General features: G+C 70.8%; 141 protein-coding genes, 1 tRNA gene, 1 pseudogene and 1 riboswitch. Of the genes and pseudogenes, 108 read left to right on the forward strand and 35 right to left on the reverse strand.

Features of this window, described 5'->3' with window-relative positions; translation table 11 throughout:
- The first annotated feature begins 353 nt into the window (after nucleotides 1-353).
- The 7 genes from ACFO0C_RS04605 (at nucleotide 354) to ACFO0C_RS04635 (ending at nucleotide 9829) form a co-directional block, all read left to right on the forward strand.
- Entirely contained in the window at nucleotides 354-1163 is an 810-nt protein-coding gene (locus tag ACFO0C_RS04605) for a hypothetical protein (protein ID WP_378065234.1), read from the forward strand.
- Between the two features lie 256 nt (nucleotides 1164-1419).
- On the forward strand, nucleotides 1420-3174 hold the full coding sequence (locus ACFO0C_RS04610; RefSeq protein ID WP_378065555.1) for a DNA polymerase Y family protein: 1755 nt from the start codon (nucleotides 1420-1422) through the stop codon (nucleotides 3172-3174).
- An 11-nt stretch (nucleotides 3175-3185) separates the two neighbouring features.
- Nucleotides 3186-6503: an error-prone DNA polymerase gene (locus ACFO0C_RS04615; protein ID WP_378065235.1), complete on the forward strand. Its 3318-nt coding sequence runs from the start codon at nucleotides 3186-3188 to the stop codon at nucleotides 6501-6503.
- A gap of 53 nt (nucleotides 6504-6556) precedes the next feature.
- Nucleotides 6557-6916 carry an SSI family serine proteinase inhibitor gene (locus tag ACFO0C_RS04620; RefSeq protein ID WP_378065236.1) on the forward strand — a complete coding sequence of 120 codons (360 nt, stop codon included), beginning with the start codon at nucleotides 6557-6559 and terminating at the stop codon, nucleotides 6914-6916.
- Between the two features lie 26 nt (nucleotides 6917-6942).
- Nucleotides 6943-7701, forward strand: a complete 759-nt coding sequence (locus tag ACFO0C_RS04625) for a methyltransferase domain-containing protein (RefSeq protein ID WP_378065237.1) — start codon at nucleotides 6943-6945, stop codon at nucleotides 7699-7701.
- Nucleotides 7702-7877: 176 nt separating this feature from the next.
- On the forward strand, nucleotides 7878-9122 hold the full coding sequence (locus ACFO0C_RS04630; protein WP_378065238.1) for an alkaline phosphatase family protein: 1245 nt from the start codon (nucleotides 7878-7880) through the stop codon (nucleotides 9120-9122).
- Between the two features lie 317 nt (nucleotides 9123-9439).
- Nucleotides 9440-9829, forward strand: coding sequence for a DUF3040 domain-containing protein (locus tag ACFO0C_RS04635; protein WP_378065239.1), 390 nt, complete (start codon nucleotides 9440-9442; stop codon nucleotides 9827-9829).
- A 1111-nt stretch (nucleotides 9830-10940) separates the two neighbouring features.
- On the opposite strand, the gene ACFO0C_RS04640 is transcribed toward ACFO0C_RS04635, so the two are convergent.
- From ACFO0C_RS04640 to ACFO0C_RS04650, 3 genes are read right to left on the reverse strand one after another with little or no spacing between them, the layout of a single operon-like run.
- Nucleotides 10941-13388, reverse strand: a complete 2448-nt coding sequence (locus ACFO0C_RS04640; protein WP_378065240.1) for a transglutaminase TgpA family protein — start codon at nucleotides 13386-13388, stop codon at nucleotides 10941-10943.
- A complete protein-coding gene (locus ACFO0C_RS04645) occupies nucleotides 13385-14677 on the reverse strand; it encodes a DUF58 domain-containing protein (RefSeq protein WP_378065556.1) in 1293 nt (430 codons plus the stop codon). The genes ACFO0C_RS04640 and ACFO0C_RS04645 overlap by 4 nt, the downstream gene beginning before the upstream one ends.
- A 2-nt stretch (nucleotides 14678-14679) precedes the next feature.
- On the reverse strand, nucleotides 14680-15714 hold the full coding sequence (locus ACFO0C_RS04650) for an AAA family ATPase (RefSeq protein ID WP_378065242.1): 1035 nt from the start codon (nucleotides 15712-15714) through the stop codon (nucleotides 14680-14682).
- Between the two features lie 416 nt (nucleotides 15715-16130).
- On the opposite strand from ACFO0C_RS04650, the gene leuS reads away from it, so the two are divergent.
- Together leuS and aroA are read left to right on the forward strand one after the other, a co-directional pair.
- Nucleotides 16131-18935: a leucine--tRNA ligase gene (leuS, locus tag ACFO0C_RS04655; protein WP_378065244.1), complete on the forward strand. Its 2805-nt coding sequence runs from the start codon at nucleotides 16131-16133 to the stop codon at nucleotides 18933-18935.
- A 64-nt stretch (nucleotides 18936-18999) separates the two neighbouring features.
- Complete coding sequence (gene aroA, locus ACFO0C_RS04660; protein WP_378065245.1) at nucleotides 19000-20253, forward strand: 3-phosphoshikimate 1-carboxyvinyltransferase; 1254 nt, start codon at nucleotides 19000-19002, stop codon at nucleotides 20251-20253.
- A gap of 206 nt (nucleotides 20254-20459) precedes the next feature.
- Here the strand turns inward: aroA and ACFO0C_RS04665 are convergent.
- The 4 genes and pseudogenes from ACFO0C_RS04665 to ACFO0C_RS04680 all read right to left on the reverse strand — a co-directional run.
- Nucleotides 20460-20711 (reverse strand): annotated as a pseudogene (locus ACFO0C_RS04665) (EscE/YscE/SsaE family type III secretion system needle protein co-chaperone); the annotation flags it as partial.
- Nucleotides 20712-22221: 1510 nt separating this feature from the next.
- The gene (locus ACFO0C_RS04670; protein WP_378065246.1) at nucleotides 22222-22947 is read right to left on the reverse strand and encodes a TVP38/TMEM64 family protein; all 726 of its coding nucleotides are present in this window, start codon (nucleotides 22945-22947) and stop codon (nucleotides 22222-22224) included.
- A gap of 39 nt (nucleotides 22948-22986) precedes the next feature.
- Nucleotides 22987-23700: a type 1 glutamine amidotransferase gene (locus ACFO0C_RS04675; protein ID WP_378065247.1), complete on the reverse strand. Its 714-nt coding sequence runs from the start codon at nucleotides 23698-23700 to the stop codon at nucleotides 22987-22989.
- Entirely contained in the window at nucleotides 23690-24910 is a 1221-nt protein-coding gene (locus ACFO0C_RS04680; protein ID WP_378065557.1) for a MurT ligase domain-containing protein, read from the reverse strand. The genes ACFO0C_RS04675 and ACFO0C_RS04680 overlap by 11 nt, the downstream gene beginning before the upstream one ends.
- Nucleotides 24911-25289: 379 nt before the next feature.
- Nucleotides 25290-25481, forward strand: a riboswitch (cyclic di-AMP (ydaO/yuaA leader).
- Nucleotides 25482-25487: 6 nt separating this feature from the next.
- On the opposite strand from ACFO0C_RS04680, the gene ACFO0C_RS04685 reads away from it, so the two are divergent.
- The 26 genes from ACFO0C_RS04685 (at nucleotide 25488) to ACFO0C_RS04810 (ending at nucleotide 55212) form a co-directional block, all read left to right on the forward strand.
- Nucleotides 25488-26303, forward strand: coding sequence for a C40 family peptidase (locus tag ACFO0C_RS04685; protein WP_378065249.1), 816 nt, complete (start codon nucleotides 25488-25490; stop codon nucleotides 26301-26303).
- A 449-nt stretch (nucleotides 26304-26752) separates the two neighbouring features.
- Nucleotides 26753-27184: a division/cell wall cluster transcriptional repressor MraZ gene (gene mraZ / locus ACFO0C_RS04690; RefSeq protein WP_378065251.1), complete on the forward strand. Its 432-nt coding sequence runs from the start codon at nucleotides 26753-26755 to the stop codon at nucleotides 27182-27184.
- A gap of 148 nt (nucleotides 27185-27332) precedes the next feature.
- Nucleotides 27333-28499: a 16S rRNA (cytosine(1402)-N(4))-methyltransferase RsmH gene (rsmH, locus tag ACFO0C_RS04695; RefSeq protein WP_378065252.1), complete on the forward strand. Its 1167-nt coding sequence runs from the start codon at nucleotides 27333-27335 to the stop codon at nucleotides 28497-28499.
- Between the two features lie 62 nt (nucleotides 28500-28561).
- Nucleotides 28562-29143, forward strand: coding sequence for a hypothetical protein (locus tag ACFO0C_RS04700; protein ID WP_378065254.1), 582 nt, complete (start codon nucleotides 28562-28564; stop codon nucleotides 29141-29143).
- A gap of 6 nt (nucleotides 29144-29149) precedes the next feature.
- Entirely contained in the window at nucleotides 29150-31384 is a 2235-nt protein-coding gene (locus ACFO0C_RS04705) for a peptidoglycan D,D-transpeptidase FtsI family protein (RefSeq protein WP_378065255.1), read from the forward strand.
- A gap of 56 nt (nucleotides 31385-31440) precedes the next feature.
- Entirely contained in the window at nucleotides 31441-32946 is a 1506-nt protein-coding gene (locus tag ACFO0C_RS04710) for a UDP-N-acetylmuramoyl-L-alanyl-D-glutamate--2,6-diaminopimelate ligase (RefSeq protein ID WP_378065256.1), read from the forward strand.
- Complete coding sequence (locus tag ACFO0C_RS04715; protein ID WP_378065257.1) at nucleotides 32943-34325, forward strand: UDP-N-acetylmuramoyl-tripeptide--D-alanyl-D-alanine ligase; 1383 nt, start codon at nucleotides 32943-32945, stop codon at nucleotides 34323-34325. The genes ACFO0C_RS04710 and ACFO0C_RS04715 overlap by 4 nt, the downstream gene beginning before the upstream one ends.
- Nucleotides 34322-35440 (forward strand): phospho-N-acetylmuramoyl-pentapeptide-transferase, encoded by a 1119-nt coding sequence (gene mraY, locus ACFO0C_RS04720; protein WP_378065258.1) that lies wholly within the window; start codon nucleotides 34322-34324, stop codon nucleotides 35438-35440. The genes ACFO0C_RS04715 and mraY overlap by 4 nt, the downstream gene beginning before the upstream one ends.
- Nucleotides 35441-35512: 72 nt before the next feature.
- On the forward strand, nucleotides 35513-36943 hold the full coding sequence (locus ACFO0C_RS04725) for an FtsW/RodA/SpoVE family cell cycle protein (RefSeq protein WP_378065259.1): 1431 nt from the start codon (nucleotides 35513-35515) through the stop codon (nucleotides 36941-36943).
- The gene (murG, locus tag ACFO0C_RS04730; RefSeq protein ID WP_378065260.1) at nucleotides 36943-38046 is read left to right on the forward strand and encodes an undecaprenyldiphospho-muramoylpentapeptide beta-N-acetylglucosaminyltransferase; all 1104 of its coding nucleotides are present in this window, start codon (nucleotides 36943-36945) and stop codon (nucleotides 38044-38046) included. The genes ACFO0C_RS04725 and murG overlap by 1 nt, the downstream gene beginning before the upstream one ends.
- A 59-nt stretch (nucleotides 38047-38105) precedes the next feature.
- Nucleotides 38106-39509 carry a UDP-N-acetylmuramate--L-alanine ligase gene (gene murC, locus ACFO0C_RS04735; RefSeq protein ID WP_378065558.1) on the forward strand — a complete coding sequence of 468 codons (1404 nt, stop codon included), beginning with the start codon at nucleotides 38106-38108 and terminating at the stop codon, nucleotides 39507-39509.
- A 5-nt stretch (nucleotides 39510-39514) separates the two neighbouring features.
- The gene (locus tag ACFO0C_RS04740; RefSeq protein WP_378065261.1) at nucleotides 39515-40285 is read left to right on the forward strand and encodes a cell division protein FtsQ/DivIB; all 771 of its coding nucleotides are present in this window, start codon (nucleotides 39515-39517) and stop codon (nucleotides 40283-40285) included.
- A 294-nt stretch (nucleotides 40286-40579) separates the two neighbouring features.
- Nucleotides 40580-41698 carry a cell division protein FtsZ gene (gene ftsZ / locus ACFO0C_RS04745; RefSeq protein WP_378065262.1) on the forward strand — a complete coding sequence of 373 codons (1119 nt, stop codon included), beginning with the start codon at nucleotides 40580-40582 and terminating at the stop codon, nucleotides 41696-41698.
- Nucleotides 41699-41756: 58 nt separating this feature from the next.
- Nucleotides 41757-42464, forward strand: coding sequence for a YggS family pyridoxal phosphate-dependent enzyme (locus ACFO0C_RS04750; RefSeq protein ID WP_378065263.1), 708 nt, complete (start codon nucleotides 41757-41759; stop codon nucleotides 42462-42464).
- Nucleotides 42465-42672: 208 nt separating this feature from the next.
- Nucleotides 42673-43416 (forward strand): cell division protein SepF, encoded by a 744-nt coding sequence (locus ACFO0C_RS04755; protein WP_378065264.1) that lies wholly within the window; start codon nucleotides 42673-42675, stop codon nucleotides 43414-43416.
- Nucleotides 43417-43505: 89 nt separating this feature from the next.
- Nucleotides 43506-43811 carry a YggT family protein gene (locus ACFO0C_RS04760; protein ID WP_378065265.1) on the forward strand — a complete coding sequence of 102 codons (306 nt, stop codon included), beginning with the start codon at nucleotides 43506-43508 and terminating at the stop codon, nucleotides 43809-43811.
- A gap of 43 nt (nucleotides 43812-43854) precedes the next feature.
- On the forward strand, nucleotides 43855-44670 hold the full coding sequence (locus ACFO0C_RS04765) for a DivIVA domain-containing protein (protein WP_378065266.1): 816 nt from the start codon (nucleotides 43855-43857) through the stop codon (nucleotides 44668-44670).
- A 33-nt stretch (nucleotides 44671-44703) separates the two neighbouring features.
- Nucleotides 44704-45495 (forward strand): hypothetical protein, encoded by a 792-nt coding sequence (locus ACFO0C_RS04770; protein ID WP_378065267.1) that lies wholly within the window; start codon nucleotides 44704-44706, stop codon nucleotides 45493-45495.
- Complete coding sequence (locus ACFO0C_RS04775; protein ID WP_378065268.1) at nucleotides 45492-45794, forward strand: DUF167 domain-containing protein; 303 nt, start codon at nucleotides 45492-45494, stop codon at nucleotides 45792-45794. The genes ACFO0C_RS04770 and ACFO0C_RS04775 overlap by 4 nt, the downstream gene beginning before the upstream one ends.
- A gap of 246 nt (nucleotides 45795-46040) precedes the next feature.
- On the forward strand, nucleotides 46041-46460 hold the full coding sequence (locus ACFO0C_RS04780) for a TraR/DksA family transcriptional regulator (RefSeq protein WP_378065269.1): 420 nt from the start codon (nucleotides 46041-46043) through the stop codon (nucleotides 46458-46460).
- Nucleotides 46433-47029: a signal peptidase II gene (lspA, locus tag ACFO0C_RS04785; protein ID WP_378065270.1), complete on the forward strand. Its 597-nt coding sequence runs from the start codon at nucleotides 46433-46435 to the stop codon at nucleotides 47027-47029. Before ACFO0C_RS04780 ends, lspA begins: the two co-directional genes overlap by 28 nt.
- A 41-nt stretch (nucleotides 47030-47070) precedes the next feature.
- Complete coding sequence (locus ACFO0C_RS04790; RefSeq protein ID WP_378065559.1) at nucleotides 47071-47955, forward strand: RluA family pseudouridine synthase; 885 nt, start codon at nucleotides 47071-47073, stop codon at nucleotides 47953-47955.
- A 15-nt stretch (nucleotides 47956-47970) separates the two neighbouring features.
- Entirely contained in the window at nucleotides 47971-48960 is a 990-nt protein-coding gene (locus ACFO0C_RS04795) for a hypothetical protein (protein WP_378065272.1), read from the forward strand.
- 184 nt (nucleotides 48961-49144) lie between these two features.
- Nucleotides 49145-50608 carry a MinD/ParA family ATP-binding protein gene (locus tag ACFO0C_RS04800; RefSeq protein ID WP_378065273.1) on the forward strand — a complete coding sequence of 488 codons (1464 nt, stop codon included), beginning with the start codon at nucleotides 49145-49147 and terminating at the stop codon, nucleotides 50606-50608.
- Between the two features lie 59 nt (nucleotides 50609-50667).
- Entirely contained in the window at nucleotides 50668-54204 is a 3537-nt protein-coding gene (gene dnaE / locus ACFO0C_RS04805) for a DNA polymerase III subunit alpha (protein WP_378065274.1), read from the forward strand.
- 30 nt (nucleotides 54205-54234) lie between these two features.
- A complete protein-coding gene (locus tag ACFO0C_RS04810; RefSeq protein ID WP_378065275.1) occupies nucleotides 54235-55212 on the forward strand; it encodes a hypothetical protein in 978 nt (325 codons plus the stop codon).
- Between the two features lie 390 nt (nucleotides 55213-55602).
- Here ACFO0C_RS04810 and ACFO0C_RS04815 read toward each other — a convergent pair whose 3' ends face one another.
- Nucleotides 55603-56310, reverse strand: a complete 708-nt coding sequence (locus ACFO0C_RS04815; RefSeq protein ID WP_378065276.1) for an LON peptidase substrate-binding domain-containing protein — start codon at nucleotides 56308-56310, stop codon at nucleotides 55603-55605.
- A 108-nt stretch (nucleotides 56311-56418) separates the two neighbouring features.
- Between ACFO0C_RS04815 and hisD the strand changes: the two genes are divergently transcribed.
- From hisD to priA, 7 genes are read left to right on the forward strand one after another with little or no spacing between them, the layout of a single operon-like run.
- Complete coding sequence (gene hisD / locus ACFO0C_RS04820) at nucleotides 56419-57726, forward strand: histidinol dehydrogenase (RefSeq protein WP_378065277.1); 1308 nt, start codon at nucleotides 56419-56421, stop codon at nucleotides 57724-57726.
- Nucleotides 57723-58799 (forward strand): histidinol-phosphate transaminase, encoded by a 1077-nt coding sequence (locus tag ACFO0C_RS04825; protein ID WP_378065278.1) that lies wholly within the window; start codon nucleotides 57723-57725, stop codon nucleotides 58797-58799. The genes hisD and ACFO0C_RS04825 overlap by 4 nt, the downstream gene beginning before the upstream one ends.
- Nucleotides 58796-59407: an imidazoleglycerol-phosphate dehydratase HisB gene (gene hisB / locus ACFO0C_RS04830; RefSeq protein WP_106316996.1), complete on the forward strand. Its 612-nt coding sequence runs from the start codon at nucleotides 58796-58798 to the stop codon at nucleotides 59405-59407. Before ACFO0C_RS04825 ends, hisB begins: the two co-directional genes overlap by 4 nt.
- Entirely contained in the window at nucleotides 59404-59562 is a 159-nt protein-coding gene (locus tag ACFO0C_RS04835; RefSeq protein ID WP_378065279.1) for a hypothetical protein, read from the forward strand. Before hisB ends, ACFO0C_RS04835 begins: the two co-directional genes overlap by 4 nt.
- A complete protein-coding gene (gene hisH / locus ACFO0C_RS04840) occupies nucleotides 59562-60179 on the forward strand; it encodes an imidazole glycerol phosphate synthase subunit HisH (RefSeq protein ID WP_378065280.1) in 618 nt (205 codons plus the stop codon). The genes ACFO0C_RS04835 and hisH overlap by 1 nt, the downstream gene beginning before the upstream one ends.
- Nucleotides 60176-60493 (forward strand): hypothetical protein, encoded by a 318-nt coding sequence (locus ACFO0C_RS04845; protein WP_378065281.1) that lies wholly within the window; start codon nucleotides 60176-60178, stop codon nucleotides 60491-60493. The genes hisH and ACFO0C_RS04845 overlap by 4 nt, the downstream gene beginning before the upstream one ends.
- A gap of 21 nt (nucleotides 60494-60514) precedes the next feature.
- Nucleotides 60515-61234: a bifunctional 1-(5-phosphoribosyl)-5-((5-phosphoribosylamino)methylideneamino)imidazole-4-carboxamide isomerase/phosphoribosylanthranilate isomerase PriA gene (priA, locus tag ACFO0C_RS04850; protein ID WP_109592293.1), complete on the forward strand. Its 720-nt coding sequence runs from the start codon at nucleotides 60515-60517 to the stop codon at nucleotides 61232-61234.
- On the opposite strand, the gene ACFO0C_RS04855 is transcribed toward priA, so the two are convergent.
- Complete coding sequence (locus tag ACFO0C_RS04855; protein WP_378065282.1) at nucleotides 61200-62108, reverse strand: LysR family transcriptional regulator; 909 nt, start codon at nucleotides 62106-62108, stop codon at nucleotides 61200-61202. The two genes, priA and ACFO0C_RS04855, sit on opposite strands and share 35 nt — an antisense overlap.
- 73 nt (nucleotides 62109-62181) lie before the next feature.
- Between ACFO0C_RS04855 and ACFO0C_RS04860 the strand changes: the two genes are divergently transcribed.
- Both ACFO0C_RS04860 and hisF read left to right on the forward strand, forming a co-directional pair.
- Nucleotides 62182-63066, forward strand: coding sequence for an EamA family transporter (locus tag ACFO0C_RS04860; RefSeq protein ID WP_378065283.1), 885 nt, complete (start codon nucleotides 62182-62184; stop codon nucleotides 63064-63066).
- Nucleotides 63063-63824 carry an imidazole glycerol phosphate synthase subunit HisF gene (hisF, locus tag ACFO0C_RS04865; RefSeq protein WP_378065284.1) on the forward strand — a complete coding sequence of 254 codons (762 nt, stop codon included), beginning with the start codon at nucleotides 63063-63065 and terminating at the stop codon, nucleotides 63822-63824. The genes ACFO0C_RS04860 and hisF overlap by 4 nt, the downstream gene beginning before the upstream one ends.
- Here the strand turns inward: hisF and ACFO0C_RS04870 are convergent.
- A complete protein-coding gene (locus ACFO0C_RS04870; protein WP_378065285.1) occupies nucleotides 63821-64249 on the reverse strand; it encodes a hypothetical protein in 429 nt (142 codons plus the stop codon). The genes hisF and ACFO0C_RS04870 overlap by 4 nt on opposite strands.
- Before the next feature lie 25 nt (nucleotides 64250-64274).
- On the reverse strand, nucleotides 64275-64946 hold the full coding sequence (yczE, locus tag ACFO0C_RS04875; RefSeq protein WP_378065286.1) for a membrane protein YczE: 672 nt from the start codon (nucleotides 64944-64946) through the stop codon (nucleotides 64275-64277).
- Nucleotides 64947-64957: 11 nt separating this feature from the next.
- Between yczE and yczR the strand changes: the two genes are divergently transcribed.
- From yczR to ACFO0C_RS04895, 4 genes are all read left to right on the forward strand, one after another.
- Nucleotides 64958-66412, forward strand: a complete 1455-nt coding sequence (gene yczR / locus ACFO0C_RS04880; protein WP_378065287.1) for a MocR-like transcription factor YczR — start codon at nucleotides 64958-64960, stop codon at nucleotides 66410-66412.
- Between the two features lie 90 nt (nucleotides 66413-66502).
- Nucleotides 66503-67477, forward strand: a complete 975-nt coding sequence (locus ACFO0C_RS04885; protein ID WP_378065288.1) for a hypothetical protein — start codon at nucleotides 66503-66505, stop codon at nucleotides 67475-67477.
- A 24-nt stretch (nucleotides 67478-67501) separates the two neighbouring features.
- Nucleotides 67502-68509, forward strand: a complete 1008-nt coding sequence (locus ACFO0C_RS04890; protein WP_378065289.1) for a COG1470 family protein — start codon at nucleotides 67502-67504, stop codon at nucleotides 68507-68509.
- Nucleotides 68497-71430 carry a hypothetical protein gene (locus ACFO0C_RS04895; protein WP_378065290.1) on the forward strand — a complete coding sequence of 978 codons (2934 nt, stop codon included), beginning with the start codon at nucleotides 68497-68499 and terminating at the stop codon, nucleotides 71428-71430. The genes ACFO0C_RS04890 and ACFO0C_RS04895 overlap by 13 nt, the downstream gene beginning before the upstream one ends.
- Nucleotides 71431-71667: 237 nt before the next feature.
- On the opposite strand, the gene ACFO0C_RS04900 is transcribed toward ACFO0C_RS04895, so the two are convergent.
- Nucleotides 71668-73491 (reverse strand): AMP-dependent synthetase/ligase, encoded by a 1824-nt coding sequence (locus ACFO0C_RS04900; RefSeq protein ID WP_378065291.1) that lies wholly within the window; start codon nucleotides 73489-73491, stop codon nucleotides 71668-71670.
- A gap of 148 nt (nucleotides 73492-73639) precedes the next feature.
- Here ACFO0C_RS04900 and ACFO0C_RS04905 point away from each other — a divergent pair, with 148 nt between their 5' ends.
- Complete coding sequence (locus tag ACFO0C_RS04905; protein WP_378065292.1) at nucleotides 73640-74512, forward strand: carbohydrate kinase family protein; 873 nt, start codon at nucleotides 73640-73642, stop codon at nucleotides 74510-74512.
- Here the strand turns inward: ACFO0C_RS04905 and ACFO0C_RS04910 are convergent.
- Nucleotides 74478-75707, reverse strand: coding sequence for an APC family permease (locus ACFO0C_RS04910; RefSeq protein ID WP_378065293.1), 1230 nt, complete (start codon nucleotides 75705-75707; stop codon nucleotides 74478-74480). The two genes, ACFO0C_RS04905 and ACFO0C_RS04910, sit on opposite strands and share 35 nt — an antisense overlap.
- A gap of 41 nt (nucleotides 75708-75748) precedes the next feature.
- Nucleotides 75749-76375, reverse strand: coding sequence for a TIGR03085 family metal-binding protein (locus tag ACFO0C_RS04915; RefSeq protein WP_378065294.1), 627 nt, complete (start codon nucleotides 76373-76375; stop codon nucleotides 75749-75751).
- Nucleotides 76376-76491: 116 nt separating this feature from the next.
- Between ACFO0C_RS04915 and ACFO0C_RS04920 the strand changes: the two genes are divergently transcribed.
- Together ACFO0C_RS04920 and ACFO0C_RS04925 are read left to right on the forward strand one after the other, a co-directional pair.
- Nucleotides 76492-78255 carry an ABC transporter ATP-binding protein gene (locus ACFO0C_RS04920; protein ID WP_378065295.1) on the forward strand — a complete coding sequence of 588 codons (1764 nt, stop codon included), beginning with the start codon at nucleotides 76492-76494 and terminating at the stop codon, nucleotides 78253-78255.
- On the forward strand, nucleotides 78252-80012 hold the full coding sequence (locus ACFO0C_RS04925) for an ABC transporter ATP-binding protein (RefSeq protein WP_378065296.1): 1761 nt from the start codon (nucleotides 78252-78254) through the stop codon (nucleotides 80010-80012). Before ACFO0C_RS04920 ends, ACFO0C_RS04925 begins: the two co-directional genes overlap by 4 nt.
- A gap of 117 nt (nucleotides 80013-80129) precedes the next feature.
- On the opposite strand, the gene rpsD is transcribed toward ACFO0C_RS04925, so the two are convergent.
- The gene (rpsD, locus tag ACFO0C_RS04930; RefSeq protein ID WP_378065297.1) at nucleotides 80130-80738 is read right to left on the reverse strand and encodes a 30S ribosomal protein S4; all 609 of its coding nucleotides are present in this window, start codon (nucleotides 80736-80738) and stop codon (nucleotides 80130-80132) included.
- 70 nt (nucleotides 80739-80808) lie between these two features.
- On the opposite strand from rpsD, the gene ACFO0C_RS04935 reads away from it, so the two are divergent.
- The gene (locus ACFO0C_RS04935; protein WP_378065298.1) at nucleotides 80809-81546 is read left to right on the forward strand and encodes a DUF2470 domain-containing protein; all 738 of its coding nucleotides are present in this window, start codon (nucleotides 80809-80811) and stop codon (nucleotides 81544-81546) included.
- 117 nt (nucleotides 81547-81663) lie between these two features.
- Here the strand turns inward: ACFO0C_RS04935 and ACFO0C_RS04940 are convergent, their stop codons facing one another.
- The gene (locus ACFO0C_RS04940; protein WP_378065299.1) at nucleotides 81664-83340 is read right to left on the reverse strand and encodes a hypothetical protein; all 1677 of its coding nucleotides are present in this window, start codon (nucleotides 83338-83340) and stop codon (nucleotides 81664-81666) included.
- A 223-nt stretch (nucleotides 83341-83563) separates the two neighbouring features.
- On the opposite strand from ACFO0C_RS04940, the gene hisI reads away from it, so the two are divergent.
- The 3 genes from hisI to ACFO0C_RS04955 are packed head-to-tail and all read left to right on the forward strand — an operon-like array spanning nucleotide 83564 to nucleotide 85949.
- Nucleotides 83564-83929, forward strand: a complete 366-nt coding sequence (gene hisI, locus ACFO0C_RS04945) for a phosphoribosyl-AMP cyclohydrolase (RefSeq protein ID WP_378065301.1) — start codon at nucleotides 83564-83566, stop codon at nucleotides 83927-83929.
- The gene (locus ACFO0C_RS04950) at nucleotides 83926-85428 is read left to right on the forward strand and encodes an anthranilate synthase component I (RefSeq protein ID WP_378065302.1); all 1503 of its coding nucleotides are present in this window, start codon (nucleotides 83926-83928) and stop codon (nucleotides 85426-85428) included. Before hisI ends, ACFO0C_RS04950 begins: the two co-directional genes overlap by 4 nt.
- Nucleotides 85425-85949 carry a Trp biosynthesis-associated membrane protein gene (locus tag ACFO0C_RS04955; protein WP_378065303.1) on the forward strand — a complete coding sequence of 175 codons (525 nt, stop codon included), beginning with the start codon at nucleotides 85425-85427 and terminating at the stop codon, nucleotides 85947-85949. The genes ACFO0C_RS04950 and ACFO0C_RS04955 overlap by 4 nt, the downstream gene beginning before the upstream one ends.
- A 22-nt stretch (nucleotides 85950-85971) precedes the next feature.
- On the opposite strand, the gene ACFO0C_RS04960 is transcribed toward ACFO0C_RS04955, so the two are convergent.
- Complete coding sequence (locus tag ACFO0C_RS04960; RefSeq protein WP_378065304.1) at nucleotides 85972-86241, reverse strand: hypothetical protein; 270 nt, start codon at nucleotides 86239-86241, stop codon at nucleotides 85972-85974.
- Nucleotides 86242-86650: 409 nt separating this feature from the next.
- Here ACFO0C_RS04960 and trpC point away from each other — a divergent pair, with 409 nt between their 5' ends.
- The 5 genes from trpC to ACFO0C_RS04985 all read left to right on the forward strand — a co-directional run bounded on the left by trpC (nucleotide 86651) and on the right by ACFO0C_RS04985 (nucleotide 91865).
- Nucleotides 86651-87442, forward strand: a complete 792-nt coding sequence (gene trpC / locus ACFO0C_RS04965) for an indole-3-glycerol phosphate synthase TrpC (RefSeq protein ID WP_317797202.1) — start codon at nucleotides 86651-86653, stop codon at nucleotides 87440-87442.
- Nucleotides 87439-88680: a tryptophan synthase subunit beta gene (trpB, locus tag ACFO0C_RS04970; protein WP_378065305.1), complete on the forward strand. Its 1242-nt coding sequence runs from the start codon at nucleotides 87439-87441 to the stop codon at nucleotides 88678-88680. The genes trpC and trpB overlap by 4 nt, the downstream gene beginning before the upstream one ends.
- A complete protein-coding gene (gene trpA / locus ACFO0C_RS04975) occupies nucleotides 88677-89474 on the forward strand; it encodes a tryptophan synthase subunit alpha (protein ID WP_378065306.1) in 798 nt (265 codons plus the stop codon). Before trpB ends, trpA begins: the two co-directional genes overlap by 4 nt.
- A 76-nt stretch (nucleotides 89475-89550) precedes the next feature.
- On the forward strand, nucleotides 89551-90672 hold the full coding sequence (gene lgt / locus ACFO0C_RS04980; RefSeq protein ID WP_378065307.1) for a prolipoprotein diacylglyceryl transferase: 1122 nt from the start codon (nucleotides 89551-89553) through the stop codon (nucleotides 90670-90672).
- Between the two features lie 5 nt (nucleotides 90673-90677).
- Nucleotides 90678-91865, forward strand: a complete 1188-nt coding sequence (locus tag ACFO0C_RS04985) for an FAD-dependent oxidoreductase (RefSeq protein WP_378065308.1) — start codon at nucleotides 90678-90680, stop codon at nucleotides 91863-91865.
- 423 nt (nucleotides 91866-92288) lie between these two features.
- On the opposite strand, the gene ACFO0C_RS04990 is transcribed toward ACFO0C_RS04985, so the two are convergent.
- Nucleotides 92289-93161 carry a GNAT family N-acetyltransferase gene (locus tag ACFO0C_RS04990; RefSeq protein WP_378065309.1) on the reverse strand — a complete coding sequence of 291 codons (873 nt, stop codon included), beginning with the start codon at nucleotides 93159-93161 and terminating at the stop codon, nucleotides 92289-92291.
- A 172-nt stretch (nucleotides 93162-93333) separates the two neighbouring features.
- On the opposite strand from ACFO0C_RS04990, the gene gltB reads away from it, so the two are divergent.
- The 4 genes from gltB to ACFO0C_RS05010 all read left to right on the forward strand — a co-directional run bounded on the left by gltB (nucleotide 93334) and on the right by ACFO0C_RS05010 (nucleotide 102211).
- Nucleotides 93334-97905, forward strand: a complete 4572-nt coding sequence (gene gltB / locus ACFO0C_RS04995) for a glutamate synthase large subunit (RefSeq protein WP_378065311.1) — start codon at nucleotides 93334-93336, stop codon at nucleotides 97903-97905.
- Nucleotides 97898-99367 (forward strand): glutamate synthase subunit beta, encoded by a 1470-nt coding sequence (locus ACFO0C_RS05000; protein WP_378065312.1) that lies wholly within the window; start codon nucleotides 97898-97900, stop codon nucleotides 99365-99367. The genes gltB and ACFO0C_RS05000 overlap by 8 nt, the downstream gene beginning before the upstream one ends.
- A 479-nt stretch (nucleotides 99368-99846) precedes the next feature.
- Nucleotides 99847-101283, forward strand: coding sequence for a pyruvate kinase (pyk, locus tag ACFO0C_RS05005; protein WP_378065313.1), 1437 nt, complete (start codon nucleotides 99847-99849; stop codon nucleotides 101281-101283).
- 58 nt (nucleotides 101284-101341) lie between these two features.
- Complete coding sequence (locus ACFO0C_RS05010; RefSeq protein WP_378065560.1) at nucleotides 101342-102211, forward strand: acyl-CoA thioesterase; 870 nt, start codon at nucleotides 101342-101344, stop codon at nucleotides 102209-102211.
- 89 nt (nucleotides 102212-102300) lie between these two features.
- Here ACFO0C_RS05010 and ACFO0C_RS05015 read toward each other — a convergent pair whose 3' ends face one another.
- Nucleotides 102301-103176 carry a hypothetical protein gene (locus ACFO0C_RS05015; RefSeq protein ID WP_378065314.1) on the reverse strand — a complete coding sequence of 292 codons (876 nt, stop codon included), beginning with the start codon at nucleotides 103174-103176 and terminating at the stop codon, nucleotides 102301-102303.
- A gap of 274 nt (nucleotides 103177-103450) precedes the next feature.
- Nucleotides 103451-103524 (reverse strand) — tRNA-Leu (locus tag ACFO0C_RS05020).
- Nucleotides 103525-103691: 167 nt separating this feature from the next.
- Here ACFO0C_RS05020 and ACFO0C_RS05025 point away from each other — a divergent pair.
- From ACFO0C_RS05025 to ACFO0C_RS05045, 5 genes are all read left to right on the forward strand, one after another.
- Nucleotides 103692-104303 (forward strand): ANTAR domain-containing response regulator, encoded by a 612-nt coding sequence (locus ACFO0C_RS05025; protein WP_317787579.1) that lies wholly within the window; start codon nucleotides 103692-103694, stop codon nucleotides 104301-104303.
- A 196-nt stretch (nucleotides 104304-104499) separates the two neighbouring features.
- Entirely contained in the window at nucleotides 104500-105792 is a 1293-nt protein-coding gene (locus ACFO0C_RS05030) for a branched-chain amino acid ABC transporter permease (RefSeq protein ID WP_378065315.1), read from the forward strand.
- Nucleotides 105793-105802: 10 nt separating this feature from the next.
- Nucleotides 105803-106795 carry a branched-chain amino acid ABC transporter permease gene (locus tag ACFO0C_RS05035; protein ID WP_378065316.1) on the forward strand — a complete coding sequence of 331 codons (993 nt, stop codon included), beginning with the start codon at nucleotides 105803-105805 and terminating at the stop codon, nucleotides 106793-106795.
- On the forward strand, nucleotides 106785-107708 hold the full coding sequence (locus ACFO0C_RS05040) for an ABC transporter ATP-binding protein (protein WP_378065317.1): 924 nt from the start codon (nucleotides 106785-106787) through the stop codon (nucleotides 107706-107708). The genes ACFO0C_RS05035 and ACFO0C_RS05040 overlap by 11 nt, the downstream gene beginning before the upstream one ends.
- Nucleotides 107701-108480, forward strand: coding sequence for an ABC transporter ATP-binding protein (locus tag ACFO0C_RS05045; RefSeq protein WP_378065318.1), 780 nt, complete (start codon nucleotides 107701-107703; stop codon nucleotides 108478-108480). The genes ACFO0C_RS05040 and ACFO0C_RS05045 overlap by 8 nt, the downstream gene beginning before the upstream one ends.
- Nucleotides 108481-108605: 125 nt before the next feature.
- On the opposite strand, the gene ACFO0C_RS05050 is transcribed toward ACFO0C_RS05045, so the two are convergent.
- Nucleotides 108606-109868 (reverse strand): ABC transporter substrate-binding protein, encoded by a 1263-nt coding sequence (locus ACFO0C_RS05050; protein ID WP_378065319.1) that lies wholly within the window; start codon nucleotides 109866-109868, stop codon nucleotides 108606-108608.
- Nucleotides 109869-110098: 230 nt separating this feature from the next.
- Here ACFO0C_RS05050 and polA point away from each other — a divergent pair, with 230 nt between their 5' ends.
- Nucleotides 110099-112801, forward strand: coding sequence for a DNA polymerase I (gene polA, locus ACFO0C_RS05055; protein WP_378065320.1), 2703 nt, complete (start codon nucleotides 110099-110101; stop codon nucleotides 112799-112801).
- Between the two features lie 618 nt (nucleotides 112802-113419).
- Nucleotides 113420-113713 (forward strand): ArsR/SmtB family transcription factor, encoded by a 294-nt coding sequence (locus tag ACFO0C_RS05060; protein WP_378065561.1) that lies wholly within the window; start codon nucleotides 113420-113422, stop codon nucleotides 113711-113713.
- A gap of 261 nt (nucleotides 113714-113974) precedes the next feature.
- Here ACFO0C_RS05060 and ACFO0C_RS05065 read toward each other — a convergent pair whose 3' ends face one another.
- Together ACFO0C_RS05065 and ACFO0C_RS05070 are read right to left on the reverse strand one after the other, a co-directional pair.
- Nucleotides 113975-114193 (reverse strand): hypervirulence associated TUDOR domain-containing protein, encoded by a 219-nt coding sequence (locus ACFO0C_RS05065; RefSeq protein WP_378065321.1) that lies wholly within the window; start codon nucleotides 114191-114193, stop codon nucleotides 113975-113977.
- A gap of 49 nt (nucleotides 114194-114242) precedes the next feature.
- Entirely contained in the window at nucleotides 114243-115055 is an 813-nt protein-coding gene (locus ACFO0C_RS05070; RefSeq protein ID WP_378065322.1) for a class I SAM-dependent methyltransferase, read from the reverse strand.
- A 322-nt stretch (nucleotides 115056-115377) separates the two neighbouring features.
- Between ACFO0C_RS05070 and rpsA the strand changes: the two genes are divergently transcribed.
- From rpsA to ACFO0C_RS05090, 4 genes are all read left to right on the forward strand, one after another.
- Nucleotides 115378-116883: a 30S ribosomal protein S1 gene (rpsA, locus tag ACFO0C_RS05075; RefSeq protein WP_378065323.1), complete on the forward strand. Its 1506-nt coding sequence runs from the start codon at nucleotides 115378-115380 to the stop codon at nucleotides 116881-116883.
- A gap of 321 nt (nucleotides 116884-117204) precedes the next feature.
- A complete protein-coding gene (gene coaE, locus ACFO0C_RS05080) occupies nucleotides 117205-118170 on the forward strand; it encodes a dephospho-CoA kinase (RefSeq protein ID WP_378065324.1) in 966 nt (321 codons plus the stop codon).
- A gap of 223 nt (nucleotides 118171-118393) precedes the next feature.
- Nucleotides 118394-120511: an excinuclease ABC subunit UvrB gene (uvrB, locus tag ACFO0C_RS05085; protein WP_378065325.1), complete on the forward strand. Its 2118-nt coding sequence runs from the start codon at nucleotides 118394-118396 to the stop codon at nucleotides 120509-120511.
- 40 nt (nucleotides 120512-120551) lie between these two features.
- Nucleotides 120552-121679, forward strand: coding sequence for a GNAT family N-acetyltransferase (locus ACFO0C_RS05090; RefSeq protein WP_378065326.1), 1128 nt, complete (start codon nucleotides 120552-120554; stop codon nucleotides 121677-121679).
- 460 nt (nucleotides 121680-122139) lie between these two features.
- On the opposite strand, the gene ACFO0C_RS05095 is transcribed toward ACFO0C_RS05090, so the two are convergent.
- Entirely contained in the window at nucleotides 122140-122451 is a 312-nt protein-coding gene (locus tag ACFO0C_RS05095) for an antibiotic biosynthesis monooxygenase family protein (protein WP_378065327.1), read from the reverse strand.
- 431 nt (nucleotides 122452-122882) lie between these two features.
- Between ACFO0C_RS05095 and ACFO0C_RS05100 the strand changes: the two genes are divergently transcribed.
- Nucleotides 122883-123878, forward strand: coding sequence for a TerC family protein (locus ACFO0C_RS05100; RefSeq protein ID WP_378065328.1), 996 nt, complete (start codon nucleotides 122883-122885; stop codon nucleotides 123876-123878).
- Nucleotides 123879-125224: 1346 nt separating this feature from the next.
- On the opposite strand, the gene typA is transcribed toward ACFO0C_RS05100, so the two are convergent.
- On the reverse strand, nucleotides 125225-127087 hold the full coding sequence (gene typA / locus ACFO0C_RS05105; protein ID WP_378065329.1) for a translational GTPase TypA: 1863 nt from the start codon (nucleotides 127085-127087) through the stop codon (nucleotides 125225-125227).
- Nucleotides 127088-127349: 262 nt separating this feature from the next.
- Between typA and ACFO0C_RS05110 the strand changes: the two genes are divergently transcribed.
- On the forward strand, nucleotides 127350-127775 hold the full coding sequence (locus ACFO0C_RS05110) for an uL11 family ribosomal protein (RefSeq protein ID WP_360338340.1): 426 nt from the start codon (nucleotides 127350-127352) through the stop codon (nucleotides 127773-127775).
- A 33-nt stretch (nucleotides 127776-127808) separates the two neighbouring features.
- On the opposite strand, the gene ACFO0C_RS05115 is transcribed toward ACFO0C_RS05110, so the two are convergent.
- Entirely contained in the window at nucleotides 127809-128477 is a 669-nt protein-coding gene (locus tag ACFO0C_RS05115; protein ID WP_378065330.1) for an ATP-dependent Clp protease proteolytic subunit, read from the reverse strand.
- 41 nt (nucleotides 128478-128518) lie between these two features.
- Between ACFO0C_RS05115 and ACFO0C_RS05120 the strand changes: the two genes are divergently transcribed.
- The 6 genes from ACFO0C_RS05120 (at nucleotide 128519) to ACFO0C_RS05145 (ending at nucleotide 138104) form a co-directional block, all read left to right on the forward strand.
- Entirely contained in the window at nucleotides 128519-129253 is a 735-nt protein-coding gene (locus ACFO0C_RS05120) for a GntR family transcriptional regulator (protein WP_378065331.1), read from the forward strand.
- A gap of 13 nt (nucleotides 129254-129266) precedes the next feature.
- Nucleotides 129267-134081: a sensor histidine kinase gene (locus ACFO0C_RS05125; protein ID WP_378065332.1), complete on the forward strand. Its 4815-nt coding sequence runs from the start codon at nucleotides 129267-129269 to the stop codon at nucleotides 134079-134081.
- Nucleotides 134082-134110: 29 nt separating this feature from the next.
- Nucleotides 134111-134620 (forward strand): DUF4365 domain-containing protein, encoded by a 510-nt coding sequence (locus ACFO0C_RS05130; protein ID WP_378065333.1) that lies wholly within the window; start codon nucleotides 134111-134113, stop codon nucleotides 134618-134620.
- On the forward strand, nucleotides 134617-135792 hold the full coding sequence (locus ACFO0C_RS05135; RefSeq protein ID WP_378065334.1) for a hypothetical protein: 1176 nt from the start codon (nucleotides 134617-134619) through the stop codon (nucleotides 135790-135792). The genes ACFO0C_RS05130 and ACFO0C_RS05135 overlap by 4 nt, the downstream gene beginning before the upstream one ends.
- 66 nt (nucleotides 135793-135858) lie before the next feature.
- Nucleotides 135859-137361, forward strand: a complete 1503-nt coding sequence (locus ACFO0C_RS05140; protein ID WP_378065335.1) for an NCS1 family nucleobase:cation symporter-1 — start codon at nucleotides 135859-135861, stop codon at nucleotides 137359-137361.
- Nucleotides 137361-138104, forward strand: coding sequence for an aspartate/glutamate racemase family protein (locus ACFO0C_RS05145; RefSeq protein ID WP_378065336.1), 744 nt, complete (start codon nucleotides 137361-137363; stop codon nucleotides 138102-138104). Before ACFO0C_RS05140 ends, ACFO0C_RS05145 begins: the two co-directional genes overlap by 1 nt.
- Before the next feature lie 54 nt (nucleotides 138105-138158).
- Here ACFO0C_RS05145 and ACFO0C_RS05150 read toward each other — a convergent pair whose 3' ends face one another.
- Nucleotides 138159-139649, reverse strand: a complete 1491-nt coding sequence (locus tag ACFO0C_RS05150) for an FG-GAP-like repeat-containing protein (protein ID WP_378065337.1) — start codon at nucleotides 139647-139649, stop codon at nucleotides 138159-138161.
- Nucleotides 139650-139918: 269 nt separating this feature from the next.
- Between ACFO0C_RS05150 and ACFO0C_RS05155 the strand changes: the two genes are divergently transcribed.
- From ACFO0C_RS05155 to ACFO0C_RS05165, 3 genes are all read left to right on the forward strand, one after another.
- Nucleotides 139919-140428 (forward strand): SigE family RNA polymerase sigma factor, encoded by a 510-nt coding sequence (locus tag ACFO0C_RS05155; protein WP_378065338.1) that lies wholly within the window; start codon nucleotides 139919-139921, stop codon nucleotides 140426-140428.
- Nucleotides 140429-140443: 15 nt separating this feature from the next.
- The gene (locus ACFO0C_RS05160) at nucleotides 140444-141106 is read left to right on the forward strand and encodes a hypothetical protein (RefSeq protein WP_378065339.1); all 663 of its coding nucleotides are present in this window, start codon (nucleotides 140444-140446) and stop codon (nucleotides 141104-141106) included.
- A 147-nt stretch (nucleotides 141107-141253) separates the two neighbouring features.
- Complete coding sequence (locus ACFO0C_RS05165) at nucleotides 141254-142003, forward strand: MerR family transcriptional regulator (RefSeq protein WP_378065340.1); 750 nt, start codon at nucleotides 141254-141256, stop codon at nucleotides 142001-142003.
- Here ACFO0C_RS05165 and ACFO0C_RS05170 read toward each other — a convergent pair whose 3' ends face one another.
- From ACFO0C_RS05170 to ACFO0C_RS05195, 6 genes are all read right to left on the reverse strand, one after another.
- Nucleotides 142004-144829, reverse strand: a complete 2826-nt coding sequence (locus ACFO0C_RS05170; protein WP_378065341.1) for an ATP-binding cassette domain-containing protein — start codon at nucleotides 144827-144829, stop codon at nucleotides 142004-142006.
- A 13-nt stretch (nucleotides 144830-144842) separates the two neighbouring features.
- Nucleotides 144843-147020: an NHLP family bacteriocin export ABC transporter peptidase/permease/ATPase subunit gene (locus ACFO0C_RS05175; protein ID WP_378065342.1), complete on the reverse strand. Its 2178-nt coding sequence runs from the start codon at nucleotides 147018-147020 to the stop codon at nucleotides 144843-144845.
- Entirely contained in the window at nucleotides 147017-147826 is an 810-nt protein-coding gene (locus ACFO0C_RS05180) for an HlyD family efflux transporter periplasmic adaptor subunit (RefSeq protein WP_378065343.1), read from the reverse strand. Before ACFO0C_RS05180 ends, ACFO0C_RS05175 begins: the two co-directional genes overlap by 4 nt.
- Nucleotides 147823-149271, reverse strand: a complete 1449-nt coding sequence (locus ACFO0C_RS05185; RefSeq protein ID WP_378065344.1) for a SagB family peptide dehydrogenase — start codon at nucleotides 149269-149271, stop codon at nucleotides 147823-147825. The genes ACFO0C_RS05180 and ACFO0C_RS05185 overlap by 4 nt, the downstream gene beginning before the upstream one ends.
- Nucleotides 149272-149305: 34 nt before the next feature.
- Complete coding sequence (locus tag ACFO0C_RS05190) at nucleotides 149306-151582, reverse strand: TOMM precursor leader peptide-binding protein (RefSeq protein ID WP_378065345.1); 2277 nt, start codon at nucleotides 151580-151582, stop codon at nucleotides 149306-149308.
- Between the two features lie 98 nt (nucleotides 151583-151680).
- Nucleotides 151681-152667 carry a hypothetical protein gene (locus ACFO0C_RS05195; RefSeq protein WP_378065346.1) on the reverse strand — a complete coding sequence of 329 codons (987 nt, stop codon included), beginning with the start codon at nucleotides 152665-152667 and terminating at the stop codon, nucleotides 151681-151683.
- A gap of 212 nt (nucleotides 152668-152879) precedes the next feature.
- Between ACFO0C_RS05195 and ACFO0C_RS05200 the strand changes: the two genes are divergently transcribed.
- The 7 genes from ACFO0C_RS05200 (at nucleotide 152880) to ACFO0C_RS05230 (ending at nucleotide 161689) form a co-directional block, all read left to right on the forward strand.
- Nucleotides 152880-153242: a hypothetical protein gene (locus ACFO0C_RS05200; RefSeq protein ID WP_378065347.1), complete on the forward strand. Its 363-nt coding sequence runs from the start codon at nucleotides 152880-152882 to the stop codon at nucleotides 153240-153242.
- Nucleotides 153243-153419: 177 nt separating this feature from the next.
- Complete coding sequence (locus ACFO0C_RS05205; protein WP_378065348.1) at nucleotides 153420-153764, forward strand: hypothetical protein; 345 nt, start codon at nucleotides 153420-153422, stop codon at nucleotides 153762-153764.
- Between the two features lie 61 nt (nucleotides 153765-153825).
- Nucleotides 153826-155025 carry a YcaO-like family protein gene (locus tag ACFO0C_RS05210; RefSeq protein ID WP_378065349.1) on the forward strand — a complete coding sequence of 400 codons (1200 nt, stop codon included), beginning with the start codon at nucleotides 153826-153828 and terminating at the stop codon, nucleotides 155023-155025.
- A complete protein-coding gene (locus ACFO0C_RS05215; protein WP_378065350.1) occupies nucleotides 155018-156343 on the forward strand; it encodes a TfuA-like protein in 1326 nt (441 codons plus the stop codon). The genes ACFO0C_RS05210 and ACFO0C_RS05215 overlap by 8 nt, the downstream gene beginning before the upstream one ends.
- Nucleotides 156340-158481 (forward strand): B12-binding domain-containing radical SAM protein, encoded by a 2142-nt coding sequence (locus tag ACFO0C_RS05220; RefSeq protein WP_378065351.1) that lies wholly within the window; start codon nucleotides 156340-156342, stop codon nucleotides 158479-158481. Before ACFO0C_RS05215 ends, ACFO0C_RS05220 begins: the two co-directional genes overlap by 4 nt.
- 59 nt (nucleotides 158482-158540) lie before the next feature.
- Entirely contained in the window at nucleotides 158541-158696 is a 156-nt protein-coding gene (locus ACFO0C_RS05225; protein WP_378065352.1) for a hypothetical protein, read from the forward strand.
- A 101-nt stretch (nucleotides 158697-158797) separates the two neighbouring features.
- Nucleotides 158798-161689: an ATP-binding protein gene (locus ACFO0C_RS05230; RefSeq protein WP_378065353.1), complete on the forward strand. Its 2892-nt coding sequence runs from the start codon at nucleotides 158798-158800 to the stop codon at nucleotides 161687-161689.
- Nucleotides 161690-161845: 156 nt separating this feature from the next.
- Here ACFO0C_RS05230 and ACFO0C_RS05235 read toward each other — a convergent pair whose 3' ends face one another.
- Nucleotides 161846-162490, reverse strand: a complete 645-nt coding sequence (locus ACFO0C_RS05235) for an MBL fold metallo-hydrolase (RefSeq protein WP_378065355.1) — start codon at nucleotides 162488-162490, stop codon at nucleotides 161846-161848.
- Between the two features lie 175 nt (nucleotides 162491-162665).
- Here ACFO0C_RS05235 and rsgA point away from each other — a divergent pair, with 175 nt between their 5' ends.
- The 13 genes from rsgA to ACFO0C_RS05300 all read left to right on the forward strand — a co-directional run bounded on the left by rsgA (nucleotide 162666) and on the right by ACFO0C_RS05300 (nucleotide 178837).
- Entirely contained in the window at nucleotides 162666-163715 is a 1050-nt protein-coding gene (gene rsgA / locus ACFO0C_RS05240) for a ribosome small subunit-dependent GTPase A (RefSeq protein WP_378065356.1), read from the forward strand.
- Nucleotides 163716-163943: 228 nt separating this feature from the next.
- Complete coding sequence (locus ACFO0C_RS05245) at nucleotides 163944-165752, forward strand: hypothetical protein (RefSeq protein ID WP_378065358.1); 1809 nt, start codon at nucleotides 163944-163946, stop codon at nucleotides 165750-165752.
- A gap of 85 nt (nucleotides 165753-165837) precedes the next feature.
- Entirely contained in the window at nucleotides 165838-168774 is a 2937-nt protein-coding gene (uvrA, locus tag ACFO0C_RS05250) for an excinuclease ABC subunit UvrA (RefSeq protein ID WP_378065359.1), read from the forward strand.
- Between the two features lie 226 nt (nucleotides 168775-169000).
- Nucleotides 169001-169531: a Rieske (2Fe-2S) protein gene (locus ACFO0C_RS05255; RefSeq protein ID WP_378065360.1), complete on the forward strand. Its 531-nt coding sequence runs from the start codon at nucleotides 169001-169003 to the stop codon at nucleotides 169529-169531.
- Nucleotides 169532-169614: 83 nt separating this feature from the next.
- Nucleotides 169615-171570, forward strand: a complete 1956-nt coding sequence (gene uvrC / locus ACFO0C_RS05260) for an excinuclease ABC subunit UvrC (RefSeq protein WP_378065361.1) — start codon at nucleotides 169615-169617, stop codon at nucleotides 171568-171570.
- 74 nt (nucleotides 171571-171644) lie between these two features.
- Nucleotides 171645-172547 carry an RNase adapter RapZ gene (gene rapZ / locus ACFO0C_RS05265; RefSeq protein ID WP_378065562.1) on the forward strand — a complete coding sequence of 301 codons (903 nt, stop codon included), beginning with the start codon at nucleotides 171645-171647 and terminating at the stop codon, nucleotides 172545-172547.
- On the forward strand, nucleotides 172544-173560 hold the full coding sequence (locus ACFO0C_RS05270; protein ID WP_378065362.1) for a gluconeogenesis factor YvcK family protein: 1017 nt from the start codon (nucleotides 172544-172546) through the stop codon (nucleotides 173558-173560). Before rapZ ends, ACFO0C_RS05270 begins: the two co-directional genes overlap by 4 nt.
- Nucleotides 173561-173617: 57 nt before the next feature.
- Nucleotides 173618-174598, forward strand: coding sequence for a DNA-binding protein WhiA (whiA, locus tag ACFO0C_RS05275; protein WP_093610439.1), 981 nt, complete (start codon nucleotides 173618-173620; stop codon nucleotides 174596-174598).
- A 316-nt stretch (nucleotides 174599-174914) separates the two neighbouring features.
- The gene (gene gap, locus ACFO0C_RS05280) at nucleotides 174915-175913 is read left to right on the forward strand and encodes a type I glyceraldehyde-3-phosphate dehydrogenase (protein ID WP_378065363.1); all 999 of its coding nucleotides are present in this window, start codon (nucleotides 174915-174917) and stop codon (nucleotides 175911-175913) included.
- 8 nt (nucleotides 175914-175921) lie between these two features.
- The gene (locus ACFO0C_RS05285; protein WP_378065364.1) at nucleotides 175922-177118 is read left to right on the forward strand and encodes a phosphoglycerate kinase; all 1197 of its coding nucleotides are present in this window, start codon (nucleotides 175922-175924) and stop codon (nucleotides 177116-177118) included.
- A complete protein-coding gene (gene tpiA, locus ACFO0C_RS05290; protein ID WP_378065365.1) occupies nucleotides 177118-177909 on the forward strand; it encodes a triose-phosphate isomerase in 792 nt (263 codons plus the stop codon). The genes ACFO0C_RS05285 and tpiA overlap by 1 nt, the downstream gene beginning before the upstream one ends.
- 181 nt (nucleotides 177910-178090) lie before the next feature.
- Entirely contained in the window at nucleotides 178091-178345 is a 255-nt protein-coding gene (secG, locus tag ACFO0C_RS05295; protein WP_109602523.1) for a preprotein translocase subunit SecG, read from the forward strand.
- A gap of 150 nt (nucleotides 178346-178495) precedes the next feature.
- Nucleotides 178496-178837 (forward strand): RNA polymerase-binding protein RbpA, encoded by a 342-nt coding sequence (locus ACFO0C_RS05300; RefSeq protein ID WP_378065367.1) that lies wholly within the window; start codon nucleotides 178496-178498, stop codon nucleotides 178835-178837.
- A gap of 46 nt (nucleotides 178838-178883) precedes the next feature.
- Here the strand turns inward: ACFO0C_RS05300 and ACFO0C_RS05305 are convergent, their stop codons facing one another.
- The gene (locus ACFO0C_RS05305; RefSeq protein ID WP_378065368.1) at nucleotides 178884-179489 is read right to left on the reverse strand and encodes a GNAT family N-acetyltransferase; all 606 of its coding nucleotides are present in this window, start codon (nucleotides 179487-179489) and stop codon (nucleotides 178884-178886) included.
- A 104-nt stretch (nucleotides 179490-179593) separates the two neighbouring features.
- Between ACFO0C_RS05305 and ACFO0C_RS05310 the strand changes: the two genes are divergently transcribed.
- Together ACFO0C_RS05310 and ACFO0C_RS05315 are read left to right on the forward strand one after the other, a co-directional pair.
- Nucleotides 179594-180046, forward strand: a complete 453-nt coding sequence (locus ACFO0C_RS05310; protein ID WP_378065370.1) for a hypothetical protein — start codon at nucleotides 179594-179596, stop codon at nucleotides 180044-180046.
- Between the two features lie 45 nt (nucleotides 180047-180091).
- Nucleotides 180092-180667 (forward strand): RNA polymerase sigma factor, encoded by a 576-nt coding sequence (locus ACFO0C_RS05315; RefSeq protein ID WP_378065371.1) that lies wholly within the window; start codon nucleotides 180092-180094, stop codon nucleotides 180665-180667.
- The last annotated feature ends 524 nt before the right edge of the window (nucleotides 180668-181191 follow it).

Below are 181191 nucleotides of genomic sequence, written 5' to 3' on the forward strand. Positions count from 1 at the left end.
CCGTAGCCAACGGACAGATCCTGCCTACCGGTGTGGGCATGTCACGGCCTAACCCGGGCAGGGCATCCAGCGCGGGCACGTCGACCCGGCTGGACAGATCTGCAGGCCGTGGCATCTCGCCGGCCGGAGCGGACACAACGACCGCTCCGGGCCGGTCATCGTCTCTGGGTCGGTCATCGGCTTTGGGCCGGTCATCGGCCGCTGTGCCGACGCCGGGTCGTAGGCCTCTTCCCGCAAGCGCGCCTCGGCTCGATAGCGCTGATCTCTTCAACGGCATCGGTCTGCCCAGTGGCGCCGGGTTGCCCAGTGGCGCCGGGTTGCCCAGTGGCGCCGGTCTGCCCAGTGGCGCCGGGTTGCCCGGTTCGAGGCTGTCGGGGGCGCCCGGTTCGGTGGTGGCGGCCGGGTCGGTGGGGAATGCTGGGCTGTCTGCTGTGGCTGGTGGGCGAGGGCTGTCGGTGGTGGCCGGTGCGCCTGGAGGATCGGGTGCGGCGGCAGGGGTTTCGGCTGGTGGGGGGACCTCGCTGATGCTGGCTCTGCTTGCTGCCGCATCGCGGAACGGGTCGTGGTGCGCTGTTGTCGGGATGCCTTCGCTGGGGGCTGTCGCCGCGGCGGAGAGCGGCATCGTGCTGGAGCGGCTGGCGCTCGTTCCCGATCCGGGGCCGGACTGGCCGACCGTTGTGGCCGCGCTGATCGACGGTGTGGATGTGGTGGTCGCGGCTGTTCCCGGGCCGGTGTCGTCGTCGATCGTCAGCCGGTTGGCGGCTCGGGCCCGGCAGCGGGGGAGTCTGCTGGTGCCGTTCGGTGACTGGGCCGGTGCGGATGTGAACCTGCGTGTCGGTGAGGGGCACTGGGAGGGGCTCGGTTCCGGCCGGGGACGGTTGCGTCGTCGTGAGGTCACCGTCGTAGCCCAGGGACGGGGTGCGGCTGCCCGGCCACGGCAGATCACGATGTGGATGCCGGGTGTCTCGGTTCGTTCCGTCGTGATTCCGCCTGCCCCTGCACGGGCCGAGGACGGTGTGGGGTCGGTGCGGCCGCGGCCCGATGGTGGTTCGTCCCCGGTGGTGGGATCCCGGTCTGCTGCCGATGCCGTGAGGTCTTCCGAGGGCAGGGAACGTGTGTCGGCCTCGTTGTCCGTCTGCCCGCCACCGGCAGGGCGGGAGTGATTCCGATGCGGCAGTCATGTACGCCCGCTTCTCATGAGGTGCGCGGTACACGCGTGGGCGGCCTGCGACAGCCCACCAAAGAGCCGACGGTGGCATGGGGTGGGCTGCCACGGGGCGACGGTGGGCTGCGGTGGGCTACCAGAGGTCGACGGTGGCATGCGGTGGGCTGCCACGGGGCGACGGTGGGCTGCGGTGGGCTACCAGAGGTCGACGGTGGGGCGGCGGTGGGCTGTGGTGAGGGCGGGAGTGGGGAGGACTGGTGGAGGCGGGGGTTCGTACGGTGCTGGTCTGGTGTCCGGACTGGCCTGTCGTGGCCGCGGAGATCGTGGCGGGTGTGGTGGCTTCGGAACCTGTCGCGGTGTTCGCCGGGAACCGGGTTCTGGCCTGCTCCGAGGCGGCCCGGCGGGAAGGGGTCCGGCGGGGGCTGCGGCGCCGGGATGCTCAGGGACGCTGTCCGCAGCTCGTCGTGGTGGAGCACGATCCGGGGCGGGATGCCCGGGCGTTCGAGCCGGTGGTCGCGGCCGTGGAAGAGGTGGTGGCGGGCGTCGAGGTGCTGCGGCCGGGCGTGTGTGCCGCGGCGGTGCGTGGGCCGGCCCGGTATTTCGGCGGGGAGGAGGCCGCCGCTGAGCGGATCGTCGAGCAGGTGGCGCTGGCCTGTGCGGTGGAGAGCCAGATCGGGATCGCGGACGGAGTGTTCGCCGCCGGGATCGCCGCGCGTACCGGGCGAGTCGTGGAGGCTGGGGGTAGCCGGGCGTTCCTGTCGTCCGTACCCATTGAGGCCCTTGAAGAACCTGAGCTCACGGACCTGCTGAAGCGTCTCGGGGTGGCGACCCTCGGGGATTTTGCGGCTCTGCCGCCGGGTGACGTGCTGACCCGGTTCGGGTTCGAGGGGGCGCTGGCGCACCGGCTCGCGTCGGGTGGGGATGTCCGGCCGCTCGCGGTGCGTAAGCCGCCTCCGGATCTGGCGGTCGAGGAGACCTACGACGAGACGCTGGACCGGGTGGATGTGGCCGCGTTCGCCGGGCGGGTGCTGGCCGAGAGGCTGCACGAGCGGCTCGCCGGGCATGGGCTGGCGTGCACCCGGTTGGGGATCGAGGCGGTCACCGCGGACGGTCAGGAGCTGTTCCGGGTGTGGCGGCACGACGGGATGCTGACGTCCGCGGCCATCGCCGAACGGGTGCGCTGGCAGCTGGACGGGTGGCTGACCGGGGCCCGGCGCGGGCAGCGGCCCCGGCCGACCGCGGGGCTGGTGCGACTGCGGCTGGTGCCGGACGGGGTGCTCGCCCATGCCGGGATGCAACCGGGGCTGTGGGGTGAGACCGGGGAGGCGCGGGAGCGGGCGCATCGGGCGTTCAGCCGGGTGCAGGGGCTGCTCGGGCCGGGTTCGGTGCTGACCGCGGTACTCGGGGGCGGGCGGTCGCCGGATGATCAGGTGCGGCTGGTGCCGTGGGGGGACGAGCGGGAGCCGGAGCGGCCGGCCGCGGAGCAGACAGAGCCGATTCCGGGCATCGACACGGTCCCGTTGCTGGACCGGGCCGAGACGGCCGAGCAGTTCGCGGTGATCGAGCAGCCCGCGGTGATCGAGCAGCTCGCGGTGACCGAGACGCCCGGGGGAGGCGGCTTCACCATGATCGAGGTGGGGCGGAAGCGGCGGCGCGGTAAGACGGCCCGGCCGGCGCCGCTGCCACCGTGGCCGGGACGGATGCCGCGGCCCGCGCCGGCGGTGGTCCCGGTACCTCCGCTGCCCGCGGTGGTGTACGACGGGACCGGCGCCCCGGTCGGGGTGAGCGCCCGCCTGGAACTGACCGGCGACCCCACGGTCCTGCGGATCGACCGTCGTCAGACGGTGACGATCGTCGGCTGGGCCGGTCCGTGGCCGGTGGACGAGCGCTGGTGGTCACCGGGTGAGGCACGTCGCCGGGCCCGTTTCCAGGTGGTGCTGGAGGACGGCCGGGCGCTGCTGCTGTCCCTGGCCGGCGGCCACTGGACGGTGGAGGCGATCTATGACTGAGGTGTGCGGCGATGGGCTTCAATAATCCGGACATCCCCTGGTCACAGCTGGAGAGTGCGCTGTCCGGGCGGACCGTGGTGGATCCGCTGGCGATCGACGGGGACGGTGGGGACTCGCCGGCGTGGAGCCGGAAGCGGGAGCCGTACCGGGCGGCGCCGGGCCTGGTGCGGTCGGAGAGCCGGACGGCGTATGCCGAACTGCACTGCCACACCAATTTCAGTTTCCTGGACGGGGCGAGCCATCCGGAGGAGCTGGCCGAGGAGGCGGCGCGGCTGGGCCTGACCGGGCTGGCGGTGACCGACCACGACGGCCTGTACGGCGTGGTCCGGTTCTCGCAGGCGGCCCGTGAGCTGAAACTGCCGACGATCTTCGGGGCCGAGTTGTCGCTGGGCCTGACCCGTCCGCGTAGTGGCGAGCCGGACCCGGAGGGCCCGCATCTGCTGGCACTGGCGCACGGCCACGAGGGGTACGCCCGGCTGGCCCGGGTGATCTCCGAGGCCCAGTTGCGGGGCGGGGAGAAGGGCCGGCCCGACTACGGGAGCCTGGAGCAGGCGGCGGAGCTGCTGCGTGACCACGTCCTGGTGCTGACCGGCTGCCGCAAGGGCACGGTTCCGCTGGCCCTGGCCACCGGGGGAGTCGAGGCGGCGGCGTACGAACTGGACCGTCTGGTGGCGAACTTCGGCGCCCCGAACGTCGCCGTCGAACTCACCGATCATGCGGACCCGTACGACGCTGATCGCAATGATGTCCTGTTCGACCTGGCCCGCAACCGTGGCCTGGAGGTGGTGGCGACGAACAACGTGCACTACGCGGCACCGTCCCGGCATCGGCTGGCGACCGCCCTGGCCGCGGTCCGGGCCCGCCGCAGCCTGGACGAGATGGACGGCTGGCTGCCCGCGGCCGGTGCCGCCCACCTGCGAAGCGGCGACGAGATGGCCCGCCGGTTCGCCGACTATCCGGGGGCGGTGGAGAACGCCGCGATGTACGGCGACGGCCTCTCCTTCGACCTGGATCTGGTGGCGCCGAGCCTGCCGGACTATCCGGTGCCGCCGGGTCACACCGAGATGAGCTGGCTGCGCGAGTTGACGATGCGGGGTGCCGCGGTTCGCTATCGCGACAACCCCAAGGCCTACGACCAGCTCGAGTACGAGCTACGCATGATCGAGGAGCTGGGTTTTCCCGGCTACTTCCTGGTCGTGTACGACATCGTCGATTTCTGCCGGCAGGAGCGGATCTACTGCCAGGGCCGAGGTTCCGCCGCCAACTCCGCCGTCTGTTTCGCGCTGTTCATCACGAATGTCGACGCGGTGAAGCACCGGCTGCTCTTCGAGCGGTTCCTCACCGCGGAACGGGACGGCCCACCGGACATCGACGTGGACATCGAATCCGACCGGCGGGAGGAGGTGATCCAGCACGTTTATCGGAAGTACGGCCGGGAGCACACCGCCCAGGTGGCGAACGTGATCTCCTACCGTCCCCGATCGGCGGTCCGGGACATGGCGCGGGCCTTCGGGTTCTCCCCGGGCCAGCAGGACGCCTGGAGCAAACAGATCGACCGCTGGGGTGACGTGGCGACTTCCGAGGACATTCCGGACAATGTCACCGCGGCGGCGAACGAGGTGCAGGACTTCCCCCGTCACCTGGGCATCCACTCCGGCGGCATGGTCATCTGCGACCGCCCGATCATCGAGGTCTGCCCGGTCGAGTGGGGCCGGATGCCCGGTCGCACCGTGCTCCAGTGGGACAAGGACGACTGCGCCGCCGTCGACCTGGTCAAGTTCGACCTGCTCGGGCTGGGCATGCTGTCGGCGTTGCACTACGCCTACGACATGATCGACGACGAGCTGGACATCGGCACGATGCCGCTCGACGACCCCGAGGTCTACGACATGCTGTGCCGTGCCGACTCGGTCGGTGTCTTCCAGGTGGAGAGCCGCGCGCAGATGGCCACGCTGCCCCGTCTCAAGCCGCGTGTCTTCTATGACCTGGTCATCGAGGTGGCGCTGATCCGGCCGGGGCCGATCCAGGGTGGTTCGGTCCACCCGTACATCCGTCGCAAGAATGGTTTGGAGAAGCCCGATGTGCCGCATCCGCTGATGGAGAACGCCCTGGCCAAGACGCTGGGGGTGCCGCTCTTCCAGGAGCAGCTGATGCAGCTGGCGATCGACGTCGCCGGCTTCGACCCGGCGGAGGCCGATCAGCTGCGGCGCGCGATGGGCTCGAAACGCTCCATGGAGCGGATGGAGAGGATCAGAAACAGACTGTACGAGGGGATGGCCGCCAACGGGATCACCGGTGCGCTCGCCGACGATCTCTTCGTGAAGCTCGCCGCGTTCGCCAGTTACGGCTTCCCGGAGAGCCACGCCATGAGCTTCGCGTACCTGGTCTACGCGAGCGCCTGGCTCAAGCGCTACCACCCGGCGGCGTTCTGCGCGGCACTGCTCAACGCCCAGCCGATGGGCTTCTACTCACCGCAGACGCTGGTCGACGACGCGCGACGGCACGGTGTCGAGGTGCGGCGGCCGGACATCAACCTCAGCGACGCGGCGGCGACCCTGGAGACGACGCCGGCGAGCCGGCATCGCAGCGCCGCCGGCGAGCCACCGCAGGTGTGGGGGCTCGGCGGCCCGGTGGTCCGGCAAGGGCTTTCCCGCATTCGTACGATCGGAGCCGAGCTTGCTGAGAAGATCGAGCGGGAACGGCGTACCCATGGTCCTTATCGGTCAATGACTGATCTCGCACGGCGTACCGGATGCTCTGCCGGACACCTGGAGGCCCTCGCCACCGCCGACGCTTTCGCGGGTTTCGGGCTGTCGCGCCGTGAGGCGCTCTGGGCCGCGGGAGCGGCCGCCCAGGACAAACCGGATCGCCTCCCGGGGACGGTGACCGGCGTCGAGGCGCCGACACTGCCCGGCATGAGCGACGTGGACGTGCTGGTCGCGGACGTGTGGGCGACCGGTCTGTCGCCGGAGACGCACCCGGCGCGGTTCCTGCGGGCCGAGCTGGACCGGGCCGGGGCGCTGACGATCGCGGATCTGGCCGACGTGGAGGGCGGCACCCGGGTGCGGGTCGGTGGGATCGTCACGCACCGGCAGCGGCCGGCGACGGCGGGCGGGGTGACGTTCGTGAACCTGGAGGACGAGACCGGGATGCTGAACGTGACCTGCTCGCCCGGGCTGTGGCTGCGTTTCCGGAAAGTGGCCCGGACCAGCACGGCGCTGCTGGTGCGGGGGCGCGTGGAGAAGGTGGAGGGGGTGATCAACCTGGTCGCGGACCGGCTCGACGCGGTGTCCCCGCCGGTCGCCTCGACCTCACGCGATTTCCGGTGATTTGCACCTTTAGCGGTGTACGGTGCACTGCGAATGTCATCCGGGGGTGCATCATGATCCGTACGTTGATCGGTCTCACCACGGCGTTCGCCGTGCTCGCCGGACCGACCGGACCGGCCGCGGCAGCCGGTCCGTCCCAGCTCACACTCTCCTACCAGGCCAAGTCGGTGAGACTCACCTGCGGCCCGGCCGGAGGCGACCACCCGAGGGCCGGTCAGGCCTGCGCCACCCTGCGCGGCGCCGGCGGCGACCCGGCCAACCTCAAGGGCGGCGACTCGCTCTGCATACTGCTCTACCAGCCGGTCACGGCCAGCATGGACGGCACCTGGCGCGGCAAGCTGGTGAAGTGGCGGCAGACCTTCGGCAACAGCTGCGAGATGACCCGCGCCACCGGTGTCCTCTTCGACTTTTAGGTGGACGTCGCCGATAGGCTGCTCGCGTGGAAACTTCTGCGCGCACCGTTCGGCCGCACGTCACGGCCCGCACCGCCGCGGTCTGGGCCGTGCTCCGCCGTGAGCTGGACCGGCAGGCCGGCCGCGAGCTGACCGTGCTCGATGTCGGCGGCGGCACCGGCGGCTTCGCCGTGCCCCTCGCCGAGGCCGGCCACACCGTCACCGTCATCGACGCCAGCCCCGACGCGCTCGCCGCCCTGACCCGCCGCGCCGCCGACGCCGGCGTCGCCGACCGGGTCCGCGCCGTGCAGGGCGACGGCGACGCGCTCGCCTCGCTCGTCGACCCGGCGAGCGCCGACCTCATCCTCTGCCACTCGGTCCTCGAGGTCGTCGACGACCCGGCCGGTGTGGTCGCCGCGATCGCCGCCGCGCTCCGCCCGGGCGGAGCGGTCAGCGTCCTGGTCGCCGGGCGGGCCGCGGCCGTCCTCGGGCGGGCCGTCAACGGGCACCTCAAGGCGGCGTCCGCGCTGGTCACCGACCCGGCGGGCCGGGCCGGGCCGCGCGACACGCTGCTTCGCCGCTACGACGCCGCGGGCGCCACCGATCTGCTCACCGTCGCCGGGCTGGAGGTCGAGGACACCCAGGGGGTACGGGTGGTGGCCGACCTGCTGCCCGCCGCCGTGCTCGAAGAGGATCCGCAGGCCGTCCTCGAGCTGGAGTTGGCGCTGAGCGGCCGCGCGCCGTTCCGGGATGTCGCGTCCCAGCTGCACCTGTTCGCCCGCCGTCCGGCCGCCGGATTGTCGTGACCGCCGGCCCGGGCGAGCCTTCCTCGGGTTCGCCTTCCTCCGGTTCGCCTTCCTCCGGCATGCCGTTCTCTGGCTCGTCTTCGGGCGTGTCTTCTTCCGGTTTGCCTTCCCCGGGTTCGTCGTCTTCGGGCGTGTCTTCTTCCGGTCTGCCTTCCCCGGGTTCGTCGTCTTCGGGCGTGTCTTCTTCCGGTTTGCCTTCCCCGGGTTCGCCCTCTTCAGGTGTGCCGTTCTCTGGCTCGTCGTCCGCTGGCGGGCGGGAGCTGCCGCCGGTGCCCGACGACGGGCTGCCGGTTGAGGCTTTTCGTCCGGTTTCGCCAGCCTATGGTGCCGGGAGCCTGGCTGATCTGATGCCGAGCTTGTCGGCTGTTCTGGGGGTTTCGGGGGCGGTGGACGTCCTCGGTCTCGGTGAGCGGCTGGCCGGTGTGGATCGGGTCGGGGTGCTGCTCGTGGACGGCCTCGGGGCGTACCAGTTGCCGACGGCCGCGCCGTTCGCGCCCACCCTGGCGGCTTTATCCGACATTTCAGACTTATCGCTTACTGCGGGATTTCCGTCCACCACTCCGGTCAGTCTCGTCACGGTCGGCACCGGTGTTCCACCGGGCGCGCACGGGGTCCTCGGGTTCACCGTCCGACGCCCGGACGGGCGGACCCTCAATCACATCCACTGGGGTGACGACCCCGACCCTTACCAGTGGCAGCCCGTCCCGACCGCCTTCGAGACCGCTGCCGCCGCCGGAGTCGCGGTCACCCTGGTCAGTCGCTCGCTCTACCGCGGCACCGGGCTGAGTGTGGCCGCCAATCGGGGTGCGCGCTACCACGTGGCCGACGACGGTCCGGCCGTCGCCGAGGGCATGCTGGCGGCGCTGCGCTCCGGTCCGGGTCTCGTCTACGGCTACCACCCCGATCTCGACCGGGCCGGCCACGAGGACGGTGTCGCCTCCCCGGCCTGGGAAGAGGCGGCACGTGGCGTCGACGCGATCCTGGACCAGCTCGTGCACGAACTGCCGCCGGGTGCCGCGCTCCTGGTGACCGCCGACCACGGGCAGCTCAACGTGCCCGCCGAGCGCTACGACCTGGCCATCGGGCCGCTCGCCGCAGGGCTGGCCGCGGTCGCCGGTGAGCCCCGGGCCCGCTACCTGCACGTTCTCGACGGAGCGCTGGACGACGTGCTGGCCACCTGGCGGGAGGTGCTCGGCGCGGACGCCCGGGTCATGTGCCGGGACGAGGTGATCGCCGAGGGCTGGTACGGCCCAGTGGCCCCGGCCCACGCGGGCCGGATCGGTGACGTGGTGGTCCTCTGCCGGAACCGGGCGGTGGTCGTGGCATCCGGCTGGGAGCCGCCGATGGCCGGTCGGCTGGTCGCCTACCACGGGTCGGTCACGGCGGCCGAGATGACCGTCCCGCTGTTGATCGCCCGATAAGATCTATTTGCGTCAGTCGATTTGTCCACCTTGCCGCGGCAACTCTACCGATCATGTGTTGAGGCAGCTCACGGCGCGTGATCAGGGCCACATGCTGCGGTGACGGACGCGTTGTGTGGTCAGGTGATCGGTCTTTTGGGACGAACCGATCTTCCGGACATGGAAAATCACCCGCACTCGGCGGTCGTCCCGCTTTCCGACCCGCCAAGCCGCTCGTAGACTTGCGTGATAAGGCAGCCGACGGCTGCCCCGCATCACCACACCTGCACCACCCCGACCCCACTACGGAGTCGGACATGCGCCCGGGGAGGAATGCCGTGCCGCTCTCGGAGCACGAGCAGCGGCTGTTCGATCAGATCGAGCGGTCGCTTGCCGAGGACCCCAAGTTCGCCTCGGCTGTGCGGGCCAGCGACCCGCGTTTCCACGCACGGCGCCGGCTCCTCGTTGCCGCGTTCGTGATCGCCCTTGGTCTGGCGCTGCTCGTCTACGGAGCCGTCAGCCAGAACACGCCGCTCGGCGTCGCCGGATTCGTCGTCATGCTCGGATCGGCGGCCTTCGCGATGCAGTCGCGCCGCCGCATCCAGACACCCGACCTGAAATCCGTCGGCGGCACCGCGTCACGACGCACCCGCCAGGGCCGCAAGAGTGGCGGCTTCCTCGAGCGTCTCGAGGATCGCTGGCGTCAGCGCCCGGAGGGGCATCGCTGACCCAGCCGAGCCGGACTTGAGCCGGCTCCCGACGAACGGCGGCCGATCCCGGCCGCCGTCGTCGTGCTTCCGCACGCCCATGCCTGTCGTCTGTGCTCCGCACGCTCATGCCTGTCGTCTGTGCTCCGCACGCTCATGCCTGTCGTCTGTGCTCCGCACGCTCATGCCCGCCCACCCGGCCACCCGCTGGCTGCCTTCCGTGGCCCACCCCCGCTCCTCGTTCCTGCCGTTCACGTAGGGACCGCACCTTACATAGCTTTTTATCCATTTTCTTGCACGCAGCTCTTTGCGGCCTGCCTGCCTTTTTCGCCGGGCCGCCCTGTGGCTCCGCCGGCCATACATCCGCGTCGGCTCCGGCCGATCTTGACCGGCTTACCACCGGAAGCGGTGGTCGATCGGGCAAGATCCGCCAGGACGGCCCGGGTGAACGTTCGCGCTGAGCGCATGGGGGCTTGATCAACTGCCATCCGGACCCGATTCAGAGGGACCACCGATCGGCGCCACAGATCTCGCCGACGGCCGGCAACGACATCGGTCGACTCAGGCCCGTCCGGGAAGCCGGTTCCAGCCGTATCGATCACCCGGACGAGTGTTGTCGACACCCGGAACTTCTGACTGCGGGGCCTTGCGCTATCAGCCGGCACAACGGTTCCGGCAATGGGCCCGCTCCGAACGGCTGGCGCCGGGCGAGAAGGTCGGCGGGTGGGAAGCTGCGGGCGGGAAGGGTCGGTAGGAAGCTGCGGGCGAGAAGGCGGGTGGGAAGGGCCGCTGGGAAGCTGCGGGTGAGAAGGCGGGGGGGAAGGGCCGCTGGGAAGCTGCGGGTGAGAAGGCGGGTGGGAAGGGCCGCTGGGAAGCTGCGGGTGAGAAGGCGGGTGGGAAGCTGCGGGCGGGAAGGACGGGCGGCGGGCGCGTTGTGGCCGGGAGCATGGCAGACGTCGCGTCGTAGCTCGGGACGGGATGGATTTCGGTAGGACCGGGTGGCCGTACCGAAGCGAAAGGCGCCGTTTCGGAAAACGGCGCCTTCGCGTTCCGGCGGAGCTGGCTGGCGGGTTCTGGAGCCGGTCCGAGGGTTGTGGAGAGCCGGTCGGCGGGTTGCCGAGCCCGCCGGTGGTCAGCGGGCTCGGTTGAGTAGGCGTCGGGGACTGAAGCGGGTCAGGGAGTCGCGGAGGCCGGCGAGGCGTTCCGCGGTGCGGGTGGACCACTCGGCAAGGCCGAAACGCCAGCTGAGCAGCACCGATGGTGGCAGCAGGGTGGCGCGGAGGCGGGCCCTGCGGGAGGCGGAACCGGACATTCCCGAGCGGATCCGGCGGAGAGCTGTCGGCAGCTCGGCGCCCTGGAGGGGCTGCCGGGCATAGCGGGCCCGTTCTTCGGCGGTGCCCAGGAGGGTCGCCGCCTCGGCCGGGTCGCCGGTCAGCGACAGGTCGCGGACCAGACGCTGCGCGGTCACCCGGGGGGTCTCCGTCGGGTCCACCGGGACCTGGAAGTCGACCATCGAGTCGATCAGTTCGTCCCAGGCGGCGTGGGCGTCCTGGCGTGCCTGACCGGTCTCGCTGGTGACGGTGAGGTCGGTGACACCTTCGGCCGACACGACCACGGGGGCGGCGGCCGGGGCCGTCGCGGCGTGGCGGCGACGTCGCACCATGACCCGGCGCAGGGCCGGGACCAGCAGCAACGCGATCACCAGAGCGATGCCGGCGGCGATCCACAGACCGGTCCAGTTGGTCGTCTCGGTGGCCGGGCCGGTCGTCCCGCCCTGGTCCTCGCCGACGCCGGACTTGTCGGGGCCGTTGGCGGCGCCCGGGTCACCGGACGAGTCGGGGACGACCGCGCCGGGGCCCGCCGACGTGGACGTGGTGGGGGCGGGCCGGTCGACGTCCGGTGCCCAGGTGGAGGCACCGCGGGCAGAACCGGTCACGCCGGCGGACGGGGTGGCGTCGAACGGCACCCAGCCGTAGCCCTGGAAGTAGACCTCGGTCCAGGCGTGGGCGTTGCGGTTGGTGATCGTGTAGACGCCCGTACCGGCCGGGGTGCCGCGGGTGAAACCGAACGCGACCCGTGCCGGGATCCCGGCCGCCCGCACCATCCAGGCCATCGCCGCCGCGTACTGCTGGCAGTAGCCGGTCTTGTTGGTCAGGAAGTCGGCGATCTCCGAGGCCTTGCCGGTGGTCTGGGTGGCCAGGCTGTACCGGAATCCGTTGTCCTTCGAGAACCAGTTGTAGATCGCCCGGACCTTGTCATAGTCGGTCGTCTTGCCCTTGGTCAGCCGGGCCACCTCGGCCTCGACCGTGGCGTCGCCGGGGGTGGCGGTGTAGGCCATCAGCGCGTCGGTCGGTGCCAGGGCCGGGGCCCGCTTGAGCTCGTCGGCGGTGTACCGGGCGCGCAGGTACGTGATGTCGTACTTCTGCTCGCGCGTCGTCGTCCGGCTCGAGTAGAGGACCTGCTGGTTCTGGTCGTACGCCCACGAGCCGTTGAGGTTGCTGACCCCGATCGCGTACGTGTACAGCGGCGCCATGTTCTGCTGGAGGTCCTTGGTCACCTCCACCTGGGCGTGGTGCTCGGTGAAGGTGCTCAGCCGGGTGGCCCCCTGCCGTCGCGGGTCGGGCAGGCCCAGTCCCAGCCCGCCGCCCCGGGGCGACTCGTTGCCGAAACCGTTGTCGGTGAGTACGTCGGCGATCGCGAACCGCAGGTAGAACGGCTCCGGCTCATCGGTGGTGACCTTGAGCAGGGGGATCGTCGTGGTGTGGTTGAGCTGGCCGCTGAGCGAGGCGAACAGGTTGATCCGCCCGCTGTTCCCGGGGCCGTTTCCGGGGCCGGTGCCGGTGCCGCTCTGGGTGAGCCGGGTGAGCAGGCCGCCGTCGACGGTCGGTACGGCGATCGGCAGCAGCACGGCCACGAGCATGCCGGCCACCCCGATGCGGCGGCCGGCCGCGGCGAGCGGGGACGGCTCCCAGACGTCGACGTCACGGCCGTCGCCGGTGAAGCGGCGGCCGAAGCGGCGCACCCGGTCGACGTTGTCGGCGACGAGCAGCCACATGAAGCCGGCCGCGCCGATGACGAACGGGATCGGCGACACGCTCTCGATGTAGACCGCGACCGGGATCGAGTAGATCGCCAGCATCGGCAGGCCGGCCAGTGCCGGTTTGCGGAACACGGCGGTCAGCAGGTCGACCACGATCGTGACCGCGCCGACGCCGAGGACCGCCACGAACAGCAGCCCGTCCCGGTCGGGGACCGGCACCCCGAAGGCCCGGGTGTCCTCGCCGGCCTGGCGGATCAGGTCCGCGAAGTGGGCGAACGTGTCGGGCTGCGGGATGAGCAGCTCTTTCCCGCTGGGGAAGATCCAGGTCAGCCCGAGCAGCAGGGCCAGCGTCATGCCGGCCGCCTGCGCCCAGGTGGGGAACCGGAACGTGCGGGCGGCCACCGCGGCGCCCTCGATCAGCGCCACGGTGAGCAGGCAGTACATGATCCAGGTCCACGACTCGAAGATCACCGTGAGCGGGGCGGAGGCGAGCAGCGTGGCTCCGGCGGCCACCAGGCCGAGACGGCGGCGCCCGGTCATCGGATCACCCCGCTGACCGTCGTCTCCGCCATCGCGGCACGGTAGGCGAAGCCCTGCGACCCGCGGGCCACACTCGGCCACAGCGCCGACAGGGTGTCACCGTGTGTCACCGGGACCGACCGCCAGCCGGCCCGGACCAGCGCCAGCGCCGCGGCCGCGTGCTCGCGCTCGGCCTCGGCCACCCCGGACGGGACCCACGTGGAGGTGTCGATCGCGAAGCCGACGCAGGTGGCGCCGTTGCCGCGCAGGCCGCTGAGCAGCTCCGCCTCGGCCACCGTGAGGGCGCCGAACAGGCCGATGATCAGGCCGCCGTCGTTGCGCCGGCGGACGTGCTCGATCAGCACCGCCACATCGCCGTTCTGGTCGGATTTCACGTCGGCCAGGGTGTCCAGGATCAGGCCCTCGCCGCCACCCTCGATGGCGTCGAGGTCGGTGCCCGAGCCGGTCACCAGGCGCACCTTGTAACCGCCCTCGCGCAGGTGGACGGCGATGCTGGCGGCCGCCGAGACGGCCCACTCGAAGCTTGCGGTCGGGCCCTCGCCACGGTGGGCGAAGGACCGGGTGTCCAGCACCACCGTGGCCCGGCTCTCCCAGGGCTGTTCCTCACGGCGGACCATCAACTCACCGGTACGGGCGGTCGACCGCCAGTGCACCCGGCGCAGGTCGTCACCGCGCCGGTACTCCCGGGTGGCCGCGTCGTCCTCGCCGTGCACCGCCACCGACCGGGCCCGGCTCTCGCCGGTGCCCGCGTACTCCCCTGCCAGGCGCACACGGGGGAGCGGGAACACCTGGGGGATCACGGTCAGCCGGTCCACGCTGGGGAACGACCGGGTCAGCTCGCACAGCCCGAACGGGTCGGTGAGCCGGACCATCAGCGGGCCGATCGGGTAGCGGCCGCGCACGTCGGCCCGCACCGTGTACGCCACCGAACTGGCCTGGTGCGCGCCGAGGCGTTCCAGCACCACCCGGGGGCGGCTGCCCAGCGCGTACGGCAGGCGGTCCTCCAGGAGCATGGTGCCGGTGGGCAGCCGGGACAGGTTCTGCAACCGCAGGATGACCCGCGCGCTGGACCCGACCGGGGTGCGGGCCGGCTCCAGCGAGCGGGTGCAGGCCAGCTTGTACCGGCTGCGCCCGACATACCAGGCGGCCAGCAGCGGCAGCACGCCCAGCAGAACGGCCACCCGCAGCAGGTCGCTCTCGCCGAGGATGAGCGCGGAGACCGCGGCGGCGACCGCCGCGGCGATGAACGAGCGGCCGCGCGTGGTGAGTCCCCGCAGCGCCTCCCGCATGCTCACCGCCCCCGGGACTCGTAGGAGGCGCGGCCGTCGCGGGTGTCGTAGGGGTTCCGTGCGTGCGGCAGCGGCAGCCGGTGCACGATCTCCGAGACGATGGCGTCCGTCGTACGCCGGTTGAGCTGCGCGTCCGCGGTCGGGATGATCCGGTGCGCGAGGACCGGCACGGCCAGCGCCTGGAGGTCGTCGGGGAGCACGTAGTCACGGCCCTCGAGCGCGGCCACCGCCTTCGCCGTGCGCAGCAGCTGGAGCGTGGACCGGGGCGACGCGCCGAGCCGGATCTCCGGGGCCTCACGGGTCGCGGTGACCAGGGCGATCGCATACTGCTGGACGGCGTCGGCGGCGTGCACCGCGCGGGCCGTCTCGATCAGCCGGCGGACCATCGCCGCGTCGGCGACGGCGCGCAGGTCGTTGAGCGGGTCGTGGTCGCCGTGCGTGTTCAGCATGGCCAGCTCGGCCCGCGGATCCGGGTAGCCCATCGCGATCCGGGCGGTGAACCGGTCCCGCTGCGCCTCGGGGAGGGGGTAGGTGCCCTCCATCTCGATCGGGTTCTGCGTGGCGACCACCATGAACGGGGCCTGCAGCTCGTAGGTCGTGCCGTCGACCGTGACCTGCCGCTCCTCCATGCACTCCAGGAGGGCGGACTGGGTCTTCGGCGAGGCCCGGTTGATCTCGTCGCCGACCACCAGGTTGGCGAAGACGGCGCCCGGCTTGAACTCGAAGTCCCGCGTCTCCTGGTTGTAGACGCTGACGCCGGTCACGTCACTGGGCAGCAGGTCGGGCGTGAACTGGATGCGCCGCACCGAACAGTCGATCGACCGGGCCAGCGCCTTCGCCAGTTTCGTCTTGCCGACGCCCGGCACGTCCTCGATGAGCAGGTGGCCCTCGGCGATCAGAACCGCCAGCGCCAGCCGCACCGTCGCGCTCTTGCCCTCGATGACCTGCTCGATGTTGGCCATGATGGCTTGGGCCGCGGCGCGGAACTCGGCGCTAGTCAGCGGGCCTGCCGGCTCACCCCAGGTCGGCGTTGTCACGGGCCTCCTCCAAAACGTGTCTACCCCGTAGGGCGGAGATCACCCACCGTCAAGGGCACCGTAAAGTAGCGGGCGCCCAGCGGCCGTGGGCCTCCGGCGCTCGCCGCCCGTCCCCACAGGTTAGCCCCGTCCGCGCGCAACGCCGAAAGGCCTGATCGAGGGGGATTCGGACGAACAGGGGCCATCCGCCATCCCAGGCCGGTCGCCTGTGGACAGCCGGGAGTATGTCACGCGCCCGCCATACCGGTCGCCGTCCGTGATGGGCGAGGGGTACCATGCACGCATGGCTCGGTTCGTTCTGCTCCTTAGCCGGCCGTGCTGATCCGCTGACCGATCGCGGACCAGGCACGGCAACCCCTCCTGTGCGAGGGGCTTTTTTGTGCCCTTCGGAGCTTCCCGATCAAAGACGAGACGAGATGGTGAAGATGAGCGAGACCGAGACCCCGCCCTTCCGATACACCGCAGCACTGGCCGGCGAGATCGAGCGGCGCTGGCAGGACTTCTGGGACGCGAACGGGACGTTCCACGCGCCCAACCCGACCGGCGAGCTGGCCGATCCCGGGCACCCGCGTGCCGGCGCGCCCAAGCTGCACGTCCAGGACATGTTCCCGTACCCGTCCGGCGCCGGCCTGCACGTCGGGCACCCGCTGGGCTACATCGGCACCGACTGCTACACCCGCTACCAGCGGCAGGCCGGTTTCAACGTGCTGCACCCGATGGGCTTCGACGCGTTCGGCCTGCCCGCCGAGCAGTATGCGGTGCAGACCGGCACCCACCCGGCGGTCACCACGGCGGCGAACGTCGAGCGGTACCGGCAGCAGCTGCGGCGGCTGGGCCTGGCCTACGACGACCGGCGGTCGTTCTCGACGACCGATCCGGACTACTACCGCTGGACCCAGTGGATCTTCCTGCAGGTCTTCAACTCCTGGTTCGACCCCTCGGTCGGCAAGGCGAGACCCATTCAAGAGCTGATCGATTCGTACGAGTCAGGCGCTCGTGGTCCTGAATGGGCCGGTCTGTCCGCCGTCGAGAAGCGGCAGCTGATCGACGACCACCGCCTGGCCTACATGAGCGAGGCCCCGGTCAACTGGTGCCCCGGCCTGGGCACCGTGCTGTCGAACGAGGAGGTCACCCCGGACGGCCGCTCCGAGCGGGGCAATTTCCCGGTCTTCAAGCGCAGCCTGAAGCAGTGGATGATGCGGATCACCACCTACGGTGACCGGCTGATCGAGGACCTGGACACGCTGGACTGGCCGGAGCCGGTCAAGCTGATGCAGCGCAACTGGATCGGCCGGTCGCGCGGCGCCCACGTCGACTTCCCGGTCACCGGCGACGACGTGATCAAGGTCTTCACCACCCGTCCGGACACCCTGTTCGGCGCCACCTACATGGTGCTGGCCCCGGAGCACGAACTGGTCGACCGGATCGTCCCGCCGGTCTGGCCGGACGGCGCGAAGGAAGCCTGGACCGGTGGGCACGCGACCCCGGCGGAGGCGGTGACCGCCTACCGGGCGGCCGCGGCGGCCAAGACCGACGAGGAGCGGACCGCTGACGGCAAGGTCAAGACCGGTGTCTTCACCGGCGCCTATGCGACCAACCCGGTCAACGGGACACGGATCCCGGTCTTCATCGCCGACTACGTGCTGGCCGGGTACGGCACCGGCGCGATCATGGCGGTGCCCGGCCAGGACGAGCGCGACTGGGCGTTCGCCGAGGTGTTCCAGCTGCCGATCATCCGTACCGTCGAAGCGCCTGAGGGTTTTGAAGGTGCTTTCACCGGTGACGGACCCGCGATCAACAGCGAGTGGCTGGACGGCAAGGGCGTCATCGAGGCCAAGGCCGCCATGATCGAGTGGCTGGAGGCGCAGGGCAAGGGGCAGGGCGCGACCACGTACCGGCTGCGGGACTGGCTGTTCAGCCGCCAGCGGTACTGGGGCGAGCCGTTCCCGATCGTCTACGACGAGACCGGCCTGCCGATCGCGCTGCCCGACTCGATGCTGCCGGTCGTGCTGCCGGACACCGACGACTTCTCGCCGCGCACCTTCGACCCGGAGGACGCGGACACCGAGCCGGAGACCCCGCTGTCCCGGATCAAGGAGTGGGTGCAGGTCGAGCTGGACCTGGGCGACGGCCCGAAGATGTACACCCGCGAGACCAACACCATGCCGCAGTGGGCCGGTTCCTGCTGGTACGAGCTGCGCTACCTGGACCCGCACAACGAGGACAAGCTGGTCGACCCGGCCAACGAGAGCTACTGGATGGGCCCGCGCGCCGACGGCGACTGCGGCGGTGTCGACCTGTACGTCGGTGGCGTCGAGCACGCCGTGCTGCACCTGCTGTACTCGCGCTTCTGGCACAAGGTGCTGTTCGACCTGGGCCACGTCTCGTCGTTCGAGCCGTTCAAGAAACTGTTCAACCAGGGCTACATCCAGGCGTACGCGTTCCGGGACGAGCGCGGCGTGATCGTGCCCGCCGAGGAGGTCGTCGAGCGCGACGGCAAGTGGTACCACGGCGACGCCGTCGTGAACCGCGAATACGGCAAAATGGGCAAGTCGCTGAAGAACGTCGTCACCCCCGACGAGATGTGCGAGCAGTATGGCGCCGACACGTTCCGGGTGTACGAGATGGCGATGGGCCCGCTGGACGTCTCCCGCCCCTGGGAGACCCGCGCCGTCGTCGGTTCGCAGCGGTTCCTGCAGCGTGCCTGGCGTCTGGTCGTCGACGAGGAGACCGGTGCCACCCGGGTCTCCGACGAGCCGCTGGACCCGAAGACCCGCAAGGTCCTGCACCGGATCATCGCCGGCGTCCGCGAGGACATGGAGGAGCTGCGGTTCAACACGGCGATCGCCAAGCTGATCGAGCTGACCAACACGCTGACCCCGCTGGGCACGGTGTCGCGTGAGGCGGCCGAGCCGCTGGTGCTGATGATCTCGCCGTTCGCCCCGCACCTGGCCGAGGAGCTGTGGGGCAAGCTGGGCCACCAGGGCTCGCTGGCGTACACCGCCTTCCCCGTCGCCGACCCCGCCCAGCTGGTCGCCGACGCGATCACCTACCCGGTGCAGGTCAACGGCAAGGTCCGCGGCCGGGTCGAGGTCTCCCCGGAGACGACCGAGGACGAGGTACGGGCAGCCGCGCTGGCCGCCGTCGCCGAGGCACTGGCCGGCAAGGAGCCCAAGAAGGTCATCGTGGTGAAGGGACGCCTGGTCAGCGTCGTCGTCTGACCACTGCTTGGTACGGCCCGCCTCCGCGTACGGGGGCGGGCCGTCCGCCTGTTTGAATCAGGGCATGCCTGACGTGCTCGCCGTCGCCCCGCTCACCACACCCGTCGACGCGACGGTCCGGCCGCCCGGCTCCAAGAGCATCACCAACCGCGCACTGCTCTGCGCCGCCCTCGCCCCCGGCACGTCCACGCTGACCGGGGTGCTCTTCGCCGACGACACCCGCGCCATGATGAGCGCGGTCGCCGCTCTCGGCGCCACCGTCGTCACCGACGAGCAGGCGTGCACCGTCACCGTGACCGGCATCGACACCGCGACCGCGGGCGGCGCCGGCACGATCGACGCACGCCAGTCCGGGACGACGTCGCGGTTCCTCCTGCCGGCGGCGGCGCTGCTGCACGGGCGGACCGTCGTCGACGGCACCGAGCAGCTGCGGGCCCGCCCGTTCGGCCCGGTCCTCGACGCGCTGCGGCAGATCGGCGCCGAGGTCGAGGAGCTGGCCGCGCCCGGGTTCCTGCCGGCCGCCGTCACCGGCCCCGCGCACGGCGGCCCGGTCGACGTGAGCGGCCACATCTCCAGCCAGTTCCTCTCCGGGCTCCTGATGGCCGGGCCGCTGATGGCGCGTGGCCTCACCGTCTCCCTGACGTCACCGCTGGTGTCGGTGCCCTATGTGGAGATGACGAAGGCGGTGATGGCGGCGTTCGGCGTCACCGTCGACGGTCTGCACGTCCCGGCCGGCGCCTACCGGCCCGCCCGCTACCCGATCGAGCCGGACGCCAGCGCGGCGTCCTATTTCCTCGGTGCGGCGGCCATCACCGGCGGTCAGGTCACCGTTTCCGGCCTGGGCACGGCAAGCCTTCAAGGAGATGTACGGTTCGCCGACGTCCTGGAAGGGATGGGCGTCGCGGTGACCCGTACCGCGGATTCGCTGACCGTCCGTGGCACCGGCAGCCTCCACGGGGTCGACGTCGACATGGCCGACATCTCCGACACCGCACAGACCCTGGCCGCCGTCGCGGTCTTCGCCGACTCACCGACCAGGGTCCGGGGCATCGGTTTCATCCGCGGCAAGGAGACCGACAGGGTCGGCGCCGTCGTCACCGAACTCCGCCGAGCCGGCATCGACGCCATCGAGGACGCCGACGGCTTCACCATCCACCCCGGAGTTCCGCGCCCGACACGTTTCGCCACCTACGAGGACCACCGCATGGCGATGAGCCTCTCCCTGATCGGCTTGCGAACCCCCGGCATCGAGATCACCGACCCGGCGTGCGTCGCCAAGACATACCCCGCCTACTTCACCGACCTCGCCACCCTCTGACCCAGCCCGCCGGCCCCGCCAGCCTGCTCGGCCCCGCCTGCCCGGCCCTGTTCGGCCCCGCCTGCCCGGCCCTGTTCGGCCCCGCCTGTTCGGCCCCGCCTGCCCGGCCCTGTTCGGCCTTGCGTGTTCGGCCTTGCGTGTTCGGCCTTGCGTGTTCGGCCTCGCCTGTCCGGCGTCCGATCGCAGAACACCGTCTTGCCGCGATCCCATCCCACCCGTTCCATGATCACCGTGGTCGGCACGTCCGGGAACTCGGCCAGCAACGCCCGGATCTGCGGCGCGACCGCATCGACGATCGAACCCGTCGGTGCCCGCTGATACCGCGGCGAACTGTCACTGGCCAGGGCCTTCTTCACCGTGTTCCGCGCCATCTTCAACCGCCGGGCAATAGCCTTGATCGCCATCCCTTCCGACCGCCGCAGCTGCCGGATCTCTGCCCAGTCCTCCACGTTCAGCACCTCCCGATGCTTCAGGAGGTGGTCCCGATTCACCTGGAACCACGTGGTCAGTTTTCAGGCGGAGCCGACATGACTGCCGGCCCGCGGTTCGCGTAACTGGCTGGTCGTCACCACGGCCAGGGCACGCCGACGTGACGACAGGCGCACACGATCCCCGATCTTGAGATTTCATCCTCGCTATCACGAGGACCAGCTCGCGCAAACCTCGATCGTGTGCGTCCACCCACGTGATGGCGCAATGCCGCGAAGTTAAGAGGTTCCGGGTCCGTAATGCTCGTCCGGGTGATCGATACCCGGCTCTGCGGGGCCTGAGTGGATCGATTTCGCTGGGGGCGGTCGGCGAAGATCGGTGGGCGCCGAGAATCGAGCCGGATGGGCGGTGACCGCACCCGGTGCGCTGACCGTGAGCGTTCACCGCCCTCGCTGCCGGATCTTGCCCGATTGACCACCGCTTCCGGTGGTCAATCGGGCAAGATCCGCTGGGGTTCGCCCGGGAACGTCGGTGGTCACCGCGTTGAGGCGTCTGATGACTTCGGGTGTCGGGGGTGTCGCTCGGCCTGCGGGAGCAGGGCTGCATTCGAGTGCCTGCGTCGGGTGTGGGCTGATATCGATCACTCGGGTAGATGTTGCGGGCCCCCAAGACCTCTTGAGCACGGCATTGCGTGACAGCAACGAAACCTGCAAACCGCGATCGCCCACTCTGATCGTCGCTGTCGCTGACCCGGTGTTGCTTCGGTGAGTGGGCAGCCAGCCCGGCGGTCGCTTTTCGATCTTGACCAGGGAATGCGCCGCGCTGACCTCAGGGAACGGGATCGATTGCTGTTGTGCGCGGGGTGGCCGTACAAGAGGGGTGGTTTTGTGGTGATAGGCGCCTGCATTTGAGCCGCAGATCGGGGATAGCGGTACCCAGCGGAGACGCTTGCGTCGTGCCGCGCGTCCGCGGTGATGCGGAGGTGGCGCCGGGCGTCGGGATGCTCTTCGGGTCTGTGGAGGCAGCAAAGGGGGCGTCGCGTGGGGAGAGGCTGCCTCGGACCGCGGTCTACCGGGAGGGAACGGCGCCGCGGCGGGCCGCCTTCTGCCGCGAGAACGCGGCAGGCATCGGCGGCGCCTTGTCGTTGAGCGTCGTAAGCGCAGGTGCCGTCGAGGCACGGTGGCAGGGGCGTCAGGTCAGGCGGTGAGGGCTGGGCCGGGTCGGGTGGTGAGTGCTGGGCGGGCGTTGGGGGCTGGGCCGGGTCGGGTGGTGAGTGCTGGGCGGGCGTTGGGGGCTGGGTTGGGAGTTGAGGGCCCGGCCGGGCGGTGAGGGCTGGGCCGGGTGGTGAGGGCTGGGCCGGGTGGTGAGGGCTGGGCCGGGTGGTGAGGGCTGGGCCGGGTGGTGAGGGCTGGGTTGGGAGGTGAGGGCCCGGCCAGGCGGTGAGGGCCGGGCGGTGAAGGTGTGGGGCCAGGCGGTGAGGGCCCGGCCAGGCGGTGAGGGCCGGGCGGTGAGGGTATGGGGCCAGACGGTGGGCCGGTCTCAGGCGGGGGTGGTGGCCCGGCGGGAAGTGTGGCGCCAGCGGAGGATGATCGCTGTGGAAAGGATGAAGCTGATCACGGCGGGGGCCAGGGTCAGGACGTTCATCCGGCCCGGTGCGGCCACCGCGGCGCCGATGATGGCGTAGGTGACCGTCGACGGGATGGCGGCGATCGTGGTGCCGAGCAGGTAGCGCTTGCGGCAGACGCTGGTGGTGCCGTAGGCGTAGCCGACCAGGCCGAACGGGGCCAGCGGGAGGAAACGGACCAGCAGGACAGCGGCCAGGCCGCGGCGGTTGAGCCAGCCGTCTAGGCGGGCCAGACGGCTGCCGGCTCGGGCCTGCAAGGCGCCGCGGCCGGCCCAGCGGCCAGCGTAGTACGTGGCGACGGCGGCGATCACCGCGGCGGCCAGTGCCGCGGCGCCGCCGGTCACGGCGCCCAGCAGAGCGCCGCAGGTCATCGTGATCAGCGTGCGGGGGACCAACACCGACAGCAGCATGCCGCCGAGGACCGCGACGGCGAGAACCGCGCTCGGGCCCATGGCCGACAGGGTCTCGGCTATGTCCTTCAGTGGGAGGACCGCGGCGATGCCGGCCAGGGCGCCGACACCCGCCCCGAGAAGGGCGAACCGGACGAAACGACGCTTCCATCCGGAGGTGGGGCCGGCGTGCTCAACTGCCTGAGGGTCCGCGGAGTCGGTGCCCCGCGGGGCGATCAGGTTGTCGGTCATGCAGGCTTACCGCCCCAACTGTCGTCGGTTATGGACAAGTCATGCGGGGCTCGCTGCGGCGAGCCTCTCGGATCGGAGCCGGTCGGCCCAGGTGTCGTCGAGCGGGGAAAGCCTATCCGCGCCGGTCGCCCAACGCAGTAGCAGATCGGCTATCGCCGGGTTGCGGGCGAGCGCCGGGCCGTGCGAATACGTCCCGAGGATCTTGCCGGCCCAGGCGCCCTCGGTCTGGCCGTCGTTGCCGATGCCGGCTGTCACCCGGGCCAGTGGTGCGGCGTGGGCACCCAGATGCGTACGCCCCCCGTGGTTCTCGAAGCCGGTCAGCGCGGGCAGGCCGAGCCGTGGGTCGATCTCACCGCGGAGCTCGCCGACCGCCCGGGTCTCGCCCCGGTCGGAGGTGATGTCCAGCAGTCCCAGCCCGGCGCACTTGGCCCCCTTGGCAAAGAACGAGTGACCGAGCAACTGGTAACCGGCGCAGATCGAGAGGATCGAGGCGCCCTGGGCGACGGCCTGGTGGAGGCCGCCGTCGGCGAGCAGGCGCTGGGCGGCCAGGGCCTGCGGGCCGTCCTCACCGCCGCCGATCAGGTAGATGTCGGCGCCGTTGGGCATCCGCTGGTCGGAACGGACCTCGTAGGTCTCGGCCGGGATGCCCCGCTCGGCGGCCCGCCGGGCGAGGATCAGCATGTTGCCGCGGTCGCCGTAGGTCGAGAGCAGATCGGGGTAGATCCACACGATCCGCAGGGCCTCAGTTGACACGGTCCAACTCCGCTCGGATGTCCTGGAACGCCGTGTAGTTGGCGATCACTTCGAGGCGGCCGGGCGGCACCGACCGCAGCGCCTCGTCGAAACTCTGTACGTGCCGGAAGGGCACCTGGTTCACCTGGAGCCGGACGGCCAGGTCGTAGGCCCGGTCGCCGGTGATCAGCACCGGGCGGTCGCGCAGCGGCGAGAAGTCGACGTCGTAGAGCCACGAGGTGTCGAGGCCGTCGGGGTCCCGCGCGTTGATGGAGAGCAGTGTCGGTGCATGGTCGGCCATGTCGAAGGCCTCCAACCAGCTTGCCGGGTTCTTCGCCAGCAGCAAGCGGATGTTGCGGCCGTCACGGTCGACCTGTGCGTAGCGGCCGGCGATCGACGCGACCCGGGCGAGCCGGGGGAGGGCCTCGATCGGGCGGACCCCGAACTCGGCCGCCACGGCCAGGGCGGTTGCCGCGTTACCGATGTTGACCCGGCCGGGGAGCTGGAGCTTGACCAGATGCCAGTCGCCGCGGGGGTCGATGACGCCCTCGTCCTCGACGACCCACTGGGGGCGCGGGCGGCGCAGCGGGCAGCCGGTGCACCACCAGTCGCCCTGCTGGCGCTCGATCGGGTGGCCGCTCTCCGGGCAGACGAACGAGTCGTCGAGCCAGCGCTGGCCGGCGCTGAACCAGGTGACCTGCGGGCTGCTGGCGGCGGCCCACACCACCATCGGGTCGTCGGAGTTGGCGACGACCTTGATGTCGGGGTGGCCGGCGAGTGCCGTCTTCCACAACTGCGCCATCATCGCCACCTCCTTGGCCCGGTCGAGCTGGTCGCGGGAGAGGTTGAGCAGCGCCACGACCTTGGGCCGGGTCTGGTCGATGACCTGTGCCAGGTAGTGCTCGTCGACCTCGAGGACCGCGAACGGGGTGTGCCCCTCCTTGGCCAGCGCGGAGGTGTGACCGGTCGGCATGTTGGCGCCGAACGAGTTGGTGGCGACCCGGCCGAGGACACCGACGGCGGCCGCGGTGAGACGGGTCGTCGTGGTCTTGCCGTTGGTCCCGGAGACGAGCGCGACGGCACGGCCGGCCGCGAGGTGGGCCAGCAGGTCGGGATCGATCTTGAGGCCGATCCAGCCGCCGATCACCGAACCGTCGCCGCGGCCCGCGGCCCTGGAGAGCGCCGCCGCGGTCTTCGACACGGAGGTCGCGACCTTGGCGATGAGAGGCATTCCGTCCGTCACGCCAGCGAGGGTACCGGACTCGAACGTCACGTCGCGTTGCCAGACCGTCAAGATCGCGATGTGCCGGATGTTTTCCCCGGTCCGGGCTTTTCGGGCGCTCGCCACGATGGTGGCGGGACTTTTTATGTGTTCTGTTTCACCCGTAACCTTCAACGCTACGTAGCTGTGCCCCTACTTTGGGTAGGCGCATTTGTCACGCGCAGGTAACAAACCGGGCACCGACATGTGTGCCAATCACGGAGGGTGATCATCCCCACGCTGACGATCATGGCCTGACTCGGGTACCAAAGATTCGCCGGACGCAATCCGCTCGCCGGCCGCACCGGATCGGTTCACGCCGAGCCCTGCCCCGGGCCGGACCGGTGCGACACAGCAGTAGCCACACCACACAAGGCATTCGGGGGCAGGGACGGGGGACCCAGATTCGGTCTCTCCCGCGCCACCGGTTCTCCGGTGGCGGACCCGGGAGGACCTTGGGGTGAAGCCGCCCACCCGCGGCCGGGCATGCCTTCCCGCCCGAACCCGACAGCTAACCTCGCAGGCGTGCCGGAGGGATTTCTCTACCGTGCACGAACACAGTTCGAGCCGGCGCCGCCGCGCGTCCATCGGCACCGGAACCGTCGCACTGTCCCTGGGTCTCTGCCTCTGTGCCGGGCAGCTGATCGCCGCGTCCCCCGCGGCGGCCGCCACGACCCCCGCTGTCACCCCGGTCGCCGCCGCGGCGGTCGCACCGAAGGTCACACCTTCGATGTGGGCCGGGACCAGTACCCGAAGCCTCAAGTGGGGTTCCACCCTCAAGGTCACCGCCAAGGTGATCGACCCTGCCACCAAGCAGGTCGCCAAGGGCACCGTGCGTCTCCAGGGCTGGAGAAACGGCGCTTGGCGCACGTGGGACACCGACACGCTGAAGAACGGCCAGGTGGCTCTCACCGCCAAGCCGACCAGCACCGTCTGGATCCGTACGATCTTCACCGGCACCGGGTACAACCAGAAGGTCACCACCAAGGTCAAGGTGACCGTCAAGGCCAGTGGTGCCAAGGTGCTGGCCGAGGCCAAGAAGCACAAGGGTGCGCTCTACAAGTACGGCGCGTCCGGTCCCAAGCGCTTCGACTGCTCGGGTTTCACCAAGTACGTCTACAAGAAGGCGGCCGGCAAGAGCCTGCCGCACAAGGCGAACACGCAGCAGAAGTACGGCAAGGCCGTCGCGAAGAGCAACAAGCAGATCGGTGACCTGATCATCTTCCGCAACGGGTCGTACGGCTACCACGCCGGTATCTATGCCGGCAACGGTTACGTCTACGACTCGCCCCACACCGGGGCCCGGGTCGGCAAGCACAAGATCTGGAACAAGAACTACGTGGTGCGCCGCCTGGTCGCCTGACCGTGGTAGCACAGCGACAGTAGTAAGTAAGGAATAGCAGTGACGCCCGTGGGGCGTGACCCGGATCAGGGGTCACGCCCCACGGGCGTCTGTTGTGTACGGCGATGTGGACGCTCCACTTTCCTCCCCGCGCACCGAGGGTGACCGGGAATTCGGGTCCCAGCGGGCATTTCGGCGGGTGTTTTTCGACGCGATGGCCTCGATGTCGGAAACAAGACCCTGTTGATCATGGTCACCCCCTCCACTTGGCCCCACCGCCTGTGAACTGGGATTACGTCCGTGAGAACGGCTCGTGAGGGTTGGCTTTTGGGTTGCAGGTGGAGGGAAGTGGAGTAGAGTGGGGCGCAGTGGCAGGGCGGAGGAGCGACGCCGGACCTGCCGGCCCGAGTTGACAGGCGATCCGCTCCCTCCGCGATGGGGCGGCCGCCACGGCAAAGGGGTGGGGGCCGATGTTCCTCGGCACACACACCCCGCGCCTGGACGAGAAGGGCCGGCTGATCCTCCCGGCGAAGTTCCGTGATGAGCTGGCGGGAGGTGTCGTGATCACGAAGGGGCAGGAGCGCTGTCTTTACGTGTTCCCGATGCCTGAGTTCCAGCGCATCGCCGGTCAGCTGCGCGAGGCGCCGGTCACGAACAAGTCGGCCCGGGCTTACAGCCGGGTCTTCTTCGCGAGCGCCCACGACGAGGTTCCCGACAAGCAGGGCAGGGTGACGATTCCTGCCCATTTGCGGGAGTATGCCAGTCTTGGTCGTGATCTCGTGGTGATCGGTGCGAGCACCCGGGTCGAGATCTGGGACAAGCAGTCCTGGGATGACTACCTCTCGGCGAGCGAGGAAGAGTTCGCCGACATCGAGGAGGGGGTGCTGCCCGGCGGGCTGTAGGGCGTGGCACTCGGCGGGTCGCTGGTCTCGGCCCGGACGCCCCTGTCGCCGTACTGCGAGATCTCCAGCCGCTCCCGCTCCTGGCGCCTCTTCCCCGGCGCCAGGCGCGTGTCCGGAGCCGGTTCGCCGGCGCGGGACATGAGAGCGGATGGGGATCTGGCGGTACGGACGGGCGACCGGGCCGGGCAGCAACGGGCAGCGAACGAGTGGGACGCGAACGGGCATGGGGGTCGACATGGGGGAGCCACGGGGCACGCATGTGCCGGTGCTGCTCGAGCGCTGTCTTGAGCTGCTGGACCCCGCCCTCACGCTGCCGGGCGCCGTCCACGTCGACTTCACGCTCGGTCTGGGCGGGCACGCCGAGGCGGTTCTCGAGCGCTATCCCGATGTGGTCCTGATCGGACTCGACCGGGACACCGAGGCTCTGGCCCACGCGCGGCACCGGCTGATCCGCTTCGGCGATCGCACGCATCTGGTCCACGCCGTCTACGACGAGCTGCCGCGGGTTCTCGGTGAGCTGGGGATCCCGGCGATCCACAGTGGGCTCTTCGACCTCGGGGTGTCGTCGCTGCAGCTGGACGAGGCGGATCGCGGGTTCGCGTACGCGCAGGACGCGCCTTTGGACATGCGGATGGACCAGTCCCGCGGGGTGACCGCGGAGGAGGTCGTCAACACGTACGAGCCGGGTGATCTTGTTCGCGTTTTGCGGCAGTACGGCGAGGAGAAGTTCGCGCCGCGGATCGTCTCGTCGATCGTGCGGGAGCGGGCGAAGGCGCGGATCACCTCCACGGCGCGACTGGCCGAGCTGGTGAAGGACGCCATCCCGGCCGCCGCGCGGCGAACGGGTGGAAATCCCGCAAAAAGGACATTCCAGGCATTACGCATTGAGGTGAACAGGGAGCTGGAGGCGCTCGAAGGGGCGGTTCCGGCGGCTTTGGACGCGTTGGCGCCCCAGGGGCGTCTTGTGGTGATGAGTTATCAATCGCTGGAGGACAGGATCGTCAAGCGCGAGCTCGCCGCGAGGTCGCGCAGTACCGGGCCGGTCGACCTTCCGGTCGAGCTGCCCGGCACCGGCCCGAGCCTGCGGCTCCTGACCAGGGGGTCGGAGCTGCCCAGCGAGGCGGAGGTGGCGGCGAACCCGAGGGCGGCCTCGGTGAAGCTGCGCGCGGTGGAGCGGATCGACGAGCAGGAGCAGGCGAACAGGTTCGAGAAGGCGTTCGGAGCCGGCCGCGAGCGGCCCCGAATGTCTACAACGCGTGGGGGACGAGGGCGGATACGCCCGGGGGCGAATGTAGAGGGGGAGGGACGAGCATGAGCGAGCGATCCGCAGCGCCGCGGTCGGGGGGCCGATCGGCGCAGCCGCGCACCACGCGCCGGGTGAGCCGCGATGCCGAGACCAAGGGGACCGGTGCTCGGGGGATGCGCCGGCCCGACAAGGACGACACGCGCCGGTCAGGGATCCGGAGCCGGGGGGCTCAGGAACCGGCCGCGCCGGTCGACGGCGCGACCGCGCTGTCGATCGAGGTCAGCGGCGACACGCCACCGATCCCGGGCCGTCCGCGGCTCTGGGTGGCACCGCCGATGCCGGTCCGCGCACCGCGGGCCACGTTCGCCGCGGCGGTCATCGCCGTGGTTCTGGTCGGTGTGGTCGGCATCCTGCTGATCAACACCAAGACCATGGAGCAGTCGTTCCGGCTGGACGCCCTCCGCAAGGAGAAGGCCACGCTGGACCAGCGGCAGCACGAGCTGGAGCGGCAGATCGTCGACGCGTCCAAGCCGGGTGCCCTGCACGCGGCGGCCCGCCGGCTCGGCCTGGTCCAGGCCGAGGAGCCCGCCGTCATCTGGCTGCCGAACGGGGAGATCATCCGGCCGCCGGCGCCCGGCAAGGGACCGACCTCGCCGACCGCCGACGACGGCCTGCGCCAGACCGGCGCGCCGTCCACCGCGGCCGAGAGGTAGGCCCGCATGTCGCCGCGAGCCGACGACGAGACACCGCGCCGGGGTACGTCACCCCGGCGCGGTTCGTCGCGTGACCTGCCGGGGGAGGAGCCGGAGGAGAGCCCGCGCGAGCCGCGCCGTGGCCGCTCCAGCATCGGGGACGCGCGCGCGTACACCCCGCGTGGGCGGACCGTGGCCGAGCGCGGCCGTCTGCCCCGTGACTCCAGCCGTAACGCCGACCCGTTCCGGCCCGCACTGCAGGTGCTCGACGGCGGCGAGAGCGGCCAGCGGTCCCGCGGGCGGGGCCGGACCACCGAGCCCCCGCCGCAGCGCGAGGAGCCGCCGACGCCCCGCGAGCGGGCGAAACCGACGCCCAAGGCGAAGGCCCGGGAGCCGGAGAAGCCGCGAGAGCGGGCCCGCGAGCGGGTCCGGGAGCGGGTCCGGGAACCGGAGCGCCGCAGGGGGGAGCCGCCGGCACGCCCGCGCCGCCCGGTCCCGGCCGAGCCGCCGCGGCTCGCCAACAGCACGCGCCGGCTGCGCCTGGGCACCGTCCTCGCGCTCTCGCTCTTCGTGACCATCGGCGTGCGGCTGGTGGTGCTCCAGGTCGCGACCTCCCCGGAGGAGGCGGCCAGTCTGCTGGAGCTGCGGGAGAACAGGCTGAGCAGCGTCACCCTCCCGGCGCCCCGGGGCAGCATCCTGGATCGCAACGGCAACGTGCTGGCGCACAGCGTCGAGGCGCGTTACGTCTACGCCGACCCGGAGAACAAGGAACTGCAGCAGGACGTCGCCGGTACGGCCGCGAAACTGGCGCCGCTGCTCGGTGTCCCGCAGTCCGAGCTGTTCGAGAAGATGCAGCGCCGGCAGGTGCTCGGCCAGTGGTCGAAGTTCCGTTACCTGGACCGTGGCGTGGAGCTGGCGATCGCCGACAAGATCGACGCGATGAATCTGCCCGGCATCTACACGCACTCCGACGAGCGGCGTGACGTGCCCGGTGGCGACCTGGCGTCGAACCTGATCGGGTTCACCGGCGAGGAGGGCCGCGGCCTGGAGGGCCTGGAGGCGCGTTACGACGACCTCCTGCACGGCACCGACGGCAAGCGGGTCTTCGAGGTCGGCACCGGCAAGCTGAACAAGCCGATCCCGGGCGGGTTCCAGCAGGACATCGAGGCCCGTCCGGGCAACTCGCTCAAGCTCACCATCGACCAGGACATCCAGTTCCAGGTGCAGCGGATCCTGGACGCGGCGGGCAAGAAGAAGAACGCGCGGGTCGGCGGCGCGGTGGTGCTGGACGCCCGTACCGGTGAGGTGCTGGCCCAGGCCAGCTACCCGGGCTACAACGCGTCGAAGCCGAACGTGGTGGACCCGATCCAGCGGGTCGACATGCCGAGCAGCGTCGTCACCGATCCGGGGTCGAGCCACAAGGCCTTCATCTTCGGCGCGGCTCTGCAGGAGGGTCTGGTCAAGCCGGACGAGCTGATCACGATCAGCCCGGCGATCGTGAAGGGCGACACCCCGTTCAAGGACACCCACCGGCAGGAGAAGGGCACCCGGATGACCCTGCCGGGGCTGCTCGCCTTCTCCTCGAACGTGGGAACGATCCTGCTCGCCGACCGGCTCGGCAAGGAGAAGGTCTACGAGTACCAGCAGAAGTTCGGGCTGGGCAAGGCCACCGGCGAGGGCATGCCGGCCGAGGCCGACGGCGACCTGCTCGAGCCGGCCGACTGGAGCGGCTCGTCGTACGGCTCGGTGCCGATCGGGCACAGCGTGTCGGCGACGCTGATCCAGATGGCGGCCGGGTACGCCGCGATCGCCAACGACGGCGTGTACACCCAGCCGCGCCTGATCAAGTCGACGATCTCCGGTGAGGGCGGCGCGGAGACCCCCACCGCCGCGCCGGAGACGCACCGGGTGCTGGACGCGAACGTGGCCCAGGAACTGCGCCTGATGATGGAGGCGGTGACCACCGTCGAGCACGCCACCGGCCTTGCGGCGCAGGTCCCCGGTTACCGGGTGGCGGGCAAGACCGGCACCGGCAAGCTCCTCGTCAACGGGCAGTACACCAGCAACAACGCCAGCTCGTTCGTCGGCATGGCCCCGGCCGAGAATCCGCGGTACGTGATCGCGGTGTCGATGGACGTCAGCAGCGGCGGCGGCGGTGACGTGGCGGCCCCGGCATTCAGCGAGATGATGTCCTACGTCCTGCTGCAGAACCACGTGCCGCCGGCCGGGACCAAGGCGCCAGAATTCAAGATCAAGGAATGACGCGGGCCGCATGGCGTTGACAGCGAGCCCACGGAGACGGGGTAGGGTCTGACGCCGTGTCCGGCATTCCACGTCCCGAGACCGTGGAGCCGTGCCTGGTGGCGCGGCTCGCGGACCTGTTACCGGCAGATCTGACCGGCGGTGACGTCCCGGTCACCGGTGTAACGCACAGTAGTCGGGAGGTGCGCCCGGGTGACCTCTACGCGGCGCTCCCCGGCGCCAACCGGCACGGTGCCGAGTTCGTGGCGGACGCCGTGCGCTCCGGCGCGGTGGCCGTCCTGACCGATCCGGCCGGCCGTGCCGCGGCCCTCGCCGCGGGGCTCCCGGTGCTGGTCACCGACGATCCGCGGGCGGCGCTCGGCACGGCCGCGGCGACGATCTACGGCGAGCCGTCGCGGCGGCTCACCATGATCGGCATCACCGGCACGGCCGGGAAGACCTCCACGTCCTACCTGGTCGAGGCCGGTCTACGGGCCGCCGGGAAGGTGACCGGGCTGGTCGGCACGGTGGAGACCCGGCTCGGCGACCTGGTGGTCAAGAGCGTGCGGACCACCCCGGAGGCCACCGACCTGCAGGCGATCCTCGCCACCGGCGTCGAGCGCGGCGTCGAGGCGGTGGTCATGGAGGTGTCCAGCCACGCGCTGGTGATGGGCCGGGCCGGTGGCATCCGCTTCGCGGCCGGCGGCTACACCAACTTCGGCCAGGATCACCTCGACTTCCACCCGACCTCGGAGGACTACTTCGAGGCCAAGGCGCGGCTCTTCGACGGCCGGTCCGCCGCCGAGGTGCTCAACTTCGACGACCCGGCGCTGCGCCCGCTGTTCAAGCCGTCGACGATCACCTACTCGGCGGCCGGTGACCCGGCGGCGACCTGGTGGGCCGCCGACGTGCGCCCGTCCGATTTCGGTCAGGTCTTCACCGCGCACGGCCCGGACGGTGTGACCGTCGAAACCGGCGTGGCGCTGCCCGGCCTGCACAACGTGGCGAACGCGTTGCTAGCGCTCGCCCTCCTGGCCGCGGTGGGTGTGGACGCCCGGGTGGCGGGCGCCGGCATCGCCGCCTGCCGCGGTGTGCCGGGCCGGCTGGAGCTGGTGGACGCGCCCGGCGAGATCCTCGGCGTGGTCGATTACGCCCACAAACCCAACGCGATCGTCGCCGCCCTCGCCGCGCTGCGCGGGCTCGCGACCACGCGCGGCGGCCGGCTGATCTGCGTGATCGGCGCCGGCGGCGACCGCGACCAGGGCAAACGGCCTCTGATGGGCGCGGCCGCGGCGCAGGGCGCCGACTTGGTGATCATCACCGATGACAACCCCAGGACCGAAGACCCGGCTTTTGTACGATCGGCGGTCCGCGTGGGCGCGGAAGAGGCGTCCACGCCCGCGAAGGTCATCGAAGTGGACGGCCGGCGCTCCGCGATCGGGGAGGCCGTGCGACTGGCCTCGCCCGGTGACGTGATCGCGGTGCTGGGCAAGGGCAACGAACAGGGCCAGGAGGTGAACGGCGAAGTGCTCCCGTTCGACGACCGTATCGAGCTGGCCGCCGCTCTGGAGGCGCGCGCATGATCGACCTGACCCTGCGGGAGATCGCCGGGATCACCGGCGGCCGGGTCGTCGGCGACCCGTCGGTGCTGGTGACCGGCGACGTCGAGTACGACTCCCGCAAGATCGGCCCGGGCGGCCTGTTCCTGGCGTTCGCCGGCGAGAAGGTGGACGGTCACGACTTCGCGGCCGCCGCCGTCGAGCGGGGTGCCGCCGCCGTGCTCGGCTCCCGGGACACCGGTGTGCCGGGCGTCGTCGTGGAGGACCCGCTGGCCGCGGTGGCCGCCCTGGCCCGGGCCGTGGTGGCCCGGCTGCACGACCTCACCGTGATCGGGCTGACCGGCTCGTCCGGCAAGACCACCACCAAGGACTACATCGGGCAGCTGCTGTCCCGGATCGGTCCCACGGTGGCCCTGCCCGGCTCGCTCAACAACGAGCTCGGTTTCCCGTACACCGTGTTGCGGGCCTCGGAGAAGCATCGGTTCCTGGTCCTGGAGATGGGCGCGCGCGGTGTCGGGCACATCCGGTACCTGACCGGCATCGCCCGCCCGTCGATCGGCGTGGTGCTGAACATCGGCGCCGCCCACATCGGCGAGTTCGGCTCCAAGGAGGGCACCGCCCTGGCCAAGGGCGAACTGGTCGAGGCGCTCCCGTCGACCGGGGTGGCGGTCCTCAACGCCGACGACCCGCTGGTCGCCGCGATGGCGTCGCGCACCTCGGCCCGGGTGGTCACGGTCGGGTCGACCGGATCGCTGACCGCCTCGGACGTCTCGCTCGACGCGGGTGGGCGGGCGTCGTACACCCTCTCCGACGGCACCCGGACCGGGCGGGTCCACCTCACCACGGCGGGTGAGCACCAGGTCGCGAACACCCTGTCCGCCGCCGCGGTGGCGCTGGCCGCCGGAATGGCGTTCGACGACCTGGTCGCCGCGCTGGGCGAGGTGGGCATCGCCTCCGAGCGCCGGATGGACGTCTACTCCCGGCTGGACGGTGTCACGGTGGTCGACGACTCGTACAACGCCAACCCGTCGTCGACCTCGGCCGCTCTGCGGGCCCTGGCCGCGATGGGCGGCGGCAAGCGCACCACCGCCGTCCTCGGCTTCATGGCCGAGCTCGGCGAGCACGAGGTGTCCGGTCATGCCGAGGTCGGGCGGCTCGCCGCCGAACTGGGTGTCGACCGGCTGATCGCGGTGACCGGCGCCGCGCGTCCGATCCTGGACGGCGCCGCGGCGGTGGACGGCTGGCGGGGTACGGGGCTCCTCGCCGAGGACCAGGCCGCCGCGATCGAGATCCTGCGCCACGACCTGCGCGCCGACGATGTCGTGCTGGTCAAGGGTTCCCGGTACCGCACATGGGATGTCGCCGACTGGCTGCGGCACCCCGAGGAGGTTCAGCCCACGTGAGGGCAGTCATCGTCGCGGCCGCGGTCGCCTTTCTCATCTCGCTCTTCGGCACGCCCCTCGCGATCCGGGTCTTCTCGGCGCTCAAGGCCGGGCAGCCGATCCGCACCATCGGGCCGCAGACCCACCTCGGCAAGCGGGGCACCCCGACCATGGGCGGCGTGGCGTTCATCATCGCCACGGTCTTCGCCTATGCCGCCGGGCACCTGGCGCTGACCACGCTGCCGGACCGGCAGATCGCGCAGGAGAAGCCGACCATGACCGCCCTGGTCCTGCTCGGTCTCTTCGTCTTCTGCGGCGCCGTGGGCTTCATGGACGACTTCCTGAAGGTGCGCAAGAAGAACTCGGACGGTCTCAGCGCCAAGGGCAAGCTCCTCGGCCAGCTGATCATCGGTACCGTGTTCGGCATCGCCGCGCTCTACTTCCCGAGCACCAACGGCCAGACCGTGGCCAGCGAGAAGATCTCCTTCATCCGCGACGTGAGCTGGCTGGACGTCGGCAAGGTCGGCTCGGTCATGGTGTTCGTCTTCGTGATCATGGCGATGTCGAACGGCGTGAACCTCACCGACGGCCTGGACGGTCTCGCCACCGGCGCGTCGATCCTGGTCCTCGGCGCCTACTCGCTGATCGGCTTCTGGCAGTACCGGCACTGGTGCGGTGACAACGACTACGTGGGCCAGGCCGGCTCGGCCACCGCGGAGCACTGTTATCAGGTCCGGGACCCACTGGAGATCGCGATGATCGCGGCGGCCGCGGCGGCGGCCTGTGTCGGCTTCCTGTGGTGGAACACCAACCCGGCCCGGATCTTCATGGGTGACACCGGCGCGCTGGCGCTGGGCGGCCTGATCGGCGGTCTGGCCGTGGCCACCCGCACCACGCTGCTCTCGGTCATCATCGGCGGCCTGTTCGTCATCATCACGATGTCCGTGGTCATCCAGATCATCTCGTTCAAGACCACCGGCAAGCGGGTCTTCCGGATGTCGCCGCTCCAGCACCACTTCGAGTTGGCCGGCTGGAGCGAGGTCAACATCGTGGTCCGGTTCTGGATCATCGCCGGCATCTGTGCGGCGATCGGCCTGGGCCTGTTCTACAGCGAGCACCTGGCGGTGATGGGGTAGTAGCGCAGATCTCCGCGCGACACGCCATCGACGTGTCGCGGAGAGATGTGGACATCGGACGATGATGGGGGTATGGCGGACGACCGATCCCAGCAGGCCCGCCCGTCATTGAGCCGGCAGCTCCTGCCCGCTGTGCACGGGCTGCTGGCCAGACCCCTGTCCTCGTACTACCTGCTGATCTCCAGCTGCTCGTTGCTGCTGCTGATCGGCCTCACCATGGTCTTCTCGGCCACGAGCGTGAAGGCGTTCGCGGAGAAGGGCAACGCCTTCACCGAGATCAGCAGCCAGGCCGTGTACGCGCTGCTCGGCCTGGTCGCGTTCTGGATCTTCCAGCGGCTGCCCTCGGTCACGCTGCGGGTGCTCGGCCGGGGCCTGCTGGCCATGTCCGTCATCCTGCTCACGCTCCTGGCCGCGATGAACGCGCTGGGCGCGGCCGACGTGCTGAGCCGGAACTCCGACGGCGACCCCATGCTCGGCCCGCTGGTGGCCCACCTGAACTGGCTGGTCCTCGGCTCGTTCAGCATGCAGCCGGGTGAGCTGGCGAAACTCGCCATGGTGCTGTGGGGCGCGGACATCATCGCCCGCAAGGGCCCGTCCCTGAGTCACTGGCGGGAGCTGGCGATGCCGCTGTTCCCGGTGATCGGCCTGCTCTTCGTCCTGGTCGGCTACAACGACCTGGGCACCATGCTGGTGCTGCTGGCGCTGATCGTCGGCCTGCTCTGGGCGGCCGGGGTCCGGCTGCGGGTCTTCGGCGCGCTGGGCGTGCTGGGTCTGGCCGGTGTCGGCCTGCTGATCGCGGCCGCGTCCCGGGGTGCCGGCTCCGGGACCGCCGGTGAGGAGAACTACCGGTTGCGGCGGCTCACCTCGTTCCTGGAGCCGCTGGCCGCCTGCGACACCACCACCGAGGCCGGGCGCTCCTGCTATCAGCTGGCGCAGGGCCGCTCGGCGATCTTCGAGGGCGGCTGGTTCGGTGTCGGGCTGGGCAAGAGCGCCCTCAAGTGGGGCTGGGTGCCGGAGGCCGGCAACGACTTCATCTTCGCGATCGTGGCCGAGGAGCTCGGCGTCGTCGGCTGCAGCGTGGTGCTGGCGCTGCTGTCGGTGCTCGCCTACACCGGGTTCCGGATCGCCCGCCGGGTCGCCGACCCGTTCCGCCGCCTCGCGGCCACCGCCATCACCACCTGGCTGGTCGCCCAGGCCGTGATCAACATGGGTGGTGTGGTGGGTCTCCTGCCGATCACCGGCCTGCCGCTCCCGTTCATCTCCGCGGGTGGCACCGCGCTCGTGGTGACCATGGCGGCGATCGGCATACTGGCGTCGTTCGCCCGGGCCGAACCGGACGCGGCGCGAGCGCTGAACGCCCGTCCGACGCCTCGGTGGGTACGGCTACTCTGGGCCCCGCTGCCGCCGCTCCCCCCGCCGCGGCGGCCGGGACAACAACGTCCGCCTGCCCAGAAACCGGGTGGCCGGGCCCAGGAGAGCGCGGGGGGCGTGAGGAGACGGTGATGGGGTCGCTGCGGTCGGTAGTGCTGGCCGGAGGGGGCACCGGTGGTCACATCTATCCGCTGCTCGCCTTCGCCGACGCCTTACGCCGCCACTTCCCCGACATCCGGATCACGACGCTGGGCAGCCCCAAGGGCATGGAGAACCAGCTGATCCCGGCGGCCGGCTACGACCTGCGCAGCATCCCGGCGTTCCAGCTGCCGCGCTCGCTCAACCTCGACCTGCTGCGCACCCCGGACCGGATGTACAAGTCGGCCCACGCGGCCGGTGAGGTCATCGACGAGGTGGAGGCCGAGGTGGTGGTCGGTTTCGGCGGTTACGTGTCGGTCCCGGCCTATCTGGCGGCCTGGCGGCGTGAGCTGCCGATCGTCATCCACGAGGTGAACGTGCCGCCCGGGGTGGCCAACCGGATGGGGATGAAATTCACCAAACGCGTCGCCGTCGGCTTCCCGCACCAGCTGGAGCAAGCCGAGGCGCTGCGCAACGCCCGCCTGGTCGGCGTCCCGCTGCGGACCGGCATCACCCACATGGACCGGCCGGCGCTGCGCCCGCAGGCGCTCTACCACTTCGGGCTGCGCCCGGACCTGCCGGTGCTGTTCGTGTCGGGCGGCTCGTCCGGCGCCCGCACGATCAACCTGGCGGTGGCCGCGGCGGCCAAGCGGCTCGCGCACGCCGGCATCCAGGTGCTGCACGTGCAGGGCGGGCGCAACGACCCGTTCGAGGTGCCGAAAGACCTGCCGGTGCCCTATGTCGTCGTGCCCTACCTGTCGGACATGCAGCTCGGCTACGCTGCCGCCGACCTGATGCTGTGCCGGGGCGGTGCGATCACGGTGGCCGAGACGACCGCGCTCGGCATGCCGGCGATCTACGTGCCCTATCCGTTCAGTAACCAGGAGCAGCGCCGGAACGCGCTGCCGGTGGTGGAGTCCGGCGGCGGCATGCTGGTGGACAACAGCGAGCTGACCCCGGAATGGATCGAGACCAACATCATCCCGCTGGCCCGCGACCGGCAGCGGCTGGCCGCGATGGGCGGCGCGGCGGCGAGGTACGGGCGCCGCGACGGTGACGAGCAGTTGCTGCGCTTCGTTCTCGAAGCGGTGAGCTGAGTGAGCTTTATCGAGGGAGTGGAACTGTGAACACGGCGGAGCTGACGCCGGCCGGTGAGATGACCGCCGAGGACCTGGGCAGTGTGCACCTGATCGGGATCGGCGGGGTCGGGATGGCCGGCCTGGCCCGGCTCCTGCTGACGCGTGGCGTGCCGGTCTCCGGCAGCGAGCTGCGCGAGTGGCCGGCCCTGGCCGCGCTGCGCGCCCTCGGCGGCACGGTCCACATGGCCCACGAGCCGTCCAACCTCGACGGCGTGGACACGGTCGTCTATTCGACCGCGATCCCGCAGGACCACGTGGAGATGGTGGAGGCGCGCCGCCGCGGGCTGCGGGTGCTGCACCGGTCCGAGGCCCTGGCCGCGGCGATGACCGACCGGCAGACCATCGCGGTGGCCGGCACCCACGGCAAGACCACCACCACGTCGATCATGACGGTGATCCTGCAGCACGCGGGGCAGGATCCGTCGTTCGTGATCGGCGGCGAGATGTCGGCGGCCGGGTCGAACGGGCACCACGGCACCGGGCCGCACTTCGTGGCCGAGGCCGACGAGCACGACCGGACGTTCCTGATCTACCGGCCGCACGTCGCGATCATCACCAACATCGAGGGCGACCACCTCAACAACTGGGGCGACCTGGAGACGTTGAAGGCCGGCTTCCTGGAGTTCGGCGGGCTGGCCGACGGGTTCGTGGTGACCTGCGCGGACGGGCCGGGCACCGAGGAGCTGATCGCGGGGCTCAAGGCACAGGGCAGGACCGTCTACACGTACGGCGAGTCGGCCGGCGCGGATCTGCGGATCTTCGACATCACCTCCTCGGTCAGTGGCGTGCGCTACCAGGCGGAGCTGGACGGTAGGCCGCTGGGCGAGTTCAAGCTGGCGCTGCCCGGCACGCACATGGGCCTGAACAGCGCGGCCACCGTGCTGACCGCCCTCAAGCTGGGCATCGAGCTCACCAAGGTGACCGAGGCGCTGGAGTCGTTCCCGGGGGTCCGCCGCCGGTTCGAGCGCAAGGGCATCGCGGCCGGCGTGCGGGTGTACGACGAGTACGCCTACCACCCGACCTCGGTGAAGGCGGCGCTGCGCACCCTGCGTGAGGTGGCCGGGGACGGACGGCTGCTGGTGGTCTTCCAGCCGTACCGGGTCTATCGCACCCGGGACCTGGAGGCCGAGCTGGCCGACGGCCTCGCGGTCGCCGACGAGGTGATCTGCATGGAGGTCTTCGGCCCGGGCGAGACCCGCGGCCCGGGGGAGGGCGGCCGGGCCCTGACCGCGGCGATCGGCCTGCCCGAGGACCGCAAGGTCTTCGTCCCGGACTGGGAGGACGTGCCGGCCGAGGTGGTCCGGCGCAGCCGTCCGGGCGACGTGGTGGTGACCATGGGCGCGCCGCCGATCTCGCTGATGGGTGACGAGCTGCTAGCCGCGCTGACCGAGGCCGACCGCCGGCCGGATCTGGCCGGCTGACGACGATGGCCGGCGGGGGCTCGCGCAACTGGCGGCTGGTCCGGGCCGACACGGACGCGGTGCCGCCGTCGGCCCGGCGCTTCATGGCGCGGGCCCGGCAGCGGCGCCTGCGGGCCGCGATGCCCTGGCTGATCGGTGCGGGGGCCCTGCTGGTCGTCGGCGGGCTGGTCTGGCTGGTCTACGGCACGCCGGTGCTCGGGGTCCGGGAGGTCCGGGTGGTCGGTGCCCAGATCCTCACGCCGGAGCAGGTGCGGGCGGCCGCCGCGGTCGAGCCGGAGTTACCGCTGGCCCGGGTCGACCTGGACGAGGTGAGTTCCCGGATCCGGCAGCTGCCGCCGGTGGACCGCGTGGTGGTGAGCCGCAGCTGGCCGTCGGCCGTGGTGATCGAGGTGGTGGAGCGGACCGCGGTGGCGGCGGTGCCGGCGCGTGACGATCAGTTCGTGCTGATCGACGACGACGGTGTGCCGTTCCGTGCGGTCGCCGCGCCGCCGGAGGGTCTGCCGCTCGCCCGGCTCGGCACGCCGGGTGCCGGTGACGAGAACACCGGGTCGGCGCTGACCGTGCTGGCCGCGCTCAGCGACGAGTTGCGCGAGCAGCTGGTGGCGATCGCGGTGCCCTCGCCGGTGCAGATCCGGCTGGAGTTGCGCAACGGCCGGGTGGTCATCTGGGGTGACGACACCAAGAGCGAGCGCAAGAGCACCGTCGCCACGGTCCTGCTGAAGCAGAAGGGCGACGAGATCGATGTGAGCGCCGTGAAAGTGGTGACCATACGCTAGCCATCCGGTTATTCGGACAAAGCGTGATGAACGCAATAAAAGGTTCAAGGTTACGGGTGAGTCGGATACTCACCTCCTACGCGCACGCGACACGCCGCTCCGGGTCTTTGGCTGAGGCGGCATGTCCGCATACGTTGCGTCGAGAGGTTCGAGTGGTTGACATAACTCTGAACCTCTAGTAGAGGGTGAGGGTTTCCTCGCCTTCCTTTGTACGGCAGCGGATGTCGAAGTGCGGTTCCCTGGACCGCAGGGGCCGTCGACGTCCGCCAACCCCGGAAGGGATGGCTGAGCCCGATGACACCTCCGCACAACTATCTTGCGGTCATCAAGGTCGTCGGCATCGGCGGTGGTGGCGTGAACGCCGTCAACCGCATGATCGAAGTTGGGCTCAAGGGTGTGGAGTTCATCGCGATCAACACCGATGCGCAGGCGCTGTTGATGAGCGACGCCGACGTCAAACTGGACGTCGGCCGGGAACTGACGCGTGGCCTGGGGGCCGGCGCGCAGCCCGAGGTCGGCAAGAACGCCGCCGAGGACCACCGCGACGAGATCGAGGAGGTCCTCAAGGGGGCCGACATGGTCTTCGTGACGTGCGGCGAGGGCGGCGGCACCGGCACCGGTGGCGCGCCCGTGGTCGCCAACATCGCCCGCAAGCTGGGCGCCCTCACGATCGGTGTGGTCACCCGCCCGTTCAACTTCGAGGGCAAGCGCCGCCAGGTGCAGGCCGAGGCCGGCATCGACGAGTTGCGCAACCAGTGCGACACCCTGATCGTGATCCCGAACGACCGGCTGCTCGCCCTGGGCGACCGCGGCATCAGCATGATGGACGCGTTCCGTCAGGCCGACCAGGTGCTGCTCTCCGGCGTGCAGGGCATCACCGACCTGATCACCACGCCCGGTCTGATCAACCTGGACTTCGCCGACGTCAAGAGCGTCATGAGCAACGCCGGCAGCGCCCTCATGGGCATCGGCAGCGCCCGTGGCGACAACCGCGCGGTCGAGGCCGCCGAGAAGGCGATCTCCAGCCCGCTGCTGGAGCAGAGCATGGACGGCGCCCGCGGCGTGCTGCTCTCCATCGCCGGCGGGTCGGACCTCGGCCTCTTCGAGATCAACGACGCGGCGCAGCTGGTGACCGACGCGGCCCACCCGGACGCGAACATCATCTTCGGCGCGGTCATCGACGACGCGCTCGGCGACGAGGTGCGGGTCACCGTGATCGCCGCCGGCTTCGACGGGGGTTCGCCCTCCTACAAGCCGGCCGAGCCGCCGCGCCGGGTGCCGGCCCCGTCGACCGGGAGCTCGCTGCCCCCGGTCCCGCCGCCGGTCACCCCGCCGCCGAGCACCCCGACTCCGCGCAGCCGGGTGCTCTTCGACGACGTGGACGTGCCGGACTTCCTGAAGAACGGGTCCTGAGCCCGCCTCTTCCGTGGTTTCGTGACGCTTCTCCCGTACCCCTCAAGAAGGTTGAACCTTGACCGACACCGGACGGCGCGCTGAGCTCGCCGCCTCTCTCGAACGGGTGCGGGAGCGCATCGCGCAAGCCTGCTCGGCGGCCGGAAGGCCGCCGGACGCGGTCGTCCTGACCGCGGTGACCAAGACCTACCCGGCGAGCGACGTCCTGTTGCTCGCCGGGCTCGGTGTCACGGACGTGGCCGAGAACCGGGATCAGGAGGCCTCCGCCAAGGCGGAGGCCGTGCGCGCCGGGGGCGCGCGACCACGATGGCACTTCGTCGGCCAGTTGCAGCGCAACAAGGTCAGATCGGTTCTGGCGTACGCCGATGTGGTCGAGTCGGTGGACTCGGTGCGCCTGGCCGAGGCCCTGGGGAGGGCCGCCGCCGGCCGGGAGACACCGCTCGAGGTGCTGATCCAGATCAGTCTGGACGGTGATCCGGCACGTGGGGGCGTGTTCGGAGATGATCTCTGGCGGGTATCCGACGCTGTGGCCTCATCGGAGGGTCTGCGCCTCGGCGGCGTGATGGCGGTGGCCCCGCTGGGTTCCGACCCGGGCGAGGCGTTCGCCGGACTGGCCGTCATCGCAGGTCAGATGGCATCTCGTCATCCCGGCGCGACGACCGTTTCGGCGGGCATGAGCGGCGATCTGGAGGCCGCGGTCCGGTATGGGGCGACACACGTACGGATCGGTACTTCTTTACTCGGGATGCGAAACTCGCTGCGGTAGCCTTGCGGCGGGCAGCAAACTACACAGGTGTTGTTCAACGCGACGAACCGCCACGGTTCTCGCATTGGACGGCGCGGCGTCGCAACGGGTCGTGGGTCCGATCAGGACTCTCTCCGGCTCGTAAGGGGGGACGCGGCACGCCGAGGGGGCGCGGGCCGCAACAGTGGACGGAGGGTGGGGGCATGGACTCTCGGCAGGGAGAGGTGGCATGAGCGGAGGCGCGTTTCGCAAGGCGGGCGTCTGGCTCGGCCTCGTCGAGGAGGACGACGACCGCGGGTATGACGACCGCGGCTACCGGGAGAGCTCCTACCGTTCGCGCGACCGTGACCGGGATCGCGACCGTGACCGTGACCGCTACTCCAGCGATCGGTATTCGTCGGCCGACGAGTTCGCCGAGGACGACGAGGAGGAGGAGCGCAGCGTCCCGCGGGCGCGCACCGAGCGCCGTGACCGCGAGCGTCTCTCCACCGCGCGGCAGGACCTGGACCGCGACCGTGACCGGGACGAGAGCGAGCGCCTCGATCGGGCGAGCGTCCGCTCCATCACCCGGCCGGCGCCGGCGCCGGAGCAGTCCGCGCCGCTGACCTACTCCACCCGGGAGAACCTGGCGCTCAAGCCGCAGCCCGTGGTCCACCCGCAGCCGGTGCACCAGCGCCCGGCCGAGGAGGAGCAGCGCTACCAGATCACCACGCTGCACCCGACGACGTATCGCGAGGCGCGGACGATCGGCGAGCACTTCCGTGACGGGGTGCCGGTGATCATCAACCTCACCGAGATGGACGAGTCGGACGCGCGGCGTCTGGTCGACTTCGCCGCCGGGCTGGCTTTCGGCCTGCGGGGTACGATCGAGCGCGTCACCAACCGGGTCTTCCTGCTGTCTCCCGCGAATGTCCAGGTCACCGCGGAAGACAAGGCCAAGATCGCAGAAGGCGGCTTCTTCGCCCAGGGTTGATCAACTCTGGGCGGCCGCCCGTCGATCGTGCCCCGGGCGTGTGACGCCCGACCCGGATGAGATTGACCCGAACGAGGGATCCACCTGACGTGCTGTCGATCGTGCTCCAGATCCTCTACATATTGCTGTACCTCTTCATGACGGTGCTGCTGGCCAGGTTCGTGCTGAGCGCCGTGCTGCAGTACGGTCGCCGCTGGCAGCCCAGCCGGGGAGCGTCGGCAGCCCTCGAAGCCGTGTGGAGCGTCACGGATCCACCCCTCAGGGCGTTGAGGCGTGTGATCCCCCCGCTGCGCATTGGTAACGTGAGTTTGGACCTGGCTTCCATCGTGCTGCTGGTTATCCTGTTCGTGCTCATGGACGTCGTACTGAGAAAACTGATCCTGAACTACAGCTAGACAGCAGCCCCAACCGCGGCCGCGACTGACCCGAGGAGTTTCGATGCCGCTGACCCCGGCCGACGTTCATAACGTCGCCTTCAAGAAGCCCCCGATCGGCAAGCGGGGGTATGACGAGGAGGAGGTCGACGCCTTCCTTGACGAGGTGGAGCGCGAGCTCGCCCGTCTGATCGAGGAGAACAACGAGCTGCGCGCCCAGGTGGAGCGCGGCGGGCGGGGTGGTGCACCGGCTGGTCCGGGCGCTGATCCGCGCCTGGCGGCCGAGCTCAATGACCTGAAGGGCCAGCTCGACCGCGTGCAGCGGGACAAGACGGCGGCTGAGCAGGCGGCCCGTCAGATGCAGGCCGAGCTGGACCAGGTGCGTGCCCAGGGCCCCGGCCCCGGTGCGGCCGCCGCCGGCGCTGACGGTGAGCAGCAGGCTCTGCGCGTTCTCATGATGGCCCAGCGCACCGCCGACGATCACGTCGCCGACGCGCGCCGCGAGGCCGACAAGCTTCTCTCCGACGCCCGTTCCAAGGCGGAGGAGGTCACCCGTGAGGCCCGGGCCAAGGCCGACGCTCTCGAGCGGGATGCCCGCCAGCGTCACCAGGAGGCCATGGGCGGCCTGGACGCGAAGCGGACCGCGCTGCAGAAGCACATCGAGGAGCTGAAGCAGTTCGAGCGGGAGTACCGGACGCGCCTCAAGGCGTACCTGGAGAGCCAGCTCCGCGACCTGGACGGTCGTGGGCAGGGCCTCGAGGCCGAGCTGACGCGGGCCGACTCCGGCCGTGCCGTCGGCGGCTCCGGTGGTCTCGCCGCTGCCGGCCTGGCCAGCTCCTACAGCGGTGGCCGCACCAACTCCATCGAATCGGGCCGCTGACCCGGGTCCCCCGCACCGCGACGAGGATGAGCCATGATCGTTGCTAGTCTCCTGCTCATCCCCGTCGCGGTTCTGTTTCTCGCGCTGGGCCTGGTCAACGGGTCGAGCGGCCTTCTCATAACGTCGATCGTGGTCAGCCTGCTGGCCGCGGTCGCCCTGGTCATCGGCACCCGTCAGGCTGCCTCCCGGCGTGCCGCCGAGTCGTCGCCGGCACCGGCCGCCCGGCCCCCGCGCCGTGAGCCGCCGCCCGCCTTCGCCGAAGATTCTGCCTCCGCCCCGGCGGCCCCCGCAGGCGAATCCGTCCACTACGAGGAGCCCGCTCCGGCAGACCGGGACCTCGATCGGGATCTCGATGCCGACACCGCCCGGGCGGCCGGTGCCCGGGATGCGGCGTCCCATTTGGGGGATCGCCGGGAGTCCCGCGCAGATTATGTCGATTCCGACTCCACGGCTGATTCCGGTGTCCCGGCCGGCTCCGGCTCGCCCGCCGATCCCGACGAGGATCTCTCGTGGCGTCCGGCCGCCGCTGCCGCCGAGACGCAGGAGCAGGCCGACGAGTTCGCCGAGCCGGACGACGACGACCCGGACGACGAGCCGCTGCCGCAGTCGGTGCGGCCGGCCGACGCGGTGCTCGTCGCGCGGTTCGACACCGAGGTGATGGTGGTCGACGGCCGCCCGCGCTACCACATGGCCGACTGCCCGCACCTGGTCGGCCGGCTGACCGAGGCGCTACCGGTCAACGAGGCGGTCCAGCTCGGTTTCAGCCCGTGCGGCCTGTGCCGTCCGGTCGACCGGCTCGTCGCGGCCGTGGCCCAGCACCGTTGAGTGCCCGGCCGGCCGGGGTGTCGGTGCCGGTCCGGGTGCGCCCGGGGGCCGGCCGGACCCGGGTGGGCGGCCGGTATGAGGGGCCGCACGGTCCGGCGCTGATCGTCGCGGTGGGCGCGCCCGCGGTCGACGGCAAGGCCACCGAGGCGGTGCGCAAGGCGCTGGCCGGCGCGCTCGGGGTGCGGCCCGGTGAGGTGTCGCTGCGACTGGGGGCGACGAGCCGGGACAAGGTGTTCACCGTCACCGCACCGGCGGACGCGTGGGAGAGCCGGCTCCTGGAGCTTCGCGACAACGGATAGTGATCACTGGTTCACCGCGGGTGTATCTTCGGTAATCCGGCGACAGGCGGGCGCTTTCCGGTGTTTTGTCGGATCTGGCAGTGATGGCGGGTTGTCGTGGTACTTCACGTTCCGTATTCTTGCCACCCTCCGGAGTGCGCAGCCCTCTACCGCCCACGCTGTTCGTGCAGGACAGGCCAGGGGAGGGCGGCCGCCCGTTTTTTGTAGACCGCTGATCGCCGCCGGACGGCGGCCGAGGGAGCGACGATGGCCAAGGCAACGGAGACACGGCCCGGATCGAACGGCCCGGCGGGCGAACGGGTCCGCGACGAGGCGGAGACCGAACGGATCCGGCAGGCGCTGGTCGCGCGGCTCGACGAGCTTCAGGCCGAGTACGATCAGTCGCTCAGCGAGATCACCGAGCTCCAGCGCGAGCGTCTGGCCGACTCGGCCGGCGACGACCAGGCCGACACCGGCACCAAGACGTTCGAGCGCGAGCAGGAGATCACGCTGGCCAACAACCTGCTCGAGCGGATCACACAGGTCGAACGCGCGATCGATCGGCTCGGGTCGGGCAACTACGGTTGGTGTGAGCGGTGCGGCACCCAGATCCCGGTCGAGCGGCTGGCTGCGTTCCCCTCCGCCACGCTCTGTGTCTCGTGCAAGCAGTTGGAGGAACGACGCTGAACGCCGACGATCAGGCCGCCCCACGGTTCAACTCCCGTGCGGTGGCCGTCCTGGCCGCGACCGCGGTCATCGCCGTGGCGGTCGACCAGTGGGTCAAGCACCTCTCCACCGAGAACCTGGATCCCGGCGAGCCGGTCCGCATCCTCGGTGGACTGATCTATCTGTCACTGATGCGCAACGGCGGAGCCGCGTTCAGTCTCGGCAGCGACTACACCTGGATCTTCCCGGTGATCACCCTGGTGGTGGTCTGCGTGATCGGGTGGATGGCGTCGCGGCTGCGCTCTGTGCCGTGGGCCGTCTCCCTCGGCCTGGTGCTGGGCGGCGCCCTGGGCAACCTGGGCGACCGGTTGTTCCGTGCCCCCGGCCCGTTCCAGGGTCACGTGGTCGACATGATCAGCCTCTTCGCGCCGTACGCGGAGAAGTTCGCGGTCTTCAACATCGCCGACAGCTGCCTCACCGTCGGGGTCTGCCTGGCCGTGCTGCTGGAACTGACCGGCCGTCAGCGTGACGGCACGCGCCTGGTCAATGAGAAGAAGACGTCGGCCCCGGCCAAGGAGGAGACCGCGTGAGCGGGCAGCGTTCGCTTCCGGTGCCGGACGGGCTCGACGGGATGCGCCTGGACCAGGCCGTCTCGCGGCTCTTCGGGCTGTCGCGGACCGCGGCGGCCACCCTGGTGGAGTCCGGTGACGCGCTCGTCGACGGCGTCGCCCGGCTCAAGTCGGAGAAGGTGGTGGCCGGGTCCTGGCTGGAGGTCACCCTCCCGTCGCCGGTGGCGCCGCCGACCGTGGTGGCCGAGCCGGTGCACGGTCTCGGCATCATCTACAGCGACGACGACATCGTGGTGGTCGACAAGCCGGTCGGGGTCGCCGCGCACCCCAGCCCCGGCTGGACCGGGCCGACCGTGATCGGCGGCCTGGCCTCGATGGGGCAGAACGTGGCGACCAGCGGCGCCGCCGAGCGCCAGGGGGTCGTGCACCGGCTCGACGTGGGCACCACCGGTCTGATGGTGGTGGCCAAGAGCGAGCAGGCGTACACGGCGCTGAAGCGGGCCTTCAAGGAGCGCGAGGTGGAGAAGCGCTACCACGCCGTGGTCCAGGGGCATCTCGATCCGCTGCGCGGCACCATCGACGCGCCGATCGACCGGCACCCCACCGCCGACTGGAAGTTCGCGGTCATGTCGAGTGGGAAACCCAGCGTGACCCACTACGACACGATCGAGGCGTTCCGGTCGGCCAGCCTGGTCGACGTGCGGCTGGAGACGGGGCGGACGCACCAGATCCGGGTGCACATGTCGGCGATGCGGCACCCGTGCGTGGGTGACACGGCCTACGGCGCCGACCCGACGCTGGCAGCCCGGCTCAAACTGGACCGGCAGTGGCTGCACGCGCGGGAGCTGGCGTTCGTACACCCCCGAACGTATGAGGAGGTCCGGTTCGTCAGCGACTACCCTGACGACCTGAAACACGCGCTGGACGTCCTCCAGGACGCCGGCTGACCGTCGGGAGTGAACGTGGGCCCCGCGACCCGTATGCGGGCGGTCCTCGTCGGGTTCGGGGCCGCCGCGCTCCGGTTGCAGATCATGACCGGAGTGGCGCTGGCCGCTATCGGCATGCTGGTCCTCGTCGTGTTCTGGGCCGACCGGGAGCTGCCGGCCGGTGAGGAGCCCGGGGACGTGCTCCGGGTGGGTGTCGTCGAGGGCCAGTCGGTCAGTGGATACCTCCGCTCGTCGCAGGACGAGCTGGCCCGCCTGGCCGGCGCGCCGGAGGACACCTGGGCACTCGTCGCCTTCAACCGTTACGCGGCGCCGGACGGCCTGCCGGCCATGCTCGCCGGCGCCCGGGTGGCCCAGGTGTACGCACGGGTGCCGATGGAGGACGCCCGCACGCCGGTGGTCCGGATCGCGGTGGCCGACCTTCCCGCCGACGTGACCGCGGGGATGATCGAGGCGGCCCGGACCCGTGACCGGGAACAGGCCGACTATCAGCGGCTGAGCGGTGCGCTGGCCGGTGAGGGCCGGACCGAGGCGCGGCTCCGGGCGGCCTACGAAAGCGCGGCGCGGATGGCCGCCGAGGAGGCCGCCGCCTACCGGGCGGGATGCGAGTGCGTCTTCGCCGCGGTGGTGCGGGCGGCTCCGGCGGTGCTCGACGGGATCTCGGCCCGGCCGTGGGTGCGGGTGGTGGATCCGGCGCCGGAGGTACGGCTGCTGGAGCGTACGGAGTTCCGCCCGCCTCTGCCCGAGGAGGTGGACGTCGTGTCCCCGGACCCGTCCACCGTGCCATCCACGATGGTGAGCGTTGCCTCAGCCACCCCGGCACCGTTACCGTCGTCGATCGAGGTTGATGTGACATCTGCCTCACCCGGCAATTCAGGCGGGACAGGCCCGTCTGCCGTATTCCCTTCCGACGGGTCGGGTGCCGTACCCTCGGCAGCGGACGCGAGTCCAGCTCACGACGGTGCGGACGTCTCTCCCGGTGCGTCCAGCGGGGAATCCGGCCGTTGAGTTCCCCGTACCCGCAACGTTCGGCCGGAGGGTCGTGCACGACCGGGGCGGCAGCATGTGATCAAGAACGACCGGGGGATGGGCGGTCGGTCAGTGGCCCGGATACGGTCTCATCCGTAGCCTGTCAGGGGCGAGCGAGACCATCGCCGTGAAACATGTCGGGTAGGCGCAGAAAGGACGAGCCGTGGACGGGACCGAGACCGGCTGGGGCCGGCCTGCGGAACCAGCCCCGCGCTGGCGGGCGCTGCTCGACCGTGCCCGGCACGCCGGCCGCAGCGAGGAGCCGGAAGAGGCGCCCAAGCAGCCGGAGACGCCTCCGCAGCAGCAACAGCAACAGCAGTGGGGTCAGCAGCTGCCGACCCGTGGCTCGGCGGCGGTGGGCCGTCCGGTCAACCCGCTCGACCCGCGGCAGTCCGGTGGTTACGGGCCGCCGGCCGACCAGCAGCGTCCACCGGCCGAGCCGCAGCGCCCGTCGGTGCCGCAGCGGCCGATCAACCCGCTCGACCCGCGCTGGCAGGGCCGGCGTGAGCCCGAGCAGCACAGTTTCTTCGAGCCGTCGCCGCGTTCGCAGCCGCCGGCTCAGCAGCCACCCCCGCCGCAGCCGCAGCAGCCCCCGCAGAATTACGGTTCCGCCTATCCGGCCAACGGCTATGCCCCGCCGGCGCCCAACGGCTACCCGCCGCCGCAGCCCGCCACGGCCTACGCGCCCCAGCAGGCCTACCCACCGCCTCCGGCCCCGGCTCCGGCCCCTCCGCAGCCCGTTCCCGGGCGGGCTCCCGCGCCGGTCTCGCCGGCCCCGGCGGCCGCCCGGATCGAGTGGCGCCAGACCCGTCCCGAGGACGGCATGGACCGGGTCGTCTCGGTCATGCGGCGCAAGCTCGGCAAGCCACGGGTGCTGGCGTTCGCCAACCCCAAGGGCGGCGTCCACAAGACCACCGCGACGGTGCTGGCCGCCGCCACCATCGGGAGCGTCCGCGGGCGCGGCGTGCTCGCCTGGGACGACAACGAGCTGCGCGGGACCCTCGGCCTGCGGGCCGGCAGCGCCCGGCACGCGCGGACGATCAAGCACCTGCTCGCCGATCTGATGCGGATCGAGAGCCTGCACGGCGACGCCCTGCTGCAGGAGCTCGACGCCTATCTGCGGCACGCCTCCGACGGGTCCTACGACGTGCTGGCCGGCGAGGAGAACCCGCGTTTCGCCCAGCGGCTCGACCAGGGCACCGTGCGCCGGGTGATGGACCTGCTGCGCCGGACGCACGACGTGATCTGCGTCGACACCGGCAACAACGTGGAGAGCGTGAACTGGCAGACCGTGATGCGGTCGGCCGACCAGCTGGTGATCACGACGGTGCCCCGCGAGGACGCCGCGTTCACCGCCGACTGGATGCTCGACGTGCTGGAGGAGGGTGGGCAGGGCGACATGGTGGCCAACGCCGTGACGCTCATCTCGTGCCCGTCCCCGGGGCATCTGCCGCTCCTGGAGGACTTCAAGCGCCACTTCGCCACCCGGACCAGGGCGGTCGCCGTCGTGCCCTACGACCCGGCTCTGGAGGTCGGCTCGTCCATCGAGTACGGCGATCTCCAGCAGGAGACCCGGCAGGCCTGGCTCCGCGCGGCGTCGGTGATGTTGGAGCCCTTCGCGGAGTAGGTTCTGTCGTACGCCGGGGCTAGGCTTCCTGGGCTGTCTTTCGCCAAGAGGGGGTTTGGGTGTCTGACTCGTTTGTGCACCTGCATGTGCACACAGAGTATTCAATGCTCGACGGGGCGGCCCGGATCAAGGAACTTCTCGCGGAGGCCAAACGGCTCGGCATGCCGGCCGCGGCGATCACCGATCACGGCAACATGCACGGCGCCTACGACTTCTACACGCAGGCCAAAGCCGCCGGCGTGACCCCGGTCATCGGGGTCGAGGCCTATGTCGCGCCGGAGTCCCGGCTGGACAAGAAGCGCATCAAGTGGGGCCGTCCGGAGCAGAAATCGGACGACGTCTCTGGTAACGGTGCGTATACGCACATGACCATGTGGGCGCGTAACGCGGTCGGCCTGAAGAACCTGTTCCGGCTCAACTCGCGCGGCTCCATGGAGGGCCAGCTCGGTAAGTATCCGCGGATGGACTTCGACATCATCGCGGAGCACGCCGAGGGCATCATGGGCACCACCGGCTGCCCGTCCGGCATCGTGCAGACCCGGCTGCGCCTGGGTCACTTCGACGAGGCGCTCAAGTCCGCCGCGATGTACCAGGAAGCCCTCGGCAGGGACCATTACTTCCTGGAGATCATGGACCACGGCCTGTCGATCGAGCGACGGGTCCGTGACGGCCTGCTGGAGATCGGTAAGAAGCTCAACATCCCGCCGCTGGTCACCAACGACTCGCACTACGTGCACGAGGAGCAGTCGGCGGCGCACGACGTGCTGCTGTGCGTGCAGACCGGCAGCAACGTGGCCGACCCCAACCGGTTCCGGTTCGACGGCTCCGGCTACTTCGTGAAATCGGCCGACCAGATGCGGGCGGTGGACTCCTCCGAGGCGTGGCAGGAGGGCTGCCGCAACACCCTGCTGGTGGCGGAGAAGGTCGACATCGACGGGATGTTCACCTTCAAGAACCTGATGCCCCGGTTCCCCATCCCGGACGGGTTCTCCGAGGAGGAGTACTTCCGGCACATGGCGTTCGAGGGGCTGCGCAAGCGGTTCCCGGACGGCATCCCGGAGAGCCACGTCAAGCAGGCCGACTACGAGCTCGGCGTGATCATCTCGATGGGTTTCCCGGCGTACTTCCTGGTGGTCGCCGACTTCATCCAGTGGGCGAAGGACAACGGCATCGCGGTCGGCCCCGGTCGTGGCTCGGCGGCGGGGTCGTTGATCGCGTACGCGATGGGCATCACCGACCTCGACCCGATCCCGCACGGCCTGATCTTCGAGCGGTTCCTCAACCCCGAGCGCGTCTCGATGCCCGATGTCGACATCGACTTCGACGACCGGCGCCGTGCCGAGGTGATCCGCTACGTCACCGAGAAATGGGGCGAGGACAAGGTCGCCCAGATCGCCACGTTCGGCACGATCAAGGCCAAGGCCGCGATCAAGGACTCGGCCCGGGTGCTGGGTTACCCGTTCGCGGTCGGCGACAAGATCACCAAGGCGATGCCGCCGGACGTCATGGGCAAGGGCATCACCCTCGGCGGCATCTTCAACAAGGAGGACAAGCGGTACAACGAGGCCGGTGAGGTCCGCGGGCTCTACGAGACCGACCCGGACGTGAAGAAGGTCATCGACACCGCCCGGGGCATCGAGGGCCTGATCCGGCAGACCGGTGTCCACGCCGCCGGGGTCATCATGTCCGCCGAGCCGATCATCGACCACATCCCGCTCATGCGCCGGGCCAGCGACGGCGTGATCATCACGCAGTTCGACTACCCGACCTGCGAGACGCTCGGCCTGCTGAAGATGGACTTCCTCGGCCTGCGCAACCTGACGATCCTCGACGACGCGAACAAGAACGTCGAGATCAACCACGGTCAGAAACTCGACCTGCTGGCGCTGCCGCTGGACGACCCGAAGGCGTACGAGTTGCTCGCCCGTGGTGACACCCTGGGCGTGTTCCAGCTCGACGGTGGCCCGATGCGCTCGCTGCTTCGCCTGATGAAGCCGGACAACTTCGAGGACATCTCCGCCGTCCTGGCGCTCTACCGGCCCGGCCCGATGGGCGTCGACTCGCACACCAACTACGCCCTCCGGAAGAACAAGCTCCAGGAGATCACCCCGATCCACCCGGAGCTGGAGGAGCCGCTGCGCGAGATCCTCGAGCCGACCTACGGCCTGATCGTCTACCAGGAGCAGGTGCAGCGCGCCGCGCAGATCCTCGCCGGTTACAGCCTCGGCCAGGCCGACCTGCTCCGCCGCGCCATGGGTAAGAAGAAGAAGGAGATCCTCGACAAGGAGTTCGTCCCGTTCCGCGACGGGTGCCGCGAGCACGGCTACTCCGACGAGGCCATCCAGGCGGTGTGGGACGTGCTGGTGCCGTTCGCCGGCTACGCGTTCAACAAGGCGCACTCCGCGGCGTACGGGCTGGTGTCCTTCTGGACCGCCTACCTGAAGGCGCACTACCCGGCCGAGTACATGGCCGGCCTGCTCACCAGCGTCGGCGACGACAAGGACAAGATGGCCATGTATCTGGCGGAGTGCCGCCGGATGGGCATCCAGGTGCTGCCGCCGGACGTCAACCAGTCGGCCGGCCCGTTCACCCCGGTCGGCAAGGACATCCGGTTCGGCCTGGGCGCGGTCCGCAACGTCGGCGCCAACGTGGTCGAGGCGGTCGTCCGGTGCCGCAAGGAGAAATCCGAGTACAACGACTTCTACGACTTCCTGTCCAAGGTCGATGCGGTGGTCTGCAACAAGAGGACGATCGAATCGCTGATCAAGGCGGGCGCGTTCGACTCGATGGGGCACAGCCGCAAGGGCCTGCTCGCGATCCACGCCGAGGCCATCGACGCGTACGCGGATGTCAAGCGCAACGAGGCGGCCGGCCAGTTCGACCTGTTCGGTGCGTTCGGTGACGACGCCGGCGGTGGCGGCTCAGCCGCGGTCAGCATGCCGCCGATCGGTGACAGCGAGTGGGACAAGCGCGACAAGCTGGCCTTCGAGCGGGAGATGCTCGGCCTCTACGTCTCCGACCACCCGCTCGCCGGGCTGGAGGTGATGCTGGCCAACGCGGCCGACACCAGCATCGCGGCGCTCAACGAGGAGGGCTCCGTCCCGGACGGTCAGATCGTCACACTGGCCGGCATCCTCACCGGCGTCCAGCGGCGGATCACCAAGCAGGGCCGCTCGTGGGCGTCGGCCACCCTGGAGGACCTGGCCGGCGGAGTCGAGGCGCTCTTCTTCCCGAACACGTACGAGTTGGTCGGGCAGTACATCGCCGAGGACGCGATCGTGGTCGTCAAGGGCCGCATCGACCGGCGTGACGACCAGGCCCGGATCATGGCGATGGACATGTCGATCCCCGACATCTCCCACAACCCGGACAACAAGCCGGTCACCCTGACCATGCCGATCACCCGGTGCACGCCGCCGATGGTCGACTCGCTCAAGGAGATCCTGGTGAGCCACCCGGGCGATACCGAGGTGCACGTCCATCTGCAGAACGGCAGCCGGACCACGGTGATGCGGCTCGGCGGCGTCCGGGTCGCGGCGACACCGGCCCTGCGCGCCGACCTGAAGATGATCCTCGGCCCCTCGGCCGTCGCCTGACGGCACAGGTCCGTCTGGAAGGATCGCAGGGTGGCGTACCCCAGTGAGCAGCCGGCCGGCCAGTCCCAGCCATTCGCGGGACCGGCGCGGGAGGAGCAGTCCTTCGCGGGGCCGCCGCGGGAGGAGCAGCCTTTCGTGGGGCCCGCTTGGGAGGGCCAGCCTTTCGTGGGGCCTGCGGGGGAGGGCCAGCCTTTCGTGGGGCCGCCGCGGGAGGGCCAGCCTTTCGTGGGGCCGCTGCGGGAGGGCTGGCGGCAGTGGTTCCAGCTGCAGGGCAGTTCCCGGCCGTGGCGGCGTTCGGTCGCGGCCGGTGCCGGTGCGGCGGTGGCGATAGCCGTTCTCGGGGTGCTGTTCGGGCTGCTCTGGGCCTGGCTGGCGCCGACCGTGCCGGTGGTCAAACTCGCCGACGGATCGATCGTCGTCACCGATCCGTCGCCCGAGCAGTACATTGCGGCCGACGGCTGGTTCACGCTGCTCGGCCTCGGGTTCGGGCTGATCGTGACGGTCGGGGCGTGGCTGGCGCTGCGCCGTGACCGGGGGCCGTTCCTGCTGCTCGGTGTCATCGGCGGCACCCTGGTCGCCGGCCGGTGGGTTGCCCCGCTGGTCGGCGAGTTCCTCGGGCGCGGCGCCTATCAGGACTGGCGGGAGACGGCGGCCCAGGGAGCGACCTATCTCGCGCCGCCGGAGCTGCAGTCGCTCGGGCCGAAACTGGTGCCGGCGTTCATCGCGGCAATCGTGCTGACCCTGCTGGCCGGGTGGTCCAACGATCCCGACCTGGATCTGCCGGGCGCCCATCCGGGATATGCGGCCAACCACGGCTATCCGCCCTACCCGCCGCAGGCCGGGGACTATGCACCCTATGCGTCACCGGCGGGCGAGCCCCATGCGAGGCCGGCGGGTGAGCGGTCCCCTTCCGCCCCGCCGCCAGCCGAGGTGGGCGAGCGGCCGGAGACGGGTCAGGGGCAGGCCTATGGCGGCGTCGAGCAGCAGGAGCCACGCCGCCCGGCATGACGGCGCGGGTTGGTGGCCTTCGCCGGACGTCTGTTCGCTGGACGGCTGTTTCGCCTGCCCTGAGCGCTCGACCACAGGTGGTCTTGAGACTTTCTGCGGGTGCTAGCGCCTCGGAATCTTTGGGGAGTCAGTTCCGTTCCGGGCGTTGGCTGCACCCATGCGGGCGATTGGGTGTAGTTGTGGTCCCTGGGTGGGCGGTGATTGCTCCCGGTCGCGTATGGGGTCGGTCGGGTGTCTACTCGCCCCGTGCCGTCGGGCGCCGGTACAGGTCACACCGGCGCCCGTCGATGATCGAGGTCACCGTGGGCAGGCAGAGTGCGGGAGTCGTCGCGGGATGGTCCGGGACGCGGATGGTGCGGTCGGGGGCCGGCTGGCCGTACCGCTGAAGGGTCAATTCGGGCTTGCCGGTCTTGCCAGGTCGGAAAGGGGGACCGGGACCGCCCGGACCCTGGCCAGCAGGCCCGCCTCGCGGGTGAGCAGGCGCAACTCGGTGCGGAGGCGGCCCGCGGTGTCGGGGGTGGCCAGCAGCATCTGGCGCTCCTCGACGGTGAGCTGCGCGGTCGCCGCGATCAGGTGGGACAGGACGGTCGGGTCGTCGGGGACCTGCTCCAGCACCTCACTGTTGGGCCGCAGCAGCTCCAGATAGGTGCGGAAGGCGGCCAGCACCCGCGGGGCCAGCAACTGTGCGGCGGGGGCGGGCTCCTCGTCCTCCGGCATCCACTGCACGTGGGCCGTCAGGTAGGGCTCGGCGCCCTGCTCGACACCGAGGACGGTGAATCGGCGGCGGCCGACGGTCATGATGTCGAAACGGCCGTCCGGAAGCTCGGTGACGTGCCGCAACTCGGCCGTGCAACCGACGTCGTAGAGGTCGGCGGCGACGACCGGCGGGGCCGGGACGGCGCTCTCCTCACCGGGGTCGGGCGCGACCTCGCTGCCGTGCCGGAAGGTGACCACACCGAACTCGTGCGGTGTGCCCTCGGACTTGGCCACCAGCTCACGCACCAGGGTGCGGTAACGCTCCTCGAAGATGTGCAGGGGCAGCACGAGGCCGGGAAAGAGCACCGTGCTCAGCGGGAAGACCGGCAGCCGATCGCTCACGCTCTCAGCCTAGTCGGCACCCGACCATGGTCAACCCATCGGATCCCAACGCCTGGGCCCGGCCGGTCGCCGCGGAAACCCGGTCGCGGTGCCGCATAGACTGGCCGGGTGCTGAATCGGATCGACCTGCGCGGCTCCCGCCGGGACCCACGCGGACTGCTGCCCCGTGCCCAGCTCGACGTCTCCGTGGCCGTCGAGAGGATTCGTCCCGTTGTCGAGGCGGTCCATGAGCATGGCTTCAGCGCGATCCGGGAGGCGACCGAGCGGTTCGACGGCGTCACCCTGGAGCGCCTGCGGGTGCCGGCCGAGGCGATCGCCGCGGCCGAGGCGACGCTCGAGGCCGACGTGCGCGCCGCGCTGCTCGAGGTGATCAAGCGGGCCCGTAAGGTGCACGCCGACCAGCGCCGCACCGACGTGACGACCCAGGTGGTCGACGGCGGCACGGTGACCGAGCGCTGGGTGCCGGTGCGCCGGGTCGGGCTCTACGTGCCGGGCGGCCTGGCCGTCTACCCGTCCACCGTGGTGATGAATGTGGTGCCCGCCCAGGAGGCCGGCGTGGAGGGCCTGGTGGTGGCGTCGCCGCCGCAGGCGTCCAACAACGGCCTGCCCGACTCGCGGGTGCTGGCCGCGTGCGCGCTGCTCGGGGTGACCGAGGTCTACGCCGTCGGTGGCGCGCAGGCGATCGCGATGCTGGGTTACGGCTCCGACGGGGCCGACGACGGCGACCGGTGCGAGCCGGTCGACGTGATCACCGGGCCGGGCAACATCTGGGTGACGGCGGCCAAGCGGCTGCTCCAGGGCCGGGTCGGGATCGACGCCGAGGCCGGGCCGACCGAGATCGCGATCCTGGCCGACGACACCGCCGACCCGCGGCACGTCGCCGCCGACCTGATCAGTCAGGCCGAGCACGACCCGCTGGCGGCCAGCGTGCTGGTCACACCCTCGCGGGAGCTGGCCGACGCGGTCGAGGTCGAGCTGGAGAAGCAGGTGGCCGCGACCAGGCACGCCGAGCGGGTGCGTACCTCGTTGACCGGTGAGCAGTCCGGGGTCGTCCTGGTCGACGATCTGGAGCAGGGCCTGCGGGTGGTCGACGAATATGCGGCCGAGCACCTGGAGATCCAGACCCGGGACGCCAGGGAGTGGGCGATGCGGGTCCGTAACGCCGGCGCGATCTTCGTGGGGGCGTGGGCGCCGGTCTCGCTGGGCGACTACGCGGCCGGGTCCAACCACGTTCTGCCGACCGCCGGGTGCGCCAGGCACTCGTCCGGGTTGTCGGTGCAGTCCTTCCTGCGGGGCATCCACGTCGTGGAGTACACCGAGGCGGCGCTGCGTGACGTCGCCGGGCACGTGGTGGCCCTGGCGAACGCCGAGGACCTGCCGGCGCACGGTGACGCGGTGAAGGCGCGGTTCGCATGACGACCATCGACGATCTGCCCATTCGCGACGATCTGCGCGGCCAGACCCCCTATGGGGCGCCGCAGCTCGACGTCGCGGTCCGGCTGAACACGAACGAGCACGCCTTCGCGGTCCCGCAGCCGGTGATCGAGGAGATGCGCAAACGGCTCGACGCCGAGCTGGCCGACCTCAACCGCTACCCCGACCGGGACGCGGTCGGGCTGCGCACCGATCTGGCCTCCTACCTGGGCCACGGCCTGGGTTTCGAGAGTGTCTGGGCGGCCAACGGGTCGAACGAGGTGCAGCAGCAGTTGCTGCAGGCGTTCGGCGGCCCGGGGCGTACGGCGCTCGGGTTCGGCCCGTCCTATTCGATGCACCCGCTGCTCGCGGCCGGCACCGGCACCCGCTGGATCGGCGCGCTGCGTGACCCCGACTTCGGGCTGCGGGCCGACGCGGCGGTCGCCGAGATCCACCGGCACGACCCCGACCTGGTGTTCCTCTGCTCGCCGAACAACCCGACCGGCACCGCCCTCGACCCCGGGGTGATCGACGCGGTGCTCGGGGCGGCGCGCGGCATGGTGCTGGTCGACGAGGCCTACTTCGAGTATGCGAGGTCCGGCACCCGCAGCGCGATCGAGCTGCTGCCCGGTCACCCGCGTCTGGTGGTGACCCGGACGATGAGCAAGGCGTTCGGGTTCGCCGGTGGGCGGCTGGGCTACTTCGCCGCCGACCCGGCCGTGGTCGACGCGGTCCAGCTGGTGCGCCTGCCGTACCACTTGAGCGCGCTGACCCAGGCCGCCGCGCGGGCCGCGGTGTCGCAGAGTGCCGCGTTGCTGGCCACTGTCGAGCAGATCAAGGTGCAGCGGGACCGGATCGTCTCCACCCTGCGGGAGCGGTCGGTCAGGACCGCCGACAGCGACGCGAATTTCGTCCTTTTTGCGACCGGGCAGGATCAGAAAGCCGCCTGGCAGGCCTTCCTGGACCGTGGTGTGCTGATCCGCGACGTCGGCCTGACCGGCTGGCTGCGGGTCACCGCCGGCACCGAATCCGAGACCACCGCCTTCCTGAACGCCGCCGAGGAGATCCTGCTGTGAGCCGAGTCGGACGCATCGACCGCGTCACCAACGAGACCAAGGTGCTCGTCGAGATCGACCTCGACGGCACCGGCAAGGGCGACCTGCACACCGGGGTCGGCTTCTACGACCACATGCTCAACCAGCTGGCCAAGCACGGCGGGTTCGACCTCACCGTGCGGACCGAGGGCGACCTGGAGATCGACTCGCACCACACCATCGAGGACACCGCGATCGCGCTCGGCGAGGCCTTCGCGCAGGCGCTCGGCGACAAGCGGGGCATCCGGCGGTACGGTTCGGCGACCATCCCGATGGACGAGGTGCTGGTCCGGGCGGCCGTGGACCTGTCCGGCCGGGCCTATGTGGTGCACGACGAGCCGCTGCTGGTGCCGTACATCGGGCCGGTCTACGCGACCAGCATGACCCGGCACATCTTCGAGGCGTTCGGCCACGCGGCGAAGGTGACATTGCACGTGGACGTGCTGCGGGCCAGCCGTCCCGGCGGTCACCCGGACGCGCACCACGTGGTGGAGGCCCAGTTCAAGGCGTTCTCCCGGGCGCTGCGCGAGGCCGTCGAGATCGACCCGCGCAACGCCGGCGCGCTGCCCTCCACCAAGGGGGTGCTGTGATCTCCCTGGTTCTGTTCGCGCTGGCCGGCATTCTGGTCGGCGGGGTGGTCCAGCTCGTCAAGGCGGACGCCACGAGGTTCAGCGTCGGGATCACCGCGGTGCTCGCCCTGCTGGCGGCGGCCGGCGGGTTCGCCTGGTGGCCGGGGGAGGCGTGATGGCCGCGAACGTCGTCATTCTCGACTACGGCTCGGGCAACCTGCGGTCGGCCGAGCGGGCGGTGGCCCGGACCGGTGTGGACGTGACCGTCACCAGTGATCTGGCGGCGGCCGCGGCGGCGGACGGGCTGGTCGTGCCCGGTGTCGGCGCCTATGCGGCCTGCATGGCCGGGATCGAGGCGCTGGGCGCGGGCCCGGTGATCGCCGAGCGGGTCGCCGCCGGTAAGCCGGTGCTCGGCATCTGTGTCGGCATGCAGATCCTCTTCGAGTCGGGGGTGGAGCACGGGGTGGAGACCAAGGGTCTCGGCCTGCTGCCCGGTTCGGTGACGAAACTGTCCGCCGAGCGGATCCCGCACATGGGGTGGAACACGGTCGACGTGCCGGCCGGGTCACGGCTCCTCACCGGCCTCGACGCGGAGGCCCGGTTCTACTTCGTCCACTCGTACGCCGCCCAGGATCTTGATCTTCTGAGGGGCGCCCTGGTGACCACCGCGTCGCACGACCTGCCGTTCGCCGCGGTGGTGGAGGCCGGTGCCCTGAGCGCTGCCCAGTTCCACCCGGAGAAGTCGGCGGAGTCGGGTTACCTGCTGCTCCGCAACTGGATCGCCCTGCTGTGAGCAAGGAACGCGCGAGACGGCGGGCCGAGCGGCTCGCCGTTCTCGAGAAGGAGAAGGCCGTCCGGGCCCGCCGGACCGTCCGCCGGGAGCGCCGCCGGTCCTTCCTCCGTGGCCTGAAACCACGTTTCGGCCGGGACGGGCGGCTCTATCACCGCAGCCGGCGGCAGCGGATCGGCATCGTGATCGTCACGCTGCTGGCCGTCGTCGCGGTCTGGACGCTGATCCCGGATCTGCCGCTCCGCATCATTCTCACCGCCATGCTCGTTCTCGCCGTGCCGGCCCTCGTCGTCGTGGTGCTCGGCCGTCGTGCCTGAAGGTCTCTTAGGGAGAAACTCGTGACCCTGGAATTGCTGCCCGCCGTCGATGTCGCCGACGGCCAGGCCGTCCGCCTGGTGCAGGGCGCCGCCGGTTCGGAAACCGCCTACGGTGACCCGCTGGAGGCGGCGCTGGCCTGGCAGAACGACGGCGCCGAGTGGATCCACCTGGTCGACCTGGACGCCGCGTTCGGCAAGGGTTCCAACGCCGAGCTGCTCGCCGAGGTGGTCCGCCGCCTCGACGTGAAGGTCGAGCTGTCCGGTGGTATCCGCGACGACGCGTCGCTGACCCGGGCGCTGGCCACCGGCGCGCAGCGGGTCAACATCGGCACCGCCGCCCTGGAGGACCCGGAGTGGTGCGACCGGATCTGCGGGGAGTACGGCGACCGCGTCGCGATCGGCCTGGACGTGCGTGGCCGAACCCTGTCGGCGCGGGGCTGGACCCGGGACGGCGGCGACCTGTACGAGGTGCTGGCCCGGCTCGACAAGGCGGGTGCGTCCCGTTACGTCGTCACCGACATCACCAAGGACGGCACCATGCGCGGGCCGAACCTGGACCTGCTGCGCGAGGTGTGTGCGGCCACCGACAAGCCGATCATCGCGAGCGGTGGCGTCTCGACCCTCGACGACCTGCGTGCCCTGGCGACGCTGGAGCCGGTCGGGGTGGAGGGCGTCATCGCGGGCAAGGCGCTGTATGCGGGCGCGTTCACCGTACGAGAAGCTCTTGCCGTTCTCGGTTGAGTCTCCACGCCTCATGTAGTGCCTCTTCGGCGGCCCGGATAGCGGGCCGGGCCGCCGCCGTGTCCCGCCAGGCCAGCACCACCCGGCGGGTAGGTGTCGGATTTATCCGGACAGCTCGTGTGCCGGGAGGTAGCTCCGCGCGGGCCAGCCGGGGGATGAGCCCCACGCCCAGCCCGGCGGCGATCAGGGTCAGCTGGGTCTCGAACTCGCCGACCTGAAAGTCCGGGACCACGCCCGGCAGGCTGCGGATCAGGTACTCGTAGCAGACGTCACCGGCCCGGACGCCGATCCAGCGCTCGTGCCGGGCGTCCTCCAGCGTCGCCTCCCCGGCCAGCCGATGGTCGCTGGGCACGATCAGGTCGGCGTGATCCTCCCCGAGCGTGACTTTGCTGACACCGTCCGGGTATCGCAGCGCCACCTCCGGCCAGTCGTCGAGGACGGCCAGGTCGACGTGGCCGCGGCGGAGCATCTCCACACCCTCGTGCGGGTTGACCTCGATCACGCTGATGCTGAGGCCGGGATGGTCGGTGGTGAGGGTGCGCAGCGCGTGCGGCAGGAGGGCGCGGCATGCGGTCGCGAAGGTGGAGACGGTGAGCCGCCCGGTGACCGTGTCGCGGTGTGCGGCGAGTGCCGCCTCCGCCTCGTCGAGGCTGGTCAGCACCCGCTCGGCATGATCGGCGAGGAGGTGCCCGGCCTCGGTGAGCCGCAGTCGGCGACCGTCCTTCTCGACCAGGGTGGAGCCGGTCTCCCGCTCCAGCTTGCCGATCTGCTGGGAGATGGCGGAGGGTGTGCAGTGCAGGGCCTGCCCGGCGGCGGCCACCGTGCCGTAACTGGCCACGGCATGCAGCGCCCGGAGTCTCCCCACATCAATCATGTAGCGATGCTACATCCTCGATGTAGGTTATTTTGCTGGTGCTTAACTGTCGTGCCGGGCCAGGCTGGACCGCATGAGAGCTCGTGACCTGGCTCTGGCGGTCGCTGTGGCGGCCGTCTGGGGCTTCAACTTCGTCGTCATCCACGTCGGGCTGGACGCCTTCCCGCCGCTGCTCTTCTCGGCTCTCCGGTTCGCGCTCGCCGCCTTCCCTGCCCTGCTCCTGGTCGGCCGTCCACAGGTGCCGTGGCGCTGGGTGATCGCGGTCGCGCTGATCCTCGCCGTCACCAAGTTCAGCCTGCTCTTCATCGGGATGGAGGCGGGCATGCCGGCCGGGCTGAGCTCGCTCGTCCTGCAGAGTCAGGCGGTCTTCACGATGCTCTTCGCGGTGCTGCTGCTGCGCGAGCGGCCGCGGCCGGTGCAGGTGGCCGGGCTGGCCGTCGCGGTCGCCGGGGTCGTCCTGGTGGCGACCCGCACGACCGCGCCGCTACCCGCGTTCCTGTTGGTCATCGGGGCCGCCGCGGCCTGGGGGCTGTCCAACGTCGCCACCCGGAAGGCGTCCCCGCCGGACACGTTGCGTTTCATGGTCTGGGTCAGCGCCGTGGCCACCGGCCCGCTCGTGGTGCTCACCCTGATCTTCGACGGCCCGGCGGCCGATCTCGCCGCGCTGCGCGCGATCGACACCCCGGCCGTGCTGTCGCTGGTCTACATCGCGTTGATCTCCACCCTGGCCGGCTTCGCCGCCTGGGGATTCCTTCTCCAGCGGTACGGTGCGGCCACCGTCGCCCCGTTCTCGATGCTGGTGCCGTTCTTCGGCATCGCGTCGGCCGCCCTGTTCCTCGGCGAACCGGTGCACCCGGTCGAGGTGGCCGGCGGTGTCCTGGTGGTCGGCGGCGTGCTTCTGGGATTGGTCAGGGCGCGCCCGGTCGTCACGAACGAACTGGTTAGGGTTGGGGCATGACGGTCGCGGTGCGTGTGATCCCCTGCCTGGACGTGGATGCCGGCCGGGTGGTCAAGGGTGTCAACTTCGTCGACCTGCGTGACGCCGGCGACCCGGTCGAGCTGGCCGCCGCCTACGACGCGGCCGGTGCCGACGAGCTCACCTTCCTCGACGTGACCGCCTCGTCCGACGACCGCGGCACCATGCTCGACGTGGTCCGCCGGACCGCCGAGACGGTGTTCATCCCGCTGACCGTCGGTGGCGGTGTCCGCTCTCCGGAGAATGTGGACGTTCTGCTCCGTGCCGGTGCCGACAAGGTGGGTGTCAACACGGCGGCGATCGCCCGCCCGTCACTCATTCGTGAGATCGCTGAGCGGTTCGGCAATCAGGTCCTGGTGCTCTCGCTGGATGTGCGGCGGTCGGCGGAGCAGCCGAGCGGCTGGGAGGTGACCACCCACGGCGGTCGCCGCAGCGCGGGGCTCGACGCGATCGAGTGGGCCGAGCGGGTCGCCGAGCTGGGCGCCGGGGAGATCCTGCTCAACTCGATGGACGCCGACGGCACCAAGGCCGGTTTCGATCTGGAGCTGATCCGGGCGGTGCGGGCGGTCGTCGACATCCCGGTGATCGCCAGCGGCGGCGCGGGAGCGGTCGAGCACTTCCCGCCGGCCGTCGACGCGGGGGCGGACGCGGTGCTCGCGGCGAGTGTCTTCCACTTCGGTGACCTCACCATCGGCGAGGTCAAGGACAGTCTGCGGGCCGGCGGAAAAGCGGTGCGCTAGCGGCCGTCGGCGAGCCGCAGGCTGTACTCACGGACGGCCGCGTTGTAGGTCTGCTCGTCCAGCGACCAGTCGCTGTCGCCCGGCTCGGCCATGCGGTTGAGCTGTGACTGGAGAGTCATCACGGCCGAGGACAGGCCACTGAACGGGCGGGTCCGCCAGAGCTGCTCACCCGGCGGGGCGACCTGGATCAGGTCGTCCTCGACGGCGATCAGCCCGGCACCGGCGAGACGGCGCACCGACTCCTCCAGCTCGGCCCGCTCCGGCACGCTGTGGTGCAGGAAGTCGGCCGCCGCCAGCACGTCAGCCAGGGTCGCGCCGGTCACCGGCAGCGCGGCGTGCATTGCCCGGTCGCGCTCCAGGCGCTCGGCGATGACCGCGGAGACGAAGATCCATGCGTCGTTCCAGTTCCAGCCACCGGCCCCCATGCCGCAATGATGCCGTGCGGTGGCGTCACCGGGAAGCGAATGTGTCCGGAAGATCACTGCGGGCCGCCTCCGGCACCGTCAGCGGCGGGAGGAACAGGTGCACGAGCGGTCCGATGGCCAGCGCATAGGCGATCGTGCCGACGCCGACGGTGCCGCCGAGCAGGAAACCGGCGCCCAGCACGGTCAGTTCGATGCCGGTCCGGATCACCCGCAGCGGCACCCTCGGGAACCGCGCGGCCAGCCCGGTCATCAGCCCGTCCCGCGGTCCCGGCCCCATCCGGCTGCCGATGTAGAGGCCGGTCGCGAACCCGTTCAGCAGGATCCCGCCGACCAGATAACCCACCCGCGCCGGCATCGCCTCACCGGCCGGCAGCACCGCGAGCGCCGCGTCCGCGGCGAAACCCACGACGAGCAGATTGGCCACCGTCCCGAACCCCGGTCGCTGTCGCAGGGGGATCCAGAGCAGCAGCACGGGTACGCCCACCAGCAGCACGATCCACCCGAAACTGATCCCCGTCACCTCGGAGAGACCCTGGTGGAAGACATCCCACGGGTTGAGGCCGAGACCGGATTCGACCATCAGAGCCATGCTGACGCCGTAGAGGACAAGCCCCGCTAAGAGCTGGGGGACGCGACGGTACAGGTTCATAACAGCCACTCTTGATGCCAATCCGCCAATGCTAAAGTGCCAATTCATCGGAGGTGGCTATGACGACGTCGGTTCGTGGAGACCAATTGGCCCGCCTGCTCGGCCGGTGGCACGCCCTGCCCGGCCGTCGGCGGAGCCCGGACTACGCCGCCCTGGCCGGTGCCGTCCGCGGTCTGCTCTCCGACGGCCGGCTCGCCCTCGGCGTCCGTCTGCCGGCCGAGCGCGAGCTCGCCGAGGCCCTCGCCATCAGCCGCACCACCGTGTCCGCGGCCTACCGGGCGCTGCGCGAGACCGGTCACCTCGCCAGCCGCCGCGGCGCCGGCAGCTGGACCACCCTGCCCAACGGGCACCGCGTCGCCTCCTCCGGACTGTGGACCCCCGAGGACGACCTCGACATGATCGACCTCGGCTGTGCCGCCTCCGCCGCCCCCGTCGAGATCGTCCCGGCCGCCCGCGCCGCCGCCGACGACCTGCCCCGATATCTCGGCAGTGCCGGCTACCACCCGACCGGTCTGCCCGAGCTGCGCGCCGCCGTCGCGGACGGATACACCGCCCGCGGCGTGCCCACCACACCCGAGCAGATCCTCATCACCAGTGGCACCCAGCAGGCCCTCGACCTGGTGCTGCGGTTGTCCGTCCCGGTCGGCGCGCCGGTCCTGGTCGAGACGCCGACCTACCCCAACGCGCTGGCCGCGCTCGCCGCCCGCCGCGCCCGGATCAGCACCCACGGCCTCGACATCGAGCACGGGTGGGACGGCGAGATGCTCCTCGGCGCGTTGCGCCAGATCAAACCCCGGATGACGTACGTGATTCCGGAGTTCCACAACCCGACCGGCCACCTCATGCCCACCGAGCTGCGCGAACGTCTCGTGGCCACGGCGCATTCGACCGGCGCCGACCTGATCGTCGACGAGTCCTTCGTGGATCTCCCCCTCGACGACCCGTCGATGCCGCCGCCGGTCGCCGTTTTCGACCGGCACTCCCGGGTCACGTCGATCGGCGGGATGAGCAAGGCGTACTGGGGAGGGCTCCGGATCGGCTGGGTGCGAGCCTCCGCGCCGCTGGTGCAGCGGCTCGCCGCCATCCGGGTCGGCGTCGACATGGCCAGTCCCGTGCTCGAACAGCTCGTCGCCGTCCACCTGCTGGCCAACGCCGCCGAGATCGTCGCGGCCCGGCGCGCCCAGCTCCGGTTCCGGCGCGACACCCTGGTCGCGGCCCTGCGGGAGCAGCTGCCCGAGTGGCGGTTCGTGGTTCCCGGCGGCGGGGTCACCCTCTGGGCCGAGCTGGACGGGCCGATCTCCAGCGCCCTGTCCCGGGCCGCCGAGGACGTCGGCGTGCGGCTGGCGCCCGGCCCGCGGTTCGGTCTGGACGGCACGCTGGAGCGTTTCCTGCGCCTGCCGTTCACCCTGCCCGCCGACGACCTGGCCGAGGCCGTCCGGCGGATCGCGTCGGTCCGCCACGACCTGGACCACGCGGCCCGCCCGGTCTGGCGGACCCCGGTGGTCATCACCTGACAGGTTTCTGCTCGGGGGCAGATCTTCCGGCCGCTCAAGCGGGGCCCCGGAAGGCCGATGGGGCCGGAGTCCATCCCCCCAGGAGGCAGCATGTCACTCCGCACCCAGCGCCGTCTGGCGGCCGTCACCGCGATGGTGACGGCAGCCGTGCTGACGGTCGCCGTGCCGGCCCACGCCGCGGCCCTGACCGGCGTCGGCTGGTCGGTGTCCCAGCCGCAGCCGGGCACCACCAACGTCCGGTACACCTGGTCGTTCACCACCGCGAGCGGCCCGTCCACGATCAACTACGTCACCATGACGGTGCCGGCCACCACCGCTGTCCCCGGTGCCCTCACCGTGCAGGACTACTACGGCGTCGGTATCGGCACCGCGACCTACGCCGCGGGGGTGGTGACCTTCCAGGTGACCACCCCGGCGTCGATCGCGGCCGGTACCCCGATCCTGATCTCCATCGACGGGTTCACCAACCCGACGACGCCCGGCAACGCCTACACCAGCACGGTGACCACCGAACTGGCCGGCCACGCCGCCGTCGACACCGCGGCCAGCAACGCCGTCGCGATCAACGACACGTCCACCGCGGTGACCGTGGTGATCGCCCGGTCCACCGCGTTCACCAGCAACACCACCGGGTTCGACCTGCTCATGGACGCGGCGATCCCCGGTCAGGACAGCCAGTACAAGGACGTCCAGCTGACCGTGAAGACCAACGCGGCGAGCGGCTACACGCTGCGGACCCAGATCGACCACCAGCCGCGCGGGGTCAACAACCCCGCCGTGTCGCTGCCGGCCGTGTCCGGGGCGGTGGGCAGCACCGTCGTCTCACCGCCGGCCAACACCTTCGGTTACAAGGTGCAGGGCAGCACCGGCAACGGCAGCGCGGGCAGCCAGATGACCGCGGGATACGCCGGCTACACGGCCGGCATGTGGGGCACCGCCTTCTTCTCCGGCGTCCCGACCAACGGCGACACGATCACGCTGCGCAACCAGGCCTACATCGACTTCCTTCAGAAGGCCGACACCTACACCGCGAGCATCACCTACTCCGTCACACCCACCTACTGACGTACGGCAGACGAGGAGACACCGGTGCGAAAGCTGACAGCCGCTCTGACCGCGGCCCTGGTCACGGCACTCGCCGTGGCCGGACCCGGCCCGACGGTCGCGTCCGCCGCGCCGGTGGCCTCGCCGCGTTCGTCGGGTACCGCCGACTTCGCGGTCAGCACCCCGTCGGAACGCCTGTCCCCGGACAGGCAGGGCCGGATCAGGACCGAGCTCACCGTGGCCAACAACAGCGACCACCAGCTCGTCGCCCGGATCCGGTCCGCCGGGGTGCTGCCGCGCGACGACGGCCAGGTCGAGTACAGCGACCAGCCGGACCCGGCCTGGTCGGGCTCGGCGAAGTACCCGTCCACGCTGACACTGCCGGCGCACACCTTCCAGCGGGTGCCGGTCATCCTCACCGTGCCGTCCAGCCTGCTGCCCGACATCTACCTGCTGGGTTTCGTGGTCGAGGCGCAGGCCACCGGCACCGGCATCCGGGTCTACCACCAGATCGGCGCCCTGCTGGAGGTCGAGCTGCCCGGCTCCCGTGAGCGGCGGATGGACGTCGAGATCGCGGCGACCGGCATCATCCACCTCGGGTCGACGATGACCAGCACCTACGTGGTGACCAACACCGGGCCGGCGGCGGCGCTCGGCCGTGGCCAGGTCCGGGTCGACTCCCGGCTCACCGACGAGAACGTCGGCGTCTACCGGGGTTCCGACGACGTCCAGCTCTTCCCCACCGGCACCAGCCGCACCCTCGAATACGCCTACGAGGTGCACGGCCTCTTCCTGATCGCCCGGCCCAAGGCCCAGATCCTGTACGGCGGCAGCAACGGCCTCGCCTACCTGGCCGAGGACAGCGGCGGCGCCATCCTGATCATCCCGTGGCTCACCCTGATCCTCCTCGCCGTCACCGCGGTGACGCTCGGCGCCTACTGGTACTGGTACCGCCGTCGCCGTGAGCGGGCGCGGCGCGAGCTGATGGCCCGGCGCAAGCCGCGGCACCGCCGCACGTGGGCCCGGCGGAACGACCCGGCATGCGCCGGCTGAACCGGCGCGGCGCCACCCTGACCGTCCTGACCGCCCTGGTGGCGGGACTGCTCGGGGTGCCCGCCGCGCCGGCCCTGGCGGCCGCCGGTGACCTGACCACCTCGGCCGGCGGGACCGGAAACACCAACTCCGCCAACGCGCTGACCGTCGGTGTCGGGGCGCGTGGCCTGGTCCTGCGCGGGAACGCCCTGTACGTGGCCGACCAGCAGGACCACGTGATCCGCCGGGTCGACCTGACGACCGGGACCATCACGGTGGTGGCCGGCATGGGTGCGGCCAACGGCCAGGGCGACGGTGGCCCGGCCACCGCCGCCGGCATCAACGCACCGTGGGACCTCGACTTCGACACGGCCGGGAACATGTTCATCGCCGCGGCGAGCAACCACCGGATCCGGAAGGTCGACACCTCCGGCCAGATGAGCACCTTCTACGGCACGGGCTCGACCTCGGTCCTCAACAACCCGCAGGGTGTGGGGCTGGACGCGTCCGACAACGTGTTCGTCGCCGACACCGACAACACCCGGATCGTGAAGATCACGCCGGCCGGGGTGGGTAGCGTCTTCGGCAGCGGGCTCGCGCTCACCGAACCCACGAACGTCGCCTTCGACAGCGCGGGCCACCTGCTGGTCGCCGACTGCAACAGCGGCCTCGACGGCGCGATCTGGCAGTACAACGCCGCCGGCACCGCCCGCACCCGGATCGCCGGCAACGGCACGAACACGTTCGCCGACGGGGTCGCCGCCTCGGCCAGCGGGCTCGACTGCCCGCGCGGCATGACGGTGGACACGACGACGGACACCGTCTACTTCGCCGAGGCCGGGCGCAACCGGATCCGGCGGTTCACCATCGGCGGCACCATCAGCACCGTCGCCGGGACCGGTACGGCCGGCATCACCGGTGACGGCGCCGCCGCCACCGCGGCCACCGTCGACTACCCGAACGACGTGGTCCGCGACGCGGCGACCGGCACCCTCTACCTCTCCCAGGGCGGCAGCCAGTCGGTCCCGACCTGGGGCGTCCGGCGGTTCACCGTCGGCGGCAGCATCTCCACCGTCGCCGGGAACCGGTGGGCCACCTACAGCGGGGACGGTGGTGCCGCCACCGCCGCGCAGCTCTACCACCCCGGCGGGGCGGACTTCGACAGCGCCGACACGATGTACATCGCCGACACCGACAACAACCGGATCCGCAAGGTCACCGGTGGCGTGATCAGCACCGTCGCCGGCACCGGGCTGGCCTCCGGCGCGCTCGGCGACGGCGGGGCGGCGACCAGTGCCCAGGTCCGCAAACCGCAGGACGTGGCGGTGGACGGCGGCGGCAACCTCTACATCGCCGAGTTCGGGCAGCACCGGATCCGCAAGGTGACGCCCGGTGGCGTGATCAGCACCGTCGCCGGCACCGGTACGGCCGGCGCGAGCTGGACCGGTGTCGCCACCACGACCCAGATCAACAAGCCGTACGGGATCGCCGTCGTCGCCAACGGGGACCTCTACTTCGCCGACAGCGGCAACAACCGGGTCCTGCGGGTCAGCGGGACCACGATCAGCGTCGTCGCGGGAGACGGCACGGCCGGCGCCTCCGGGGACGACCTGGCGGCCGCCACGGCGAGGCTGAACGCTCCCCGGGACGTCGTGGTCGACGCCGCCGGTGACGTCTACATCGCCGACAGCGGCAACAAGGTGGTCCGGCGGGTCCGGGGCGGGATCATCACCCGGGTGGCCGGCGTCTACGCCACCGCCGGCGGTAACGGTGAGGGCGGCCCCGCCACCGCCGCCACCATGGACATGCCGGCCGGCCTGGCGATCGACACCGGCGGCGACCTCTACATCGCCGACGGCGCCGGGACCAACTCGGGAACCGGCTCGCAGGTGGTACGCCGGGTCGACCGGCACGGTGTCATCCACCTCGTGGCCGGGCGGCAGGGCAGCTACTCGTACGCCGGTGACGGTCTCGCCGGCGCCAGCACCTCGACCCGCCTGCACACCCCGGCCCGGATGGCCTTCGACTCCACCGGCAACCTGCACATCGCCTCCTCCGGTGAACTCCGGATCCGGCAGCTCGGCCTGATGACGTCGGCGGCCTGGTTCTGGGTGTCCGACGCCGGGATCAGTGCCACCCCGGTGGTCTACAGCTGGGAGTTCGTGTCCCGGACGGCCACCGCGATCAAGAGCGTCACCCTGACCGTGCCGGTGTCCGCGACGACGAGCGTCTACCTGGTCAGCGCCCTCAACCTGCCGTCCACCGGCACGGTGTCGCTGAGCGGGGGCGTGGTCACCTACACCCTGGCCAGTGCCGTCACGGTGCCCGCCGGCCGGCACATGCACCTGTCGATCGCCGGTTTCACCAACACCGCCTCGGCCGGGGTGCAGCACAGCACCGTCACCACGCTGACGTCCGGCGGGGCGACCATCGACGCGTCCACCAGTGGCGGTGTCTACTTCTCCCTGGCCACGGCCGTGCTACCGGTGCCCCGTCCGGCGGCGGCGGTCACCTCCCCGGTCGTCACGAAGATCTACGTCGACCCGCTGCTCCGGCCGGACAGCACGGTCGTCACCACGCTCGCCGTCGGGGTCAACGCGACGAACGGCTACACCCTCGCCGTCTCCGGAACGGCACTGTCCGGTGTCAACGGGACCATCGCCCCGGTCTCGGCGAACCTCGCGGGTGCGGTCGTGAGCGGGTCGTTCGGCGTGAACCGGGTCGGGTACACGGCCGCGGTGACCGGGCTGGGCGCCTATCAGGCCACGGCCGGCAGTTACGCGGGCTACACCACCGGCGGCGAGACGGCGGTGACGGCGGCCCGGCCGACAGCGGTCACCGGCGACTCCGTGCAGATCACCAACCGGATCAGGATCGACTACCTCCAGAAGGCCGGCACCTACACCGGGACCGTGTCCTACCGCGTCACCGGCAACTACTGATCAGGCCGGCCGGACACCGTCGCGCATCAGGGTACGGCCGGTGCCCGCGATCAGGCGTTCCTCGAACCACGCCGGTGAGGGGGCGCCATGCGCGTGAGTCGCCTTGGCGGGCGGGAGGGGAGGCCCGCGTCGCGGTGTGGGTGGGGAGGTGTGGTTCGGCGAGGGAGGGCCCACGGCGTACCACATGAAAAGGCCGGCGAACCGTGAGCGGTCCGCCGGCCCGGGGTGGAACGGTGGTCAGATCTGGGCGAGGCTGCCCGCGTACATCGTGTCGATCTGCTCGGAGAAGTTCGTCTCGACGCTGCGGCGCTTGATCTTCATGGACGGCGTGACCTCGCCGGCCTCGATGCTCAGGTCGCGCGGGAGGATCGCGAACTTCTTGATCGTCTCCCACCGGTTCAGCTTGGCGTTGAGCTCGGCGATGTAGCCCTCGACCAGCGCGTGCGTCTCCGGCGCGGCGACGATCTCGGCGTAGCTCTTGCCGGCCAGCGGGCCGGACGCCGCCCACGTCGTGATCGCGTCCTCGTCGAGTGCGATCAGCATGGTGACGAAGTTGCGGTTCTGGCCGATGACGACCGCCTGCGAGGTGTACGGGCAGACCGCCTTGAACGAGCCCTCGATCGCCGACGGCGCGATGAACTTGCCACCGGACGTCTTGACCAGGTCCTTCTTGCGGTCGGTGATCTTCAGGTACCCGTCGGCGTCGAGCTCGCCGATGTCGCCGGTGCGCAGGAAGCCGTCCTCGGTGAACGCCTCGGCGGTGGCCTCCGGCAGGTTGTGGTAGCCGCGCATCACCGGGGCGCCGCGCATCAGCACCTCGCCGTCGGTGTCGATGCGGACCTCGAGGTCGCCGAGCGGCTGGCCGACCGTGCCGATCCGCAGCTTGCCGTTGCGGTTGACGAAGTTGGCCGCGCAGGCCTCGGTCATGCCGTAGCCCTCGAGGATCGGCAGGTTCGCCGCGGCGAAGAACTCCGAGATGTCCCGGCTGAGCGCTGCCGAGCCGCTGACCAGCACCTTGATGTTGCCACCGAGGCGCGCCTGGAGCTTCGAGAAGACCAGCTTCTCGGCGATCGAGTACTGGAACGCGAGGGCCGCCGGGACCGGCTTGCCGGCCTGCTGGAACGCCACCCGCTTCTTGCCGGTCGCGACGGCCCAGCTGAAGATCTTCGGCTTCAGGCCGGTGCCGGAGAGGCCGCTGGTGACGGTCTTGTTGTAGACCTTCTCGTAGATGCGCGGCGGGGCGCACATCAGGCTCGGCCGGATCACCGCGAGCAGGTCGATCAGCTTGTCGACCCGGCCGTCGACGTAGGTCGGCACGCCCACGTGCAGGATGCCGCAGAGCAGCGTCTTGCCGAACGCGTGCGACATCGGCAGCCACAGGTAGTGCAGGTCGGTCGGCGAGAACAGGCCGAGGTCCTCCTGCGCCACACCCTCCCAGGTCCAGCCGCGGTGCAGCAGCTCGACGCCCTTGGGCCGGCCGGTGGTGCCGGAGGTGTAGATCAGGGTGGCGACGTTGTCCGGGCCGAGCTGGGCCACCACGTCGTCGATCAGGCCCGGCTCGCGGGTCAGCGCCTCGGTGCCGAGCTGCTCCAGCTCGGCCAGCGTGATCTGCGGTGGCGTGGCGCCGGCGTCGGCGGGGCCGTCGATCAGCACCACCTTCGTCACCGCGGTGGTGGCGCCGGAGATCTTCAGGGCCTGCTTCGCGTTCTCCGCGACCAGGATCTTCGAGCCGGAGTCGGACACGATGAACGCGGTGTCCTCCGGCTCGGTCGTCGGGTACACCGTCGTGGCGGCCGCGCCGGCCACGTTGATGCCCAGGTCCACCAGGATCCACTCGAGCCGGGTGTTCGACAGGATCGCGACCCGGTCCTCCAAGCCGATGCCCAGCTCACGCAGGCCGGCGCCGATCGCGCGGGTGCGCTCGCCGACCTGGCGCCAGGTCAGCCACGCCGGTCCGCTGTCGTCTGCGTTGGGCCCGGCCAGCGCCCGGGCGTCCGGAGTCTTCGCCACGCGCTGGAAGAGCATGTCCGGGATGGACCGGTAGGGAACCTCGAGAGCCATTCGAGCGCCGCCTTCAACCATGAACGGGGGGTGTACGTAACGTAAGTGTTACCGCAGAGTAATGCGCGGGCGGCACCACGGCTAGAGTCCGGATCAACCCGCACGGATCCGTTCCCATCCTAGTCAGCGCGGCACTACGTTGTGCGGCATGACTTTCCTGGTGATCGGTGGCACCGGCGTGGACACGGTGGTGCCGGTGGCGGACCTGCCCGTGCTCGGCGCCGACTCGGCCCGCCCGCAGGGCCCCATCGAGGATCACGTGTCGCACACCGGGACGTGTGTGGCGCTCGCGTTGCATGCGCTCGGTGAGCAGGTCACGGTGATCGACACGGTGGGTGACGACGAGCTCGGTGGGCGGGTGCGGGCGGCGTTCCAGGAATGGGGGATCGGCCTGCGGACCGCGCCCGCCCCGGCCGGCACCCGCAGGGCGGTCAACCTGATGAGCCCGGACGGCCGGCGCCTCTCGCTGTACGACGGGCGCGACGTCCCCGGGTACCGCCTGCCCGAGGAGTACTACCTGCCGCTGCCCGCCGGGGTCCGGCACGTCCACCTGACGATCATGGACTGGGCCCGGCACCTGATCCCCGCGCTGCGGGCCGCCGGCGTGACGATCTCGACCGACCTGCACGACTGGGACGGCGACAACCCGCACCACCTCGACTTCGCCCTCGGCGCCGACCTGGTCTTCGTCAGCGGCGTCCAGCTCGCCGACGGTGCCGCCGCCCGGGTCCTCGCCGACGGCGTGGCGACCCGGGTCGTCGTCACCCACGGCGGCAAGGGCGCCGACCTGCACACCCGCGAGGGGGTCACCCACCGGGACGCGGTCGATCCGGGCGCGCCGATCGTCGACACCAACGGGGCCGGTGACGCGTTCGCCGCCGCCTTCCTCACCGCCTGGGCGGCCGGGGCCGGCGACGACGCCTGCCTCGACCGGGCGGTGATCGCCGGGGCCTACGCGTGCACCGCACCGGTCGGCGCGGGCGCCTTCATCGACCGGAGGACACTGGCTGCCCGGCTCTGACCCGCTGATAGATCAGTGCGCCGCCGGCGATCACCAGGCTCAGCAGGGCCGGCGGCCCGTTCAGCCAGAGCAGCGCCACCACGGCGGCGAAGGCGGTCCCGGCCACCACCCGCGCCCACACGCCGGTCAGCAGCCGTAGCGCCGCCGCCGTGCCGATCACGTAGACCAGGGTGAAACACCCGGTGGTCAGCAGGGCGGCGGTGTGCAGGTCCAGCGGCAGCAGCACGCAGGCGATACCGGCCAGGAAGATGAACGTCAGCGACCGCCGCTGCTCGCCGAACACCCGCGCCGGCAGCGCGCCCTCCCTCGCCAGCGCCACCCCGAGGCGGCTCGACCCGGCGAAGTACGCGTTCACCGCGCCCAGCGTCAGGACCACGGCGATCACCGCGGTCAGCACCCGCACCGGGCCGCCCAGCCCGATGGCCAGCAGATCGGCGAGCGGCGCGCGACTGCCGGCCAGCGCCGGGCCCAGCGCGAGCACGCTCACCGCGGCCACCGCCAGGTAGAGGACACCGACGACGGCGACGGCGATCAGGGTGGCCCGGGGCACGTCACGGCGCGGGTTCCGGTACTCCCCGGAGAGCGAGGACAGCGCCTCCCAGCCGGCGAAACCCCAGACCAGGAGGGCGGCCGCGGCACCGATCCCGGACCAGCCGTGCGGGGCGAACGGTGTCAGGTTGTCCCGGTCCAGGTGCGGCAGCGCGGCCAGCACGGTCACCACCAGCATGGTCGCCAGCGAGATCGAGAGGACCACCTGCACCCGGCCGGAGATCTTCAGACCGAACCAGTTCATGACGTACGCCGTACCGACGATCACCAGGAACGTGGCGAACTCGGTCGCCCGGCCCCCGCCGAGGACATCCGAGACGTAGCCGCCGGTGAACGCCACCGCCACCGGTGCACCCAGCGGCACCGCGAAGTAGAAGGTCCAGCCGACCGCCGCCGCGACCCTCGGGCCGAACGCCATGCCCGCATAGGTGGAGACCCCGCCGGCGTCCGGATAGCGGGCCCCCAGGGCAGCGAACGTCCAGGCCAGCGGGGCCGACAGGACGATCAGCGCGAGCCACGCGACGAGCGACGCCGGGCCGGCGGCGTCGGCGGCCAGCGCCGGCAGCGAGATCAGCCCGGTGCCCAGGACGGCGCCGACCGAGAGTGCGGCCCCCTGGGTGACGGACAGGTCGGTGCGAGCGGTCATGGCAGGCAACCTAGGTCGGCCCGGCCCGCCCCTCCACCCGTTTACACCCCGAGGCGGGCCGTCCGCAGCCGCTCGGCGACGGCCGGATCCCCGTCGACCGAGGCCCGGGAGGCCCGCTGCCGCCCGAAGAAGAAGACTGCGATCTCGCCCACATCGCCGGTGATCCGCACCTGCGGCTCACCTCCGACCCGCTCCGGGGCGAACCCGGTGGCGGTGATCTCGGCGCTGATCCCGAGACGGCGCAGCGAGCCCCGGGTGATCAGCTTGAGGTTGCGGTGCAGCGTGGTCTCCAGCCCCCGGTCCAGTGCCCGCGGCTGCCACCCGGCGGCGGCGCGGCGCACGTCCTCGTGGTGGATGAACATCTCCATGGTGTTGGCCAGCGGGTCGACGAGCGGATTGCTGACCGGACTCCACACCGGCGGCGTCCGCAACTGGGCGATCAACTCCGGGTAGGGCAGGGCGGCCCGCGCCAGCCGGACGCTCTCGCCGTGCCCGGCCAGCGACTTGATCAGCAGACCGGCCGCCGAGTCGGGGCGGCGCTCCCGGACCACGATGTGCGCCGCCAGGTCCCGGGTGGTCCACCCCTCGCAGAGCGTCGGAGCGTCGGGCCCGGTGCTGGTCAGCAGATCGGCGAGCTGCTCCCGCTCACTGCGGGCGTAGTTGGTCATGAACCGATCGTAAGCCTCGATGTAATCGTGGCCACAATGTAAACGGGTGCGCAGTGGGCAAGGATGGACCGGTAAGGTCGGATGTGCCGACGAATGCTTACCAGTCAGGTAGGAATGTGACCAGCGGGACCGGCAACGATGTGCTGGTACGGGGACTGCGGGTGCTCGGCCGGGCCATCCGGACAGAACCACGACTCTTCACCATCAGCGCTCTGGGCAGCAGTTTCTTCGGCTTTCTGATCATTGCGAACTCGTACGTCGTCGGCGCTGTCGTCGGCCGTGTCGTGGTGCCCGCGTTCGCCGAGCGGCGGGTGAGCACCGGCGGCCTCGCGTTGACCGTCGCCGTCCTGCTGGGCCTCAGCGGGCTGCGGGTGGCGAGCATCTGGGCCCGCCGGATCGGCGCCGGGTTCATGCAGTTCCGCCTGCAGGCGCGGTATCGGCGGGCGGTGACCCGCCGCTACCTGTCGCTGCCGCCGGAGTGGCACCAGCGGCACGCCACCGGCGCGCTGCTCTCCAACGCCAGTTCGGACGTGGAGGCCGCGTTCGCACCGATCGCGCCGCTGCCGTTCGCGGTCGGCACGATCGTGATGATCGCCGGGGCGGTGGCCGCGCTCTTCCTCACCGACTGGGTGCTGGCTCTGGTCGGGGTGGCGCTGTTCCCGGCGCTGTTCGCGCTGAACTTCTTCTACTCCCGCCGGATGGCGCCGCGACAGATCCACGCCCAGCGGATGCGGGCGAAGGTCGCCGCGGTGGCGCACGAGAGCTTCGACGGCGCCCTGGTGGTCAAGACGATGGGCCGGGAGGCCGACGAGTCCCGCCGGTTCGGGGTGTTCGTCACCGAGTTGCGCGACGCACTGGTCGCGGTGGGCCGGCTGCGCGGTGTCTTCGACCCGTTGATGGAGAGCCTGCCGAGCGTCGGCACGCTGGCGGTGCTGCTGATCGGCACGTGGCGGCTGCAGGCCGGCGCGATCACGGTGACCGAGGTGATCAGCGTCGCGTTCCTGTTCACCGTGCTGGCGTTCCCGGTGCGGGCGATCGGCTGGGTGGTCGGCGAGCTGCCGCGCAGTGTCGCCGGCTGGGAGCGGGTGCAGGCGGTGCTGGCGGCCGAGGGCGATCTGACGTACGGCGCGGGGGCCCTGCCCGGGTCGGGCCCGGCCGAGCTGCGGTTCGACCGGGTCGGGTACCGGTACGCCGACGGTCCGCCGGTGCTCACCGACGTGACCTTCACCGTTCCCGCCGGCACGACGGTGGCCCTGGTCGGCGCGACCGGCTCGGGCAAGTCGACGATCGCCGCGCTCGCCATGCGCCTGGTCGACCCGGCCGCCGGCACGGTGTCGCTCGACGGGGTGAAACTGCCGGACCTGTCGGCGCCCGCCCTGGCCGGGGCGACCGGCCTGGTCCCGCAGATCCCGTTCGTCTTCGACGACACGATCCGCGGCAACGTGGCGCTGGACCGGCCGGAGATCGACGACGAGCGGGTCCGGGCGGCGCTGCGCCTGGCCCAGGCGGAGGGGTTCGTCACCGCGCTGCCGGAGGGGCTGGACACCGAGGTGGGCGAGCGCGGCACGTCGCTGTCCGGCGGGCAGCGCCAGCGGCTGACCCTGGCCCGGGCGCTGGCCGGCCGGCCCCGGCTGCTCGTGCTGGACGACGCGACCAGCGCCGTGGACCCGCGGGTGGAGGCGGCGATCCTGGGCGCGTTGCGCGAGTCGGGCACGTCGCTGCTGGTGGTGGCGTACCGGAGGGCCAGCATCGCGCTCGCCGACCACGTCGTCTACCTGCATCAGGGGCGGGTGGTGGCGACCGGCACACACGCGGGGCTGATGGAGTCCCAGCCCGGTTACCGGGATCTGGTCACCGCGTACGAGAAGGCGGACAAGTGAGCGACGCAGGAACCTTCGCCACCATCCGGCGGGGGCTGTCCCTCTCCCCGGAGCTGCGGATCGGTCTGGCCGGGACGATCGGCCTGGCGATCCTCCAGATGTCCGGCCGGGTGGCCGTGCCGATCGCCGTGCAACAGGGCATCGACCACGGCATCAACGGCCCGTCCGGCCCGGACCCGGGTGTCGTCGTCACGGTGGTGGCGCTGACCCTGGCCGCCCTGGCGATCTCGACGCTCTGCGGCTACCTGATGACCCGGCGGCTCTTCACGGTCAGCGAGACGGCGCTGGGCGGGCTGCGGTCGCGGACCTTCCGGCACATCCACGACCTGTCGATGCTGCACCAGCAGTCGGAGCGGCGCGGGTCGATGGTGTCGCGGGTGACCGGTGACGTGGACCAGATCTCCCAGTTCCTCCAGACCGGCGGGGTGCAGCTGCTGCTCGCCGGTGGTCAGCTGATCGTCTCCACGGTGGTCATGTTCGCCTACTCGTGGCAGCTCACGGTGGTGGTGCTGCTCTCGTTCGGGCCGGCGATCGCGGTGATCCGGTTCTTCCAGAAACGGCTGGCGGGCGCCTACCGTACGGTCCGCGAGCGCACCGGTGTCATGCTGGGTGCCGTCGCCGAGTCGGTGGTCGGCGCCACCGTGATCCGTGCCTTCGGGGTGTCCGACCGGACCGCCCGGCGCCTGGACACGGCCGTCGAGGAGCTGCGGACCGCGCAGCAGCGGGCCATGCGCACGAGTGTGACGAGTTTCTCCAGCGGCGAGATCAGCGCGGGTCTGGCTCTGTCCGGTGTGGTGGTGGCCGGTGTCCTGCTCGGGGCGGACGGCGATCTCACGGTGGGCCGGCTCACCGCGTTCCTGTTCCTGGTGACTCTCTTCATCCAGCCGGTGCAGATCGCCACCGAGCAGCTCAACGAGGCGCAGAACGCGGTCGCCGGCTGGCGGCGCATCCTGGACGTGCTGGACGTCGACCCGGATGTGGCCGACCCCGACGACGAGGGTGTGGAGCTGCCGCCCGGGCCGCTGTCGGTGCGTTTCGACGACGTGTCGTTCCGCTATCCGGGCGGGCCGATCGTGCTCGCCGACGTGGACCTGACGCTCGACGCGCGCCGTAAGTACGCGGTGGTGGGGGAGACCGGCAGCGGCAAGACCACGTTCGCGAAGCTGCTCACCCGCCTGATGGACCCGGCCGCCGGCACCGTCGAGCTGTCCGGGGTCCCACTGACGGCGGTGCGATTCTCGTCACTGCGGTCGCGAGTGGTGATGGTGCCGCAGGACGGGTTCCTCTTCGACGCGACGATCGCCGAGAACATTCGTTTCGCCGAGCCGTCGCTCACCGACGCGCAGCTCCGGGGCGCCTTCGCCGAGCTGGGGCTCGGCGACTGGCTGGCCGGCCTTCCGGCCGGCCTGGAGACCGCGGTGGGCGAGCGGGGCGAGTCGCTCAGCGTGGGCGAGCGGCAGCTGGTGGCGCTGGTACGGGCCTACGTCGCCGACCCGGATCTGCTGGTCCTGGACGAGGCGACCAGTGCTGTCGACCCGGCGACCGAGGTGCGGCTGCAGTACGCGCTCGACCTGGTGACGCGGGGCCGGACCACGGTGGCGATCGCGCACCGGCTGTCGACGGCGGAGTCCGCGGACGAGGTGATCGTGGTGGATGCGGGCCGCGTCGTGCAACGCGGCCCGCATGCCCGCCTCGTCACCGAGGCGGGGTCGATCTACGCCAAGCTCTACGCCAGCTGGTTGGAGCAGACACGCTGACCAGCTTCTGACCGGCCGGGGCCGGTGAGATGAGCGCGTCGCCCGCAGCGGCCGCGGGTTACCGCGACCGCTGCGAGAGGCCCGCCATTTCAGCGATTCAAGAGCCTGTACTGCTGATCAGCGTGCGTAGTACTCGACGACGAGCTGCTCGTCGCAGAGCACCGGGACCTCGGAGCGGACCGGGACACGGATGACCGTGGTCCGGAGCTCCTCCAGGACGGTCGACAGGTACGGCGCGGTCGGGCCGTCGATGTGCGTACCGGTCGCCGCGATCTGGAACGGCGGCTTCTGCCGGCTGGTCTCCTTGACCTCGATGACCTGGCCGGGCTTCAGCTTGTAGCCGGGGCGGTCCACCTTCTTGCCGTCCACGGTGAAGTGACCGTGCACGACGAGCTGGCGGGCCTGGTAGATGGTCCGGGTGAAGCCGGCCCGGAACACGGTGGCGTCGAGGCGGCGCTCGAGCAGCGTGACCATGGTCTCGCCGGTCTTGCCCTCAGCCTTGTGCGCGGCGTCGTAGGCCGCACGCATCTGGACCTCGCTGATGTTGTACTGGTGGCGCAGCCGCTGCTTCTCCAGCAGCCGGACCTGGTAGTCCGACGCCTTGCGACGGCCACGGCCGTGGACGCCCGGCGGGAACGGACGGCGCTCGAAGTACTTGACGCACTTACGAGTCAGAGGGATGCCGAGGGCGCGCGACAGCTTCGCCTTGGGTCGAGAGTTGTTCAACTGCGATCTCCTGTTACGGTTAGCCTTGCCTAACTTAGGTAAGCCTAACCGGTGCCCGGAGGTGCTCGTCATGCAACCCAGTCCCGCCGAGATCGCGCGTACCCTCGCCGCCGGTCACCTGCCCGCCGTCGCCCACATCGCCTGCCGTCCCGGACCCACTCCGGTCCGGCACGTGACCGACGCCCAGGGACGTGTCCTGCTCCTCGTGCCCAGCGAGGGTACTCTCACCGGCGCACTCCGCCCACAGGACGGCAACGACGACACCGCGCTCGTTCTGGACATCCGTGACGTGCCGCCGATGGCGACCTCACCGTCGCTGGGCCGCATCTGGGTCTCCGGCTGGGCCGCGAAGCTGGAGGGCGACGACGCCCGGGCCGCCGCGCTCGACTACGCCGACACCGACGCCTGCGGCGACCTGCTCGACATCGGCGAGAGCCAGGATCTCTACCGGATGGAGGTCGCCGAGGTGCGCTGGGAGCGCAGCGAGAAACTCGTCGAGATCGACCCGGACGACTACGCCGAGGCCACCCCGGACCCGCTGCGCGCCGTCGAGTTCGACCTGATCGCCGACCTCGCCGACCACCACATGAGCGAGATGAGCGACTACGTGCGCCGCCAGCTGGGCAAGGACGCCCGCCCGGGCGACGAGCCCAAGGTGGTGCGGATGGACCGGTACGGCTTCCTGGTCAGGATGGGCGGCCGCAGCGCCCGTCTCGCCTTCCCCCGCCCGGTCACCGACCGGCACGATCTGGCGCACCTGCTGCACCCGATCCTCTGCCGGCGCTGCTGCGACAGCAGCGCCGCCTAGAACGAGGCGGGATCGGCGTGGCGACCTTCTGCCGCCGTCATGCCACGCCGATCCCGTCTTCGAGCCCTGCCACCCGGTGCCGCGGGTGGCAGGGCTCACATCTTTTCAGCGTCCCGCTTACAGCGACAGGATCCGGTCCAGGAACTCCCGGTAGCCGCGCATCGCCATCCGCATGCTCTCGGTGTCCGGAGTGTCGGTGCCCCGCAGAGGGTCCAGCTCGTCCCGCTCGGCCAGCAGCACCTCGGTGAGCTCGTTCACCGCATCGGTCAGCAGGTCGTGGGCCCGGGTCAGCGCGGTGACCGGGTCGTCGACGAACTCCGCCTTCACCTCGTGCCACGCCGCCCGGAAGTGCCGGGCCGCGTCCTCGTCCCAGATCGTGCGGCCGATCAGCGGCTCCTCGCCGGACTGGTCGGCGGCCTCCTCGGCCGGTGCCGCCCGGCGGCCGGCCCGGCGGACCGGCTCGACATCCTCCAGGCTGGCCGAACGCCGGGCCACCGGAGCCACGACCTCGTCGGCCGACTCCTCACGGGCCCGGCGGGCGGGCGGCGCCGGCGGGAAGGTCAGGAACTCCGACGGCGGCGTGACCGTGCCGGCATGCGGAGCAGCGGGAGTGACCGACGCCACACCGAAGGCCTCGGCCGGGCGGCCCAGGCTGTAACCGGTCGGCGCGAAACCGTACCCACCCTCGGTGGTCGGCGGCAGACCGGCGTCACCCAGGTCGATCGTCAGGTCGGGGGGCGTCCGCGTCGACGGGATCTGCACCGGCGCCGACGCCACGGCCGGGGCCTCCGCCGCCGGCGAGACGGGCGCGGGCACGGCCGGGTCGGCCGGCTCCGGCGGCTGACCGGGCAGCCCGGACACCGGCTGCAGGTTCCCGGCCGGGTGGTCCGGGGTGAAATCCGCGACCGTGTACGGGTTCGGCGCGTACGCCGGCGACACGGGGGCACCCGAGACCGGACCGCCGGAGACCGGGGTGCCCGCCACCGTCGGGACCGGCTGGGTCAGGCCGGGCACCGAAGCCCAGCCGGCGGCCGCGCGCGGCGGGTCGGCCGGAACCTGCCCCGGCGACTCCTCGACCGGCTCGCCCGAGGGATCCGGGGCGGCTTCGCCGGTCTGCGCGTAGCCGGGCGCGCCTGCCCGTCCGTTCATGTCCTCACGTCCGTTCTCGTCGCTGGGTCCCGCCACCTCGGCGGTCTCCTGGCCGGCGTCCGGCGGAGTCCGGTCCGCGGGCTCGTCCTCCGGTGTGGCTCCGGCCGTCTCCTCGTCGGTCGGCTCGTCGCCGACCTGAGTCTCGCTGTCCCCGGTCTCGGCGGCAGGATCGGGATCGTCACCGTCCCGGTCGCCATCGTCACCGTCCCGGTCGCCATCACCGTCGCGGTCGCCGAAGAGGAACCGCCCGGCCCGCCCGCCGAGGCCGAAGCCACTCTCCGGCGCACCGGACTTTACGTCCTGGACGGGTTTCTCCTCGTCCTCCGGAGGTACTGAGTGATCAGGATCGCCGTTCCGTCGCTGCTCCGTCGCATCGGCGTCCGGGCGGTGGCGCTGGCCGCCCCGGCCCGCACGATTCAACCCGAACGGATCGGCCGCGTTACCCGGATGACGGGTGGCCGAGGCGATCGGCGCCAGCGGCGGGATGGGCCGGCTGCGGAAGCTGCCGAGCGGCGAACCGTTCAGCAGATCGGCGGGAGTCTCCAGCGGCTCGTCGACCGCCGGTTCCGGCTCGGGCCGGACCTGCCAGAAGCGGGCCAGGCCGGGCGAGGGCCGTGCGTTGTCGGGGCTGGACGTCGGCTCCATCTCGGTTCACCACTCCCGTTGCGAGTCCGCGCCCGCCGGGATGCCTGAATCCGCAGTTCTCGCCGTGCGGCACACCGGGCGGCGGGCGCCGGGCAGTCAGGCACGTACCGCGCTTCCCGGCGACGGTACCGCTCGGAATCGTCGAGCACACCCCCGGTTACCGGATCGTGGGCCCCCTGCGGGTCGTTACGGCCGCCGCCGGTGATGGGGGAGAATCGTGCGCGTGCCCGCACCCGATGTAGAGACCACCCTGGACCCGGCGATCGCCGCCCGGCTCAAGCGCACCCCCGACGGACTCGTCGCGGCGGTCGTGCAGGAGCACGGCACCGGCGACGTCCTGATGCTCGGCTGGATGGACGACGAGGCCCTGCACCGCACCCTGACCACCGGCCGGGCCACCTACTGGTCCCGCAGCCGCCGGGAGTACTGGGTGAAGGGCGAGACGTCGGGTCACCACCAGCATGTCCGGAGCGTCTCCCTGGACTGTGACGGCGACGCGTTGCTGGTCACCGTCGTGCAGACCGGCGCGGCCTGCCACAACGGCACGCACACCTGCTTCACCGACGACCTGCTTGCGGAGGGCCAGTGACCAGCGGAGCCACGTTCCCCGACGAGGCCGGGTTCGTCGCGCAGCGCAAGCGTGTCGTCCCGGTCACCCGCAAGCTGCTGGCCGACGGCGAGACCCCGGTCGGCGTCTACACCAAACTGGCCGGTGGCCCGGGCACCTTCCTGCTCGAGTCGGCCGAGCAGGGCCTGGCCTGGTCGCGGTATTCGTTCATCGGGGTGCGCAGTGTCGCGACGCTCGTCGAGCGCGACGGGCAGGCCGCCTGGCTGGGCACCCCGCCGTCCGGCGTCCCGCTCGGCGGTGACCCGGTGGTGGCGCTGCGCGAGACGGTGGCCGCACTGACCGGCACGCTCGACGAGAGCCTGCCCCCGCTCACCGGTGGTCTCGTCGGCTACCTCGGCTACGACCTGGTCCGCCGTTTCGAGCGGCTGCCGTCCACCGCCGCCGACGACCTGCGCCTGCCCGAGCTGGGCATGCTGCTCGCCACCGACCTGGTGGTCCTCGACCACCACGAGGGCTCGGCGCTGCTGGTCGCCAACGCGGTGCTCGACGCCGACGCCGACGACGCGGCCCGCCGTGCGGCGTACCACCAGGCGGTCGGCCGTCTCGACGCGATGACCACCGCGCTGTCCCGGCCGACCCCGCCGATGGTCTCCACTGTCGATCGCCGACCGGCCGGTGAGCCGGTCAGCCGTACTCTTCCGGGTGATTATCAGAAGTCGGTGGAGGAGGCCAAGGAGGCTATCCGGGCCGGTGAGTGCTTCCAGATCGTGGTGGCGCAGCGGTTCGAGCGGCCCACCGACGCCAACGCGCTCGACGTCTACCGGGTGCTGCGGGCCACCAACCCGAGTCCGTACATGTACCTGCTCCGCTTCGACGACTTCGACATCGTCGGCTCCTCGCCGGAGGCGCACCTCAAGGTGAGCGCCAAGCGGACCGCGCTGCTGCACCCGATCGCCGGCACCCGCTGGCGTGGTGCCACCCCGGAGCAGGACGCGGCGCTCGCCGCCGAGCTGCTCGCCGACCCGAAAGAGCGGTCCGAGCACGTGATGCTGGTCGACCTGGGCCGCAACGACCTGGGCCGGGTCTGCGAGCCGGGCAGCGTCGAGGTGCCGGAGTTCGCCCGGATCGAGCGGTACAGCCACGTCATGCACATCGTGTCGACAGTGGTCGGCCGTCTCCGCGACGACCGGACCGCCTTCGACGCGCTGGCCGCGACGTTCCCGGCGGGCACCCTGTCCGGCGCGCCCAAGGTCCGGGCCATGGAGATCATCGAGGAGCTGGAACCGACCCGGCGCGGCCTCTACGGCGGCACGGTCGGCTACTTCGGTTTCGCCGGCGACATGGACATGGCGATCGCGATCCGGACGGCCCTGCTCAAGGACGGCGTCGCCTACGTCGGCGCGGGTGCGGGCATCGTCGCCGACTCCGACCCGGCCGCCGAGGAGCTGGAGACCCGTAACAAGGCCGCCGCGGTGCTCGCCGCGATCGCCTCGGCGGAGACCCTGCGCGCCGCCCGATGAAGACGTACTTCGCGGCTGTCGCGTCCGGCCTGGCCGGGGGCGGGCTGGCGCTCTACGCCGCGACCCGGGTCTGGGTGGCCGAGGTCGAGCAGAGGCCCGGATTGTCAGATCTTCGGACCGAGCAGACCGGCGCCGACCTCCAGCCGTGGCTGATCGGCCTCGCGGTCGTCGCCCTCGCCGGGACGGGGGCTCTGCTGGCCACCCGCGGCGTCGCCCGCCGGCTGCTGGGCGGTCTCCTGGCGCTGGCCGGAGCGGGTGTCGTGGTGGGTGCGGTGCTGGCCCGGGCCGGTGCCGACCCGGGGGTGGCGAGCCCGGTCTGGCCGATCGCCTGCGCCTGCGGCGGCGCGGCGGTCGTGGTGGGCGGTGTCCTCGCGGCCCGTCACGGCCACCGGTGGTCGGCGATGTCCTCGCGGTACGAGAGACGCCCGGCCGCCCCGGCCGAGGTGGAGACAGCCGGCCCCGCGGCGGGCCGGGACCTGTGGGACGCCCTGGACCGTGGCGAGGACCCGACCGCCCGCTGAGCCGTGCTCCCGGTGTGCGCCCTTACCGGTGTGCGCCGGTCAGCGGCTTGGCACGACGGCGGGTGGCCGGGGCGCTGGCGAGCATCGCGGCGACGGCACGGGCGGTCTCCACCCGCGCGGCGGCCCGGGCCCGGTCGGCCTGGATGGCGTCCCACGCGTTCTCCCGGGCGGTCCGCACGTTGTCGGAGCCGACGACGGCGCGCTGGACGCCGTTGGCGACCTCGGCGGCGACCGACACGAGGACTCGGGACACGACGGCGAAATTCATCGGCTGGGGTGACTCAGTGGCCATGGGTCGACTCCGCATCATCGTCCGGCTGGCTGACGGCGCGCGGGAAAGGAACCGAACGCCGGGACAAGTCTGCCCGAGTCACATGATGGTGGAGTCGTATTTCCGCACGGTGACACCCGTGTCAACGCGGAGTGGTATCGGCCGAACGGGGGAGGTGCCCCAGTACAACGGCCTGAGGCTTCTTCGCACGGTGTGAGCGATGAGACATCCTCGGCGGGCAGCCTGGCATTATGCCGCAGTCCATTCCGTGAGGCGCGCCATACCCCCGGCAGCCCGTCACCCGCCGTCACCTCCTAGCATCGGGCCGAAGACACCCGGAGAGGGGAGTCATTACGTGACATCCGATCAGGCGGAAGCGGGCAGTGGCGGACCCGCTCGCGAAGCGGCAAAGCAGAACGTTCTCGAGGAGATCCTCGCCGGCGTCCGTGAGGACGTGGCGGCGCGGCAGGCACAGGTGCCTCTCGAGCGGGTGAGGGAGCTCGCCGCGGCGGCCCCGCCGGCGATCGACGCGTACGCCGCGTTGCGCAAGCCCGGCGTGGCGGTGATCGCCGAAGTGAAGCGAGCGTCCCCGTCGAAGGGCGCCATCGCGGACATCCCCGACCCGGCCGAGCTGGCGGGGGAGTATGCGCAGGGCGGCGCCCGGTGCATCAGCGTCCTCACCGAGGGCCGGTGGTTCGGCGGCTCGCTGGACGATCTCGCCGCGGTTCGCGCCGCCGTGAAGATCCCGGTGCTGCGCAAGGACTTCGTGGTCTCCAGCTATCAGGTGCACGAGGCGCGCGCCCACGGCGCCGACCTGGTGCTGCTGATCGTCGCGGCCCTCGAGCAGAACGTGCTTGTCGGCCTCCTGGAGCGCATCGAGTCGCTGGGCATGACGGCCCTCGTCGAGGTGCACAACGAGGAGGAGGCGGACCGGGCACTCGAGGCCAACGCGAAGGTCATCGGCGTCAACGCCCGCGACCTGCGCACCCTCGAGGTGGACCGGTCGGTCTTCGAGCGGATCGCCCCCGGTCTCCCGCAGAACGTGGTGAAGATCGCCGAGTCCGGCGTGCGCGGCCCGCACGACCTGATCCGGTACGCGTCGGCCGGTGCCGACGCCGTGCTGGTCGGTGAGGGCCTGGTGACCCAGAAGTCGCCGCGTGACGCGGTGGCCGAGCTGGTCAACGCCGGTAACCACCCGGCGACGCCGAGGCCGGTGCGGTGACCGCGCCGAGTTTGCCGGACCTCGCCGGGCACTTCGGGAGGTACGGCGGGCGGTTCGTGCCCGAGGCCCTGATCAAGGCCCTCGACGAGCTGGACGCCGCGTACCGGTCGGCGAAGCAGGATCCGGAGTTCCAGAAGGCCTTCGAGGGCCTGCTGCTGAACTACGCGGGTGTGCCGTCGCTGCTCTACCGGGCGACCCGGCTCTCCGAGGCCCTGGGCGCGGAGATCCTGCTGAAGCGGGAGGACCTGAACCACACCGGCGCCCACAAGGTGCGCAACGTGCTGGGTCAGGCGCTGCTCGCCAAGCGGATGGGCAAGCCCCGGGTGATCGCCGAGACCGGCGCCGGCCAGCACGGCGTGGCCTCCGCGACCGCGGCCGCACTGCTCGACCTGGAGTGCGTCGTCTACATGGGCGAGACCGACACCCAGCGGCAGGCGCTCAACGTGGCCCGGATGCGGATGCTCGGCGCGACCGTGATCCCGGTGACGAACGGGTCCCGGACCCTCAAGGACGCCTTGAACGAGGCGTTGCGGGACTGGGTCTCCACCGTCGACACCACCCACTACCTGCTGGGGACCGCGGCCGGCCCGCACCCGTTCCCGGAGCTGGTCCGCGACTTCGTCGGCGGCATCGGCGTCGAGGCCCGGGCCCAGTGCCTGGAGCAGCTCGGCCGCCTGCCGGACGCCGTGGCGGCGTGCGTGGGCGGCGGGTCCAACGCGATCGGCATCTTCCACGCCTTCGTCCCCGACGAGGGGGTCCGGCTGTACGGCTTCGAGGCCGGCGGCGACGGCGTGGAGACCGGCCGGCACGCGGCGTCGATCACCGGTGGCTCGGTCGGTGTGCTGCACGGCAACCGCACCTATCTGCTGCAGGACGACGACGGTCAGACCATCGAGTCGCACTCGATCTCGGCCGGCCTGGACTACCCGGGTGTCGGCCCGGAGCACGCCTGGCTGCACGACTCCGGCCGGGCGGTCTACGAGCCGGTCACCGACGCCGAGGCGATGGCCGCGTTCCAGCTGCTGTGCCGGACCGAGGGGATCATCCCGGCGATCGAGAGCTCGCACGCTCTCGCCGGTGCCGCGAAGATCGCCCCGCGCCTGCGTGAGGAGCTGGGCCGGACGCCGACGATCGTGATCAACCTGTCCGGGCGCGGCGACAAGGACGTGCACACCGCGGGCGCGTATTTCGGCATCCTCGACCAGGTCGAGACGGTCGTTCCCGGGGAGAACACGTGAGCATCGCGACGACGTTTGCCAAGGCGAAGGCGGAGAACCGGTCGGTGCTGGTCGGCTGCATGCCGGCCGGCTTCCCGACGGTCGACCACAGCATCGAGCAGATGATCGCCATGCACGAGGCCGGCTGCGACGTGATCGAGGTCGAGCTGCCGTACTCGGATCCGGTGATGGACGGCCCGGTGATCCAGAAGGCCAGTGACATCGCGCTGGCCAACGGGGTGCGTACCCGCGACACCCTGAAGATCATCGACGCGGTCTCGTCGGCGGGCGCCACGGTCGTGCTGATGACCTACTGGAACCCGATCGAGAAGTACGGCGTCGACGCGTTCGCCCGTGACCTGGCCGCGGCCGGGGCGACCGGGCTGATCACGCCGGACCTGATCCCGGACGAGGCGGCCGAGTGGATCGCCGCCGCGGACGCGCACAAGATCGACCGGACGTTCCTGGTGGCGCCCAGCTCCACCGACGAGCGGATCGCGATGACCCTGGCGAACTGCCGGGGTTTCGTCTACGCGACCGCCCTGATGGGTGTCACCGGAGCCCGTAAGACCGTGTCGTCGCAGGCCCCCGAGCTGGTCCAGCGGATCCGGTCGATCGACCCGGAGATGCCGGTCGGCGTGGGCCTGGGCGTCGGCAACGGCCGGCAGGCCGCCGAGGTGGCCGCCTTCGCCGACGGCGTGATCGTCGGCAGCGCGCTGATCCGCTGCATGCTGGAGGCCGGCGACCGGGCGACCGGCCTGAAGAATCTGCGTGCCCTGAGCGCCGAACTGGCCGAGGGCGTCCGAGGGAAGTAAAGGCAGGGCACCGGTTGGATTTCAGCCGGTGCCCTGGGCATCACAGATCGACCGCGCGGCGGTAGCGTGTGCACCCGTGATAATCGCCGCCATCCCCAGCCCCACCGAGTCGGTGTGGCATGTGGTCGGGTTCCCGATCCGCGCCTACGCCCTCTGCATCATCGCCGGCATGGTCGTCGCGACGCTTCTGCTGGAGCAGCGGCTGCGGCACCGTGGTGCGGCGCCGTGGGTGTCCCTCGACATCGTGGTCTGGGCGGTGCCGTTCGGCATCATCGGCGCCCGGATCTATCACGTGATCACTTCGCCGCAGGACTACTTCGGTGCCAACGGTGACCCCGTCAAGGCGTTCTTCATCTGGGAGGGTGGCCTCGGCATCTGGGGCGCGGTCGCCGGTGGCGCGGTCGGCGCGCTGATCGCGGCCCGGCAGATCGGCATCCCGCTGAGTGTCATCGCCGACTCGCTGGCCCCGGCGCTGCCGGTGGCGCAGGCGATCGGCCGGCTCGGCAACTGGTTCAACAACGAGCTGTACGGCAAGGTCACCACCCTGCCGTGGGGCCTCGAGGTGCACGAGATGGACTCGTCGAACCCGGGGCACGCGGTCATGATCGACGGTGAGCCGGTGACCCGGCCCGACCTCTATCATCCGACCTTCGCGTACGAGCTGATCTGGAACCTCGGCGTGGCCCTGATGGTCTGGCTGGCCGACCGCAAGTTCAAGTTCGGCCGCGGCCGCGCCTTCGCCCTCTACGTGATGGGCTACACCGCCGGCCGCCTGTGGATCGAGATGCTGCGCGTCGACGAGGCCAACACGTTCTTCGGCATCCGCCTCAACGTCTTCACCTCGATCATCATCTTCCTGGGCGCGGCGATCTACTTCGCCGTGGTCCGCGGCCCGCGCGGCTACCTGGTGCCGATCGACGCGCCGGACACCGTGCCCGCGCCGGAGGCGGCCGAGGGCAGCGACGTCTCGCAGCTCGACGTGACCGCCGCCGGCAAGGACGACGCCCGTAAGGTTCCGGTCTCCTACCGCCTGGTCACCGAGGAGCAGTTCCGGGAGTACCAGGAGACCGGGGCGCTGCCGGCCGGGGAGGAGCCCGGTGAGAAGGCCGAGGCGAAGAAGGACGGCGAGCCCGAGGCCGTGGCCGCCACCGTCGGGGATGCCGACAAACCGGCCGACAAACCCTCCGACGAGAACTGACCCCCATGCGTACGGCCGTGGTGGTGGGCGCGGGGATGGCCGGCCTGGCCGCCGCGGGCGCGTTGTCCCGTTCCGGCTGGCGGGTGACCGTCCTGGAACGGGCCGAGCGGGTCGCCGCACCGCCGACCGCGGTGGTGCTCTGGCCCAACGGCCTGCGCGCGCTCCAGTCCCTCCATCCGGACGGCGGCTGGACGGCGATCGCGTCGCCCCTGCCGGACGGTGGCGTCCGCCGTCCGGACGGTCAGTGGCTGGCCGCGCCGCGCGCCCGTTCCTCGGCGGGCGCGTCGCCGTCGGCCGCGCATCTGGAGGATGTGTACGACGCGCTGGTCGCGGGCCTCGGTGACGTCGAGATCCGCACCGGTTTCGACGCGACGACGATCCGGGCCGGTCTGCGTACCCGGCCCGCGGTCAGCGACGGGCGTACCACGATCGAGGCCGACCTGCTGATCGGTGCGGACGGCATCGACAGCCGGGTCCGTGCCGCGGTGGCGCCCGAGTCGGTGGCCGTCGGTTCCGGTTTCGCGGCCTGGCAGGCGGTCATCCCCGGGTTCCGGGTGCCCCGGCTCGACGGCGACCGCTGTGTCGGCGGCGAGACCCTCGGCGCCGGCTACCGGTTCGTCGCGATCCCGCTCGGCGACCATGCGGCCGGCCGGGGTGGCGTCTACTGGGTGGCCACGGCCGCCGGCGCCCCGCGCCCGGAGGCGCCCGCGACCCAGCTCGCCCTGTTGCGCCGGTGGTTCGCCGGCTGGCACGAGCCGGTCGGTGCGCTGCTGGCGGCCACCCGGCCGGACGACCTGGTTCCGCAGGGTGTCCGCGAGCTGCGCCCACTGCCCCGCGCCTACGGTTTCCCGGCCGGTCCGGGCGGTGTCGTGCTGGTCGGTGACGCCGCGCACGCCATGCCGCACCATCTGGGGCAGGGCGCCTGCCTGGCCTTCGAGGACGTGGCGACGCTCCGGTCACTGGTCGACGGCACCGAGCCGGGCGCCGCGCTGACCGAGGCCGTCGAGTCCTACAGCCGTCTGCGCCGTCCGCGCACCACCACCGTCGTCCGGCAGAACCGCCGGATGTCCGCGGTGGTCCAGGCCCGCGGGCGGCTCGCTCTTCGCGCGCGTGATGCGGCGCTCAATCACATGCGGCCGCGACTGCTGGCCCGTTCACTGGATCCGTCGGCCGACTGGACCCCACCGGAATAAAATCACCGGAAACGCAAATCCGGTCCCGGTTGTCGCATTCCTTCCGGCGATGCGCGAATTCCCCGCCGCCATTCCCTTGGTACGCACGTAACCGCACACAACCGCACCATTCCCGTCCCGTTCGTCCCCCGCGACGCAGGCGGCGCTCCAGGCCGAGGCGCGACCGCCGGGCTGATGCGGTGGTCCCGGCCGGTCGTCACCGCTGTCTCATGAGCGGTGGGAGCCGGCCGGGGGCGTGTTCAGACTGCGGGACCCGTGAGGATGGAAGATCTCACAGTCCGGTTCACCCGTTCGAAAAGATCATCGGGCCGGGGCGCGAGGCGTGCTCACAGCCCCGGGTGCGGCGTGGCGGTAAGCACTGAAGAGGAATCAGGTGCTTACCGCGTACCATCATGTGGGAACTGTGAGGAATCGCTGACGCCGCTACAGCGGCGCCGCGGCGGGCTCCGCGATGCAGGCCGTGCCCACCCGCCGGAAGCCGACGCGGGTGTAGAGCCGGGCGACGTCGTCGTCGCCCGCCGAGAGGAACACCAGGTTGACGCCGTCCTTGAGCAGTCGCCCGGCGATCGTGGCGGTGAGCTGCGAGGCGTAACCGCGGCGTCGCGCCGACGGCAGGGTGGCCACCCCGACCACCTCGGCGACGTCACCGCTGCGCTGGCTGGTCGCGGTGGCGACGATGCCCTCGCCCGGCGCCTCGGCGACCGCGGTGAGGAAGTCGCCACCGTCGAACATCTCCCGAGCCTGTCGCACGGCCTCGGCCGGCAGTGGCCCGCCGGCGTCCCGCTCGGCCGGCCCGGCCCCATCGATGACCAGCCCTTTCTCCACCACCTCAAGCGGTGCCTGGTAGGCCGGCGCGGCGAATCCGAGACGGCCCACCGCCCGGGACGCGCGGAGATCGGCGGGGAACGTGGCGGCGGCCGGATCGAGGTAGCGGATGGTCGCCTCCCGCAGTGGCAGGTCCGGGACGAGGGCTGCCGGGTCGAGCACGAGCAGCGGGGCGAGGAGCACGTCGAGACCCGCCGACCGGGCGACGGCCAGCAGGTCGGGGGTGGTCTCGTGCACCCACTCGAAGGTCTCGGGCAGCCCGAGTTCGCGCTGGCGGGCGCGGGTGTCGATGATGTCGGCGGCGGAGGGGGTGTGCGAACCCAGCCTCGGCCGGGCATAGTAGGGCCAGCCCTCTCCCTCGCGGATGAAGAGAACGAGAGACCCGATCTCTTCGACTCGCGTCCAGGGTCGGGGCAAAGCGTCGTAGAACCGCTCGAGCCGGTCGAAGAGGCCGGAATCCACTGGCGCCATCGCGCGAGACTACCGGTCCCCGCACCGGCTGTGCTATTCAGTTCGTCCGCAGATCGGTGTGTGGTCGCACCAGGTGTGATCAATCCGCATCTGGCGGAGATCAGAGGCTCTTAACGTAGACTCAAGAGACTTTGCAGGGCCGACGTCGTCCCGACCTCAGAATGAAACACCAGTGACGACAGGAGGCCCGGTGGCATATCCGCACCCCCAGGGGCTTTATGACCCTCAGACGGAGCGCGACGCCTGCGGTGTGGCATTCATTGCCGACATTCACGGTCGTCGCTCCCACGATGTGGTGGCCAAGGGTCTGACCGCGCTGATCCGGCTGGACCACCGGGGCGCGCGCGGCGCCGAGCAGAACACCGGTGACGGCGCCGGCATCATGATCCAGATCCCGGATGAGTACTACCGTGCCGAGGCCGGCTTCGAGCTGCCGCCCGCCGGTCGGTACGCGACCGGCCTCGTGTTCCTGCCCACGGACCTCGACGATGCGGCCCGGGCGACGAAGGTGTTCGAGAAGTACGTGCTCGTCGAGGGCGGCGAGGTGCTCGGCTGGCGTGACGTGCCGGTCGACCCGTCCGACCTGGGCGCGACCGCGGAGGACGCCCGTCCCGCGATCCGCCAGGTGTTCCTGTCCGCGCACCGGCTCGTCGACTCGCCCGCGGGTCCGGCCGGTGAGGCGCTGAGCGGTCTCGAGCTGGACCGGGTGGCGTTCTGCATCCGTAAGCAGGCCGAGCGCGAGACCTCGCAGCGCGGCGTCGCGGCCTACTTCCCGTCGCTGTCCTCGCGGACCATCACGTACAAGGGCATGCTCACGCCCGAGCAGCTGCCGGCGTTCTTCCCGGAGCTGTCCGACGAGCGCGTGACCAGTGCGATCGCCCTGGTGCACTCCCGGTTCTCGACCAACACCTTCCCGTCGTGGCCGCTGGCGCACCCGTACCGGCTGATCGCTCACAACGGTGAGATCAACACGATCCGCGGCAACAAGAACTGGATGGCCGCCCGTGAGGCGCTGCTGTCCACGCCGAACCTGCCGGGCAACATCAAGCGCCTCTTCCCGATCAACTCGCCGGAGGCGTCCGACTCCGCCAGCTTCGACGAGGTCCTCGAGCTGCTGCACCTGGCCGGCCGCAGCCTGCCGCACGCGGTGCTCATGATGATCCCCGAGGCCTGGGAGAACGACCCGGAGATGGAGCCCGCGCGGCGCGCCTTCTACCGGTTCCACGCGAGCCTGATGGAGCCGTGGGACGGCCCGGCCGCCGTGGCGTTCACCGACGGCACGATCATCGGTGCGGTGCTCGACCGGAACGGTCTGCGCCCGGGTCGCTGGTGGCACACGAAGGACGGGCTGGTAGCGCTCGGTTCCGAGGCCGGCATCATCGATGTCGACCCGGCCGACGTGGTGGCCAAGGGCCGTCTCCAGCCCGGCAAGATGTTCCTCGTCGACACCGCGGCCGGCCGCATCGTGCACGACGGCGAGATCAAGGCCGAGCTGGCCGCCGCCGAGCCGTACGCGGACTGGCTGCACGCCGGTCTGATCGAGCTCAACGACCTGCCCGCCCGCGAGCACGTGATCTACACCCACGACTCGGTGCTGCGCCGCCAGCAGGTGTTCGGCTACTCCGAGGAGGAGCTGAAGATCCTGGTGGCGCCGATGGCGCGCAGTGGGGCGGAGCCGCTCGGCTCGATGGGCACGGACACCCCGATCTCACCGCTGTCGACCCGGCCGCGGTTGATGTTCGACTACTTCCACCAGCTGTTCGCGCAGGTCACCAACCCGCCGCTGGACGCCATCCGGGAGGAGCTGGTCACCAGCCTCTCCATGACGATCGGGCCGGAGGGCAACCTGCTCAAGCCCGGCCCGGCCAGCTGCCGGCAGATCGCCATGCCGTTCCCGGTGATCGACAACGACGAGCTCGCCAAGATCCTCTCCATCGACGAGGACGGTGACCTGCCCGGTTTCAAGGCGGTCAGGGTCTCCGGGCTGTACCCGTTGCGCGACGGCGCGGCCGGCATCAAGGCCCGGCTCACCCAGATCTGCCGGCACGTGTCGGAGGCCATCGAGGACGGTGTGCGCATCCTCGTGCTCTCCGACCGCGACTCCAACGCGGACCTGGCGCCGATCCCGTCGCTCCTGCTCACCGCGGCCGTGCACCAGCACCTGGTGCGCGAGCAGACCCGGACCCAGGTGGCCCTGGTCGTCGAGTCCGGTGACTGCCGCGAGGTGCACCACGCCGCGACCCTGATCGGCTTCGGCGCGGCGGCCGTCAACCCGTACCTGGCCTTCGAGAGCGTCGACGACCTGATCGCGACCGGTGCCCTGGTCGGTGTGGAGCCGCGCAAGGCGGTCCGCAACTACGTGAAGGCGCTCGGCAAGGGCGTCCTGAAGATCATGTCCAAGATGGGCATCTCGACCGTCTCGTCGTACTGCGGCGCGCAGGTCTTCGAGGCCGTCGGCCTGGACAACAAGCTGCTCCAGCGCTACTTCGCCGGCACGTCCGGCCGGATCGGCGGCGTCGGTCTCGCCGAGATCCACGCCGAGATCAAGGCGCGGCACGAGAAGGCGTACCCGGCGAACAAGGCGGAGCGCGCGCACCGCCGCCTCGAGGTCGGCGGTGAGTACCAGTGGCGCCGCGAGGGTGAGCTGCACCTGTTCAACCCGGAGACGGTCTTCCTGCTCCAGCACGCCACCCGCAGCAAGCAGTACGACGTGTTCCGCCGCTACACCGACAAGGTCAACGAGCTGTCGGCCCAGGCCGGCCACCTGCGGGGCCTGTTCCGGTTCGACTCCGACCGGGAGCCGATCTCGATCGACGAGGTCGAGCCGGTCAGCGCGATCGTCAAGCGGTTCTCCACCGGCGCGATGAGCTACGGCTCGATCTCCGCCGAGTCGCACGAGACGCTGGCCATCGCGATGAACCGGCTCGGCGCGAAGTCGAACACCGGTGAGGGCGGCGAGGACGTCGAGCGGCTCTACGACCCGGAGCGCCGTTCCGCGATCAAGCAGATCGCCTCCGGCCGGTTCGGCGTGACGAGCGAATACCTGGTCAACGCGGACGACCTGCAGATCAAGATGGCGCAGGGTGCGAAGCCGGGCGAGGGTGGTCAGCTGCCCGGCAACAAGGTGTGGCCGTGGATCGCCAAGACCCGGCACGCCACCCCGGGCGTCGGCCTGATCTCGCCGCCGCCGCACCACGACATCTACTCCATCGAGGACCTGGCCCAGCTGGTCCACGACCTCAAGATGGTCAACCCGCAGTCGCGGGTGCACGTCAAGCTGGTCAGTGAGATCGGCGTGGGCACGGTCGCGGCGGGTGTCGCCAAGCTCAAGGCCGACGTCATCCTGATCTCCGGCCACGACGGCGGCACCGGCGCGTCCCCGCTGAACTCGCTGAAGCACGCCGGCACCCCGTGGGAGCTGGGCCTGGCCGAGGCGCAGCAGACGCTGCTGCTCAACAAGCTGCGGGACCGGGTCACCGTGCAGGTCGACGGTCAGCTCAAGACCGGCCGTGACGTGGTCGTGGCCGCTCTGCTGGGCGCCGAGGAGTTCGGTTTCGCGACCGCGCCGCTGATCGTCTCCGGCTGCATCATGATGCGGGTCTGCCACCTGGACACCTGTCCGGTCGGCATCGCCACGCAGAACCCGGTGCTCCGCGAGCGCTTCACCGGCAAGCCCGAGTTCGTCGAGAACTTCTTCCTCTTCCTGGCCGAGGAGGTTCGCGAGATCCTCGCCGAGCTGGGCTTCCGCAGCATCGACGAGGCGATCGGCCGCGCCGAGATCCTCAACGTGGTCGAGGCCGTCGACCACTGGAAGGCCAAGGGGCTCGACCTGTCGCCGGTGCTCTACGTGCCCGAGCTGCCCGAGGGCGCGGCCCGTCGCGGTGTCGTCGCCCAGGACCACGGTCTGGACAAGGCGCTGGACAACGAGCTGATCGAGCTGGCCCAGCCGGCCCTGAGCGACGGCCTGCCGGTGCACGCCGAGTTGGTCGCCACCAACGACCAGCGCAGCGTCGGCGCGATGCTGGGCGGCGAGGTCAGCCGGCGGTTCGGCGGCAACGGTCTGCCCGACGACACCATCTCGTTCACCCTGCGGGGCACCGGTGGCAACTCGTTCGGCGCCTTCCTCCCGCGCGGTGTCACGCTGCGGCTGATCGGCGACTCCAACGACTACGTCGGCAAGGGTCTGTCCGGCGGCCGGCTGATCGTGCGCCCGGCCGAGGACGTGCCGTTCACGGCGGAGGACAACACCATCGCCGGCAACACCATCCTGTACGGCGCGACCGGCGGTGAGATCTTCCTGCGCGGCAAGGTCGGCGAGCGGTTCGCGGTGCGCAACTCCGGTGGTGTGGCGGTCGTCGAGGGCGTGGGCGACCACGGCTGCGAGTACATGACCGGCGGCACCGTGGTGGTGCTCGGCCCGACCGGGCGCAACTTCGCGGCCGGCATGAGCGGTGGCAAGGCGTTCGTGCTCGACCTCGTCCAGTCGCAGGTCAACCCGGAGCTGGTCGACCTCGGCCCGCTCACCGACGACGAGCGCGACCAGCTGCGCTCGCTCGTGGAGAAGCACCACGCGGAGACCGACTCGGGTGTCGCGGGCAAGCTGCTCAAGGACTGGAGCGCGGCGGTGGAACGGTTCACCGCCGTGGTGCCGCGCGACTACAAGCGCGTCATGGAACTGATCAGGACCGCCGAGGCTGCCGGTCGCAACGTCGACGAGGCGGTCATGGGAGTCACCAGTGCCTGACCCTAACGGTTTCCTCCGCTACGAGCGGCAGCTCCCGAAGCGCCGGCCGGTGCCGGTGCGGATCCTGGACTACAAGGAGGTCTACCCGCCCGCGGGTGAGGCGCTCATCCGTGACCAGGCGACCCGCTGCATGGACTGTGGCATCCCGTTCTGTCACGACGGCTGCCCGCTGGGCAACCGCATCCCGGACTGGAACGACCTGGTCCGGACCGGGGGGTGGGCCGCGGCGTCGGACTCGCTGCACGCCACCAACAACTTCCCCGAGTTCACCGGCCGGCTCTGCCCGGCGCCGTGCGAGGCCGCCTGTGTGCTCGGCATCGCCGACGACCCGGTGACGATCAAGCAGGTCGAGGTGGAGATCGCCAACTACGCGTTCGGCGTCGGCCTCAAGCCGCAGCCGGCGCCGGCGTCCTCCGGCCGGTCGGTCGCGATCGTCGGGTCCGGCCCGGCCGGCCTGGCCGCCGCCCAGCAGCTGGCGCGGGCCGGTCACGCCGTCACCGTCTACGAGCGTGACGACCGGATCGGTGGCCTGCTGCGTTATGGCATCCCCGACTTCAAGATCGAGAAGCACGTCATCGACGCGCGGCTCGCGCAGATGTCGGCCGAGGGCGTGGAGTTCCAGACCGGCGTCGACGTGGGCACCGACATCACCGCCGACGACCTGCGCGACCGGTACGACGCGGTGTTGCTGGCGGCGGGCGCGCTCGCCGGCCGGGACACCGCGGAGACGCCGGGCCGTCACCTCAACGGCGTGCACCTGGCCATGGAGCACCTGGTCCCGGCCAACCGGATCGTCGCCGGTCTGCAGGAGACGACGCCGATCGACGCGAAGGGCAAGCACGTCATCATCATCGGTGGCGGCGACACCGGCGCCGACTGCCTGGGCGTCGCCCACCGGCAGGGCGCGGCGTCGATCACCCAGCTCGACCAGTACCCTCTGCCGCCCGAGCTGCGTACCGGCGTCAAGGACCCGTGGCCGACGTGGCCGCTGATCCTGCGCAACTACGCCGCGCACGAGGAGGGTGGCGACCGCGTCTTCGGCGTGGCCGTGCAGGAGTTCGTCGGCGACGAGAACGGCGACCTGGTCGCCATCCGCATCGCCGACGTGCAGGTCCAGCGGATCGACGGCGTGCGCACGGTCAGCGTCACTCCCGGTTCCGAGCGCGAGTTGCGCGCCGATCTGGTCCTTCTCGCGATCGGGTTCGAGGGTACGGAGGACCAGCCCCTCCTCCAGCAGTTCGGCCTGACCCGTAACCGGCGCAACGTCCTCGACGCCGACCAGGGCTGGCAGACCGGCGCCGAGGGTGTCTTCGTCGCGGGCGACATGCACAAGGGCGCGTCCCTGATCGTGTGGGCGATCGCCGAGGGGCGGGCCGCCGCGGCCGCCATCCACCAGTACCTGGGTGCGGCGGGCGAACTGCCGGCCCCGGTCCGTTCGGACTCGCAGCCGCTGTCCGTCTGATCCCCTTTCCACGGTCCGGGCCCGTCACCTTTCGGTGGCGGGCCCGGTGCTTTTCCGGCGGCCGTCACCAAAACGGGCGTTAATGGGCGAGCGGCAGGTCTTGACAATGGCGCTTGTCGATGTGTCGCGGGGTCGTGGGGTGGCGCTGACGGCCCCGCGGGGCCGACGCGGTGGCCGATCGGGCGGGCCGGTGGATGCGTGCGGACCGTCGGGCGGAGGTATCTCATCGGTATACATCGATCAAATGGATGCCTTTTGCGCTGGCCGGGCCGGTTGTGGGCCGTACTCCATCAAGGGGTTGGGGCATGTGCCGTCGGTCGCCGTGAGCGGACCGCTAGGCTGAACCGGCGGTCGCTGAAGCCCGCGGACGACGCAGCGCACCCGCCACACCTCGCGGGTTGACCTCGCCGTCGACACCCGCAGTTCATGCCGATGACCGGGGTCGGCCGCCGCGCCGCCCCAGGAGAAGGACTAGCCTGATGGCCGTGACACGCCGCGTAAAGATCGTCTGCACGATGGGGCCCGCCACCAAGTCACCCGAGCGCATGCTCGGACTGGTGGAGGCGGGCATGAACGTGGCCCGGATGAACTTCAGCCACGACACCCGGGAGAACCACCGGGAGATGTACGAGCTGGTCCGCGCGGCCGCCGAGCAGGCCGACCGTCCGGTCGCCATCCTGGCCGACCTCCAGGGTCCGAAGATCCGGCTCGGCAAGTTCGCCGACGGCCCGCACCGCTGGGAGACCGGTGACCGCGTCGTCATCACCAGCGACGAGATCCTCGGCACCAAGGACCGCGTCTCCTGCACCTACAAGAAGCTCCCGCACGAGGTCAAGGTCGGTGACCGCCTCCTGATCGACGACGGCAAGGTCGCGATCGAGGTGACCGAGGTCGAGGGCGAGGACATCCACTGCCTGGTCACCGAGGGTGGCCCGGTCAGCAACAACAAGGGCGTCTCGCTGCCCAATGTCGCGGTCAGCGTCCCGGCGCTGAGCGACAAGGACGAGGAGGACCTGCGGTTCGCCCTGGGTCTCGGCGTCGACCTGGTCGCGCTGTCGTTCGTCCGCAACCCGGAGGACATCGACCTCGTTCACAAGATCATGGACGAGGAGGGCCGCCGGGTCCCGGTCATCGCCAAGGTGGAGAAGCCGGAGGCGGTCGACCACCTCGAGGCGATCGTGCTGGCCTTCGACGGCGTCATGGTGGCCCGTGGCGACCTCGGCGTCGAGCTGCCGCTCGACCAGGTGCCGCTGGTGCAGAAGCGTGCCGTCCAGCTGTGCCGGGAGAATGCGAAGCCGGTCATCGTGGCGACCCAGATGCTCGACTCGATGATCGAGAACTCGCGGCCCACCCGCGCCGAGGCCTCCGACGTCGCCAACGCGGTGCTCGACGGCGCCGACGCGGTGATGCTGTCCGGCGAGACCTCGGTCGGTAAGTACCCGGTGCTCACCGTCAGCACCATGGCCAAGATCGTCTCGACGACCGAGGCCGGCGGCATGGGCGTTCCGCGCCTGCAGCACGACCCGCGCACCCACGGCGGCGCGCTGACCGTCGCGGCCTCGCAGATCGCCCGCAACATCGGTGCCAAGGCGCTGGTGGCGTTCTCGCAGACCGGCGACACCGTCCGGCGCCTCGCCCGGCTGCACTGCGACCTGCCGCTCTACGCGTTCACCCCGGTCGCCGAGGTGCGCAACACCCTCGCTCTGAGCTGGGGTGTGGAGACCTTCCTGACCGACTTCGTCGAGCACACCGACGACATGTTCCGGCAGGTCGACGCGAAGATGCTGGGTCTCGGTCTGGCCAAGCCCGGCGACTACGTGGTCGTCGTGGCCGGCTCCCCGCCGAACGCGCCGGGCTCCACCAACACCCTGCGGGTGCACCAGCTCGGGACGCTCGTCGACCCGGCGACGGTGTGACCTCCTGCACGTGAACGGCAGCGCGTCACGCCGTCGGCCGTAAGGTGACAGCGTGACGTTGCTCCAGGGTCAGGCCGCCGTCGACCAGCTTCTCGAGCTTCTCGATCTGAAGCAGGTCGACGCGGCCACCTTCCAGGGCGAGAGCCCGCAGACCGGCGCTCAGCGTGTGTTCGGCGGCCAGGTCGCCGGGCAGGCGCTGGTCGCCGCCGGCCGCACTGTCGACCCGTCCCGCCACGTGCACTCGCTGCACGGCTATTTCGTGCGCCCGGGCGACCCGACCGTGCCGATCACGTTCCACGTCGAGCAGATCCGTGACGGGCGCTCGTTCTCGGTGCGCCGGTCGACGGCCAGGCAGCACGGCAGGACGATCTTCTTCATGTCGGCGTCGTTCCAGGTCCCCGAGGAGGGGCTGGACCATCAGGAGCCGGCCCCGGTCGGTGTGCCCGAGCCGGAGGACGTGCCGACGATCCTGCACTGGGCCGATCGTTACCCGGAGCGGATGGCCATGTTCAAGGCCTCGCCCCGCTCGGTGGACGTCCGTTACGTGGGTGTCCCCGGCTGGGTCCCGCCCGGTGACCGTGACGCCGAGCCGCTCCAGCGGGTGTGGATGCGGCTGGACGGCAAGCTGCCCGACGACCCGCTGATCCACGCCTGCGCGCTGACCTACGCCTCGGACATGTCGCTGCTCGACGCGGTGCTCTCCACCCACGGCGAGGTCTGGGGTCCCGGCGGTGTCATCGGCGCGAGCCTCGATCACGCTCTCTGGTTCCACCGGCCGTTCCGTGCCGACGAGTGGTTCCTCTACGACAGCTCCAGCCCGTCCGCGAGCGGGGCCCGTGGTCTCGCCGGCGGCCGCATGTTCACGCGGGAGGGCCGGCACATCGCGAGCGCCGTCCAGGAGGGCCTGCTGCGCCGGATCGGCGGCTGACCCCGCCGATAGGGACCCCGCCGGTGGGGATCCCGGCCTGGCGACCGGCCGACATCAGATCCACCACCGGCGGGACCGGGGGACAGGCCTCACCGGCCGGGCCGCTCGACTTCGCCCTCCACACCCTCGGGCGTGTCCGGGATCGCGGGGATGTCCTTCGGGGACTCGACGACCGCGCCGGCCCGCGGCCCGGTGATCCCGGCCTGGGCGAGCATCGCGTCGAGGTCGGCGGTGGTCCGGACCACCCGGTCGTGGAAGCTCTCGGCGGCCGGCGCCGCCGCGGTCTCGGACGAGGGCCCGGGGCGGGCCCGGTGCCGCGCCCGCGAGCGGGCCGGCGCACCCTCGAAATCGGTGATCCCGGCCGCGTAGCCGCTCACCCCGGCGGCCCGCTCGGGAGGCAGTTCCAGCACGTCCTTGCGCGGGCCGGCGATCTCCCGCAGGCGCAGCGCGGTCACCAGGTCGGCGACCGCGCGCAGGGCGCTCAGCGCGCCGAGGACCACGATCACCATCGGCCCGGTACGCGCGAACGAGCTCGACGAGAAGAATCCCAGCCCGGTCTGGAGCACGCCGACGGTGACGAGCAGGCTCCAGGTGCGGTCGGCGCCCCTGGTCATGATCCCGACCGCGATGTCGACGGCCCCGCGCACCATCAGGTACCACCCGATCAGTGCGGCCGGAGTGGTGTAGGTCGAGTCCTGGTTGTCCCACATCAGCAGGCCGCCGGTCGCCGCGAAGAGCACCAGCAGGCACGCGTTGAGCCACCACATCCGGGTCCCGGCGAGAGCGCGCAGCATCTCGCCGACCGCACCGAACAGCACGATCGGCCCGGCCACCGCGGGGATGTCGATGGGTTCCAGGCGCAGCACCGACCAGGAGATCGCCAGCCAGGCCGCGCCGGTGAACATCAGGAAGCCCCACATGCTCCCGCGCTTGACGGTCGAGGGCGAAGAACCGGACCACAACATGAGGCCTCCCGATGATGCTGTCCATGCCATGACAGCATCCTGGGCAGCCCCGGGCCCGCGGTTCGCGTAGATTGCTCGCTTTACCGTCGCCTTTTCGGCCCGTAACGCAACGGTCATCGGTGTGTGATTGATTGTCCGATAATTGTCGCGGCCGGACACCCGGGGAAATGATTTTCCAGACCGGCGGATCAAAGGCGTCCCCGGGCCCTGGCCGCGCCGCATAGGCGGACGTCAGAGGAGGTGAACGTGCTCTCCGACGGCCCGGCGATATTTGTGCCCCCGGTGGGATTCGAACCCACACTGTATGGTGTTTGAGACCATCTTCTCTGCCGGTTGGAATACAGGGGCGGCGCCGTAACAAGGCTGTAAGCCAAAGTACGGCGTGAGCAAGCCTCAGCACGGCGTGAGTTGGTCACGCCAGGATGAGACTCCGACAGCCTACCTACTAGGCTTAGGGCGGCGACACCCACATACCGGGGTGTCGCGACATCGACGTTCTGGGGGTAGGGGTTTCCGTGGCCGACACGCAGGGTGGTGCGGAGCGCAAGCGGGTGCTCATCGCCGAGGACGAGGCCCTGATCCGGCTGGACCTGGCCGAGATGCTCGTGGAGGAGGGTTACGACGTCGTCGGTGAGGCCGGTGACGGCGAGACCGCCGTGCGCCTGGCCGAGGACCTCAAGCCCGACCTGGTGATCCTGGACATCAAGATGCCGATCATGGATGGTCTGGCGGCGGCCGAGCGGATCGCCGGCGGCCGGATCGCCCCGGTCGTCATCCTGACCGCGTTCAGCCAGCGTGACCTGGTCGAGCGGGCTCGCGCGGCGGGGGCCATGGCCTACCTGGTGAAGCCCTTCCAGAAATCCGATCTGGTGCCGGCGATCGAGATCGCCCTCTCCCGGTACTCGGAGATCTCCGTGCTGGAGTCCGAGGTCGCCGGCCTGACCGAGCGTCTCGAGACGCGCAAGTCGGTGGAGCGCGCCAAGGGCGAGCTGATGACGAAGTACTCGATGACCGAGCCGCAGGCCTTCAAGTGGATCCAGCGTGCCGCGATGGACAACAGGATGACCATGCGTGAGGTTGCCGACCGCATCCTGCAGGAGTCGACCGGGGGGACTCCTGCCGGTTAGTCCGGTTGGTCCCGCAGCAACGAGCCGGTGGTACATGTCACGTGCCACCGGTTTCGTATTGGCTCTTGACGAAAGGTTGAGGCTCCGTAACGGCTTTGTTACGACCGGCTGCTCAGCTGCTTGGCAGGCTATGATCCGCCAGTCCTTCCGCGATACATCTGGCGGGGATTTCTGCTGCTAAACACAAGGAGCATCGTTGCGTAGAGCCGTGATCATCTTCACGGCCGTTCTCGGTTTCCTGTTCACTTCCCTGGGTTTCGGCGCCACAAGCGCCTTAGCTGAGGGTGAGGCGTTGCAGGGCACTTTGATCAACGCGGGTCAGCCAGTGGCCAACGTGGTGATCAAGGTGTCGGACGAGGGCGGCACATCGGCCGGTGAGGCTAAGTCGGGTGCGGACGGCAAGTGGGTGGTCGCACTGAAGGCGGCCGGCACCTACAAGGTCGATCTCGACACCGCGACGCTGCCGCAGGGCGTGGTCGTCACCACGGGCCGATCGAGTCTGACGTTGACGGTGTTCGAGGGCGCGGCACGGAACGTGCTGTTCCCGCTGGGCGCGGCGGCCGCGACCGGCCCCGGCGCCGCGGAGCCCGAGGACGACAGCAACACGTCGCTCGCCCGGGTCCTCGACCTGGTCTACACCGGTGTTCACTTCGGTCTGATCATCGCACTGGCCGCTCTCGGCCTGTCGCTGATCTTCGGCACCATGGGACTGACGAACTTCGCGCACGGTGAGCTGATCACCTTCGGCGCCGTGGGCTGTTTCTTCCTCAACGTCACCGCCGGCCTTCCGCTGGAGCTCGCGGCACTCGCCGCAGTGGTGCTCGGTGGTGCCTTCGGTTACTTCCAGGACCGCCTGTTCTGGGGCTGGTTGCGCAACCGCCGTACCGGCCTGATCGGCATGATGATCATCTCGATCGGCCTGGCGCTGGTGCTCCGCTACACCTACCTCTACTTCTTCGGCGGATCCACCCAGCAGTACGCGCAGTACGTGGCCCAGCCCGGTATCGCCGTCGGCCCGATCTCGATCGCGCCGAAGAACCTGATCATGGACGGCATCGCGATCGTCGTCCTGATCGCCGTCTCGCTCGCGCTGGTCATGACCCGGCTCGGCAAGGCGACCCGCGCGGTGTCGACCAACCCGGCCCTCGCCGCGGCCTCCGGCATCAGCGTCGACTCGATCATCCGCCTGGTGTGGACCATCGGTGGCGCCCTCGCCGCGCTCAGCGGCGTGATGCTGGGTGTCTTCCAGGGTGTCGGCTACCAGATGGGCTTCCAGATCCTGTTGCTGGTCTTCGCCGCGGTCACCCTCGGTGGTCTCGGAACGGCCTTCGGTGCTCTGCTGGGCAGCCTCGTCGTCGGTCTCGCCACGCAGCTGTCGACCCTGTGGATCCCGACCGAGCTCAAGAATGTCGGCGCCCTCGCGGTGCTGATCGTGATCATCCTCGTCCGGCCGCAGGGCATCCTGGGCCGCCGCGAGCGGATCGGCTGAGGGAGGTCCGATGAACTTCGAAATCATTGCCGGCGTCTCCCTCGAGTCGCTGATCAACGCTCAGATGATCGCGTACGCGCTGGCCGCGATCGGCCTGAACGTGCATTTCGGCTACACCGGCCTGCTGAACTTCGGTCAGTCGGCGTTCCTCGGCGTCGCCGCCTACGGCCTGGCCATGAGCGTCGCCACGTTCGGTCTGCCCTTCTGGATCGGTCTCGGCGTCGGCCTGCTCGGCGCGGTCGTCCTGGCACTGCTGCTCGGTATCCCGACGCTGCGGCTGCGCGCCGACTACCTGGCCATCGTGACCATCGCCGCGGCTGAGATCGTCCGCCTGCTGTTCCGCTCGGTGTCGCTCAACGAGTGGACCGGTGGCTCCGACGGCCTCCAGGCCTTCTCGGACGACTTCTACGCCATGAACCCCTACAGTTCGGCGCTGGAGATCGGCAACCTGATCAGCTTCAGCGCGCGTGAGCTGTGGATCATGACGGTCGGCTGGGCGCTGATCGCGATCTCGGTGCTCATCGTGTTCCTGGCGATGCGCAGCCCGTGGGGCCGGGTCATCAAGGCGATCCGCGAGGACGAGGACGCCGTCCGCAGCCTCGGTAAGAACGTCGTGTCGTACAAGATGCAGGCTCTCGTCCTCGGTGGCATCCTGGGCTCCCTCGGTGGCTACGTCATCGCCCTGGGCAACGCCGCGGTGCAGCCGGACACCTTCGGCACCGAGTTCACCTTCTACGCGTACGCCATCGTCATCCTCGGCGGCGCGGCGCGGGTCTTCGGTCCGGTCGTCGGTTCGATGATCTTCTGGTTCCTGCTGGCCTTCATCAACGCCCTGCTGCCGTCCGCCATCGACGCCGGGTACATCCCGGACTGGCTGATGACCAAGACGCAGGCGGGCGCGGTCCAGTACATCCTGGTGGGTCTGGGCCTCATGCTCCTGCTGATCTTCCGTCCGCAGGGCATCTTCGGTGACAAGAAGGAGGTCATGCTCGATGGCCGCTGACACCAATGTCCCGCCCGGCGTGGCCAAGGCGCGGGAAGCGCTCAAGGACGTCCCGCACGAGCCGGGCGCCAAGAAGAAGGACCCGATCCTGGTCGCCGACAAGGTGGTGCGGCGCTTCGGTGGCCTCACCGCCGTGCAGGTCGACCACATCGAGATCCAGCGTGGCGCGATCACCGCGCTGATCGGCCCCAACGGTGCCGGCAAGACGACGTTCTTCAACCTGCTCACCGGCTTCGACAAGCCGAACGAGGGGAACTGGACCTTCAACGGCGGCGCGCTCGCCGGTGTGCCGCCGCACAAGGTGGCCCGCAAGGGCATGGTGCGTACCTTCCAGCTCACCAAGGCGCTGTCCCGGCTGTCGGTCATCGACAACATGCGGCTCGGCGCCACCGGCCAGAAGGGCGAGTCCTTCTGGCAGGGGCTCATCCCGGCCCTCTGGCAGGGCCAGGAGAAGGAGATCACCGAGCGGGCCGACGAGCTTCTCGTCCGGTTCAAGCTCGACGCCAAGCGCGAGGACTTCGCCGGCAGCCTCTCCGGCGGCCAGCGCAAGCTCCTCGAGATGGCCCGGGCCCTGATGGTCCAGCCCGACATGGTGATGCTCGACGAGCCGATGGCCGGCGTGAACCCGGCCCTGACGCAGTCGCTGCTCGGTCACGTGAAGAGCCTGCGCGAGGACGGCATGACCGTTCTCTTCGTCGAGCACGACATGGACATGGTCCGCGACATCAGCGACTGGGTGATCGTGATGGGCCAGGGCCAGGTGATCGCCGAGGGCACGCCCGACACGGTGATGGCCGACCCGCGGGTCATCGACGCCTACCTGGGCGCGCACCACGACGGCACCGCGCACGACTCCGCCGAGGTGGCCGCCGAGGTGGCTGCCGAGGCCGAGGGAGGTAAGTCTGATGAGTAGCCGCTCCGACAACGAGATCCAGGACCGCTCCGCCCACGTGGCCGCGGCCGAGGGCGCGCTGGTCCGTGCCGACGACCTGATCGCCGGTTACCTCCCGGGCGTCAACATCCTCAACAACTGCGACCTGTACGCCAAGGAGGGCGAGCTGGTCGGCATCATCGGCCCCAACGGTGCCGGTAAGTCGACACTGCTCAAGTCCCTCTTCGGTCTGGTGACGATCCGGTCCGGCGCGGTCACGCTCCGGGGCGAGAACATCACCAACCTCAAGGCCAACAAGCTCGTGGCCAAGGGGATCGGGTTCGTCCCGCAGACCAACAACGTGTTCGGCACGCTCACCATCGAGGAAAACCTCGAGATGGGTACGTTCCTGCGGCCCAAGCGCTTCAAGGAGCGCTTCGAGTTCGTGGTCGGTCTGTTCCCCACCCTCGGCACCCGGCGCAAGCAGCGGGCCGGTGCGCTCTCCGGTGGTGAGCGGCAGATGGTCGCGATGGGCCGGGCCCTGATGATGGAGCCGAGCGTCCTCCTCCTCGACGAGCCGTCGGCGGGTCTGTCGCCGGCCATGCAGGACGAGGTGTTCTTCCGGACCAAGCAGATCAACGACACCGGCGTCACCGTGATCATGGTGGAGCAGAACGCGCGGCGGTGCCTCCAGATCTGCGACCGGGGCTATGTGCTGGACCAGGGCCGCAACGCGTACACCGCGTCCGGCCGGGACCTGATGCACGACCCCAAGGTGATCGAGCTCTACCTCGGGACCCTGGGCAAGGCCTGATCGGTTTCTGGAAAGGCCCCCGGCAGCGACTGCCGGGGGCCTTTCCGTGCGCCGCGGGCCGGGGCACAACGGGGCGAGGGCCCGGCCGAAACGGCCGGGCCCTCGCTTCTCACCAGTGGCTCAGATCAGATCTTGCCGGTCTGGTACGAGACGTTCTTGTAGGTGTTGTCGGCACCGTACTGGTAGATACCGATGGTGGCCTCGGCCGGGTCACCGGCGTCGTTCCACTCGACCGGACCGCTGACGCCGTCGTAGTCGATGTCCTTGCCGGCCGCCAGGAGGTCCTTGCAGGCCTGGTAGGTGGTGCACTTCTCGCCACCCTTGCTCACCGCGGCGAGCTGCTTGCTGTAGTCCGCCGGAGCGTCGCTCTTGGCGGCCTCAGCGGCCAGCGCGGCCAGGATGGTCGCGTCGTAGGACTCGGCCGAGTACGAGTAGTCCTTCAGCGCCGGGTCGACCTCGAGCAGCTTCTTCTGGAAGTCGTCAGAGGTCTTCGCGCCCGGCAGGGTGCCCTTGGCGCCCTCGAAGGTCCCGTTCGGGAACTCCTTGCCGTAGTTCGACAGGTTGCCGTCGACGAAGTACCACTTCTTGGCCTTCGCGGTCAGGCCGACCTCGACCAGCTTGGGGACGATCTTCTTGGTCTCGTCGAAGCCGATCAGCACGATGGCGGCCGGGTTGGCCTCCTTGATCTTGCCGATCTCGGCCGAGAAGTCGGCCGCCTTCGGGTCGTAGACCTCTTCGGCGACGACCTGGCCGCCACCGCTCTCGACGGCCGCGCGGACGCTCTTGGCGAGGCCCGTGCCGTACGCGTCCTGGAGGACCAGGAGGCCCACGGTCGCGTTGCCGTCGGCGACGACGAGGTCACCGAGGACGCGGCCCTGCAGGGTGTCCGGCGGGGCGGTCCGGTAGTAGAGGCCCTTGTCGTTGTACGTGGTGAACTTGTCGGACGTGTTCGCCGGCGAGATCTGCACCACGCCCGCGCCGGTGATCTTGTCGATCACGGAGAGAGACACCGACGAGGACGCCGCGCCGATGATGACGTCGACCTTCTCGGCGAGCAGCTTGTTCACGGACTGGCTGGCGATGTCGGTGGAGGTGTCGCCGGAGTCGGTGTCGCTGACCACGGCGTCCTTGCCCAGGACACCACCCGCGGCGTTGATCTCCTTGACGGCGAGGTCCACACCGGCGAACTCCGGCGGGCCGAGGAACGCGAGCGAACCGGTCTGCGGCAGCAGGGTGCCGACCTTGAAAACGCCGTCGCCACCCGCGGCCGCGGGGGCCGAGGAGGAGCCGGTCTCAGGTGTGTCACCGTCGTTCGAGCACGCGCCCAGAGCAAGGCAAGCGGCACCCAGCACGGCGACACCGCGCCATGCGAAGTTGCGGCGGATCATCAATTCTCCTTTGTCCAGCGCGGTGGGTGCATGGGTGGCCCCCACTGCCATGACGCTGATGGTGGCAACCTAATGAGCTGTGGACCTCGGGGCTAGCTCAAAGCTCCGGTTGCAACAGGACAGTTGCCTATCCGTAACTTTCCGCTAGCGGTCTGACGTTTGAGCGGGTGAACCGGCGGCCCGGACGGCGTACCGGGGATTGTCAGACCCGGCGACTAGAGTGCCGGGATGTGAGCGACGAAGCCGAGACCCCCCGCCTGCTGCTGCTCGACGGCCACTCGCTGGCCTACCGGGCCTATTTCGCGCTGCCGGTGGAAAACTTCAGCACCGCCACCGGGCAGCCGACCAACGCCGTCTTCGGCTTCACGTCGATGCTCATCAACATGTTGCGCGACGAGAAGCCGACCCACATCGCGGTCGCGTTCGACGTCTCCCGGCACTCCTTCCGCACCGACAAGTATGCGGAGTACAAGGCCGGCCGGTCGGAGACTCCGCAACCCTTCCAGGGCCAGGTCAGCCTGATCAAGGAGGTGCTGGAGGCGCTGCGCATCCCGGTGCTGGAGAAAGCCGGTTACGAGGCCGACGACATCATCGCCACCCTGGCTACCCAGGCGCGGGCCGCCGGGATGGAGGTGCTGATCTCCACCGGCGACCGGGACGCGTTCCAGCTGGCCGGCGAGCACACCACGATCATCTACCCGGTGCGTGGCGTCTCCGAGGTCTGGCGGATGACCCCGGACGCGATCGAGACGAAATATTTCGTCCGGCCCGAGCTCTACCGGGCGAAGGCGGCACTGGTCGGTGAGGCGAGTGACAACCTGACCGGCGTGCCCGGGGTGGGTGACAAGACCGCCGCCAAGTGGATCAAGGAGTATGGCGATCTCGACGGGATCATCGCCAACGTCGACAAGATCAAGGGCAAGGTCGGCGACAGCCTGCGCGCCCACCTGGCCGACGTGATCCGCAACTACGACCTCAACGCGCTGATCCGCGACCTGGAGCTGCCGCTGCGGCCGGAGGACGTGCGCTGGCAGGGGTGGGACCGGGAGGCCGTGCACCAGGTCTTCGACGCCCTGGAGTTCCGGATCCTCCGTGAGCGTCTCTACTCCTACCTCGACGCCGTCGAGCCCGAGGCCGAGGCCGGTTTCGACCTGGCCGGGCAGGTCCTGCGCTCCGGCGGTGTCGCCGCCTGGCTGCGGGAGCACGCCGGGACGGCCGCGGTCGGCGTGGCCGTCACCGGCACGTTCGGGCGCGGCACCGGCCGGCTCACCGGCATCGGCGTGGCCACCGCCGACGGCCCGGCCGCCTGGTTCGACCCCACCGGCCTCGACGAGGACGACGAGCGTGCCGTGGCGGCGTGGCTGGCCGAGCCGTCCCGGCCCAAGGTGATCCACGACGCCAAACCGGCCCTGCTCGCCTTCCACGCGCACGGCTGGCGGCTCGCCGGCGTCACCACCGACACCGCCCTCGCCGCCTACCTGGCCAAGCCCGACCAGCGGGCCTACGACCTCAACGATCTGGCCCTGCGCTATCTCAAGCGCGAGCTGAAGGTCGAGGAGCCAGCGGAGGCACAGCTGGCCTTCACGTTCGAGGGCGACGACACCGGCCCCGACGACTCCGCCGAGCAGGGCGTGATGCTCCGTGCCCGGGCCACCCTCGACCTGGCCGACGTCCTGATCGCCGAGCTGTCCCGTGACGGCGGGGAGTCGGTGCGCCTGCTGGCCGACGTGGAGCAGCCGCTCTCGGTGGTCCTCGCCGAGATGGAGCGGCGGGGCATCGCCGCCGACACCGACTACCTCTCCGAGCTGGAGTCGCACTTCGCCGCCGAGGTCAAATCCGCCCAGCAGGCCGCGCACGAGGTGGTCGGCCGCGAGTTCAACCTGGGCTCGCCCAAGCAGCTGCAGGAGATCCTCTTCGTCGAGCGCAACCTGCCGAAGACGAAGAAGATCAAGTCGGGTTACACCACCGACGCCGACGCCCTGACCAACCTGTTCGAGCAGACCGCCGACCCGCTGCTGGCACACCTGCTGCGCCACCGTGACGTCGCCAAGCTCAAGTCGACCGTCGACGGCCTGCTCAAGTCGGTCTCCGACGACACGCGCATCCACACCACGTTCAACCAGACCGTCGCCGCCACCGGCCGGCTCTCGTCGACCGACCCCAACCTGCAGAACATCCCGATCCGCACCGAGGAGGGCCGCCGCATCCGGCGGGCCTTCGTGGTCGGCCCGGGTTTCGGCACGCTGATGACCGCCGACTACAGCCAGATCGAGATGCGGATCATGGCGCACCTGTCCGGCGACGACGCGCTGATCGCCGCTTTCAACTCGGGCGCCGACTTCCATGCGGCCACCGCGTCGTCGGTCTTCCACGTCGGCCTCGACGAGGTCACGCCCGACCAGCGCCGCAAGATCAAGGCGATGAACTACGGCTTGGCGTACGGGTTGAGTGCCTTCGGTCTGTCCAACCAGCTGAGCATCTCCACCGAGGAGGCGCGCACGCTGATGACGGAGTATTTCGAGCGCTTCGGTGGGGTCCGCGACTACCTGCAGGCCGTGGTGCAGCGCGCCGGCAAGGACGGCTACACCGCGACGATCCTCGGCCGCCGGCGCTACCTGCCCGACCTGAGCAGCGACAACCGCCAGCGCCGCGAGATGGCCGAGCGGATGGCGCTGAACGCGCCGATCCAGGGTTCCGCCGCCGACATCATCAAGATCGCGATGCTGCACGTCGACGAGGCGCTGCGGGATTCCGGTCTCACCTCCCGGATGCTCCTCCAGGTCCACGACGAGCTGGTCTTCGAGGTCGCCCCCGGCGAGCAGGAGCCGCTGGAGGAACTGGTCCGCCGCGAGATGGGCGGCGCCTACCCGCTGTCGGTGCCCCTGGAGGTCTCCATCGGTGCCGGCCGCGACTGGAACGGCGCCGATCACTGACCCTCCCCGCTCGGTCTGGTCGTCTTCGGTCTTGCTGTCTGTTGGTCCGGTCTGGTCGCCTTCGGTCTTGCTGTCTGTTGGTCCGGTCTGGTCGTCTTCGGTCTTGCTGTCTGTTGGTCCGGTCTGGTCGTCTTCGGTCTTGCTGTCTGTTGGTCCGGTCTGGTCGTCTTCGGTCTTGCTGTCTGTTGGTCCGGTCTCGCCGTCCGCGGTAGGGGCCAAAGCCTCTGGCGCCCCGCGGATTCCCGGCTTCTGCCGGGCGTCCCCCTGGTTCATCAGGGCCGTCGGTTCCGGGGCGCGGTCACCGGCCGGGTGACCCGTGCGCCCGGTCGGGTGACGGGCGGGTGCGTCCGCGCACCCGTCCGGGTGGCATTCGTGCCGCTGGTTGCGCTCTTCTGCAACCCTGGGCCGATGCCGAGCCGATCGACGTCGATTGAGGTTCGTCCCGGGACCGCCACCGCGCTTCCCGGGGCGATGACCGGGCAGGCCGCCACGGCCCTTGCGAACGCACCCCGACCCCGGACGGCCGTCTCCCACGGCCACGGGTCGCATTCCGGGCCGATCGCCGCTCACGATGGCTCGATCGTCGTGGACGAACCGGTCGCCATCGGGCACGGGCCGATGGACTCGGATCAGGCGGGTGACCTCGCCGGCACGTTCAAGGCCCTGGGTGACCCGGTCCGGCTGCGCCTGCTGTCGATGATCGCCTCGGCCGCCGAGGGCGAGATCTGCGTGTGCGAGCTCAGCGAGGCGTTCCCGCTCACCGGCCCCACCATCTCGCACCACCTGCGGATCCTCCGCGAGGCGGGTCTGGTCCACGGCGCCCGCCGCGGTACCTGGGTCTACTACCGGGCGGTTCCCGGCGAGCTGACCCGCCTGGCCGGGGTCCTCGACGCCGGCCGTCCCGTCCCCTGAGCGCGGCGCCCGCCCAACCGTCCCCGGCGCGCGGCGCCCGCTCACTTGAGCGGGCCTTGCCACCGCGCGAGGTGTGAGCGGTCCGGGCCCGGCTCAGCGGTGCGAGGTCTGAGCGGTCTGGCCCCGGCTCAGCGGTGCGAGGTGTGAGCGGTCTGGCCCCGGCTCAGCGGTGCGAGGTGTGAGCGGTCCGGCCCCGGTTCGGTCGCGCGCTGTATGAGCGGTCCGGCCCGGTTCAGCCACGCGCCGCACCAAGCGTGCACGTCAGCCATGGCGTAGCGCCTCCGGCCGGTGCACCGCCTCGCGGCCCGTCCGGTCGCTTCGGACCTGGTACTGCGGTTCCTCGGGCGAAGCCGCGACGGTGCGCCCGGCGCTCTCGGTCCGTCGGGTGATCTTCCGCTGGACCGTGCCGCGAACCGTCTCCCCGTGGCTGCGCCAGCTCACCTTGTCGCCCTTTTTCAGGCTTTTCTTCGACTTGGTCATGATCGGCGCATACCCGGCCCGCCGGCGCGGAAACGGCGGGCGGCACCGGTCAGAGCTTGGGGAGGTCGCAGACGAAGATCGCGGTGCCCGGGAAGAGCCGGCCGCGCAGCGGGCTCCACTGGCCCCAGATCTCCTGGTGATCCTCCGGCCACTCCGGCTCGACCAGGTCACGCAGCACGAAGCCGGCCGCGACCAGCTCGCGGATCCGGTCGCCGAGGGTGCGGTGCTGTTCCAGGTAGGAGACGGTCCCGTCCTCGTCGCGCTCGACGTAGGGGGAGCGGTCGAAATACGAGTTCCGGGCGAGCAGGCCGGTCTCGTCGGGCTCGTCCCAGAAGACCCACCGCATCGGGTGAGTGATGGAGAACACCCAACTGCCGCCGGGTCGCAGCACCCGGGCCACCTCGCGCATCGCCGCACCCGAGTCGGCCACGAACGGGATCGCGCCGAACGCCGTGCAGACCACGTCGAACGCCCCGTCGGCGAACGGGAGGGCCATCGCGTCGGCCTGGACGAGCGGTACCCGTACCCCACTGCGCTCCGCCGCCTCCCGGGCGTGCCGCAACATGCCCGCCGAGAGGTCCATCGCGATCGGATGGGCGCCCTCGCGGCGCAGCCACCGGCTGGCTGCCGCGGCGCCGGCGCCCAATTCCAGAATCTTTTTTCCGTGTACGGGTCCGAGCAGGCGCGCGTCGGCCTCCCGCAGTCGCTCGGGGCACCAGACGAAGTCGACGTCACCCAGGAAGGCGCCGTGTTCGTCCTGGTAGTCGTCGGCGTCGAGGTCCCACCAGGACCGGTTCGCGCGGCGCGCCTCGGTCTCGGTCACACTGCCGGTGGGTGTCTCGAACGAGTGGGACGAAGTCACCCGGCAACGGTACGACAGGCGTGTTGACCGTCCCGATTCGGCCTATAAGGGGCATGCTGGCGGGTTCTCGGACGGCAATGTGCCGCGGTCCTCAGGAGGGCTTGCAACCTGTGGTAATGCGCACGGTAAGCTAGTCGATGCGCTCGCGGATCGTGTGCCTCGGCAGGGAGCAGGTTCCGTGGTCGTCGGTCTCGGCATGATCGACTGCGTTGATGTGACTGCTCTCGGGTTGGTCGTCTCGCTCGCTCGTGTCGTTTCCGACGACAGTTCCGTGGAGCGCGGGAGACACCACGAATCCATTCCGTTCGGAGCAACTGTCCACATGACGAGCAGCATCGAGGCCACCTCGAGCGCCAACCGGGTCACCGTCGACGATCTCGGATCCGAGGAAGCATTCCTCGCAGCCATCGACGAGACCATCAAGTACTTCAACGACGGCGACATTGTCGAAGGCACCGTCGTCAAGGTCGATCGGGACGAGGTCCTGCTCGACATCGGCTACAAGACCGAGGGCGTCATCCCCTCGCGCGAGTTGTCGATCAAGCATGACGTGGACCCCGCGGAAGTGGTGTCGGTCGGTGACCACATCGAAGCCCTCGTCCTCACCAAGGAGGACAAGGAAGGTCGTCTGATCCTCTCGAAGAAGCGTGCGCAGTACGAGCGCGCGTGGGGCACCATCGAGAAGATCAAGGAGGAGGACGGCGTCGTTCGCGGCTCCGTCATCGAGGTTGTCAAGGGTGGCCTCATCCTCGACATCGGCCTCCGCGGCTTCCTCCCGGCTTCGCTCGTCGAGATGCGTCGTGTCCGCGACCTCCAGCCGTACGTCGGCCGGGAGCTCGAGGCGAAGATCATCGAGCTGGACAAGAACCGCAACAACGTGGTCCTGTCCCGTCGCGCCTGGCTCGAGCAGACGCAGTCCGAGGTTCGTACCGAGTTCCTCAACAAGCTGCAGAAGGGCCAGGTCCGCAAGGGCGTCGTGTCCTCCATCGTCAACTTCGGTGCCTTCGTTGACCTGGGTGGCGTTGACGGCCTCGTGCACGTCTCCGAGCTCTCCTGGAAGCACATCGACCACCCGTCCGAGGTCGTCGAGGTCGGCCAGGAGGTCGAGGTCGAGGTTCTCGACGTCGACCTGGACCGCGAGCGTGTCTCCCTGTCGCTGAAGGCGACCCAGGAGGACCCGTGGCGTCAGTTCGCCCGGACCCACGCGATCAACCAGATCGTGCCGGGTAAGGTCACCAAGCTCGTCCCGTTCGGCGCGTTCGTCCGCGTCGACGACGGCATCGAGGGCCTGGTGCACATCTCCGAGCTGGCCGAGCGTCACGTCGAGCTGCCCGAGCAGGTCGTCCAGGTGGGTTCGGACGTTCTGGTCAAGGTCATCGACATCGACCTCGAGCGTCGCCGGATCTCGCTGTCGCTCAAGCAGGCCAACGAGGGCTTCGTCGAGGGCGAGGAGCACTTCGACCCGACCCTCTACGGCATGGCCGCGACGTACGACGCCGAGGGCAACTACATCTACCCGGAGGGCTTCGACCCGGAGACGGGCGAGTGGCTCGAGGGCTTCGAGAAGCAGCGCGAGACGTGGGAGAAGCAGTACGCCGACGCCCGCGAGCGCTGGGAGGCCCACACCAAGCAGGTGCAGGCGTCCCGCGACGCCGACGCCGAGGCCGCGCTCAACCCGGCTCCGGCCGGCGGCGTGACCACCTCGTCGTCGACCTCCTCCTCGAGTTCGTCGGCCCCGGCGCGCTCCGCTGAGGAGCCCGCGGGCACCCTGGCCACCGACGAGGCTCTCGCCGCTCTGCGCGAGAAGCTGGCCGGCGGCAAGAGCTGATCCAGCGGTAGCTGTAGTCAGTACCACCGAAAGGCCGTCCCGACTCCGGTCGGGGCGGCCTTTCGCCTTTCCGCCTGCCGGTCACCCCATTTCCCTCCGCCCGCCGGTCCTCCGGCTTGCCCCTGCCCGCCGGTCCCATGTGCCGCTCTGCCGCGGGTTTCCCGGGTGCCGCTCTGCGGCCGGTTTTCCGGGTGCCGCTCTGCCGCGGGTTTCCCGGGTGCCGCTCTGCCGCCGGCTTTCCGGGTGCCGCTCTGCCTTCCTTCGCCTGCTCTTCCCTCCCCGGCTCTGTGGTGCGGCCGGGCTGTGGCGATACTTGATCCCATGCTGAGAGTCGGGCTCACGGGTGGAATCGGTGCCGGCAAGAGCGCGGTGGCCCGGCGGCTCGCCGAGCGCGGCGCGGTGATCATCGACGCGGATCTGATGGCCCGTGAGGTGGTCGAGCCCGGCACGGACGGGCTCGCCGAGATCATCGAGGCGTTCGGGGCCGGTGTCCTCACGCCGGAGGGCGCGCTCGACCGGCCGGCGCTCGGGGCCCGCGTGTTCGGTGACGAGGCGGCACGGCGTCGGCTGGAAAAGATCATTCATCCTCGGGTACGGGAGAGGACCGACGCGTTGACCCGTGCGGCAGCGCCCGGCTCGATTGTGGTCAACGACGTGCCGCTGCTGGTGGAGGTGGGGCTCGCTTCGTCGTACCACCTGGTGATCGTGGTCATGGCCGACCGTGGGGTGCGGCTGGAGCGTCTCACCCGCCTGCGTGGCATGTCGGTGGCGGAGGCCACCGCACGGATCGACGCGCAGACCGGCGACGCGAGCCGGCGGGCCGCCGCTGACGTGGTGCTGACGAACGAGGACGACCTGGAGGGGCTGCACGCCCGGGTCGACGAGCTGTGGCATGACCGGCTTGTGCCGTTCGAGAGCAACCTGCGGTCCGGCCGTTCCGTGGTGGTCGATCCGGATTCGCCGATGGTGGAACCCGATCCGGAGTGGCCCCGGGCGGCCGCCCGGCTGATCGCCCGGATCCGGCACGGTATCGGTGACGTCGCTGACATCCAGCATGTCGGGCCGACCTCGGTCCCCGGCCGGAAGGCGCGGGACGTCATCGATCTGATGGTCGGCGTGGGCACCCCCGAGGAGGCCGACGGGCTTGCCGGGAAGCTCGGTGAGCTGGGCTTTCCCGCACGGCCGGGCGGGGTGCCGCCCGAGCGGCTGCATGGCGGCGCGGATCCGGGGCGGCCGGTCGAGGTCCGTGTCGTGGTGCAGGGCCCTCGCGGCGGCCGGGTCGACTGACCCACCGTGGGTGCGCTCGCCAGGGCGTCCGGGGCGCATCGAACCACGGTGCGGCGGTCGGGCCGTGTGGGTGCCCGGGCTGCCGGCGGCCGCCGCGAGCGGCCTACCCGCCCAGCGTAGGGCGCCCCCGAAGGCCCGGACAATGCCGGGAGCGCGGGCCGAATGTGCATCCTGAGCACGCCGCGCCGGAAACTTGTCATACCCCCGACGTACGGTGGTGGGCATGGCGCTCGACATCCCACGACTCGACGGCCGGTTCGAGGTCGTCAGCGACTACCAGCCAGCCGGTGACCAGCCCGCCGCGATCGATCAGCTGGAGCGGCGGGTCCGCGGCGGCGATCGGCACACCGTCCTGCTCGGCGCCACCGGCACCGGCAAGAGTGCCACCACGGCCTGGCTCATCGAGCGGCTCCAGCGGCCGGCCCTGGTGCTCGCGCCCAACAAGACGCTCTGCGCCCAGCTGGCCAAGGAGTTCCGCGAGCTCCTGCCCAACAACGCGGTGGAATATTTCGTCAGCTACTACGACTACTACCAGCCAGAGGCGTATATCGCTCAGACCGACACCTACATCGAGAAGGACTCGTCGGTCAACGAGGAGGTCGAGCGGCTGCGGCACTCGGCCACCATGTCGCTGCTGACCAGGCGCGACACCATCGTGGTCGCCACCGTCAGCGCCATCTACGGCCTCGGCACCCCGCAGGAATATGTGGATCGCGCCGTCCGGGTGAAGGTCGGCGAGGATGTCAACCGCGACAAGCTGCTGCGTCGCCTGGTCGACATTCAGTATGCGCGGAACGACATGTCCTTCCAGCGCGGCACGTTCCGGGTCCGGGGCGACACTCTGGAGATCATCCCGGCCTATGAGGAGCTCGCCGTCCGGATCGAGCTGTTCGGCGACGAGGTGGAGAAGCTCTACTATCTGCACCCGCTGACCGGCGACGTGATCCGCGAGGTCGACGAGCTGATCATCTTCCCGGCGACGCACTACGGCGCGGGCCCGGAGCGGATGGAGCGGGCGATCCGCGAGATCGAGGCGGAGCTGGAGGAGCGGCTCGCCGAGTTCGAGCGTCAGGGCAAACTGCTCGAGGCGCAGCGGCTGCGGATGCGGACCACCTACGACATCGAGATGATGCGGCAGGTCGGCTTCTGCAACGGCATCGAGAACTATTCGATGCACATGGACGGGCGCACCTTCGGCGAGCCGGCCTACACGCTGCTCGACTACTTCCCCGACGACTTCGTCACCGTCATCGACGAGTCGCACGTGACGATCCCGCAGATCGGCGGGATGTATGAGGGCGACGCCTCCCGGAAACGGATCCTGATCGAGCACGGGTTCCGCCTGCCCAGCGCCGCCGACAACCGGCCGTTGCGGTTCGACGAGTTCCTGGAGCGCGTCGGCCAGATGGTGTTCCTCTCCGCCACCCCGGGCAACTGGGAGATGCAGCAGGCCCAGGGCGAGTTCGTCGAGCAGGTCATCCGGCCCACCGGCCTGGTCGACCCGCAGGTGGTGGTCAAACCCACCAAGGGCCAGATCGACGACCTGATGCACGAGATCCAGGTGCGGACCGAGAAGGACGAGCGGGTCCTGGTCACCACCCTCACCAAGAAGATGGCCGAGGACCTCACCGACTACCTCCTGGAGAACGGGATCCGCGTGCGCTATCTGCACTCCGAGGTCGACACGCTGCGCCGCGTCGAGTTGCTCAAGGAGCTGCGCAAGGGCGACTACGACGTGCTGGTCGGCATCAACCTGCTCCGTGAGGGCCTCGACCTGCCCGAGGTGTCGCTCGTGGCGATCCTCGACGCCGACAAGGAGGGCTTCCTGCGCAGTGGCCGGTCGCTGATCCAGACCATCGGCCGCGCCGCCCGTAACGTGTCCGGCGAGGTCCACATGTATGCGGACAAGATCACGCCGTCGATGCGCGACGCGATCGACGAGACCGACCGGCGCCGGGCCAAGCAGATCGCCCACAACGAGGCCAACGGCATCAAACCGCAGGCTCTCCGTAAGAAGATCCACGACATCCTCGACGACATCTACAAGGAGGCCGAGGACACCGACGAGGTGGTCGGCGGCACCCTGGTCGGCGGTGCCGGCCGGCAGATGTCCCGTGGCAAGGCGCCCGTCCCGGAGACCCGGTCCAAGGGCAAGGCGGCGGCCACACCGGCCCGCGCCGGGATGGCCCGGGCCGAGTTGGCGCAGCTCATCCAGGACCTCAGCGACCAGATGCTCGGTGCGGCCCGTGAGCTGCAGTTCGAGCTGGCCGCCCGGATCCGCGACGAGATCCACGAGCTGAAGAAGGAGTTGCGCGGCATGGACATGGCGGGGGTGAAATAACCGGTCGTCCGGGGGCATGCCCATCACTACCCTGGCGGCCATGACGGCTGAAGTGCGACGGGTGGCGGATGCCCTGCCCGAGGACGAGTTGCTGGATCTCGTGCGACGGTGCCGGGCAGCCGACGGCGGCATGCCCCTGGTGACCGAGCCGTGGTTCCTTCGTGGGCGATGGCTGGCCGCGGGCACGGTGGCGTTCGAGGTCAGGGACGGCGGCGCGCTGATCGGAGCGGCCGCGGTGCGCCCCTCGGCGGGCGGGCCGATGCTCAGCGGTCTGGTGGACCCGGCGTTCCGCGGGCGCGGCATCGGGTCGGCGCTGCTCGACACCGCCCTCGCTGCCGCTGCCGATCTGGCACCCACCGCCGGTCCCGCTTCTGCCGCCGCCCCAGCATCTGCCGCCGCCCTGTTACCCGTTGCCGATCTGCCGCCCGCCGCCGGTCCCGCTTCTGCCGTCGCGCCAGCGTCTGCCGCCGCCCTGGTACCCGTTGCCGATCTGCCGCCCGCCGCCGGTCCCGCTTCTGCCGCCGCCCCAGCTTCTGCTGCGGATGTGGCACCCGCCGCCGCTCTTGCTTCCGCGTCCGTCCCCGCTTCTGCCGCCGCCTCGGCGCCCGCGGCTGGTTCGGTGACTGTGGAGTGTGAAGGGTTTACGTCGGGGGCGGCGGAGCTGTTCGCCTCGCGGGGGCTGGAGCGGGTCTTCGGTGAGGATGTGATGCGGATCAAGCCGTCCGCGGGCGGGTCTGAGGCCGGCTGGCCGGAGGGTGCCACTGTGGTCGAGTGGTCGGACGAGACCGCGGAGCGGTTCCATGCGGTCTATGCGGCGTCGTTCCGGGACCGGCCGGGCTTTCCCGATCCGACGGCTCAGGAATGGATCGAGGAGAACACCGAGGACGACGACTTCCGGGCCGAGTGGTCGATCCTGGCGACGGTGCCGGGGCACGGTGATGCCGGGTTCGTCACCGCTGCCGAGGGATGGATCGTGCAGGTCGGAGTGATTCCGGCAGTTCGGGGGTCCGGTCTCGGTGCGGCGCTCATCCGGGAGTCGTTGCGACGGATGGCTGGTGCTGGTGCGACCGAGGCGTGGCTGACCGTCAACGTGAACAATCCTTCGGCCGCGCGTCTCTATCGGTGGCTCGGGTTCGAGGACATGGGGCAGCGCGCCCGCTACCAGTGAACCGGCTGGGCCAGGTCCGGGACTTGAGGCCTGCACCAGGTCTGGTGACTGGTGGGCCCGGCTGGGCCAGGTGCGGTGACTTGAGGCCTTGGCCAGGAGCGGTGACTTGAGGCCTTGGCCAGGAGCCGTGACTTGAGGCTGGCCCGCGTCAGGTGTGGCGACTGCTGGGCCAGGTCTGGTGACTTGAGGCTGGCCCGCGCCAGGTCTGGTGACTTGAGGCTGGCCCGCGCCAGGTGTGGCGACTGCTGGGCCAGGTCCGGTGACCTTGAGCCTGCGCCGGGTCTGGGGACTCGTCGGCCCGGCTGGGCCAGGTCTGGTGACCCCGAGGGTCGGCGTGCCGGGATCCGTGTCGTGATCCAAAGGCGTGGTGGGCACCTGATCCAAAGGCCTTGGTGGGCACCTGTTGGGTCGCCCGTTGCTGGGCGGGGGTGCTCTGGCCGTACCCCTCGATGGTTGATTGTTAAGCGGTGAAGAAGTTGTTGCCGGGGACGTCGGTGAAGTACTCGGCGAGTGGTGGCTGTGCCAGGGAGCCGGCGATCAGTGCGCGCCATTGGGCTAAACGGTCAGAGCGGCGGAAATTGTGCTCGTGGGCTTCCATGCTGTCCCATTCGGCCAGGAGCACGAAGCGCTGTGGGGACTCGACGGCGCGCTTGAGGCGGACCGAGCGGCAGCCGGGCGTGGTCGCCACCAGGGGCCGGGCCAGCTCGTAGGCATCGACGAAGTCACCTTCCCGGCCGGGGAGTACGTCGATCAGGGTGACTTCGAGAACCATGCCGGCAAGCGTCCCATACGCACCGGATGAGCAGCATACTAGGATGCCTGACGGGCTGTATGCGCGCCGAACTACCCGGATTGTCGCTGGTCACGGCGTAGGCTGAGGAAAACGACGGCGCTTTCGAGGTTGTGGACGTGCGGCGGATGTCGTATCTGCCCGGATGGGGCGTTTCGGCGGCGAGCCGTACCACTCTCTGGCCTCCCGGTGTGCCGTTCGCGCCAAGGATGCGTAACAATGGCTCCTGTGGGAGGGGAGTATTCCCCCGCTCCGGTCTCGTCAACACGGAACGCCCTTCGGGGTGGGCCCGGGGCCGGTGGTCACGGATCCGAGATCCGTGGCGGAAGAGACCTCCGACAGTCGCACGTCGCTGTTCTCATCCGATCCATGGGTGGGCGCAGCGACGACCCGTGTCTGCCGGAGGTCCTTAGTTGAACGTTTCTGCATGGGTCTGGGTCGCCACCCTGGTCGCGTTGATCGCGGTGCTCGCCGTCGATCTGCTCATCATCGGGCGCCGGCCACACGAGCCCAGCATGAAGGAAGCCGGCGGATGGGTGGCGTTCTACGTCGGCCTCGCCGTGGTCTTCGGTATCGGGGTCTGGCTCACCGCTGGTGGCCAGGCGGCCGGTGAGTTCTACACCGGTTGGCTCACCGAGTATTCGCTGAGCGTCGACAATCTCTTCGTCTTCGTGATCATCATGGCCCGGTTCGCCGTGCCACGGCACCTGCAACAGAAGGTGCTGCTGATCGGCATCGTGCTCGCGCTCGTCATGCGGGGCATCTTCATCGCCGCCGGTGCCGCGCTGATCACACAGTTCTCGTGGGTGTTCTACATCTTCGGTGCGTTCCTGGTCTACACGGCGATCACGCTGGTGAAGGGCGAGGACGAGGAAGAGGAGTTCAAGGAGAACATCCTGATCCGCTGGGCGAAGCGGGCACTGCCGCTGTCGTCCGAGTTCGGCGACGGCCGGTTCAGCGTCGTCACGGAAGCCGGCAAGCGCCTCTTCACCCCGATGCTCATCGTGATGATCGCGATCGGCACCACGGACTTGATCTTCGCGCTCGACTCGATTCCGGCGATTTTCGGCATCACCAAGGAGCCATACCTGGTCTTCACCGCGAATGTCTTCGCGCTGATGGGCCTGCGCCAGCTGTTCTTCCTGCTCGGCGGTCTCCTGGAGCGTCTCGTCTACCTCAACATCGGCCTGGCCGTGGTGCTCGCCTTCATCGGCGTGAAGCTGGTCCTGGAGGCGCTGCACACCAACAGCCTGTCGTTCATCAACGGCGGCGAGGGCTTCCACTGGGCTCCGGAGATCCCTATCTGGCTGTCGTTGCTGGTGATCCTCGGAACCTTGGCGGTCGCCACGGTCGCCAGTCTGGCCAAGACCTCCCGCGACAAGAAGCGCGAGCTCCTGGCGAACAAGTAGCTTCCATTCGACGGCGGGCCCGGGTGGCAGTGGTCGCCCGGGCCCCCCGTCGTACATGTCCGGCGGGGAGAGTCGGCGCAGGCCTGGCCGCTGCTCGAACAGGTCGGGGCCGGTCGCCGGATCCCGTCGCCCCGGGTGCGGGGGTTACAGCATGCGATCGCGGATCGTGTGCGTTCAATCGCGTGATAGGCGCAATGCCGCGCAGTCGGGAGGTTTCGCGCGTCGGCAACGCCCTTGAACGCGGTGCAGGCGAGCGGGTGGATCCGGATGGCCTTGTCTTCAGGGTGGTCGGTCCGGGCTTCGCGAGGGTGGTCGGTCCGGGTTTCGCGAGGGTGGTCGGTCCGGGCTTCGCGGGCAGGCTCAAGTAGATCGATGTCCTGCGGGCCGCCGGCGAGAACCTTGGGCCGAGCGGCGGACGCCCGAGCATCGGGTCCGGGATGGCAGTCGATCGCGCCCAGCGCTGACCAACCGGGCCAGCCTGCCAGATCTTGACCGTCTTACCACCGCTTCCGGTGGTAAGACGGTCAAGATCTGGCAAGGCGGGTCCACGCGCTAGGGCTTGGGTGAGAGCGCTGCCGGACTATTCGGGCGAATCTGGCGGTGGGGATCGTCCGGAGACGTGGGCCGGATGGGTGGGGCGTGGACTGTGCCGAACAGGGGCGCGACGGCGCGACGGGGCTGCCGGACGGGAGCGGGCCGAGGGCGTAGGGCGCGGTTGGCCGAGGGTGGTGGGCGCGGTTGGCCGAGGGCGTAGGGCCCGGTTGGTCGAGGGGTGATGGGCGCGGTTGGTCGAGGGAGTAGGGCGCGGTTGGGCCGAGGGAGTAGGGCGCGGTTGGGCCGAGGGAGTAGGGCGCGGTTGGGCCGAGGGCGTGGGTCGGGAGGTGCGGAAAGTGCTGCGGTGGGTGCGGGAAGTACTGCGGTAGGGAGGTGAGGTGGGGAGGTGCGGAAGGCGCTGCGGCGGGAGTGGGGCCGGTGGAGCGCGGTGATCTTGGTGAGTGAGGGTGCAGGGGCTTACGGCGTACCAGAGCACGGGTCTTGATCTGGACCGCAAAGGAAGGGTGCACGGAGCTTCGGGCCTGAAATTCCGGGCGGCACATGATCCAGGGAGGGATCGAGATTCAGGGAGGGATCGAGATTCAGGGAGGGATCGAGATTCAGGGAGGGATCGAGATCCAGGGAGGGATCGAGATCCGGGGAGGGATCGAGATCCGGGGAGGGAACGAGATTCGCGGAGGGATCGAGCCGGGCCGCCCGGAGCGGGCCATGTGCCGCCCGCCGCCGCCCACCCGGAAACCGAACCGGCCCGCCCCCGGAAAGGGGAGCGGGCCGGGCTCGAGGCCGGAAACCTACTGGTGCTTGCGCCGAGCGGCGGCACGGCCACGGGTCGTCGCGTCCAGGACGACCTTGCGGATCCGGACAGCGGACGGGGTGACCTCGACGCACTCGTCCTCGCGGCAGAACTCCAGCGACTGCTCCAGGGACAGCTTGCGCGGCGGGATCACCTTCTCGGTGTTGTCCGCGCTCGCCGCACGCATGTTGGTGAGCTTCTTCTCCTTGGTGATGTTGACGTCCATGTCGTCGTCGCGGGAGTTCTCGCCGACGATCATGCCCTCGTAGACCTCGGTGGCGGGCTCGACGAAGAGCTGGCCGCGCTCCTGGATGTTGATCATCGCGAAGGCGGTGACGGCGCCGGCCCGGTCGGCGACGAGCGAACCGTTCTGGCGGGTGCGCAGCTCGCCGAACCACGGCTCGTAGGCCTCGAACAGGTGGTGCATGATGCCGGTGCCGCGGGTCTCGGTCAGGAACTCGGTCCGGAAGCCGATCAGGCCGCGCGCCGGGACGAGCCACTCCATGCGGAGCCAGCCGGTGCCGTGGTTGATCAGCTCCTCCATGCGGCCCTTACGGGTGGAGAGCAGCTGGGTGATGGCGCCCATGTACTCGTCGGGCGCGTCGATGGTGAGGCGCTCGACCGGCTCGTGGACCTTGCCGTTGATGGTCTTGGTGACGACCTGCGGCTTGCCGACGGTGAGCTCGTAGTTCTCCCGGCGCATCTGCTCGACCAGGATGGCCAGTGCCAGCTCGCCACGGCCCTGGACCTCCCACGCGTCGGGGCGGTCGGTGTTGAGGACGCGCAGCGACACGTTGCCGATGAGCTCCTTGTCGAGGCGGTCCTTGACCATGCGCGCGGTGACCTTGGCGCCCTTGACCTTGCCGACCAGCGGCGACGTGTTGGTGCCGATGACCATCGAGATGGCCGGCTCGTCGACGGTGATCAGGGGGAGCGGAATCGGGTTCTCCGCGTCGGCGAGGGTCTCACCGATCATGATCTCGGGGATGCCGGCGAGGGCGATGATGTCGCCGGGGCCGGCGCTCTCGGCGGGCTTGCGCTCCAGGCCCTCGGTGACCAGCAGCTCGGAGATGCGCACGTTGCTGATGGTGCCGTCGGTCTTGCACCAGGCGACGGTCTGGCCCTTGCGGATGGTGCCCTCGTGGACGCGGCAGAGCGCGAGACGGCCGAGGAACGGCGAGGCGTCGAGGTTGACGACGTGCGCCTGCAGCGGGGCGTCCTCGTGGAACTTCGGCGCCGGGATGGTGTCGAGGATGGTGCTGAACAACACGTCGAGGGAGTCGCTGTCCTCCGGGACCGTCCCGTCCTTCGGCTGGTTCAGCGAGGCGATGCCGTCGCGGGCGCAGGCGTAGACGATCGGGAACTCGATCTGGTGCTCGTCGGCGTCGAGGTCGAGGAACAGCTCATACGTCTCGTCGACGACCTCCTTGATGCGGGCGTCGGGCCGGTCCACCTTGTTGATGATCAGGATGATCGGCAGCTTGGCGGCGAGCGCCTTGCGCAGCACGAAGCGGGTCTGCGGGAGGGGACCCTCGGAGGCGTCGACGAGGAGGGCGACACCGTCGACCATGGTGAGGCCGCGCTCGACCTCACCGCCGAAGTCGGCGTGGCCCGGGGTGTCGATGATGTTGATGGTCACCGGCGCGCCCTCGGCGGGCTGGTAGCTGATCGCCGTGTTCTTGGCGAGAATGGTGATGCCCTTTTCCCGCTCCAGGTCCATGGAGTCCATGACGCGGTCGGCCATCTCGCCACGCGCGTGGGACTGGCTGCCCTGGCGCAGCATGGCGTCGACCAGGGTGGTTTTGCCATGGTCGACGTGAGCGATGATGGCGACGTTGCGTAGGTCGGTGCGGGTCTGCATGACACCCATTGTTCCCGGCTCAGGTTGCCGTTCGTGACACGGGGTCAAGACCCGAATCTTGTGGTCTTTTGGTCGGTTTCCGCTCACCGGGCCGCCCCTGCGACGGGCCCGGCCGCAAACCGAGATACACTGTGCGTGCACCCGAGACCTCAATTTGGCTTCCGTCCTGGCGGACCGGTACTGTCTCGGGGTTGTCGTGTGTCGTTGATGCTGGCGAGCTGCGTTGTCTCGGCCCGCAGCTCACCCTAAGGAGCCTTACCCAATGCCTCCCAAGAAGAAGACCCATGAGGTAACCCTCGCGCTTGAGGCGGGTAACGCCGCGATGGTCGACCTCGGTAAGATGCTCGGCCCGACCGGTGCCAACATGCGCGCCGTCAAGGTGGAGTACGACGAGGCCACCGCGAAGAACCGGGGCGAGATCATCCCGGTCATCGTGTCGGTCTACGAGGACCGCAGCCACACGCTGGCCTACAAGACGCCGCCGACCAGCTTCCTCATCCGGAAGTCCCTGGGCATCCAGTCCGGCGCCGCCAACCCGCTCACCACGACTGTCGGCACCCTCAGTGCCCAGCAGATCAAGGAGATCGCGGAGCGCAAGCTGGTGGACCTCAACGCGAACGACCTCGACGCCGCCATCAAGATCGTGGCCGGCACCGCCCGTTCCATGGGCGTGAAGGTCGCTTCCTGAAGTTTCTGATCTCTTGAGAACGGGCTCCGGTGTTCACCGGGGCCCGTTCTTCTTGGGGGCGATCACCTCGTCGATCAGGCCGTAGTCGAGCGCCTCGGCCGCGCTCAGGCTGCGGCCCGCGGACAGGTCGTTCTCGATCCGGCTGCGCGGTTTGCCGGTGATCTCGGCCAGCCGGACCAGCACCTCCTCGAGCTCGCGCAGGTGCTGTCCGGCGGCGGCCGCGACCTCGTCGGCGGTCCCGGTGACCCCGGCGGCGCGCGGTTCGGCGAGTTTGAAACGCGCATGACGGTACGCCGCCCGCTGATCCGCCGCCGCCAGCACGGCCAGCGCCGCCCCGCCCGCCTCGGCGGTGACCAGGGCATGGACGGGGGCGGCCAGCGCGTCGATCACGTCGACGACCGACAGTGCGGCGCTGAGATCCCCGCCCGGACTGGACACGTGCAGGTGGACCACCTCCGGCCCGGCCGAGTCGAGGGTCAGCAGCGCGGCCGCGATCCCGGTCGCGGTCTCGGCGCTCAGATGCCCGCGCAGCATCACGATCCGCTGGTCGAAGAGTCGTTCCTCCAGCCAGCCGGGCAGCCCGGGCCCGGCTGGGGGCGGGTACGGCGGAGGCCACTCGGGACGGTGATGCGGCTGGTGCGGATACAGGGGCATCGCGACCTCCCGGATGTTCACGGCCTGCCGCCAGCCTAGCCAGGACATCGTGAAACGTGCCGATAACCGGGGGCGGCTAGGGTCCGGCCATGTCCGGACCGCGGCGCCGATCGGCCCTGCTCGCCCGGCTCGCCGACCGGGAGGCGGGCAGCGTGCGGAGCGCGATCGTGGACGAGTTGCGGACGATCATCCTGTACGGCGAGGTGCCACCCGGTTCGGCGATCCCGGTCGACGCGGTGGCGGCCGCGTTCGGGGTGAGCCGGATCCCGGTCCGTGAGGCGCTGATGACCCTGATCGGTGAGGGCCTGGTCGACCATCGGACCCACGGCGGCTACCGGGTGGCGATGATGACGGCCCGCGAGTTCGGTGAGATCTACCTGGTCCGGGAGGCGCTGGAGTCGGCGGCGCTGCGGGTGGCGGTGGCCGGTGCGACCGCGGAGGACGATCGGCTGGCCCGGGCGGCGCTGCGGGCGCTGGACGCGGCGATCGAGGCCGACGACGGCGGGATGGTCTATCACCGGGAGAGCCGGCGTTTCCATCTGGCGCTGATCGGGCCGTGCCGGATGCGACGTCTGCTGCACATGCTGGAGTCGGCGTGGAACATGACCGAGCCGCTGCGGCCGATGTCACATCTGACCACGGCCGACCGGGAGCTGCTGCACTCCGATCACGCCGGGATGCTGGCGGCCTTCCTGCGGCGTGACGCGGAGGCTCTGGCCCACGTCTGTGCCCGTCATCACCACCGGTTGCAGGGGTTCATCGCCGCATTGCCTCAGCACATAGGGCTGTTTTCGGAAGAGTCACCACCCAGGCCCCAAAAATGAGAAAAATCGGTCTGTGGGCGAGGTGGTGCTCTATCGCAGCGAACGGACACAGGTCTTTCGCCGAGGTCCCGCCGACCGGCACGGCCCGCTGATCCGCAAGCGTGCCGTCGGGCCCGGTGCGGTCCGGCGCATCCGGCACGAGCAGGAGGTGCTGCGCCGCCTCGCCGGCATTCCGGGAGTGCCCCGGCTGGCGTCCACCCAGTCGCGCCAGACGCTGATCCTGGAGGACGACGGGGGCGCCCCGCCGGATCGCGGGCGGATGGCCGTACCCCTGCTGATGAAGATCGCCGCGGACCTGGCGGTGACGCTGGCCGCCGTGCACCGCGCCGGCGTCGTCCATCGTGATGTCACCCCGGCCAACGTGGTGCTGGCCGGGCGCCCGCTGCTCATCGACTACGACCTGGCGCTGATCGGGCCGCCGGAGGCGGACGGTACCGGCACGCCGGTCGGTACGCTCGGCTATCTCGCGCCGGAGCAGACCGGCCGGATCGGGCCGCTGGTGGACTCGCGCGCCGACCTGTACGGTCTCGGCGCCACCCTCTACGCGCTGGCCGTCGGTGAGCCGCCGTTCACCGGCGACGACCCGCTCGAACTGGTCCGGGACACGCTGGTCCGCCCACCGGTGCCGGTCGGGCAGCGCCGTCCCGGCCTGCCCCCGCGGCTCAGCGAGATCATCATGCGGCTGCTGGAGAAGGACCCGGAACGCCGCTACCAGAGCGCCGACGGGCTCGCCTACGACCTGGCCCGCTGCCGGACCGCCCCGGACGGCGGATGGGAACTCGGCACGCGTGACTTCCCGGCGTTCCTGGCGCCGCCGCCCGACCTGATCGGACGGGAGCGGGAGATCGGCACGCTGACCGAGGCGCTGGACCGGGCGATGGTCGGCGGCACCCCGGCGGTGCTGGTCAGCGGCCCGCCCGGGATCGGCAAGAGCGCGCTGGCCCGCTGCCTGCGGCCGGTCGTCACGGCTCGCGGCGGGTGGTTCGCGGACGGGAAGTTCGACCAGTTCCGTACCGGCACCGACACCGGCGGGATCACCCGTGCGCTGCGGGTCCTGACCCGGCTGCTGCTCGCCGCGCCGGAACCGGAGATGGACGACACCCGGCAGCGGATCCTGTCCGCGCTCGGTGCCAACGTCACCGTGGCCTGCAACGCCATCCCGGAGATGACCGACCTGCTCGGTGACGGCAGCCGGCCGCAGACCGGCGACCCGGTGACCGCCCGGGCCCGGGTCAGTGCCACCGCCGTCGCCCTGCTGCGGGCGCTCGCGGCCCGGCACCGGATCGTCTGCGTCCTCGACGACCTCCAGTGGGCCAGCAGCGGATCGATCCAGATCCTGGACGCGATCCTGACGAGCGGGCCGATCCCCGGGCTGCTGCTCGTCGTCACCTATCGCGACGGTCATCCGTCGCTGCGGGCACCGGTCGAACGCTGGCGGCGCGACGGCGCGGCCGAACCCCTGATCCGGGTCCGCGGCCTCGGGGCCGGTGACACGGCCACACTGGTCGCCACGGTGCTGCGGATGCCGCCGGAGGACGCGTCCGGACTGGGTGCCCTGATCCGGCAGGGCAGCTCCGGCAGTCCCTACGCGACGGTCGAGCTGCTCAACGCCCTGCGTGCGGACGGCCTGCTGCGGCCGGCCGAGGAGGGCTGGCGGTGGGACGCGGGGGAGGTACGCGCGTTCGTCTCCCGCCATCACCTGCCCCAGCTGCCCGCCCGCCGGCTGGCCCAGCAGACGGCCGGATACCGTCGCCGGCTGGCCGCCCTGGCCTGCCTCGGCGCCGAGGTCACGATCGAGCTGCTGGCCGTCGCGACCGGCACCCCCGAGGACGACCTGATCCGCCATGTGGAGCGGGCCGTCACCGACGGGTTCGTCCTGTACGCCGGGAACACCGTCCGGTTCCGGCACGACCTGGTGCTCCAGGCGGCGCACGAATGCCTGCCCGCCGACGAGCGGGAGCGTCTGCAACTGGCCATGGCCCGCCGCCTGTCCGCGGACCACCCGCAGGAGGCCGCCGAGCAGTACCTGGCCGCCGCGGCACTGGTCGAGAGCCCGGGGGAGCGCCGGGAGGCGGCCGCCCTGCTGCACGCCGCCGCCCGGCGGACCATCCGGCTGACCAACTATCCGGTCGCCGTGGACCTGCTCGACGCGGCCGAACGGCTCCTGGCGGGCACCGCCGACCACCGGACCCGCGCCGCCGTCGCCGTGGACCGGCACATCACCCTCTACTGTCTCGGCCGGCTCGACGACGCCGACCACGTCTACCGGGAGCTGGCCGGGCGGTCACCGGACCTGGTCACCCTGACCGAGGCCACCGCGATCCAGATCAACGTCCTGAGCCAGCGGAATCAGATCCCGGCGGCGTACGCCCTGGGCCTGGCCGTGCTGCGCCGGTTCGGCATCGAGCCCCCGGACGACCCGGAACCCGTCCTGCGGCGGGAGGTGGCCGCGCTGCGGGACGGCCTCGGCGACCTGGAACAGGCCGTCGAGACCAGTGACCCCGCGGTGCTGGCGGCCGGCCGGCTGATCAACCGGCTGCTCGTGCCCGCCTACCTGCTCGGGCCGGTCGAGCACTCGTGGATGCTGCTCCAGGCGTACCGGTTGTGGCGCCGGGAGGGGGTGTGCGCGCCGGTCATCGGCGCCGCCGGGTCGGTGATCTGCGCGACGATCGCCCTCTTCGACGACTACCGCACCGGGTACCGGCTGAGCCGGCACGTCGTCGAGGTCGGCCGGGAACACGGATGGCCGGCCGAGACGGCGATCGCCAAGTACATGTACCTGTGCCTGGCCGCGCACTGGTTCGAACCGCTGGAGGACCTCGTCGAGCCCGCCCAGCAGGCCCGCGACGAGCTGCTCGCCGGCGGTGACGTGCAGGTGGCCGGACTGCTCAGCGCCCGGCTCGCGGCTGTCGTGCTGGACACCGCCGACTCGCTGGACACCGTCGCCGAGGAGATCGCCACCGGACTGGCCGTGGCCGAGCGGACCGGCAACCGGATCGCGGCGTTCAGCCTCACCGGATACCGGGACCTGGTGCGGGCGGCACGCGGCGAGGAGTTCGTCGACGAGGAGCCGGTCCTGTCGTATCCACCGGCGACCGTCACATACCACGTCAACCAGGGGCTCGCCGCGCTGTTCCGGCAGGACGACGCGGCCCTGGAGGAGCACTCGGCCGCGGCGATGGCCCACAACGTCGCGATCCGCGGCTTCTACGCCTCGGCACTGACCCGGGTGCTGCGCTGCCTGAGCCTGGCCGGGCGGATGCGCGACGGCGACAACGGTGTCGCCGCCGAACTGGCCGGCCTCCGGGACTGGCTGGCCCGCCGGTCCGCCGACGCGCCCCGCAACTTCCGGCCGCTGCTGCACCTGGTCGACGCCGAGCGGGCGTGGGCGCGCGGCGACCCGGACACCGCGACCCGGCACTTCGACGCCGGACTGCACGAGGTCACCGGCCGGCCGTGGCACCGGGCCGTCCTCGCCGAACGGGCCGCCCGCTTTCACCTGGAACGGGGACTCCCGTACACCGGGCGCCGGCTGCTGGCCGAGGCCCGGGACACCTACCGGGCGTGGGGCGCGACCGCGCCGGTCGCCCGGCTGGAGACCTGGCACCCCTTCCTGCGGGCCGTCGAGACGAGCGTTCCCGGCGGCGCCGGGGCCGGCGCCGACCGGATCGACCTGATGGCGGTCCTCCGGGCGTCGCGGGCGCTGAACTCGGCGACCACCCTGGCCGGGCTGCGGGAACAGGTCGGCGACGTGCTCAGCGCCATGACCGGGGCCACCCACGTACGGCTGGCCGGTGCGTCCGGCTCCCGGCCCGACCGGTTCAGCTCCGCCGTCCGCTACGTGCTGCGGACCCACCGGCCGCTGCTGGTGGCCGACGCCTGCGCCGACGACCGGTTCGCGCGGGATCCGTACCTCGCCGGGCTCGGCACCTGCGCGCTGCTCGCCGTGCCGGTGCCCAGCCGCGGCGCCGACGGCACGGTGCTGATGCTGGAGAACCACCGGCAGCCCGGCGTCTTCTCCACCGACCGTCTGGAGGCGGTACGGCTGATCGCCGGCCAGCTGGCGGTGGCGCTCGACAACGCGCTGCTCTACGACTCGCTGGAGGACACCGTCCGGATCCGCACCGCCGACCTGGAGGCCGCCAACCAGTTCAAGACCGACCTGATCGGCATGCTCGGCCACGAGATCAACAACCCGCTCGCGATGATCCTCGGCAACCTCGACCTGGCCCTCTCCGAGGACGACCTGCCCGGCGAGGTCCGTGACGTCGTCACCCGCGTGCACCGCACCACCCAGCGGCTCGCGACCATCGTGCAGGAGGTCCTCGACCTGGTCAGCCTCGACGCCGGGCGGCTCACCGCCACACCCGTCCCGGTCCCGGTCGCCGACCATGTCGAGGCGGCGCTGACCGCGACCGCCACCGGCCCGGTGCCGGTGAGCTGCCCGCCGGACCTGGTCGCGATGGTCCAGCCGAGCCACCTCGACCAGATCCTCACCAACCTGATCAGCAACGCGGCCAAGTACGGCGGTGGCGTCACCGAGGTCGTCGCCCGGGCCGGCGAGCCGTCGATCACCATCGAGATCCGCGACCAGGGCCCGGGAGTGCCACCGGAGTTCCGCGATCGGCTCTTCGACCGGTTCGCCCGGGCGTCGGCGACCGCCGGGAAGGTGGCCGGGACGGGACTCGGGCTCTACATCGTGCGGGAGCTGGCCCGCGCCAACCACGGCGACGTCGACTACCGCCCCGGCGACCACGGCGGATCGACCTTCGTCGTCCGCCTGCAACCGGGGTCTTCCTCTCTAGGCTCTGGACAACTAGCCTTGTGAAAAGGTGGTTGTCGGCGGATGGGTTGACGTTGAACAAGAATGTTCACCAGGGCTTGCACGGCGAAGGCTTCATTCATGCTCTGGCGTGCGCGGGTGGCTTCACCACGTCGAGGATGAATTTGGATCTCGACGGTGTCGACTGGCAGATCGCGTATCCGGGCCCACGTGGCACGGCGCGTTCGCCCCGGATCGAGGTGCAGGTGAAAACCTCGACGGCGGTCGAGAACCGGGACGGAATGATCCATCATCGGTTGCGTATCGAGCACTTCAACCATCTGGCCGGTGTTGGGTTCCAGATTCCGAGGTTCCTGGCGCTGGTATCGGTGCCGGAGGACGCCGCGGAGTATGCGGTCTGTACCGACGAGCACATGAGGTTGTCGACCGCCGCATACTGGCTCTCGTTGGCTGACCGGGAGGTTCAGCCGACCGGGGAGGGGTGTCCTGCCAGTCTGATCGTGCAGGTGCCTACCCGAAATCTCCTGACGGTGGCGGCACTCCGGCACCTGTTGAGCGGCGATCTGGAAGGGGCAGAGCGATGATCCGGGCTCAGGTGACTGATCGTGCGGCGCTGGCTGCCAGGTCTCCGTCGGAGTTGGCGATGTACCTTCGTGCCAACCAGTGGGGCGTCCGTGACCGTGACCCCAGCGGGATCGTCTGGGTGAAGTCGGTCGATGGTGACGAGTTTGAGGCGTTGCAGCCGAATGACGTTGGTCTCCGGGATTATCCGGCTCGGGTCCGTGACCTGCTGTCCGTCATCGCGATGGTCGAGGATCGGTCCGAATTGGAGGTGCTCGGCGACATCACGAGCGTTTCCATGGATGTGCATTCGGTCCGGGCGTTCCCGGCGGATCACGGCCCAGGGATGATCAGCCTCGACGACGGCGTCCAAGCCTACGAGAGCATGCGAAATCTGGTCGTTGCCGCCGCCTATGCCGTCAGCGCGGAACAACCGCGTGCCGTGCAGCCCACACGGAAACCGACGGAGGTTCTGAGATTCCTGCGCGAGGTCGCGATCGGGAGCCCCGCTGAGGGAAGCTTCGTGTTGTCGGTGCACACGCCGATCCCACCGCGGTTGTCAGGCCCGCCGTCACTGTTCGATGGCGACGTCTCGGAGGTGTTCGAGTCGGCTGAGCCGTTCGAGCGGAGGGTCTCGCTGAGGCTGTACGACGCCGTTCAGGCCGCCCATAACGCAGCGAACGAGGCCTTGGTCTCGGCCTACGGCCTGGACGGTTTCACCGGCGCGATATCGAGAGGGGTCAGCGCCAACCTGTGTGAGGCCCTGGTGGGCCTGGGCGGGGAAGCTGGTCACCCCTTCGAGATGACGCTCCGGCTGGCGATCGCTCGGCCACTGCGGGCACGTGCGTTCGAGCCGATCCGTTTCCGTCGTGACCACCTGCCGGTGTTGGCATCGGCGGCGCAGGAGTTGCGGGAACGGGTCGCCGACGAAGGGGTCCTGATCGTGGGCAACGTCGTCCGCCTGCACCGGGAGGGCACGGGATCGGGTGAGATCAGCGTCGCCGGGATGATCGAGGGAGAGGATCGCCTGCGCAGGGTCTGGATGAGCCTGCACGAGGAGGACTATGCCCGGGCCACGAACGCACACCAGGAAATGCGTTCGGTGTCGGTACGCGGAGATCTGGTACGCCGCGGTACCCGTATGTATCTGATGAACCCCTCGTCGCTGCAGCTGGCCAACGACAGGGACGAATAGCGTGGCGCCGGAAGATATACAGTTCCGCACATCCGGGTGAAACAGCGGGTTCATAGCGTGACGGCCATGGCCGACACCATCCCCAGCAAACACCACGAGGACCTGGTCGAAGCCGCCGGCATGCCGGTCGGCAGCGGCGTATCGAAGAGCTCGTACGACCCGCGTCTCACCAACGAGGACCTGGCGCCGCTGAAGGAACAGCGGTGGGGGTCCTACAACATCTTCGCGTTCTGGATGTCCGACGTGCACAGCGTCGGCGGCTACGTCACGGCGGGCAGCCTGTTCGCGCTGGGGCTGTCCAGCTGGCAGGTGCTGGTCTCGCTGGTCGTGGGCATCACGATCGTCTACTTCTTCTGCAATCTGGTGGCCAAGCCGTCGCAGGTGACGGGCGTGCCCTATCCGGTGATCAACCGGGTGGCGTTCGGGGTGCTCGGGGCGAACGTGCCGGCGATCATCCGTGGTTCGATCGCCGTCGCCTGGTACGGCATCCAGACGTACCTCGCCTCGGCCGCTCTCGACGTCGTGATCCTGAAGTTGTGGCCGTCGCTGATGCCCTACGCCGATGTGGACCAGTACGGGTTCCTCGGTCTGCCACTGCTCGGCTGGTGCACGTACGCCCTGCTCTGGGTGTTGCAGGCGGCCGTCTTCTGGACCGGCATGGAGACGATCCGCAAGTTCATCGACTTCTGTGGCCCGGCCGTCTACGTGGTCATGTTCGTGCTCGCCGGGTACCTGATCGCCGAGGCCGGGTGGAGTGCGATCGACCTCAACCTGGGCGAGGTGACGGTGACCGGCGTCGACGCGATCCCGGTCATGCTCGGCGCGATCGCCCTGGTCGTGTCCTACTTCTCCGGCCCGATGCTCAACTTCGGTGACTTCTCCCGCTACGGCCGGTCGTTCAAAGCCGTGAAGATCGGCAACTTCCTCGGCCTGCCGATCAACTTCCTGATGTTCTCGATCCTCACCGTCGTGACGGCGAGCCTCACCGTGCCGGTGTTCGGGGAGCTGATCACCGACCCGGTGGCCACGGTGGCCCGGATCGACAGCACGTTCGCGATCGTTCTGGGCGCGCTGACCTTCACCATCGCCACGATCGGCATCAACATCGTCGCCAACTTCATCTCGCCGGCCTTCGACTTCTCCAACGTCAGCCCGCAGAAGATCTCCTGGCGGGCCGGCGGCATGATCGCCGCGGTCGGTTCGGTGCTGCTCACCCCGTGGAACCTCTACAACAACCCGGAGGTCATCCACTACACGCTGGAGACGCTGGGCGCCTTCATCGGACCGCTCTTCGGTGTGCTGATCGCCGACTACTACCTGGTCCGGCGGCAGAAGGTGGACGTCGACGCGATGTTCACCATGTCGCCGGACGGCCGCTACTTCTACAAGAGGGGCTACCACCCGCCGGCGATCATCGCCACCGCGGTCGGCGCACTGGTCGCGGTGATCCCGGTGCTCGGCAAGATGAGCGACATCGCCCAGTACAGCTGGTTCATCGGCTGCGGGCTGGGCTTCCTGGTCTACCTCGGGCTCGTTCGCCGGCCGTCGTCGAGCACGATCAAGTCCTGATGCGCATCCGGGTCATCAATCCCAACACCACGGCGTCGATGACCACGCTGATCGAGGCGAGCGCCCGGGCCGTCGCCGGCCCGGGCGTCGTCGTCGAGGCGGTCACCCCGGCGATGGGCCCGGCGTCGATCGAGAGCCACTACGACGAGGCGCTCGCCGTGCCGGGCCTGCTCGCCGAGGTCATCGCGGGGGAGCGGTCCGGCGCCGACGGTTACGTCATCGCCTGCTTCGGCGACCCGGGGCTCGACGCGGCACGGGAGGTCGCGGCCGGTCCGGTGGTCGGCATAGCCGAGGCCGCGATGCATGCGGCGACGCTTGCCGGTCGCGGTTTCAGCGTGGTGACAACCCTGGGGCGTACGGCCGGACGCGCGCGCGATCTGGCGGGGAGGTACGCCCCGGCCGGTGCCTGCAAGGGCGTGCACGCCTGCGAGATCCCGGTCCTGGAGCTGGAGTCCGACCCCACGGTCCTGCCCCGGGTGACGGCCCTGGCCCGGCACGCGCTGGAGTCCGACGGCTCGGACGTGATCGTGCTGGGCTGCGCCGGCATGGCCGCCTTCTGCGCCGAGGTGTCGCAGCGGATCGGCGTCCCGGTGATCGACGGGGTGACCGCCGCTACCCTGCTGGTCCAGTCCCTGATCACCCTGGGCGTCCGGACATCCAAACACGACGAGTACGCCCCGCCACCGGCCAAGCCCTACACCGGGGCGCTCACCGCCTTCGGTGCCGCCACCCCGCCGGACTGAACCGGCGCCGCCATCCGGCCCGGAAGGCATGATGGCGGCGCCGGTCGGGTGTCGTCAGGAAGCGAGCCACTTCCAATTGGCCCACGCACCGGTCGTGCCGTTCATGATGCCCTTGTTGGCGAGCGTGCCGAGGCCGTCACCGGCGTACAGCCGCAGGCTGTTCTGGCTGTCGATGATGGCGATGTCGGCCTTGCCGTCACTGTTGAAGTCGCCGCCGGCGAACGCCTGGTGGTTGATCCAGGCTCCGGTGGCGCCGAACATGATGCCCTTGTTGATGAGCTTGCCCGCGCCGTCACCGGCGTACAGGCGCATGCTGTTCTGGCTGTCGATGATGGCGATGTCGGCCTTGCCGTCGCCGTTGAAGTCGCCGCCGGCGAACGCCTGGTGGTTGATCCAGGCTCCGGTGGCGCCGAACATGATGCCCTTGTTGGAGAGCTGCCCGGTGCCGTCGTTCGCGTACAGGCGCATGCTGTTCTGGCTGTCGATGACGGCGATGTCGAGGATGTTGTCACTGTTGAAGTCGCCGGCGGTGAAGGCATGGCTGCCGGCCCACTTGCCGCCGGTCTCCCACATCAGGCCGGCGTTCTTGAGCTGGCCCGCGCCGTCACCGGTGTACAGGCGCATGTTGTTCTGGCTGTCGATGATCGCGATGTCGCTGAATCCGTCACCGTTGAAGTCGCCGGCGGTGAACGCGTGGCTGCCGGCCCACTTGCCACCGGTCTCCCACATCGGAGCCGGGGACGCGACCTTGCCCGTACCGTCGCCGGCGTAGAGCACCATGTCGTTGGCCGGGTTGATGCCGGCGACGTCGGCCTTGCCGTCGTTGTTGAAGTCGGTCCTCGGCTTCACCGCGATGGTCGTGGCGATCCAGGAGGCGGCGCCGTCGAGACGGGTTTCGACCGCATCGCGCCGGGTGGCCGTCGAGCCGAGGCATCCGCCCTGGTAGGACGCGGAGTGTACGGCGACGACCTCGACACCGGTGGAGGTCTCCCGGATCGCCGGGCCGCCGGCGTCGCCCTTGCACGTGGTCGGTGCGGTCTCGTCCACGTTGGCGATCGCCAGGGTGTCGGCCTCGACACCGGTGACCGCGATGGTGGCCTTGTGGAGCAGCCCGACCCAGGTGGTCCTGGTGCGGCCGTACCCGAGGATGGTCAGTGATTCTCCGGCGGTGACGGCTGTGGTGCCGATCCGCGGGAAGGTTATGTCGTTGACCGGAAGCGTGATCCGGGACAGTGCGAGATTCAGCGTCGGGTGCGTGACCGACCGGACGATCGTCCGGTCATGGCCTGCCGAGGCGGTCAGGTCCGCCTTGCCGATCTGAGCCTTGATCGGCCCCTCGGCGTTCGCGACGCAGTCCTTGGCCGTCAGGATCCAGTACGGCGAGACGAGCGTTCCGGTACATCCGTGCGAGACGCCGTCGGTGAGGTGCACCGCGAACCGGTAGTCGCCGTCGGCAACCGCCGCGCCGCCGGTGACGGCCTCGGACGGGGTCACCTGAATGGTGGTGACAGCGGCCATCGCGGCCAAGGCGACGACAGCCTGCACCGGCCTGCGTACGTTCCTGTTCAATTTTCCCCGTTCTGAGAATGTATTGCTGTGTTTGCGTCTCGATGCTGCGGAGACCGCAGATCAAGATAGTTGATCGATGAATCCATGTACATGAGATCGTCGACGCATTCCAGCGGTGGTGCGGAGTCGTGGCGGGTACGCTGCGCCCCTGGTCAAGCCGCATGCTGAGATTTTCTGCGAGCGGCATGCAACCCCCTGGGAGGAGGGAGTCGTCAGGGGGGCGTGAGAGTGAAGGAGGGGCTCGTGTGAAGACCGAGCGTGATGAGCAATTCCATCAGTTCGTGGTCAGCCGGAGGGCCGCACTGGTGCGTACCGCGACTCTGCTCACGGCGGGCGACGCCCACCTGGCCGAGGACCTGGTCCAGTCAACCCTGACGAAGCTGTATGTCGCGTGGCCGTCCTTCCAGCGGGCCGACAACCCGGACGGTTACGTCCGGCGGACGCTGGTGAACGCGCTGACCGACGAGCGCCGGCGGTGGTGGCGACGGAGCGAACGGCCGATGGCCGAGGTCCCCGACCGGGTGGCCGCGGAGGACATCACCGGTGACGTCTCGGACGGGCTGCGCGCGGCCCTGCGGGAGCTCCCACCGAGGATGCGGGCGGCCCTGGTGTTCCGCTACTTCTACGACCTCGACGTCGCCGACACCGCCGACGCCCTCGGGTGCTCCGAGGGGACGGTGAAGAGCCAGACCGCCCGGGCGCTCGACCGGCTCCGCACGGTCCTCGGCTCGAACCCCTCCCTTGCACTGCTGTGACCAGGAGAAACTGACATGAAGAACCTTCAGGACGGGCTGGCGCGGATCGCCGGCCCGGTGGCTGAACCCACTCGGGAGCAGGTCGCTGCCGACCTGGCCCGCGGACGGCGGGCGCTGCGCCGGCGCCGTACCACCCAGGTCGCCGGAAGCTGCGCCTTCGCCGTGGCCGCACTGGCCGCGGTGATCGTCGGCACCACCGGGACCGGAGCCGCGCCGAAGGCGCCGGAGGCCGCCGGTGACCGGCCGGCGTCCAGCGCGCCGCAGACCTCCGTCACCAGGCTCGTCGCCTACCAGGGCGAACAGCCCAAGGGCTTCACCCTCGACAAGGTCCCGGACGGCTGGGAGCTGCAGGGCGCCGACGACTACGGCATCGTGATCGCGCCGAAGGGGTTCAAGGACAAGAACCCGAACAGCTTCGTCGGCAAGATCGTCGCCCAGCTCCAGGAGTTCGCGCCGGGCGAGGAGCTGAAGGGCAAGGAGGTGACCGTCAACGGGTCGACCGGCCTGCTCACCAAGATGATCGACCAGACCGACGGCAGCGCGCTCTTCGTCGAGCTCGGCGAGGGCCGCTGGATGGTCATCCAGGTCTGGGACGGCCTGGGCTGGGGTGAGAAGGAGGTGCTGGAGTTCGCCTCCGGCATCCACGTCGACGAGAACGCCAAGATCACCCACGGCTGACCCCCGCCGCGGGAGGGGAGACCGGAACGGGGAAAGCGTCCCGGTCTCCCCGGTGAGAAAAGTACGTGCCGCGCCCCGATGTGGGTAGCCGGACCCCGCGTGACGATGGTCCCGTGCCCAGCGAGGGCGGGAACCAGGGGTGACACCATGATCGTCCAGCGTGCCGAGACGCCGGCGACGACGCAGCAGGAGTTCACGATCGAGGAGCTGAGCCGCCAGGTCGGGATGTCGCCGCGGAACATCCGGGCGCATCAGGCCCGCCGCATCCTCGCCCCGCCGGTCCGGCGCGGCCGCACCGTCGTCTACCAGGAACATCACCTGCGACGGCTGGAGACCATCCTGTCGCTGCAACGGCAGGGCTTCAATCTGACGGCGATCGAGGCGATGTTCGGGGTACGGGGCGGACAGCCCCGCGGCGACGGCCTGGCCGCCCTGATGCAGCGGCTGGCCGCCGAGTCCCCGGCGCTCGTCGACGCGCTCACCCGGCACGGGGTGGTCGCGTGGAAGGAGAACGGCGCCGTGCAGCTGGTCCGGCCCCGGGCGCTGCGTGCCGCTCTCGAACTGCACCGGTCCGGGCTGCCGGCCCGCCAGACCGTGCAGGTGCTGGTCGAGGTGCTGGACCGGATCGGCCGCCCGGTCGACGAGCTGCTGCGGGCGACCGGCGACCGGATCCTGTCGTTGCCCGGTGATCCGGCCCGGCCCCGCGCCGCCACCTGGGACGAGTGGAGCGACTCGGCCGAGATGCTCGCGCAGGGCCTGATCGACCTGCTCAGCGAGGCGTTCCGGGTGGTGGCCGAGAACCGCGGCCCGACCTCGGTGGTCGACATCGTGGGCCGCCGGTCCGGTCAGGCCACGGTCATGCTGATGGAGACCGCCACCGTCATCGACCTGGGCTGACTATTCCTCCTCGCTCACCAGTTGACGGCGGGCCAGCTGATGGAACAGCCCGTCCCTCTCCGCCATCAGGGTCGCGAAGGTGCCCTGCTGCACGACCTTCCCCTTCTCCATCACCACGATCAGGTCGGCGTGCCGCACGGTGGACAGCCGGTGTGCGATCACCAGGCGGGTGGCACTGAGCTGCCGGGTGCTCTCGGTGACCCGCTCCTGGGTGCGGTTGTCGAGCGCGCTGGTCGCCTCGTCGAAGAAGAGCATCCGCGGGCGGTGGATCAGCGCGCGGGCGATCAGGACGCGCTGCCGCTGGCCCACCGACAGGGTGCCGCCGCCGTGCGGGACCATCGTCGCCACCCCCATCGGCAGGCGCGCGATGTCCTCGTCGAGCCCGGCGAGCCGGGCCGCCTCCAGCACCCGCTCCAGGCTGTAGGAGGCGGCGCCGCACACGTTGTCGCGCAGCGTGCCGGCGAACAGCTGACCGTCCTGGAGCACCACCCCGCACTGCCGGCGGACCGCCTGCAGGTCGAGTTCGGCCAGGTCCTGGTTGTCGTAGTAGACCGAGCCCTGGGACGGCGACTCGAACCCGAGCAGCAGCCGCAGCAGGGTCGACTTGCCGCAGCCGCTCGGGCCGACGATCGCCACGAACGCGCCGGCCGGCACGTGCAGCGTCACGTCGTCGATCACCCGCGGGGCGTCCGGGCCGTACCCGAAACCGACCTCCTGGAGGGTGATCGCGCCGCGCAGGTCGCCGGGGTCGGCGCGGTCCGGTGTCCGCTCCGGGACGCCCGCCACCACCAGCTTCAGCTCGGCGAGACGGGGCAGCGCGGCCAGCACCTCGACGCTGCCGGAGACGATCACCAGCAGCGCGCCGACCAGCATGAGGAAGGCCACGTTGAGGGCGAAGAAGTCCTCCGGGGCCAGGGTGTCGGCGAGCGGACCGGCGAGGATCGTGAACAGCAGCAGCTGACCGGCGATCGGCAGCACGGTGGCCACCGCCCGCAGCACCGCCTGCACGCCCCGCACCTGGTTGAGGGTGCTCCGGGCGTACGCCGTCTGCTCGAACCACCGGGCGTAGGCCCGCTGCTCGGCCCCCGCGAGTTTGATCTTCGTGATGCCGCTGATCAGCTGGTGACCGGTGGAGACCGCCTTGTGCTCGGCCGGCAGCGCCCGCCGCTGACGCGTCACCACCACCCGCCCCAGCACGGCGACCAGCAGCAGCGAGGCCAGCGCCAGACCGGTGGAGGCCAGGCCCAGCGCCGGGCTCAGCGTCCAGACCAGCGCCAGCATCGTGACCGCGGTCAGCGACGACGTGATCAGCAGCAGGATCACCCCGGACAGCGCCTCCCGGGCGAACGTGACACCGAGCAGCGTGTTGGCCAGTTCGCCACTGCCGGCGTCCCGGAAGAACCGGACCGGCAGGCGCAGCAGGCGGTCCCAGAGGACGAGCTGGACGCCGTACTCGACGCGGCCCTCGCCGCGCAGCATCCGCAGGTTGGTGGCGACACCGACCAGGGCGGCCACCCCACCGCACGCCACCAGCAGCAGCGCCGACCAGGTCAGGCCGGACACCGACACCCGGTCGGCGAGCGCGCCCAGCACCCGGCCGGTGATGATCGGCGCGGCCAGGGCGAGCGCCGCGACGATCGTCCCGCACCCGGCCAGGGCGGCCAGGTCCGCGCCGCCACCGGCGCTGCCCAGCCGGAACACCGCCGGCACCGATGCCTCGACCGGCAGTGGGCGCTGCACCTGCGTGGCGGTCCGGGCCACCCGGTCGGCGGCGGCCCGGCCGGTCGCCAGGACGGCACCGGTCTCCGGGTCCACCTCGCGGTACCGGCCGTACCGGTAGGTCAGGCACACCACGGTCGTCCCGGCGCCCTCGACGGTGCGCCAGCCCAGCAGCGGGCCGAGATCGTGCTTCCACCAGTTCTCCGGCAGCTGCACGTCGCGCAGGTGCAGCGACGAACTGCGGGCCACCGCCCGGACCGCCTCGGCCAGGTCGGCCGGCTCGTCCCGCCGCCCGGCCGGCTCCACGACCGGCAGCCCTCCGGACCCGGCGACCAGGCGCAACGCGGCCGCCGCCCGCCGGTACCGCTCGCCCCGCCCGGCCGGATCGGCGGCGGTGCGGGCGCCGACGAGACCCGACGCGATCCGGGTCGCGCGGGCCACCGCCGCCCGGTTCCCCGCGGCCCGGGCGGTCAGCGACGTCAGCAGCGCGGCGTCGGCAGCCTCGCCCTGCCGCTCGACCAGGCGCAACAGCCGTACGGCCTGGTCGTGCACCGCGCTCCACAGCTCGCCGGAGCGCAGCAGGTCGTCGCTGGAGCACGCCTCCACGGCGCCGCCCCGGTCCGAGCGCACCCAGTCGCGCCCGGCCAGCAGCACCGGCACACCCTCGTCGAACGTCTCGTCGGGACCGCCGTCGTTGCGGATCAGCCGGCCGCCGGTGCCCCGGACCCAGCACACCGCCGGCGTGCCGGTGAACGCCACGCCCGCGGCCGCCGCCTCGACCTGACCGGCGTAGAGCACCCGTGCGTCCCGCGGCGGCTCCCGGTCGCCACGGACCGCGCCGGCCAGCGCGGCCAGAGCCAGATCCGCGGCCTCGGCGCCGTCCGGCGGTCCGGGCAACCGGTCGAGACGTCCACCCGGCAGGGGTACGGCCAGCAGCCGCCACACCCCCGTCCCGGCGACGTCGGGAACCAGCCCACCGGCCGGGATCCGGGCCACGAAGTGGCGCCGCGACCGGATCCCGCCGGCTCGCGTGCGCACCAGGAACAGGTCGCTCGGCGCGTCCAGGACGAGGTACCCGCCGCCCTCGGTGACCGTCTCGATCGTCACGCTGCCCGCCCCTTCACTGGTCCCGGACCAGTCGCGCGTAGTGCCCGTCCCTCGCGACGAGCTCGTCGTGGGTGCCCCGTTCGACCTCCCGGCCGCCGTCGAGCACGACGATCAGGTCGCAGTCGCGGATCGTCGACAGCCGGTGCGCCACGATCAGGCAGGTGGCGCCGCGACGGCGCAGGTGGTGGTCGATGGTCTGCTCGGTCTGCGCGTCGAGCGCGCTGGTCGCCTCGTCGAGGATCAGCAGACGCGGGCGGCGTACCAGAGCCCGGGCGATCTCCAGCCGTTGACGTTGACCTCCGGAGAAATTGCGGCCGCCCTCGTCGACGCGGGCGCCCAGACCGCCGGGCCGGGACAGCACGACGTCGAGCACCGCGGCGTCGGTGAGCGCCGCGACCACGTCCTCGTCCGGGATCGACGAGTCCCAGAGGGTCACGTTCTCCCGGATCGTGCCCTCGAAGAGGATCTGCTCCTGGTCGACCATCGCCACGGTGGCCGCCCACAGGCCCGGGTCGAGCCGCTCGCGCTCCCGGCCGTCGACGGTGATCGTCCCGGACCACGGCCGGTACAGGCCGGACACCAGCCGCCCGACCGTCGACTTGCCGCTGCCGGACCGGCCGACCAGCGCCACCCGGGCGCCCGGCGGCAGGTCCAGGTCGAAGTCGCTGAGCAGCGGCGCCGCGAGCGGGTTGTAGCCGAAGGTCAGCCCCTCGATGCGCAGGTGCCCGTCCAGCGGCGCGGGCGGCTCCGGCTCCGGCGGCTCGGCGAGCGGATAGCGTTCCACGTCGCGGAGCCGGCTCAGATCGGCCGACATCTCCTGCACCTGGGCGCCGACCGCGGTGAGCGCGGCGACCGGCCGGTTCATCGCCACCACCAGGGTCTGCATGCCCAGGACGACGCCGATGCTGAGGCTGCCCGCAAGGATCCGCGGGCCGCCCAGCCCGAGCAGGATCGCGGTGTTGAGGGTGGCCAGCAGCGCGGGGACGACCGACAGGATCGCGGTGGGCCGGCCGAGTCGCTGCTGATCGTTGGTGACCGCCGCGGCCCGCGAGCTGAACTGCTGGAAACTGTGCTGCTCGGCGCCGCCCGCCTTGACCGTCTCGATCATCTGGATCGTGGTGTGCACGGTGCTGAACAGCTTGCTGCGCTCGGCCGTCAGACTCGCCACCGCCGTGGTGCGCAGCGCCGACACATACCGCAGGGCCAGCACGTTCAGGCCGCACAGCAGCACCGACACGGCGCCCAGGAGCGGATCATAAAGACAGAGCAGGCCGCCGTACGCCGCGACGAGCGCGACGTCGACAAGGGTCAGCGTGAGCCGTCGCGTGACCACGTCGGCGACCACGTCGGTGCTGCGCAGCCGGCGGGTCAGGTCGGCGGCCTGCCGCTGGTCGAAGAACGCGGCGGGCAGGCGCATCAGCCGCTGGAACAGCCGGGCCGCCGTGCTCAGGGCCATGGCGGTCTCGGCCCGGACCATCAGGCGTTCCTGGGCCAGCGCGGCGAGCAACGTCACCACCGCCGCGCCGGCCATCGCGGCCAGCAGCCCGCCGAGGGCGCCGCCCCCGCCGAGCAGCACGTGGTCGACGAAGATCCGGACCACCGCCGGCATGGTCAGGCCGACCACGGCCATCACCAGCCCCAGCAGGACGGCCTGGGCGGCGACCGCGCGCAGCCCCCGCCAGCGGGCCGCCAGTGCCGCCCACGCCCGGAACCGGCTGCCGCCGGGCCGGAACTTCTCCTCGTCCGGTGTCAGCGTCAGGACGATGCCGGTGTAACCCTCGTCGAACTCCTTCCAGGTGATCGGCCGCGGCCCGGTCGCCGGGTCGTTCACCCAGACCTTCTTGGCGTTCATCCCCTCCAGGACCAGGAAGTGCTGGAACTTCCAGAACAGGATGGCCGGCAGCGGCACCGACGCCAGCTTGTCGACCTCCATCTGGAAGCCCTTGGCGGTCATCCCGTAGTGGCGGGCGCCCTTGAGCACGGTCGAGGCGTTCGATCCGTCCCGGCTGACGCCACAGCGTTCCCGCAGCTCCTCCAGGGGGACGTGCCGGCCGTGGTGGGCCAGGACGATGCCGAGCGAGGCGGCGCCGCACTCGACCGCCTCCATCTGGATCAGCGTGGGCGTGCGGACCCGGCCGCGGCGCGGGTGCTCCGGAGCCGGCCTGTCGAGGTCGATCACCTTGCCGGTCATCGGCCCAGCACCCAGTCGAGCGGGCGGTCCTGGCCGACCACGATCCGGCCGGCGGCCTCACTGATCGAGGTGAGCCGGAACGGCGGTGACGCCTTCGACCAGCGCAGGCCGGTGGGGGAGTCGGCATCGGTCTCCAGCAGCACCACCACCCGGATCACACTGCCGTCGGCCAGCAGCGGGCGCACGTCCCGGCCGGAACCGAGGAACGCCCGCAGCGAGTCCTCGGTCTCCGGGAACGCGCCGACCGTACCGACCCTGCCCTGCAGGGTGCCGAAGACGGTGGTGGAGACGGCCGCCACGTCCACGTGCACCGGCTGACCGGCCGTCAGCATCGGCGCGCTCGCGGCCGGCACGAACAGCACCGCCTGCAGGGCGTCGCCCGGTGCGTCCAGGCGTTCCAGCTCGGCGACCCGGGCGCCGCGCTCGATCACCTGCCCCTCGGCGATCAGCAGATTGACGACGTAGGCGTCCCACGGCGCGGGCACCGTGACGATCCCGCCGGACTCGCCCTGGACGCTGTAGATCGGGGTGCCCTTGGCCAGCGGCTGGTTCCGGTCGACCCAGACCTTGACCACCCGGCCGGTCTCGGCGGCGTCGAAGTCGGAGACACCGTGCGGGTGGATCAGCACCCCACCGGCGGTGACCTCCCGGTCCAGGGTGGCCGTCGTGGTCCAGGCGCCGGTGGCCAGGACCGTGACGACCAGCGCGATCGTGAGCAGCCAGCTCGGAACCGTGGTGAGCCGGGCCACCTGGTCCAGGCTCTCCGGCTGTTCCAGGTGGCGCAGCGCCTGCTTGCGGAACCTCATCTCGGCTCCCTGGTGAGTGGGGTGCCCAGCGCGAAGTCGGCGACCGCCGGCTCGGCCAGCGGATCGATCCCGGACAGTTCGGCGAAGGCGGCCGAGTCGCCGGAGCCCAGCGCGCACGGCGCCAGCCCCATTGCGGTCGCCACCAGGTACATCAGCTCGGTGAGCACCCCGGAGTGCTTGAGGATCATCGGATAGCCGATCCCCTCGTACTTCCACATGAGCCGGCCCACCCGTGCGGTGATCACGAGGAGCACCTGGGGTGGCCCGGTCATCGCGGCGGCCGCGCGGGCGTACCCGGCCATCCGCTCGGTGAGCGGCCCGGCCGGGGCCAGCAGGCGCAGCTGGTGTGCCGTGCCGTCGTAGTGGTGGAGCCCCGGCGACAGACCCTCGCAGCTCAGCACGAGCGGATAGATCTCCAGCTCGTAGAGCCCGCCGCCGCCCGGATACGGCCGGTGCCCCACCTCGATGCCGTCGTGCTCGCCGGCCGGGCGGGTGGCCTGCACCCGGTACAGGAACTCGGCCAGCCGATCGAGGGTGATCGGGTGGGCGTCGTCGTGGGTGCGGATCGACCGGCGGGCCCGGATCACGTCGGTCAGGGCCGGCTCGGTGGCGGCGATCGTGTCCAGGTCCGGTTCCGGCAGGTCGACGACGGGGGCGTCGGGGAAGGTACGGCGCAGCGGCTCGGCCGGCAGCCGGTCCCGGAACCGGTAGGTGCCGCCGACCGGCAGCGCGTGCCGGCCGACCCGGGACCGGTGGTGCACCTCCAGCTCGGCCGGTGACCAGAAGACACCGGGCGCCGCCGCTGCGCCGGGTTCCTCCAGGATCCCGGCGCTGAGCAGCTCGTCGACGACCCGCCCGGCCACCGCCGCGGACACCCCGAGCACCGCCGCCGCCCGGTCCAGGTCACAGCCCTGCGCGGCGGCCATCGCCAGCAGCCCGGCCACCCGCGGGTCGGGGCAGCCGACGACCACCGCATGAGTGGGGTGCAGCGCGGACAGCACGTCACCGTCGGCGTCGATCCGGGCCAGGCGGGACATCCGGTACCGGACACCCGGCCGGTGCCGGGCCGGTGGGGGCAGCACCGACGCGCCGAGCCCCTGCGGGTCGATCTCCAGCAGCGGCCGGTTGCCGGCCGACAGGCGGCGCCGCAGCCAGGCGTGCGTGACCAGGCGGCGCAGCAGCACCTGCGCCCGCAGGATGCGGTTCTCGCCCTCGACCGAGGCGACCAGATGCTGTACGGCGTCGTCGTCCAGCCACTCGTCGGCCAGGCGCAGCAGCATCGCCCGCCGGCCCAGGCCGAGCCGCTCCATGTGCAGCTGGAACCGGCCGTACTGCACGGTGATCGAGTCGTCGGTGCCGTTGGTCAGCGTCGTCCGGTCCCGGAAGCGGTACTCCTCCCGCACCGGGAGCCGGCGGACGGCGCCGGTCTCCGTTTCCGTAGGCACAGCGGTGGTCGATGGCACGGGCCCCTCCGGACGATCAGAAGAAGACACTCAACGGGTTGATCGAGTCCTCGCCGGTGGCCAGCGGCGACCGTCCGAGAGCGGCCGGCACCTCCCAGAGCCGGCCCGGTCCGAGGCGCCGCCAGAAGTGCCGCAGGCCCGGCACGACCACCCGGGCCACCGCCAGCTCCAGTTCCGGGCGGGACTGGTCGACCACGATCAGATCCAGTCCGGCGCTCCGGGCCGTGCCGACGGCCGCCTCCACCGCGGCCGAGGTGTCCGTCGCGGCCGGGACCGGGTGGTGGGCCGGCGTCGTCGGCGGCTGATCCGGATCGGGCAGGAGCCACTGCTGGTCGGCAGTGGTGACGGTGGTCAGCCAGCGGGCGGTCTCCGGTTCGGCGCCGTGGTAGCCGCCGTTGGCCCCGGCCACCGCCGCGGCCAGCGGGAGGAACTGGTTGAGCTCACTGACCGCCCTGGTCAGGGCCACCGCGGCACGGGGGTGCGCGCCGAAGCCGACCAGCACCTGCCCTCCGTCGAGGCGGTCGCTGACCGCGGCGTACACCGGAAGGCGCAGGTCGGCGGTGAGGTCGAGGACCCAGAGACGCCGGCCGAGGACGGTGCGGTAGTGCCGCCGGACCGCGCCGGGCCACGGGTCGTCGAAGGAGTCCAGGTCGACGCCGGGCAACCGGGAGCGGTGGTACCACCAGAGGGCGACCGCGTCCCGCTCGGCCAGCTCGTAGAAGCCCTGCAGGATCGCCTCGCCGAGGGTGCCGCCGGCGGCGCAGCCGTTGGAGTCGGCCGGGCCGAGCCGGGCCGAGTCGGGGTGGCCGTACCAGACGTAGGCGGCCGGCAGCTCGCACGGCCGGTCGTGGGTCAGCGACCAGCCGGTGGTCCACTCCAGCTCGGTGTCGTCGGCGACGGCGGCCGGCACGTGGTGGAACATCCCGGCATCCGGGTTGGTCCGGTCCCGGTCGGCGTGCTGGCGAGCCGAGAAGTTCCGCAGCGCGGACAGCGGCACCGCCCGGTCCGGCCCGAGGGCGGCGTAGGTGGTCCGCCGGGTGGGCCGGTCGCCCCGCCACACCCCGCAGTACCGTTCGATGGCCTCACCGATCGCGCTGACCTTCGCCTGGGTCTCGGTGCGCCCCTTGCCGCCGCTCAGGCCGCGCAGGTTGCCGCGCAGCCGGTCCGGCCGGCGGGCCTGGGCGAAGTTGTGCCCGGCGGTGAAACCGAACATCACCCCATCGCTGTCGCCGCCGCCGGTCGCCGACAGCCGGGTCACCACCCCGAGGTACGGGCTGACCTGGTGCTCCAGCATCCGGAGGCTTTCCCCGGCCGGCCGGGTACGGCTACCGGTCCCGTCGTCGGCGCGGAGCGGGTCGGCCGCCACGGTGACCCGCGGTCCGTCCCCGCCGAGCCGGGCCGGGTCGCCGCACGCCGGGCACTGCGGCAGCCGGACCAGGGTGTGCGTGCCGCTGCTGAGGTCGCGGGTGTCGAGCGAGACCATCCGCCCGGTGACCCGCGGCGAGCGGCCGGCGACGGCCAGCACCGGGAGTTCGGCGGCGAGCAGCCCGGCCAGGGTCGCGGTGGTCGCGTCCAGCGCCGCCCACGCCGGGCTCGGCCGCTCGTGGTCGCCACGCTGCTCGACGACGAAGTTGATGACCTCCTCGTTGTCCGTCCAGCGCCGTCGCAGGCACTCCCAGCAGCCGGTCTCGCCGGGTCGCAGGTGCGGGCCGAGCAGCAGCACGTGACCGTGCGGCCGGACCAGCAGCCAGGGCCGGCCGGTGGCCAGGCAGGCGGCGTTGAGCGTGGCCAGCCGGGGATCGATCATCGAGCCGGGTGCGACCACGACGAGCCCGTCCTGGTCCAGGAGACCGGGATCGCCGATCGGGACGACGGCGACCGGTGGCCCGAGCTCGCCGAGCCGGGCGGCGAGACCGTCCACGGCCGGGGAACCGGCGTCGACCAGCAGCACCCGCCCGTCGCGCCGCCACTGCTCGGCCCGGTCCGGCGCCACCCCGCGGGCGTCCCACGCGGCGGCGGCGGCCCGCGGGGTCGCGCACGGCTCGGCGGTCAGCAGGTCCAGTCCGTCGAGCCGGCGCAGCGCCCGGGCCAGCGCGCCGGCCGAGTGCCGGCCGACCAGCTCACCGACGACCTGACCGAGGGCGCGGTTGCCGTCGAGCAGGACCGCCAGCTCCGCCGCCACCGGGTCGTCGATCATCACGTTGCGGGTCTCGCCGACCACCACGAGATGGTCCTGGTAGGGCTCGGCGAGACGGATCGGCAGGTAGTCGTGGCGGAAACGGGGACGATGCATCGGTCTCACCTCGCAGCGGGGTAACGGCGATTGTTTGTCGACAGCCCCGGCCGGCTCCAGCGATGGCACCGATCCCTGCCGTGGTGGCTGGGCGCGGCCTAGTTGGTGGCGTTGATCTCGGTGGCGGCGTCGGTGAGCCCGAGGACCGCGGCCGGCCCGCCGTCCAGTGGCAGCTCGAGCAGGAACACCTCGACCCGGGACACCGCGATACGGTGCGCGGTGACCGCCGTGGTGCGGCCGGTGGCCAGCAGATCCGGGGCCGGCGGGGCGAGGACCGCGTCGGCGCCGTCCCTGGTGGAGACGATGGTGTCGACCACGTTCAGGGTCAGGAAGCCCACGATCCCGTCGTCGGTCTTCGCCGCGCACGGCGCCCACTCCGAGGCGGTCAGCCGGCGGTCCACCTTCATGGACGCCGCCTCCATCTGAGTCGTGTAGATCGACCACCCGGCGGCCAGCTGGTCGTCGAGGACCGCGCTGCGCGCGAGGACCGTGGTGTCGGCCGGCCCGGCGATGCTGCGGTTGAAGACCTCACCGGTGAGGGCGGTACGGCGGGCCGCGTCCAGCACCTGGTCGGTCGGATGAGCCGTCGCCCGCGGGAAGACCCCGGTGGCCGCCACCAGCTCGTCGGAGACCATCACGTGGTGGCTGAGCTGCCACTTGCCCTCGCTGTTGCGGACGAAGTGGGCGGCGTCGGCGCGGGGCCGGTCCTCGCCGTCGACGGCCATCTTCGCCGAGGTCACGAAGCACGAATCGGCGACCGCGAACACCGGGTCCTGATGCTTGAACCCGGGCAGCACCCGCTTGCTGAGCCGGGCCCGCTTCACACCGGCGAGACTGTTCTGCAGGGCCGGTCCGGTCTCCCAGACGGCCAGCTTCTCGCCGTCACCGCTCTTCGACGCCGCCGAGTCGGCCGCGTCGAACTCGGCCAGCACCGCCGCCGGGTCGTAACCGGCGGTGCCGGTCCCGGCCGCTTCAGGACGGGCCGCTGCCTGCTCGGCGCCCGGGTCCGCGCACCCGGCGACGGCCAGGAAGAGGACCGCCGGGATCACCATCCGCCCGAGCCCGTCACGCGTCCGGCTTGCCATATCGACCACCTGATCCTCGTCGTGCCTGTCCGGCGTCCTCCGCCGTGATCCGAGTATTCGGCGCGGTTCCGGAGTGGGGCCGGGCACGGCACGGAACCGTGCCCGGGCGGGCGGCACCGTGGCACCGATCGATGCCGTGTTCCGCCGCCGTCACGGTCCGCGCCGACGATGGGCGCATTCCCGAGGCCCCCGTGAGAGCGGAGAGAGACACGATGGACCCGTCAGAACGCGCGCTCTTCATCAACGCGTACGGCCGCCTGGTCGCCGGAGTCTGGTCCGAACCGGACCAGGAGCTGCTGCTCGCGGCCGACCCGCACCGGCTGCTCGCCGAGCACGACCTGCTGCTGCCGCCGGAGATCCCGATCGTCGTGGTGCGCGACGCCCAGCACGTGGACCCGGACATCGACGTGCAGGTCCGGGCGTGGGAGGACGCCGTCGCCGGCGGGCCGTTCCTGCTCTACGTACCGGCCCTGGACGAGCTCGACGAGCAGGAGCTGTCCGAGCACGAGCTGGACAGCGTGGTGGCCGGCGTGGATCCGACCGGCGCCTGCTGCTGCCCCTGCTGCTGCACCTAGAGGTCACGGTGACATCGATCGGCGGCGTGGCCCACGCACCTTTGCACCGTCCCGTGCCGTCGCTCGCGCTTCCCTTGCCCGGGCCGTCCGGCGCTTCCTAGCGTCGTTGTCACGCCACCGCCGCTTCCCGGCCCGGCGGCATCCACTTTCGTAGCTGCACCCGGAAGGACGTGTGTCATGAGCGAGGACTTCTCCGAATTCGACCGTGCCTACCAGAGCCTGCTCGCCAAGGTGTGGGGCGACGACGCGGCCCTGGCCGCGCTGCTCGCCGACCCGAAGCAGTTCGCCGTCGAGGCCGGTCTGCCGGTCGACCCGGCCGCGACCGTGACGGTCGACCGGAGCCAGCCCGAGGAGCTGCTGACCCGTACCGAGATCCTCCAGGCGTTCAACGGCACCCCCGGCACGCACGTGCTGCGCGTCCCGGAGCACGCCCCGATCGACCTGAGCGAGCTCACCGACGACGACCTCGAGCTGATCGCGGCCGGCGGCAACAACAACATCAACCTCTACCAGTCGAAGTGACCGGCGGGCCGGCGCGACCCCCGTTCGCGCCGGCCCACCACCTACCCGGGGAGGTCCGCTCGTGCCGACAGTCGTCAACGATCACCCGACCCGGACCGGGTCCTACCGCGCGGCACCCGCCGAGCAGACCTGGGAACGGATCCGCCCGCTGCTGCCTCGTTTCGGCATCACCCGGGTCGCCGACATCACCGGCCTGGACGAGGTCGGGCTGCCGGTGCACGTGGCGTACCGGCCGACCGGGCGGTGTCTGGCGGTCACCGTCGGCACCGGTCTCACCCCGATCCAGTCCCGGGTCGCCGCGACCATGGAGAGCATCGAGGGCTGGCACTCCGAGAATCCAAAGATCGATCCGGTGGTACGGGCTCCCGCCGACGCCCTCGACCTGGGTTACGACCCGCGCCGCCTGCACCTGGCGCCGAGGTCCCCGCTCACCGGCCGGACCGTGCTGGACTGGATCCCCGGCCGGGGACTGCTCACCGGCCGCACCTACCTCGTCCCGTACGACCTGGTCTACCTCGACTTCACCGTCGCTCCCGGCGGCAACATCGGCCCGTCCGCGCCGAACGACGTGCTCTTCACCCCGACCAGCAGCGGGCTGGCCACCGGCAACACCGCGGCCGAGGCGACCCTGCACGCGCTGCTCGAACTCGTAGAGCGGGAGTGCATGACGCCCTACGCGGTCTCCGCGCTCGCCGATCGCCGCTACGTCGACCCGGACACCTGCACCGACCCGTCGACCGTCCAGGTCCTGACGGCGATCCGCGGCTCGTCCAGCTGGGTCGAGGTGGTGGACCTGACCGGGCCGGCCGGGCTGCCCTGCTACGGCGCGTCGATCTGGGACAACTCGATCCCGATGACCTTCGGCGGTTTCGGATGCCACGTCGACCCGGGCCGTGCGGTGGGTCGGGCGCTGGCCGAGGCCGCACAGTCCCGGCTGGTCACCGTGGGCGGGGCCCGCGACGACATCGCCGGGGAGGTGTATGCGCCGGCTGACCCGTACGCCGATCCGCCGCCCGTCGTCGACGCACCGCGCGCACCGGTCCGCCCGCCGGACCCCGCGGTGACCGCCCTCGGCCAGGACCTGGCGGCCCTCGTGCGACTCGTCGCCGGCCGTGTCCGGGACTGGACCGGTCACGAGCCGTTCGTGGTCGACCTGACCCACGACGACGTCGGCATCCCGGTCAGCCGGGTGATCGCGCCGGGCCTGCGCCTGGTCGACGACGCCGCACTCTCCCAGCGCCCGGGGGTGAGCCGTGACTGACCTGCTCTTCCTCGGCCCCAGCCTGTCCGCCACCGAGGCCGCCGCGCTGCTGCCCGGCGCCCGGATCCTGCCCCCGGTCGGGCACGGCGACCTGCTCCGTCTCGACCCGCGCCCCGGCGACCGGGTCCTGATCGTCGACGGCTTCTTCATGCACCGCCCGCCGGTCCGGCACCGGGAGATCCTGTTCCTGCTGGACCGCGGTGTCACGGTGGCCGGCAGCAGCAGCATGGGTGCCCTGCGCGCCGCCGAGCTGTGGCAGTACGGCATGCGCGGTGTCGGCGACGTGTTCGGGCTCTACCGCGACGGCGTCGTCACCGGTGACCACGAGGTCGCCGTGGTGCACGGACTCGGCGAGGACGGTTACCGGGCGCTCAGCGAGCCGCTCGTCAACATCCGGATCGCGGTCCGTGACGCGACACGTGACGGCGCGATCGGCCCGGACGATGGTGCCGCGATCCTGGCCGCCGCCGCGGACATCCCGTTCCGGCTGCTGACCTGGCGTTCCCTGGCACTGCGGGCGGGCGCCGCGATGGACCGCCTGCGACCGTGGCTGACGGAGCACCCGGTCGACGCGAAGGCCGACGATGCCCGGCGGCTGCTGCGCGCGGCCGCAGCCGGTGACCCGGCGCTGTGCCCGCCCGGACCCGGCGACGAGCCGATCCGCAACGTGCACACCACCTATCTGGAGGGCTGGCGGTCCCGCTACGAGCAGACCGGCGGGGTCAGCGAACTGGACCTGCTCACCACCCTGCGTGTGCTGCATCCGCAGTTCGCCGAGCTGCACCGGGCCCGGATCCTGGCCGGGTTCAGCGGCGCCCGGCCGGACGACCCCGGCCTGGAGCAGATGGCCCTGCTGACCGCCGACCGGCTCGGCCGGGGCACGCCGGTGCCGGACGGTTCGTGGCTCACCCCGGACGAGGCGGCACTGCCGGCGGCCGAGGCCACCCTGCGGCTCCTGGTCCGGAGCCTCGGCGCGGCCGAGACCCGGCAGATCTCGGTGTCGATGGTCCCGCCGGAGCTGCGCCGCGACGACGTGCTCGCCGTCGCCCGCCAGGCCGTCGTCACGGCCAGGGCGATCCGGGAGAACCTGTCCCGGCGGCAGGGGCGGCCGGCCCGCTTCCGGGCCGAGATCATCGACGCGGTCCTGGCCGCCCAGTGGGGCTGCGACCCGGCCGGCCTGACCGCCGCGGCCTGGGACCGCGGCTTCCGTGACCGGGAGCAGCTCCATGAGCTCGCCGGCTTCCTCATCGGTTACCTGCGGGTGCTCCGGGCGCCCTGGTTCCCCCCGGCCCGACCCCTTGAGGTGGTGCACCAGTGACCAGTAGCCCGAACGCGGCGCTCATCTACCCGCCGCTTACCGACCCGACCTCCGGTTACCACTCGCTGAACTACCTCGACTCCTACGCGCGATCGGTCGGGCACCGGCCGGCCACCGTCATCGACGCCAACATCGAGGCGTTCCACCACTCGTACACGCCGTCCGCACTGGCCTGGCTCGACCAGGCGCTCAGTCAGGCCCGGACCACCACCGACCTCGGCGAGCGGGCCCACCTGATGCAGGTCGGCACCCCCGACCCGGAGGGCATCCGCGCCGCGGTCGCCACCTTCCAGGACCCGGAGCGGTTCTACGACCTGGACGCCTACCACCGCGCGGTGGACGGGGTGTCGGCGTGGATGAACTGTCTCGGCGCCGCCGGGTTCCCCGGTCAGTTCGAGAACGGCTTCCAGCTGCGCGCGCCCCGCGAGATCGAGATCGGGTCGCTGCGGGCGCTGACCGATCCGGCGGTGCTGTCCCGGCTGAGCCGGCCGTTCCTGCCGTACTACCAGGAGGCGCTGCTGCCCCGGCTGCGCGCCGGGAACTTCGACCTGATCGGGATCAGCATCACCTACCAGTGGCAGCTGCCGTTCGCGCTGTGGCTGGCCCACCTGATCCGCCGGGAGCTGCCGGACGTCTTCCTGATCACCGGTGGTACCGAGGTCTCCGACTGCTACAAGAACCTGCGGGAGCCGCGGCGGCTGTTCGAGCTCTTCGGCGACTTCGACGGGCTGGTCGTGGGGGAGGGCGAGAGCGCGTACACCGAGATCCTCGACGCCCTCGCCGCCGGCACCCTTCCGACGAAGCACCCCAACGTGCGCCTGCACCCGAAGTACGGCGCGGTCCGCGCCCTGCCGATGCTGCACTACGAGAAGCTCGGCGAACTGCCCACCCCGGACTTCAGCAATCTGCCGTGGGACAGCTACCTCAGCCCGACCCGGTTCGTGTACTACTCGCCGACCCGGGGCTGCTACTGGAACAAGTGCACGTTCTGCGACTACGGGCTGAACACCGACGGGCCGACCAGCCCGTGGCGGCAGGACACCGTGGACCGGATGATCCGCGACGTCGAGGAGCTGTCGAAGTTCGCGCGGTTCGTCTACTTCTCGGTGGACGTGCTGGCGCCGGCGGCCATCCTGCGGTTCGCCGAGAAGGTGGTCGAGCGGGGCATAGACGTCCGCTGGGGCGCCGAGATCCGGCTCGAGAAGTACTGGTCGGACGAGCGGTGCGAGCTGCTGAAACGGGCCGGGTGCACGGCGATCTCGGTGGGCTTCGAGTCCGGCAACCAGCGGATCCTCGACCTGATCGACAAGGGCACCAGACCCGCGCAGGTACGCCAGACGATGACCTCGATGAATCGGGCCGGGATCGGCGTACAGATCATGGGATTCACCGGTTTTCCGACCGAGACCCTGCAGGAGGCCCGCGACTCGGTGAGTTTCCTGCGGGACAACCGTGACCTGTGGACCTTCGGTGGTCTCGGCGAGTTCGTGCTCACCCCGGGCGCCATCGTGGCCAAGCAGCCGGACCGGTTCGGGATCACCGGCATCCGCCCCTTCGAGGGCGCCGACATCAACCGGAGCCTGCTCTTCGACGAGCCGATCACCGAACGGGCCCGGGACGAGGTGATGGCCGACAAGCTCGGCCTCTACATGGGTGAGTACCCGCGGCCGTGGGTGAGCAGCACCGACACCCCGCACACGTTCTTCTACCACGACCGGTTCGGCACCGACGTCCGTGACCTGCTGGAACGCAGCGTGCGGCGCGGGCCGGAGGACGAGGAACGGGAGTTCGTGGTCGACGGCGAACTGCTGACCGACCCGGATCCGGAGGTGCTCGCCCGGCTCGCCGACATCCAGGGCAACACCCCGGAGAATCCGGACGGACGTGTCGCGTTTCGGCGGGCCGACGGGCGGGTACTGCTGCTCCCGCGCCGTACGCTGCCGTTCCTGAAGATCTTCACCGGGCCGGTGACCCTGGCCGACGCCCGCCGGCAGGCCTGGATGCTGCCGGACCAGGCCGCCGACCGGATCTGGGACTTCCTGATCGCGCGCCGGGTGATCCGCCGGGTGCCGGTCACCGCCGGGCGGGACAGCAAACATACGTGCAATGCACCCATGCCCGGACGTGCGGCCGCATGACACTGTCTTCCCATCAGCCAAGACACGGCGGGGCCGGACGGCCCGGGGGAGGCACCACCATGAACAAGAAGATCGCACGCGGCCCGAAGAACCGCCTTCGCGTGGTCGTGATGCTCCTGGCCACCGCGGGCTTCGTGGCCGGTGCGGTGGCGATCGGCTCGCCGGCCCAGGCGTGGCCCGGCGGCACCGGCTGCTGCATCGGTCTGCCGAACTGAAGCTGCCGAACTGACCCGTCCGACTGTCCGTCGCTGCCTCCGACCGTCCATTGGGGGCAGCGATGGACATCGACGTCCGGTGAGCAATAAGCTACCGGCTGATGCCGACCTTCTGCGGACGCACCGGCCTGCTCTCGCAGCTCGGCGACGTCCTGTCCCGCACCCGGCAGGGCCAGGGCGCCGCCCTCTTCCTGCGTGGTGAGAGCGGGGCCGGCCGGTCCCGGTTGCTCGCCGAGGTGGGCCGTCTCGCCCGCACCGACATGGTCGTGCTGCGCGGCCGCGCCAGCGGGATCACACCGACCACACCGTTCCGCCCGCTCGCCGAGGCGTTGCTCCAGTTCACCCGGTCGGCCGGCCCGCACGTCGCCGACGGTCTCGGCCCCTACCGGCTGGTGCTCGGCCGCCTCATCCCGGAGTGGCGGGACCCGGCCGTGGCCCCCGAGGAGCAGTCGCTGATCGTCCTCGCCGAGGGCGTCCTGCGGCTGCTGGCGCTGGCCGGGCGCGAGCGGGGCTGCCTGCTGCTGCTCGACGACCTGCACGACGCGGACGCCGAGACCCTGACGATCGTCGACTACCTCGCCGACAACCTGGCCGATCAGCCGATCGCCATGGTCGGCGCCCTGCTGGACCGGGAGTGCACCGCGCTCGACGTGGCCCGCTCGGCCGCCCAGCGTGGCGTCGCCGACCTGGTCCGGCTGCCCCGGCTGAGTCGCGACGAGTTGCGTGAGTTCGTCGCCACCCGCCTCGACTGTTCCGCCGCCCGCGTCGGCGACGACCTGTTCGACCTGGTGTGGCAGCCCAGCGCCGGCAACCCGGCCCTCGCCGGTGAGCTGCTGGACGGCATGGTCGACGCCGGTCACCTGCTCTCCGGGCCGGACGGGTGGCAGCTCAGCGGCCGCCCGCAGGCATCGGTTCCCGGGTCGCTGTCGCGCCGCCTGGCCCGCCGTCTGGAGAGCGGGCCGTCCGAGGTGCGCCGCCTGCTGCCCGCGGCCGCGGTGTTCGGAGAGCGGTTCCCGGTGGCCGCGCTGCCGGCGATGACCGGCCTCGGCGAGCACGAGCTGACGTCCCTGCTGCACCACGGCCTCGCCGCCGAGCTGGTCCATCCGGTCGCCGACACCCCCGGGTGGTATGCGTTCCGCCATCCGGTCACCGCGGAGGCGCTGCTGGAGTCCCGCCCGGCGGGGATCACCGCCGACCTCGCCCGGCAGGCCGCCGAGACGGTGGAGAAACTGGATCCGGCGCTGCCCGGCACCCTCTGCCAACTGGCGGCCCGGCTGCGTGAGCAGGCCGGCGACCACGACGGCGCGGCCCGGCACCTGATCGAGGCCGCCTCCCGGGCCCTCGCCGACGGCGCCGCGTCCTCCGCCGTCGACCTGCTCGAACAGGCGTCGGCCCGGGCCACCGACCCGGCGCTGCACGCCGACGCGGGCGAGAGCCTGGTGCAGGCGCTCGTCGAGGCCGGCCGTATCGACCGGGCCATGCAGATGATGCCGGAGCTCGACGGTCTCGGCGGCGGGCTGAGCAGCCAGCGCCTGGCCGTGCTGCACACCCGGCTGGCCTGGGCGGCCGTCTTCGCCGCCCGGACCGGCGACGGGCTGGACCAGGTCGCTGCCGCCCGCCGGCGGCTCGGCGCCGACGCCACCCCGGCCGAGACCGCCGCCATCGACGTGGTCGCCGCCCACCTGATCATCGAGCTGCCCGGCCCGGAGCAGGTCGGCAAGGCCGAGGAGCTGGCCCGGCAGGCCGCGGCGGTCGCCGAGCGCCACGACCTGCCGGTGGTGGCCTGCCAGGCGTGGCAGCTGCTCGGCATGCTGGTCCGGCAGCGCAACGCCGACGAGGCGACTGCCTGCCTGGAGCACTCCCGCGAGCTGGCGGTCCGGCACGGGCTGAAACTCTGGGAGGTGCACGCCCTGGTCCGGCTCGGCAACGACGACGCGGCCCGCGACGGCAGCCTGCGACGGTTGCGGCAGGTCCGGCGGGACGCCTGGTCGATCGGCGCGGTCACCGCCGCGCACCAGGCGGAGGCGAGCATCGCCTTGCAGATCGCGCTCCAGGGCGGCTATGCCGAGGCCGAGGAGATCATCGGCCAGACGTTGCCGGCCACCACCCGGCTCGAGATGGTGGAGACCGCCGGGCACCTGTGGCAGACCAGCGCCGTCGTCGCCGCCCACCAGGGCCAGCGGCGGGAGATGGAGAGCCGGCTGGCCGAGCTGCGCCGCTACCGGGAGGACGCGCCGTGGGCCGACTCCAAGGTGTTCGGGCTGGCCCGGGTCTTCTGCTCACTCCTGGAGGAGGACCGGCCGCGGGCGGCCGACGAGATGAGCAGCGCCCTACGGGCGGACGGAGGCAACCCGGCGCTGTCCCCGATCAACGGCCGCGCCGGGCTCGACCTGCTGCTGCGGGCCGTCGACGGCGACCTCGACGATCCGGCCGTCCTGGACGACGGCTCGGACGGGGTGCGCCGCCTGCGGTGGAACAGCCAGTTCGCCGAGATGGCCCGGGCCGTGCTGCTCGGCCGGCGCGGCGACCACGCCGGAGCGGCGGCCGCTGCGGAGATCGCGATCCGCTCCGCCGAGCCGTACCCGCTGGCCGGCCACCTGACCCTGCGCCTGGCGTCGGAGGCGGCCATCACCGACGGATGGGGCGACCCGGTCGGCTGGCTGCGCCGGGCCGAGGAGTATTTCCACGAGGCGGAGCACGCCCCGGTGGCCCGGGCCTGCCGTGCCCTGCTGCGCCAGGCCGGTGCGGCGGTCGGCCAGCGGCGCGACGGCGTCGACAACATCCCGACGGCGTTGCGGGCGCGCGGCGTCACCGTCCGGGAGTACGAGGTGCTCGACCTGATCGCGGACCGGCTCGGCAACCAGGAGATCGCGAGCCGCCTGCATCTGTCCCCACGCACGGTGGAGAAACACGTGGCCCGCCTGATGGCCAAGACCGACCGCCCGGACCGGGCAGCCCTCCGCGACCTGGCCCGCACCCTGCGCCCCGACTGAGCGGGTAGAGTCTGGTCTGTCCAGACAGACCAGGAGGCGCCATGCGGCCTGATGGCGGCGACGGCGCGAGTCCACGGCCTGACCCTCGTCACCCGCCACATCGCCGATGTGGCCGGCACCGGTGTGCCGCTGATCAACCCGTTCGCCTGAGCGGGATCACCAGCCTCGGGCTCGCCAGTCCGGCAGGGACGGGCGCTCGGCGCCGAGGGTCGAGTCCTTGCCGTGGCCCGGGTAGAACCAGGTGGCGTCCCCGAAGCGGCCGAACAGTTTGCTCTCGACGTCGCCGAGGAGTGACTCGAAGTTCTCCTTGACGCCGCGGGTGTTGCCGACCCCGCCGGGGAACAGGCTGTCGCCGGTGAACAGGTGCTCGCCGCGGTAGGACAGCACGATCGAACCCGGCGTGTGCCCGACGACGTGGATCACGTCGAGGACGTGGCCGCCGACCTCGACGGTGTCGCCGTCGGTCAGTGAGCGGGTCACCACCGGGATCTCCGCGGCGTCGTCGGTGTGCGCCAGTGACTCGGCACCGGTGACCTTCACCACCTCGGCCAGCGCCTGCCAGTGGTCGCCGTGCCGGTGGGTGGTCACGACCGTGCGCAACCCGGCCGGGCCGATCAGGTCGAGCAGGGTGCCGGCGTCGTTCGCCGCGTCGACGAGGAGCTGCTCGCCGCCGGCGCTGAGCAGGTAGGCGTTGTTGTCCATCGGGCCGACCGACACCTTCGTCAGGGTCAGGCCGCCACCCAGATCGCGGACCGCGGGCTCGCCGCCTCGGACGACGTCACCGGTGTAGTCAGTGCTCACCCGACGACCCTATCCGGGCCGCGCGGAATTCGCTTTCGCCCGCGGTGACCACGGTCGTACCGTCGTCACCAGACGCGACGATCAACCCGCGGAGGAGGTGAGGAACGTGCCGTTCAACCGCTGCCGCGTCCCTTCACCCGGGGGCTCCGCCCTCTCGAGACCGTAAAGGGTTCCCATGTCGTATCACCTGTCCCAGCTCGGCTGGGACGAGCACTTCACATCCCTGTACCGCCGCTTCGATCGGGCCGACGCCGGTCCGGGCCGGGTGTTGCGCACCGACCGTGGTGTCTGCACCGTGCTCACCACCGACGGTGTCACCCGGGCCACCCTGGGCGGCTCGGTCCTCATCGACACCGCCCGCGATCCCGCCCTGATGCCGTGTCCCGGTGACTGGGTGGTGCTGCGTCACTGGCCCGATCGGCGTACCACTCTGGAACTGGTCCTGCCCCGGCGGACCACGCTGATCCGCCGGACCGCCGACAAGGACGCCTCTGGCCAGGTGCTCGCGGCCAACATGACCACGGTCGCGGTCGTCGAGCCGATCCATCCGGAGCCCGACGACGCCCGGGTCGAACGTCTGCTGGCGCTCGCCTGGGAGTCCGGTGCCGACCCGCTGCTGGTCCTCACCAAATCCGACACCACCCGCGACCCGTCGGCGATCGCCCGGCAGATGGCCGAACTCGCGCCCGGCGTGCCGGTGCTGCCGGTCAGCGTCCAGCGCGGGACCGGTCTGGCCGAGTTGCGCGAGCACGTCGGTCCCGGTCGGACGCTGGCTCTGCTGGGCCGGTCCGGCGCCGGCAAGTCGACGCTGGCGAACGCGCTGGCCGGCGCGACCGTGATGCCGGTCCAGGCGATCCGTGACGCCGACGGCAAGGGGCGGCACACCACGGCGTACCGCAATCTGGTCGTCCTGCCGGACGGCGGCGCGGTGATCGACACGCCGGGCATCCGGGGTGTCGGCCTGCTCGACACCGAGGGCGGGCTGGAGCGGGCCTTCGCCGACGTCGCCGACCTGGCCGATCGTTGCCGCTTCGACGACTGCCGGCACGAGACCGAGCCGGGCTGTGCCGTCCAGGCGGCCCTCTCCGACGGTTCGCTCCCGCCGCGGCGCCTGGCCAGCTGGCGCAAACTCCGTCGCGAGGTCGAGGTGGAGAGCGGGCGGCGATCCGCGAGGCTCGCCCGGCCCCGGCGGATTCCCGCGCCGCCGAGTTCGCGTCTTCTCTAGGACCTTTTCTGGTACGGCCACGCGGGGTCCCCTGGCTGTCCGGGCGGACGGGGCTGCCCACTCCCGGCGGCCAGGCGGCCGCCGGGGGCTGACGGGACGCGATTCGTGCGGTCGGGCGGCCGGAGTTCCGTACCACCGCGGGTTTGAGGAACGTCGGCGCACGTCAACCGTGAGGGGCCGGGAGACGGTGACGTAGGGCACCGGAGGCTCTCTGGCAGAATTCGCCCGGTGCGTTCGGCGGATGAGGTGACCGGGAAGCAGTCGGTGGAGGTCGTGGACGACGTGGCCGGGGCCGCGGAGGAGACGGCGCCCGAGACGGGGCGGCCGCGGTGGAGGCGGGCCGACACCTGGGTGTTGCTGGGCTTCCTGGCGCTGGCCGTGCTGGTGATGATCCAGCTGTGGATCGACCCGAACGGGCGGGTTCTCGACGGCAACGACGACGACCACGGGATCTTCCTGTTCATGCTGGCGCACGCCGAGCGGGTCGTCTTCGACGGTGCGTCGCTGTTCTACGAGGACCGGTTCAACGTGCCGGTCGGCGTGAACATGATGGCGAACACGTCGATCCTCGCCCTGTCGCTGCCGCTGGCCCCGGTGACGCACTTCCTCGGCGGCGGCGTGACCGTCGCCCTGCTGACCACGCTCGGTCTGGGCGGCACCGCCTTCGCGTGGTACTGGGTGCTGTCCCGGCATCTCGGCCGGACCCGGCTGGCCGCCGGTATCGGCGCGGCGTGGTGCGGTTTCGCGCCGGCCATGGTGTCGCACGCCAACGGCCACGTGAACTTCGTCAGCAACTACGTGCTGCCGTTCATCGTGTGGCAGGTGCTGCGGCTGCGTGAGCCGGGCCGGGTATGGCGCGGCGGTGTGATCCTCGGCCTGCTGATCACGATCCAGATCTTCATCAACGAGGAGGCGCTGCTCTTCCTCGCGCTGACGCTGGGCATCTTCGCCGTGTCGTATGCGCTGATGGAGCGGGCCGAGGTCGGCCGGATCGGCAAGCGGTTCGCCGCCGGTCTGGGGGTGGCCGCGCTCACCTCGGGCGCGCTGGCCGGCTACCCGCTGTGGTTCCAGTTCTTCGGCCGCGGCAACTACCACGGGCAGCCGTTCGAGCCGTCCGTCTACGTCACCGACCTGGCCTCGCTCGGCGCGTTCGCCCGGCAGTCGCTGGCCGGGATCGGCGCGGTGACCCGGCGCCTGAGCGTGAGTGCCACCGAGGACAACACGTTCTTCGGCCCGTTCGGTCTCGTGATGATCATCGTGTCGATCGTGATCCTGTGGCGCTCGTCGGCGATGCGGGCCACCGCCATCGCCGGGATCGCGCTGCTGGTCATGTCGCTCGGGCCGTCGCTGCGGCTGGTCGGCTTCCACACCGGGATCCCGCTGCCGTTCGCCCTGATCAGCCACGTGCCGGTGATCGACCTGGTGAGTGTGACCCGGTTCGCGATGGTGCCGGCGATGGTCGCCGGGGTGCTGCTGGCCTTCGCCGTCGACCGGATCGCCGACTACCCGGCGCAGACCCGCAGGCGTTTCAAGATCGGCATGGTGCTGGCGCTCGTCCCGCTGATCCCGAAGCCGCTGCCGGTGGTCGAGGGCACGCCGATGCCGGCGTTCATCACCGCGGGCACCTGGCGTGACTATGTCCCGGAGGGGAAGACCCTGGTCACGGTGCCGCTGCCGGACGTGACGACGGGCCGGACCGGGCAACGCTGGGCGACCCTCAACAATCTCGACTACGCGACGCCGCGCGGGTACTTCATGGGTCCGGCCGACCCGCCGTGGGACGACACCGGTTCGTGGTCGGCCCCACACCGCTACACCTCGCAGTTGCTGATGAGCGTGGGTAAGTATGGATACCGCCCGACGCTGACCGACGCCGACCGGGACCGGATCCGTCAGGATCTGGCCTACTGGCGGGCGGCCGTGGTGGTGCTGGTCCCGGACAGTGAAAACGTCGCTGTGCTCCGGGAGACGCTCGTCGACGTTCTGGGTTCGCCGGAGCTCGTCGGCGGCGTCGAGATCTGGAGAATTAACTCGTAGGAGTGAGTGGCTCGGTGCGGGAAATTGTCATACCCCGTAGCTAGAGTGTCTGCTCGACTCATACACCTGTACGGAGAGGCTGGCTGTGGCCGACCGACTGACTATCCGTGGCGCTCGCGAGCACAACCTGCGCGACGTCAACCTCGACCTGCCCCGAGACGCCATGATCGTCTTCACCGGGCTCTCCGGTTCGGGCAAGTCCAGCCTCGCCTTCGACACGATCTTCGCCGAGGGGCAGCGGCGCTACGTGGAGTCGCTGTCGTCCTATGCGCGGCAGTTCCTCGGCCAGATGGACAAGCCGGACGTCGACTTCATCGAGGGCCTGTCCCCGGCGGTGTCCATCGACCAGAAGTCGACGAACCGTAATCCGCGCTCGACCGTCGGCACGATCACCGAGGTCTACGACTATCTGCGTCTGCTCTTCGCCCGGACCGGCATCCCGCACTGCCCGGTCTGCAAGGAGCGGATCAGCAAGCAGACCCCGCAGCAGATCGTCGACCGGGTGCTGGCGATGGACGAGGGCACCCGCTTCATGGTGCTGGCCCCGGTGATCCGCGGCCGCAAGGGGGAGTACGTCGACCTCTTCGCCGAGCTCCAGGCCAAGGGCTACGCGCGGGCCCGGGTCAACGGCGTGGTTCACCCGCTCACCGAGCCGCCGAAGCTGAAGAAGCAGGAGAAACACACCATCGAGGTGGTGATCGACCGGCTCAGCGTGAAGGCGTCCAGCAAGCAGCGCCTCACCGACTCGGTCGAGGCCGCGCTCGGGCTGGCCGGCGGCATCGTCCTGCTCGACTTCGTCGACCTGCCGGAGGGCGACCCGGAGCGGGAGCGCCGCTTCTCCGAGCACCTGGCCTGCCCCAACGACCACCCCCTGGCGATCGAGGACCTGGAGCCCCGGGTCTTCTCCTTCAACGCGCCGTACGGCGCGTGTCCCGAGTGCTCCGGCCTCGGCACGAAGAAGGAGGTCGACCCGGAGCTGCTCATCCCCGACGAGGAGAAGAGCCTGCGCGAGGGCGCGATCCAGCCGTGGGCCGGCGGTACCACCCAGGAGTACTTCACGCGCCTGCTGGAGGCGCTGGCCAGTGCCGAGGGCTTCACTCTGGACACACCGTGGCGGGCGCTGCCGACCCGGGCCCAGAAACTGATCATGTATGGCGCCGACGACCAGGTCCACGTGCGGTACCGGAACAAGTACGGGCGCGAGCGCTCCTACTACACCGGTTTCGAGGGCGTGGTGCAGTGGATCGAGCGGCGGCACAACGACACCGAGAGCGACTGGTCGCGCGAGAAGTACGAGGGGTACATGCGTGACGTGCCCTGCTCGGTCTGCGGCGGCGCCCGGCTCAAGCCCGAGGTGCTGGCGGTGACGCTGGCCGGTCGGAACATCGCCGAGATCTGCAACCTGTCCGTCGGTGAATGCGCCGATCTGCTCGCCTCGTTCGAACTCGACGAGCGGCAGAAGATGATCGCCGAGCGGGTGCTCAAGGAGATCAACGCACGGCTGCGCTTCCTCGTCGACGTCGGCCTGGACTACCTCTCCCTGGACCGGGGCGCCGGCACCCTGTCCGGCGGCGAGGCGCAGCGTATCCGGCTCGCCACCCAGATCGGGTCGGGCCTGGCCGGCGTGCTCTACGTGCTGGACGAGCCGTCGATCGGTCTGCACCAACGGGACAACCACCGGCTGATCGAGACCCTGAAGCGGCTCCGTGACCTGGGCAACACGCTGATCGTCGTGGAGCACGACGAGGACACCATCCGGACGGCGGACTGGGTCGTCGACATCGGCCCGGGCGCCGGCGAGCACGGTGGCCACATCGTGCACAGCGGCTCGGTGGAGGGCCTGCTGGCGAACGAGGAGTCCCCGACCGGCTCCTACCTGTCCGGCCGGAAGTCGATCCCGCTGCCGGCCACCCGCCGCCCGCAGACCGCCGGCCGGGAGGTCGTGGTGCACGGCGCCCGGGAGCACAACCTGCGCAACCTGACCGTGCCGTTCCCGCTGGGCCAGTTCATCGCGGTCACCGGTGTCTCCGGCTCGGGCAAGTCGACGCTGGTCAACGACATCCTGCACACCGTGATGGCCAACCAGATCAACGGTGCCCGGCAGGTGCCCGGCCGGCACACCCGGGTGACCGGCCTGGAGCACGTGGACAAGGTCGTCGGGGTGGACCAGTCGCCGATCGGGCGGACCCCGCGGTCCAACCCGGCCACCTACACCGGTGTCTTCGATCACATCCGCAAGCTGTTCGCGGAGACGACGGAGGCCAAGGTCCGGGGGTACGGTCCGGGCCGGTTCTCGTTCAACGTCAAGGGCGGCCGCTGCGAGAACTGCTCGGGCGACGGCACCATCAAGATCGAGATGAACTTCCTGCCGGACGTCTACGTCCCGTGTGAGGTGTGCAAGGGCGCCCGGTACAACCGGGAGACCCTGGAGGTGCACTACAAGGGCAAGACCATCTCGGAGATCCTGAACATGCCGATCGAGGAGGCCGCCGACTTCTTCTCGGCGCTCCCGTCGATCCACCGGCACCTGCGCACCCTGGTCGAGGTCGGCCTGGGCTACGTCCGGCTGGGCCAGCCCGCGACCACCCTGTCCGGCGGTGAGGCACAGCGCGTGAAACTCGCCTCCGAGCTGCAGAAACGTTCGACCGGACGGACCGTCTACGTGCTCGACGAGCCGACCACCGGCCTGCACTTCGAGGACATCCGCAAGCTGCTCCTGGTGCTCAACGGCCTGGTCGACAAGGGCAACACGGTGATCACGATCGAGCACAACCTCGACGTGATCAAGTCGGCGGACTGGCTGATCGACATGGGCCCGGAGGGCGGCAGCAAGGGCGGCCTGGTGCTGGCGGCGGGCCGGCCCGAGGAACTGGCCGAGGTGCCGGAGAGTCACACCGGGCAGTTCCTGCGGCACATGCTGGGCCTGTCCGGCGAGCCCGGTGGATCGAAGGACGCGGTCGGCCGGGCCGCGAAGGCCAACGGGACGCGGACCACCCGTTCCCGGGCCAAGGTCACGGCCTGATTTAGAAGATTCTTAGACGACTCTCAGCTACCGCACCCGGTTGGTCTCCTAAGGTCACCCGGGTGCCCCGCTGTTCGGCATACTCCGGCAAATGGGTCGGCTGAACACGGAGGAAGCGGGAGAATCTCGCCTTGGCACGTTGAACTGATCGTGGATCCTGATCCGTATTCCGGTGCGACTCCGCGTGACATTGGCGGCAGAAGACAGGTAGTGGAGGGCGACAAAGATGACTGACGTGCAGCCGAGGACCGACGCCGAGATCCAGCAGGACCGTACGGGCTCCACCTCGACACGACGCGTCGTCCTGATGGGCGCCGGTGGCGTTGGTGTCGCCGCGGCCCTGGCGGCCTGCGGTACGGACTCCAGCAACACCAACCCGAACGGCACCGACTTCAACAACAACCCGGTCCCGGCCGGCAGCGCGGGCACCGAGGGCGGCAGCACCGGTGGCGGCAGCACCGGCGGTGGTGGCGGCACGGTTCTGGTCGCCGCGTCCGAGGTGGCGGTGGGCGGCGGTGTGATCCTCGACGACCTGGTCGTCACGCAGCCGACCGAGGGTGAGTACAAGGCGTTCAGCAACGTCTGCACCCACCAGCAGTGCAAGGTCACCGAGATCAAGAACAAGCAGATCGCCTGCAAGTGCCACAACAGCTACTTCTCGATCGAGGACGGCTCGCCGATCTCCGGCCCGGCCGGGACCGCGCTCGCCGCGACCAAGGTCGAGCTGGACGGCGACAACAACATCGTCACCGCCTGACGGACCGCAGGCCCGGGCCGTGGCGGCGGCACCGGGCCTCCGGCCGGGCAATTCTGTCAGTCCCACGCACTAGTGTTGGGGATGTGCCAGACCCGTCCACCTATCGCCCGGCTCCCGGTACCATCCCCGACGCCCCGGGCGTCTACCGATTCCGTGATCCGGCCGGCCGGGTCATCTATGTCGGCAAGGCCAAGAGCCTGCGCAACCGGCTCAACTCCTATTTCGCCGACGTCTGGTCGCTGCACGCGCGGACGCAGCAGATGGTCACCACGGCCGGCAGCGTGGACTGGGTCACCGTCGGCACCGAGGTCGAGGCGCTGCAGCTGGAGTTCTCCTGGATCAAGGAGTTCGACCCCCGCTTCAATGTGAAATACCGCGACGACAAGTCGTATCCGTTTCTCGCCGTCACCCTCGACGAGGAGTTCCCCCGCCTCCAGGTGATGCGCGGCGCCAAGCGCAAGGGTGTCCGCTATTTCGGCCCCTACTCGCACGCCTGGGCCATCCGCGAGACCCTCGACCTGCTGCTGCGGGTCTTCCCGGCGCGCACCTGCTCGGCCGGTGTCTTCAAGCGGGCCCACCAGATCGGCCGGCCCTGCCTGCTCGGCGACATCGGCAAGTGCTCGGCCCCGTGTGTCGGCCGGGTCAGCCAGGAGGAGCACCGGGCGATCGTCGACGACTTCTGTGACTTCATGGCCGGCCGTACCGACCAGTTCCTCAAGCGGGTCGAGCGGGAGATGTTCCAGGCCTCCGAGGAGCTGGAGTTCGAGCGGGCCGCCCGGCTCCGCGACGACCTGGTGGCCCTGCGCCGCGCTCTGGAGAAACAGACCGTCGTTCTCGGCGACGGCACCGACGCCGACATCGTGGCCTTCGCCGAGGATCCGCTCGAGGCCGCCGTCCAGGTGTTCCACGTGCGTGACGGCCGGGTCCGCGGCCAGCGCGGCTGGGTGGTGGAGAAGGTGGAGGACCTGTCCACCGGCGACCTGGTCCACCACTTCTGCACGCAGATGTACGGGGAGGAGCACGGCGAGAACGACGTGCCCCGGGAGCTGCTGGTGCCCGCGCTGCCGGACGACGCCGACGCGCTCTCCGACTGGCTGTCCGAGCACCGGGGCAGCCGGGTCAGCCTGCGGATCCCGCAGCGCGGCGACAAGAAATCGTTGATGGAGACGGTGGCGCGCAACGCCGCCGAGGTCCTCCAGCGGCACAAGTTGCGCCGGTCCGGCGACCTGACCACCCGCAGCAAGGCGCTGGAGGAGATCGCCGAGTCGCTGGGCATGGAGGGTGTGCCGCTGCGCATCGAGTGCTTCGACGTCTCGCAGATCCAGGGCACCGACGTGGTCGCCTCGATGGTGGTCTTCGAGGACGGGCTGGAGCGCAAGAGCGAGTATCGGCGTTTCATCGTCCGGGGCAACGCGGACGGCAGTGGCATGGACGACCTGTCGGCGATGAGCGAGGTGATGCGGCGCCGGTTCGCCCGCTACAAGGCGCTGGCACCGGTGGGGGAGACCGACGGCGAGGCCGGCGCCGAGGGGGAACTGCCCGGCATCGACCCCTTGACCGGCAAGGCGCGCCGGTTTGCGTACCCCCCTCAATTGATCGTGGTCGACGGCGGCCAGCCGCAGGTCAACGCGGTCGCCGCGGTCCTGGCCGAGATGGGCGTGACCGATGTCGCCCTGTGCGGGCTGGCCAAGCGGCTGGAGGAGGTGTGGCTGCCGGCCGACGACTTCCCGGTGATTCTGCCGCGCACGTCGGAGGCGCTCTACCTGCTCCAGCGGGTGCGCGACGAGGCACACCGGTTCGCCATCACCTTCCACCGGCAGCGGCGGTCCAAGCGGATGACCGAGTCCGCGCTCGACGAGGTGGCCGGTCTGGGTGAGGTCCGCCGCAAGGCGCTGCTGCGTCATTTCGGGTCGCTGAAACGGGTGGCCGACGCCACTCCGGAGGAGATCGCCGAGGTGCCCGGGATCGGTCTGAAGACGGCGGAATCGGTGCTGGCGGCGTTGCGTTCACCCGAGACGGGGAAGACTGCGGGGCGGTAGCGCCCGGCGGCCTACCATGTTGTGTCCGCCGAATCAGCGGGCGTGATGACGCAGGAGGCGTGGTGACCGAAGCGATGCCGGACCTCGGGCCCGACGAGGTGGTGGAGCCCGACGAGGCCGGGACCGACCTGGTGGTGGTGACGGGGCTCTCCGGCGGCGGCCGCAGCACGGTGGCGCGGGCGCTGGAAAATGTCGGGTTCTACGTGGTCGACAACCTGCCGCAGGCCCTGATGCTGGAGATGGCCGAGCTGGCCTTCGCCGCCGGGGGCGCCGCCCGGCGCACGGCGATGGTGCTCGACGTGCGCAGCCGTGCCTTCTCCACCGACCTGGCCGGTGCGGTGCGGGCGCTCAAGGAGCGCGGCTTCTCGCCGCGCGTGGTGTTCGTGGACGCCGACGACGAGGTGCTGATCCGCCGTTTCGAGTCGGTGCGGCGCTCGCACCCGCTGCAGGGTGACGGGCGGCTGGCCGACGGCATCGCCGCCGAGCGCAAGCTGCTGGCGGAGGCCCGCGAGCAGTCCGACGTAATCATCGACACCAGTCATCTGAATGTGAATCAGCTGCGCCGCCGGGTCGAGGAGCTGTTCGGCGGCGAGGATTCGCGCCGTCTGCGGATCACCGTGCTCTCGTTCGGCTTCAAGTACGGCCTGCCCCCGGACGCCGACTACGTGCTGGACGCCCGGTTCCTGCCCAACCCGTTCTGGGTACCGGAGCTGCGTGAGCACACCGGTCTGGAGGAGGGGGTGAGCAGCTACGTCCTGGGTCAGGAGGGCGCGACCGACTTCGTCGCCACCTACGCCGGCCTGATCGCGGCCACCGCTCCCGGTTTCGAGCGGGAGGGCAAGCGCTACCTGACCGTCGCGATCGGCTGCACCGGTGGCAAGCACCGCAGTGTCGCGATCGCCGAGGAGCTGACCTCCCAGCTGGGCGACATGCGCCTGTCCGCGCACACTTCGCACCGCGACCTGGGGCGCGAGTGACGGCGATCCGGGTGGTCGCCTTCGGCGGCGGGCACGGGTTGAGCGCCTCGCTGCGGGCGCTCCGGCACAGTGCCCGGGACCTGGACCTGGACATCACGGCGATCGTGACGGTCGGTGACGACGGCGGCTCCAGTGGCCGTCTGCGGGTCGAGCGGGACGCGCTGCTGCCGCCCGGTGACCTGCGGCAGGCGCTGGCCGCCCTGGCCGACGACCACCCGACGCACCGGCTCACCGCGAGCCTGATGCAGCACCGGTTCGCCGCGATGTCGATGGCGATGCCGGAGCCGGCCACCGGCCGCGGCCCGCGGATCGAGCGGCGGGCCGACCGCAGCCAGGACACCCTGGCCGGGCACGCGGTCGGCAACCTGCTGCTGCTCGGCCTGATCGAGATGCTCGGCGACCCGGTGGCCGCGCTCGACCACGCCGCCGAGATGGTCGGCGCGCGAGGCCGGGTGCTGCCGATGGCGCGGCACGCGGTCGGCATCGAGGCCGATGTGGTGGCGGCCGACGGCGGCCGGGTCACGATCTCCGGCCAGCACTCGGTGGCCGTCGCCGACGGGCGGGTGGCCTCGCTGCGCCTGGTGCCGGCCGACCCGCCGGTCTGCCCGGAGGCGGTCGAGGCGGTCCGGGCCGCGGACTGGCTGATCTTCGGCCCGGGCAGCTGGTATACGAGTGTCCTGCCGCACCTGCTGGTCCCGGAGCTGGCCGCGGCGATCGTGGCGAGCCCGGCCCGCCGGCTGGTCACCCTCAATCTCAGCCCGGACCGGGAGACGGCCGGCCTCTCCACCGCCGACCATCTGGCGGCTCTCCACTGGTACCTTCCACAGCTCCGGGTCGACACGGTTCTCGCCGACGCGAAGTGGGTCGGTGAGCCCGAGCCGGTCCGTGCCGCGGCGCAGGCGCTCGGTGCGGAGCTGGTTCTGGTACCCGTGGCCGTTGCGGACGGCAGCCCACGGCATGATCCTGAGTCATTGGGCGCCGCCCTGGTGCCAGTATTGGGCGCCACTCGTTGATTACTGACGTAGTGCGGCACACACTGTTCAAGATCCGGCGCATGAGGTGACAACACGATGGCGATGACGGCAGCGGTCAAGGACGAGCTGAGCCGGGTCGACGTGCCCAAGCCCTGTTGTCGTCGTGCGGAGATGGCGGCGCTGCTGCGCTTCGCCGGTGGGCTGCACATCGTCTCCGGCCGGGTGGTCGTCGAGGCGGAGCTGGACACCGGGGCGGTGGCCCGGCGGCTGCGGCGGGAGATCGCCGACGTCTACGGCTACCCCAGCGAGGTGCACGTGCTCGCGTCCGGCGGTCTGCGCAAGGGCAGTCACTACATCGTCCGGATCGTCAAGGACGGCGAGGTCCTGGCCCGCCAGACCGGCCTGCTCGACGTGCGCGGCCGCCCGGTCCGCGGCCTGCCGCAGCATGTCGTCAGCGGCAACGTGTGCTGCTCGGTCGCCGCCTGGCGCGGTGCGTTCATGGCGCACGGCTCGCTCACCGAGCCGGGCCGCTCCAGCGCGCTGGAGATCACCTGCCCGGGCCCGGAGGCGGCGCTGGCGCTGCGCGGCGCGGCCCGGCGCATCGGCATCACCGCGAAGGACCGCGAGGTGCGCGGCGTCGACCGGGTGGTGATCAAGGACGGCGACGCGATCGCCGCGCTGCTCACCCGGGTCGGCGCGCATTCCAGCGTGCTGGCGTGGGAGGAGCGGAGGGTACGCCGTGAGGTGCGCGCGACCGCGAACCGGCTGGCCAACTTCGACGACGCGAACCTGCGGCGCTCGGCCCGCGCGGCGGTCGCGGCCGCGGCCCGGGTCACCCGGGCGCTGGAGATCCTCTCCGAGGACGCGCCGAACCATCTGACGTCGGCCGGCCGGCTGCGCCTGGAGCACCGGCAGGCGTCCCTGGAGGAGCTGGGCGCTCTGGCCGACCCGCCGCTGACCAAGGACGCGATCGCCGGCCGGATCCGCCGCCTGCTGGCGCTGGCCGACAAGCGGGCCCGTGACCTCGGCATCCCGGACACCGAGGCGGCCGTCACACCGGAGATGATGGCCTGCTGACGGGTGATCCCGATCACCTCGATCGAGGGACCTTCGGACCTTATCCGGTACGGCCACCTGGGCCAGGCTGATGACGTCGTCGGTAACGTCGCTGTGATCCGTTTAGGTAACGTTCAGGTCGCGCCCCGCTGCTCCGCGGGTGTTCGGCCTCGGATAGTGTCACGGGTGACGGCGACGGTGCCGGCAGTCCGGTCGAGCCCCCCGTCATCGCATTTTCTGGGTGCGGCGGCCGGACGCCTCGAGTCGGCCCAACGGTCGGCATGCAGACCCCTCCGCCGGTCGCAGATTCCGGCGGACCGTAAAGAGGAGACCACCTGTGACCATCCGGGTTGGCATCAACGGCTTCGGCCGTATCGGTCGTAACTTCTTCCGGGCGGTTCTCGCCTCCGGCGCCGACATCGAGATCGTCGGCGTGAACGACCTGACCGACAACGCCACGCTGGCTCACCTGCTGAAGTACGACAGCATCCTGGGCCGTCTGGGCCTCGAGGTGAAGGCCTCCGCCGACGAGATCACCGTCGGTGGCAAGACGTTCAAGGCGTTCGCCGAGCGCGACCCGAACAACCTGCCCTGGGGCGAGCTGGGCGCCGACGTCGTCATCGAGTCGACCGGCTTCTTCACCGACGCCACCAAGGCCAAGGCGCACCTGGACAAGGGCGCCAAGAAGGTCATCATCTCGGCCCCGGCCAAGAACGAGGACATCACCATCGTGGTGGGTGTCAACGACAACCTGTACGACGCCGCGAAGCACAACATCATCTCCAACGCGTCGTGCACCACGAACTGCCTCGCCCCGATGGCGAAGGTCCTGAACGACACGATCGGGATCGAGCGTGGTCTGATGACCACCATCCACGCGTACACCCAGGACCAGAACCTGCAGGACGGCCCGCACAGCGACCTGCGCCGCGCCCGCGCCGCCGCGCTGAACATCGTGCCGACCTCGACCGGGGCCGCCAAGGCCGTCAGCCTGGTGCTGCCGGAGCTCAAGGGCAAGCTGGACGGCTTCGCGCTGCGGGTGCCGATCCCCACCGGCTCGGCCACCGACCTGACCTTCACCGCGTCCCGTGACACCACGGTCGAGGAGGTCAACTCGGTGATCAAGGCCGCCGCCGAGGGCGCGCTCAAGGGCATCCTGGTCTACACCGAGGACCCGATCGTGTCGGCCGACATCGTCACCGACCCGGCCTCCTCGATCTTCGACGCCGGCCTCACCAAGGTGATCGGCAACCAGGTCAAGGTCGTCTCCTGGTACGACAACGAGTGGGGCTACTCGAACCGCCTCGTCGACCTGGTCAAGCTCGTCGGGGCCTGATCTTCCAGATGAAGACTCTCGACGACCTGCTCGGCGAGGGTGTCTCGGGTCGGCGCGTGTTCGTGCGCGCCGACCTGAACGTCCCGTTCGACAAGGCAAACCCGGGCACGATCAGTGACGACGGCCGCGCCCGCGCGGTGCTGCCGACGCTGATCGCCCTGCGTGACGCGGGCGCCCGCGTGATCGTGGCGTCCCACCTGGGCCGCCCGAAGGGCGCGCCGGACCCCAAGTTCACCCTTGCCCCGGTGGCGACCCGTCTCGGCGAGCTGCTCGGCTCGTCGGTGGTCTTCGCTTCCGACACCGTCGGCGCCGACGCCCGGGCCAAGGTCGAGGCGCTCGCCGACGGTCAGGTCCTCCTGCTGGAGAACCTGCGCTTCAACGCCGGCGAGACCTCGAAGGACGACGCCGAGCGTGGCGCCTTCGCGGACCAGCTGGCGGCGTTCGCCGACTTCTACGTCGACGACGCCTTCGGCGCCGTGCACCGCAAGCACGCTTCGGTGTACGACGTGCCGGCCCGCCTGCCGCACTACGCGGGTGGACTCGTCCTCAAGGAGGTCGAGGTCCTCAAGCGGGTGTCGGAGAGCCCGGAGCAGCCCTACGTCGTCGTGCTCGGCGGCTCGAAGGTCTCCGACAAGCTCGCCGTCATCCAGGCGCTGCTGCCCAAGGTGGACAAGCTCCTCGTCGGTGGCGGCATGTGCTTCACCTTCCTCAAGGCCCAGGGCCACGAGGTCGGCAAGTCGCTGCTCGAGGACGAGATGGTCTCCGTCTGTGCCGACCTGCTCGCGCAGGCCGACGGCCGGATCGTGCTGCCCGTCGACGTCGTGGCCGCCACCGAGTTCTCGGCGGACGCCACGCACGATGTCGTCGCGGCGGCGGACATCCCGGCCGACCGGCTGGGTCTCGACATCGGCCCGAAGTCGACGGAGTTGTTCGCGTCGGCGATCGCCGGTGCGAAGACGGTGTTCTGGAACGGGCCGATGGGCGTGTTCGAGCTGGCGCCGTTCGCCGCGGGCACCCGTGGCGTGGCCGAGGCGATCACCAAGATCGACGGCTTCTCGGTCGTCGGTGGCGGTGACTCCGCGGCCGCCGTGCGCACGCTCGGGCTCGACGAGTCCGCGTTCGGTCACATCTCCACCGGTGGGGGCGCGTCCCTGGAGTACCTCGAAGGCAAGACGCTGCCGGGCGTCGCCGCTCTGGAGAAGTGATGGGTGACGTGACCCGCAAGCCGATCATCGCCGGCAACTGGAAGATGAACCTCAATCACTTCGAGGCGATCCTCCTGGTCCGGAAACTGGCCGCGAGCCTGAACGCCGAGCAGCTGGAGGCCGTCGAGACGGTCGTCCTGCCGCCGTTCACCGATCTGCGCAGCGTCGAGGGCGCGATCAAGGACGACAAGCTCAACATCGGGTACGGCGCGCAGGACGTCTCGAAGTTCGCGTCCGGCGCGTACACCGGCGAGATCTCCGGCGGCATGCTCGCCAAGCTGGGCTGCACCTACGTCGTGGTCGGCCACTCCGAGCGCCGTGAGTACCACGCCGAGGACGACGCGACCGTCAACGCGAAGAACAAGGCCGCCTTCGAGGCCGGTCTCGTGCCGATCTTCTGCGTCGGTGAGGGCCTGGAGATCCGTGAGGCCGGCAACCAGGTCGAGCACGTGCTCGCCCAGGTCGACGCCGGTCTCGAGGGGCTGAAGACCGAGCAGCTCAAGCAGATCGTGATCGCCTACGAGCCGGTCTGGGCGATCGGCACCGGCAAGACCGCGACGCCGGAGGACGCCCAGGAGGTCTGCGGCGCGATCCGTGGCCGCCTCGCCGAGAAGTTCGGCGCCGAGGTGGCCGACGTGGTCCGGATCCAGTACGGCGGCTCGGTGAAGGCGAACAACATCGCCCAGATCATGGCCAAGCCGGACGTGGACGGTGCCCTGGTCGGCGGTGCCGCTCTGGACGCCGAGGGCTTCGCCGCCATCGTGCGTTTCCCGGAGCATGTCGGACGCTGATGAACTTTTTTCAACGTGGCGAGGCCGGGCCACCGCGAGAGATCGACAATCTTGCGTCTTCGGCTCGATGCCAGGTTGAAAAAGGTTCACGGTAATTAAGCGCGTGCCCGGTCGTATCATGCGGCCGGGCACCCGCTATTGTGGGACCGCTGCTTGCCCTTCGAGAGGAATGAACCCGACGATGCCGATCGCGTTCGCTTACACGTTGATCGTGTTGCTGATCATCACCAGCATCCTGCTGACCCTGCTGATCCTTCTGCACCGTGGCAAGGGCGGCGGCATGTCGAGCATGTTCGGCGGCGGCGTTACCTCCAGCCTGGCCGGCTCCTCGGTGGCGGAGAAAAACCTCGACCGTTACACGGTTCTCGTGGGAATCATCTGGTTCGCCTGCATTGTCGGGCTCGGCTTCTGGCTGAAGGTCCAGCTGGCTTCCTGACAGCGCGTTGTAGTCGTACAATCTGCCGCGCGGCCGGATTCTCCGGTCGTGCGGTTTTTTGTTCCTGCTGTCCGGTTCGCGCGCCCCTCACGAGTCCCCCGGAACCGGACGGCTACCTCTGAGAGGCCCCTCGAGACAGGAGTGACGTCCGTGTCCAGTGGCAGCGCTATTCGCGGTAGCCGTGTCGGGTCCAGCCCGATGCGACCCGACGAGCGCAGCGAACCCGCACCGCGCAGGCAGGTGACCTATTTCTGCGCGGCCGGTCACGACAGCATCATCTGGTTCGCGGCGGAGGCGGCGAACCCCGACACCTGGGACTGTCCGCGGTGCGGGCAGCCGGCCGGTCTCGACCGGTCCAATCCGCCGGGTCGGGCGCGCGCCGAGCCGTACAAGTCGCATCTGGCGTATGTGAAGGAGCGCCGTTCCGAGGAGGACGCCGCGGCGATCCTCGCCGAGGCGCTCGCCAAGGTCCGTCAGCGACGCGGCGAATGAGCCAGGGGGAGCGCCGGCTGGACAGGGGCAGCCGGCGCGCCCCGGATCACCTCGGCGGGCTGGTGTCGCGGCCCACGAAGCGGGCGCCCGGGTTCGGCACCGCGATGTCGTGGAAACCCAGCTTGCGATAGAAGGCGTAGGCCCCCGTGTTCTCGGCGGCCATGCCGAGATGCACCCTCGCCACCCCGGCGGCGCGCAGCCCGGCCAGGAAGGCCGCCATCAGCGCCCGGCCCTGACCCCGGCCCTGCCACTCCGGCAGCAGATCGATGTGCAGATGGGCCGGATAGTCGGCGAACTCCGGCCGGACCATCTTCTCCGGCGAGTGGAACACCGCGGCCAGTTCCCGGTCCTTCGGATCGTCGGCGGCGAACGTCTCCGCCTTGGCCGGGATCCACTCCTCGCGGAACCATGTCACGAACGCCTCGGTGTCCGCGGTGCCCAGGATGTAGCCGACCGCCGCACCCGTGCCGTCGTCGAGGACGTGGGCGTGCCCGGGTTCGCGGGTCACGTACGGCACCGCCCAGACGTCGCCGAGCATGCGGTCCGAGGTGTGCCTGCCGCGTGCGTCCTGTCCCGAGGCGGCGGTACGCACGCAGATGTCATAGATCGCGTCGAGGTCGGTGGGCCGGTAGGCGCGAATGGTCGGCTGCATGCTTCGAAGCCTAGATCTGTGGCGCGCGTCACTTCGGAACCGCCAACCTTCCGGCGGGCCACGCGTCTACTCCTGCGACAGCACCCCAACGAGCAGGAGTACCGATGCGAATCTCGACCCGTGGCCTCGCCCTCACCGTCGGCGCCGTGACCGTGCTGGGTATCGCCGGCCTGTCGGCCACCGCGTTCGCCGACGAGGCCACCCCGGCCCCGGTGCCCCCGACCCCGGCGACGACCGCCTACCAGCCGACCGACGGTCCGGCCACCCCGGCGCCGTCGAAGCCGGTCGAGGCGACCGCTTCGACGTCGGCGATCGCGGCGACCCCGGCGCCGTCGAGGTCGGCCGAGACCGGCTACAAGCCGACCGCCGAGCCGGCCGCACCCACCGCCTCGCCGGTCGGGAAACCCGCCACCACGCCTGCCGGGAAGCCCGCCGTCACCCCGGGCACCGGGCCCGCCGCGAGCCCCGCGACCGGGAAGCCGGGCGTCACCCCGGGCACCGGGCCGACCGTGTCCAAGGCTCCGAAGCCGGCCACCACGCCGTCGCGCTCGAACTGACCCGGAAGGTACCGTTCGTTCCCTCCACACCACCCCGGGGCGCTAGTGATCTCTGTTCTGCCGTTCCCCTCGCTGCTCGCCTGGCTGCGCGGAGTCTCCGCCGGTGTGCGAGCGGCCGGTCGTGGCACCCCGGAGACGCCACCGGCGATCAACGAGCTCTACCACAGCCGGCGGCTCAGCATGGTGCGGCTGGCGGTGCTGATGGTCGACGACCTGTCGACCGCGGAGGACATCGTGCAGGACGTGTTCACCGCCCTCTACCGGCGGCACGGGGCCGACCTGCGTGGGGTGACGGATCCGAACGCGTACCTCATCACCGGGGTGACGAACGCGGCACGGTCCGCGCTGCGCCGACGCCGGACCGCCCGGGCCTATCTTCCTCCGCCGCCGGAGAACGTTCCGGCGGCGGAGGACGAGGCGCTGCTCGGGGTCGGTGACCGGGAGATGCTGGGGGCGCTGCGCGGCCTGACCGCCCGGCAGCGCCAGGTGCTGGTCCTCCGCTACTGGTCGGAGCTCTCCGAGGAGGAGATCGCCGACACGCTGCGTGTCTCCCGCGGCACGGTCAAGTCGACGGCGCACCGCGCGCTGTCCATCCTGCGAGCACGAATGGGGGACCGGTGACCGACGACCTGGAACTACGGCTGCGGAGCGCACTGGCCGCCCGGGCTGGTCAGATCACCCAGGAGCGGCTGCGGTTCGGGGTGCCGCCGACAGTCGCGGCGCCGCGCAAACGGCTGCGACTGTGGCGCTGGCTGCCGTTACCGGCCGGGGTGGCGATCGCGGCGGTGGCGCTGGCCGTGACGTTGGGGCCTGGCGCGCCGGATCCCGCGCCGGTCCAGCCGGCCGACCCGGCGGNCACCGCGCCGCCGGCGTCGTCCACCCCGGCCGCGCCGTCTGTCTCGGCGACCGATTCCGCGCCCGTGGTGTCGGCTCCGCCGTCCGCGCCGAGCACCCCGTCCCGGTCGGCGGCGACCAAACCGGTCACCGGCACACCCGAGTCGACACCGTCCGCGAAAACCGTCGGCCCGAGGCCCGGCGCCAGCCCAGCGGCCGGCCCCTCGACTTGACCCGCGACCCGTCGCGGCGGGCGCGCCGGCCCGCGGTCCGTTCCGGACCGCCGGTCGGCATGCGGGCGGCGGTCACGG

Origin of the sequence: Actinoplanes subglobosus, from assembly GCF_042650585.1 — a bacterium.
Taxonomy (GTDB): Bacteria; Actinomycetota; Actinomycetes; order Mycobacteriales; family Micromonosporaceae; genus Actinoplanes; species Actinoplanes subglobosus.

Bases quoted from the DNA above. Each gene is read 5' to 3' on its own strand.
- ACFO0C_RS04615 (WP_378065235.1), top strand. From the start codon at position 3,186: ATGGGCTTCAATAATCCGGACATCCCCTGGTCACAGCTGGAGAGTGCG.
- ACFO0C_RS04620 (WP_378065236.1), top strand. From the start codon at position 6,557: ATGATCCGTACGTTGATCGGTCTCACCACGGCGTTCGCCGTGCTCGCC.
- ACFO0C_RS04640 (WP_378065240.1), bottom strand. From the start codon at position 13,388: ATGACCGGGCGCCGCCGTCTCGGCCTGGTGGCCGCCGGAGCCACGCTG.
- ACFO0C_RS04645 (WP_378065556.1), bottom strand. From the start codon at position 14,677: ATGCGGGAGGCGCTGCGGGGACTCACCACGCGCGGCCGCTCGTTCATC.
- leuS (WP_378065244.1), top strand. From the start codon at position 16,131: ATGGTGAAGATGAGCGAGACCGAGACCCCGCCCTTCCGATACACCGCA.
- aroA (WP_378065245.1), top strand. From the start codon at position 19,000: ATGCCTGACGTGCTCGCCGTCGCCCCGCTCACCACACCCGTCGACGCG.
- ACFO0C_RS04670 (WP_378065246.1), bottom strand. From the start codon at position 22,947: ATGACCGACAACCTGATCGCCCCGCGGGGCACCGACTCCGCGGACCCT.
- ACFO0C_RS04680 (WP_378065557.1), bottom strand. From the start codon at position 24,910: ATGCCTCTCATCGCCAAGGTCGCGACCTCCGTGTCGAAGACCGCGGCG.
- mraZ (WP_378065251.1), top strand. From the start codon at position 26,753: ATGTTCCTCGGCACACACACCCCGCGCCTGGACGAGAAGGGCCGGCTG.
- rsmH (WP_378065252.1), top strand. From the start codon at position 27,333: ATGGGGATCTGGCGGTACGGACGGGCGACCGGGCCGGGCAGCAACGGG.
- ACFO0C_RS04705 (WP_378065255.1), top strand. From the start codon at position 29,150: ATGTCGCCGCGAGCCGACGACGAGACACCGCGCCGGGGTACGTCACCC.
- ACFO0C_RS04715 (WP_378065257.1), top strand. From the start codon at position 32,943: ATGATCGACCTGACCCTGCGGGAGATCGCCGGGATCACCGGCGGCCGG.
- ACFO0C_RS04725 (WP_378065259.1), top strand. From the start codon at position 35,513: ATGGCGGACGACCGATCCCAGCAGGCCCGCCCGTCATTGAGCCGGCAG.
- murG (WP_378065260.1), top strand. From the start codon at position 36,943: ATGGGGTCGCTGCGGTCGGTAGTGCTGGCCGGAGGGGGCACCGGTGGT.
- murC (WP_378065558.1), top strand. From the start codon at position 38,106: ATGACCGCCGAGGACCTGGGCAGTGTGCACCTGATCGGGATCGGCGGG.
- ACFO0C_RS04740 (WP_378065261.1), top strand. From the start codon at position 39,515: ATGGCCGGCGGGGGCTCGCGCAACTGGCGGCTGGTCCGGGCCGACACG.
- ftsZ (WP_378065262.1), top strand. From the start codon at position 40,580: ATGACACCTCCGCACAACTATCTTGCGGTCATCAAGGTCGTCGGCATC.
- ACFO0C_RS04755 (WP_378065264.1), top strand. From the start codon at position 42,673: ATGAGCGGAGGCGCGTTTCGCAAGGCGGGCGTCTGGCTCGGCCTCGTC.
- ACFO0C_RS04765 (WP_378065266.1), top strand. From the start codon at position 43,855: ATGCCGCTGACCCCGGCCGACGTTCATAACGTCGCCTTCAAGAAGCCC.
- ACFO0C_RS04770 (WP_378065267.1), top strand. From the start codon at position 44,704: ATGATCGTTGCTAGTCTCCTGCTCATCCCCGTCGCGGTTCTGTTTCTC.
- ACFO0C_RS04780 (WP_378065269.1), top strand. From the start codon at position 46,041: ATGGCCAAGGCAACGGAGACACGGCCCGGATCGAACGGCCCGGCGGGC.
- ACFO0C_RS04790 (WP_378065559.1), top strand. From the start codon at position 47,071: ATGCGCCTGGACCAGGCCGTCTCGCGGCTCTTCGGGCTGTCGCGGACC.
- ACFO0C_RS04825 (WP_378065278.1), top strand. From the start codon at position 57,723: ATGACGACCATCGACGATCTGCCCATTCGCGACGATCTGCGCGGCCAG.
- hisH (WP_378065280.1), top strand. From the start codon at position 59,562: ATGGCCGCGAACGTCGTCATTCTCGACTACGGCTCGGGCAACCTGCGG.
- ACFO0C_RS04855 (WP_378065282.1), bottom strand. From the start codon at position 62,108: ATGATTGATGTGGGGAGACTCCGGGCGCTGCATGCCGTGGCCAGTTAC.
- ACFO0C_RS04860 (WP_378065283.1), top strand. From the start codon at position 62,182: ATGAGAGCTCGTGACCTGGCTCTGGCGGTCGCTGTGGCGGCCGTCTGG.
- hisF (WP_378065284.1), top strand. From the start codon at position 63,063: ATGACGGTCGCGGTGCGTGTGATCCCCTGCCTGGACGTGGATGCCGGC.
- ACFO0C_RS04870 (WP_378065285.1), bottom strand. From the start codon at position 64,249: ATGGGGGCCGGTGGCTGGAACTGGAACGACGCATGGATCTTCGTCTCC.
- yczE (WP_378065286.1), bottom strand. From the start codon at position 64,946: ATGAATTGGCACTTTAGCATTGGCGGATTGGCATCAAGAGTGGCTGTT.
- yczR (WP_378065287.1), top strand. From the start codon at position 64,958: ATGACGACGTCGGTTCGTGGAGACCAATTGGCCCGCCTGCTCGGCCGG.
- ACFO0C_RS04885 (WP_378065288.1), top strand. From the start codon at position 66,503: ATGTCACTCCGCACCCAGCGCCGTCTGGCGGCCGTCACCGCGATGGTG.
- ACFO0C_RS04895 (WP_378065290.1), top strand. From the start codon at position 68,497: ATGCGCCGGCTGAACCGGCGCGGCGCCACCCTGACCGTCCTGACCGCC.
- ACFO0C_RS04900 (WP_378065291.1), bottom strand. From the start codon at position 73,491: ATGGCTCTCGAGGTTCCCTACCGGTCCATCCCGGACATGCTCTTCCAG.
- ACFO0C_RS04905 (WP_378065292.1), top strand. From the start codon at position 73,640: ATGACTTTCCTGGTGATCGGTGGCACCGGCGTGGACACGGTGGTGCCG.
- ACFO0C_RS04910 (WP_378065293.1), bottom strand. From the start codon at position 75,707: ATGACCGCTCGCACCGACCTGTCCGTCACCCAGGGGGCCGCACTCTCG.
- ACFO0C_RS04915 (WP_378065294.1), bottom strand. From the start codon at position 76,375: ATGACCAACTACGCCCGCAGTGAGCGGGAGCAGCTCGCCGATCTGCTG.
- ACFO0C_RS04935 (WP_378065298.1), top strand. From the start codon at position 80,809: ATGCAACCCAGTCCCGCCGAGATCGCGCGTACCCTCGCCGCCGGTCAC.
- ACFO0C_RS04940 (WP_378065299.1), bottom strand. From the start codon at position 83,340: ATGGAGCCGACGTCCAGCCCCGACAACGCACGGCCCTCGCCCGGCCTG.
- ACFO0C_RS04955 (WP_378065303.1), top strand. From the start codon at position 85,425: ATGAAGACGTACTTCGCGGCTGTCGCGTCCGGCCTGGCCGGGGGCGGG.
- ACFO0C_RS04960 (WP_378065304.1), bottom strand. From the start codon at position 86,241: ATGGCCACTGAGTCACCCCAGCCGATGAATTTCGCCGTCGTGTCCCGA.
- ACFO0C_RS04985 (WP_378065308.1), top strand. From the start codon at position 90,678: ATGCGTACGGCCGTGGTGGTGGGCGCGGGGATGGCCGGCCTGGCCGCC.
- ACFO0C_RS04990 (WP_378065309.1), bottom strand. From the start codon at position 93,161: ATGGCGCCAGTGGATTCCGGCCTCTTCGACCGGCTCGAGCGGTTCTAC.
- pyk (WP_378065313.1), top strand. From the start codon at position 99,847: ATGGCCGTGACACGCCGCGTAAAGATCGTCTGCACGATGGGGCCCGCC.
- ACFO0C_RS05015 (WP_378065314.1), bottom strand. From the start codon at position 103,176: ATGTTGTGGTCCGGTTCTTCGCCCTCGACCGTCAAGCGCGGGAGCATG.
- ACFO0C_RS05035 (WP_378065316.1), top strand. From the start codon at position 105,803: ATGAACTTCGAAATCATTGCCGGCGTCTCCCTCGAGTCGCTGATCAAC.
- ACFO0C_RS05040 (WP_378065317.1), top strand. From the start codon at position 106,785: ATGGCCGCTGACACCAATGTCCCGCCCGGCGTGGCCAAGGCGCGGGAA.
- ACFO0C_RS05045 (WP_378065318.1), top strand. From the start codon at position 107,701: ATGAGTAGCCGCTCCGACAACGAGATCCAGGACCGCTCCGCCCACGTG.
- ACFO0C_RS05050 (WP_378065319.1), bottom strand. From the start codon at position 109,868: ATGATCCGCCGCAACTTCGCATGGCGCGGTGTCGCCGTGCTGGGTGCC.
- ACFO0C_RS05060 (WP_378065561.1), top strand. From the start codon at position 113,420: ATGGACTCGGATCAGGCGGGTGACCTCGCCGGCACGTTCAAGGCCCTG.
- ACFO0C_RS05065 (WP_378065321.1), bottom strand. From the start codon at position 114,193: ATGACCAAGTCGAAGAAAAGCCTGAAAAAGGGCGACAAGGTGAGCTGG.
- rpsA (WP_378065323.1), top strand. From the start codon at position 115,378: ATGACGAGCAGCATCGAGGCCACCTCGAGCGCCAACCGGGTCACCGTC.
- coaE (WP_378065324.1), top strand. From the start codon at position 117,205: ATGCTGAGAGTCGGGCTCACGGGTGGAATCGGTGCCGGCAAGAGCGCG.
- uvrB (WP_378065325.1), top strand. From the start codon at position 118,394: ATGGCGCTCGACATCCCACGACTCGACGGCCGGTTCGAGGTCGTCAGC.
- ACFO0C_RS05090 (WP_378065326.1), top strand. From the start codon at position 120,552: ATGACGGCTGAAGTGCGACGGGTGGCGGATGCCCTGCCCGAGGACGAG.
- ACFO0C_RS05095 (WP_378065327.1), bottom strand. From the start codon at position 122,451: ATGGTTCTCGAAGTCACCCTGATCGACGTACTCCCCGGCCGGGAAGGT.
- typA (WP_378065329.1), bottom strand. From the start codon at position 127,087: ATGCAGACCCGCACCGACCTACGCAACGTCGCCATCATCGCTCACGTC.
- ACFO0C_RS05110 (WP_360338340.1), top strand. From the start codon at position 127,350: ATGCCTCCCAAGAAGAAGACCCATGAGGTAACCCTCGCGCTTGAGGCG.
- ACFO0C_RS05115 (WP_378065330.1), bottom strand. From the start codon at position 128,477: ATGTCCTGGCTAGGCTGGCGGCAGGCCGTGAACATCCGGGAGGTCGCG.
- ACFO0C_RS05120 (WP_378065331.1), top strand. From the start codon at position 128,519: ATGTCCGGACCGCGGCGCCGATCGGCCCTGCTCGCCCGGCTCGCCGAC.
- ACFO0C_RS05135 (WP_378065334.1), top strand. From the start codon at position 134,617: ATGATCCGGGCTCAGGTGACTGATCGTGCGGCGCTGGCTGCCAGGTCT.
- ACFO0C_RS05140 (WP_378065335.1), top strand. From the start codon at position 135,859: ATGGCCGACACCATCCCCAGCAAACACCACGAGGACCTGGTCGAAGCC.
- ACFO0C_RS05145 (WP_378065336.1), top strand. From the start codon at position 137,361: ATGCGCATCCGGGTCATCAATCCCAACACCACGGCGTCGATGACCACG.
- ACFO0C_RS05160 (WP_378065339.1), top strand. From the start codon at position 140,444: ATGAAGAACCTTCAGGACGGGCTGGCGCGGATCGCCGGCCCGGTGGCT.
- ACFO0C_RS05165 (WP_378065340.1), top strand. From the start codon at position 141,254: ATGATCGTCCAGCGTGCCGAGACGCCGGCGACGACGCAGCAGGAGTTC.
- ACFO0C_RS05175 (WP_378065342.1), bottom strand. From the start codon at position 147,020: ATGACCGGCAAGGTGATCGACCTCGACAGGCCGGCTCCGGAGCACCCG.
- ACFO0C_RS05180 (WP_378065343.1), bottom strand. From the start codon at position 147,826: ATGAGGTTCCGCAAGCAGGCGCTGCGCCACCTGGAACAGCCGGAGAGC.
- ACFO0C_RS05190 (WP_378065345.1), bottom strand. From the start codon at position 151,582: ATGCATCGTCCCCGTTTCCGCCACGACTACCTGCCGATCCGTCTCGCC.
- ACFO0C_RS05195 (WP_378065346.1), bottom strand. From the start codon at position 152,667: ATGGCAAGCCGGACGCGTGACGGGCTCGGGCGGATGGTGATCCCGGCG.
- ACFO0C_RS05200 (WP_378065347.1), top strand. From the start codon at position 152,880: ATGGACCCGTCAGAACGCGCGCTCTTCATCAACGCGTACGGCCGCCTG.
- ACFO0C_RS05205 (WP_378065348.1), top strand. From the start codon at position 153,420: ATGAGCGAGGACTTCTCCGAATTCGACCGTGCCTACCAGAGCCTGCTC.
- ACFO0C_RS05225 (WP_378065352.1), top strand. From the start codon at position 158,541: ATGAACAAGAAGATCGCACGCGGCCCGAAGAACCGCCTTCGCGTGGTC.
- ACFO0C_RS05230 (WP_378065353.1), top strand. From the start codon at position 158,798: ATGCCGACCTTCTGCGGACGCACCGGCCTGCTCTCGCAGCTCGGCGAC.
- rsgA (WP_378065356.1), top strand. From the start codon at position 162,666: ATGTCGTATCACCTGTCCCAGCTCGGCTGGGACGAGCACTTCACATCC.
- ACFO0C_RS05255 (WP_378065360.1), top strand. From the start codon at position 169,001: ATGACTGACGTGCAGCCGAGGACCGACGCCGAGATCCAGCAGGACCGT.
- rapZ (WP_378065562.1), top strand. From the start codon at position 171,645: ATGCCGGACCTCGGGCCCGACGAGGTGGTGGAGCCCGACGAGGCCGGG.
- whiA (WP_093610439.1), top strand. From the start codon at position 173,618: ATGGCGATGACGGCAGCGGTCAAGGACGAGCTGAGCCGGGTCGACGTG.
- ACFO0C_RS05285 (WP_378065364.1), top strand. From the start codon at position 175,922: ATGAAGACTCTCGACGACCTGCTCGGCGAGGGTGTCTCGGGTCGGCGC.
- tpiA (WP_378065365.1), top strand. From the start codon at position 177,118: ATGGGTGACGTGACCCGCAAGCCGATCATCGCCGGCAACTGGAAGATG.
- secG (WP_109602523.1), top strand. From the start codon at position 178,091: ATGCCGATCGCGTTCGCTTACACGTTGATCGTGTTGCTGATCATCACC.
- ACFO0C_RS05305 (WP_378065368.1), bottom strand. From the start codon at position 179,489: ATGCAGCCGACCATTCGCGCCTACCGGCCCACCGACCTCGACGCGATC.
- ACFO0C_RS05310 (WP_378065370.1), top strand. From the start codon at position 179,594: ATGCGAATCTCGACCCGTGGCCTCGCCCTCACCGTCGGCGCCGTGACC.